We start from the raw sequence: 226,777 nt of genomic DNA, 5'->3' as shown, positions 1-226,777 counted from the left end.
ATGCTGCGAAAAGCCCATTCCGACGCCGCCGCCGTGGTGGAGCGAGACCCAGGTCGCGCCGCTCGCGGTGTTGAGGAGGGCGTTGAGGAGCGGCCAGTCGGAAACGGCGTCGCTGCCGTCGCGCATCGCTTCGGTCTCGCGATTGGGCGAGGCGACCGAGCCTGAATCGAGATGATCGCGGCCGATGACGACCGGCGCCTTGAGTTCGCCGCTCGTCACCATCGCGTTGAAGGCGAGGCCGAGCCGGTGGCGGTCGCCGAGACCGACCCAGCAGATGCGCGCGGGCAGGCCCTGGAACTGGATCTTCTCGCGCGCCATGTCGAGCCAGCGGTGGAGGTGTGCGTCGTCGGGGAGCAGCTCCTTCACCTTGGCGTCGGTGCGATAGATGTCTTCGGGATCGCCCGACAGCGCCGCCCAGCGGAAGGGACCGATGCCGCGGCAGAAAAGCGGGCGAATATAGGCGGGAACGAAGCCGGGGAAATCGAAGGCATTTTCGACGCCTTCGTCCTTTGCGACCTGGCGGATATTATTGCCATAATCGACCGTCGGCACGCCGGCGGCCTGAAAGTCGAGCATCGCGCGGACATGCACCGCCATCGATGCCTTCGCGGCCTTTGCCACCGCCTGCGGGTCGCTTTCGCGCTTCTCGGTCCATTCGGCGACGCTCCAGCCGATCGGGAGATAGCCGTTCACCGGATCGTGCGCGCTCGTCTGGTCGGTGAGGAGGTCGGGCCGGACGCCGCGCGCGTAAAGCTGCGGCAGGATTTCGGCGGCATTGCCGAGGAGGCCGACCGACACGGGCTTTTTCTCCGCACAGCTCTGTTCGATGATCGCCAGCGCTTCGTCGAGCGACTGCGCTGCCTTGTCGAGATAGCCGGTGCGCAGCCGCATTTCGATGCGGCTCGGCTGGCATTCGATCGCGAGGCACGATGCGCCCGCCATCACCGCCGCGAGCGGCTGCGCGCCGCCCATGCCGCCAAGCCCTGCGGTGAGCAGCCATTTGCCCGCGAGGTCGCCGCCATAATGCTGGCGGCCCATCTCGACGAACGTCTCATAGGTGCCCTGAACGATGCCCTGCGTGCCGATGTAGATCCACGACCCCGCGGTCATCTGTCCGTACATCGCGAGCCCGCGCTTATCGAGCTCGTTGAAATGGTCCCAATTCGCCCAATGCGGGACGAGGTTGCTGTTCGCGATGAGCACGCGCGGGGCGTCGGCGTGCGTCCGGAACACGCCGACGGGCTTGCCCGACTGGACGAGCAAAGTTTCGTCGTCCTCGAGCCGCTTCAGCGTTTCGACGATCTTGTCGTAGCTTTGCCAGTCGCGCGCGGCGCGGCCGATGCCGCCGTAAACGACCAGTTCCTCGGGCCGCTCGGCGACGTCGGGGTGGAGGTTGTTCATCAGCATCCGCAGCGGCGCTTCGGTGAGCCAGCTTTTTGCATTGAGTGCGGGGCCGGTCGGCGCCTTGACGATGCGGCTGTTATCGAGACGCGGATTGGCCGGGCGCGGTTCGTCGGGGCGGGTCATTGTCATCCTTTCGCAAAGTCGAGGCACGCGGCGAGGACGCGCCGCAGCACCGGCGCGGCGGCCGGGTCGGTATCGATCGGCGCGGGCCAGTTGCCCTCATCGGGTGTCGCGGGTTCGGTCAGATAGCCGCGCATCGCGAGTTCCATCTGGATCGCATGGACGCCGTTCGCGGGGCGACCGTAATGGCGCGTCGTCCAGCCGCCGCGAAAGCGTCCGTCGACGACCATCGGCGCACCGCTCGCGGCGCAAATCGAAGCGACTGCCTGGGTCAGCGCCGGGTCACAGGTTGCGCCTCCGTTGGTTCCAATGTTGAACAGCGGCAGCTCGCCCTCGAAAAGGCGCGGCACATGGCTGCGGATCGAATGGGCGTCGTAGAGGACGATGCGCGGATGGCGCGCGCCGAGTCGCTCGATCTCGTCTTCCAGCGCGGCGTGATAGGGGGCGAACCAGCGCATCCGGCGGCGCGCGATCTCGTCGGCGTCGGGTCCCGCGCCCGGATAGAGGGGGTCGCCGTCGAAGGTCGTCGTGGGGCACAATTCGGTCGTCGCCTGCCCCGGATAGAGCGAAGCGCCGCTCGGGTTGCGGTTCACGTCGATGACGCTGCGCGAAATCGTGGTGCGCACCGTCGTCGCGCCGAGCTCGCGCGCAAAACCATAGAGGCGGTCGACCCACCAGTCGGCGTCGCGCCGCGCAAGCCAAGGCGAGACGAACGCCGCCTCGACATCGGCAAGGTCGCTCCCCGTATGCGGAAAGGCGACGATCAGCGGCGCGTCGCCGCGATGGATTTGGAGCCAGTCGGTCACAGCACCCCCGGCAGATCGTCGGCGACTGCCGCGAGTGCGCCGCTCGCGACCATCGCGGCCGCCGCTTCGATGTCGGGGTGGAAGTGCCGGTCGTCGGTGAGCGTCGGCACGGTGCCGCGCAGCAAGGCGCGTGCTGCCTCGATCCGCGCCGACGAGGTGAGCGGCGCGTGGAAGTCGCAGCCCTGCGCTGCGGCGAGCCATTCGATGCCGATCACCGCGCGCACGTTCGCCGCCATGTCGAGCAACCGCCGCGCGCCATGCGCCGCCATCGACACATGATCCTCCTGATTGGCCGAGGTGGGGATCGAATCGACGCTCGCGGGATAGGCGCGCTGCTTGTTTTCGCTGACGAGCGCGGCGGCGGTGACCTGCGGGATCATGAAGCCCGAATTGAGCCCCGGCCGCGGCGTCAGGAAGGCGGGAAGCCCCGACAGCGCGGGGTCGACGAGCATCGCGATGCGCCGCTCGGCGATCGATCCGATCTCGCAGATCGCCATCGCGATCATGTCGGCGGCGAAGGCGACCGGCTCGGCGTGGAAATTTCCCCCCGACAGCGCTTCGTCGGCATCGGGGAAGACAAGGGGGTTGTCGGACACGCCATTCGCCTCGGTCTCGAGCGTCGTGGCTGCCTGCCGCAGCAGGTCGAGCGCGGCGCCCATCACCTGCGGCTGGCAGCGCAGGCAATAGGGGTCCTGCACGCGCGGGTCGTCATCGCGGTGCGACGCGCGGATCGCCGATCCATCCATCAGCCCGCGCAGCGCAGCGCCGACCGCGATCTGCCCGGCATGGCGCCGCAGCGCGTGGATGCGCGGATCGAAAGGCGCGTCGGAGCCCTTGGCGGCCTCTGTCGACAAGGCGCCGGTGACGAGCGCCGAGCGGAAGACAAGGTCGACCTCGAACAGCCCCGCAAGCGCATTGGCGGTCGAGAATTGCGTGCCGTTGAGGAGCGCGAGCCCTTCCTTCGGCCCGAGTTCGAGCGGCGAAAGCCCGGCGCTTGCGAGCGCATCGGCGGCGGGCATCGCACGCCCGTCGACCATGATCGCTCCGACGCCGATCATTGCCGCCGCCATATGACTGAGCGGGGCGAGGTCGCCGCTCGCGCCGACCGACCCTTGCGACGGCACCACCGGGGTCAGCCCCTTGGCGAGCATCGCCTCGAGCAGCGCGACGGTCGCGGGCTGCACACCCGACGCGCCGACGCCGAAGCTCGCGAGCTTGAGCGCCATCATCAGCCGGACGATCGGAACCGGCGAGGGCGCGCCGGTGCCCGCCGCATGGCTGAGCACGATGTTGCGCTGAAGCGCCGCGAGGTCGGCGTCGTCGATGCGCACGCTCGCGAGCTTTCCGAAGCCGGTGTTGATGCCATAGACGGGCGCGCCTTTGGCGAGGATGCGCGCGATCGACGCAGCGCCCCCGGCGATCGCCGCGCCGCATTCGGACGCAAGCCGCGCCGACGCGCCGCGATAGATGGCGCGCCATTCGTCGAGCGCGACCGCGCCGGGCGACAGGATAACCTCGTTCATCGACCACTCCAGATGCGTGCATGGAGCGGGTTCAGCCCCATGCGATAGACGAGTTCGGCGGGCTCCTCGACGTTCCAGATCGCGAGGTCGCAGCGCTTCCCCGCCTCAATCGTTCCGATGACCCCAGCCTGTCCCAGTGCCCGCGCGGCGTTGCGCGTCACGCCGGTCAGGCATTCCTCGACGGTCAGCCCGAACAGCGTCGCGCCCATGTTCATGACGAGCAGGACCGAGGTCAGCGGCGAGGTGCCGGGGTTGCAGTCGGTCGCGAGCGCGATCGGCACGCCTGCCGCGCGCAGGGCCTCCACCGGCGGCAGCTTCGTCTCGCGCATGAAATAATAGGCGCCGGGCAACAAGGTCGCGACCGTCCCCGCCTTCGCCATTGCGGCGATGCCCTCGCCGTCGAGATGTTCGAGATGATCGGCCGACAGCGCATCGTGGCGCGCAGCGAGCGCAGCGCCCTGCTGGTTGGAGAGCTGCTCGGCGTGGAGCTTGACGGGGAGGCCGGCGCGCGCCGCCGCCGCGAAGATACGCCCAGTCTGCGCGGGGGTGAAGCCGATGCCTTCGCAAAAGGCGTCGACCGCATCGGCGAGCCCTTCGCGCGCGATCGCCGGGAGCATCTCGTCGGCGACCATCGCGACATAACCGTCGGCATCGCCCGCAAATTCCGGCGGCAGCGCGTGCGCGCCGAGGAAGGTCGTCGTTACCGCGACCGCCCGCTCGCTTTCGAGCCGCCGCGCGGCGCGGAGCATCCGTGCCTCGCTCTCAGTATCGAGGCCGTAGCCCGACTTGATTTCGACCGTGGTGACGCCTTCGGCGATCAGCGCGTCGAGGCGGGGAAGCGCCGCAGCGACAAGCGCGTCCTCGCTCGCCGCGCGCGTCGCCTTCATCGTCGAGACGATGCCGCCGCCCGCTTGCGCAATCTCTTCGTAACTCGCGCCCGCGAGCCGCATCGCCCATTCGTTCGCGCGGTTGCCGCCGTGGACGAGGTGCGTGTGGCAGTCGATCAGGCCGGGGGTGATCCAGCGGCCGCCGCACGCGACACGCTCGTCCGGCTCGAACGTAGGCGCGTCGGCGTGCGGCCCGGCATAGAGGATGACGCCCTGGTCGGAAGCGATCAGCGCATCCTCGACGATGCCGAGCCCGTCGCCCGCCATCGTCGCCATGCGTGCGTCGTGCCACATTGTATCGCAGCGCATTGCCGACTCTCCTTCGGGACCAAACTATTGCAGTGATTGCCATTAATGTATAGACATAATTGCAGGCAATCGGGAAGGGCCGCTCAATGGGCGAAGGCAAGATGCCGCAACGGCTGCATTTCGGACAGGCGCTGATCGACGGCTGTTGGGCCGCGAATGTCCGCATTGCCGTCGCCGACGGCCGGATCGCCACCGTCGAGCCGGGGGTTGCGCCCGAGAGGGGCGACGAACGCCATGCGATCGCGCTTCCCGGCATGCCGAACCTGCACAGCCATGCCTTCCAGCGCGGAATGGCCGGGCTCGCCGAGATTCGCGGCGCGGGCGACGACAGTTTCTGGACGTGGCGCGAGGTGATGTACCGCTTCGTCGATCGGCTCGACCCCGAGATGCTCGCCGCCATCGCTGCGCTCGCCTATGTCGAAATGCTCGAAAGCGGGTTCACGCGCGTCGGCGAATTCCACTATCTCCACCACGACCGCGACGGGCGCGCCTTCGCCGACCCCGCGCAAATGTCGCGCGCTATATTTGCTGCGGCTGCCGAAAGCGGCATCGGCCTGACGCACCTGCCCGTCTTCTATGCCCATGCGGGGTTCGGGAGTGCCGCGCCGAACGAGGGGCAGCGGCGCTTCGTTCACGACTTCGACGGTTATGCGCGGCTGCTCGACACGCTGCGCGCGGCAGCGACATGCGACCTGCCCGACGCCATCGTCGGCGTCGCGCCGCACAGCCTGCGCGCGGTGACGCAGGGCGAACTGGCGGCGCTCGCGGAGCTTGCCGGCGACGCGCCGATCCACATCCACATCGCCGAGCAGGTGAAGGAGGTCGAGGATTGCGTCGCGTGGAGCGGGCAGCAGCCGGTCGAATGGCTGCTCGGTCATGCCGATGTCGACGCGCGCTGGTGCGCGGTGCACGCGACGCACATGACAAATGACGAAGCGCGGCGCCTTGCTGAAAGCGGTGCTGTGGCTGGGCTGTGCCCCGTCACCGAGGCCAATCTGGGCGACGGGATTTTCGACGCCGTGCCCTTTCTTGCCGCGGGGGGACGCTTTGGCGTCGGCTCCGATTCCAACGTGCTGATCGACATGAGCGAGGAATTGCGCTGGCTCGAATATGGCCAGCGGCTCGCCGCGAAGGGCCGCAACCGCGTCGCGCGCGCGCCGGGGATGTCGAGCGGGCAGGCGTTGTTCGACGGCGCGCTTGCGGGCGGCGCGCAGGCGCTTGGGGTCGTCGGCGGGATCGCGCTCGGAAGCTCCGCCGACGTCGTCAGCCTCGACGCGCACCACCCCTCGCTCGCCGGCAAGCCTGCCGAGCAGATCCTCGACGCCTTTCTGTTCGCGAGCGGCCGCGCCGCGATCGACTGCGTGTGGCGACGCGGCGAATGCGTCGTGCGCGGCGGGCGCCATCGCGCGCGCGACGCGGTGGCCGAGCGCTATCGCCGCGCGATTGCGGGATTCGACCGATGAGCGCGCCGCTCCACGAGCGTATCCGCCGCGAGATCGAGGCGGCGATCCTGTCGGGCGAACTCCAGCCGGGCGCGCGGCTGCCCGTCGAGCATGAGCTGATGGAGCGTTATGGCTGCGCGCGGATGACGGTGAGCAAGGCGCTGCAATCGCTCGCCGCTGCGGGGCTGGTCGAGCGGCGCAAGCGTGCGGGCTCGTTCGTCGCGCGTCCGCGCGTGCATTCGATGGTGCTCGACATTCCCGACCTTGAGCAGGAGGTGACGGGACGCGGTCAGGTGTATCGTTTCGAGCTCGCGCGCCGCATCGTCCGCGCGCCCGACCCCGCGCGCGCCGACGAAGTGGCGCTTGCGGGCCGCGGGGACCTGCTCGCGATCGAGGGGGTGCATTTCGCCGACGGGGTGCCGCTGGCGTCGGAGCAGCGGCTCGTCAGCCTCGCCGCGGTTCCCGAGCTTGCCGCACAGGACTTCGGCCGCGTGTCGCCGGGGGCGTGGCTGCTCAAGCATGTCCCCTGGACCGAGGCCGAAACGCGCATCGCAGCGGTCGGCGCTGACCGCCTGGTCGCGGGGCATCTTGGGGTTGCCGACGGCACGGCGTGCCTGTTCGTCGAGCGCCGGACGTGGCGCGGTGACGAGGGCATCACGCTGGTGCGCCAGCATTTCGTCGGCGCGGCCTATGACCTTGTCGCGCGCTTCGGCGCGGCGCGTTAGGCGGCGCCGGGCGTTTCCTCGCCCTCGAGCCCCTGATATTTGAGCTGGAGATAGCGTTCGCGCGTTGCGAGCTTGTCCAGATCGCCCGCCGCAAGGCTGCGCGCAGCCTCGCCAATCTCGCGCTCGAGCATCTTCAATCCGCCGACGAGCGTGTCGTCGGGGGTGCGCCCGGCATGCGCTTCCTTGCGGAGCCCAGCCGGGATGCGCTGGTAGCCCGCGACGAGTTCGGGCAGGTCCTCTCCGACGAGCTTGCGGATGTTGGCCGCGGCGGGGCTCGACGCGTCGATCGTCTGGAGCTGCGGCGCGAGCAAATCGAGCTGGACGCCGATGCCGTCGACAAGCGTCTTGGCGGGTGCGGGCAGCGCGGGACGCTGCGCTTCGAGCCAGATTTCGGTGCGTCCCGCGAGCTGTTTGAGATCGGTCTTCGGCAGGTCGGCCTGCCGCGGCTCGGGAAAGGGCGAACGCCCGAACAGCACCGCGACCCCGACGAGCAGCACGAACAGCGCGAGCAGCCCGGTAAAGCCGAGCGGCTGGACCAGCGCACCGAACAGCGCCGCGCCGAGCAGCACCACTCCGCCCGCGATCAGGATACGGCCGAGCTTCCTGAACAGATGCTGGCGGCGCAGCGCGACGCTTTTGGTGCCGATGGGGCGGCGGCGCTCCTGCGAGCGTTCGATCGCCGCCTCTGCCGATACGCGGATCTTGTCGACCTCGCTCATCGTCATGATTATCCCTCGATCGCCGCGAGCGGGCTGTCGGCGCCGCCGACGCTCGCCTGTGCCTGGGCAGCGCCCTCGGCGCGCGCGATATAGCCCTTGGACTTCTGGACCTCGCCCTCCAGCGCCGTGACCGTCGTCTTCATCGAATCGAGCGCCTTCAGCTTGAACGTGTCGATCGCGTCCATCGTGTCGTAGATATTCTGGAAGGCGCGCTGCAGCGTTTCCATCGGGATCGTGCTCGACGCCGCCTGTTCGTGGATGCGCGCGGTATTCTCCTTCAGCATCTTCGATGTGCCGTCGATGATACCGGCAGTGGTCGTGTTGAGCGCGGTAATCTGTTCGAGCACCAGCTTCTGGTTCGTCATCGCCTGCGCGACGGTGATCGCGGTCTTCAGCGCGCCGACTGTGGTGGTCGAGGCGCGGTCGACGCCCTTCACCAGCTCGACATTATTCTTTTTGACGAGGTCGAGCGCGAGATAGCCCTGCACCGTCACGGCCATTTGCGTGAGCAGGTCCTGCGTCCGCTGGCGCGCGTAGAAAAGCGCATTTTCGCGGATCACCTTCGCCTTGGCGGGATCGCTGCTGTCGAGTTCCTCGGCCTTCGCCTCGAGCCGCTGGTCGAGCGTGTTGGCGATGTGAATCATCTGCTCGAGCTTGCCCATCGCCTCCCACAGTTTGCGCCGTTCGACGTCGATCGCGGCATTGTCCATCAACAGCTCGTCCTTGCCATTGGCGAGCGCGGTCAGAATGCCGCCGATATGCGTCTGGGCGCTGCGATACTGCGCGAAATAGTTGGTGATCCGACTGCCGAAAATCTTGTCGAGAAAGCCGCGCTTCGACAGCAGTTTGCCGTTCGCCGAGGGGTCGAGGCGCTCGACGGTGTTGCGCAGCTCGATCAGGTTCATCCCGATGTCGGTGTCGCGATCCATCGCCTTGATCGGGCGGTCGAGGAAGCGGTTCGACTGGTTCGCCGCCTCCAGCATTTCCTTGCGACCCATATTGGTGATCTGGTCGATCCGCTTGCCGAATTCGGGCGAGTTTTCATCCTGCGCGACAAGGTCCTCGATAAACCCGTCGACGCGCTCCTCGAGCTTCGATTTCTGCTCGCTCGACAGCGCAACAAGCCCGGCGGCCTTTTCGGGCGCGACGGCGGGCACGGGATCGGGCGGCGTCAGCTTCAGCTCGTCGGTTGCGGTCGCAGTTGCAGTCTGTTCGCTCATTCCTGTTCCTTCCACCCCGATGCCGCCCCCTATATGGCACGCGGCACTGTGTTATTCAAGCATCACACCCCTGCCCGCCGCACCAGGAGGGGCGCGAGCCATGCCGACAGGATCAGCTGCGCCATATGATAGACGAGGATCGGGACCAGCACCATGCCGGCCGTCGCGGCGGGAAATAGCGTCGCGGCGAGCGGGGCGCCGACCGCGATGCTTTTCTGCGCGCCCGAAAAGAGCAGGGTGATGCGGTCGGCGCGCGCGAGCCGCAGCACGCCGCCAAGCAGCCACGCGCCGCCGAACGACAACGCTAGGAGCGCGGCGACCGCGGCGCCGCCGATCGCGATCTCGCGCATGTCGAGCAGGTCCCAGATGCCGCCGACGACCGCCGCCGAAAAGGCGACGTAGACGGCGATCGCGATCGCGCTGCGGTCCATCAACGTTGCGAGCCCGCGATGCGCGAGCACCCAGGGGCGCAGCCAGCGCTGTGCGACCTGCCCTGCGAAAAAGGGCAGCAGGAGGATGGCGACGATACGCAGCGCCGCCGCGCCGCTGATCGCACCCGCGCTCCCCGCCAATGCGGCGAAAAGAAGCGGTGCGACGATGACGCCTGACAGGTTGAGCAGCGCCGCCGCGACGACGCTTGCGGCGACATTGCCGCCCGCCATGCTGCTCGCCGCCGTTGCCGACTGGACGGTCGAGGGCAGGATGCCGAGGAAGAGAAAGCCGAGCGCGAGCATCGCCGGGAGCAGCGCCGCGAGCGCAGCCTGCGCGCCAAGCCCCAGTAGCGCCATCGCGCCGAAACAATAGGCAAAGGCCGCGCCCTGCAGCTTCCAGTTGCGCACGCCGTGCAACACCTCGTCGCGGGGGAGGCGAACCCCGTTGAGGAAGAAGAGCAGCACGATAGCCGCCGTCGATAGCGCCTGTGCGATTGGCACGGCGGCGCCATGAACGGGGAGCAGGCTTGCAAACAATGTGGTCGCGAGCAGGACAGGAACGAAGCGGTCGGGAAAGATGCGCGCAAGCATGGGGAAGCGATGGCGGCGTGGCGCGCCGTTGGCAAGCCAATCAGATCCCCCGACCACTTCGCGTGGGGAGGATTTTCATTCCCGTTCGTCCCGAGCGACGTCGAGGGACGCCTGGCGTCGCACCAACGCGTCTCGACTTCGCTCGACACAAACGGCCAGGGGATTAGACAGAAGCCATGACCGCGATTCTCATCCTTGCCGCACTCCCCGAAGAAGCCGATGCGATGTTCTTGGGGGCAGGCGAATACGGAGAGGGGCGGTTCCGCGCCCGCCACTTGGCTGCCTACGGCCACGATCTCGTCATCGTGACCTGCGGGCTCGGCAAGGTCAATGCGGCGCTGGCCGCCGGGGTATTTGGCGCCGATGCCGACCTGTTGCTGATGAGCGGGACCTGCGGGTCGCTCGGCGCGGCGCCGGGCGCTTATTGGATCGCCGAGGCGCTGCAGCATGATTATGGCGCGACGCATCCCGGCCTGTTCTGCCGCTACCGCGCGGGCGACTGGCCGATGGGCGAGGCGGGCGAGGCGCATTTCGCCGCGATGGCGGACCCCGGCCTTGGCCTGCCGCACGCCCGCATCGCGAGCGGTGACAGCTTCGTCGCCTGCCCAGACGCCGCGGCGGACCTCGCCACGCTCGGCGCGACGCTGGTCGATATGGAGGTGGGCGCGGTTGCGCAGGCGGCCGCGCGGCTCGGCAAGCCGTGGGCGGCAATCAAGGCAGTCACCGACGAGGCGAACGGCGACAGCGGCGGCGATTTCCAGGCAAACCTGATCCGCGCGGCGCGGGTGGCGGGCGACGAAACGGAGCAATTGGTGGGGATGTTGTGAAAAGGGCGATGGTTGCCGCCCTGTTAGCGGCGTCGGCCGGACTGGTTCTGTGGCGCGTCTTCCCGACGCTCGATCAGCCTGCGGCGAGACCCGGCGCCGCGGGCGACGTCGATCTGTTCGAAGAATGGCGCCGCGGGAAAGCGGCGCCTGAAGTCGCCGCGATCGAAGCCTATTTCGACCGAGAGGGGGTCGGCGACGTGCTGCCGCTGGCCGACCTATTGCGCAGCGATGCCCGCTGGCGTCGCTGCAAGACCGCTGAACCGTTCGCTGTTCCCGCACGCGCGCAATGGGCCGCGATGGTCCCGACATTGCGATATGTTCGCGATCAGGTGGTGCCCGTTGTTGGTCCGGTGCGCGTCCTGTCGGGTTATCGCGACCCTGCTGCCAACGCCTGTTTCCAGGGAGCGAAGGCAAGCCGGCACTTGCGTTTTGCGGCGCTCGACCTCGAACCCACCAAGCGGTCAAGCCGCGCGGACCTTATCGCCATCCTTTGCCCGCTTCATGCCAGGACTGGCCCGCGCTTTGGGGTTGGTCTCGGTATCTACAAGGTCACGCGCTTTCACATCGACACGGCCGGTTACCGCCGATGGGGCGACGATTATCGCGGCGCATCTTCGCCGTGCAATGGCGACCCCGCTCAATCGTAGCTGAGGTGCGTCGCCTTGCCGCGGAAGATCCAGTGCGCGAGGAAGGAGTAGCCGAGGATGACGGGCAGCACGAACAGCGCGCCGATCAGGATGATCGTCAGCGATTCGGGGCTCGCCGCCGCCTGCCAGATGTCGAGCCGGTCGGCGATCAGATAGGGATAGAAGCTGTAGGCGATGCCCACGAAACCCAGCGCGAAGAGGACGCCCGCGGTCGCGAGCGGCACCCATGACAGCTCGTCGTTCGCGCGCAGCGGCCGCCGCAGGAAGATCGCGAGCCCGATGAACAAGGTCGCGGCGGCAATCGGGATCGGCAGCAGCGCGATGATCTCGGGCAGGCGGAACCAGCGGTCGAAGATGCGTGTCGACAGGAGCGGGGTCGCGATGGAAATGATCGCCATTGCGAGCGCGGTCAGCCACAGCGTGACTTCGGCCCAGCGGACCGCGCGCTTCTGCAATTCGCCCTCGACCTTGTAGATCAGCCAGCACGCGCCGACGAAGAGATAGCCGGCGACAAGTCCGAGCGCGGCGAGCAGGCAGAACAGCACCGCGGCAAGGCTCTGGTCGAACCCCAGCACATAGGCGCCGAGCATATATCCCTGGCACAGCGCGGTGACGAGTGAGCCCACGAAAAATGCGTCGTCCCAGCGCTGCTTGTGCTCGGGTGCCGCCTTGGCGCGAAATTCGAACGATACGCCGCGCAGGATCAGCGCGACGAGCATCAGCGCGACGGGCAGATAAAGCTGCGTCAGGATGAGTCCGTGCGCGACGGGAAAGGCAACCAGAAGCAGGCCGATCCCGAGTACGAGCCACGTCTCATTGGCATCCCAGAACGGCCCGATCGAGGCGACCATCAGGTCGCGCGCCTCGCCCTTTTCGAGCCGCGTGAGCATGCCGACCCCCAGGTCGTAGCCGTCGAGGATGACATAGAGCAGGATCGACAGGCCCATCAGCCCCGCGAAAATGACCGGAAGCCACCAGGCATCGAAAAAGGGGGTCATGATGTCGCCTCCGATTGGTGCGCGGCGGGGCCTTCGGCGGCGCGGGGGATCGGGAACATCGGCTTGCCCTGCGGCGCGGCGCTGCCGAGCCTTGCAAGCCGGTAGAGCACGAAAACATAGGCAGCGAGCAGCACCGCATAGACCGCGAGATAGAGGGTCAGCGAGCTTGCGACCATCGCGCTTCCCACCGGTCCGACGGCTTCGGACGTGCGCAATACGCCGGTGACGAGCCACGGCTGGCGGCCGATTTCGGTCACATACCAGCCCGCGAGCGTCGCGACCCAGCCGGAGAATGTCATCGCGACGAGCGCGTGCGCGAGCCAGCGCGGCATCGCCTCGACCCCGCGCCGCCGGATCGTCCAGGCGGCAAACCACGCGGTCGCGAGCATCAGCACGCCGATCCCGACCATGATGCGGAAACCCCAGAAGACCGGCCCGACCGGCGGGTGATTGCCCCGATAATCGTTGAGGCCCGGCACCACGCCGCCGGCATGGTGCGTCAGGATCAGGCTGGCGCCCGATGGGATGGCGACCTCCAGATGGTTGGTGCGCGCTTCGCCGTCGGGGATGGCGAACAGGATGAGCGGGACACCGGCCGCGGTTTCCCAATTCGCCTCCATCGCCGCGACCTTTTGCGGTTGATGCTCGAGCGTGTTGAGGCCGTGCTGGTCGCCGATGAATATCTGCACCGGGATCAGCAGTGCGGCGGCATAGACGGCGGCCTTCAGCGACCTCCGCACGCCCTCGCCGCCGCCGTCCTTCAGCCAGCGCCAGGCGCTCATCCCCGCGATGAGGAAGGCGACGGTCAGCGCCGAGGCGAGCAGCATATGCGTTAGCCGATAGGGCATCGAGGGATTGAAGACGATCGCCCACCAATCGGTCGCATGGACGACGCCGTCGCGGATCTCAAAGCCCACGGGCGTCTGCATCCAGCTGTTGAGCGCGATGATCCAGAAGGCCGACAGCGTTGTTCCCGCGGCGACGAGAAAGGTCGCAAGCGTGTGGAGCCAGCCGGGGACGCGGCTGAATCCGAAGAGCATGATGCCGAGGAACACCGCCTCGAGGAAAAAGGCGGTGAGCACCTCATAGGCGAGCAGTGGCCCGGCGACATTGCCGACCTTTTCCATATAGCCCGGCCAATTGGTGCCGAACTGAAAGCTCATCGTGATGCCCGACACGACCCCCATCGCGAAGCTCAGCGCAAACACCTTCACCCACAGGCGATAGGCATCCATCCAGGCGCTATCGCGCGTGCGGTTATAGGCGAGCTTGAAACCGAGCAGCGCCCAGCCGAGCGCGATGGTGATTGTCGGAAAAAGAATATGGAAGCTGATGTTCGCGGCAAATTGGATGCGCGCGAGGGTCAGCGGGTCAAGTCCGTCCATCGTCAGCCTCCTTGGCATCGCGCGCCATCGGCGTTGGCGCGGTCCCGCGCCCGAGCATCCGGTCCTTGAACTCGAGCGCCTTTACCACGCGCGAGCCCAATCTGAGCAGCTGGAGCAGGCGCTCGGTCTCGAGCCGCTGCATGTCGGCATACCAGTCGGTGAGCAGCTCGATCTGTTCGTGCATGTCGGCCATGCGCGCTTGCGCGAAACGGTCGGCAGGGTCGGTCGCGCGTTCCATCATCAGCGAGCGCAGCGTCGTCAGCGTCGGGTCGATCTCGCGCTTCTTGCGCTCTTCGACCAGCGTGCGGAAGATCGCCCAGACGTCGCGCGGGGTCTCGTAATAATCGCGCCGGTCGCCGGGCAGGTGGCGAAGCTGGACGAGGTTCCAGCTCGCAAGCTCCTTGAGCCCCATCGACACGCTGCCGCGCGACAGCGACAGCGCCTCGCTGATCTCCTCGGCATTGCGCGGCGCGTCGGCGAGAAAGAGCATCGCATAGATCTGGCCGACAGTGCGGTTGATCCCCCAGCGACTCCCCATCTCGCCGAAATGCAGGACGAAGGCCTGCGCGAGCGGGGAGAGCCGGCACGGCGATGACGGGGAGTCGGGGGCGGGGGACAGGTCCATGACGCACCCCTAATCACAAATTTCGTATGTTTCAATAAATTTTGAAACATACGAAATTTGTGACAATGGCCCGCGACAAGCGTCTGCCAAGCAATTCCATAATAAATGATGGCAAATTTCATGCAGATGTGATAGGAAAATCCGATCTCAATCGTTGTCTTTGCTTGAAAAATTGCGATGTCCTTCGCCGGCGGCGAATAATGATCGACGGTTATCAAAAATAGAAGAGGGGAGAGTTCATCATGGATGATTTTCATGTCGGTAATTTTATTATCGATGGCGGACAGGCGATGGCCTATGGCCGTATGGCAATTATTGCCCTGCTTGTCCTGTTGGCGACATGGATATTGGCAAAGGCGGCGAAATGGGCCTTTGCGAAACTTGTCGAAACGGTCCCCCTGCTTCGCCGCGAAACCGCGACCGGTGAAAGTTTCGGCCTGTCGCTGGGGCGCATCGTCGCGCTGTTGATCTGGCTGATCGGCCTTGTCGCGATCCTCAACATCCTCAATCTCGGCTCGGTTACCGGGCCGATGGAAGCGATGCTGACGAATGCCATGGGCTTCATTCCCAATATCGTCGGCGCGGGGCTGATCCTGTTCATCGGCCATATGCTCGCGCGGATCGCCAAGGAGCTGGTCGAAACCTTGCTGACGACCGTCGATTTCGACCGTTGGGCCAACCGCGGCGGCGTCGAGCAGGTGACGGGGAATGCGACGATCAGCCGCACCATCGGCACGATCGTCTATGTGCTCATCATCATCCCGGTCGTGATCGGCGCACTGCAGGCGCTGCATATCGAAGCGATCAGCGCCCCGCTCGTCGCGATGCTGACGCGTATCCTGGCGGCGGTGCCCGCGATCATCGGCGCGTCTGCGGTGCTCGGCATCGGCTATGTCATCGCGCGTTGGGCGGCGGCGATGGTCGAGGAACTGGTCGCGGGACTCGGTGCCGACCAGTCGGTGGGCGCCATCGGACTGCTCCCCGCGACGGTCAAACTGTCGTCGATCGTCGGCAAGGTCGTGCTTGTGTCGATCCTGCTCGTCGCGGCGATTGCGGCAACCCGGCTGCTCGCCTTCCCCGAGCTGACCGCCGTGGTCGACGAGGTGCTGCGGCTCGGCGGCGCGGTCGTCTTTGGCGCGGTGATCATTGCCGTCGGCTTTCTCGTTGCCAATTTCCTGGCCTCGCTGATCGGCGGCGCGGGTGGCGACAGCCTGGGGACACGGCTCGTCCGTTATGCGACGATCCTGCTCTTCTCGGCGATGGGGCTCAAATATATGGGCATCGCCGACAGCATCATCGAGATGGCGTTCGGCGCGCTGGTGATCGGAACCGCGGCAGCGACGGCGATCGCCTTCGGCCTCGGCGGGCGCGACGCCGCGGCACGGGTGCTTGACGACATGCGTGCTTCGACACCGCCCGCGAAGCCGCGCGGACCCAAGCCGCCGCCGACGTCGTAAGCCGACGGGCAAGGCAAAGGCGGGGCGCGGCCGTTCGATGCGGTCGCGCCCTTCGCTTGCGGGTCGCGCGCCGACCGGCAATCTTGTTGCGCTGCAGCAGCGCTTCTGTTAGGGGCGCGGCGTTTCGTGGCGCTCCGGGCGCCGCCTCCTCCCATAAGGCTCAAATCCGCATGTCTCTGCGCAATATCGCCATTATTGCCCACGTCGATCATGGCAAAACCACCCTCGTCGACCAGCTGTTCCGCCAGTCCGGCACCTTCCGCGACAACCAGCGCGTCGAGGAACGGGCGATGGATTCGAACGACCTTGAGAAAGAGCGCGGGATCACCATCCTTGCGAAATGCACTTCGGTCGAATGGGGCGAGGGCGCCGACGCCACGCGCATCAACATCGTCGACACGCCGGGCCACGCCGATTTCGGCGGCGAGGTCGAGCGGATCCTGAGCATGGTGGACGGCGTCATCCTGCTCGTCGACGCCGCCGAAGGGCCGATGCCGCAGACCAAGTTCGTCACCGGCAAGGCGCTCGCGCTGGGCCTCAAGCCCATCGTCGTCGTCAACAAGATCGACCGCAGCGACGCGCGCGCCGCCGAAGTGCTCGACGAGGTGTTCGAACTGTTCCTGACGCTCGAAGCCAATGACGAACAGCTCGACTTCCCGATCCTCTATGCCTCGGGCCGCGGCGGCTATGCCTCGCCCGACCCGGAGGCGCGCGAAGGCACGCTCGAGCCGCTGTTCCAGACGATCGTCAGCCATGTCCCCACGCCGGGGCTCGACGAAGACGCGCCCTTCACCTTCCTCGCGACGCTGCTCGACCGCGACAATTTCATCGGCCGTATTCTGACCGGCCGCGTCCAGTCGGGATCGGTCAAGGTCAACCAGCCGATCCACGCGCTCGACATGGACGGCAAGGTGATCGAAACCGGCCGCGCATCAAAGCTGCTCGCTTTCCGCGGGCTCGACCGCGTGCCGGTCGACGAGGCGAAGGCGGGCGACATCGTCGCGATCGCGGGCCTCACCAACGCGACCGTCGCGAACACGATCGCCGACACGAGCGTCAGCGAACCGATTGCCGCGCAGCCGATCGACCCGCCGACGCTGTCGATGCGCTTTGCGGTCAACGATTCGCCGATGGCGGGCCGCGAGGGCAGCAAGGTCACGAGCCGCATGATCCGCGACCGCCTGTACCGCGAAGCCGAAACCAATGTCGCAATCCGCATCACCGAAAGCGCCGACAAGGACAGCTTCGAGGTTGCGGGCCGCGGCGAGCTCCAGCTCGGCGTGCTCATCGAAACGATGCGCCGCGAAGGCTTCGAACTCGGGATCAGCCGCCCGCGCGTCCTTTATCAGACCGACGAGAGCGGCCAGCGCACCGAACCCTATGAAACCGTCGTCATCGACGTCGACGACGAGCATAGCGGCACGGTTGTCGAGAAGATGCAGATCCGCAAGGCCGACCTCACCGACATGCGCCCGTCGGGCGGCGGCAAGACGCGCATCACCTTCAGCGGCCCGTCGCGCGGCCTGATCGGCTATCACGGCGAATTCCTGTCCGACACGCGCGGCACCGGCATCATGAACCGCCTGTTCGAGAAATATGGCCCGTACAAGGGCGTGATCGAGGGCCGCAAGAACGGCGTCCTCATCTCGAACGGCGCGGGCGAGGCGGTCGCCTATGCGCTCGGCCCCCTCGAAGAGCGCGGCATCCTCTTCGTCTCGCCGGGCGAGGCGCTTTATGAAGGCATGATCATCGGCGAAAATGCGAAGCCCGAGGATCTGGAAGTCAACCCGATGAAGTCGAAGCAGCTCACGAACTTCCGTTCGACGGGCAAGGACGACGCGATCCGCCTGACCCCGCCCAAGCGCATGACGCTCGAACAGGCGATCGCCTATATCGACGACGACGAGATGGTCGAGGTGACGCCGAAGAATATTCGCATCCGCAAGGCGATCCTCGACCCGCACGAGCGGAAGAAGGCGAGCCGCAAGAAGGAAGCGGCGTAAGATACCGACCGGCGGCCCCATCGGCCGCCGGTTTTGTTTTGGCCCATCCCATTTCCCGTTCGTGTCGAGCAAAGTCGAGACACGCGAAGGCATGCGCGCGCGCTGCGTGTCTCGACTTCGCTCGACACGAACGGTTACAGGTCCGTTTCCCGGTAGCCGAGGACACCCCGTTGCCCCGCCTGATCCTGTTCAACAAGCCCTATGGCGTGCTGTCGCAATTCACCGACCGCGGCAGCGCCGAAGGGACCGGCGTCGCGCGCGCGACACTGTCCAACTATATCGACGTGCCCGGCGTCTATCCCGCCGGGCGGCTCGACCGCGACAGCGAGGGGCTGTTGATCCTGACCGACGACGGCGCGCTGCAGGCGCGGATATCGTCGCCCAGGCACAAGATGCCCAAAACCTATCTGGTGCAGGTCGAGGGCGAGCCCGACGCCGCCGCGCTGACGGCGCTCGCCCGCGGCGTCACGCTGAACGACGGCCCGACCCGCCCCGCGACCGTGCGCCGCATCGACCCGCCCCAACTGTGGGAGCGCGACCCGCCGGTGCGATACCGCAAGAGCGTGCCCGACGCATGGATCGAACTCACCATCACCGAAGGCCGCAACCGCCAGGTGCGGCGGATGACCGCCGCGGTGGGCTATCCGACGCTGCGGCTGGTAAGGTGGCGGATCGGGGGGTGGGAGATTGGGGATTTGGCGTTGGGCGAGTGGCGCGAAGCGGTCTCGCAAGGAAGCGGGTCGACAAATGCGACAAAGCGACGCGCCTAAAATTGCCGATCGATGCCGACCGAAAATTCAGACGCCCAAATCGTTACGGCAGATAGGCCCGGCGCGAATGCGTTAGCGTCTGTTCCGATCCTTCAACGAACCATGAGATGACCGGATAGTCATAGGTTATCGTGATTTCCGCAAATTTCCTGCCGTCATCGACGCCCATTGTTACATCGACGTCGCGAACTGCATCCTTGTTACTGTCGAAAAGCGCAGCGCGTGCCTTGGCTTCGATGTCCGCGGCGCTCGGTGTCGGGTAAATGGTCGAATAACGCGCAGCCTCGCCCGTGGCATGATCGACGCTAGCCTGGGCCAATAGCAAGTTCCCGAGCATGAAGATGACCCCGATGAATGCGAATAGCACGGGAAGCGCAAGCGCGGCTTCGACAGCTGCCGAACCCTCGGTGCGAAGAAAAAGATTTCGCTGAAATTTGATCATTGGATTCGTACCGCGCTCATGACCGTGAAGGGGATCGATCCATCTTCCTGCGCCCCAACTGCTTGTCCGAGCGGACCATAGGGAAACATCGGGGCATAGGAGGACGCGATTGCGATCGAAATGTGCCGCGATATCTCCTGGTTTGCGGGGCAGGTACCGTCAAAGTTCTGCTGGCGCACCCGGTCGCACGCCAGCCATTTATCCATCGTCACGGCGCTTTGCGGAACATTGGCTGCCTCGGCAGCCTCCTGCGGAAGGCCTGAATAGTCCGAACCGGCATTGCCATAGGACGTTGCCTTCTCGACAACGCGTTGCGCGACCTGTTCGGTTTCCAGCTTTTTCTGAAAGCCGAACGAAGTGTCGACCAGCCCCATCAAAAGCATCGCGGCGATCGGCGACAACAAGGCGAGTTCGATCATACTCGTCGCTGATGTGTCATTCGCCAGTCGGCGCAGACGGGCAGCCGGATTTTCCGCCAAAAATGTCATGAAACCAGCCTTACGACCGAGCCTCGGAATGTCGACGGCCCGTTCGATGGACACTCGTTGTTGATCGCGCTGTTGCCCGTGAAGTTCACCTTGAGACCGATCAACTGAACGCAATCGGTTTTGAAACCCGAATTGCCGTTGAACTGGATCAGATGCTTGGGGAAATAGATTCCTCCCTCAATCGACGATTTGTTGTTGCCGTTGATCTTGGTCGTTCCCGATGGTGCGCGTCGATCCTGATAAAAAAGAACCGATTTATAATCACCCGACGTCGGCGAGCTGAAATTGAGCTCGGACGTCCCGTTGATATCGAGCGTTGCAATCGAATTCGGATTGGTCGCCGCCGACGTGCTCGTCAAGATGAAGGTTACGCCGACCCCCGTCGCGTTGGCCTGGGCTCCGAAGCTCAACACCCCACCATCGATATAATAGACACCCGGATTGAAATGGACCGTCCCCTTGATGTCCATGCCGCTGTAGCAGCCGGGATCGAGTGTGAGCGATTGTTTGGGATTGACGTTGACCTTGTTCTTGCATCCCGAAGGTTCCGGGGTGGGAAGATCGGCAAACGGGTCGGGCTGCGGGGCGGAATAGGGAAGAAAGGCGGTTCCAGGCGCGTAACGATTGCTCGGCGTCAATCCGCCAACAGCCCCGACAACATCGGACACAACGAGCGTCGATCCACCGGCAGACACAGCGTTGCCCGAGCGCGAGTTCGCGAAAATCCCGCAATTGAGATCGACATAGGAACTGCCCGTCGCCTCAACGCCGACATCAAGCGACGTATCAAGCGAAATGACGCAATAATTGCCGTTGGCAATCATCGCTGCCGTCGATCGCGCTTTGATGAGCGGCGCCGCGTTCATGAATATGCCGGAAAACGGCAGCGGCTTTCGAGTCGCCAATTCGACATAGACCGCATTCATGTCGCCAGCGTAGCTTCCGCTCGTCGGCGCATTTTCGATGATCGGAGCGGCGGCCAGCACCAGCCGGTTATTCGCCTCGATGTTCTTTTGCGCGGAGTCGTTCGCGTCCTTGTTCTGCGCGATAGAATATGCGCCCGCCAACGCGGCTGAGTCGGCCGTGCGTTGCAGCTGACGCTTGTCGAGGGTCCATTGGATGGTGTCGGTTGCCATGCCGGCAAATCCGATCAGCAACGGCATCGACAATCCTGCCAACACCAATACATTCCCGCTGGTTGATCGCAGCAATTGCCGCAATGGATTTCTCATCGATCATCTCCAAATTGGCTGAATCTTGTCTACGCGCGCGTTGTTAAGATATTCTTAGCGCAATTGGACGTCGGCGTTCCGTCGCCGCATCGCGTGGCCGATGATCCATTTAAGTATATGATAATATTGCATAAAATTAGAGAATTCCGACCGAGCGCGCTGCGTTGATTTTCGGGGTCGCGACCTTGCAGGTCGTTCCTGATACCTCCGAATTGCTGTTCCGGCGGCCAAATCGTGCCCACTTTGAATTAGAATGACCCACGATCGCGCCATGACGCTGGTGTGGCATAAGCAGTTGTCACCCCGGGGCGGTTCGGCCGGTAGCCGACGACCGAAAGGGCAGTCTGTCGCAGCGCGTATTCATTGACGGCAACGTATAGCCGCCGCTAGGGCCGCGGCATCATTTCATTGAAAGCAGACACATGACCGATACGCCCCCCGACCGCCTGTCGACCAACCCGCGCTCGCCCCATTTCGACATGGAGGTGCTGCAGCGCGGCATCGGCATCCGCTTCAAGGGCAACGAACGCACCGACGTCGAGGAATATTCGATCAGCGAAGGCTGGATCCGCGTCGCCGCGGGCAAGTCGAAAGACCGTTTCGGCCAGCCGATGACGATCAAGCTGTCGGGCGAGGTCGAGGCGTGGTTCGAGGATGTTGCCGCCGCTTCCGGCGACGGCGCGGACGGCGAAGGCTGAGCCATTTTCGATGGCCTCGAAAGGGGGAAGCCATCCGGAGGGTCGACCGCTCCGGATGGCTTCGATGCTCGCCAATGGCCCTAGAGGAATTGGGGGGTAGGGCTCAGTTGCCGAGCGAAGCAACGACGCGATCAAGGCCGTTGCCGGGTTTCCAGTCCTGCTGCGCCCAAACCGGCGCTTCGAAGGCCGGCGTGTCGGGGGTGCTATCGGCATAGATGAAGCCGTGCACCGGGTTCGCGCGCAGCCCGAGGTCGCCGATCGGCGCGTACCAGACGCGCACCATGCTCCAGTCGCCCGCCTCGCTGACGTCGACGACGCGTGCGCCCCGCTCGATCTGGCCGCGACGGCCATTGATCGGCGACCAATTGGCATGGTCGATCAGGATTTCGCGATCGCTCACAATCTTTTTGACCACCGCGACATGCCCCATCGGCATCCCGCGCGCGGCGGCAAATGCCATCACCGCGCCCTCGCGCGGTTCGTCGCCGCGGGCATATTGCCCCTCGGCCTGCGCCCACCAGGTCTTGGCATTGCCGCGAATCTCGACGCCCGATTCGGCGCGGGCAAAGGGGACGCATTGCAGATAGTCGCGCGCCGCGGCGGGGGCGCCGACGAGCAGCGAGGCGACCATCAGCAGGGCGGCAGCGGCGGCGCCGGAAAAGCGGTTGCTCGACATGGAATGCGACCCCCAGAAGCTTGGTTTCAAGCGTTGAAAGCTGTTTGCCACGCCCGACGAAACGCACCAGCCACCGCGCGACGAGTTGCGCCGCGGTTGCGGTGAGCGGGGGAACCTTTGGAATCGGCGATCGCTTCGTCGTCCGATGCGTTCGCTCTGGCGCCGTCAGGCCGCGGCGGTCGCGGCGTTTTCGGGCGGGCGGAACAGCGCGAGCACGTCGCCAGCCGGCATCGGGCGGCCGTAATAATAGCCCTGGATGTTGCTGCAGCCGAGCGCGCGCAGCGTGTCGACCTCGACCTCGGTCTCCGCGCCTTCGGCGGTCGTCGACATGCCGAGGCTGTCGGCGAGCGCGACGACGGCGCGGATGATCGCGATCGATTCGATGCTCCCCTTCGCCGCGCCAACGACAAAGCTGCGGTCGACCTTGATCGTCGAGAAATGCGTCTTGCGCAGATATCCGAGCGAGGAATAGCCGGTGCCGAAATCGTCGAGGCTGAGCCGGATGCCGAGCGCGAGCAACTGGTCGAGCAGTTGCGCCGCACCGCCGCCGTCGCGCAGGAAAACGCTTTCGGTCACCTCGATCTCGAGCCGCTGCGGCGGCAGCCCGCTTTGCGCGAGGGCGGACACGACGACCGACGCAAAGGCCGGATCGGTGAGCTGTTCGGCCGAGACGTTGATCGCGACCTTCAGGTTCGACGGCCATTTCATCGCTTCGGCGCAGGCGTTGCGCAGCACCCACTCGCCGATCGGCGAGATGAGGCGGCTGTCTTCGGCCAGCGGGATGAAGCGGCCCGGCGAGACGTTGCCGAGCTTCGGGTTGGTCCAGCGGATCAGCGCCTCGAACCCGTTCAGCGTGCCGTCGGCGGCCGTGACGACCGGCTGATAATAAAGTTCGAACTCCTTGCGGTCGAGCGCACCGCGCAATTCCTGTTCCATCACGCGCCGTTCCTCGGCCTGCGCGTGGAGCGAGGCGACATAGGCGGCGACGACATTGCCGCCCTTGTCCTTCGATTTATAGAGCGCGAGGTCGGCGTTGCGCGTCAGCGTTTCCACCGTCGCGCCGTCCTGCGGACCGATGGCATAGCCGATGCTGGCGCCGACGAAGAGCTGGTGGTTGTCGACGACATAGGGGCGGCTGATCGTCGCGATGATGCGCTGCGCGAGCTCTTCGGCAGCATCGGCCGACGCGACATTGTGGATGACGACGGCGAACTCGTCACCGCCGAGACGGCCACAGGTCATGCCCTGTTCCATCATCCCCTTGAGCCGCGCCGAGACCTGCGCGAGCAGTTGGTCGCCCGTGGGATGGCCGAGCGTATCATTGACCGCCTTGAACCGGTCGAGGTCGATCATCAGCATCGCGCAGCGCGATTTCGCCCGCTGCGCATGTTCGAGCGCGCGCGACAGATCCTCGGTCAGGCTGAGCCGGTTCGGAAGGCCGGTCAGATTGTCGAACCGTGCCATGCGCGAGATCTGCTGCGCGGTCGAATGCTGTTCGGTGACGTCCGACCCGACGCCGCGAAATCCGAGGAACTTTCCGCTTTCGTCAAGCCGCGGCGATGCCGACAATTCCCACCAGCGCGCCTTGCCGTTGATGGTGACGGGCACGGTAAGGTTGGAAAAGCTTTCGCGCCGCTTCATCCGTTCGGCGAGATCGTGCAGGCTTTTCGGGAACTGGCCCGTCTCCCAGGCATCGCCGGCGAGCGCCTGGAGAAGCGGCATGCCCTCGAGCGTCTCGGCCGGCGCGCCGAGCGCGTGTGCGAACCGTGGCGAGATATGGACGAGACGCCTTGAATTGTCGGTTTGCCACAACCAGTCGGCCGAGGTTTCCTCGAATTCGCGCAGCAGCAGGCTGACCGTTTCGGTCTTTTCGTGCAATGTGACCTCGGCGCGGCGAAAGCGGACATAGGTCTGCCCGAAACGAACGCAGAATGCACACATCAGGAAGCCCGCCACGAGCGCGACCGCCCCGAGCTGCGGCGCGCCCGCAAGCGCGAGCGCCGCGCCTGCCGACAGGCTGACCGGCACGATGAACAGCGCGCAGGCGAGCGGGATACTGTGTGCGACGATCGCCAGCGTCAGCATCATCAACAGCGAAATCGCCCAGATCGACAGGACATGATCCACCGGCGGCGGGATGCCGCGCAACCAGAAGGGCGTGGTCCAGAGCATCGCCGAGTAGAAGGCGTGACGATGGCATATCCGGAATTCGGATATGCCCGACAATTTGGGGTCGCCCAGAATCAGATTGCTGAAGGCGCGGTACGACCAGAGGCTGAAAGCCAGCGCGACGACAAGCCAGCCGCCGGCGATCGCCGGTGAAATCTGGGGGACCATCGTCAGCGTGGCGACGAACGCCATTCCGACGCTCATCCACAGACGCAGCGCGCCCTTGCCCCGGAGCGGCGCGAGCTGGAGCTGGCGGATATTGCCGATCTCCATATCGTTCGTCCCCAGTCCCATCAGGGTTCGAACGGGAATATCGTCGGCAAGCGTGGGGTCGGTCAAAATGCTCTTCACCGGCCCGGTTTAGCGCAGGACGGGTTACCCGAAGGTAACCATGCGGCCCTTTGGCGCGCTATTTTTTGTCCGGCGACGGGACAGAAAATCGTCAGGCAGCGATGGCAAAAGGCTGGATTTCGCCCGCCAGATATTGTGCACGCGCCTTCGACCGGCTGAGCTTGCCCGAACTGGTGCGTGGCAGGGTACGCGGCGGGATCAGCTCGACAAGGCAATTCATGCCGGTGATCGCGCGCACGCGGTCGCGGATCGCTTCGCGCAGCGCCGCGCGTTCGGCGTCGTCGCTGGTGCGGCACTGGACGAGCACCGCGGGCGTTTCCTCGCCGCCCGGCGTGGTGATCGCGAAAGCGGCGATGTCGCCCGACTTGAAGCCGGGAAGCTGTTCGACCGCCCATTCGATGTCCTGCGGCCAGTGGTTCTTGCCGTTGATGATGATCATATCCTTGGCGCGGCCAACGATATAGATGTAACCATCTGACAAATAACCCATGTCACCCGTATCGAGCCAACCGTCGACCATGCAGGCGGCGGTCGATTCGGGGTCGCGGTAATAGCCCGTCATCAGCGACGGACCCGTACACCAAACCTTGCCGACGGTCTGGTCGGGAAGGGTATTTCCGGCTTCGTCGCGGACCTCGATCTTCATGTCGCGCACCGCGCGGCCGCAATTGACGATGGCGCGATAGCGCGTCGGACGGCCCGAATCATTGGCGGCACCCGAAAGTTCGGTTTCCTCGACAAGTTCGACGACGATTCCCTCGCCCGGCGGCATGATGCTGACCGCGAGCGTCGCTTCGGCAAGCCCATAGCTCGGCAGAAAAGCACTCGCCTTGAAACCCGCGTCGGCGAAGGCGTCGACGAAGCTCTGCATCACGTCGGGGCGGATCATGTCGGCGCCATTGCCCGCAACGCGCCAGCGCGAAAGGTCGAAGCGCTCGGCGACATTGGTCTGGCTGGAAATGCGGCGCGCGCAAATATCATAGCCGAAGGTCGGCGAGTAACTGAGCGTCGTGCCCTGATTGCGGCTGATAAGGTCAAGCCACGCAAGCGGACGGCGCGCAAAATCCTCTGTTTTCAGATAGTCGACCGATACCTGGTTGGCGACCGGCGAAAGCAGGCAGCCGACGAGGCCCATGTCGTGATACCAGGGCAGCCACGACACGCAGCGGTCGCTGCCCTGCAACTTCATGCCATGGCCGTGCGCCGCAAGATTGTTGAGAAGCGCGGCGTGGGTGACGGCGACGCCGTGCGGAAAGCGCGTCGAGCCGCTGCTGTACTGAAGGTAGCAGGTTTCATCCGATTTCTGTTCGGGCAGCGCCGCGACGGGCGCTGCACGCTTTTCGAACGCGCCCCAGTCCATCGGTTCGACGCCGCGCGATTGTGCGGCCTCGGTCGCCATTGCAGCGATTTCCGGCGGAAAAAACAGCATCTTGGGGTCGCAGCTGGTGAGCTGGACGACAAGCTGGCTGACATAGGAATCGCGCCCGCCAAAGCTTGTCGGCAGCGGCAGCGGCACCGGCCAGGCGCCGGCATAGATGGTCCCGAAGAACAGCGCGGCGAATTCGGCGCCGGTTTCGGCGATCAGCGCGATGCGGTCGCCGGGCTTCACGCCCGCGGCGACGAGCCGGTACGCGGTGACGAGCGCGTCGGCCTTGAGCTCGCTATAAGGATAGGGGCGTACGAGACGCCCGCGCGGATCGTGGAAATTGAGCCCGCGCGTGCCGCTGGCGGCATAGTCGAGCGCTTCGCCCACGGTCGCAAAATCCGAGAAACGGCGCGGCTGGGCGCAATCGGTCGGGGTGGGGACGAGGTCCGCCACCGCAAGAGCAGGATTTTCGGTCATAGAGGGTGCTAGGTCCCCGGAATCGGGCCGCGCGGCAACAAGCATGTCATTTTTCTGAGCCATGAATGGTGCGCGAACCCTGTATTGTTGGAACAAAATGGCCCGACTTTCGGGCTTTGATGCCCGATATGGCGGCGCTGGTCGTTCTCAATCGGGCTTGACTGTGGCATAAACATGGCATGGGCACCCGCCGCGCTCCGTCCGTCCGATCCAAAAAGCCGCTCACCGCAGCCCGTCTCGACGAACTGGCGCTGGCCTATGTCGCGCGATTTGCGACGTCGAAGGCAAAGCTTGCGCGTTATCTCAGCCGGAAAGTCCGCGAATCCGAATGGGTTGAGGATGTCGACGCCATGACGTCATGCGAAGCCGTGGTGGCGAGGATGGAACGGCTCGGCTTCGTCGATGACCGCCAATATGCCGCGATGCGCGGCGGCGCGATGACGCGGCGCGGGCTGGGCGCGCGGCGCGTGCGCGCGCAGCTGCGCGTCGACGGCATCGCCGAGGACGATGCGGACGAAGCGATCGAGGCGGCGGAGGATGCGGGCGTCCGCGCCGCGCTGGGGTTTGCGCGGCGGCGGCGCTTCGGGCCGTTTGCGGTCCGCGCGAGCGACGATCCGAAACTGCGCGAGCGGCAGATCGCAGCCTTTGCGCGCGCCGGTCATTCGCTTGCAATCGCGCGTGAAATACTCGCCATCGCGCCCGGCGACGAGGCGGCGCTCGCAGCGCTGGACGGGCAGGCGGCGCTCGATTAGGCATCGCATATTCGGAAATGTTGCGCAGGGAGCAGTCGATGCGTGCGATCTTGGCGGCCTTTGCCCTGTTTGTGGCCTTGCCTTTGGCGGGCTGCGCGAGCGGTGATGCGCAGTCCGAAGCCGCCGCAACGATCCCCGTCACGATCGCGATGGCGGACAAAAGCTATCGCTTCGACGTCGAGGTCGCGCGCACGATCGAGGAGCAGCGACAGGGGCTGATGTTCCGCACCGGCCTGCCCGCCGACGGCGGGATGCTGTTTGTCTATGACAAGCCGCAGATCGCGAGTTTCTGGATGAAGAATACGCCGATCCCGCTCGACATGATTTTCATCCGCGCCGACGGCAGCATCGACCGGATCGCCGAAAACACGATCCCCGAATCGCTCGAACCCGTGGCGAGCGGCGGCGACGTGGCGGCGGTGCTCGAAGTGGCGGGCGGCACCGCGGCGCGGCTCGGCATCGACGAGAGCGCGACGGTGACGTGGGCAGATCGCTGAACCGGGCGGAGAATGGCGTCAAAGGCGTGAAACTCCGCTTGCGAAGCGGCGCGGCTTGCCTGTAAACGCCAGCGCCATGAGCATCCTCGGCAAGATTTTCACCTGGTGGGACGGCGCAACCGTCGGCACGCTGCTGAACAGCTGGAAAAACGGCGAGCAGGTCGGCGAGGACAGCCTCGGCAACCGCTATTTCCGCGCGCGCAAGGGAAACCGGCGCTGGGTAATCTACAAGGGGTCGAACGACGCGAGCCGCGTGCCGCCCGAATGGCACGGCTGGCTGCACGGCACCTTCGATGAACTGCCCGCCGACATTCTGCCCGCGCCGCGCGGCTGGGAAAAGGAGCCGACGGCGAATCTTACGGGCAGTCTTGGCGCCTATCGCCCCGCCGGGGCGCTCGAACGCGGCGGCCGCCGCGCGGCGGCGACCGGCGACTACGAGGCCTGGCGGCCCGGCGCCGAGTGAGGTCGGGCATGCCGCAGACCGGCCGGACCGCGCTTGTTGCGCTGCTCGCCGCCGCCGCGCTTGCGGGTTGCGAGAAGTCCGGCAACGGCGAACGCGCGGGCGAACAGACGGCCCAGATCAGCAAGGCCGGGACTGTGCCGGAGCAAGTCGGCGGCATCGAGGGTGCGACGCCGATGGAGCAGCGCGTCGCGGTGCTCGGCCTGCTCAACAAACGCAACGGACTGGTCGAAGAGCTGGAGATGAAACCCGGCGAGATCGCGCGCGTCGGTCGCGCGATCGTGCGGCTGCGCGCGTGCGAGACGACGGCGCCGTGGGAAGACCCGCCCGAAACCGGCGCTTTCGTTCAGCTGAGCGTGCAGGAACAGCGCGACGACAAATGGTATCGCGTCTTTTCGGGCTGGCTGTTCCGCGAACGGCCCGACCGCAATGTGATCGAGCATCCCATCTATGACGTCTTCGTCAAAAGCTGCGCGATGACATATCCGGGCGGCGAGCCGGTCGCGCGTCCGGCGACCAAATCGGCCCCGGAAGCGCCCAAGGCGTCGAGCGCGCCCCAGTCGCCGGCCGAAAATGGCGGCGAAGGCACAACTCCCGCTGCTCCGCCGCCCGCGCCCAAGGCCGCGCCCGTCCCCTCCGACAGCGCCGAATAGAGCCGCGCGAGATAATCGTCCTGCGTGATTTCGATCGCGCCGAGGCTTGCGAGATGCGGGGTGATGAACTGGCAGTCGAGCAGGCGCCAGCCGCCCGCGCGCAGCCGTGCGACGAGGTGCGCGAGCGCGACTTTCGAGGCGTCGCGCGCGCGGCTGACCATCGATTCGCCGAAAAAGGCGCGGCCGAGCGTCACGCCGTAGAGGCCCCCGACCAGCTCGTCCCCCTGCCAGCATTCGACGCTGTGCGCGTGGCCGATGCGGAACAGGCGTTCGTAACTCGCCTCGATCAGCGGGTTTATCCACGTCGTCGGCCGGTCGGGCGCAGGCTCGGCGCAGAGCGTGACCATGCGCGAGAATTCGGTGTCGGTCGTAACGCGGAAGCGTTCGCCGACGATGGCCCTCTTCAGGCTGCGCGACAGGCGGAAGCCGTCGAGCGGAAGGATCGCGCGCAGCCGCGGCTCGACCCAATGGACCGACGGGTCGTCCGCCCCGTCGGCCATCGGGAAAAGTCCCTGCGCATAGGCGCTGAGCAACAGCGCAGGGTCGAGCGTGTCGATCGGCCTCGTCAGCTTGCCGGCTTCACGAATTTCAGCGTCATGCGATCCGATTCGCCGATTGCCAGATATTTGTCGCGATCAGTTTCGCCTTCGCGAAGGTTCGGCGGCAGGGTCCACACGCCCTTTTCATAATCGTGCGTGTCCTTGGGATTGGCGTTGATGTCGCTTTCGCCGGCGAGCTTGAAGCCCGCTGCCTCGGCGAAGGCGACGACCGACGAGCGCTTCATATAGCCGCTCTTTTCCTCGAGCGCCGAGTCCATGTCTTCGGGCAGGCGGTGGTCGACGACACCGAGGACGCCGCCGGGCTTGAGCATCGCAAAGATCTGCTTGAAGGCGTTGGCGGTATTGTCGGTGCCGCCAAAGCGCCAGTTGTGGACGTTGCGGAACGTCAGCACGACGTCAGCGCTGCCGTCGGGAACCTTGGGATTGGCGCCCGCGTGGGGAAACTCGGCGAGTTGCAATGCGCCATAGGTGTCCGCATCGGCCGCCTGCTTCTCCTTGATGCGATTGAGCCCGCGCTCCCACGGCGCCGCGACATAAAGGGTGCCGCCACCCGCTTTGGTCAGCGGGGCAAGGATTTCGGTGTACCAACCGCCGCCGGGCCACAGCTCGACGACCGTGTCGCCGGGCTTCACGCCAAAGAAGGCGAGCGTTTCGGCGGGGTGGCGATATGTGTCGCGCGCGACGTTGTCGGCGCTGCGCGTCGGGGCGGCGACGGCGGCGGCGATGGCGTCGCCGGGCTTGGCACTATGTTCGTTGGCGGTCGCGTCGTGCGTCGGCGCGCCGCAGGCGGCGACCGCGGCGGTCAGCAGGGCGGCTATTGCAACGGGGCGGAAACTACGCATATCGGCACCTCTTTCGTTGGGGGGACGGCCCCCTGTTTGGGAAGGGACGCGCGTCAATGCAAGTGTCGATGCTGACGATAGGCATGGGCGCCGCGGTGCTGTTCGGCGTCGCCGAACTCGCCGACTGGCGGCGACGCAACCGGCGCGACGTCGACAGCGTCGGTTTCATGCCGTGGCGCGGCATTGCGCTCGGCTCGGCTGGAGTTGCCATTTTCGCGATAGCCCTCTGGTTTCATGGCGGAATGCAATGACGCCGCTCGACCGGCCGGAAGCGCTCGCGGGGCGCGTTGCTGTCATCACCGGTGCGGGGCGCGGGCTGGGCGCGACGCTGGCGATCGAACTTTCGGCGCGCGGAATGACGCCGGTTCTGTGCGGCCGAAGCGCGGAAACGCTCGCCGCGATGCGCGCGACGATCCGCGAACGGACGGGTATCGAGGCGCCGATCGTCGAACTCGATCTGGCGGAGGGAGCGAGCGTCGACCGCGCGGCAGAGACCGTTGCGGCCATGGGGCGGCCGGTCGATCTTCTCGTCAACAATGGCGCGATGTGGCTCGAATCTGCGGCCACACCGCTGACAGCCGACGCGGTGTTCGCGACGGTCAATTCGGCGATCGCGGGGACATTGCTGTTCACCCAGCGGCTGATGCCATTGCTGCTCCGGTCGGAGGGCGCCGATGTCGTGACCATCGGATCGGTCAGCGGCCTTCCCAACGCGCCGCTGCACAACGCCGCGCTCCCCTTCTACGCGGCGAAACGCGGGCAGGCGGCGGTCGCCGAAGGGTTGCGGCAGCAATTGCGCGGAACGTCTGTCCGCTCGATCATCGTCCACCCACCCTGGCTTGACGACGCGACGCCGGGCGCGACCGAATGGGACGCGGCGCCACATCGTACGAAAGGTGCGCGCGCGACGACGCGCGATGTCGTCGAGGCTGTGCTGTTCGCGATCACGCGGCCGCGCCACGTAACGCTCGACATCACCATCGACGCCGACGCTGGCGGGCTGTTCGGGTGAAAGGCCGAAAGGCTTAGAGGCAGGCCTCGAGATAGGGCTGGTCGAAGCCGAACTGGCGCGCCTTTTCCAGCGTGTAGGGACGCAGCCCCATCGAGCGATATTCGCCCATGATCTTGCCGTCCTTGTCCTCGTCCTGATATTCGAACTTGAAGAGTTCCTGGGTGACGATGACGTCGCCTTCCATCCCGATCACCTCTGTCACATTGGTGACGCGGCGCGAGCCATCGCGCAGGCGCTTGATCTGGACGATCAGGTCGACCGAGTCGGCGATCTGTTTCGAAATGGCTTCCTTCGGGATCTTGATGTCGCCCATCAGCACCATATTTTCCATACGGCCGAGGCATTCGCGCGGGCTGTTCGAGTGGAGCGTACACATCGAGCCGTCGTGACCCGTATTCATCGCGGCGAGCAGGTCGAAACATTCGGCGCCGCGAACCTCGCCCATGATGATGCGGTCGGGACGCATACGCAGCGCGTTCTTCACAAGGTCGCCCATGTGGATCGCGCCATTGCCCTCGAGGTTCGCGGGACGCGTTTCGAGCGGCAGCCAGTGCGGCTGTTGCAGGCGAAGCTCGGCGGCGTCCTCGATTGTCAGCACGCGCTCGCCGGGGTCGATCATCTTCGACAGCGCATTGAGCATCGTCGTCTTACCCGAACCGGTGCCGCCCGAAATGACGATGTTGAAACGGCTGGCTCCCGCGATCTTGAGTGCGGTGCACATCTTCTGGCTCATCGCGCCCCATTGGCAGAGCATGTCGAGCGTGATCGGTTTCGCCGAAAATTTACGAATCGAGATGGCGGTGCCGCGCAAGGACAGCGGCGGGACGATGACGTTGACGCGGCTGCCGTCCTTGAGACGGGCGTCGGCGAGCGGCGTCGTCTGGTCGACGCGGCGGCCGACCTGGTTGCAGATGCGTTGCGCGATCTGGAACAGATGCTGTTCGTCGCGGAACTGGATCGGCGCGATGACGAGCTGGCCCTTGCGCTCGACATAGGTCTGGTACGGGCCGTTGACCATGATGTCGGAGATTTCGGGGTCGGCGAGAAGCTCCTCGAGCGGACCGAAGCCGAGCAGTTCGTCGACGAGTACCTTTTCGAGCGCGAATTGCTCGCGGCGGTTCAAGGTGATGCGCAGTTCGGCAAGCACTTCGAGGATGATCGGGCGGAATTCCTCGGTCAGCTCGTCCTTGCTCAGCGTCGCCGCGGCTTCGGGATCGACGCGTTCGAGCAAGCGCGGGAGCACCTGTTCCTTGATCTTGTGGACGCTCGCTTCGAATCCCTGCAGCTTTTCGGGTTCCATCGCCTCGGCAGTCGAGCGCTGGTTGAGCCGGTCCATCGCCTCCAGCTCGGGCGCCAGCCCCGACGGGTCGGGCAGCGGGGCGGATTCGGTCGCTGCGGCGGTGTCGATGGCAGGAAATTGCGAGCCGCCCGACGATCCCGGGCCACCCTGCATCGGCTTGGCCACGCCAAAGGCGGGGCGGCCAGCGGTTCCGGGACGGCGTCCGAATGCACTCATGATTTCATCCTGCTTCGACTCTATCCAAACGGGAATGCGTGGCTTTCGCCCACGAACCCCCAATCAAAAGGGTGAATAAGCCGGAAACTTTGATATTGTCCTAATGCCGGGCGGGCATTGCAGTGGGAGGTGCGAAATGTTGCAATATTTGGCGATCGGTGCCGCCATGCTGCTGAGCGCGGCGGTCGCAGCCGAACCTGCGACGCCAGCGATGCCGGCTTGGATGAGCGGATGCTGGGTGCAGGAGCGCGACACGCGCTGGGCCGAGGAATGCTGGATGGCCCCGCGCGCGGGCGTGATGCTCGGCGCCGGCCGGACCGGCGATGGCGATAAGTTGCGCGACTGGGAAGCGATGCAGATCATGGCGACCGAAGCGGCCGACGGCAGCGCGCGTCTGGAGTTTTGGGCCTCTCCTCGCGGCGCGGCGCGCGTGCGCTTTACGCATAGCATCGCGGAGATGGAGGGCATCGCCTTCGTCAATGCGGCGCACGATTATCCGCAGCGCATCCATTACTGGCGCGAGGGCGCGCGGCTGAAGGTCCGCATCTCGCTCCTCGACGGCAGCCGCGCGGCCGAATGGGACTATGCGCCAATGGGTGGCGGTGGCTGAGGCTTTCGGTCGGAGCGACACGTTTTCGACCGAAGCCCGTCATCCCGGCGAAGGCCGGGATCTCGTCGGTGCGGCATCCGGAAAGGGCGAGACCCCGGCCTCCGCCGGGGTGACGATCCTGTAGGGGAAGGCCTGAAGGCCATCCCAGAGTCAGGGCTCAGAATGGTTGCCCGTCCGCCTTTGCAAAAAAAGGGGGCCGCAGCCCCCTTTTGAAATCCGATTAGCGTGACCGTTAGTTCGCGATATGCTCGGCGAGTACGGTGAGGCCTGTCTCGTTGACTTCGGCGAAGCCGCCTTCGACCTCGATCGTTTCCGGATCGGCGCCGGGCGCCGCGTAGATGGTCAGCGAGCCGTTGCGAAGCGTCGCCATGAAGGGGGCATGGCCTTCGAGCACCGAAAAATCGCCCTCGGCACCGGGGACGGTGACCATATGGACGTCGGCGGTCCGCTCGAGGCGGGCGGGGGTGACGAGTTCGAACTTCAGGGCCATAGTCTTCATCCTAAAGCCCCTCCCCCCTTCAGGGGAGGGGTTGGGGTGGGGCCATCGGCCCAGCACGGACATCACGGCCCACCCCGCTGCGACTAGCGGGCAAGCCCGCTAGTCTCGCTGCCCTCCCCTGAAGGGGAGGGGGTATTCAGATTACGCGTCTTCGGCGAGCTTCGCCGCCTTGGCGACCGCTTCGTCGATGCCGCCGACCATGTAGAAGGCTGCTTCGGGCAGATGGTCATATTCGCCGTCGACGACCGCCTTGAACGATTTGATCGTGTCTTCGATCTGCACGAACTTGCCGGGGATGTTGGTGAACACCTCTGCAACGTGGAACGGCTGCGACAGGAAGCGCTGGATCTTGCGCGCGCGGGCGACGGTGAGCTTATCCTCTTCCGAAAGCTCGTCCATGCCGAGGATCGCGATGATGTCCTGCAGCGACTTGTACTTCTGCAGCGTTTCCTGAACGCGGCGGGCGGTTTCATAATGTTCCTGCCCGACGACGCGCGGTTCGAGGACGCGGCTCGTCGAATCGAGCGGGTCGACCGCGGGATAGATGCCGAGTTCCGAAATCGCGCGGTTGAGAACGGTCGTCGCGTCCAAGTGGGCGAAGGAGGTCGCCGGCGCAGGGTCGGTCAAGTCGTCCGCGGGGACGTAAATGGCCTGCACCGAGGTGATCGAGCCCTTGTTGGTCGAGGTGATGCGTTCCTGCAGCGCGCCCATGTCGGTCGACAGCGTCGGCTGATAGCCCACGGCCGAAGGAATACGGCCGAGCAGCGCCGACACTTCCGAACCCGCCTGGGTGAAGCGGAAGATGTTGTCGACGAAGAAGAGCACGTCCTGCCCTTCCTGGTCGCGGAAATATTCAGCGATGGTCAGGCCCGACAGCGCGACGCGGGCGCGGGCGCCCGGGGGTTCGTTCATCTGGCCGAACACCAGCGCAACCTTCGACCCTTCGGAGATCGCATTGCCGTCGGCGTCCTTGGCGATAACGCCGGCGTCGAGGAATTCGTGATAGAGGTCGTTGCCTTCGCGGGTGCGTTCACCGACGCCCGCGAACACCGAGGTGCCGCCGTGGCCCTTGGCGATATTGTTGATCAGTTCCTGAATAAGAACGGTCTTGCCGACGCCGGCGCCGCCGAACAGGCCGATCTTGCCGCCCTTTGCATAGGGGGCGAGAAGGTCGATGACCTTGATGCCGGTGACGAGGATGCTCGTTTCGGTCGACTGGTCGACGAATTCGGGAGCCTTGGCGTGGATCGGCGCAACCTGCTTGGCGCCGACGGGGCCGCGCTCGTCGATCGGCTCACCGACGACGTTGAGGATGCGGCCGAGCGTTTCGGGGCCGACGGGGACCGAAATCTGTGCGCCGGTGTCGGTGACGGGCTGGCCGCGCGTCAGGCCGTCGGTCGCGTCCATCGCGATCGTGCGGACCGTGTTCTCGCCAAGGTGCTGCGCGACTTCGAGGACAAGGCGGTTGCCGTTGTTGTCGGTTTCGAGCGCGCTCAGAATGGCGGGCAGGGTGCCGGTGAACTGGACGTCGACGACGGCGCCGATGACCTGCGCGATGCGGCCCGTCGCCGTGCCGGCGGGAGCAGCCTTCTTCGGAGCGGCCGCCTTCTTGGGCGCGGCTTTCTTGGCGGGGGCCTTTTTCTCGGCGGTGGGGGCGGTGGCCATGAGTTTCTTCCTTGCTTGGATAGCTTAGAGCGCTTCGGCGCCAGCGATGATTTCGACGAGTTCGGTGGTAATCGCGGCCTGACGCGTGCGGTTGTACACGATCGTCAGCCGGTTGATGAGGTCGCCCGCGTTGCGCGTCGCATTGTCCATCGCGGTCATCGACGCGCCCTGTTCCGACGCGGCGTTTTCGAGCAGGCCCTTGAACACCTGAATCGTCACGTTGCGCGGGAGCAGGTCGGCGAGGATCGCTTCCTCGTCGGGCTCGTACTCGACCGCAGCGCCGGACGAAACGGGCGCTTCTTCGGGCGCGGGAACGGGGATCAACTGCTGACCCGTCGCTTCCTGCACCAGCGCCGATCGGAACTTCGAATAGAAAAGATGCGCGACGTCGAACGCGCCCGCGTCGAACATCTCGCGGACCTTTTCCGAAATCTCGAGCGCTTGCTCGAAGCCGATGTCGCGGATGCCCGTCGTCTCATAATGTTCGACGATCTGGCCGGGGAAGAGGCGCGCGATCACCGGGCGCCCCTTGCGGCCGACGAGGAAGAAGATGACCTTCTTGCCTGCCGCCTGCAGTTCGATCGCCTTGTCGCGCGCGGCCTTGACGATGTTCGAGTTGAACGCGCCGGCGAGCCCGCGGTCGCTATTGAGGACGAGCAGCAGGTGCGTGTCGCTCTTGCCCGTTCCCGACAGCAGTTTCGGCGCGCTGTCGGCGGCGCCGACCTTCGACGCGAGGCTCGCGACGACGCCCTCGAGCCGCTCGGCATAGGGGCGCGCGGCTTCGGCCGCGGCCTGCGCCTTGCGCAGCTTGGCGGCGGCGACCATTTTCTTGGCCTTGGTGATCTTCTGGGTCGATTTGACCGAGTTGATCCGCCCTTTGAGTTCCTTCAGACTGGCCATAGGTCCCGTCTTTACCCTTTGTCCGTCATCCCGGCGAAGGCCGGGTTCTCACCGTCGAGACCCCGGCTTTCGCCGGGGTGACGATATTGATTACGCAAAAATCTTCGCGAAGGCGTCGAGCGCGGCAACGAGACCCTTCTTGGCGTCGTCGCCAAGATCCTTGGTCTCGCGGATCGTCTTGAGCACATCGGCGTGATCGCTGCGCAGATAGGCGAGCATCGCCGATTCGTAGCGCGACACGTCGGTCACCGCGACCGTGTCGAGATAGCCGTTGGTGCCGGCGAAGATCGACGCGGTCTGTTCCTCGAACGGCATCGGCTGGAACTGCGGCTGCTTCAAAAGCTGCGTCAGGCGCGCACCGCGGTTGAGCAGCTTTTGCGTCGAGGCGTCGAGGTCCGAGCCGAACTGCGCGAAGGCTTCCATCTCGCGATACTGCGCGAGCTCGAGCTTGATCGAGCCCGACACCTTCTTCATCGCCTTGGTCTGCGCGGCCGAGCCGACGCGGCTGACCGACAGGCCGACGTTGATCGCGGGGCGGATGCCCTGGAAGAAGAGGTTGGTTTCGAGGAAGATCTGGCCGTCGGTGATCGAAATCACGTTGGTCGGAATATAGGCCGACACGTCGCCCGCCTGCGTTTCGATGATCGGCAGCGCGGTCAGCGAGCCGGCGCCATTGTCCTTGTTCATCTTGGCCGCGCGCTCGAGCAGGCGGCTGTGCAGATAGAAAACGTCGCCCGGATAGGCTTCGCGGCCCGGCGGGCGGCGCAGCAGCAGCGACATCTGGCGATAGGCGACCGCCTGTTTCGACAGATCGTCATAAACGATCACGGCGTGCATGCCGTTGTCGCGGAAAAATTCGCCCATCGTGCAGCCGGTGTAGGGCGCGAGGAACTGTAGCGGAGCGGGCTCCGACGCGGTCGCGGCGACGACGATCGAATATTCCATCGCGCCATTTTCTTCGAGCTGACGGACGATCTGCGCGACGGTCGAGCGCTTCTGGCCGACGGCGACGTAGATGCAATAAAGCTTCTTCGATTCGTCGTCGCCCTTGTTGACTTCGCGCTGGTTGATGAAGGTGTCGATCGCGACCGCGGTCTTGCCGGTCTGACGGTCGCCGATGATCAGCTCGCGCTGGCCGCGGCCGACGGGGACGAGCGCGTCGAGCGCCTTGAGGCCGGTCTGGACGGGTTCGTGGACCGAGGTGCGCGGGATGATCCCCGGCGCCTTCACCTCGACGCGCATGCGCTTGTCGGCCTTGATCGGGCCCTTGCCGTCGATGGGGTTGCCGAGGCCGTCGACCACGCGGCCGAGCAGGCCCTTGCCGACGGGGACGTCGACGATGGTGCCGGTGCGCTTGACCTGGTCGCCTTCCTTGATCTCGGCGTCCGAGCCGAAGATCACGATGCCGACATTGTCGGCTTCGAGGTTGAGCGCCATGCCCTTCACGCCGTTGGCGAATTCGACCATCTCGCCGGCCTGGACATTGTCGAGCCCGTGGACGCGGGCGATGCCGTCGCCGACCGACAGCACCGAGCCGATCTCGCTGACCGTGGCGTCGGTGCCGAAATTGGCGATCTGGTCCTTGATGACCTTGCTGATTTCAGCGGCGCGGATTTCCATTGTTTAGCCTTTCATCGCCTGTGCGAAGCTATTGAGACGGGTACGGATGCTGCCGTCGATCAGCTGGCTGCCCAGCTGGACGACGAGGCCGCCGAGGATGGCGGGATCGACGGTGGTCGCGACCTGAACGTCGCGGCCGACACGGGTCTTGAGGTTGGCGGCGAGCGCGTCGAGCTGCTCGGCCGTCAACGGGTGCGCGCTCGTCACCTTTGCGGTCACTTCGCCGCGATGCGCGGCGACGATCGCGTCGAACGCGTCGATCATCCCGCCGAGATCGGCGAGGCGGCGGTTCTCGGCGAGTACGCCCAGGAATTTGCCGGTGAGCGAATCGAGCTTCATCGCCTCTGCGACCGCGGCGACCGCCTTGGCGGCGTCGGTGCGGCTGACGACAGGGCTTTCGACAAGCGCCTTGAGGTCGGCCGATTCGGTCAGGCCCGAACGCAGCGCCGCAAGGCTCTGCTGGACGCTGTCGATGGCGTTCGATTCGCGCGCCAGATCGAACAGCGCGCTGGCATAGCGGCCCGCGAGGCCCGCCGTGATGTTGCCCTGAATGCCGCCGGAATTCTCCACGCGTGAAAGTCCTTTGCTACGATCCCGTGGGGGATGGGTCGCGCGGGTTTTGGCGGATATTCGGAAATATCCCCCGCTGCGAAGTCGCGGCGCGCCTAGCAACGATTGTGCGGCAATGCAAGGTGGTGGTTGGGGGAGTCCCGTGCCCTGCTCGACCCCCTTTGCCGCCGAGCCCGACCCGGGGTTGTCGAAGCACCGCCCTTTCGCCAGAACACCCGCTAGAGCGGACGGCCCTTCGACAAGCTGAGGGCGAACGGATGAGGGGGAAGCCGGTGGGCGAAATGATTCGGATGACGATGGACGACGGCGCCGAGATCGCCGTCTATCATGCAGAGGCGACAGGCGAACGCCGCGGCGGGTTGGTGCTGGTCCAGGAAATCTTCGGCGTCACCGATCATATTCGCGAGCTTTGCGACGAATATGCCGCCGACGGCTATGAGGTGCTCGCCCACGCGCTCTTCGACCGCGAGCATCCGGGGTTCGAGAGCGATTATTCGGGGCCGCAGTTCGAGCGCGCGGTCGAACTCGCGCGCAAACTCCACCCGTTCGAGCAGAGTTTGAAGGATGCGCAGTCGTGCATCGACGCGCTGAAGGGGAAGGGCCCCGTCTTCATCGCCGGCTATTGCTATGGCGGGTCGGTCGCGTGGCGGATGGCGCAGATCAGTCCCGACCTTGCCGCCGCCTCATCCTATTATGGCAGCCTGGTGCCGACCCAGTTCAGCGACGAGCCGCCGCGCTGCGCCGCGATCGCGCATTTCGGTCGCTTCGACGGCGGCATCCCGATGGACGGCGTCGAGGCGCTGATCGCCAAGGCGCACCCGACCGCGCAAATCTTTGTCTATGAGGCGGGGCACGGCTTCAACAGCGACCGGCGCAAGGATTATCACAAACCGAGCGCGGATCTGGCGAGGGAGCGGACATTGATGCTGTTCAACGCGTGCGGGGGGTGAGGCTGGTCTTCATCCATGGCCCTGCAGCTTCGGGCAAACTGTCGTCGGCCGCTATTCTGCACGCGTTGGAAGCGAAGGAGGCGTTTGACTATCCGCCAATTCCCTCGGCGGTCACTATCGACACGGGCGGCGCTGCGCCCGCGGACGCCGCGCTCCGCATTCAAGGCGCGCTTGGTCTCGGTGGCGCATGAAGGCCGCGATCAACCTGCTCGTTTTTGTCGTCGTGCTTGCGCTGGCGGTGGGCGCGCTCTTCTATACGCAGCAGCGCCGCCTGTTCTTTCCGGCGCCGTCCGATTATCCGCAAACGGTCCCGGGCTTTCGCCTTGTCCACAGCCTGACCGATGACGGGCTGCGCCTGACGGCCTTTTATCGCCCCGCCGCACCGGGCAAGAAGACGATCCTCTTCTTTCATGGCAATGGCGACAATATGCTGGGCGCAATCGAGGCGACGCGCGGGCCGGCGGCGGCGGGGCATGGGCTGATGCTCGTCGAATATCGGGGCTATGGCGGCAATCCGGGAAAGCCGAGCGAGGCCGGGCTTTACAGCGACGGCGAAGCGGCGATGCGCTGGCTGGGGCAAGCGGGCGTACCCTCAAGAGAGATAGTCGTCGTCGGCAATTCGATCGGGTCGGGACCGGCGACCGAAATGGCGCGGCGCCACAAGGTCGCGGCGCTGGTCCTGTTGTCGGGCTTGTCCGACCTGCCGTCGGTGGTGCGGAGCCAGGCGGCGTTCATACCGCGCTGGCTTGTACGCGACCGTTTTGACAATGCCGCGAAGTTGGCGCAGGTCGAGGCGCCGGTTTTCCTTATGCACGGGGCGAGTGATACGCTGGTCAAGCCCGACAATCTCGACCGGCTGGTGCGGGCGCGTCGCGATGCGACCGTGGCACGCGTCGCGGGCGTCGGGCATGAGCTTGCCTATACCGCGGGCGCGCAAGCGATTCTCGCGAAATGGATCGACGCCTTGCCCTGAGCCGGTCAGTTCCCGGTCGCGGGCGATGCCGCGCCGTCCGCCAGCTTCTGGCAACGATAGACCAGCCGCTCGTTCGGACTCGTCGGCAGCGCGCTGCGGATCGCGTCCTGTTGCGTTGCAAGCGCTTCGACGCGCGCGGGGTCGGCGGTGCAGCTCTTGACCTCGATGCCTGAACGGATTTCTCTTGCGCGTTCCATCGTTTCGGCGTCGAGCAGATAGCGTTCGACGCGATATTCCTTCCCCGCGGGATCGATCGAGGCGACCGTCACCGTCGCCTCCTCGTTGGGGACAAGGATGCGCTGCCAGCGGCCGTCGGCCCCCATCGCATATTGGGTGCGCTCGTTGACGCAGCCGTTTTTGCCGATTGTCACCGGGACATCGTCGGCCGACGACACGGTGATGCGGCTGCGGTTCGACTGGACCGTGCAGATGAAGCGGCCCTCGGCGAGCGTGCGGGTGGCGGGCTGCGTCGGCTCGTCGGGTGCGGGAGCGTCGGCAATATCGGCGTGCGCGTCGGGGCGCGTCATGAACACCATGATCGCCAGCAGCATCAGCGCGCCACCCGCGCCGCCCGCGATCTTCGCGTTGCGCAGTTTCTGCTGGTTGTAGAAAAGCAGCCCCGCGCCCGCGGCGAGTGCGCCGATCACGAACAGCACGCCCGCGAGTGCGATGCGATTTTCGCGTGCGGCAAGCGCTTCCTCTTCGGCGCGCTGGAGACGGCGTTCGCGTTCGAGCTTTGCGGCCGCTTCCCTGGCCGAATTGGCTTCAGCGGCAACGCGTTCCTCGGCGGCAAGCGCGGCGCGTTCGCGCGCCTCGGCCTCGGCCATCGTCAGGCAGCCGGTGCCGACACTCGTATAGCCTTGATTCGCGTCGGCAAGGAAGCGCGCCAGTTCGCGCGCCGATATGGCGAAGGCGAAAGGCGAATCGCCGTCGTCGGCGCGGGTGATCGCGGTGTTGATGCCGGTAATGCGCCCGCAGTCGTCGACGAGCGGACCGCCCGAGTTGCCGCGCGAGATTTTTGCGGTGTGGACGAGCATCGCGACGCCGTCGACCGACTGCATGTTCGAATAATTGCCCTCGCTGCGCACCGGCGAACGCGGGGTGATATAGTCCGACGCGCTGCGCGCGGTCGCGAGGTCGACATTGCCCGGATAGCCGAGCGCGACGATGTCGGTGCCGGCATCGAGCGGCCCGGTATAGACGGCGGCGGGCGGGACGCGCCCCTGCGTGATTTCGATGAGCGCGAGGTCGCGCGCGCGGTCGATCGCGACGAGCTTTGCGGCATAGCTTTTCTGTCCCTCCGACGGGACGACGCCGAGCGCGACATTGTTCGGATAGCGCACCGCCGAATCGACGACATGCGCGTTGGTGACGATGCGCGTCGGCGAAATGGCGATGCCGCTGCCGTGGCCGAAACCGACGACCTCGCCCTCCATCATCGCGACGGTTACGACGCGCACGACGCTGCGCGACGCGGCGCTGATGTCATCGGCGGCGCGCGCCGGAAGGGCGAGGGAGACGAGGGCGAAGAGCAGCGCGAGCAAGCGGGTCATGGCGGCGCAGACTAAGGCCGTGCGCTTTGAACGCAAGCATCGGGACGCGATGTGCGGCGGGGCGTGGCAATCGGGCTCCAACAGACGGAAAGGACGATGCCATGACCTATACGATCACCGGCCTGGGCGCCGAGCAATTCGCGCCGCTGTTCGCAATGGACGATGCCGCGCTCGCCACTCGCGGCGCGCGGCGCGTCACGGCAAGTGCCGACCGCGGCTTTCCATGCCGGATCAGCCTGGAAGATGCGCGCGCGGGCGAGCAGCTGATCCTGCTCCATCATGTCAGCCACGATGTCGAGACGCCCTATCGCAGCGCCTATGCCATCTATGTGCGGCCGGATGTGCGTGCCGCCACCTATTGCGACGAGGTGCCGCCGGTGTTCGAGGGACGCCCGCTCGCGCTCCGCGCGTTCGACAGCGCGGGGATGCTGCAGACGGCGGCCCTCGCCGCACCGGGGGACGCCGACAAAGCGATCCGTGACCTGTTCGACGACGAAGGCATTGCCTATATCGATGCACACAATGCCGCGCACGGCTGCTTTGCCGCGCGGATCGAGAGGAATTGATCATGGACGGCCGCACCATGACCGACGACGAACGCTGGCAGGCGGTCCGCGCGCGCGACAAGGCCTATGACGGGCGCTTCGTCACCGGCGTGCTCACGACGGGCATCTATTGCCGCCCGAGCTGCGCAGCGCGCCACCCTTTGCGCGAGAATGTCCGCTTCTTTGCCGATGGCGCGGCAGCGCGTGCAACAGGGCTGCGACCGTGCAAGCGCTGCATGCCCGACGATGTCGCGCGCGACGAAAGCGCGGTGATCAAGGCGATTGCCGCGATCAAGGCGAGCGAGGAGCCGCTCGCGCTCGCCGATCTCGCCGCGCGTACCGGCTATTCGCCGACGCATTTCCAGCGCGTCTTTACCCGCCACACCGGCCTGTCGCCCGCAGCATACGCCCGCGCGCTCCGCGAAGAGCGTGCGCGGAAGGCGCTGAGCGACGGAGCAAGGGTGACCGACGCGATTTACGACGCGGGCTTTTCGGGGCCGTCGCGTTTCTATGAGAATATGGAGGGACGTATGGGCATGACGGCTTCGGCCTGGGTGAATGGCGGCAGGGGTACGACGATCCACTGGGCGGTCGTGCCCACCAGCCTCGGCGACATGCTGGTCGCGGCGACCGACAAGGGCGTGTGCCGCCTCAGCTTTGCCGAGGGCCGCGAGGCGCTCGAAGAGCGGTTTCCCGCCGCGACGCTGATCGAGGGCGGTGACGAATTTGCGGCCCTTCTCTCACAGGTAGTTGCGGCGGTCGAGGCGCCGACGCAGGGTTTCGACCATATCCCGATCGACGTGAAAGGGACGGCGTTTCAGGAGGCAGTGTGGCGCGAACTGCGCAGGATTCCGGCGGGCGAAACGCGCAGCTATGCCGAGATCGCCGCGGCGGTCGGAAAGCCCAAGGCGGTGCGCGCAGCGGGGAGCGCGAACGGCGCGAACAATGTCGCCGTGCTGATCCCCTGCCACCGCGTCGTGCGCAGCGACGGGTCATTGGGCGGCTATGCCTATGGCCTGCCGATCAAGGATGAATTGCTGCGCCGCGAAAAAGCGTCAGGCCAGCGGGCATTTGACGAATTCTGAAGCAAACGAAGCAGGAGCATGAGCATGAGCGACAAGATCCGGGATTTCGCGGCACTGCACATACCGGGCAGCCCGCTGATCCTCGTCAATATCTGGGATGCGGGGAGCGCAAAGGCGGTCGCCGCAGCGGGCGCCAAGGCAATCGCGACGGGCAGCTTCGGCGTCGCGGGCGCGCAGGGGCGCGCCGATGGCGAGGATTTCCCGATCGAGGATGTGTTCGAGAATCTGGCGCGGATTCTGGCGGTCACCGACTTGCCGGTCACAATCGACCTGGAGTCGGGCTATGGCGCCGATCCCGCGGCGGTCGGTGTGTCGGTCGCGCGTGCGAAGGAGGCCGGGGCGGCGGGCATCAATATGGAGGATCGCCTGCCCGGTGAAACCGAGTTGCTACCGATAGGTGAAGCGCAGGCGCGCTATCGCGCGGCGGCAGACACTGGCATCTTCGTCAACGCGCGCTGCGATGTGTTTCGCGGACGCGATGCGGCGAACGACGGCGACGCGCTCGTCGCCGCGACGCTCGAACGCGCGCGCGCCTATGCCGACGCGGGCGCGGGGTCGCTGTTCGTGCCCTTCCTGCTCGACGAGGCGTGCATCGGCGCGATCTGCGAAGCCTCGCCGCTTCCGGTCAACATCCTGCGCGGCAAGGGCGGCCCGACGCATCAACGGCTCGCCGAACTCGGCGTCGCGCGGATCAGCCACGGCCACCAGCCCTGGGCGGCGGCAATGAAATGGCTGGCGGGGCAGGCGCGACAGGTGTTCGAGGGCGCCGAGCCGGACTATTGATCCGCGCCTTCCGCGTCCGACGCCTCCTCTATTGTCTCTTCTTCGAGATCGGCGCCATTCCCGCCGTCGCGCATCAATTCGAGGCTACGTAGCAAGGATCGGCCGTTCGCGCCCATATGCGGGTCGAAGGCGATCGATTGTGCAAGCTTGATCGCGACATCATGCTTGCCCTGATTGGCGAGCGCAAAGGCATAGGCGACGCGGACCTCGATATTCTCGGGCGCCAGTAAGAAGGCGGTGCCCAGGCCCTGGATCGCGATGTCGGGCGGGCGTACGCCCTGATCGACGAAGCTGCGGAAATAGGCATAGAGCGGCACCGGATCGTCGGGGTCGGTGCGGTTCGCCAGTTGAATCGGGCGCCGCGCCGCGCGCCAGGACGCGTCGTCATAGTCACCCTTTTCGTCGAGTTCTTCGGTCAATATCCTGCCTAGTAGGACGTTGGCGCGAACGTGGTCGGGCTTGATGGCGAGGGCGCGGTCGAGTGCGTCGCGAAGCGCGCCGGCGTCGCGCTGGTCCTTGTCGATCCCGCGCTCGGCCGCGGCGAGTTCATACCAGACCGCGGCGTCACCTGGGTGCGCCGCAGCGGCGACCTTGAGTGCGTCGCGGATCGCAGACCGCTTTTCGGGGTCGTTGCCCGCGCTCATCCGCTGCAACCGCAGTTCGATTATCGCGTCTTCGCCTGCCGAAAGCGGTGTGATGCGAATATTGGCGGGAATGGGGATGGCTGCGTTCGTCAGCCGGTAGCTGAGCGACCGGCCAACATAGCGCTTCAGGTCTTTGTCGATCGCGTCAAGATCGCCGAAGGCGTTGAGCGCCGCGTCTTTCGCATCCTCGCCCGCGTTGATCGCGCGGACGTAGGCGTCAAGCTGACCCGCGCGCGACGGGTCCTGATAGAGCATGTGCGTCAACAACCATGCGCGTCCGTAAAACACATCGACCTGCTCGGTCGACTTGAGCGAAAGCGGGTCGCTCTCGATCAAGGTCTTGACCGGAATCTGCGGCAGCGCGAGCAGGCTGTAACCGCGGCGATAGGCGGGCTTTCCAACCTCTGCCTTGCCGTTCTTGTTGAAATCGACGGTCGAGTAATATTCGGCAAAGCCCTCGATCAGCCAAGCCGGAAAAACCGCCGTGCGATAGCGTTTCATGAAATGGTGCGAATATTCGTGGAACAGCGTCTGCTGCGACGCCGAAGTGCCGCGCCCCGCGCCGTCATTCTCGCGATGCGAAACAGCAAAACTGCCGTCGGGACCGGTGCGGTAAAATCCCGCGAACCCCGAATTGCGGGAGCCGGTGAACAGCTTGGCAACCTCGCCCGTCGTGCCGAGCAGATAGATCGGCAGGCGATGCGGCTCGCCCTGTTCCTTGACGTCGAGCAGGATGCGAAGCGTGATGTCGAAGCGCTGCAAGGTTTCGGCGAAGCTACGCAGCGAGGATTCGCTGCCTTCGCTATAGATGATGAAGCTGTCGGTTTCGGCCTTTTGCCATTTCGCCCAGGCCGGCGTTGCAGATACCGCGGTCCATGCGCCCAACGCGAGCATAATGATGCGCATATTTCGTCTTCCCCCCGGACACGATCACTTGCCGATTACTTGCTGCCATTGGCGAACACGACTGTAAAGTGTCAGACGAAACTATAGGGATCGACGTCGATTGCGAGGCGCGCCTTGGCGGGCCAGTCGATGCTCCCCACCCAATCGCGGATCGTCCCCTGCAGGTCGAAGCTGCGCGGGGCGTGGAGGAGGAGGCGGAAGCGGTGGCGGCCGCGCAGCATCGCGAGCGGTGCGGGGGCGGGGCCATAGACCGCGAGGCCGTCGGCGACCGGCGCCTTTTGCCCCAGCCGCTGCGCTACGCCGCGCGCGACCTCGACATCCTCCGACGAGATGATCAGCGCGGCGAAGCGACCATAGGGCGGCGCTCCCGCGCGGCGACGCGATGCGGCCTCGGCGGCGTAGAAGCCGTCGCGGTCGTTCTCGACGAGCGCCGCCATCACCGGCGCGTCGGGAACGCGCGTCTGGATGAGCACCTCGCCCGGCTTCGCCCCGCGCCCTGCGCGCCCCGCGACCTGCGCGATTTGCTGGAAGGTCCGTTCGGACGCGCGCAAGTCGCCGCCGTCGAGGCCAAGGTCGGCGTCGACCACGCCGACGAGGGTGAGGTTGGGGAAGTGATAGCCCTTGGTGACGAGCTGTGTGCCGATGATGATGTCGACCAGTCCCTCCTCGACATTGGCGACGAATTCGGCAGCCTTGGCGGGCGACCAGAGCGTATCGCTGGTGACGATCGCGGTGCGTGCCTCGGGAAAGCGCAATGCCACTTCATCGGCGACGCGCTCGACGCCGGGACCGCAGGCGACGAGGCTGTCTTCGTCGTCGCATTCGGGGCAGAGGCGCGGCGGCGGCATGACATGGCCGCAATGGTGGCAGGCAAGGCGGTGGACGAGCCGGTGCTCGACCATCCACGCGGTGCAATTGGGACACTGGATGCGATGCCCGCACGTCCGGCAGAGGGTGAGCGGCGCGAAACCGCGGCGGTTCAGAAAGAGCAGGCTCTGCTCGCCCTTCCCCAGCCGGTTGGCGAGCGCGTCGACGAGCGGGGGTGCCAGCCATTTTCCGCGTTCGGGCGGGTCGCGGCGCATGTCGATCGCGGCAAGGTCGGGGAGGGTGGCGCCGCCGAAACGTGCGGGCAGGCTGATGTGACGATAGCGCCCCGCCTCGACCATCGCGAGGCTTTCCAGCGCGGGGGTCGCGCTTGCGAGCACGACGGGCACGCCTTCGAAATGCCCGCGCATCACCGCGACGTCGCGTGCGTGATAATGGACGCCATCCTCCTGCTTGAAGCTCGTCTCATGCGCCTCGTCGACGGTGATGATGCCGAGATTGGCATAGGGGAGGAAGAGCGCCGAGCGCGCGCCGACGATGATCTTCGCCTCGCCGCTGGCGATCGCGTGCCAGGCGCGGCGGCGCTCGGTCGAGCGCAAGCCCGAATGCCACGGCACCGGCTCGCAGCCGAAGCGCGCGGCGAAGCGCGTCAGCATCGGCTCGGTCAGCGCGATTTCGGGGAGCAGGACGAGCGCCTGCTGGCCCGCGGCGACCGCGGCGGCGATCGCCTCCATATAGACTTCGGTCTTGCCCGAGCCGGTGACGCCGTCGAGCAGCAATGTCTCGAACCGCGCGGCCGCGACCGCGGCGCGCAGTTGTTCGGCCGCCGCCGCCTGTTCGTCGGACAGGTCGGGCGGCGCAAAGCCGGGGTCGGGTTCGGGCCAGGGGGCGTCGGCGGACACCTCGACCGCCTCGAGCGCGCCTGTGTTGACGAGGCCGCGCACAACCGCCTCGCTGACACTCGCGAGCGCGGCGAGTTCGCGCACCGTGCCCTGCCGCGTGCCGATGGCGTCCATCGCGACGCTGCGTTGCGGCGTCATGCGCGCGGGCAGTTCGCCGGTCGCGCGATATTCGACGATCGGGCGGCGCGCATCGGCAAAGGCGGCGCCGGGGAGCACCATGCGCAGCACCGACCCCGGCGGGCCCAGATAATAATCGCTCGTCCATTCGACGAGGCGGCGGAGCGCAGCGGGGATCGGCGGGACGTCGACGATCTCGAACAGGTTGCGCAGGCGGTTGTCGCCGACGGGTTCCGGCGCGCCGAAGCTTTCCTCCTCCCACACCACGCCGCCCATCCGCCGCGGCCCCAAGGGGGCGACGACGACGCTGCCGAGCGGCGCATCGCTGCCTTGCGGCACGCGATAGTCGAGCGGGCCGAGGGCTGCGGTGAGGAGGAGAACGCGGGCGCGGGTCATGGAGGACGCAGGATATAGGCGGCGGCGCGAAATAGGAAAGCGGGGAGGTTATCCGACGGCCGTTTACGACCGATTGCGGACGTTCGATCCTCCCTGTGCCGCAGGCATGGGGAGGGGGACCGCCGCCGCAGGCGGTGGTGGAGGGGCGGCGGCGTTGCGCCATTTGCCCCTCCGTCAGCGCTGCGCGCTGCCACCTCCCCATCGCTGCGCGACAGGGAGGATTCAGGGCGGCTGGCGAGCGTTCGCGATCCTTTATTTCATCGTCACCCCGGACTTGATCCGGGGTCCCGCTTCTATGGCGCCGCTGAGCGGGACCCCGGGTCAAGCCCGGGGTGACGAGGGTATTATTGAACGCCCGCTCCCCACCCCAAAGCCGACGCTCGCCACCTATGCCGAAACCAACGCCGCCTTCGTCTCCCGCCGCGCGGGCTTCGGCCGCCGGAACCAGAAGGTCCAGACCGCAAAGCTGCCGAGCAGGGTCAGCGCAATTCCCGACAGCGTCATCAGCAGGCGATAGGGCAGTCCGCCGACCTTGCCCGCGTGGAGCGGATAGGCCTTGTTGAACGCCTGTGCGGCGGACGGCATGGCGAGCGCGTCGCGCGCGCCCAGCAGTTCGCCGGTCGCCGCGTCGAACCACAGGGTCGTGCGTCCGTTGGGGAGCCATTCGGCGGGCTGGCGCATGCGCAGGCTGATCGGATCGCCGGCCCCGCGCGGCAGGCTGAGGATACGGAATTCGGCGTCGGGAAAGCGGCGGCGCGCCTCGGCGAGCATCGCGGCATAATCGGGGTTTGCCGCGAGCGGACCGCTGTCATAGTCGGGCGTTGCCATTGCGTCGGCCGCTTCGCCCGTCGAGCCGAAAGGCGCGACGACCGCCATTGCGAAGGGACGAAAGATCATCATCGTGCCGGTGACGACCGACAGCAAAAGCAGCGGCGCGGCGACGATGCCGAGATCGCGATGGTGCATCAGGATCGCCGGGCGGCTCATCCGCTTGGGCCAGAACCGGAATTGAAAGGTCTTCCGCGTTCGCCACCACAGGATGACGCCGCTGATGACGAAGAACAGCCCCGCGAGCCCTGCGATGCCGATCACCCATTCGCCGCTGTCGCCCGCGAACAAATGGTGGTGGAAATCGAAGATCCAGAGTTCGGGCCGCTCCCACTGATTCGCCCAGCGCGCGACCACATGGCCCGATTGGTCGGCATAGAGCCCGGCGCCTTCGCCGAAACGCGCCTGGTGCAGCCCGAAGCTTTCGCGCGCAAAGATAATGCCCTGCGGCGCCTCGGGCAGCGCCATGATCGCCTCGGTCGCGCGCGTTACGCTGTCGAGGTCGGTGCGCTGTGCGTCGGCTGCGCGCGGCAGGCCGATCCATGCGTCCTTGTGAAGCAGGATCGTCCCGGTCAGCCCGAGCAACGCGAGCAGGAGGCCGATAAGCCCCCCCGTCCAGCGGTGCAGCGTGTCGAGCAGCTTCATCATTTAAAAGCGGTAATCCCAGCCGAGCGTAAAGGTCCGGCCGCGTCCGGCGAAGTTGAAGAAATTGTCGGTCGGGCGCTGGGTATCGCTCGCGTAGCTGATATATTGTTTGTCGAAGAGGTTCTGCACCGCGAGGCTGAGACCCCCGATCGCGGTCTGGTAGCGGACAAACGCATCGGTGAGCGCATAGCCCTCGAAATCGTTGCGCGCGTCGCGATTGGGTCCGCCGAAGGTGCGCGCGAGGTAGAATTGCGTCTGCACGCGCGCCGAAAACGGACCCTTGGCATAGGCAGCAGCAAGGTTGAGCCGGTCGGGCGAGATGTTCGCGCCGTCGAGGTCGGTGTCGACGACATTGTCGTCGTCGCTGTCGTAGCGGCCGACGATATGGGCGTAACCCGCCGAGAGCGTCAGCCCGTCGATCGGCGTCCTGACCGCGAGGTTGATTTCGAGCCCCTCGATTTCGACGCGCTCGCGTTCGACGGTGAAGATGCCGTCGGGCCCGGCCTGAAGCCGCTGGCCGTTCTTGCTCGACGACCAGAAATAGGCGGCGCTCGCGTCGAGCGGGCCGCGCTTGACCTCGAACCCGATTTCTCGGTTGTTCGAAACGATGGGGGCGATGTCGAGGAAGTCGTCGATATCGGTGCCGGGGGTGCTCACCGATCGCGTGATGCGCCCGACGTCGGGAACGGTATAGCCCTCGGCATAGCTGGCGTAGGCGCGGATGCCCGCGACCGGCTCGACGATCACGCCGCCGTTGAGCAGCACATCGTCGAAGGTCGGGCTGCCGCCCGAAACGAAGGTGCTGCCCGAGGAGGCGAGCGTCGTATAATCGTCGATGCTGATCTTCACATTTTCATAGCGCGCGCCGCCTGCCAGGCGAATGCGCCCGCCCGCCAGCTTGAGGTTCGCCTGACCAAAGGGCGCGAGGCTGCGGAAATCGGTCGGCGGCACCCAGCTGCGTCCCGTCGCGATCAGCCTTTGCTCGGTCGTGTCCCACAGTGCGTCGAAGCCCGCGATGAGGGTGAGTGCCTCGAACCCCGGCAGCGCGCGTTCATAGGACAGCTTGCCGCCATATTTGCGGCTGCGATTCTGCGACTGGTCGAACAGCGTTCCGACGGGCGCGATCGCCGCGTCCTGAAAGGTCGCAATCGGATTGGGCTCGCCGCCGAAGGTGTCGCGGCTGCGGTTCCAGAATATCTGGCTGACGAAATTGCCGCCGCCGAGGTCGCTGTCGGTGAGCGAGAGCGCGAGGCTTTCGGTGCGGTTGGTCGCAGGCACGCCCGGCGGGGTGCCGCGCTGCTGGCTCGTCGGCAGGCCGGTCGCGCGGTTGCCCGCGACGACCATATAATCGCCGTCGCCCTCGAGATCGAAGCGGCTCGCGATCAGGTCGAGCCGCATCGTGTCGGTCACTTCATAACCGAAGCGGCCGAAGAGCGAGAGCGCCTTTGAATCCTGCGTCTCACCCTGCGTCAGGTTGATGCCGATCGGGCGTCCCTCGCCGTCGCGAAAAATGCCGCGCAGCTCATAGGCTGCCCCGACCGACGCGTCGAAGCGATCGGCCTTGTACTGGACGAGCCCCGCCGCCTTTCCGCCCATTCCGGCGTCGGAAAATTCATTGTCGGCGGTGCCCTGCAAGAGCACTCGGCCCGACACACCCTCTTGCACCGGCGCGCCGACGGTGACCTGATTGACGATGCCGCCGGTGCCGCCGATGCCCTGCAGCGCGTTCGAGCCATAGATGAGCTCGACGCGGTCGACAAAGAAGCCGTCGATGGTGAAGCCGTCGCGGCTGCCGTCGCGCAGCGGGGTCGATTGCGGGATGCCGTTGATCGCATAAAGCGGCGAGCGACCGCGCAGCGTCTCGCCCGCGCCCGACAGCTTCTGGCGGGTGGGAGAGAAGCTGGGGGTAAGCGTCGCGACCGCGTCGGTGACCGATCCGGAGATCGCAAGCTGTTCGTCGAGCGCCGCCTTGTCGATCAGGTCGACCGTCAGCGGCAGCGCATTGGCAGGCAAGATGGTCCGCGCGGCGGTGACGATAATCGCATTGCCGTGTTCGGCACCCCCGGCCGGGGCTTCTTCGGCGAAAGCGGGGGTGGCAAGCGCGCTTGTGGCGAGCATGGCGACGGCAATCTTGCGAATCATTCTCAACTCCTGTTTGCGGGTTCGCTAGTGAGAACCAATTGCAATTGCAAGCCGTGTTTGGAATCCTGAGCCTTTTTTTCGGCGCCCGTCGCCACGCGCGGCAAAGCGCGCTATCACGGTCGCCATGCGGGAGAAGGAACTGCGTTTCGCGCTGATTTGCTATGGGGGCATCAGCCTTGCCGTCTATATGCACGGCATTACCAAGGAGGTGTGGCGGCTCGCCGCGGCGTCGCGCGCCTTTCACGAGGGTGCGGTTCCCGATGGTTCGGGCGCCGCCTATCACGCGCTTCTCGCCGCGATCGACGCCAAGGCCGGGGTGCGCCTGCGCGTCTTTGCCGACATTATTGCGGGTGCGAGCGCCGGGGGTATCAACGGCATCTTCCTCGCGTGCGCGCTGGCGACCGGCCAGTCGCTCGATCCGCTCACCGACCTGTGGCTCGACGCCGCCGATGTCGACAGCCTGCTCGATCCCGATGCGCGTCCGCTATCCGCTGCGACCAAATTCTGGGCGGTGCCGATCGCAGGCTGGGCGATGAAGCGGCGCGGAAATGCCATCGACCGCACCGTCGGCGAAGGCGCACAGGACGAAGTGCGCGCAAAATTGTCGCGGTTCGTACGCGCGCGTTGGTTCGAGCCGCCGTTCGGCGGCGAGACATTTACCAACCTGCTGCTCGATGCATTCGAGGCGATGGATGCGGGACCAAGGGGGCCGCTCCTCGTCCCCGATGGTCAGCCGATCGACCTGTTCGTCTCGGTCACCGATTTCGCCGGCCATGCGATGCCGCTGTCGCTCAATAGCCCGCCGCGCGTGACCGAGCAGGAGCACCGGCTCGTCATGCACTTCCGTCACGACGGCCGCGGCGGCAGACGCATCGACGATGTGCCGGGGCTGACCGCGGCGGCGCGCGCGACGGCGAGCTTTCCTGGCGCCTTTCCGCCCTTTACCTTGCGCGAAATCGACAATGTGCTCGAACGGCGCAACCTGGCGTGGCCTTCGCGCGCCGGTTTCATCCGCGCGCAGCTTCCCAAGGGGGGCGAGGCCGATCCCGCCGACCGCGTGCTCATCGACGGTTCGGTGCTCGCCAATGCGCCCTTCCGTCCCGCGATTGCCGCGCTCAAGCAGCGTCCGGCGCGGCGCGAGATCGACCGGCGCTTCGTCTATATCGATCCCAAACCCGATTTCCGCTCGATCAGCTTCGGCAAGCCCGGCGAGGTCAAGGAGGGCGCGTCGCCGCGACTTCCCGGCTTCCTGCCCACGATCCTCGGCGCCTTGTCCGAAATTCCGCGCGAACAGCCGATACGCGACAATGTCGAGGCGATCGAAGGCATGTCGCGCCGTATCCGCCGGATGCAGCGCGTCGTCGATGCGATGAAGGTCGAGGTCGAGGAGCAGGTCGCGGCATTGTTCGGCACGACCTTCTTTCTCGACACGCCGACAACCGCGCGCCTCGCGCGCTGGCGCGCAAAGGCGCAGGAACAGGCCGCAGCCCGCGCGGGTTTCGCCTATGCGCCCTATGGTCATCTGAAATTGTCGGCGGTGGTCGAGGAGCTGGTGCGCGTGACGGAGCGGCTCGCGCCTTCGGCGAACGAGATGCAGCGTGCGTCACGACGCGAGGCGCTGTGGACGGAGGTTCGCGCGCGCGGGCTCGACCGGATTTCGGGCAAGCGCGGTGCGGGCGCGAGCGGCGATGCGATCGACTTTTTCCGCACCCACGACCTCGGCTTTCGGGTGCGGCGGCTGCGTTTCCTGGCGCGCGAGCTCGACGGCGCGGTTGAGGCGACGCGCGACGCGCGCGATCCCGAGTGCGAGGCGATGCGCGAGGCGATTTTTACCGCGCTCGGCCTCTATCTCGAGCGTCAGGGCGACGACTGGCTCGAGGCGATCGAGCTTTCGGACGAGGCGCCCCCCGCCGAATGGATCGATGCGATTGCTGCGCGGCGCGACCTGCCGGGCGTCGATGGCGATGCCGACGCGCTGATCGCCGAGGGGCTCGCCGCGTTGCCGAAGGACGATCGGCGGACTTTGCTGCTCGCCTATCTCGGCTATCCCTTTTACGATATCGCGACGCTGCCGCTGCTCCAGGGCGAGGGGTTCGACGAGTTCGACCCGATCAAGATCGACCGCATCTCGCCCTCCGACGCGACCGCGATCCGCGGCGGCGGCGCGGCGGCGATGCTCAAGGGAATCGAGTTCAACAGCTTCGGCGCCTTTTTCAGCCGCGCCTATCGCGAGAATGACTATCTGTGGGGACGGCTTCACGGCGCCGACCGGCTGATCGACATCGTCGCGAGCAGCGTCACCGGCGATGGCGCGCTGGCCGACGACGCCCTGATGGCGATCAAGCGCCGCGCCTTTCACGCGATCCTCGACGAAGAAACGCCGCGGCTGCCCAGGGTGCAGGCGCTGATCGCGGAGCTGCGGCACGAGATCGACGCCGCAGGCTGAGGAGCGGTTCGGGCGCTAGCGGTGCTGGTCGATCAGGATCGGATTGCCGTCGGGATCGACCAGCGTGATGCTCGCAGGGCCGCTGCCGTCGGGATCGGCTTCCGATGTCAGCTCGACGCCCGCTGCCTTCAACTGCGCCTGTAGCGCGCGCACGTCGGTGAAGGGATCGATCTCCTGCGCATTCTCGTCCCAGCCGGGATTGAAGGTCAGGATATTCTTGTCGAACATCCCCTCGAACAGCCCGATGACCGTCGTCCCGTTCTTGAGGATCAGATAGCCATGCTCGGCGTTGCCGCCGAAATCGCGGAATCCCAGCTTTTCATAAAATGCGCGTGACACCGCCAGATCCTTGACCGTCAGGCTGACCGAAAACACTCCGAGTTGCATGCCGCCTCTCCCTTTTCCGCCGAACTCAATGGCTGTGGTCGCCGCCGCCGTGGCTGTGGGCGCCCATGACGTCCTTTGACCGGTCGGGCTTGTGGCCGCGCGGATGCCCTTTTTCGCTGTTGTAGATGGCTTCGACGAAGGCGTCGCCCATGATGAAACCGCCCTTGACCTCATATTTGGCGGCGGGCTTCATCGCCTTTACCTCGTCGAGCGACATGCCCCCGGCCTTCGCGCTCTCGACCGCGCCAACCACTTCGGCGAGCATCGCGCGATAGGCGGCGAGGTCGGCCTTGGTGGCGAGCGGGCCGTGGCCCGGAATGATCACGCTTTTCTCGTCGGCCTTCGCGAGCACCATGTCGGCGGCGGCGAGCACGCCATAGACCGATCCACCGCTGCCGAGGTCGATGTAAGGCAGCGTCACCTTGTGGAAAAAGGTGTCGCCCATGTGAAAGACATTGGCCGTTTCCCAATGGAGGATCGAATCGCCGTCGGTATGCGCGTGCGGCGCGTGCATGACGCGTACCGTGTCGCCGTTGAGGTGCAGCGTGATGCCGTCGTGATAGGTGAGCACCGGCAGTGCATCCTTCGGTGCCGGCGCGGCGCGGCCGCCGCGGTGAAGGCTGCCCTCGGCGAGCCGCTCGCGGACATGGTCGTGCGCCATGATCATCGCGCCCGCCTTGCCGAAATTTTCGTTCCCGCCGCTATGGTCGCCGTGCCAGTGCGTGTTGATCAGCCATTTGACCGGGGTCGCGCCGAGCGCGGCTACCGCGGCCTGGAGTTTTGGGGTCAGCGGCGCGAACTGGTCGTCGACAAGGACCGTGCCGTCGGCGCCGTGGCTCACCGCGATATTGCCGCCAGCGCCGAACAGCACCGCGATCGACGGTGAAACGGTTTCGGTGCGGATTTCGACCTTCGACAAATCCTGCTGCGCGAGCGCGGCGGGAGCGGCGAGGACCAGAGTCGAGGCGAAGATCACGGCGCGGAACATGACAGGGCCTTTCGTAAGCGGACGATGCGAAAGGCTAGCAGGGTGCGGAGGGAAAGAAAGGGGGAGGCGGAGGTTCGGCAAAACCCGCGCTCAATCGGTCAGATCGTCCCACATTTCCTTGATGCGCCCGAAAAAGCCCTGGCTCGCGGGGCATTCGTCGCCGGTTTCGGTCTCGCGGAAGGCCTCGAGCAGTTCCTTCTGCTTCGCCGACAGGCGCGTCGGCGTTTCGACGTCGACCTGGACGACGAGGTCGCCGTGGCCGCGGCCGTTGAGCACCGGCATGCCAGCGCCGCGCTGGCGGAGCTGCTTGCCCGACTGGATGCCTGCGGGAATGTTGATCTCGTGTCTCTGGCCGTCGAGGCCGGGGATGGTGATGCACCCGCCGAGCGCGGCGGTGGTAAAGCTGATCGGCGCGCGGGTGAACAGCGTCGTGCCCTCGCGCTCGAACAATTTGTGCCGCGCCATGTGGAGGAAGATATAGAGGTCGCCCGGCGCCGCACCGCGCGCGCCGCTTTCGCCCTCGCCCGACAGGCGGATGCGCGTGCCCTCGTCGACACCCGGGGGGATGTCGACGGTCAGCGTCTTGCGCCGGTCGACGCGGCCTTCGCCAAGGCAGGTGCCGCAGGGGTCGGCGATAACCTCGCCAGCGCCCTGACACGTCGGGCAGACCCGCTCGACCATGAAAAAGCCCTGCTGCGCGCGGACCTTGCCATGACCGCCGCAGGTCGAGCAGCGATGCGTATGGGTGCCGGGCTTGGCACCCGATCCGTCGCAAGTGTCGCAGCGCGCCGCGACGTCGACCTGGATTTCGCGGCGGCAGCCGGTGAAGGCATCCTCGAGCCGGATTTCCATGTCGTAGCGCAGGTCGGCGCCGCGCGCGGGGCCGCGCTGTTGCCGTCCGCCGCCGAATGCCGACCCGAAGATCGATTCGAAAATGTCGCCAATGTCGCCGAAGTCGGCACCGCCCCCGTTCGCGCCGAAGCCGCCGTTCCGGAAAGCATCCTTGCCGAACCGGTCATAGGCGGCGCGCTTTTGCGGATCTTTCAGGCAGTCATAGGCTTCGCTGATCGCCTTGAACCGCGCCTCGCTGTCGCTGCACCCCGGATTGCGGTCGGGGTGATATTGCATCGCGAGCTTGCGATAGGCTGACTTCAGCGCCTTGTCGTCGGCGCTGCGGTCAACCTGCAGCAGTTCGTAATAATCGATGTCGAGCGACATGGTTTGCTTATGCCCCCAAGGGTGCAGCCCTTCGAGACAGCCCTTCGCTTTCGCTCAGTCCCTCCCCCGGACGAACGGATAACCACGCACCGTTCGCCCTTGGGAGCCCTTGAGCTTGTCGAAATGGCGTCTCGAAGGGCATGCCCTTCGCCTTACTTCTTGTCGTCTTCGACTTCCGAAAATTCGGCGTCGACGACGTCTTCGTCGGCCTTGCTTTCGGTCGCATCAGCGGCGGGCGACGCCGCGGCCTGCTGTTCCTTTTCATAGATCGCCTGGCCGAGCTTCATCGCGACCTGCGCCAGCGCCTGCGACTTTTCGGTCATCGCGGCGCTGTCGCCGCCTTCGACCGCGGTCTTGGCTTCGGCAACCGCCGCCTCGATTTCGGACTTCAGCGCCGCATCGATCTTGTCGCCATGCTCTTCGAGCTGGCGTTCGGTCGTGTGGATCAGGCTTTCGGCGTTGTTCTTCGCCTCGGCCGCCTCACGGCGCTTCTTGTCCTCTTCGGCGAACTGTTCGGCGTCCTTGACCATCTGGTCGATGTCGCTGTCCGACAGGCCGCCCGACGCCTGGATCTTGATCTGCTGTTCCTTGCCGGTGCCCTTGTCCTTGGCATGGACCGACACGATGCCGTTGGCGTCGATGTCGAAGGTCACTTCGATCTGCGGAACGCCGCGCGGAGCGGGGGGGATGCCGACGAGGTCGAACTGGCCGAGCATCTTGTTGTCGGCGGCCATTTCGCGCTCGCCCTGGAACACGCGGATCGTCACCGCCGATTGATTGTCGTCGGCGGTCGAATAGACCTGCGACTTCTTGGTCGGGATGGTGGTGTTGCGGTCGATCATGCGCGTAAACACGCCGCCCAGCGTCTCGATGCCGAGCGACAGCGGAGTCACGTCGAGCAACAGCACGTCCTTGACATCGCCCTGCAGCACGCCCGCCTGGATCGCCGCTCCGATCGCGACGACTTCGTCGGGATTCACGCCGGTGTGCGGTTCCTTGCCAAAGAAATCCTTCACGACTTCGCGCACGCGCGGCATGCGCGTCATGCCGCCGACCAGCACGACCTCGTCGATCTCGCTGGCGTTGACGCCCGCATCCTTGATCGCCTTCTTGCACGGTTCGAGCGTGCGCTTGACGAGTTCTTCGACCAGCTTTTCGAGGTCGGAGCGCGTGATCGTCTTCACAAGATGCTTCGGCCCGTTGGCGTCGGCGGTGATGAAGGGCAGGTTGACCTCGGTCGTCGCGGCCGACGACAGCTCGATCTTTGCCTTTTCGGCGGCTTCCTTGAGCCGCTGGAGCGCAAGCTTGTCACCGCGCAGGTCGATGCCTTCGTCCTTCTTGAAGGTGTCGGCGAGGAATTCGACGATCTTGCTGTCGAAATCTTCACCGCCGAGGAAGGTATCGCCGTTGGTCGACTTCACCTCGAACACGCCGTCGCCGACTTCGAGAATCGAAATGTCGAAGGTGCCGCCGCCAAGGTCATAGACGGCGATCGTCTTGTTCTCGCTCTTGTCGAGGCCATAGGCGAGCGCGGCCGCGGTCGGCTCGTTGATGATGCGCAGCACTTCGAGGCCGGCGATCTTGCCCGCGTCCTTGGTCGCCTGGCGCTGTGCGTCGTTGAAGTAAGCGGGGACGGTGATGACCGCCTGCTCGACCTTTTCGCCCAGATAGGCTTCGGCGGTTTCCTTCATCTTCTGAAGGATGAAGGCCGAGATCTGCGACGGCGAATAATCCTCGCCGCCCGCCTTGACCCATGCGTCGCCATTGCCGCCCTTGGCGATGGTATAGGGGACGAGCTCCATGTCCTTCTTGGTCATGGGATCGTCGAAGCGGCGGCCGATCAGGCGCTTCACCGCAAAAATCGTGTTCTCGGGGTTGGTCACCGCCTGGCGCTTCGCCGGCTGGCCGATCAACCGCTCGCCATCCTTGGCGAACGCGACGATCGAGGGCGTGGTGCGCGTGCCTTCGACGTTTTCGATAACCTTGGGCTTGCCGCCCTCCATGACCGCAACACAGCTGTTGGTGGTGCCGAGGTCGATCCCGATGACTTTGGCCATTGATATATCCGTCCTTGTTGCAACTTTGGCGCCCTGAACAGGCACGCCGTTTCATTGGTCCCTTGCGGGTTTCTGGGGGCGATATAGGTGCGCCGCTCCTTGGCACAAGGGCTTTAGGGGCTTATCTGGGAGGCGAAAATTTCGGCTTTTACGGAGTCCTCCCAAAATGAAACCTTTTGCCATCGCTGCATTTGCCCTCGCTGCGCTGTCGCTTTCCGCGTGCGGCGAGAAGCTGGGGGGCGAAAAGCCGCTCAACGTCGTCAGTGGCCATATCGTGATGGGGGCGACCCCCGACCGGCCGGCGGTCGGCTATTTCCGCGTCCAGGGCGGCCCGCGCGACGTCGAACTCGTCGCCGTGACCGCCGACCTCGCGCAGCGCGTCGAGATGCATGAAACGGTGCGCGAAAATGGCGTCACCGCGATGAAGCCGCTTTCCGGCGCGCCGGTCCCCGCAAAGGGCGAGCTGGTGTTCAAGCAGGGCGGCAAGCATCTGATGATCTGGAACATCAATCCCGCCGCGGTGCGCGCCGGCAAGCTGCCGATGGCGTTCGTGTTCACCAACAACAATAATGAACGCATCCTCTTCGACCTGCCGATCAAGGAGGCGCCGGGCGCCGAAGCGATGGATCATGGTTCGATGGATCATGGCAGCGGCGGCGCGCCGGGCGCGGAATCCGCTGCGAAATAAGCGCAGGTGCCACGCCACGCCCGTGCCCTGACCGACGGCGAGGTCAAACTGGCGCGCAGCGTCTTTGGCGATGCCATCGACTATCCGCGCGTCCGCGTGTGCCGCAGCAAATGGGCCTTCTTCCAGCCGCGCCGCGTCGTGATGGCGCCGATGGGCGCGCTGCACTTTCACCCGCACGGCGATTTATATTGCGATGATTTCGGCGCGGCGTCGCAATCGCTGAAGGGGCTGTTCATTCACGAGATGGTCCATGTGTGGCAGGCGCAGACGCGCGGGCGCTGGTATCTGGTGCTGATGCGCCATCCCTTCGCGCGCTATTCCTATACATTGAAGCCGGGGTGGAAACTCGAACGCTATGGCCTGGAACAGCAGGCGGAGATCGTGCGTCACTATTGGCTGTTGACGCAGGGCGTGCGCGTTGCCGGTGCGCCGGGGGCGGAGGCGTATCGCGCGGTGTTGCCCTTTGCCGAGCCGCGCTGACATCCAGGTTGCGCTGGCGAAATCGACTTGCCCCGCGCGGCGGCGCATGACACATGGTAAGCGGTTCAAAATGGGGGTGAAGTCATGAAATTGATGGGGATTGCGGCGCTGGCCGCGCTGACCGTTCCGGTGGCTGTTTCGGCGCAGGATCTGTCGCTTCCCGCCGATCCGGTGAAAGCGATCGAGGGCAAGTGGACCGGACCGTGGAACGAGTGGGAAATCAACGTCCGCAACGGCCGCGTCGAACTGACGAAGGGCGATCCGAAGACATATAGCTATCTTCCGGTCGGCACCGTGCTGGGCGTGCTCAACGGCAACGGCAAGGCGGACGGCCGCGCGTATCGTTTCAGCGGGTCGACGTGCCTCCACCACAGTCAGGGACGCGGGCCTTCGGCCTATGAAGTGATCCCGTGCGGCGATTATGGCGCGGTGCTCAGCGTTTTCGCCAACTCTTATGAACTGCGCGTGTCGGGCCTGTCTTTTCGCCGGCCGAAAAAATAAACGTGAATGAACGGGCGGGAAGGCGCCGAAGCGCCTCCCCGCTCAACTTCAGTGCTGCATGTCCTGATGCTCGCCGTGGTCCGGCGCGTCCTCGCCCTTCTTCCCGGCGCAGCAATCTTTCTTCATTTCCTTGCAGCAGCACGCCTTGGGCGCCTTGTCCTCAGCCGCGTGCGCGGCCGTCGGGGCAGCGAACAACATGGCGAAACCGAACATCAGATTTTTCATGTGCATCTCCTTCGAACGCAAGGACGAAGATTCGACCCTGACCGAACGACAGTCTGTATGCGCGTCGTTCGGCAATGTCGCCGCTTCATCGTGGCGGCAAATTAGCCCGGCCGCGCGGAAATGAAAGCATCGCAGAGCCGCGATGAATCTGCGCTGGCCAAATGGCCTGCGTTCGTCCTATGTTCCGCGCATGGACCCGACCGCGCTGCTCATCGCTCTCTTCTCCCTTGTCCTTGGCGCCCTGATCGGCTGGCTCGTTGCGGGGCGGCAGGCGGGGGCGCTCAAGGCCGAGCGCGACGGATTTGCCGAGCGCTTCAAGGCGGCGGTGAGCGACCTTGCTGGCGAGGCCGAGGCGCGCAAGACGGCGGACCTGCAATTGTCGGCGCTGCTCGCCGAGCAAAAGGCGCGCGACGCGGCGCATGACGCGCAGATTGCGCAGCTCAAGGACGCGCAGGCGGCGCTCACCGCGCAGTTTCGCGAGGTCGGGCAGGCGATGCTCGACAAGGCGCAGCAGGATTTTCTCGCGCGCGCGACCGACCGCTTCAAGCAGAGCGAGGAAAGCGCGGGGCAGAATCTGAAGGCGCTGCTCCAGCCGGTGCACGAGCGGCTGCAGAAATATGAGGAAGCGGTCGGCAAGGTCGAGGCCGAACGGCGCGACGCCTTTGGTATGTTGCAGGGCCAGATCGCGGCGATGCGCGAAGGCACCGAGCGTGTGTCGAGCGAGGCGGCGAAGCTCGTGAACGCGCTCCGCAACGCCCCCAAGGCGCGCGGGCGCTGGGGCGAGCAACAGCTGCGCAATGTGCTCGAAAGCTGCGGGCTTGCCGAACATGCCGATTTCCAGACCGAGGTGAGCGTCGCCGATGGCGAAGGCGGGCGGCTGCGTCCCGACGTGGTGGTCAAGGTGCCGGGCGGGCAGAGCCTCGTCATCGACGCCAAGGTCTCGCTCAACGCCTATCAGGACGCCTTTGGTGCCGTCGACGATGGCGAGAAAGCGACGCATCTCGCGGCGCATGCCGCCGCGATGAAGGCGCATGTCAACGCGCTGGGGGCCAAGGCCTATTGGAACCAGTTTGCCGACACGCCCGACTATGTGGTGATGTTCGTCCCCGGCGAGCATTTCCTCGCCGCCGCGCTCGACCATGATCACGAGCTTTGGGACTATGCGTTCGAGCGCAAGGTGCTGCTCGCGACTCCGACCAACCTGATCGCGATAGCGCGAACGGTCGCGGCGGTGTGGCGGCAGGAAAAGCTTGCCGGACAGGCGCGCGAGATCGCGGCGCTGGGCAAGGAGCTTTACGCGCGGATGGCGACGATGGGCGGCCATATCGCGCGCGTCGGCAAGAATCTCGATCAGGCGACCGGGGCGTACAATGCCTTTGTCGGCAGCTTCGAAAGCCAGGTGCTGACGCAGGCGAAGCGGTTCGAGACGCTCGACGTCGAGACGGGGGGCAAGGAGATACCGGTTCTGCCTGTCGCCGAACAGTCGGCGCGACCGCTTGCGAAGCTTGCGGCCGCGCCGAGCGCGGTGAACGACGAGGGCGAATAGCCCATGAGCGACGGCGACTGAAGGCTCCTTAAAGGCTCCTTGAATGCCGTAACAAGAAGTAACGCAGTCTTCCTTTCGTTGCCGCGGGGGAGATTCAAATCGACCGTCTGAGCACCGCCGTCCGTCCATCTGGGCCGGTCAGCACCAACGTCCCGTCCGACGGAAACTCGATTCGCACCGGCGCGCGCATCAGCGCGAAGAAGGCATTTTCCTGCTCCGTTCCCGCCCCGGGACACGCCATCTTGGTCGCCATCAGCGGCCCGGCGGCGAGCATCGCGCCCTCGCGCGACCAGCTTCCCGAAAAGCGGTTGCATCCGGCGCTGCCGCTCAGGCGGTCGGCCTCGAACGCCAGCGATGTCGGACGGTCGGCAGCGACCGCGACGCCATTGATCGAGACGAAGGTCCAGCTCGTCCCGGCGAGGTCGGTCGGCGCCAGGATCGCACCGCCGCAGCCTTTCACCGTCTTGCCGTCGGCGATCACCATCACCGTGTCGGCATACAGGCGATCGCTCATCCCGTCGTTGCACTCGCCATGGGTGATATCGACCGTCAGCCGGTCGGTGACGTAGCGTCTGCCGTTGAAGCTCGGCCGTGCGCCGGGGTTGGCGGCAGTGATACGGGTCTCGCCATAATCGCCATGATAATCGAGCTGTGCGGCCGTGATTTCCAGCGTCCAGCCCGGTTCGGTGCCGAGCGCCATATAGGCGGCGGGTTCGGTCGCGGGGGGCTGCGGCGCCTCGACCGGCGCGCAGGCGGCGAGGGCGGGCAGGGCGAACAGCGGCAGGATGCGTTTCATGTGCGGCATCTCCTTCCTTCGACATGCTGAAAATACTTCAGCCTGACGAGATAATCGAGCGTCGCCAGCGTTGCCAACCGAAAGTCGGAATGCGCGCCAGCGTTCGGGGCGGTCAGCGCCGCCGCTGGTTCAGCACCTCATAGGCCATCACCGCCGCCGCGACCGCCGCATTGAGGCTGTCGGCCTTGCCCATCATCGGCATCTTGACGCGGACGTCGGCGGCGGCGGCATAGCTCTCGGGCATGCCTTGCGATTCATTGCCGATCAGGATGAAGGTCGGTGCTTCGTATCGCACCGCCTGATAATCCAACGTGTCGTCCGCCAGCCATGTCGCGACGAGTTGGCCGGGCCCGCTGCGCAGCCAGGGCAGGAAATCGTCCCAGCGCGCCTGCACGAGCGCCTGCGTGAAAATCGCGCCCATGCTCGCGCGCACCGCCTCGACGCCATAGGGATCGGTGCTCTCGTCGAGCAGGATCAGCCCGCCCGCACCGACCGCATCGCCGGTGCGCAGCATCGTGCCAAGGTTGCCCGGGTCGCGCAGCCGCTCGGCGACGAGCCAGATCGGCGCGGCATTGCGGTCGAGGTCGGCGAGCGTCGCCGACGGTTCGGCATAGATGCCGACGACCGTCTGCGGATTGTCCTTGCCCGACAGTTTCGACAGGATCGCGGGTGTCGTGTCGATCACCTCGCCCCCCGCCGCGAGCGTGGCGTCGATGAGCGCGCGCGCCAGCGGATGTGCCGCGCCTTCTTCGCCAAGAAACAGCCACGCCGGCAACACTCCTGCCTCGCGCGCCTCGGTCACGATGCGCAGGCCCTCGGCGAGGAACAGGCCTTCGGCGCGGCGATGCCGTTTTTCGCGCAACAGCCGCATCCGCTTGACGAGCGGGTTCGAAAGGCTTTCGATTCGGGACCGGCGACCGTGCGCCATCATCAATCCTCGCCGAAGCTGTCCTTGACCAGCCCGACCAGCTTGAGCAGCGCGGCGTCGGCACCTTCGCCGCTGGTGTGGATCGTGATGCTGTCGCCCTTGGCCGCGCCGAGCATCATCAGCCCCATGATCGACGTGCCGTTGACGCGCGAGCCGTTGCGTTCGACCTCGACGCTCACGCCGTCGGGAAGGCGGCTGACAAAGGTAACGAATTTGGCGCTCGCGCGCGCGTGAAGCCCGCGCTGGTTGGTAATCTCGACCGTCTCGCTGGCGTCACTCACGGCCCCACCCCCAGCATTTCCGATGCGACCGAAATATATTTCTGCCCCGCCTCTTTCGCGGCGATCACGGCGGCGCGCAGCTCCATCGATTTGCGCGCGCTTTCCAGCCGGATCAGCATCGGCAGGTTGATGCCCGCGATAACCTCGGTGCGGCCGCTTTCGAGCAGGCTGATCGCCAGATTCGACGGCGTGCCGCCGAACAGGTCAGTCAGCATGATGACGCCGCGGCCTTCGTCGACCTTCAGAATCGCGTCGGCGATTTCCTGGCGGCGCATTTCCATATTGTCATTGGGGCCGATGCACACGGTCGCAATTGCGCGCTGCGGGCCGACGACGTGCTCCATCGCGGTCACCATTTCCTCGGCGAGCCGTCCATGGGTGACGAGGACCATTCCAAGCAGCGGTAAAGCTTTATCGGTGGGCATGAAGTCGGGGACCCTTATTCCTGTCGTCCGTTCGCCGCGCGCGACGTCGGCGGGGGGCTGCCCTCAAGCCCATCTTGCGGGCTGGAGTCAAGATTGCGGTGGGACACGGTGGGTGCATGACCTGCCGAACGCAGCGTTTTTGCGACCCGTTCGGCGACATGGACCGAACGGTGGCGGCCGCCGGTGCAGCCGAAGGCAATGGTCACATAGCTTTTCCCTTCAGCGCGATAGCGGGGCAGCAGCGCCAGGAGCAGCGCCTCGATCTGCCCGACCGTCGCCTCATAGGCGGGGTCGGCGGCGACATAGGCGGCGACGGCATCGTCGAGTCCGGTGCGGGGGCGCAGCGCCTTGTCCCAATGGGGATTGCGCAGATAGCGCATGTCGAACACCAGATCGGCGTTACGCGGCAAGCCGCGAGCGAAGCCGAAGCTGAGGACCGTGAGCACCGGCGCGGTGTCGCCGCCTTCGGCGAAGCGTTGGCGCATTTCCTGTTGCAGGTCGTTGCTGCTGTAGTTGGTCGTGTCGATGACGTGCTCGGCCCAGCGGCGCAGCGGTTCCATCATCTCGCGCTCGCGCGCAATGCCGTCGGCGGCAGGCCGGTCTTCGGCGAGTGGATGGCGACGCCGCGTTTCGGAAAAACGCCGCTCGAGTTCGGTGCCCGCGCAATCGAGGAACAATGTTTGGATGTCGCGACCGCCCGCTTCGCGCAATTCCTTGATCCGGCGGACGAGCAGCGCCGGCTTGAAGCCGCGACTCCGGCTGTCGATGCCGACCGCGACAGGACGGCCCGCGTCGCCGGGCTTGACGGGGGCTCCGATCAGGGCGTCGAGCAGCGCCAGCGGGAGATTGTCGACGACCTCCCAGCCCAGATCCTCGAGCACGTTGAGCGCGGTCGACTTGCCCGCGCCCGACAGGCCCGTCACGAGCATCAACCGCTGTTCGGGGTGCGGGTTCATGCCGCGGGCGCCAGCCGTTCGAGCGCGAGCATGATCTTGATCGGCGCCGACGCCTCGAACGCCGACAGCAGGAGCGCGGGGAGCGGGTGCCCCGCGACCATCTCGACCTGGTTGACCGCGGGCATGCGATCATAGCGGTCGGTCAGCCGCACCGCGAGCGCGAGCGGCGCGGGGGCCGTCCACGGACGCTCGACGATGCCGATACCGCGGACCTCGATCAGCCCCGCGAGCGTATCGGGCGGGCGGCACCACAGCCGGTCGCGTTCGAACCAGACGTCGCAGCGGTCGTCGGCGACGAGCCGCGCGCCGCGGTCGATGAGCCGCAATGCCAGGTCGGACTTTCCCTGTCCGGCATTGCCCAGGATCAGCACGCCGCCATTGCCCGCCGCCACGCAGCTCGCATGGATGTTGACGATTTCGGGGCGGGTCCGGTTCGCGAACATCGACATGGCTTACCGGCGACGAAGCGGGGCCGCAAGGCGATAGGCGGTTTGCCGTCAGCCGGCGCGTTCGGTGCGGTCCGCCGACGGCAGCGTAACCAGCAGGCTCGCGCCGCGCTTGCCGTCGTCGCGGTCGCGTGCCGAGATCGTCCCGGCATGCCCCTCGACGATGGCGCGGGCGATGGCGAGGCCCAGCCCGCTATGCTTGCCGAACGCTTCGTCGCGCGGGCGCTCGCTGTGAAAGCGGCGGAAAATCGCCTCGCGCTGTTCGGGCTCGATACCGGGGCCGTCGTCGTCGACGCGGACGTGAACCTCGTCGCCCAGCCGCGTCGCCGAAATGCAGACCAGCCCGTCGGCGGGCGAAAAGCTGATCGCATTGTCGATGATATTGTCGATCGCCCGTTCCAACCGGTGCCCGTCGCCCATGACGATGGTCGTTCCCTTGCGCGGGCGGGCAAAGGCAAGGCGTGGTTGTGCGGCGTCGGGTTCGGCGCGCGCCGCCCGTCCGGCGAGCATCGATTCGATCATCAGCCCGACGTCGATCGGCTCGAACAAGGTGCGCGACAATTGCGCGTCGATGCGGCTCGCATCGCTGATGTCGCTGACCAGCCGGTCGAGCCGTCGCACGTCCTCGTCGGCGATGGCGAGGAGTTGCTGGCGTTGTTCGTCGGTCTGGACGCGCCCCAGTCCCTCGATCGCCGAGCGCACGGAGGCGATGGGGTTTTTGAGTTCGTGCGCGACATCGGCGGCGAAATGCTCGCCTGCGTCGATGCGTTCGCGCAGCGCTTGCGTCATGTCGGACAGCGCCCGCGCGAGCGTGCCGATCTCGTCGCGGCGGCTTGGCAGGCGCGGGACGACGACCTCGCGCGCGCGGCCCAGCCGCACGCGCACCGCGGCGCGCGCCAGCCGTCGCAGCGGGCGGACGATCGTCCGCGCGAGGAAAAGCGACAGCAGCACCGATGCGAGCACGACCATCAGCACGACGACTGCCAGCCGGAAGCGCTCGGCGCGAACGGTGCGCGTGATGTCGCGCGCGTTGAGCGTCATCAGCACGACCTGCGGCGTGTCGAGGTCGACGATCCGCGTTGCGCTGAGCAGCGGCGTCCGCTCGGGCGCGTAGCGGAAGCGGTTCGTCGCGAGGCCCGATTGCATCGTCTGCACAACCTCGGGCCATGCTGCGGCATTGTCCACGACCGGCTCTTCGAATTCGGGATAGGTCGGCGCCCCGACGATCCAGTCGATGCCGCGGTCCATCGCGCGCGCGGCATCGCGTTTCCATGGCTGAAGGTCGGGGTCGCGCAACGTATAGGTTGGCGGCGCGCTTTCGAAACTGTCCGCAATGCGGCGGCCGTCGGCTGCGTAAAAGCGCAGCCGCGACTCGGTCGCGCGCGTGAATTCTGCAACAAGCGCCGAGCGCCGGTCGGGCCGCGCCGCCTCGAGCGCTTCGTCGAGCAGCGCGAGCTGCGCCTGCATCACGTCGACGCGCATGTCGACGAGCCGCGTGCGATAGGTGTCGAGATAGAAAAAGCCCCCGCCGAGCAGGACGATGGCGAGGATGTTCACGGCAAGGATGCGCGTTGTGAGCGACCAGCGCGCCGACCAGACCAGCGGCGCTTCTTCCTGCTCGGCGACCGAGCCTTCGGGGCTCGCCGTATCAGCCATCGTCGGAGAAACGGTATCCGGCGCCGTAAAGCGTCGCGATTGCGTCGAAATCGGGGTCGACCTCGCGGAACTTGCGTCGCAGCCGCTTGATATGGCTGTCGATGGTCCGGTCGTCGATATAGACGTCGTCCTGATAGGCCGCGTCCATCAACTGGTTGCGGCTTCGCACGATACCCGGGCGCGCGGCCAGCGTTTCGAGGATCAGAAATTCGGTGACGGTCAGCGTGACGTCCTTGCCGTCCCAACTGACCTTGTGCCGCGCCGGGTCCATTTGCAGGCGTCCGCGCGTGATCGGTTCGGCAACGGGCTCGTCATCGGCGTCGGCGATGCTCTTGTTAAGTTCGACGCGGCGCAGGATGGCGCGGATGCGCGCGATGACGAGTCGCTGCGAAAAGGGTTTGGCGATATAATCGTCGGCGCCCATCGCAAGGCCCAGCGCCTCGTCGATTTCGTCGTCCTTGCTGGTCAGGAATATGACGGGCAGCTGGCTTTTCTCGCGCAAGCGGCGGAGCAGTTCGAGCCCGTCCATGCGCGGCATCTTGATGTCGAAGACGGCAAGGTCGGGCGGGTTGTCGATCAGCGGCCTCAATGCCGCCTCACCGTCCGAATAGAGCCGCGTGACGAAGCCTTCGGCCTGTAGCGCGATCGAAAGCGAATGGAGGATATTGCGGTCGTCGTCGACCAGCGCGATGGTTGCCGTCATGTTCTTTCCATAGGGCGGACCCGTTCGCCGATTAGCCGATTAGCTGCACAGCGACAACCGGATCGCACGGCTACCGCTTCCCTTTGGTACAGGTCGCGACGGCGGGGCGTTAATCTTTTGACCTCTCCTGCCAACCTCGCTAACGCGACCTTGTTTTCGGAATCGGCGTCGACGTCGGCACCCATGCAAATGCGGGCCCTCCCTTTCGCTTGGCAGGCATTGCATAGGTATGCAACGGCGGACGCCATGGGAAAGGCGCAGAAAATGACTGAGTTGGTGATCGGCGGAGCGGTTGTCGCGGCAAAAGCGGACGTCGCCGAAAACTGGGACACGCCGCGGCTGGTCGAGGATGCGGTGCGTCATGGCGAGGGCGTGCTGGCCAAGGAAGGTTCGCTCGTCGTCGCGACCGGCAAGCACACAGGGCGCAGCGCCAAGGACAAGTTCATCGTCAAGGACGCCGAGACCGCCGACACCATCTGGTGGGGCAAGACCAATGTCGCGATGACTCCTGATCATTTTGCCGCGCTCAAGGCCGACTTCTTTGCCCATCTTGCCGCGCGCGACCGTCTTTATCGTCAGCAGCTGTTCGGCGGATCGCAGCCCGAACATCGCGTCGCGGTGCAGGTGATCACCGAATTTGCGTGGCACAGCCAGTTCATCCGTACCCTGCTCTGCCGCCCGACAGCGGACGAACTCGCCGGGTTCGACGCCGAATATACGGTGATCGACCTGCCGAGCTTCCACGCCGACCCGGAAAAGCACGGGACGCGCAGCGAGACGGTGATCGCGGTCAATTTCGCCGAAAAGCTCGTGCTGATCGGCGGCACCGCCTATGCCGGCGAGATGAAGAAGTCGGTGTTCGGCATCCTCAACTATCTGCTTCCGGCAAAGGGCGTGATGCCGATGCACTGTTCGGCGAACATCGGCCCCGAAGGCGACACGGCGGTCTTCTTTGGCCTGTCAGGCACGGGAAAGACGACGCTGTCGGCCGACGCGTCGCGCACGCTGATCGGCGACGACGAGCATGGCTGGTCGGACACCGCGGTCTTCAATTTCGAGGGCGGCTGCTACGCCAAGATGATCCGTCTCTCGCCCGAAGCGGAGCCCGAAATTTACGCGACGACGAAGCGCTTCGGCACGGTGCTCGAAAATGTCGTGATCGATCCGGTGGCGCGCACGCTCGACTTCGACGACAACAGTCTCGCCGAGAACAGCCGCGGCTCCTATCCGCTCGACTTCATCCCGAACACGTCGGACCATAATATGGGGCCGGTGCCGCGCAACATCATCATGCTGACCGCCGATGCCTATGGCGTGCTGCCGCCGATTGCGAAGCTGACGCCAGACCAGGCGATGTACCACTTCCTTTCGGGCTATACGGCGCGCGTCGCGGGGACCGAGATCGGCGTGACCGAGCCCGAGGCGACCTTCTCGACCTGCTTCGGCGCGCCCTTCATGCCGCGCCACCCGTCGGTTTACGGCAATCTGCTGAAAGAGCGGATCGCGAAGGGCAATGTCCAGTGCTGGCTCGTCAACACCGGCTGGACCGGCGGCATGGCGACGATGGACGGCATCAAGCGCATGCCGATCAAGGCGACGCGCGCGCTGCTCAACGCCGCGCTCGACGGCAGCCTGAACGACGCCGAGTTCCGCAAGGACCCCAATTTCGGTTTCATGGTGCCCGTCGCCGTTCCCGGCGTCGACAGCGCCTTGCTCGACCCGCGCGAGGCCTGGGCCGACAAGGCGGCCTATGACCGCACCGCGCAAACGCTCGTCCAGCAATTCATCGACAATTTCGCGCAATTTGCGGATCAGGTCGATGAAGGCGTCCGCCAAGCGGCCCCGAAGGCGACCGTAGCAGCTTAATCCACCCGGACATCTTCCGGGTGGCCATTCACCCGGAAGGACCGGACAATGACGACCGAATATTCACCGCGCCTGTTCGAGCGCGATTCCGACATCCGCGCGCTGGGCGAGGGGCTTCTCGCCTGCGCGCTGCCGCGCGAAGCGTGGACGCACGAGGCGCATCTCGCCGCCAGCCTGTGGCTGCTGACCGAACGGCCCGACATCGACGTCGATGCCGAAATTGCCGGGCTGATCTGCCGCTTCAACGAAAGCGTCGGCGGCGTGAATAACGACCATGAAGGCTATCACGACAGCATCACCCGTGCCTATGTCGCCGGGGTGCGGCTGTTCGTCGCGCGCACGGAGGAAACGGAGTTGGCCGCGCGCGTCAACGCGCTGCTCCGCTCGGAGGTCGGGCGGCGCGACTGGCCGCTACGCTTCTACAGCCGCGAACTGCTCTTCTCGGTCGCGGCGCGGCGGGGCTTCGTCGAACCCGACCTCGCGCCCTTCCCCTAGGGTCAGGAGCGGTGCGCGCTACGCCTTCGCCGCCGCGACATAGGCGTCGACATTCTTCGCCAGCACGTCGAGCGGCACATTGCCGCCCTCGACCAGCACCATGTTGAAGTCGCGAAGGTCGTATTTCGGCCCCAGCGCCGCCTGTGCGAGCCCGCGCTGGCGGACAATCTCGCTGTGCCCGACCTTGTACCCGCACGCCTGCCCGGCCCAGCTGCAATAGCGGTCGACCTCGCTCGCGACCTCGAGCGGGTTCGACCCGTTCTCGCGCACGAAAAACTCGACGCCCTGTTCGCGCGTCCAGCGCTTGGCGTGGAGCCCGGTGTCGACGACGAGGCGGCACGCGCGGAAGGCAAGCGACTGGAGATAGCCGAGCCGCCCGACCTCGAAATCGTCATAGAGGCCCAACTCGTCGGCAAGCTGTTCGGCATAGAGCGCCCAGCCTTCGCTATAGGCGTTGAACGCCAGCATCGTGCGGATCAGCGGCATCTGGTTCGAATATTCGCCCTGCCAGACATGGCCCGGAATCGCCTCGTGCATCGTCAGGTCGGGAAGCGAATATTTGCTGTGCAGGTCGGTGGTGCGCAGGTTGATCCAGAATTTGCCGGGGATCGTCCCGTCGATCGACCCCGCGCCGCCATAGGCCGAGGGTGCGCCGGGCTCCTCTTCGGGCGGCAGGCGCTTCACCTCGACATTGCCGCGCATCAGCGTACGGAAGGCGCGTGGCAGTTCGGCGCGGATCTTGCCGAGCCATGTCTGGATATAGGCCATGATCTCGGCGCGCCCCGCGTCATTGTCGGGAAATTTGAAACGTGGGTCCTTGGCGAGCGCGTTCATGCGGTCGCCGACCGACCCCTGCGTATAGCCGAGCTTCTTCAGGATCGGGTCCATCCGGCCGTGGAGCGCGGCGAGTTCGTCGCGGCCCATCTGGTGGATTTCGTCGGGGGTCATGCGCGTCGTCGTGCTCGCGCGCAGCGCCCAGGCGTAGAATTCGTCGCCGCCGGGGCGCGCCCACATGCCGGCGTCCATCGTCGCGCGCGGGCGCTGCGCCTTGAGTTCGGCAAGCTGCCGCTCGAGCGCGGGAACGACCGCGCCGCGCACGATCGCCTCGGCGCGCGGTCCCCAATTGCCCGCGATCCCCGCGGCGGCAGTCCGGCGCACGAGGCTATCGATCAGCCCGCCGCCTTCGCGCGCGCCAGCGAGCGTCGCCTCCATCTGCGTCACCGCCTTGTCGATCAGGAAGGCAGGCGCGATCAGCCCATAGGCTGCCGCCGATTTCAGCCGCTCGGTCTCGCCGTCGAGCATCGCGGGAAAGGCGTTGAGGCGCGATAGATAGGCTTCGGCGTCGGCCGATGTCTTGACCGGATGGTCGCTGTCGAGGAAGCGCGGGATGTCGAGATAGGCGCCGACATTCTGGATCACGACATAGGGGGTGTTGCGCCACCCCCCGACCGCAACGTCGCCATAGGGCTGCGCGAACCCGTCGAGCGCGACGTCATAGGCGCTTTCGACGACGGCAAGGCTGGTGCGCGTGCCGTGATCGAGTCCGGTGGTGTCGAAGGCGCGGATACGCGCGACGTCTGCCTTCAGCGTATCGGCAATCGCCTGTTGTCCTGCCGCCGAGCGGTCGCCGAGCTCGCCGCGCATCGCCGCGCGCGCCCCGGTGTCGATGCCAAGCCCGGTCGCGCCTTCGGGCGAATGGGCGAGCAGATTGTCGCCGATCGAGGCGAGCAAGGTTTCAGCTGCGGGCTGTGCTCCCGTTGCCGGAACGGGTGCGGGCGCGGCAATGGCGGCACCGCGCGAACATGCGGCGAGGGCGATGCCGGCTGCACCGGTTCCGAGTGCGCCGAGCGTCTGGCGACGGTTAAGGGAGAGAAAAATCTGATCGGGCACGTGCGGCATCCTCGCGACTGGTTTCGAACGAAACCTGTCTAGGGGGAGCGGCCGTGCGGTCAATGGGGCAGTGGCGTCCGTGGCGAAGCCACGGCGTCCACCCGCCCGGTTCGCGACATCGGCGTCACGCCGCCATCAGGCGGAATTCCTCGCGAAAGTCGGCGTCCACATCGATGCGTCCGCGCATGGGGGTGACGGCATTGCTGCCGTCACCATCGCCCTCTTCGAACAGCGCGCAGGCGGCTTCGCCGCCGCGCGCAAGGCTGTAGCGCTGCGCGATCCGGCCGGTCGGCCTGAAACCCAGCTTGCGCAGCACCGCGCCCGACGCCGGATTGTCGAGAAAATGGCCCGCGGTCAGCTTGGGCATGCCCATTGCGCGTGCGATGCGGACGAGCTGGCGCCCGGCCTCGGTCGCAAAGCCGAGCCCCCAATAGGGGCGCGCGATCCAATAGCCCATTTCGGGAGTGCCGTCGGGATCGGGCGAAATGCCGCACCCGCCGACGAGCCGCGGCGCGCCGACGGTGCGCGCGAAGATCAGGAAGCGCGGATGGACGGGGTCGAGCGGCTGGCCGAGAAAGGCCTGCGCTTCGGTCTCGCCATAGGGCCAGGGGGCGGTCGCGAGGTTGCGCACGACGGCTTCGTCGCCGATCGCGCGGGCGAGGGCGGGGGCATCCTCCACCCAGCCGGGCCGCAACAACAGTCTTTCGGTACGCGCAAACATTCTTTTCACTCCCAATCGGTGGTCGCATTGGCGCCAGATGGTGACGCTTTGACGACATTCGCATGCAGAGGGAGACTGGTTGCCCGATTTTCGCGTCCGTTTGCCAATCATGACGCCAAGCGCCCGATTTCGGACAAGAAAAAAGGGAGTCCGGGGTGACCCGTCTCCCTCTTTTCGAACCTTGTTTCCGCCGTGGCGGAAAGGACAGCTCCGGGTCATCCCTGGTGGACGACCCTGGAAAGATCGTCCCTTATTCGGCGGCTTCCGCCATCGCGTCGACCGACACATATTTGCGGCCAAGCTTGCCATCGTGGAATCGGACGCGGCCTTCGGCGGTGGCAAAGAGCGTGTGGTCCTTGCCCATGCCGACATTGACGCCCGGGTACACTTTGGTCCCGCGCTGGCGCACGATAATGTTGCCGCCGATCACTTCCTGACCGCCGAACTTCTTTACGCCAAGGCGACGACCGGCTGAGTCGCGACCGTTGCGCGATGAACCGCCTGCTTTTTTATGTGCCATGACTGATGCTCCTTAATTCGATCGGGGCCGAGCTGCGTTGCCGCGCTCAGGCGTCCTTCTTGGGGGCCGCCTTCTTGGCAGCGGGCTTCTTGGCGGGTGCGGCCTTTTCGGCGGCGTCCTTCTTGGGGGCGGCGGCCTTCTTCGGCGCAGCTTCCTTGGCAGGTGCGGCCTTGGCTTCGGCAGCCGGGGCTTCTTCCTTCTTGGGAGCGGCTTCCTTCTTCGGCGCGGCCTTCTTGGCTTCGCCGACTGCCAGGATGCGCAGCAGCGTCAACGATTGGCGATGGCCGTTGCGGCGGCGATAATTGTGCCGGCGGCGCTTCTTGAAGACGATGACCTTTTCGCCGCGCGTCTGCGCGATGATTTCGGCCGATACGGTCAGACCCTTCGCGTCCTTCACTTCGCCGCCGTCGCCGGCCAGCAGGACGTCGCCCAGCGACACGGTGTCACCGGCTTCACCCTCGATCTTTTCGACGGCGATCTTGTCTCCAGCGGCGACGCGATATTGTTTGCCGCCCGTGCGCACGATTGCGAACATGGTCTTCCATCCAATCAAAAACTATGGTGCCCGCGCTGCCAGTCACCCGCCGAAGCAGGCGATTTTTCCGGCATGCGGGAAAGACCGCGCCACTAACCGCACAGGCGGCTGCTGTCAACCGCATATTTCCGTGCTTTTGCTACATTGCGGCCCGAAAACCGCACCCGTTCGGGCGCGGTCCGATTCGCGCTTGCTGCGGCGCGGCGGCGCTCATATCAGGGGCGGCAATGATGCGCATCCGCCTTTTGGCGCCTCCGGCGCTTGCCCTGTCGCTTTCCTTGTCCGGCTGCGCCGCAGCGCAGGGCGGCGCTGCGCCATCGCTTGCCAAGCGGCCGGTCGAGGGGCAGTTCGATGTGGCGCCGCCGACGGTGGTCGTTGCGCCGCCGGGGCCGCTTCCCGCCGATCTTGCAGGGCGTCTCGCGCGCTGGGAGGCCGACGCCACCGCCGCGCAGCAGGCTTTTGCCGCCGAGCGCACGCCGACCGTCGAGGCAGTTGCAGCGGCGCAGGGGGCGGCGATCGCCAGCGAACGCTGGGTCGTCGCGCAGCAAGCGGTTTCGCGCCTTGTCGCCGCGCGCGCACCGCTGACGGCGGCGCTCGCCGACATCGACCGGCTCTATCTTGAACGGCGTATCGAAGAGGCGGTCGACGGGTTGCCCGAAATTTTTGCGCTGCGCGAGCGGTTGACGGATCTGGCCTCGGCGCAGGACGCGGTCGTTGCGGCGCTGTCCAGCGAACTGCCGGAGGAATAGGCGGCGCGGGCCAGGCCCTTAATTCAGCCCATGCTTCTTCAGGGCATGGCGAATCTGATCGTAACTCAGCCCTAGTGCCTCCGCCGCGACCTTCTGGTTGAAGCGGCAGCGTGCCATCGTATCCGACAATATCTGCCGCTCATAGGAATCGACCGCGGCGCGCAGATCGCTCACGGGGCCCGACGCCGGCGGGGCGGACGCCTCGCCATTTGCGGCCTGCTCCGTCGGCGTGTCGGTTGTGCGCGGCGCCGGGGTGCGTCGCGCCGGTTGCCACGGGCTGGCGAACGGGTCGAAGCTCAGCGCGTCGACGGGCCGCGACGGATCGCCCCAGCGATAGATGGCGCGTTCTATCACGTTACGCAGCTCGCGGACGTTGCCGGGCCAATCGTGCCCCTCCATGGCAGCGAGCGCACGCGGTCCGAATCCCGGCCACGCCTCCCAGTCGAGCACGGCCGCCATCCGCTGGCCGAAATAGTCGGCGAGCACTTCAATATCGCCCTCGCGCGCGCGCAAAGGGGGAAGGGTGATGACCTCGAACGACAGGCGGTCGAGCAGGTCGGCGCGAAATTTATTCTCCTCGACCAGCGCGGGGAGATGCTCGTTGGTCGCCGCGACGATGCGGACATCGACGCGGATCGGGCGCGACGAGCCGACACGCGTCACTTCGCCATATTCGACCGCGCGCAGCAGCCGTTCCTGCGCGCCCATCGACATGGTCGCAAGCTCGTCGAGGAACAATGTGCCGCCGTCGGCCTCCTCGAACCGGCCCGCGCGGCTGCGCGTCGCGCCCGTAAAGGCGCCCGCCTCGTGCCCGAACAATTCGGATTCGATCAGCGTTTCGGGCATCGCGGCGCAGTTCATTATCAGATAGGGCTTGTCCCACCGCGTCGACAGCCGGTGAAGACGTTCGGCGATCAGTTCCTTGCCGGTACCGCGCTCGCCGATGACGAGGACGGGACGATCGAGCACCGCGGCCTGGCTTGCGCGTTCGACGGCGTCCTGAAAGGTCGCCGACTGACCGATGAACTGCGTTTCGCGCTCCATTCCCAATCATTGGCAAATTTCACCGATGATTGGCAAGGCAAATCGTGCAGAGATGCGATTTCGGTGTGAAGTTGCACGCATTTCGGCCCTTTTCGGCAATTGGCACACCCCCTGCATAGTGTTGGTCGAACCGGCGCAAAATGTGCCGGGCAGTCAGAACAGGATGGAAAATCATGAAGTCGATGTTTGCCCAAGCCGCCACCTTCGCATTCAGCGCAGCCGGGGCGTTGGCGATCCTCGTCGGATCGATCAACCAGCCCCTGCTCGCGGCCAATGTCGCTGGCGCCCCCGCCATCGGCCTGGTCTCGGCTGCTTCGACCCCGGCGGTCAGCCCTACGGCTTGACCGACACTGGTGCCGGGGCACTCTCCCCCCTTGCCCCGCCCCGGCACCAGCATTTTTTCTGATTTTGACCGAGTTTTCGACAGGAGTTTCAAAATGGGTATTTTCTCACGAACCCGCGACATCATCGCCGCCAACGTCACCGACCTGCTCGACCGGGCCGAAGACCCCGAAAAGATGATCCGCCAGATCATCTTCGAGATGAACGAAACGCTCGTCGAAGTCCGCGCTTCCGCCGCCCGCACGATCGCGGACCAAAAGGAAATGCGCCGCCACATCGCCAAGCTCGAAAGCCTGCAGGACAGCTGGAAGGAAAAGGCCGAACTCGCGTTGTCGAAGGACCGCGAAGACCTCGCCACCGCCGCGCTTGTCGAAAAGCAGAAAGCCGGCGACATGGCCGAGCGGCTCAAGAACGAGATTGCCGTCCTCGACGACGCGCTCAAGGGCTATGAGGCCGACATCGCCAAGCTGCAGAAAAAGCTCAGCGAAGCGCGCGCCCGCCAGTCGAGCGTCGTCAACCGCCTCGAAAGCGCCGAGAACCGCTTCCGCCTACGCGAGATGACCAATGGCGACCGCGTCGAGGATGCCTTCTCGCGCTTCGAGATCCTCGAGCGCCGCGTCGACGAGGCCGAAGGCCGTGCGGATGCGCTCAGTCTCGGCTACAAGAAGTCGCTCGACGAGGAAATCGCTGAACTGCAGGCCGCCGACAAGGTCGCCGACGAGCTTGCCGCGCTGAAGGCGGCGCAGGCCAAGAAATAAGGAGCCCGGCCGATGGAAGAGATCATCATCGTCCCGATTGTCATCGGAACCCTCTTCCTCGGTCTGCCCTGGCTGATCCTCCACTACATCACCAAGTGGAAACAGGCCAAGACGCTGACCGGAGAAGACGAGCAGCTGCTCGACGAACTTTACGATACCGCACGCCGGCTCGAGGGCCGTCTGCACACCGTCGAACGCATCATCAGCGCCGACCATCCCGAATTCCGCCCCGCGGTTCGCAGCGATGAAGAGCTGGCGCAACTTGAAAATACAAGCAGGAGGAATTGAGATGTCTGCCAGCCGCACCAAATTCTATCTCGACAAGCAGAACGCCAAATGGAGCGGCGTGTGCGCGGGTATCGCGGACTATAGCGGTGTCGATGTCCTCTGGGTCCGCGTCGGCGCGGTCCTGCTGACCCTGATGGGCGGCTTCCCCTGGACGCTGATCGCCTATTGGATGGTCGCCTGGATGGGAACGCCGAAACCCTTCGCGCTCTATGGCTCGAACGAGGAAGCGAAGTTCTGGCAGGGCGTGCGCAGCAACCCCGGTGCCTCGACCCGCGACATCAAGTCACGCTTCCGTGACATCGACCGCCGGCTTGCCGACATCGAGCAATATTACACCAGCCACAATCGCCGCCTCGCCGACGAAATCGACGCGCTGCGCTGAGCGGACAGGCAACAGGGAGAATTGACATGAGTTGGGGTGGTCCCACTTTCGTCCTCGCCATCATCGCACTGTCGATCGGCGGCTGGATGTTCACGACATGGATTCGCGCCAAGCACGGCTATCCGGTTGAAAATGAATGGGGCGGCACGGTTCATCGAACCGACCCCGACGCTGATCGAAAAATCGCATTGCTCAGCGACGACAATGCCAAGCTCGCCAACCAAATCGGCCGGCTCGAAGAACGGATTGCAGTGCTCGAACGCATCGCGACCGAAGAAAGCGGCCGCGCAGCGCAACTCGCCGACCAGATCGACCGTCTGCGCTAGGGGGAATTGACCAATGAACGCTGACCTTTTGAACGCTCTTGCTCCCGCCGCAGCCCTGATCGGCATCATCGCCGTCGGTGGCTGGATCTTCACCACCTGGCTGCGCGTCAAGCATGGCTACCCGCTCGAAAACAGCTGGGGCAAGGCGGTTTATCCCAAGACCAGCGACGAGGCGATGGAACGCGTCAAGCTGATCAGCCAGGAAAATGCGCAGCTTCGCGCCGAGCTGGGGTCGGTCAAGGACCGCCTTGCGGTAATCGAGCGCATCGTCACCGACGAAGGCAACCGGCTGAGCCACGAAATCGAGGCGCTGCGGCGCCCCGCGAACTGAGGAGTGAGCGATCATGGGCGATGAAATCTGGATCCTGATCCCGCTGGCCCCCTTCATCCTCGGCGGCTTCGTCATCTGGTCGAAGCACCAGCAACGGATGATCGAGAAACAGTCGGAGATGACCGCGGAAAAGGCTGCGCAATATGCAGCGCATACCGAACGGCTCGAAGAACGCGTCCGCGTCCTCGAACGCATCATTACCGACAAGGGAGTTGATGTGGCCGACGAGATCGAAAAACTGCGCGACGCGCCGCTCAACTGACGCGACGACAATAGGAAAGGATCTTCCCGATGGGACCGTTTGAAATGGTAATTGGCATCGTCCTCATCGTGACCATTGGCAGCATCATCCGCGCCAAGCACGGCATCCGTCGCGATCGCCACGGCAATGACTATGTCGCCGCAAACGATGCCGAGACCAAGGCGCTGCAAGCCGAGATTCGCGCACTGAAGGAGCGCATCCACGTGCTCGAGCGCATCGCCACCGACAACAACCGGGCCGTCAGCCTCGACCAAGAGATCGAGAAGCTGCGCGACCGTTCCCTCCCCTGATGTGACGAAGAAGGAGCCGGCCGATGGCCACCATCACTTCCGATCTGGCAACCAATCTGGTCACCGCGGCGGTCGCGCTGAGCGCGCTGACCATCATCAGCCTCGCTGCGCTGCGCGGATGGCGCGACTGGATCCAGTATAAGCGCGAGGAACTCGCCGCGTGCCATGCTGTCGGCCACGATCCCGCGCTGCCGCACACCGGCTCGCGCATCGAGATCGCCGACCTCAAGGAGCGGCTGCGCAAACTCGAAGCCATTGCTGCGGGCGTCGATCTGTAGCACCCGTCGCTCCCGCGAAGGCGGGGGCCGCAGGCGGCCTTGCTCAGCCGCGCTGCTTGAATCGTGGGGGCATCGTCTTCTCTGGCGCGGCGGAAAAGGACGAGGCGGACCCTTTCCTCCACGCCCCAAATCTGCCACTGCCGCGACCATGCGCAGCCTCTCCGACATTTACGACGAATATGACTTCCTCGACGGCGACGACCGCTATCGCCTGCTGATCGAACTCGGCCGCGAGCTGGAACCGATGCCCGACGCGCTCAAGACCGACGCGACGCTGGTGCGCGGCTGCAGCGCAAGCGTCTGGGTCTATCCGGTCCCGCAGGATGACGGCCGGCTTCATTTCCTCGCCGACAGCAACGCCGCGATCACCAAGGGGATCGTCGCGCTCGTCCTGTCGGCGGTGCAGGACAGGCCCGCCGCCGAGGTTGCCGATATGGACATCGCCGCCGCGCTCGCGCCGTTCGAGCTGACGCGCCAGCTCTCGTCGAACCGGACGCAGGGCGTTCCGAACATGATCGCGCTCGTCAAGGACACCGCGCGGCGCATCGCCGCGGGCTGACCGCGACCCGGCCGCTGCCACGCGCCACACCTTCTCCGTCATCCACGAAAAAGGGCGCGAGAGTTTCCTCCCGCGCCCGATTTCTTGACGCAATCGCGCCGCTTAGAAGGCGACGGTCAGCGTGCCGCTGACGGTGCGCGGCGCACCGATCTGCGCGAACGGCGGCGACGATCCCTGCGAGATCGACGTCGTGTAGCGACCGACATAAAGCGTATCGAACAGGTTATAGACGTTGAGCTGGAAGAAGGTCTGATCGTTCAGGCCCAGGAATTCCAGGTTCAGGCGTGCGTCGAGGTTGACGAGCCAATAGGCATTCGTCTTGGCCGGAAAGACTTCGCTGCCGCCAATGACGATCGGCAGGTTCGTGTCGTAAATGTACCGGCCGCCCGTGCGCTTGGCAGTCACGCCCAGTTCGACCGGGCCCAGCGTGCCACGCGCCGATCCGCCGAGGGTATAGGCAGGGGCGCCCGATTCGCGCTTGCCGGCGGTCGGGATGAAGCTGGTGCCGCCCGACTGGACATCGTCCTTGATTTCCGATTCGAGATACGAACCGAAAGCATACAGCGCGAGTTGGGGCAGCGGCTGCCAGGCGACGCTGCCGTCGATGCCATATTTGTCGACGCGGCCGAGGTTCCGATACAGGTTGCGATCGGTGACCGGATCATAGGCCGAAGCAAGACGATTGTCATACTTCGTGAACCAGCCCGAAACCTGCGCCTGGACCTGCCCGGTGCGATAACGGAGGCCGAGGTCGAAGTTGTCGGTCGTTTCGGGTTCGGGGCGTGCCGACGGCGTGTCGGGGGCGAAGAAGAAGGCATTGTACAGGGCATCGGTGCCCGGGACCTGCAGACCCTTCGAATAGTTGGCGAAGACCGAAACCTGGTTGCTCGGTTTGAACAGCAGGCCGACGTTCGGAAGGATTTCGTCATATTTCAGCACGCGCTGCTGCGGCCCCTGAACCGTCGGATTGGCGGCAGCATATGCGGCGTTGCGCGGATCGCCCTGTCCGAAACAGTCGACAAAGCCGGTGTCGCTCGTGGTGAAACAGAAATTGTTGAGGTCGCGCTTGAAGAAGGGGGCGCGGATGCCGAGCGTGGCAACGAGCGACCCGTCCATGAATTCGCCGCGATATTCGCCCGAAACCTGCGACAGGATCGCATAGGACAGGCGGTCGCGCTTCTGGAGCACGGCGCCGGTCACATCGGTGAGCGGGTCGTTGACCGGGAACACATCGACCGGCTCGCCGTTCAGCTGGAGCAGGCCGACCTGGCCGGTCTGGCGGTGGCGCGCGCGGTCATAGGTGAAGCCGACGCGGACACTGTGGTCGTCGTTGATGTCCCAGCGCAGGTTGGCAATCACGCCATAGCGGTGCGTTTGCGTCTGGCTGGGAGCCGTCATCGTGACTTCGTCGAGCAGGTCGCCGTCGCCGTTGAGGTCCATCCCGAAATAGGGACGCCCACCGATATAGCCAGCGAGGTTGGTCACACCGGCGCCAGGCTGAACGTCCTGAAGGCGCTCGCGTGCATTGACCGTGCCGCCGCCATTGGCCTTCACATACTGATAGCTCGGATCGACCGTCAGCACGACGCCTTCGGTCAGCGTGAAGCGCGACGCACCGCGGATGTTGCCGGTGTTCGACGGGTTGTAGCGGCGATCGAATTCGGTGCCGCAGCCATTGGTCAGGTCGGCGAGGCCGGGCCGCGCGATGGTACTGACGGTGCAGGGATAATTGATGTCATATTCGCGCTCGTCCTTCGACTGCGGGAAGCCCGACGGGACCGCACGGTCGAACCGCAGCGGCAGCGAACCGAAGAAGTTGTTGCGGTTCTCGTTATAATGGCCGGAGATCGCCACGAAGTCGCCATTGTCGCCGATCGGCTGCCAGATGCGCGCGTTATACTGCTGCTTGTCGACGACGCCGTAATTGTTGAACGGGTTGTCGTTCGACGCGGTCGAGGCCGAAATGAAGGCGCGCGTGCCCCAGGGGGTGAAGACGCCGGTGTCGACCATGCCGAAAATGCGGAAGAATTTAAACTCGCCCGCCGAGCCCGACAGGCGGACGCCGAATTCTTCGCCCGGCGTGCGCGTGCGATAGTTGACGGTCGAACCCGTCGCGGCGGCGGTCGGGCTGTCGACGTCGGTGGTGCCGAGGTTGACGTTGACCTGTTCGATCAGCTCGGGATCGAGCTGCTGGTTCGAATAAATGGCATAGTTGCCCGAATCGTTCAGCGGAACGCCGTCGAAGGTCAGGCTGATGCGATCTTCCGAAAAACCGCGGATCGAGAGCTGGCCGCCCGACGAGCCGTAGGCGTCATTGTTGGTGAAGACGACGCCGGGCACCAGGTTGATCGTGTCGAGGATCGTCTGACCGGGGTTCTGGCGGGCAATGATTTCCTGGTTCAGCACCGACTTGGCCTTCGACGTGTCAGGCGACTGGATGCCCGCGACATCGGTGGCGCGCGCGCCGGTCACGACGATCTCGTCGTCGAAGTCGACCGAGCCGGTCGACTGGGCAAAAGCCGGAGTGGAAAGCAGCGCGGCCGGAATCAGCGCGGCGCTTGCGGCAAGCGAATGACGGAGTTTCATTTGAGGTTGTCCCCTTTGTGGTGCGAATCTGGCAGGCGCACTCGACAGGGCGCGCAGTACCCGCGAGCGCCCCTGAAGCCCGCGTGTGGCACGATTGTGACAGCAATTGTGACAGCGCAAGCCGCGAAGGAGTTGACGATCAGGAAAGCGTCAAGAAAGCGCGCATTTGCGTGAAATCGCGGCGGCGCATGGCCTGCGCGGCTGCGCTTTTTTCAGCAACTGTTGCTGCAATGCAACATAGTTGGCGAGGCAACCAAACCCGATGCGGTGCGACTCAGGCCGCGTCGCCGGCCTCTTTCGCCTTGTCGGCATAGACGCGCACGGGATCCTTGCGGCCTTCGACGACATCCTTGTCGACGACGATTTCGACGACGTCGGTAAGGTCGGGCAGGTCAAACATCGTGTCGAGCAGGATCGCCTCGACGATCGAGCGCAGCCCGCGCGCGCCGGTCTTGCGTTCGATCGCCTTCTTGGCGACCGCGACGAGCGCATCGTCGGTGAAGGTCAGCGCGACATCCTCGAGGTCGAACAGCTTCTTATACTGTTTGACCAGCGCATTCTTGGGCTCACCCAGAATCTTGACGAGCGCGTCGATGTCGAGATCTTCCAGCGTCGCAATGACGGGCAGGCGGCCGACGAATTCGGGGATCAGGCCGAACTTCAGCAGATCTTCGGGCTCGATCTGTTTGAGTACTTCGCCCGTGCGGCGTTCGTCGGGGCCGGCGACATGCGCGCCAAAGCCGATCGACTTGCCCTGCAGGCGGTCGCCGATGATCTTTTCGAGGCCGGCAAAGGCGCCGCCCGCGATGAAGAGGATGTTCGTCGTGTCGACCTGCAGGAATTCCTGCTGCGGATGCTTGCGCCCGCCCTGCGGCGGAACGCTCGCAGTCGTGCCTTCCATCAGCTTGAGCAGCGCCTGCTGGACGCCTTCGCCCGACACGTCGCGCGTGATCGACGGATTTTCGGCCTTGCGGCTGATCTTGTCGATCTCGTCGATATAGACGATGCCGCGCTGCGCCTTTTCGACGTTGTAATCCGACGACTGGAGCAGCTTGAGAATGATGTTCTCGACATCCTCGCCGACATAGCCCGCCTCGGTCAGCGTCGTCGCGTCGGCCATGGTGAAGGGCACGTCGAGGAAGCGCGCGAGCGTCTGCGCAAGCAAGGTCTTGCCGCTGCCGGTCGGGCCGACGAGCAGGATGTTCGACTTGGCTAGCTCGACATCGTCGCCGCGCCCCGAATTGGCGAGGCGCTTGTAATGATTGTGCACCGCGACCGACAGCACGCGCTTGGCGGTGTTCTGGCCGATGACATAGGCGTCGAGATGCTGGCAGATTTCGAGCGGCGTCGGGACGGCGCCGTCCTTGCGCGCGGCGATCCCGCCCTTGATTTCTTCACGGATGATGTCGTTGCACAGCTCGACACATTCGTCGCAGATGAACACCGTCGGTCCGGCAATCAGCTTGCGGACTTCGTGCTGCGACTTGCCGCAGAAGGAGCAATACAGAGTGCTCTTGCTGTCCGAGCCGCTCAACTTGGTCATAAATCTTCCTCTGGCCCGCGCAAAATGCGCGCTGCCCTGTTTATCCTAGCCCGCGTCCCCTCAATTACAATATGGCAATTGGGTGACATGGCTTCAATGTCCCGCATAGCGCCAGGCGCCGTGCGAGACGTCAAGAAATGCGGTTAGCGGGAGGTTGCGCCGGCGTCCGGTCAGGGCGTCGGGCCTTCGCTCACCTCGGTCGGCGCGTCGTCGCCGGGCGCGCCCGGGCGGCGGTCGAAGACCTGGTCGACGATACCGAATTCCTTGGCTTCGTCAGCCTCGAGGAAGGTGTCGCGATCCATCGCCTTCTCGATGTCTTTCAGGGGCTTGCCGGTATATTTTGCATAAAGGTCGTTCATCCGTCTGCGGATACGCAGGATTTCCTTGGCCTGGATCTCGATGTCCGACGCCATCCCGCGCGCGCCGCCCGACGGCTGGTGGACCATCACGCGCGCATTCGACAGCGCGACGCGCATCCCCGGTTCGCCGCTCGCGAGAAGGAAGCTGCCCATCGACGCGGCCTGGCCGATGCAGACGGTGCCGACGCGCGGGCGGATGTACTGCATCGTGTCGTGAATCGCCATGCCCGCCGTCACCACGCCGCCCGGCGAGTTGATGTACATATAGATGTCCTTCTTCGGATTCTCCGATTCGAGGAAGAGCAACTGGGCGACGATCAGCGAGGCCATATTGTCCTCGACCTCGCCGGTGACGAAAACGATGCGCTCGCGCAGCAGGCGCGAGAAAATGTCGAAGCTGCGTTCGCCGCGGCTCGTTTGTTCGACGACGACTGGAACAAGGGCGGCAAGCGGGTCGATCATCGGGAATTCGTCCTTATGGTTTTCAAGGCGCCGCGCCGAGGACCGGCGGGCTGGCTTTCCGTCGCCCTACATCGTCGCCCCGCGCGACGGATTCAAGAGGGGAAAACATGGCGAGGCCGATCAGGGTGGGAGTCGATATCGGCTTTTGGATAACGGTATTGATTGGAAACGATGTCCACTACCGGTCGTCAGGCGATACCACTCTCCGTATGAAAAAGGGGCGGGAATGACCCGCCCCTTCTGTCCGTTTGACGTCGCGGCGATCAGTCGCCTTCGCCGGGTTCGGGCGAGAAAAGCTTCTCGAACTTGCCTTCGACGCCCTTATATTCGTCGGCGTCGGCGGGGCTTTCTTTCTTCACCGTGATGTTCGGCCATTCGGCGCTGAACTTGGTGTTGACCTCGAGCCATTTCTCGAGCCCGCTTTCGGTATCGGGCAGGATCGCCTCGGCGGGGCATTCGGGTTCGCACACGCCGCAGTCGATGCACTCGTTCGGGTTGATGACGAGCATATTCTCGCCCTCATAGAAACAATCGACGGGGCAGACCTCGACGCAGTCCATATATTTGCAGCGAATGCAGGCGTCGGTGACGACATAGGTCATGGGTTCGGGCTCCCTTTGCCGACGGCACCCTTGCCGTCCGGCCTTCATCTGCGACCCGCCTCTATGCCGCGCGGACGCGGCGCGTCAACGCAAAGCGACAGTTGCGAATCACTTTCATTCCCCTAGTCCGCCCACGGCAAAGCCGCGCCAGAGAATTTCCTTGGGCACTGAAAGTTCAGTGCGCCGCGGCAGTCGCGCCGGGGTCGAGCCGGATGTAACAGGCGTGCGCTTCGGGCGCCGGACCGCGGCGTCGGGGGAGGGCGACCAGCCGGATGACCTCGACGCGCTCGCCGACGGGGAGGACAAGCGTTTCGCCCGCGCGTACCGGCGCCGACGCGCGCGTGATACGGCGCCCCTCGAGGCGGATGTGCCCCGCGGCGATCATTGCCTGCGCGATACTGCGCGACCGGGCGAAGCGCAGGTACCAGAGCAGCTTGTCGAGCCGGATGCTCCCTGCCGCGCCGGGACTCGCCATCGACTGCGTCAATCCTTTCCGGCGTCGGCGAGCAGCGCCGCGAGGCCTGCAAAGGGGCTGGTCGGCGACGGGCCGCGCCGCGGTGGCCGGTCAACGCGCGCCGGGCGCTGGACGGGCGTGCCGGGCGGAGCGGATTTGCCGCGTTTGCCGCGCGGGCCTTTGGCCGCCGCGCGCCGGTCCTTGCCGCTGGCATCCGCTGCGGGAGCGTCGGCCGTCTTCCTGGCCTGTTTGCGACGGCGGCGCTTGTCGGCGCGCTGCAGACCCGACCAGCGCCAGCGCTGCAGTTCGGGGTCGCCGACGGTACGAAAGCCAAAGCTTTGCAACAGCGCGCGCCGCGATTCCTCGTCGAGACCGAGCGAGGTGGCCAGCGCCGGGTCGATTGCAAAGCCAGAGGCGACCGCCGCCGCGCCATCGGCAGCGCTGCTGTCCTCATGCTGGTCGACATGATGCTCGGCGGTGCCCGAAATCGGTGCCGCGGGCGGCGCGGCGGCCTGCATACGCGCCGCATGGGCCTGTCGCGCAAGCTTCTCGGCCATGTCGATCCGCAGCCAGCCGGTCGCGCAGCGCCGGAAACCTGCGATCCGCAGCCCCGCCTGGTTGCCGCTCTTTTGCAGCACCGCGCCCTGCGGCGGCAACGCGGGGACGGGCGCGCCCTGCTGTGCCGCGGCGAGCGCGGCGCGCCAGCGCACTGCCTCGGGCTTGAGCAGTTGCGGGTGGAAAATGTCGAGCGAGCCGATTGTCAGGCCGAGTTTGCGCAACTGGGGTCGGTCTTCGGCGCTGATCGCGCTCAGCTGGTCCTCGACCGCAGAGCGACCGATGGTGCCGCCGCCGTCGACGAGCGCCGCCAGCAGCGCGCGGACGCGCGGCGGCGTGAAAAGGTCGCTCGCCGCCTCGCCCATCGCGGCGAGCGGCCCCGCATGGCGCGCGAGCTGTTCGGCGACAAAGGCGTGCAGCCGCTCGGTGATCGCCTGCACCTGTTGCGGCTCGAGGCGGCGCAGCGAGGGGTCGATTTGGAGCGCGGGCTGGACGAGCGTCGGCCCGCGCCCGAGCGTCGCGACGATGTCACCGTGCCACGCGAGGCGCGGCGGCGCGCCCGCTTCGCTCACCAGCGACAGCGCGCTTCCGTCCCCCTCGGCGAGCGATGTCGCGCGCCGCGCGAGTTCGCCCCGCAGATGCTTTTCGGCCGCGGCGAGCAACATGCGATGGTCGCTTGCTCGCGCGACCGGGTCGACCTTGAAATGAAAGCCCCTGAGCGTGCCGAGCGCCTCGCCATCGACCGCGACGGTGCCGTCGGCGCTAACCGCGACCGGCAGCGCCGCGTTGCGCTGCCCCGCGTCGCGGAGGAGCAACGCGAGCCGCCGGTCGACGAAGCGCTGCGCGAGCGCTGCGTGGAGCGCGTCCGACAGGCGTGATTCGAGTTCCTGCGTCTGTTCGGCCCATCCTGCGCCGCCCGCGATCCAGTCGCCGCGCTGCGCGATGAAACAAAGCGTGCGGACTGCCGCGATGCGGCTCGCGAGCTGTTCGATGTCGCCGTCGGTGTCGTCGAAGCGTGCAAGGCGCCGCGCGAACCATTCGGGGTCGATCATCCCGTTGCCGCTCGTGCGCCATTGCCACAACTTGAGCACGGTGCGGCTGTGATGCTCGGGACCGAGCTGTTCGAAGTCGGGGAGGCCGCACACGTCCCACAGCCGCTCAACCGCTTCGGCGTCGGTCGCGCGCGCGCGCACCTCCATGTCGCCTGCCAGATATTTGAGCACCGCGATATCGACCGCCTCGGGCGCCGGGCGCAGGCCGGCCAGCGTCGGCGGCTCGGCAAGGTCGGTGAGCAGCAGGTCGAGCGTGTCGGCACGCGGTACCGGATTGCGCCAGAACAGGTTGGGAAGCGGCGGAAAATTATGCCCCTCGATCGCCGCGATTTCCTCAGGGGTGAATCCGCCCTGCGGCATGCCGACGGTGCCGAAACTGCCGTCCTGCTGGTGGCGCCCGGCGCGGCCCGCGATCTGCGCCATTTCAGCGACCGTCAGGCGGCGCAGGCGGCGCCCGTCGAACTTCTGCAGGCTTGCAAAGGCGACATGCGTAACGTCGAGGTTCAGCCCCATGCCGATCGCGTCGGTGGCGACGAGATAATCGACCTCGCCCGCCTCGAACATCGCGACCTGCGCGTTGCGCGTCTTGGGGCTGAGCGCGCCCATCACCACCGCCGCGCCGCCCGAAAAACGCCGCAGCATCTCGGCGATCGCATAGACCTCCTCGGCCGAGAAGGCGACAACCGCGGAGCGTTTGGGCAGGCGCGACAGCTTTGACGGGCCGGCATAGCTCAGCGTCGAAAAGCGCGGCCGGGTGACGATTTCGGCCTCGGGAACCAGCCTGCGGACCAGCCCGCCGATGCTCGCCGAACCGAGGATCATCGTTTCCTCGCGACCGCGCGCGCGCAGCAGGCGATCGGTGAACACATGGCCGCGTTCGGGATCGGCGCCGAGCTGCGCCTCGTCGATACCGACAAAGGCGACGTCGCGCGTGACGGGCAACGCCTCCATCGTGCCGAGCAGATAGCGCGCATCGGGCGGCGTAATCCGCTCCTCGCCCGTGACGAGCGCAACCTGTGCCGCGCCCTTGATCCGGACGACGCGGTCGTAAACCTCGCGCGCGAGCAGGCGCAGCGGGAATCCGATCATGCCGCTCGCATGGGCGGTCAGGCGCTCGACCGCCAAATGGGTTTTGCCGGTGTTGGTGGGGCCAAGGACGGCCTTGACCGGGGTGGAAGAGGGTGGCGCCATTGTCTTTCGTGCACGCTGGCATGGACGCGCCGCGTGCGCAACAGGCGATCGACGGCCATCGGTGCGCCGTGTGCGGTTTTCGCCCCGAATCACGCCGCGTCGCGGCGACGCCACGCCCCGCCGCAACAAAATTCCCGCAGCGGGCCATTAAATTGACTTTAACGGCCTTTGTTTACAGACAAAGCGGCGGTAATATGAATTGAGCGGCCGGGCCGGGGGGCTCGTCGAGCGGGGGTAATATCTTGTTCCAGCGTCACGAACCCATCGCGGGGATGTCCGGCAATGCTGCCGCCCTCACGATGTCGCAGGCGATTCCCTTGCGATCGGGTGACGCAAAAGCGCCCCCTCTGCTGTCGTGGCGTGAACGGCTGGCGCAGCTCGACCTTGTTCCCGACCTTGGTAACGATATCGGCTCGCGCGAATGGTGGCGCGGCCTCGCGACGTTGACGCTGCTCTGCGGCAGCGCGATCGCGACCTTCCCCGGCATCCGGCCACTTGCGGCGCCGACCGCGCCCGCGCTCGACGCCGCCGATTTCAACGAGGCGCGCGCGCAGATGATCGTGCCGCTCGCGTTCGGCGGCGACACGGGGCGGCATATGGCGGCGACCGATGCGGTGCGCCCGCTGACGCAGACACCCGAACGCCCGCAGATCGAACTGACGGCTACGCTCGGCCGCGGCGACAGCTTTGCGCGCGTCCTCGAACGTGCAGGCGTCGGCAGCGCCGAGGCGCAGGCGCTTGCAAGCCAGGTTTCGGGCGCGGTGCCGCTTGCCGATATTGCGGCGGGAACGCGCATCGACCTGATCCTGGGGCGCCGCGCCGCGCGCACGATGCCGCGCCCGGTCGACGCGCTGGCGATGCGTGCGCGCTTCGACCTCCGAATCGAGATGGAGCGGATCGACGGGCGTCTCGTCATGCGGAGCATCCCGATTGCGGTGGACAACACGCCGCTGCGTATCCGCGGCCGCGTCGGCGACAGCCTGTATCGCTCGGCGCGCGCGGCGGGAGCGCCGCCCGAGGCGATCCAGGCCTATCTGCGCGTCATAGGAAAGCAGATATCGGTCGGCAGCGACATCCGCGCCAACGATGAATATGACATCGTCGTCGATTATCGCCGTGCCGAAACGGGCGAGAGCGAGACGGGCAAGCTCCTCTACGCCGGGTTGATCCGCAACGGTCGGCCGAAGCTGTCGATGCTCGAATGGAAGAAGGACGGACGCAGCCAGTGGTTCGAGGCGTCGGGCGTCGGCGAACAGCGCGGCGGCATGGCGCGCCCGACGAACGGCCGTGTTACCTCGACGTTCGGGATGCGGCGTCACCCGATTCTCGGCTATCGCCGGATGCACAGCGGCATCGACTTCGGCGGCGGCTATGGTGCGCCCATCTATGCCGTAACCGACGGCGTCGTTGCGATGGCGGGGCGCAACGGCGGTTATGGCAATTATGTCCGGCTCAACCACGGTGGCGGTCTCGGCACCGGCTATGGACATATGAGCCGCGTCGCGGTGCGTGCGGGGCAGCGGGTCAGCCGCGGGCAGGTCATCGGCTACATCGGCTCGACCGGCCTCTCGACGGGGCCGCACCTCCATTACGAGCTTTACCGCAACGGGCGCGCGGTCAACCCGTCGTCGGTGACCTTCGTGACGCGCGCGGCGCTCGAGGGCAAGGAACTCGCCGATTTCCGCGCGCGCATCCGTCAGCTCACCGCGATCGAACCGGGCGCCGCGCTCACCCCGATCGCGCCGAAACAGGTGGAGGGGCCCAAGCTCGGCTCGCTCGCCGACGTGACGGCAAAGCGGATCGGCGACGGCATCTGAGCGCCGCGGGTTCGCGCCAATATCCGTTTGCGGCGCGGCAAAGCGCGGCTATGGACGCGCGATGACCAACGCCGCTTTCCCCGACCTGCGCCTGCGCCGGACGCGCCGCACCGGCTGGAGCCGGGCGATGGTGCGCGAGACGCATCTGGCGCCGTCGAACCTGATCTGGCCGCTCTTCGTCTGCCCCGGCACCGCGACCGAGGAACCGATCGCGAGCTTGCCGGGCGTGTCGCGCTGGTCGGTCGACCGCATCGTCGAACGTGCAAAGGACGCCGTCGCGGCCGGAATCCCTTGCATCGCGCTTTTCCCCTATACCGAAGCCGGTCGGCGCAGCGACGACGGGGCAGAGGCGCTCAATCCCGACAATCTGATGTGCCGCGCGACAGCGGCGGTCAAGGATGCGCTTGGCGACGCCATCGGCGTTCTCACCGACGTCGCGCTCGACCCCTATACCAGCCACGGGCAGGACGGGCTGGTCGACGAGGGCGGCTATGTGCTCAATGACGAGACGGTCGACGTGCTGGTGGGGCAAGCGCTCAACCAGGCGCGTGCGGGTGCCGACATCATCGCGCCCAGCGACATGATGGACGGCCGCGTCGGCGCGATCCGCGAGGCGCTCGAGATGGAAGGGTTCACCCACGTCCAGATCATGAGCTACGCCGCCAAATATGCCTCGGCCTTTTACGGCCCCTTCCGCGATGCGGTCGGCTCGCGCGGGCTGCTGAAAGGCGACAAGAAGACCTATCAGATGGACCCCGCCAATGTCGAAGAGGCGCTGCGCGAGGTCGAGGCCGACCTGGCTGAAGGCGCCGACAGCGTGATGGTCAAGCCGGGCCTGCCCTATCTCGACGTCGTGCGCGCGGTGAAGGACCATTTCGCGGTGCCCGTCTATGCCTATCAGGTTTCGGGCGAATATGCGATGATCGAGGCCGCGGCCGCAGCCGGAGCGGGCGACCGCGACGCGCTCGTCCTCGAAACCCTGCTCGCGTTTCGCCGCGCCGGCGCGGCGGGCGTGCTCAGCTACCACGCGCTGCATGCGGCGCGGATTCTCGGCGCATGATCGAAACCCAGCGGCTCCTGATGCGTCCGTGGCGCGATGACGACGTCGTGCCCTTTCAGGCGATCTGCAGCGATCCTGCGGTCATGGCGACGCTCGGGCCGCCGCTCGACAGTGAACAGACCGCCGCGCTCATCGAGCGGATGCGCGGGATCGATGCGGCGCACGGCCATTGCTTCTGGGCGCTCGAACGGCGCGACGACGCGCGGCTGATCGGATGGTGTGGGGCAATCCGCGGGAGCGTGGGGCCGGTCGCCGACAAACCCGAAATCGGTTGGCGGCTGGCAAGCGATTGCTGGGGTCGCGGCTATGCGACCGAGGCGGCAAAGGCCGCCGTCGCGTGGGTTTTCGACAATTTGGCTGACGAAGCCGTGTGGGCAATCACATGGCGGGGCAATGTCCGCAGCCGGGCGGTGATGGAGCGATTGGGAATGCAGCACGCCGAGACTTGCGATTTCGACCATCCCAGGCTGACCGAGGGCGATCCGTTGCGTCCGCATGTGGCCTATTCGCTCGACCGGGCAAGCTGGGGGCACGCATGAGCGCGGTTGCGACACGGCGCTGGCTTTTCGTGCTGACCATCTTGGTCGGCAGCTTCCTGCTTTTCCAGATCCAGCCGATGGTCGCGCGGATGGTGCTCCCCAAATTGGGCGGCGCGCCGGCGGTGTGGAACAGCGCGATGCTCGTTTATCAGGCGTTGCTGCTCGGCGGCTATGCCTATGCGCACTGGCTTGGACGTTTCGCGCTGCGGCGGCAGGCGATGATCCACGTTGCGCTCTTCCTTGTGGCCGCGCTCTGGCTTCCGATCGGAATTGCGCAGATCGCGCCGCCGGCGGCGGGACAGGAGGTGCTGTGGGTTCCGCTGCTGCTTCTCGCGTCGATCGGACCGGTATTCTTCGTCGTTTCGGCGCAGGCACCGCTGATGCAGCGCTGGTTTGCCGCAGATGCGCGCGCGGGCGACCCTTATTACCTCTACGCCGCGTCGAACCTCGGCAGCTTTGCCGGGTTGATCAGCTATCCGGCACTGGTCGAGCCCAATCTTCCGCTGGCGACGCAAAGCTGGGGATGGACCGCGGGTTATGCGGCGCTGCTGCTGCTGGTCGCCGCAAGTGGCTGGGCGCGTTGGAGCGCGCACCCGGAGGCAGTGGACTCGGATGTCAAACAACCAGCCGAGCCGGCACCGACGTCGCGACGGATGCTCCACTGGCTGTTCATCGCGGCGGTTCCGTCGGGCCTGATGCTGTCGACGACGACGCATCTGACGACCGACATCGTCGCGATGCCGCTGCTGTGGGTGCTGCCGCTCGGCCTGTACCTGCTCAGCTTCGTCATTGCCTTTTCCACGATGGACCGCGCGACGCAGGTCGTCACGACGATCGCGCCGACGATGCTGCTGATGGTTGGCGCGCTCGCGCTGCTCAGCTCGGCCGGCGGAACGATGATGGTGGCGCTCGCCAGTCTTGCGATGCTTTTTGTCGTCGCGACCGCGCTCCACGGCTATCTCTATCATCTTCGCCCCGCGCCGCGGCACCTGACGCTTTTCTACCTGGTCATGTCGGCGGGCGGGGTGCTTGGCGGCCTGTTTGCCGCGCTGGTTGCGCCGCTGCTATTCGACTGGGTTTACGAACATCCGTTGCTGATCGTCGCGGCGGCGCTGTTGCTGCCGTTGCCCGCGCTTTTCCCGTGGAACGAGTGGATCAAGGCCTCGCCGCAGCAAACGCGGCGGCTCGTCTTGCTGCTCGTCGTCCTAGCAGCCTTCGCCTGCTGGAACATGGTCCAGCGCTGGTCGGGGGCGTTCGAAACGGACACGGCGCTGTGGGGCCTGACAATCGTCGCGGTGGGCTTGCTCGTATCCGCATGGCGCTGGGCCTATGTCTCTACGCTGCTGCTGTTGATGATCGGCGTCGGCGGCTGGGATACGGTGAAGGTCAGCCTCGACGGGACGCGGGTGCGCAGCTATTTCGGCGTCTATTCGGTCACCGACGACGCTTATCGCATGCAGCGGCGGCTCGCGCACGGCACGACACTCCACGGCCTGCAAAGTACCGAGCCCGGGAAGGAGCGCGAGCCGACAACCTATTACGGGCACCAATCGGGCGTCGGCCTGGCGCTCGACAAGGCCGAGGCGCTGGCGGGGCCGGATGCGTCGGTGGGGATCGTCGGGCTCGGCGCCGGGACGCTGTCCTGCTATCGCCGTCCGGGCCAGAGCTGGACGTTTTACGAGATCGACCCCGTGATGGCCGACATCGCCCGCGACCCGCAGAAATTCACCTTCCTTTCGAACTGCGCGGGCGACACACCGATTGTCATCGGCGATGCGCGGCTGCAGATAGCAAAGGGACCAGCGGCGCAGTTCGACATTTTGGTAATCGACGCCTTTTCGTCCGACGCCATCCCGCTGCACCTGCTGACCGAAGAAGCGATCGGCGTCTATGCGCGCGCGCTCAAACCCGACGGCTATCTGTTGATTCATATTTCGAACCGCTTTTTCGGGCTGGAGCCGGTATTGGCCGCCGAGGCCAAGGCACGCGGCTGGTCGGCCGCGATCCGGATTGACCCGACCCCCGATCCCGAGGGCGAGTTCGGCGACCTGACCGGGTCGAGCTGGGTTGCGCTGACGGCGACACCGCAGCGGCTCGAGCAATTGACCGGCGGGACGAAGGCGCGCAATCTGAGCGCCGAAGACGGCACTTGGGTTCCGCTTGCGGCGCGCAAGGGGTTCACGCGCTGGACCGACGATTATGCCTCGACCCTGCCAGTGCTGATCTGGAAAAACGTGATCGGAAGCTACGAATGACCCGGAGTGACATCAGCATCATCAGCGTCAATGGCAAGACGCCGCAGATCGATCCCAGCGCCTTCATCGCGCCGGGATGCCGGATCATCGGCGATGTGGTGATCGGTCCCGACGTCAGTATCTGGTATAATTGCGTGCTGCGCGCCGATGTCAGCCATATCCGCATCGGCGCGCGCTCGAACATCCAGGACGGCAGCATCCTGCACTGCGACGGCCCGACTCCTTTCCATCCCGACGGCTTTCCGACGATCATCGGCGAAGATGTGCTGATCGGACATTTGGCGATGGTGCATGGCTGCACGCTCGCCGACCGTGCTTTTGTCGGCCTGAAGGCCACGGTAATGAACGGCTGCCGCATCGGCAGCGACGCGATGCTCGCCGCGGGCGCGTTGCTCACCGAGAATAAGGAAATCCCTGACCGCGAACTGTGGGCCGGGACCCCGGCGCGACGGGTGCGCGAGATCGACGACGCGCAGGCCGCGGGCATGCAGATGGGCGTCGCCCATTATGTGATGAACGGCCGCATGCACAAGGCAGCGGTGGAGGGATGAATAAATCCTCCCTGTGGCGAAGCCATGGGGAGGGGGACCGTCGCCGTAGGCGATGGTGGAGGGGCGGCGAGGTTGCGCCAAAGCCCCTCCGTCAGCCCTTCGGGCTGCCACCTCCCCATCGTTTCGCGACAGGGAGGATCGTCACATCACCCGTGGTTGGCGTTCACCATCGCATAGAGCATGGGAATCGACAGCAAGGTGTTCGTTCGAGAAAAGATCATCGCGGTTTGTGCCGCCTTGGCCTTCGTCGCGTCATCGGTCTCAACGATGCCCAGCGCCTTTTTCTGGTTCGGCCAGATCACGAACCAGACGTTGAAAGCCATGATCAGCCCCAGCCACATGCCGACGCCGATCAGCTTATAGGGGTCCTGCAACGTCAGCGCGGGAACCGCATATTGGGCGTGAAAGGCGATGGCGAGACCGAAGATCACCGTCGCGGCGGCTGCCCAGCGGAACCAGAAGAGCGCGGCGGGCGCGATATGCTTGCCGACCGCAGGTTTTAGTTCGGCCGGAATTTTCGGCATCGTCGGCATCTGGACGAAGTTGAAATAATAAAGCAACCCGATCCATAGTACGCCGAAAAAGGTGTGCAGCCAGCGCATGATGGCATTGCCCGCGGCGACGCCATCGTCGAAATTCTGGCCATTGAGGCCCAGCATCAGCACGATCGCGAACACCAGCCCGGTACCCAGAACGGCGTGAAGATTTCCGAAAAACTTCCCCATTTGCATTCCCCTCCTTATCGTTCGGCGCGCGGTGCGACCCGGTGCCGTGGCGATGCTATGCCAGCGCGAAAGGAAAGGCTCAAGCGGGCTTGTCGGAGGTGTCCTCGGCGACCGAAAGGCCGTTCTTCAACATCACCGGGACCTGCGTCAGCGTGAAGATGAAGGAGAGGGCGGTGACGCCCCAGACCTTGATCGTGAGCCACAGGTCGAAACTCATGCGATCGGTCTGGATCAGTTCGTACATCACGTGGTTTGCGATGCCGAGCGCGCCGAAGAAAATTCCCCAGTTCCGCGACAGCAACAGCCAGCCCTTTTCGGTCAGCCCTTCGAGCGCCGACTGGAGCAGATATTTGAGCATCGGGCGCTTCAGCCACCAGCCGCCGAGCAGCAGCAGGGCAAAGGCGCCATAGATGATCGTCGGCTTCATCACGATGAAGCGCTCGTCATGGAACCAGATGGTCAGCGCACCGAAACCGAGTACGAGCACGCTCGACATCCACAGCATCGGCGAAATTTTGCCCAGCTTCCACTTCGACACCGCCATAGCGACGATAATCGCGACCATGAACGCGAGTGTGCCCTTGATCGCGGCGGTCGTCGCGGCAAAGGCGCCGTCGCCTTCCGATGCGAACTTATAGGCGACGAAAAAGACGAGCAGCGGTCCGAAGTCGATCGCAAAGTTCAGCCAGCCGTGCTGCGCGCGCGGCGGCGCGGGGACGGGCTCGGGGCCGGTGGGCGGCATGTCGGGGGCGGTCATCGGATATTTCCTGCAATGATGGCGGCGATCTCGTCGGCGTCGAAGGGGCGCAGATCCTCCATCGTCTCACCAATGCCGATTGCGTGGATGGGCAGCCCGTGGCGCTCGGCCGCGGCGACGAGGACCCCGCCGCGCGCGGTGCCGTCGAGCTTGGTCATGACGAGCCCGGTAACGCCCGCGACCTCGCGAAAAACGTCGATCTGCGACAGCGCATTCTGCCCCGTCGTCGCGTCGAGCACGAGCACCACGTCGTGGGGCGCGGCGGCGTTGAGGCGGCCGAGGACGCGCTTGATCTTGGCAAGCTCGTCCATCAGCTCGCGCTTGTTCTGCAGGCGTCCAGCGGTGTCGACGATCAGCACGTCGATGCCCGTCGCCGTCGCCTGCTTCACCGCGTCAAAGACGATGCCCGCGCTGTCGCCGCCTTCGGGGCCCGCCATAATCGGCACGCCGAGGCGTTCGGCCCAGACCTTCAATTGCCCGATCGCGGCGGCGCGAAAGGTGTCGCCCGCGACGAGCATTACGCCATAATCCTGTTCCTGGAACAGGTGCGCGAGCTTGGCGATGGTCGTCGTCTTGCCCGACCCGTTGACGCCGATCACCAATATGACCTGCGGGCGCGGAAAGGCGTCGATTTCCAGCGGTTCGGCGACCGGGCGCAGCACCGCCGCAATCTCGTCGGCGACGACGCGGCGGAGCTCCTCGGTGCCGTTCGCCGCTACGTCGCGGCGCTCGGACAGGCGATCGCGGATGCGCGCCGCCATCGCGGGGCCAAGGTCGGCGGTGATCAGCGCCTCCTCGATCCGGTCGAGGTCGTCGTCGTCGAGCCGCGACTTGCCGGTCAGTCCCGACAGATTTTCGCCGAGCCGCTCCGACGTGCGGCGAAGCCCGCCGAGCAGCCGCTCGCTCCAGCTCGCCCCGCTCATGCTGCGATGCTTTCGGCGATCATGCGCTCGCCGTCGCGCGCGCGAAGGCGCACTGGCACTATACTGTTCGGCGCGGCGGGTGCGGCCAGCGTCAGCGCGGCAAAATTCTCGGCATGGCCGCACATCCCGTCGCGCTCGACGAGCATCTGCGTCATCGTACCAGCTTGCGCGTCGAGCCAGCGATGGCGCCGCCGCGCATTGGCCGCGCGCAAGGTCGCGGCGCGGTCGCGCGCGACGCGGCGCCCGACCTGCGGCATGCGCGCGGCGGGCGTTCCGGCGCGCGGGCTGTACGGAAAGATATGGCCGAAGACGATGTCGCAATCGTCGATCAGCGCCAGACTGTTGGCAAACATGCTGTCATCCTCGGTGGGAAAGCCCGCGATCAGGTCGGCGCCGATCGCGATTTCACTACGCGCCGCCTTGAGCCGCTCGACGAGCCGCACGGCATCGGCGCGGCGATGGCGGCGCTTCATGCGCGTCAGCACCATATCGTCGCCCGCTTGCAGCGACAGATGGACGTGCGGCATGATTCGCGGCTCTTGGGTGAGCAGCGCGAACAGCGCATCGTCGACGCGGTCGGGGTCGAGCGAGGAGAGGCGCAGCCGCTCGACGGGCAGCGCGAGCAGCGCCTCGACGAGCGATGCAAGACTCGTCCCGCTGTCGTCGCCATAGCTCGCAAGATCGACGCCGGTGAGCACGATCTCGCGCTGTCCGCGCGCGAGCGCGGTGCGCGCGGCCTCGACGACGGCATCAACCGTCGCCGACCGCGCGGTCCCGCGCGCAAGCACGGTCGCGCAAAAGGTGCAGCTGTGCGAACAGCCGGTCTGCACGCCCAGGAAGGCGCGCGCATGATCGGCGCCGGAGAGGGCGGGGGTATAGGATTTGGGTGTGGGTGTGTAAGAATCCATGTTCCCCCGCGAAGGCGGAGGTCGATCTCTGGCCGGTGCTATTTGGAGCGCGCCGGTGCTGGGTCCCCGCCTGCGCGGGGACACACCGATATTTGCGTAGCTTTGCGTCAGCCCCTTCGCATCGTTCGCCACGACCAGTGCGCCCATCGCTTCGAAACGCCCGGCCTCGAGTTCCGCCGCGCATCCTGTCACCACCACCTCGGCATCGGGATGTTCGCGTAGCGCGCGGCGCACCGCCTGCCGCGCCTGACGCACCGCCTCATCGGTCACTGCACAACTGTTGAAGACGATGGTGTCGGACGCGCCCGCGTCGCGCAGCGCGGTGCGAACCGCTTCACCCTCGGCGATGTTGAGCCGGCACCCGAAATTGACGACCCGATGCCGGTCGGCGACCGAATTGCTCATCCGAAGCGCGCCCAGTCGGTCTCGCCCTCGAACACGCGCGTCGCCGCGCCGGTCATCACGATCGGCTCGCCGGGCGCCCAGCGGATGAGGAGGTCGCCGCCGGGGAGCGAGACGGTGACCGGCGACTGGACCAGCCCCGCGCGGATCGCCGCGACCGCCGTCGCGCAGGCGCCGGTGCCGCACGCCTGGGTGAGGCCCACGCCGCGCTCCCAGACGCGAAGTTGCAGCTGATTCTCGCCGTCGAGGCTCGCGACATTGACGTTGACGCGCTCAGGAAACAGCGGGTCGGTTTCGATTCGCGGCCCCAGGTCGGCGAGCGGCACAGCGTCGGCTTCGGGCACAAAAAAGACGATATGCGGATTGCCGACGTTAACGCCTGCGCCATGTTCCAGCTCGTCCCATGCGACCGGCATGTCGCGCGTGTCCATCGGCATCGCGAGCGGGATATGCTCCCAGTCAAACACGGGTTCGCCCAGCGTCACTTCGGCGCCGCCATCGGCGGGGCTGACGCGCAGCATCCCGCCCAGCGTCTCGATCACCGCGGGCTGCGCGAGCAAGGTCGCGACGCAGCGCGTCGCGTTGCCGCACGCCTCGACCTCGCCGCCGTCGGCGTTGAAGATGCGCATCTTCACGTCGGCGCTGGTCGACGGTTCGAGCAGGATCAGCTGGTCGCAACCGATGCCGTGACGGCGATCGGCAATCGCGTGCGCGCGCGCCGCGGTCATTTCGACCGCTGCCTCGCGCGCGTCGATCACGACGAAGTCGTTGCCGAGTCCGTGCATCTTGGTGAAGCGGTCTGCCATAGCCGCGCATGTAAGGGCGCGGCGCCGCGAAGTCTAGCGATGGGTCGGGTCAGGCGCTCTTGCGCAGCGGTTCGGCGTCGGGCTTCGCAACGCCGCCTTCAGGCATCGCGGGCGCACGCAGCAACCCGCGCTCGGCGAGCAGCGCCGCGGTGTCGCCCGCCGACGCGGCCCGGCCATAGAACCAGCCCTGTCCCTTGGTGCAGCCGAGGCGGGTGAGTTCGATCGCCGTCGCCTCGTCCTCGACGCCCTCGGCGGTGATCGGCATCGCAAGGCTTTCGCCGAGCCGGACGATGGCGACGACGATGGCTTGCGCATCGGCGCTGTCGCGCATCGCGGCGACGAAGCTGCGGTCGATCTTGATCCGGTCGAACGGCAGCGCGCGCAGGTGCGACAGCGAGCTATAGCCGGTTCCGAAATCGTCGAGGCTCAGCGACACGCCCTGATTTTTCAGGCTGGTGACGATCGAGCGGACCAGCGGCAGGTTCTCGAACAGGCTGCTTTCGGTAATCTCGACCTCGAGCTGGCTTGCGGGAAAGCCCGCCTCGACGAGCAGCTTGGTCAGCTTCTGGCTGAACCAGGGGTCCTTCAACTGCTGCGGCGAGATATTCACCGCGAGCATGATCGACGGGTCCCAGCCCTTGGCGATGTCCATCGCGCTACGGATGACCTGCAGCGACAATTCGCCGATCAGCCCGCTCTCTTCGGCAATCGGGATAAAGCGTTCGGGCGGGATCATGCCATATTCGGGCGAATCCCAGCGCATCAGCATTTCAAACCCGACCAGACGGCCGCTGGCGATATCGACCTGCGGCTCGAAATAGGGGACGAACTCGCCGCGCGGCATGCCGCTGCGGATGCCCGTTTCGATCTGGTTGCGGACCTGCACCGCCATTTCCATGCCCATCTCGAACCAGCAATAGCGGTTCCGACCCTGGTCCTTGCAATGGTACATGGCGATGTCGGCCTGCCGCACCATCGTGTCCATCGTTATGCTCGCATCGTTGGCGAGCGCGATGCCCAGCGATGCGCCGATGCGGATCTGCTGCGCGTCGTGCGTCACCGAATCCTCGAGTGCCGCGACGAGCTGTGCGGCGAGCGCGTCGATCGTCGCACGCGCGCCGGGCTCGAAGGGCAACAGCGCGACGAATTCGTCGCCGCCGAGGCGCGCCTTGGTGGCGCTCGGCGGCAGGACGGTGCTGATGCGCTCGGCGGCGACCTGCAGCACGCGGTCGCCCGCGACATGGCCGTGGATGTCGTTGACGGTCTTGAAATGGTCGAGGTCGAGCAGGAACAGCGCAACCTGCCGACCTTCAACCGCCGATTTCGCGATCAGCTGCTGCCCGGCGACGAGCAAGGCGCGCCGGTTCAGGAACCCGGTCAGCGGGTCGGTATCGGCCAGATAGCGCGCGCGCTTTTCGGCCTCGGTCCGCTCGCGAATTTCGCGGTTCAGATCCTCGTATCGCCGCCACCCGAACAGGATCAGCGCGACGTTCAGGATCAGCGCCGCCGCCAGCACTTTGTCGGGTCCGCCGCCCAGCCCGATCAGGCTCTGCACGAGCGCGTGCATCAGATTGCTGCCGGTGCCGACGAAGAGCAGGATGGCCGCGACCACGATACCGCCGGTCAGGACGTCACGCCGGGCGGCTTCGCTGCGATCTCGCGGCCGGATGTCTGAAGTCATAGATTCTTTTCCCACTGTTGTGCCTTTTATGGCGGGCAGCGATGAAATTTGCGTTAAGTGCGTTACCGCGGCGGCGGTGCGCGCGAGCGTCGTGCGGCCTTGCCTTTCTTTGCGCTTTTGCGTAAAGGCGCCGCGTCCGGCCGCATCTTGCGGGCGGACAGATACGACATCCGCGACGGAAACGTCTGTCCACGGATAGCCGCTGGTTGGCGAGGTTTCGCTCACCGGCGTCTTTTGCGTTGCGGCATGTCAGAAGGGTGCAAACGGCGCATGTTCGACAGTCTGAGCAATCGGCTTGGCGATGTTTTCGGGAAGCTCCGCGGTCGCGGCGCGCTGACCGAGGCGGACGTGCGCGCGGCGATGCGCGAAGTGCGAATCGCCTTGCTCGAGGCCGATGTCGCGCTGCCCGTCGTGCGCAGTTTCGTCGATCAGGTCACCGAACTCGCGATCGGCCAGAATGTCCTGCGATCGGTCACGCCGGGGCAACAGGTCGTCAAGATCGTCAGCGACGCGCTGACCGAGATGCTCGGCTCGGAAACCGCCGAGCTCGACCTCAATGTCGCGCCGCCCGCGGTGATCATGATGGTCGGTCTGCAAGGCTCGGGCAAGACGACGACGACCGCAAAGATTGCGAAGCGGCTCAAGGACAAGGAGCGCAAGAAGGTGCTGATGGCGTCGCTCGACGTCAATCGCCCCGCCGCGCAGGAACAGCTCGCCGTCCTCGGCACGCAGATCGACGTCGCGACGCTGCCGATCGTCGCGGGCCAGCAGCCGACCGAAATCGCGAACCGTGCGCTGCAGGCGGCGAAGCTTCAGGGCTACGACGTGCTGATGCTCGACACCGCGGGCCGCCTCCACGTCGACCAACAGCTGATGGACGAAATGCAGGCGGTATCGCGCGCGGCGAACCCCGCCGAAACGCTGCTCGTCGTCGATAGCCTGACAGGTCAGGACGCGGTGCAGGTCGCGCAGCGCTTTACCGAACAGGTGCCGCTCACCGGCGTCGTCCTGACCCGCATGGACGGCGACGCGCGCGGCGGCGCCGCGCTGTCGATGCGCGCGGTCACCGGCAAGCCAATCAAGTTCGCGGGCACCGGCGAAAAGCTCGACGGGCTCGAACTCTTTCAGCCGTCGCGCATCGCGGGCCGCATTCTCGGCATGGGCGACGTCGTTAGCCTCGTCGAACGCGCCGCCGAGACGATCCAGGCCGACGAGGCCGAGGCGATGGCCAAGAAGATGGCGAAGGGTCAGTTCGACCTCGACGATCTTCGCAGCCAATTGAACCAGATGCGCCGCATGGGCGGGCTCGGCGCGCTCGCGGGGATGATCCCCGGCCTCAAAAAGGCGCAGGCGGCGATGGCGCAAAGCGGCGCCGACGACAAGGTGCTCGTCCATATGGATGCGATCATGGGGTCGATGACGCGCAAGGAGCGCGCAAAGCCCGAAATCATCAACGCCAAACGCAAGATCCGCATCGCCAACGGGTCGGGCACGACGGTGCAACAGGTGAACAAGGTGCTCAAGATGCACCAGGAAATGTCCACCGCGATGAAGAAAATCCGCAAAATGGGCGGGCTCAAGGGGCTCGGCGCGCTGTTCGGGCGCGGCGGCGGCATCCCCGGAATGCCCGGTCTTGGCGGCGGCATGGGAGGCATGGGCGGCGGTCTGCCCGGGCTCGGCGGCGGAGCGATTCCGCCCGATCTCGCCAACCTGATGAACAAGAAGAAATAATCCAGACAATCCAGTTAGACTTAGAAGGAAAATATCATGGCTACCTCCATTCGCCTCTCGCGCGGCGGTTCGAAAAAGCGCCCCTATTACAAGATCGTCGTCGCCGATTCGCGCAGCCCGCGCGACGGCCGCTTCATTGAACGCATCGGCAGCTACAACCCGCTGCTCGCCAAGGACAATCCGGAGCGCGTCAAGCTTGACGCCGAGCGCGCGACGCACTGGCTGAGCGTCGGCGCGCAGCCGAGCGACCGCGTTGCCCGCTTCCTCGACGCCGCGGGCATCAAGGAACGCGCCGCGCGCAACAACCCCAACAAGGCGGTTCCGGGCGAAAAGGCCAAGGAACGCGCCGAAGAAAAGGCGTCGAAGCTGGCTGAGGCCGAAGAGGCCGCAAAGGCTGCCGCCGCCGCTCCGGCTGAAGAAGCCCCGGTTGAAGAGGCTCCCGCTGAAGAAGCTCCCGCCGAAGAGGTTACGGCCGAATCGGATGCCACGGGTTCGGTGAAGACCGAAGAAACCGCCGAAGCCGTTGCCGATGCGGTCGCCGACGAAGTTCCCGTCGACGCGACTGCCGAAGACGCAACCGCGATCGCCGAAGAAGTCGCCGAAGGCGGCCCCGTCGCTGCCGAGGGCGAAGAAGCCCCGGCCGAAGACGCCGGCGAAGAAAAGGCCGAAGGCTAACCGCCTTGGTGAACGCCGACCGCCCCGTCACCCTTGCCGCCATTGCCGGTGCGCACGGGGTACGGGGCGAGGTGCGCCTCAAATTGTTCGGCGAAGGCGCGGATGCTCTCCGCGCCTTTTCCACATTCGATGCGGGGCCGCGCAAGCTGACCCTGACGTCGGTGCGCCCCGCCAATCAGGGCGCGGTCGCAAGCTTTGCCGAGCTGACCGACCGCAGCGCTGCCGAGGCATTGCGCGGCACGCTTCTGACCGTTCCGCGCTCGGCGCTGCCGCCGCTCGGTCCCGGCGAATATTATCATCACGACCTGATCGGGCTTGCCTGCACCTCCACCGACGGAGCGCCCGTCGGCCACGTCGTCGCGGTCGAAAATTTCGGCGCGGGCGACATCCTCGAAATCGAGAAGCCCGATGGCAAACGCTTCATGGTCCCGATGACCGCGCAGGCGGTCACGGCATGGGATGACGCGGGCGTGACGATCGATCCGGCATTTGCCGACTGACACAGCGCGTTCAGCGCGCGCGCGCCCGCTTTCGCGTGGCCGCCCGGCCGATTGATTTGCAGCATTCGGCGACCCGCACGAAATAGGTGTCGGCGCCTTCGCGGTGGCTCGGCGTCACCAGTTCGGCGAAGCGGTCGAACGCCGCCACGGACTTGCGTACCAGCCGGTCAATATCGGCGCTGAGCTGGCCGTGGCCTGCGACCCAGACGCGCATAAAATTTTCGTCCATCATCGGTCTTCTCCTGCTTGTCCGATGACGATCCATTTGCGCCTTTCGCGCGCCGCTTGCCAACAAAAGCTGTGGCGCTTCTCATAAGGACAGCTTATGATGATCGGCATGACGAAAATTCCGCCGCTTGCCGCCGTCCGCGCGTTCGAGGCCGCAGCCAGGCTGGAAAATTTTTCGCGCGCGGCAGAGGAACTGGGGATGACGCAGGCGGCGGTCAGCTATCAGGTGCGTCAATTGGAGGATCGCCTCGGCCGCCCGCTGTTCGTCCGCGAAAAGGGTCGCGTGCGGCTGTCGGAAACGGGGCAGCGCCTGCTCCCCGCGATCAGCTCGGCCTTTGCGGCAATGGGTGATGCCTTTGCGTCGCTGGGCAGCGACGAGACCGATGTGCTGACGATCAATGCCGTGACAAGCTTCGGCGGCGGGTGGCTCGCCTCGCGCATCGGCGCGTTCCAGCTCGCCTTTCCCGACCTCGCGGTCCGCCTGTCGATGTCGAACGCGCTCGTCGATTTCAACGCGTCGAGCGTCGATGTTGCGATCCGCATGGGGCCGGGCGGGTGGCCGGGGCTGCGCGCCGATTTCCTGTTTCGCGGCCATGTTTCGCCGATCTGCGCGCCATCGTTTCGCGACGCCAACCATATCGAGCAGCCCGCCGACCTGCTGCGCGTCGAGCGGCTCGCGCCGAATGATCCGTGGTGGGCGGGCTGGCTCGCGGCAGCAGGGGTCGACACGTCGCCGCCGCCGCAGCGGCGCGGCATCGAACTCGACAGCCAGCTTCAGGAGGCGTCGGCGGTGCAGAGCGGCTTCGGCATCGCGATGATGACTCCGCTGATCTGGCGGGCCGAAATCGATGCGGGGCGGCTCGTCCAGCCGTTCGACACGTTCTATCATACCGGCAGCGCGACGTGGCTTGTCCACCGCGAGGGCCGGGCCGGCGTCCGCAAGATCGAGCGCTTCCGCGAATGGCTCCACGCCGAAATGGACCGCGACCGCGACCGTTCGCCCGCCGCGATATGGGAGCCGCTGGGCTAGCGACGCATAGCCCTCTTGCCAGCGCGTGGCGCTGTGCCATGAAGGCGCGATGACCCAGCTTCACGCCACCATCGTCCAGGCCGCCCCGATTCCGCTCGCGATCGGCGACGGCATCGCTGCCGCTGCCGACCATGCGCGGCGCGCGGCGGACGCCGGCGCGCAGATTGTCGCATTTGGCGAAACCTTCCTCGGCGGCTATCCGCTCTGGCTCGACGAGGCGCCGGGCGCCGCGCTGTGGGACCATCCGGGCACGCGGGCGCTCCACCGCATCCTGCTCGATCAGGCCGTGCGCCAAGACGATCCGCGCTTCGCGCCGTTGCAGGATGTCGCCGACCGCGGGGTGCTCGTGTCGATTGGCGCGCACGAGCGCGTGCGGTCGAGCCTTTGCAACACGCAGATTCTTTTCCGTCCCGGCGCGCCACCGCTCCTCCACCGCAAGCTCGTTCCGACGCATGGCGAACGGCTGATCTGGGCGCGCGGCGACGGGTCGACGCTCGACGTCCATCAGGCACCCTTCGGCGCGGTCGGCAGCCTCATCTGTTGGGAGCATTGGATGCCGCTCGCGCGCGCGGCGATGCACAATCGCGGCGAAGCGGTGCATGTCGCCGCTTGGCCGACAGTGCGTGAAACCTATGCCATTGCGTCGCGCCACTATGCGTTCGAGGGGCGGTGCTTCGTTCTTGCTGCCGGGCTGGTACAGGCGCGCGCCGACCTCCTCGACGGCCTCGCGCGCGTCGGCGGCGATGCCGAGGCCGAGGCGCTGATCCGCGCGATGCCTGACGGACCACTCAACCGCGGCGGCAGCCTGATCGTCGCGCCCGACGCGACGGTGCTGGCCACGGCGGGTGAGGGCGAGGAGCATCTGTCGGCGACGCTGGACCTGTCTATGATCGGCGAGGCGCTCGCGGCGCTCGATGTCGACGGCCATTATAGCCGCCCCGACGTCTTCACGCTCGATGTCGACACAGCGCCGCAAGCGGGGGTGCGCTGGGACTGACAGGGCGACGCGCGGGGGGAATCGCTTCTTGCGCGCGCAGCCGCTATGGCGGCTCGCATCATGACATTCGCCGCCGTTCCGCTGACGCTTTATCCCGACATGTTCCCCGGCCCGCTGGGGCACAGTATGGCGGGCCGCGCGCTTGAGGCGGGGGTGTGGTCGTGCGCGCCCGTGCAGATCCGCGATTTTGCGACCGATAAGCACCGCACCGTCGACGATACGCCCGCGGGCGGCGGCGCGGGGATGGTGCTCAAGGCCGATGTGCTCGGCGCCGCGATCGACCATGCGACGGCGGTGCATCCGGGGCTTCCTATCGTCGCGATGACGCCGCGCGGCGCACCGGTGACGCAGGCGCGCATCCGCGAACTTTCCGTCGGCCCTGGTGCGATCATCCTTTGCGGGCGGTTCGAGGGGTTCGACGAGCGCATCTTCGACGCAAGGCCCATTGAGCAGCTTTCGATTGGCGACATCATCTTGTCGGGGGGCGAGATGGCGGCGCTGATGCTGCTCGACGCTTGCATTCGGCTGCTTCCCGGCGTAATGGGCGCGGCTTCAAGCGGCGACGACGAATCGTTCGAACACGGTCTGCTCGAATATCCGCACTATACCCGGCCCGTCACTTGGGAAGGGCGCACGATCCCCGAAGTGCTGCGATCGGGGGATCATGCGAAGATCGCCGCCTGGCGGAAACACCAGGCGGAGGACGACACACGGTTACGCAGGCCGGACCTTTGGGAGCGTCATATCGATGCTCGGGACCGACCTGCCTCTGGCGCGCGGCAAAAGAAGAAGGACTAGGGGCATGAACCTCATCCAGACGATCGAAGCCGAAGAAATCGCCAAGGCTGGCAAAGACATTCCGACCTTCCGCCCCGGCGACACGCTGCGCGTCGGCGTGCGCGTGGTCGAAGGCGAACGCACCCGCGTCCAGAATTTCGAAGGCGTGTGCATCGCGCGTTCGAACAAGGGCATGGGCTCCAACTTCACCGTACGCAAACTGTCGTTCGGCGAAGGTGTCGAGCGCGTTTTCCCGCTCTATTCGCCGAACATCGATTCGATTACCGTCGTCCGCAAGGGCGCCGTCCGCCGCGCGAAACTTTACTATCTGCGCGGCCGCACCGGTAAATCGGCGCGTATTGCGGAACGCCGCGATTACCGGTCGGAAGCCGAGGGCTAAGGAGAGCTTCTCCTCCACAAAGCCGAAACAGCTTTCCAAAACGGCCGGTTCCGCCAACAGGCAGAGCCGGCCGTTTTTCGTTTCACGCCAAGACAAAGGACATTTTCATGGGTTACCGGATCGTCGTCGCAGGTGCGACGGGCAATGTCGGACGCGAAGTCCTCGCCATCCTCGCCGAACGCGAATTCCCGATTGCCGAACTGGCAGCGGTCGCTTCGTCGCGCAGCCAGGGCGACGAGGTCGAGATCGGCGAGACCGGCAAGACCGTGAAATGCCAGAATATCGAGAATTTCGACTGGTCGGGCTGGGACATGGCGATTTTCGCCATCGGCAGCGACGCGACTGCTATCCATGCGCCCAAGGCCGCGGCGGCGGGCTGCGTCGTGATCGACAACAGCTCGCTCTATCGCATGGATCCCGACGTGCCGCTGATCGTGCCCGAAGTGAATCCCGACGCGATCGACGGCTACACCAAAAAGAATATCATCGCGAACCCCAACTGCTCGACCGCACAGATGGTGGTGGCGCTGAAGCCGATCCATGATGCCGCAACCATCACGCGCGTTGTCGTATCGACCTATCAGTCGGTGTCGGGCGCGGGCAAGGCGGGGATGGACGAGCTGTGGAACCAGACGCGCCAGATATTCGTCGGCGACGAAAAGGATGTGCAGAAGTTCACGAAGCAGATCGCCTTCAACGTCATCCCGCACATCGACAAGTTCCTCGATGACGGCTCGACCAAGGAAGAGTGGAAGATGGTTGTCGAGACCAAGAAGATCCTCGATCCCAAGGTCAAGGTGACCGCGACCTGCGTGCGCGTGCCCGTCTTCGTCGGCCATTCGGAAGCGATCAACATCGAAACCGAAAAGGAGCTGTCGGCAGAGGATGCGCAGCGCATCCTGCGTGAAGCCCCCGGCGTCGTGCTCCACGACAAGCGCGAGGACGGCGGCTACATCACCCCCGTCGAATGCGTCGGCGATTTTGCGACCTTCGTCAGCCGCGTGCGCGAAGACCCGACGGTCGATAACGGCCTCAACCTGTGGTGCGTCAGCGACAATCTTCGCAAGGGCGCCGCGCTCAATGCGGTGCAGATCGCCGAACTGCTCGGACGGCGCCACCTGAAGAAGGGCTGATCGCCGTGTCGCCGAACGAGAAAGCCGTGCGCGCCTATATCGACGCCTTCAACCGCGGCGACTGGGATGCGATGCATGACATTTTCACCGAGGACGCCAGGATCCAGGGCGTCCTCGGCCATGCGACGCTCGACTGGGCGCTCGACATCTGGAAAGGGTTGCACGAGGCGATGGGCTGCCGGCTCGAGCCGGTGGCGATCGCGGTCGACGGCGACCAGGTCGCCGTGCGCTACAAGGAAACTGGCCGCTTCGCCGCCCCCTTCATCGCCTATCCCGACGCTGAGCCAACCGGCAAAAGCTATGAGGTCCTCGCGATGGAATGGTTCGACTGTCGCGACGGCCGCATCAACCAGCGTTGGGGCGCGCGCGATTCGGCGACGATCCGTAAACAGATACTGGGTGAGTGACGGCGGCGACGAGCCCCGCGCAGCGTCGCCTGCTCGGCCTGCTGCTTGCGCTGCTGCTCGTCGCGCAGATCGATCAGCCCTATCCTGAAGTCGCGCTGCTCCAGCATCTGCCGACGATGCTGCTGCTGATCGCGTCGCCGGCGCTGCTTCGCCGCTGGCCGCTGTCGACGCCGGCGGTCGCGTGCGTTGTCGCTTTCCTCGCGCTGCACACGCTCGGCGGACGCTACGCCTACAGCGACGTCCCCTATGACGATTGGGCGCGCGTGCTGACCGGCACGACTCTCTCCGAAAGCCTTGGCTGGACGCGCAACCACTACGACCGCCTTGTCCATTTCGCTTTCGGCGCGCTGTCGATCGTCCCCGTCGCCGAAGTCGCGCGCCGTTGGGGCAGGCTGGGCCGACGCGGCGCGCTGGTTGTCGCCATTGGCTGCGTGCTTGCGTTGTCGAGCCTCTACGAAATCCTCGAATGGCTGCTCACCGTCGTTGCTGCGGGCGAAACCGCCGACCGCTACAACGGCCAGCAAGGTGACATGTGGGACGCGCAGAAGGACATGGCGCTCGCGCTGCTCGGCGCGCTCGCCGTCGCGGCGGCCATGGCGAAGCGGTAATCGATCGGCTTCCTTCGATGCAAAGCAAGGCAGAACAGGCGGCGTCCAGCCTAGTGCCTCCCACGGCCGAGGGCCGAACCTAGCGCCGGTCGTTTGACGAGGAATGGCCGGGAATTGCTTCCCGGCCATCGGTGCGTCTCAATCGGTTGCTTACCACCCGGTCGGCTTGCCCTTGTTCTGCTCGTCGAGCCATTTTTTCAGCGGCGCGAAATAGGCGGCCATCGCCTTGCCCGACATTTCGCGGCTGCCGGTAAAGGCTTCGAGCGCGTCGGGCCACGGCTTTGACGCGCCCATTTCGAGCATCGCGTTCAACTTCTCGCCGACCGCCTTGTTGCCATAAAAGGAACAGCGGTGGAGCGGCCCTTTCCACCCCGCCTGCTTGCACGCCGCCTGATAGAATTGGAACTGCAGCACGCGCGCCAGGAAATAGCGCGTGTAGGGCGTGTTGCCCGGAATATGATATTTTGCGCCCGGATCGAAGGCGTCAGCCGGACGCTCGGCGGGCGGGACGATCCCCTGATATTGGGTGCGAAGATCGGTCCACGCCTTGTTGTAATCGGCGGGCTGGATCGACCCATCGAACACACCCCAGCGCCAGCGGTCGATCAGCAGGCCAAAGGGCAGGAACGCCACCTTGTCCATCGCCTGCCGCAGCAGCAGGCCGATGTCCTTGTCGGCGCTCGGTACCTTCGCCTTGTCGAGCAGGTCGATGTCGACGAGATATTGCGGCGTGATTGACAACGCGACGAAATCGCCGATCGCCTCGTGGAAGCCATCGTTCGCGCCGTTCAGATATAGGAACGGCTGTTCGTTATAGGCGCGCTGATAATAATTATGGCCGAGTTCATGGTGGATGGTGACGAAATCGTCGGCATTCACCTTGATGCACATCTTGATGCGGATATCGTCCTTATTGTCGATATCCCACGCCGACGCATGGCAGACGACTTCGCGGTCGGCGGGCTTGGTGAACATGCTCCGCGTCCAAAAGGTTTCGGGTAGCGGCTCCATCCCCAGCGACGAATAGAAATTCTCGCCGATCTTGACCATGTCGATCGGGCCCTTGCCCTTCGCCTCCAGCAATTCGCCGATGTCATAGCCAAGGTCGCCCGTTCCCGGCGGCGCGACGAGTGGATAGATGTTGCCCCATTCCTGCGCCCACATATTGCCGAGCAGGTCGGCGCGAATCGGACCCGTCTTCGGCTGGATCGCGTCACCATATTTCTCGTTGAGTTTCGAGCGCACATAGGTGTGGAGCGCCATGTAGAGCGGCTTGACTTCCTGCCACAGCCGCTCGGTCGTCTTGGCGAATTCTTCGGGCGGCATGTCATAGCCAGAGCGCCACATCGCGCCGACGTCGGTAAAGCCCAGTTCCTTCGCGCCCTCGTTCGCGATGCCGACCATCTTGGCATAGTCGTCCTTCATCGGCGCGCCGACCTGATTGTGCCAGCTCGTCCACATTTCAGCGAGTTCGGCGGGGGTGCGTTCGACATTCCCCATTTCGGCCTCGATGTCCGAACCCGAAATTTCCTTGCCGTTGAGCGTCCCGCGGCCCTTGCCATATTGCGACTGCAGGTTCGTCGCGATCTGGTTGAGTTCGGTCGCGGCGCCCGGCGTCGTCGGCGCGGGAAGCACGAGGCCGGTGCGCAATATGTCGAGCTTGCGCCGCGTATCGGCGCTGAGCCCTCCGACGTTCATGTATTTGGCAGCTTCGAGCGCATATTTGACCATCTTTTCGGTGCCGACGGCATTGATGCGCGCCGCCATCGCGTCGGTATCCTCGGTGATATAGGTCGAATTGACCCAGTTCACCTGGCTCGCCTCGACCGTATAGTCGAACAGATCCTTTTCGGCCGCGGCGATAAAGGCTTCGGCGTCCGCGACAGTGGGCGCGGCCGTTTGCGCCGCCGCCGGCGTCGCCACGGCGAGCGAAAGGGCAAGCGACAGGGTCGAGATCATCGATTTCATGGGGTTGCGTCCTCAATCAAGTTTCATGCGCTCTGCGGCGCGATAGCCACAGCTTGGCGCGCGCCGCCTGCCCGGTCAAGCGGCCAGGAAGCTTGCGATCGCCTCGCCGAGAGCAGGCTCGGTCACGCTCGACATATGCGTTCCGGGGATCGTCGTGAGCCGCGCGTCGGCGAGCGTTGCCGCAAGTTCGGGCGCTGAACCATTGTCCTGATCGTCCTCGCCGCAGACGACGAGCGTGGGCATGGTGATCGCCGCCAGTGCTTCAGGTGGCGTGTCGGTGAAGCTGTTCAGCAGATGCCCGGCAGCGACGCGGTCGACCTTCATCGTTTTCATGAACTGGATCGCCATCCATGTATCGTCCCCGCGTTTCGCGCTGTCATATTCGGCGATCGCGCGGCGAAAGAAATCGCCCCGGCGCTGCCAGCCTGAAAGGCCAGCGAGCCCCATGCCGCCAAGGATCAGCCGCTCCGGCGCGACGCCCCCGACGACCGCGCGTACACTGGTCCGGGCGCCGAGCGAGAAGCCGCCGAGATCGAAGCGGTCGAGGCCCAGATGCGCTATCAGGTCGCGCAGATCGTCGACGAGGACATCGGGCGGATAATGCGCCGCGTCGTGCGGCGCGTCGCTCGCCCCATGAACGCGCAGGTCGGGCATGATGACGCGGTAACCCTCGGCTGCAATCCGGTCGGCGGTGCCGAACTTGATCCAATTGACCTCTGCGTTGGAGAAAAGGCCGTGGAGCAGGAGCAGCGGCCGCCCCTCGCCCCTTTCGCGCCAAGCAAGGCGAATCCCGTCGCGCGCTTCGAAAAAATTCGTGTCGTTCATCGCGCGCGCAGTCCCTTTTGCTCCATCCGCCATTTCGCCATCTCTATCCGGTCCTGCCCGAAAAAGGGCTCGCCGTCGAATACGAGCGTCGGGACGCCCCAATGGCCCGCGATCTCGAGCGCGACCTGATTGCCGGCAATCTCAGTGTCGAGCGCATCGGCATCCGCGACGACCTCTGCATCAAGCTCGCCGAGGTCGAGTCCGGCGCGACCCGCGGCGCCGGCGAGATGGTCGCCAAGGTGCCAGTCCTCGACGCCGCCCCAGATCAGCTGCCCCGCCTCATGCGCGAAGGCGAGCCCCTTGTCGCGTCGCGCTGCCGCCTGCCCCAGCCGTGTGAGGCGATAGATATAGGGCTGATCGGCTGCGATCGCGCGCGTCGTCACATTCTGGACGATCGGATCGGGGCGCGGCGGCCCGAAGGGGATGCCGTGGAACTGCGCGACGCGGATCATGTCGCGCATCGTATAGCTCAGCCAATTGGGGTGGTTGCGCTCGAAGAAGTCGGGCTGGCGGATCGCGAGCGGATAGACGGGGCGCAGCTTGATCATAACATCGTGGCTCGCCGCGAGCGCACGATAGCGGCCGACGGCGAGATAGCTGTACGGCGAGCGGAAGGACCAGAAAAGGTCGGCGGTCAGCGTCATGGAGCGCACCCTGCCCGAAATGGAGCGAAGTGCAACCGTTGGCGCCGCTGTTGCTGCCGAAACGGATGTTTTCGAAGGTGTCGCGCAGCGTGCGTTGTGTTTAGTAGCAATTGCTATTATATGTGGTGCCATGAGTGAATCGATCGGCTTTCTGCTCAACGACACCGCGCGGCTGTTCCGGCGCGCGTTCAACGCGCGCACGCGCGACAGCGGCATCACCGCGTTGCAGTGGCGCGTGCTGTCCTATCTGTCGCGGCACCCCGGCATCCGCCAGGGCCCGCTCGCGGATATTATCGAGGTCGAGCCGATCACCCTGTCGCGGATGATCGACCGGCTGGAAGAGGCGGGGCTTGCCGAGCGCCGCGCCGATCCGACCGACCGCCGCGCGTGGCTGCTGCACCTCACCCCGCTCGCCGAGCCGCTGCTCGACGATCTGCGCCGCACCGGGCGGGCCGTCGTCGCCGAGGCGACCGAGGGGCTGAGCGACGCCGAACGCGACGAGCTCGCCGCGCTCGTCGAGCGCGTCCGCGCCAACCTGTCGCGCCGCGAATGCCTGAAAGAGAAAGAGACGCTCTGATGGACCAGCTGACCCGCCGCCCGCGGCCCGAGGATGCGAACTCCCCCGCCGCAGCGCCGAAAGCCGATCCCGTCCCGCCCACCGCCCCCGACGCGGCATCGCGCGGCGATGCAGCGCCCGCCTGGCGCACCCGCCTGCTGATGTTCGGCCTGCCGCTGCTGATGGCGGCCGGGGCGGGCGGATACTGGCTGATGAGCGGCGGAACGGTGTCGACCGACAATGCCTATGTCCAGATGGACAAGGTTTCGGTGGCTGCGGAGATCGGCGGACGCATCACCGAAGTTGCCGTGCGCGACGGACAGCATGTCGCGGCGGGCCAATTATTGTTCCGCATCGACGGCGAACCCTATGCGCTGAGCGTCGCACAGGCGGACGCGGCGATCGATGCCGCGCGCGTCGACGTCGGCAATCTGTCGGCGAGCCTCGCCGCCACCGGCGTCGCCATCCGCGCCGCCGAAGAGGATATCGCCTTTGCCGAGGCCAATTTCCGCCGCCAGGCCGCGCTGATGGAGCAGGGCTTTACGACGCGCGCCGCCTATGATGCCGCGAAACATGCGGTCGACCAGGCGCGCGCCGGCCTGGCGCAGGCGAGGGCCGACGCGGTCGAGGCGCGCGCGAAGCTGGCGACCGGAGGCAGCGGCATCAATCCGCAGGTCGAAGCCGCGCGGGTGCAGCGCGCGCAGGCGGCGGTCAATCTGGGCCGCACCGAGGTTCGCGCGCCAAGCGCGGGCCGTATCGCGCAATCGGACCGGCTGCAGGTCGGCCAGACGATGGTCGCGGGCCTGCCCGCGGTGACGATCGTCGACACGGCCAGTCCGTGGGTCGAGGCCAATTTCAAGGAAACCGACCTTGCCGACATGCGCGTCGGCCAGCGCGCCGAAATCCGTTTCGACGCCTATCCGGGGCTGAAGGTGCGCGGCCATGTGCTGACGATCGGGGCAGGGACGGGCAGCGAATTTTCGGTCCTGCCCGCGCAAAATGCGACGGGCAACTGGGTCAAGGTGACGCAGCGCGTCCCCGTCCGCATCGCCCTTGACGAAAAGCCGTCGCGCGACATGATCGCCGGGCTGTCGGCGGATGTGCGGGTGTTTACCGGCGGCGGGACGGCGGCGGGGAAGTAGGGGTGGTCGCGCCGCTTTACACAACCCCAACCCCTCCCCTGGAGGGGAGGGGCTTTAGCTAGCCATGGCCAGCCGCTCGCTCCCCCGCCGGCCCGCCGCCGCTGCGCTGCCCGCCGGCGACGAGGTGCCGCTGCACGAGCGCGTGCGTTTTCGCGGGCTGCTGACGGTCGCGGTGATGGGCGCGTCGATCATGCAGATCCTCGACACGACAATCGCCAATGTCGCGATCCCGCACATGCAGTCGGCGCTCGGCGCGACGGGCGAGACGGTGACGTGGGTGCTCACCAGCTATATCCTCGCGTCGGCGGTCGCGATGCCGATCACCGGCTGGCTTGCCGACCGCATCGGGCGGCGCGAGCTGTTCCTTGCCGCGATCGCGGGCTTCATCGTCACGTCGATGGCGTGCGGCGCCGCGCAATCGCTCGAACAGATGGTCGTCTTTCGCTTTCTGCAGGGCGTGAGCGCCGCCTTTATCGCGCCATTGTCGCAATCGGTGATGCTCGACATCAATCCCCCCGAACGCCATGCGCGCGCGATGTCGATCTGGGGCATGGGGATCATGATCGGGCCGATTCTGGGTCCCATACTCGGCGGCTGGCTGACCGAAAGCGCCAATTGGCGCTGGGTCTTTTACGTCAACCTGCCGGTCGGCCTGATCACGCTCGCGATGATGTGGGCGCTGCTCCCCGCGACGCACCGCCGCGAGCGCAAGTTCGACCTGTTCGGATTTTCGATGCTCGCGCTGGGCCTCGCGGCCTTGCAACTGATGCTCGACCGCGGCGCGCACGAGGACTGGTTCGACAGCGCCGAAATCTGGATCGAATGCGGGGTCGCCATCGGCTGCCTGTGGATCTTTGGCGTCCACCTGTTCACGTCGCGCCGCGACACGCTGTTCAACCGCGCGATGCTTGCCGACCGCAACCTCGTCACCGCGATGGGATTCATGATCGTGATCGGCGTCGTGATGTTCGCGTCGATGGCGCTGCTGCCGCCGATGCTCCAGAATCTGTTCGGATGGCCGGTGATCGACACCGGGCTGGCGCTCGCGGTGCGCGGGATCGGAATCCTGATCAGCATGGGGATCGCGGGGCAGTTGATGGGCAAGGTCGATGCGCGCTGGCTGGTCGGCGCCGGACTTGCCATCGCCGCGCTGTCGCTGTGGCAGATGAGCCACTGGTCGCTCGCCATGGGGATGCGGCCCGTCATCGTCAGCGGGCTGGTGCAGGGGCTGGGCATGGGGCTGATCTTCATCCCGCTCAACACCATGGCGTTCGCAACGATCGCGCCGCATTTCCGCACCGACGGGTCGAGCCTGCTCAACCTGTTCCGCAGCCTGGGCGCGTCGGTCGGCATATCGGTCGTGACGACGCTGTTGGGCGCGAACATCCAGACGAGCCACGCCGACCTCGCCGCGCATGTCACCAGCGGTTCGACGAGCGTGATCGACCCGTCGACCGCCGACCGCTTCGGATCGCTCGGCGATGCCGCGATGATGATGGTCAATGCCGAGATCAACCGGCAGGCGGCGATGATCGCCTATATCGACGATTTCTGGCTGATGATGTGGGTGACGCTGGCGGCGGTGCCGCTGGTGCTGCTGCTACGGCCGGCCAGGCAGGAGGCACCGCAGGCGGCGACGGAGGATATGGGGGATTAGAAAGCGGCGGTTTTGGGGTGGGGAGTGGACGTTCAACGCGATTAAGGCCCCTCCCCTTCAGGGGAGGGGTTTGGGGTGGGGGTCCGACGCCTTGCGCAAGGCCGCTGGCCCCCACCCCACTCCGACTAGGCAGCAAGCTGCCAAGTCTTCGTTGCCCCTCCCCTGAAGGGGAGGGGCTGTCTTTTCCTTACGGCAACTATCGGTCGCTACCAGACCTTCGTCATCGCGGACTTGATCCGAGATCCATGACTTCGGCGCTGCTATGGATCCCGGATCAAGTCCGCGATGACGAACTGATTATTGGCAGATATGGGTGCAATCTGTTCCAAACTCCCCGTCGCGCCGCGATGGGGTGGCAGTCGCGCTGCGCTAGCCCGCCTCCACGCGCCGCTTGAGCCGCGCGAGTCCGTCGGCTGCGGCGGCGGCGTGGGGGCCGATCCAGCGGTCGTGGATGTCCTGGATCGGCATCGCGTCGAGGTGGTTCCAGCGTTCGCGCCCGCGGCGTTCGGCGATCACCAGCCCGGCATCTTCCAGCACCCTCAGATGCTGCATCACCGTGCAGCGGTCGATTTCGGGGAAATGGTCGCAGAGCGTTCCCGTCGTGAGCGGCTGGTCTTTCAGATCGTCCAGAATCTGTCGCCGCACCGCATGGGCCAGCGCCTTGAACACGCGGTCATAATCGTCGTGGATTGACATGTTATAAAAATATAACATAATTGGCGCCGACTCAAGCGGAGATTGGCGATGGAACTCAAATTCAGGGTCGCGGCGCGGATCGCGAAGCCGGTGCACGAAGTGTTCGAGGCGGTGGCCGATCCCGCGCAGCTTTCGGAATATTTCACGACCGGCGGCGCGCAGGGGCGGTTGGAGCCGGGCGCGACCGTGTCGTGGGCTTTTCACGATTACCCCGGCGCCTTCCCGGTTTGGGTGATCGAAGTGGTGAAGGACGAAAGGATCGTGCTCGAATGGCAGGCGGGCGAAGGCGAAGCCCCCAATCTCGAGGGCGGCGAACTGACGGATGCCGATTACCGGACGCGCGTGACGATGAGTTTCAAGAGCCTCGACGACGGCCGCACGCTGGTCGAGATCGCCGAGGAAGGCTGGCGCGAGAACCAGGCCGCGCTCGGCGCCAGCTATGGCAATTGCCAGGGCTGGGCGCAGATGCTGTGCGCGCTGAAGGCGTGGCTCGAATATGGCATCAACCTGCGCGCGGGCATGTATGATTGAGGCGCGCGCGGCGCGGGCCAGCCCGCGCGGCGGCCCGATTTAACGGAACGGCGGCTCGTTGAACGCGCGCAATTTGCGGCTGTGCAGCTTCGCGCCCTCGTCGTGCAATATCTCGCAGGTCCGAATGCCGATTTGCAGGTGCGCGGCGATCGCCTCTTCGTAGAAGCGGTTCGCCTGTCCGGGCAGCTTGAGCTCGCCGTGCAGCGGCTTGTCGCTGACGCAGAGCAGCGTCCCATAAGGCACGCGGAAGCGATAGCCCTGCGCGGCGATCGTCGCCGATTCCATGTCGATCCCGATCGCGCGCGACTGCGAAAAGCGCAGCGCCGAGTCGGTGAAGCGCAGCTCCCAATTGCGGTCGTCGGTGGTGACGACGGTGCCGGTGCGCATCCGTTTCTTGAGGTCGGCGCCGCTCGTCCCCGACACCGCCTCGGCCGCGCCGGCGAGCGCCTGTTGCACTTCGGCGATCGGCGGGATCGGGATTTCGGGCGGCAGCACGCTGTCGAGGATATGGTCGTCGCGCAAATAGGCGTGCGCGAGCACATAGTCGCCGATCCGCTGGCTGGGGCGCAGGCCGCCGCAATGGCCGATCATCAGCCATGCCTCGGGCCGCAGGACGGCAAGGTGGTCGCAGATCGTCTTCGCATTCGACGGGCCGACCCCGATGTTGACGAGCGTGATGCCGCTGCCGTCGGGCGCGATCAGGTGATAGGCGGGCATCTGGTGCCGCCGCCACGCGCTGTCGGCGACGAGCGCGCTCGCATTGACGCCGGGCCGGTCGACATAGAGACCGCCGGCGCCCGCAAGCGCCGTGTAGCGACCCTCGCCGACCTGCTTGCCCGCCCAGACGACGAATTCGTCGACATAGCGGTGATAGTTGGTGAAGAGGATATAGCGCTGGAAATGCTCGGGCGCGGTGCCGGTATAGTGGCGCAGGCGCGCGAGGCTGAAATCGGTGCGCAGCGCGTCGAACAGCGCGAGCGGCTGCGCCGCGGTCGGATCGAGGCCGAACAGCCCGTCGGCAAGCTCGTCGCCGATGTCGGCGAGTTCGGTCGTCGGAAAATGGCGCGCAAGCTCGAGCGGCGTGACGCTCCCCATGTCCGAACCGTCGCTCGCGTCGAGCACATAGGGGAAGGGGATCTGTTGTCCCGTCCGCGTGACCTCCAGCGTCACCTCATAGTGGCGGACGAGCAGCAGCAATTGCTCGCGCAGATAATCCTCGAACAAATCGGGGCGGGTGACGGTGGTGACGAATTCGCCCGCGCGCTCGAAATGACCGAAGGCGAAATTGTGGCCGCCCTGGCCCTTGCGAAACTCGCCGGTGGTGACGATACGGAGCGCGGGATAGTCGAACAGCCCCGCCGATGCCGCGTCGGCGGGCGGCAGCGTGCGGTCGCGAACATAGTCGGCAATCGCCGATTTCAGCGCGGATACGGAAGACTGGAAGCGGCTTTTGAGTTCGTCGATGACCGCGTCGACAAGCGCGGCGGGATCAGCGATTTCGGAAGTTGGCGATGAGGTCGTCATCGCGACGCTGTTGCACGAAATTATGACAAAAGGGAAGAGGGCGGCACCATCGGGCGCCGCCCCCCCGATCTCAGAGCTGTTCGAGCATATGGTCGGCGCTCGAAACCTTGAATTCGCCCGGTGCCTCGACGTTGAGCTGTTCGACGACGCCGTCGTTGACGATCATCGAGAAGCGCTGGCCGCGCTTGCCCATGCCGAACGCCTTGCCGTCCATCGTCAGCCCGACCGCTTCGGCGAAGTCGCCATTGCCGTCGGCGAGCATCGTGACGCTGTCGCCGGCGCCGGCGCTCTTGCCCCACGCGCCCATGACGAAGGCGTCGTTCACCGCGGTGCAGACGATTTCATCGACGCCCTTGGCCTTGAGTTCGGCGGCCTTGTCGACAAAGCCGGGAAGATGCTTGGCCGAGCAGGTCGGCGTGAACGCGCCGGGCACCGAGAAAAGCGCCACCTTGCGGCCCTTGAAATAATCGCTGCTGCTCACCTGTTCGGGACCATTTTCGGTCACCTTGACCAGCTTGGCGTCGGGCAAAGTGTCTCCGGTCTGGATCGTCATGTCGGCATCCTTTCGTTGAGGGGGTTGGATCGCGGCAGACATTGGGGCGGGGCGGTGTCAAGTCAAGCGGTCGGGAACCCCCCTGGCGGGAATTTCCGCAATCGGCGGCGCGGCTGGGCCGGCGAGACGGGCGCCGACGTCAAAGAGGCTGGACCTGCCGCGCACGCGGGTTCATGATGGCGCGATGGAGACGGACCCGACCTGGTTCACCGGCCAGCTGCTGCTCGCGCTGCCCGGTATTGGCGATCCCCGCTTCGAGCATTCGGTGATTGCGATGATCAGCCATGACGAGGAAGGGGCGATGGGGATCGGCATCGCCGACCCGATCGGCGGCATGACCGTCGGCGCGGTGCTCGACCAACTCGAAATCGACCATGACGACCCGCTCGATCAGCCGGTTTTCCTCGGCGGGCCGGTCGAGCCCTCGCGCGGTTTCGTCCTGCACAGCCGCGATTGGGGCGGCGAGGGTGCGGTGCAGGTTTCGGACCGCTGGATGGTGTCGAGCTCGCACGACATATTGCGCGCGATCGGCGACGGGCACGGACCGTCGCAGTGGCTCGTCGCGCTCGGCTATGCGGGCTGGTCGCCGGGGCAGCTGGAGGGCGAGATGGTGCGCCACGGCTGGCATGTCACACCGGGCAGCGACACCCTGCTATTCGAAACGCCGCCCGCCAGGCGCTGGCAGGCGGCGTTCGCCGAAGCGGGAGTGGACGCCCGCCTGCTTGCCACCGAAGGCGGCGAAGCATAGCTTCGTTTTTCGCCGGGACGACGATATCGGATCAGCGCGCGAGCGCGAGCAGCGGCTGACCCCGATCGAGGTTGGCGCGCGCGGTGCGCGCCGCCCAGCGTGAGTCGACATAGCGGCCGTCGGCCAGCTCGACATCGTAGCGGATCGGGCTGGCGGCGGCCGCTTCATAGGATGCGGCCGCATCGGCGGTGCGACCCAGCCGGGCATAGGCGGTGCCAAGGTTGATGAGGCGCGACGGGTCGCGCGCGTCGAGCGTGGTGTCGCTCGTCAGCTTGGCGACCGCGGCCTGATTGTCGCCCGCTTTCAGCTCCGCATAGGCCACCGGCAACACATGCGAATCAGCCTGCGGGGCCGTTACGACAACGATCGATTGCGCGGCGGCAGGGGTCGCGAAGGCCAGGACGACAAGCGGAAGCAGAATTTTTTTCATCTTAGGTATCTCCCCGAAAACTTTATGCGATTTTCTCGCGTGACCGTGAAAAAGTCAATATTTCCGGGCATATGTAACATGTCTGTCACATTAGGAAATTATGCTCATCGCATGGCGCATTATAAGTCAAGATAATCAGAATCTTGGCTTTTGCGACTCCGTGTCACAATTCCGGGGTCGCGCTTGTCACAATTGCGCCGCTCCAAAATTTATTTGCCGCGCCGGTTCGGCTCGCGGTCAACGAATCGCGTTCAGGGAGCCGCTGGAGCCACGGCAAAGGCGCGCGGTTTGCCGGGGCATTTTGCCCGCATCGCGAACGGCGGGGCGCGCCGCATTTGCGATATAAAGAAAAGTTTATATTTGATTGGCCGCGCCGTTTCGGTTAGGGCGCCGGGCATAATTGCTTCGAGCATTCGGGACCGCTCGCCTGCGGTCGAACTTGCCAGACTGGAGAAACATCGTGGCCACTCTTGCCGCCGATACCCGTGATTATGTGATTGCCGACATCGGGCTTGCCGATTTCGGGCGCAAGGAAATCAACATTGCCGAAACCGAGATGCCGGGGCTGATGGCGCTGCGCGAAGAATATGGCGCGTCGAAGCCGCTGAAGGGCGCGCGCATCACCGGGTCGCTGCACATGACGATCCAGACCGCGGTGCTGATCGAGACGCTGACCGCGCTCGGCGCCGAAGTTCGCTGGGCGACGTGCAACATCTTTTCGACGCAGGACCATGCCGCTGCCGCAATCGCCGCGTCGGGCGTTCCCGTGTTCGCGGTGAAGGGCGAAAGCCTCGCCGATTATTGGGACTATGTCGGCCGCATCTTCGACTGGGAAAGCGACAATGACGGCCAGACCTGCAACCTGATCCTCGACGACGGCGGCGACGCGACGATGTTTGCGCTGTGGGGCGCCAAGCTCGAGGCCGGCGAAACCATGCCCGCGCCCGAGAATGAGGAAGAGGTCGAGATGCAGCGCGCGCTGAAGGCGTTCATCGCGGCGAAGCCCGGCTATCTCACCAAGACGGTCAAGGCGATCAAGGGCGTGTCGGAAGAAACGACGACCGGCGTCCACCGCCTCTATCACATCGCCAAGAAGGGCGAGCTGCCTTTCCCCGCGATCAACGTCAACGACAGCGTGACCAAGTCGAAGTTCGACAATCTTTATGGCTGCAAGGAATCGCTCGTCGACGCGATCCGCCGCGGCACCGACGTGATGCTCGCGGGCAAGGTCGCGACCGTCGCGGGCTTCGGCGACGTCGGCAAGGGCTCGGCCCAGTCGCTCCGCAACGGCGGCGCGCGCGTGCTCGTCACCGAAATCGACCCGATCTGCGCGCTGCAGGCGGCGATGGAAGGGTTCGAGGTCGTCTCGATGGACGAAGCCGTCAAGCGCTCGGACATCTTCGTCACCGCGACGGGCAACGCCGACGTCATCACCGCCGAACATATGGCGGCGATGAAGAATATGGCGATCGTGTGCAACATCGGCCACTTCGACAGCGAGATCCAGATCGCGGCGCTCGCCAACTACAAATGGACCGAGGTCAAGCCGCAGGTCGACCTGGTCGAATTTCCCGACGGCAAGCAGATCATCATCCTCTCGAAGGGCCGCCTCGTGAACCTCGGCAACGCGACCGGCCACCCGAGCTTCGTGATGTCGGCAAGCTTCACCAACCAGACGCTCGCGCAGATCGAACTCTGGACGCGCAGCGAGCAGTACAAGAACGACGTCTATGTCCTGCCCAAGCACCTCGACGAAAAAGTCGCCGCGCTGCATCTGGAAAAGCTGGGCGTCCACCTGTCAAAGCTGACGCAGAAGCAGGCCGACTATATCGGCGTGCCGGTCGAAGGGCCGTTCAAGCCCGACCATTATCGCTATTGATCGGCAAAGCCGATCGGAAGGAAGCGGCGCCGGGATTCCGGCGCCGTTTTCATTTGGAGGGGCCGCGAGCGTCAGCGAGCGCTTGCGCGCTCGGCCCCTCCGTCAGCCGCGGCGCGACTGCAACCTCCCCATCGCTGCGCGGCCGGGAGGATTGGGGCAGCTTGCACCAATTGCTGCCTATAATCGGTTCGTCATCCCGGACTTGATCCGGGATCCATGGCAGCGCCGAAGTCATGGATCCCGGATCAAGTCCGGGATGACGAAGGTCTGGTAGCGGCCAATAGGAGACGCTGGCATTATCTTTAATGCTTCGAAAGCGAGCGCCGACCGCATATCCCTGCCCGCAACGCTGCGGGGGCGGGCTGCGATTTTGGGTGAGGACTACGCTATGAAGATTCGTTCAATTCCAAACCCTTTTAAGATTGTAATGCTGATGATATTTTCGCTTCTGGCCTACTATACGGTCGGAACCATTTGGATTGGCCTGGCTTTTTTCGCGATGGGCATAGTCGCGATTTTGATCAACAGATGATGGTCAGTGCGGAAGCGTTGGCTTCTTTGAAAGCCCCCTAACAGGATGTGGCAGCTTTAGTGGCCGCCCGCTTCTTACGTCCGCTCCCCCACCCCGAAGCAGCCCTAGTCCGCGAGCGGACCCAGTACGTCGCGCAGGGGGCCAAGCCATTCGGCATAGGGGCGCCACACCTCCATCCCGTCGCGGTTGAGCGGGCGGCGTACCTGTTCGCTCGATGGCGTGCGGACGACGCGATCGAGCTTGTGGAATTCGAGGATCGCGGCATCCCAGTCGAGCCCGAGGTGGGCAAGCGTGGCGCGCAGTTGCGGCTCGGGATCGTCGACGAGCGCGGCATAGTCGATGTGATGCACCATGCCCGGCGCAACGCGGTCGAGGTGCGCCATCAGCCGCACATAATCGACATAGCATTGCCCGATGTCCTCGAGCCGGAACGAAGCAGCATGGGCGCGCGAGAAGCTCTGCGTGAAGTTGGAAAAGCAGCAATCCATCGCCGGGCGGCGGATGTCGAGGAACTTTGCCTGCGGCAGGATGCGGCGGAGGAAGAGGATGTTGCTCCAATTGTGCGGAAGCTTGTCGATGAAGAAGGGCGCGTCGGTGCGGCGGTGGAGCGCGGCGCGCGCCAGATAGTCGGCGCCCATCGCGGCGGCCTGTTCGGGCTGCAACCCGGCGATCAGTTGCGGAACGGTGACGCGGCCGCGGCGCGTTGCCAATTCCATCACACTGCGCAGGATGGCGGGCGCGTAGGGAAGCTCGCCGACCGGCTCGATCGCCGGATGGCTGCCGAGCATCTGTTCGAGCAACGTCGATCCCGATCGCGGCAGGCTGACGATGAAGATCGGCGTGGCGTCGCCGACCGGCGGCTGGTCGAGCGAAGCGAGGAACGGTGCGTCGGCGAGCTTTTCGATCTCGGCAATCTCGCCGGTCAGCTCGCTTGCGTCATAGCCAATGTCTTCGGCGCGCTGGCGGTTGCCTTCGGCATAATGCTCGAACGCCGCCGCATGGTCGCCGCGGTCGTGAAGCGCGCGTGCGAGTGCGAAATGCAGCGGCGCGCTGTTGCGCACGTCGATGGCGATGGCGATGGCGCGGCGCATGGCGTCGAGATCGGCGTCGGCAAAGACGCGCCGTTTGATGCTTGCAAGCCCCCACCAGGCCTCGCCGCACTCTTCGTCGAGTTCGATCGCCTTGCGGTAGGCGGCGACGGCATCGTCGACGCGGCCCGCGGCGCGCAAATTATGGCCGTAGGAAATCCAGTAGTGCGGCCGGTCACTCGTCTCTTTGGCGAGCGGCTCGATGAGCGCGCGCGCTTCCTCTGACCTCCCGAGCCGTTCGAGGACGTTGGCGTGCATGCCCGCGAGTATGGACTCATCGTGCTCGCGCCGCAGATCGGCATAGAGGCGGGCCGCTTCGTCGAGCCGTTCCTGCTGGCTGAGCACCGACGCCAACTGTCCCCGCATTGCGCGCTCGGCCGGATCGGCGGCGAGGGCGCGGCGGATGAAATGTTCGGCCTGCATCAGCGCGCCGAGGTGCATAGCAATTTCGCCGAGCAGCGCCATGCCCGCCGGATCGTCGCGATAGCGCCGAAGATGCGCCATGGCCGCCTGCGCTGCCTCCTCGAACCGCCCCGCGTCTGCAAGTTCGCGTGCTTTGCCGAGCATGGGATAAAGGGTGACGGTGCCGTTGCCAGTCATCGGCGCTTCAATCAGTCATAACCGAGCAACGCACGCAGTCCGGGCGCGTGATAATCGACCAGCGCCTTGTGCCGACGGGGCAATTGGCTCGGGAAGTCGTGCTCGACGCCGGTCAGATTCTCACGCGCGGTCGCACTTTGTCGCCGGTCCGAGCCGATACGCACGCGATCGCGCCAGTCGTCGGGGCGGGCGATGCCGCAGGCGTCGAGCAGCGCGCCGAAAAAGTCTTCGGCCCCGCCGTTGTCGAGATCCGCGACATGGGTGGCCAGATCTTCAAAGCGTACGATATGGACGCGAGCGCCGAGCCAAGCAGCGGCGTTCATTTCGTAAATGTCGTTGAGCGACGGGGCTTTGCCCGGCAAGCCAAAGATCATCATCGTCAGCAACTCGTCGATGGAGAGTGCTTTCGATTTCAGGAAATCCATATTGCCCGAAAACTGCTCCGAGGCGAAAAATCGTGCTCGCGCGATCACCCAATCATAGGGATCGCGATAAAGGAGGATGCGGCGCGCGGGCGCGGTCTCGATTGCCGAAGCGTCGGCGAAGAACAAATGTCCCCAACTCAACCTGGGGGCGGCGGGATCGAACGCCGCTCGATGCTGTTGCAGATTGGCCCATTGGATGAAGTCGGCGCGATATTGCTGCTGAACAGGCACGAACATGCGCAGGATGTTGCGCAACAGATGGCTGCCGCTCTTGGGCACACTGTTCAGAAATACCGGCTGCGCCAATGGCGCGAGATCGAACCGTTCGGCTTCGGTGTCGAGCGTGTCGGCTTTTACCAGGATGCGCGGCATTGGCGATATCTGCTCCATTGTGCGGGTTTCGAAAACGGGCAAGGGGCGGCATGTTGTCATGCCGCCCCCGCCTTGTCCCGTGCAATCGGGTCAGTAACGTGCGCGGACGTTCAGAAATGCGCGCCGCCCCACGAAGGGATATTGCGAGGCCGAGACGACGGGGCCGAGCATCGTGATCTGACCACCATTGAGCACCGAAACACGCGGCGGACGCGTGTTGAAGATGTTGCTCACGCCAGCCGTGATTTCGAAACGGCCATCGCCGATTTCCTGCGTGATCGAGGCATTGTGATAGAAGGTCGCCTTGGTCGTCAGCAGTGGGCAATAGCGACCGCGCGTCGCCGAATCGATGCAGGGATCGTCGCCATTGCGGGCAAGGAAATCTGCGACATCCGACGTGCCGCCAATGACGTTCATGCCGTAGAAGAGCGACGTTCCGCCTTTGGTCCAGTTGAGCCTGAAGTCACCGACCCATTGGGGCGACCCTGCTTCGCCGTTGTCGGACTGGAGCGGCGAGTTGGGAAGCAACCTGAAGTCGTCCTTAACTTGCCACGTCATGTCGGCGGTGAAGTTCAGCCGACCCGCACGCCCGAGATCATGGCGCACATTGACTTGAACGTCGACACCGCTGTTCTTCTGGCTCGCGATATTGACGAACTGGTCGTAAACTTCATTGACCGCAAGCGGGTCGGCAGTCTGTCCACGTGTGAACAGGTTGCAGAGCGGCTCATTCGCGAAATCGTCGGAGTCATAGCAGCCGAACAAGATATTGTTTGCCCCGAGCTGCGTGATTTCGCCTTTCACGCGGATATTGAAGTAATCGACTGCGACGTTGAACGTTGTGTCCGGAAGGAAGGCGAATTTGGGCGACAAAACCCCGCCCAAGACCAAAGCTTTCGAGGTTTCGGCTTCGAGTTGCCCGAGACCGCCCTGCGAAAAGGCCGTGGCTGTAATGTTGCCGCCGACATAGGTGCCCGGGATCCCGTCAGCGGCGCAATTGTCGGCGACGCGCTGCGTCGTCGAGCCGTCGGTGAGCCCCTGTTGCCAGTTGACGCACGGATCGATGTTCCGCGCATTCGGGAAGCTTGTTTCGTTCGCCAAAAACTGTTCGAACAATGCAGGCGCCCGGAATGATGTGCCGTAGCTTGCCCGGAACCGGATGATGTCGTTTAGCGCCCAGTTGGCGCCCAACTTGTAGGTCCAGTTGCCGTTGTCGCTGTCCGACACGCCATCCGATGCGCGCGTTGCCTTTACACTGGTGATGCGCGCCGCGCCCGACAGGGACAGATCCTTGAAGAAAGGCTTGTCGGCAAAAACGGGAACGTTGATTTCGCCGAAAGCTTCCTTGGTGATGCTTTTGCCGGCGGTAATGCCCGAAGCCGAGGCACCCCAGGCATTGGCGGCGAGCGTAATTTCACCGGGTACGTCGTTGATACGGTCGCGCCTTACGGTGACGCCAAGCCCCACCTGCAATGGTCCGGCGGGCAATTCGATCAAGTCGCCGTTGACCGTCGCCTCGCCGGTTAGCTGGGTATAGACGGTCTTGCCCTCTTCCCAAGAAAAGAGGAAATCAGTCTGCTCGGGCGTCAGCTCTCCGCGCAGGAAATAGGGATCCATCCACGGGAGGTCGATGCACTGCTTGCCCGAAACCGGGAGCACTGTGCCGACGCACGAACCGCCAAAATAAAGTCCCTGATCGATCCCGACGTCGTATACGTCCTGCAGGATTTGCTCGGTGCGATAGCGGCCGACACTCTTGCTATATTGGCCATAGGCCTCCCAGCGCCATTTGCTATCGCTGCCGAAATCTCCCCGCAGGCCACCGACACCGCGATAATAATCGACCTTCTGGCTACTGTCGGCGTGATTTGTAATGCCGGTGGGACTGACGAGGTTCACGCCCTCCCAGCCCGGCGCCCAGACATTGTAAATCGTTCCGGTGCCATAAAGGTCGCCGGTGTAACCGAAGTTCCAGAACTGGCGCCAGCCGTTCTGATATGTCTTGCGGCGATTGAAGAGGAACTCGCCGAACAATTCGACCGACTCGCTCACTTCGAATGCACCTTCGGCATAGGCGGTTATCAGGCTGGTTTCCGGAATGATGGTCTGTTCTTCGACAAATGGATGGTAAGCATTCTGCACGGCAAGCGACGCGGTGTCATATCCCGTCGGGAACCAACCTGCAGGAACGCCGATGTCGCCTGGAAATGCCGGAGCACCGTATGTGGGAATGCCCAGTGTTTCGCCAGGGTACTGGAACTGAATAAGATTGACGCCGCCAAACCTGGCCGTGTCGATGCCCGTGTTCGGGCCGCCGGGTCCATCAAGCGCCATGTTGCCGATGAGGTCATAGGTCCACACATGGCCCCAGCGAAGATCCTCGCACTTGAACTGGCCGGTGCGCGGATCGATCAGATCAGCGCGGCTGCCATCTTCGCGGAACGTATAGGCTTCGGGGCAGGCGAGATAGCTGCGGTCGCCGCGCGCCAGTTCGCGTTTCTTTGTGTAGTCGGCGGCCACCAGGAAATGGCCGCGGCTGAAGGTCTTGCCCCAGATGGCGCTCAACCGATATTCTTCGCCGCCCCCGTCAAACGGAATCGACACATTGCCACTGAGTTCGACGCCATCGGTATCGGTTTTGGTGATGATGTTGACCACACCCGCAACCGCGTCGGAACCATAGACCGACGACGCGCCAGTCTTCAATATTTGCACACTCTGTGCAATCGATTGGGGCAGGACGTTGAGGTCGAACGACGACACCGCGCCCCTTGTCCCGGCAGGGCCGGCACGGCGTCCATTGAGCAATACGAGCGTGCGGTTCGCGCCGAGGCCGCGAAGATCGATGGTCTGCGCGCCGGGGCCGCCGTTGGTGACGAAGTTCGACGAAATCGCCGAGGTGATCTGCGTCGAGCCCGCCGCAACCGGCGAGCTTTGCAGCGTCGAGGCGAGATCGAACTTGCCTTCCTTCGACGCGATTTCGGGATCGATCACCGAAATCGGGTCGGGGCTGTTGAATGGCGTGACGCGGCTGAGGCGCGATCCGGTGACGACGATGGCGGGTTCGCTCGCGGCGGCTTCCTCTTCGCTCGTCTCCGTTGCCGCCGTGTCCTGGGCATAGGTCGGCGTCGCCAGGATGACGGCCATTGCCGACAGGCTGGCCAAGCCAAGATTGCGGCGCTGAAGTGGCGCCAAGCCATTGTTATATTTCATATTTTTTCCCCGGTTTATAGCCCAACGGCATTTTCCCCTGAAAATGCCTTGTCAGATGGCCCTTTGCAGACCTTATGACTTGTCAGGATTAAGAAGGTTTCAAAGCCAACCAACCAAGTCAACCAAAAGCGCGCCCTTTTCCGGCCTTTCGCGCCGCATGTGGCAAATTTGCCGCACTTGTGTGACGATTATTTGGTGGTCGTGTCCGGCCATCGGGACGGCGCCAGGTGATTGAAACGCCGCGGCACAGTCGATAGGGCGAAGCCATGGCCCTTCGCCCGTCCCTCACCCTTTTTCCGCCTGTGGTCCGCCGCCGATGACGCTGTCGACGGGCGCAGTATTTGCGCTGGGCATTTTTGCGGCTTTCTGGTTGCTCGCCGGCCTGTGGGCGGTCGGCCGCGGGGTGGCGATGCAGCGCCGCTCGGCCTTTGTCGCCGGGCAGACCGGACGGCTTGCGGGATTGCTGGAAGCGTCGCCCTATCTGCCCGTCGTCGTCCGGTCCGACTGGCGGATCGAGGCAAGCGACCGCCTGGGGCGCTGGCTGGGTCTTGGTCCGGGGCCACGCAGCTTCGACGAGCTGCGCGGACAGGATGCCGGGCTCGACGCCGAAGGGCATGAAGCGCTGCGGCAGGCGATCATCGGCGCGCAGCGCGGCGCGCGGCCCTTTACGCTGAGCCTCAGGCCGCTGGGCGGAACGCGCACGATCGTCGTGCATGGCGCCGCCGCGCCGCAGAGCGTTGCGGGGCCGGGCAGCGTGCTGTTGTGGCTGAGCGACGCGACCGACGGGGAGCAGGCGCTCGCGCGGGCGCGCGGCGAGCGCGACGAAGCGCTCGCGGCGTTCGAGGCGCTCTCGGGGCTGATCGAGGCGGCGCCTTTCCCCATGTGGTTCCGCGATACCGAGCTGCGCCTCGCGCTCGTCAACCGCGCCTATGTTCGCGCGGTCGAGGCGACGAGCGCCAATGCAGTGATCGACGAGGGGGTCGAGCTGTGCGAATCCGTCGCCGGCGTCAGCGCGACCGATACCGCCGAGGAAGCGCGCGAATCGGGCGTCACGCAGACGCGAACGATTCCGGTGACGATCGAAGGCGAACGTCGCATCATGCGCGTCGTCGACGTTCCGCTGTCGCCCAACGATGGCCATGTCATCGGCATTGCCGGTTACGCGATCGACATTCAGGAACTCGAAAGCGAGCGCGGCGCGCATCGCCGTTTCGCCGACGCGCAGCGCGAACTGCTCGACCGGCTTTCGGCTGCGGTGGCGCAGTTCGGCCCCGACCAGGGGCTGATATTCGCCAATCAGCCGTTTCGGCGCCTGTTTTCGCTCGAAGCCGACAAGATTGCCGAAGCTCCGCCTTTTGCGCGACTGCTCGACGTGTGGCGCGATATCGGGCGAACGCCCGAAGTGCGCGATTTTCCCGAGTGGCGTCAGGCGCATGTCGACTGGTTCGCGCGCGCCGAGGCGAGCGAGGAGGACTGGCTGCTGCGCGACGGCACCCACCTGCGCGTCGTTGCCCAGCCGACGCCCGACGGCGGCCTGCTTCTGATCGCCGAGGACCGGACCGAGCAGGTGCAACTGGCGTCGACGCGCGACACGCTGCTCCGCGTGCGCACCGCGACCTTCGACAATCTGTTCGAGGCGATTGCGGTCTTTGCGCCCGATGGTCGGCTGCATCTGTGGAACCAGCGTTTCCGGCGCCTGTGGGGCATCGACGAGGGCACGCTCGCCGCGCACCCGCGCGTCGACACGCTGATGGGCGAGCTTGCCGACCGGCTCGCCAAGCCGAACCAGGTCAGCGTGGTGCAGGAAGTCATCCGTGCCGCGACGCTCGAACGCACGCAACGCCGCGGCGACATCCGTTTCGCCGACGGGCATCATTTCGATTTTGCCTCGATCCCGCTTCCCGACGGCAATGCGCTGCTCATCATGCTCGACGTCACCGACAGCCGCCGCATGGAAAGCGCGCTGCGCGAGCGGAACGAGGCGCTCGTCGTCGCCGACGAGGTCAAGACGGCCTTTCTGTCGCGCATGAGCTATGAATTGCGCACGCCGCTGACCTCGATCGGCGGGTTCGGCGAGATGTTGCAGGCGGGCTATGCGGGCAAGCTGTCCGAGCAGCAGCAGGAATATATCGCGGCGATCATGGACTCGGTCGAGGTGCTGAGCCGGCATATCGACAATGTGCTCGACCTCGCGCAGGGCGAGGCAGGGACGTTGGTGGTCGAGCGCGCGACGGTCGACCTGCCCGCGCTGCTCGACAAAGCCCTCGCGAGTGCGCGGCCCCTGGCCGACGCCGAGCAGATCGAACTGGTCGGCAATCTGTCCGACGCGCTCGGGACGATCGAGGGCGATGCGCCGCGGCTGTCGCGGCTGGTGGCCGGGCTGCTCGACAATGCGATCCGCTACACCGCGCCCGAGCGGCGCGAGGGCGGGCGCGTATTGCTCCATGCGGACGGCGACGAGCGCGGCGTCGACATCATCGTTTCCGACAATGGACCCGGCCTTCCCGACGCGGTCGGCGCGATCACCAGGGGGACGCAGGCGGGCACCGCGACCGGCGGCATCGGCCTCGCGCTCGCGCGCCAGCTTGTCGACGCGCACGGCGGCGCGATGGAGGTCATCACCGAAAAGGGGCAGGGAACGATGGTCCGCATCAGCCTGCCGCGCCGCGGATGACGAGCTTTCGCCGGGATTATGAACTGGACGAGGCCGAGCGCGTCGGCGCGGCGATCGGCGCGGCGCTGCGCGCGGGCGATGTCGTCGCGCTTTCGGGCGACCTCGGCGCGGGCAAGACGACGCTGGCGCGCGCGATGCTGAAGGCGCGCGGCCTCGCGGGAGAGGCGCCGAGCCCGACCTTCGCCATCGTGCAGCCCTATGCGCCGCCCGAGGTCGACCTGCCGATCGCGCATATCGACCTTTACCGCATCGAGGACGCGAGCGAACTGGTCGAACTGGGCCTCGACGATTACCGTCATGACGGCGCGCTGCTGATCGAATGGCCCGAGCGACTGGGCGATGGCGGCTGGCCCGGCACGCTGTGGCTGGAGATTTCGGGGAGCGGCGAGCGGCGCGTCTTGACAGCGAAGGTGCCGCCCGCTTGGGAAGCGCGATGGCCGCTCCGATGATTCCGCCCGCCCATGCTCCGGCCTTCCTTGCCGCGCATGGCTGGCCCGATGCCCAGATTTTGCCGCTCGCGGGCGATGCCTCTTTCCGCCGTTACTTCCGCATCGTCGCGCCCGAGCGGTGCGCGGTCCTGATGGACGCCCCGCCGCCGCACGAGGACCCGCGGCCCTTCGTTGCGGTCGCCGAATGGCTGGGCGCGTGCGGCCTGACCGCGCCGACGATCCTTGCGCGCGACCTCGACAAGGGATTGCTGCTCATCGACGATTTCGGCGACGTCCGCCTGCGCGAGACGCTCGACGCGCAGCCGCAGGCCGAGGCCGAGCATTATGCCGGCGTCACCGACCTGCTCGTCCACCTCCATGCGCAGCCGCCGATGGCGGGGTTGCCCGTCCACGGGCTCGACGAGTGGCTCGACGAGGTGATGCTGTTCACCGACTGGTATTGCCCGGCGCTCGAGATCGAGGTCGATCGCGACGCCTTTCGCGCCGCATGGGCCGAAGTGCTGGGGCCGGTCGAACGCGACGCGCTGCCGTGCGTCACCGTGCTGCGCGATTTCCATGCCGAGAATATCATGCTCGTCGCGGGCAAGGACGGGCTGGCGCATTATGGCCTGCTCGACTTTCAGGACGCGCGTGTCGGTCATCCCGCCTATGACCTTGCCTCGGTGCTCGAGGATGCGCGGCGCGACGTGTCCCCGGCGGTGGAGGCGGCGATGATCGACCGCTATATCGCCGCGACGGGGCAGGGCGAGGCGTTTCGCGCTGCCTATTGGGCATTGGCAGCGCAGCGCAACACGCGCATCCTTGGCGTCTTCGTGCGGCTGTGGAAGCGCGACGGCAAGCCGGGATACCGCCAGTTCCAGCCGCGCATGTGGGGCCTGCTCGAACGCGACCTCGCGCACCCGGCGCTCGTCGCGGTGCGGCAATGGTTCGACGCCAATATTCCCGCCGCGAAGCGCGCGGGCGCGTGGATGTGAACGGAGCGATGGCGGTGACGATCGAAAGCGCGATGGTGATGGCGGCAGGGCTCGGCAAGCGGATGCGGCCGCTGACCGCGACGCGCCCCAAGCCGCTGGTTCGCGTCGCGGGCAAGCCGCTGATCGACCATAGCCTCGACCGGATCGAGGCCGCGGGCATCGGCCATGTCGTCGTGAACGTCCATTATCTCGCCGACGCACTCGAGGCGCATCTTGCGAAACAGAAGCGTCGTTTCAGCATCGCGGTGTCCGACGAGCGCGGGCAACTGCTCGAAACCGGCGGCGGGATGGTCAAAGCGCTGCCGCTGCTGCGGGGCGACCCGATCCTGATCGTCAACAGCGACAATATCTGGACCGACGGTCCGCAGGACAGCATCCACCACCTCGCGCGCCACTGGGACGGGACGCGGATGGACGCGCTGCTGCTCCTTATCCGGCAGGCGAGCGCGACGGGGCACGCCGGACGCGGCGATTTTCACATGGACCCCGACGGGCGGCTGTCGCGGCGCAAGGCGGGACGGGTCGCGCCCTTTGTCTATACCGGCATCCAGCTCATTTCTCCGCGCCTGCTGGACGGCGCGCCCGAAGGGCCGTTTTCAACCAACATCTTGTGGGACCGCGCAATCGAGGCGGGGCGTCTGTTCGGCGTTTCGCACATGGGGCAATGGTTCGACGTCGGCACGCCCGCGAGCATCGCGCCGACCGAGGCGGCGCTGAGTGACGTCTGACCGCAAGCCGACCATCTTCACCATCCCGGTCCACCGGGCCTTTGCCGACGCGCTTGCCGCAGGGCTGATCGCCCGCTTTGCCGACGGCGCGCTCGGGCTGGCAGAAGGGATCGTCCTGCTCCCCAGCAATCGCGCGCGCAGCGCGGTGCAGGCGGCGTTCGTCCGCGCGGGCGGCGACGGGTTGCTGATGCCCCGGCTTGCGGTAATCGGCGACGCCGACCTCGACGAAAGCGTCGCGCTCGCGCTCGATACGATCGACGATGCCGCGCCGATCCCGCCGGCGATCGATACGCTGCGGCGGCGGCTGATGCTCGCCGAACTGATCGAGCGGCATACGCCCGCGGGCGAGGATCGCATCGCGGGCGCCGCGGCTTTCCAGCTTGCCGACGGGCTCGCGCGCGTCGTCGACCAGCTCCATTACGAAGAAGTGCCGGTCGCCGCGCTCGTCGACCTGGACCTCGGCCCCTATGCCGAACATTGGCAGGCGTCGCTCGCGCGGCTGCGGCTGCTCGTCGATCATTGGCCCGCCATGCTCGCGCAGACCGGCGCCATCGATCGCGCCGAGCGGCGCAACCGGTTGCTCGACCGCGTCGCGCTGTCATGGCGCGCGGCGCCGCCTGCGCGTTTCGTCGTCGCGGCGGGGATAACCACCGCTGCGCCCGCGATTGCGCGGCTGCTGCGTGCCGTTGCCGATCTGGAGCGGGGGATGGTCGTGCTGCCCGGACTCGACATGGCGATGGATGCCGCCGAATGGGACAGCCTCGGTCCGACGCGCCCCGATCCCGACAATCCGGCGCGGCCCGTCGAAACGCACCCGCAATATCATCTGAAGCTGCTGCTCGACCGCATCGGCGTTGCGCGCGCCGAGGTGACGGCGTGGGACGCAGCGTCGGACTTCGACGGACCGGCCGAGCGTGCCGAACTCGCCTCCTTGCTTTTCGCGCCCGCCGCCCATGCGGACCGCTGGCAGCGCGCGGGTGATCTGAACGTGGCGACCGCGGGGATCGAAAGCGCGGTTTTCGCCGATGACGGGCAGGAGGCGCAGGGAATCGCGCTGCTGATGCGCGCGGCGCTCGAAACGCCGGGGCGCACCGCGGCGCTGGTGACGCCCGACCGCGCGCTTGCCGAACGCGTCGCGGCGGCGCTGACCCGCTGGGACGTCGCGGTCGACGACAGCGCGGGGCAGGCGCTCGCGCGGACGCCGCCCGGTGCCTTGCTGCTCTTGCTCGCAGAGCTTGCGGCGGACTTCGACCCGGTGCGGTTGCTGGCGCTGCTGGGGCACCCGCTGGTTCGCAAGGGTGACGGCCGAACCTTGTGGCTCGACCAGTTGCGGCGGCTCGACCTGCTGCTGCGCGATCCGGGGCTGACGCCGGGCTGGGAAGGGGTAACGGCGCGCGCCGCCGAGCGTGCGTCCGACGCGAAGTCGCGCGGGCACGGGCTGGCCGTTCAGCTTTTGCCCTGGTGGCAGGATGTGGCGCCGGCGATGGGCGACGCCCTCGCGCCTTTTGCCGCGCGCGCGCCTGCGCCTCCGGAGGCGTTGCTCGCGGCGCTCCAGCGCGCGCTCGAATGGCTTGCGGGCGATGCGGCGTGGAGCGGTCCTGCCGGTCGCGAGCTTGCGAAACTGTTCGACGACTGGGGGCTTGCGCGCGGCGCCGGTCCGGCGCTGGTCGATCCCGCCGATTTCCCCGCGATGCTCGGACAGCTGCTCGCGCAGGCGAGCGTGCGCCCGCCCTATGGCGGCCATCCGCGTCTTTTCATCTGGGGGTTGCTCGAGGCGCGGCTCCAGCGGGCCGACCTGATGATCCTTGGCGGGCTCGACGAAGGACGCTGGCCTGCCGCGACGCAGCCCGACCCGTGGCTTGCGCCCGGAATTCGCCGCCTGCTCGGCCTTCCTGCGCCCGAACGGCAGCAGGGGATGGCGGCGCATGATTTTGCCAGCGCGCTTGCCGCGCGCCGGGTGGTGATAACGCGCGCCGAGCGTAGCGGCGGCGACCCGGCGGTCGCGTCGCGTTTCTGGCTGCGGCTCGTCGCGCTCGCGGGCGACCTGCCCGAACCTGCGCCCGGCGGGGTTCCGCTCACGCGCCTCGCCGCCGAACTCGACCTGCCGTGCGGTCCCTCGACCCCCGCTGCACGGCCGCAGCCTGCCCCCCCCGTCGCCGAGCGGCCGCGCCGGATCAGCGTTACGGCGGTCGACCGCCTCGCGCGCGATCCCTTTGCCTTTTACGCGCAGGCGATGCTCGGCCTGTCGGCGCTCGACCCGCTCAGCGCGTCGCCCGATCCGCGCTGGCGCGGCACGCGCGTGCACAAGCTGTTCGAGGATTGGGTCCGCGGCGGCGCGACGGCAGAGGGGTTCGAGGCCGAACTCGAAGCCTTGCGCCGCGACCCGGCGTTCGACGCGCTCGCGCGCGCTTTCTGGCTGCCGCGCATCGAGCCTGCGCTGCGCTGGGCGGCGGCGCAGGTCCTGGGCGCTGCCGAACGCCGCCCCGTCGCGGTCGAGTGCAAGGGTGAGATCGCCATCGACGGCATCACGCTTCACGGCAAGGCCGACCGCATCGACCGCGACGGCGAAGGAAGGCTCGCCATCGTCGATTACAAGAGCGGGGGTGCGCCCAGCGCGAAGGCGGCGTCCGACAAGCTCGACAACCAGCTCGGCCTGCTCGGCCTGATCGCGCAGCGCGGCGGGTTCAAGGATATGCAAGCGGCCGATGTCGCCGCGCTCGAATATTGGAGCCTGCGCCCCGACCGGAAGGCGGGCGGGGCGGGGCGCATCGCGACGACCTATGGCCCGCGTAACGACTTGCCGAGCGCCGCGGCCGCGATCGACCATGCCGCCGAGGCGCTGGCCGAATTCGCTGCGCAATATCTGGCCGGCGACGCGCCCTTTGCGCCGGGCGAGGCGGCGGGATTCGGCGATTTCGACCAGCTCGCGCGCCGCGACGAATGGTTCGGGCGCGGGAGGGACGCGTGATGGCAAAGCCGGGCGGTCTCGCCATCTTGCACGCGCGGCAGGCGATGGCCGCCGACCCCGCGCATCATGTGTGGCTCGGCGCGTCGGCGGGGACGGGCAAGACGCAGGTGCTGTCGGCACGTGTGCTGCGGCTGCTGCTTAACGGCGTCGCGCCCGACGCGGTGCTGTGCATCACCTTCACCAAGGCGGGGGCGGCCGAAATGGCGCACCGCATCCACGAACGGCTCGCCACCTGGGTACGGATGGACGATGCCGAGCTGCGGCTCGACCTGCACGCGCTCGGGCTCGACTGGCAACGCCCCGGCCTGATCGATCGCGCCCGCGCGCTCTTTGCGACGGTGATCGACAGCCCCGGCGGTGCGATCCGCGTGCAGACGATCCACAGTTTTTGCCAGACCTTGCTCGCGAGCTTCCCGCTCGAGGCAAAGCTGCTCCCCGGTTTCCGCCCGATCGAGGAGGATGAGGCGGCGCGGCTCCAGCGACAGGTGCTCGGCGCGCTGATCGAGGCGGCGGGCGACGAGGCCGGGCGGCTGCGCGCCGCCGCGGCGATGCTTGCGCGGCGGCTGGGGCAAGAGGCGGCGCTGTCCTTCCTGTCGCGCTGTGCGGCCGCATTCGGCGGGCCGCGGGCGCAGCTCGTGCCGACGGCGCGCGACCTGCGCGCGGCGTTCGATCTGCCGGGGGGCGACCCCGATGCCTGGCTGGTCGGTGAACTCGGGCGCGGGGCGATTGCCGACGCCGATATCAAGGCGGTCGCCGCGAGCGGCGCGGCCTGGGGGACCAAGACCGGACTCGCCTGCTCCGACGTGATGGTCGGGTGGCTCGTCGCCGACGCAGTGGGTCGCGCGGCGATGCTCGGCGAGCTTGTCGGCTGCTTCCTGACCGGCAAGGGCGAGCTGCGCGCCGATTTCGGCGGCGACAAGGGGCGGATGACCGACTGCGTCGACAGCGCGGTGCGGATTGTCGAGGCGGCGCAGCAACTGAGCGCAACCGCGACCGCGATGCGCGTCGCCGACGATCTTGCGGCGGCGTGGCTGCTCGGAAGCCGCTTTGCCGAAAGCTATGCGCTGGCGAAACGCGAGCGCGGGCTCGCCGATTTCGACGATCTGATAACCCTTGCCGGAACGCTGCTCCGCGTCAGCAATTTCGGCGAATGGGTGCGCTTCAAGCTCGACCAGCGCACCGACCACATCCTTGTCGACGAGGCGCAGGATACGAATATGCGCCAGTGGGGCATCGTGCTGTCGCTCGCCGAGGAGTTTTTCGCGGTGCACGGCGACGATGCCGAGCGGCTGCGCACGCTGTTCACCGTCGGCGACCGCAAACAGGCGATCTTTGGTTTCCAGGGCACCGACCCCGCCGCCTTCTCCACCGCGCGCGACCTGTTTCGCGCGCTCGGCGAGCGCGCGGGGCAGGCGTTCCAGAATGTCGACCTCGAATCCAATTATCGCTCGACCCCGGCGGTGCTCGACGTCGTCGACCGCTGGCTCGCCGACGGCGGAACGACGGCAATGGGCCTCGATGGCGCCGAGCCGCCGCACCTCCCTTTTCGCGAAGCGCAGGCGGGGCAGGTCGAGCTGTGGGCGCCGCTGCCCGTCGGTCGCGCGCTCGATGGCGCGGCAGACGAAGCCGACGATGGCAGCGGCGACGGCAGCGCCCCGGCGCGCGATCCCGCATCGATGCGCCTTGCCCATGCGATCGCCGACGAGGTGCAGGGCTGGATAGCGCATGGCAAGGACGGCCGGCCGGTCGCGCCGGGCGATATCATGATCCTCGTGCGGCGGCGGCGCGATCTTGCCGCGCGGATCGTCGCGCGGCTGCAGGCGCTGCACGTGCCGGTCGCGGGCGTCGACCGCTTTGCGCTCGTCCAGCCGCTCGCGGTGCAGGATCTGCTGGCGGCGATGCGTTTCGCCGTGCAGCCGCTCGACGACCTCAACCTTGCGTCGCTCCTCGTCTCGCCGCTCATCGGCTGGACGCATGACGAGCTTTACGCGCGCACCCACAAGCGCGGACGCGCGGCGATCTGGGAGCATCTGCGCGCGACCGAAGACGCGCTGCCCCGGGCGACGATGGCGGCGCTCCGCCAGCTTCTCGGCATGGCCGACTTCACGACGCCTTTCCGCTTCCTTGAAACCTTGCTGTCGGGGCCGATCGACGGGCGGCGTAAGCTTTATGCACGGCTGGGACGCGAGGCGCGCGACCCGATCGACGAGCTGCTGAACCAGGCGCTTGCCTTCGAGGCGCGCGAGACCATGTCGCTGCTCGGCTTTCTGTCGGCGGTCGAGGCGAGCAAGGCCGACATCAAGCGCCAGACCGAGGCGCGAAGCGACGTGGTGCGCGTGATGACGGTGCACGGGTCGAAGGGGCTGCAGGCACCCATCGTCATCCTCGCCGATGCGACCGACGATGCCGCCATCGGCCATCGTCCGTTCACGGTCGATGTCGCGGGGTGGGAGAAGCTTCCGGTCTTTGCGCTGCCGACCGACGAGCGGCACGGCAGGCTTGCCGCCGCCTATAACGACGCCGCGCTCGCCGCGTCGCAGGAGCATTGGCGGCTCTTCTATGTCGCGATGACGCGTGCCGAGGAAATATTGGTCGTCGCCGGGGTCACGAAAAAGCCCGACGGTTCGGTTCCCGAGGCGAGCTGGCACAGCGCCGCCGACCGCACGCTGGAGGCGATGGGCTGCGCGTGGGAGGATGCGGGGGGCGCATGGGGGCAGCGCCGCGTCCACCGCGTTCACGCCGGGAAATGGGCGCGCAAGACCAAGGCCGCCAAAGCCACGCCGCCGCCGCTCGCCATCCCCGGCTGGGCGCACCAGCCGGCGCCCGAGGAAGCGCGCCCGCCGCGCCCGCTCGCGCCGTCGGCGCTGGGCGACGACGATGTCGCCGCACCGCCGCAGGGCGCGGGACGTTCGGCGGCGGCCGAGCGCGGGATCTTGCTGCACGCGCTGTTCGAGCGTCTGCCCCCGGTAGCTCCCGGGCGTCGCCGCGCCGCCGCGCTGCGCTGGCTGGAGGCGCAGGCGCCCGACATGGGAGCCAGTGAACGCGCGGCGATGGCCGACGAGGTGCTGCACATTCTCGACGACCCGGCGCATGCGGCGATCTTCGGCCCCGGAAGCCTCGCCGAAGTGCCGCTGTCGGCCGTTGTCGATGGCGGCGCCGTCGTCGCGGGGATTGTCGATCGCCTGCTCGTTACCGATGCGGCAGTCACGGTGATCGACTTCAAGACCGGACAGCATGTGCCCGCCGCCGCCGACGACGTGGCGCCCGCCTATCTGCGGCAGATGGCGGCATATCGCGATGCGCTGCGCGTCATTTTTCCGGGGCGAGGGGTGAAGGCGGTGCTGCTCTACACCGCCGCGCCGCGGCTTCTGGGCCTCGACGATGCGCTGCTCGACGCGCACAAGCCGGGCTTGGCGACGACCAAGGCGAATTTGCCGGGTTCGGCCCTTGAGCGCGCCGCATCGACGCCCTAGCTAGGGTGCAACAGCGATTCAGGAGTTTCGATATGGGTACCAAGGCAATTACCGACGCCAGCTTTCAGGCCGACGTCCTCGACAGCGACACCCCCGTGCTCGTCGATTTCTGGGCCGAATGGTGCGGCCCGTGCAAGATGATCGGTCCCGCGCTCGAAGAAATTTCGGACGAACTCGACGGCAAGGTGGTGATCGCCAAGCTCAACATCGACGACCATCCCGACGCCCCCGCCAAATATGGCGTGCGCGGCATTCCGACGATGATCCTGTTCAAGAATGGCGAGATCGCCGACACCAAGGTCGGCGCGGCGCCGAAGAGCGCGCTCAAAGGCTGGCTCGAAGGGGCGCTGTAAGTCTCCGTCATTGCGAGGAGCGAAGCGACGCGGCAATCTCCTGCTATCGGCTTTGCGCAAGGCTGTGAACTGGAGATTGCTTCGCTTCGCTCGCAATGACGAAGAGAATCTTCAGCTCCGGTAATCGGCGTTGATGCTGATATAACCGTGTGTCAGATCGCACGTCCATACCGTAGCGCGGCCCTCGCCAAGGCCGAGGTCGGCGCCGACGCGGATGTCCTGGCCTTTGAGATGCGCGGCGACCGGCGCCTCGTCATAGCCGTCGACGGGCAGCCCGTCCTTTGCGACCCAATGATCGCCGAAGCGGATCGCGAGCCGGTCGCGGTCGGCGGGTTCGCCCGCCTTGCCCACCGCCATCACGACGCGGCCCCAATTGGCGTCCTCGCCCGCAATCGCCGTCTTGACGAGCGGCGAGTTGGCGATGGCGAGCGCGACGCGCCGGGCGCTGTCGTCGCTCACCGCGCCCGTCACCTGCACCTCGATGAATTTCGATGCGCCTTCGCCGTCGCGCACGACGAGATGGGCAAGCTCGCGCGCGACCGCATGGATGGCGGCGTACAGCGCATCGGCGCCGGCATCGTCCCACGATTGCAGTTCCGGATTGTCCGCTTTCCCGGTCGCGAAGAGGAGCACCGTGTCGCTCGTCGACGTGTCGCTGTCGACGGTGATGCTGTTGAAGGTCGCCCCCGTCGCACGCGCGAGCATGTCCTGCAGCAGTGCCGGTGCGACTGCGGCGTCGGTGAAGATATAGCCGAGCATCGTCGCCATGTCGGGCGCGATCATGCCCGAACCCTTGACGACGCCCGCAACCTGCACCGTGCGGTCGCCGACGACCGCACTCGACGCCGCGCCCTTGGCAAAGGTGTCGGTGGTGCCGATCGTTTCGGCGAGCGCCTCCCACGAGCAGGGTTCGGCGGTCAGCGCGGCCTCGACGCCCGCGCGCGCCTTGTCCCTGGGCAGCGGCACGCCGATGACGCCGGTCGAGCTCACGAAAACCTCGCGCGCGCTGCATCCCAGATGCTCGGCGACCTGCGCCATGATCGCCTCGACCGCCTCGCGCCCGCGATAGCCGGTGAAGGCGTTGCTGTTTCCCGCGTTGACGACCAGCGCGCGCGCGCTGCCGCCCTGCACCTGTTCGCGCCCGAGTTCGACCTCGGACGAGCAGCAGACATTGCGCGTGAACACCCCCGCGACGGTCGTGCCCGGTGCGAGTTCGACATAGCTGAGGTCGCAGCGGTCCCATTCCTTGTAGCGCGCCCGCGCGACGCGGCGCGTTACGCCCGCGATTTCGGGCAGGGCGGGGAAGGCGGCGGGGGCGAGCGGAGAGCGGCTGTGCATGGGTGGGCGCATAGCTGCGCCTTGGAAAAACATAAAGCCCCTCCCCTTCAGGGGAGGGGTTGGGGTGGGGGTTCGCGGCGTGGCGCCGGGCTGCTGACCCCCACCTGCTGCGACTAGGCAGCAAGCTGCCAAGTCTCGCTGCCCTCCCCTGAAGGGGAGGGCGTGGAGCTATCAGGCCGGAACGCCGCTGATGGCCTTGACCTCCATGAAGTCCTTGAGGCCGAAAATGCCGCCCTCGCGGCCGTTGCCCGACGCCTTGTAGCCGCCGAACGGCGCGCCCGGCCCCGGCCCCCAGCTGTTCACCGCGACCATGCCCGCGCGCAACCTGGGCGCGATTTCGGCGGCCTTGGCGGGGTCGCCCGAAACGACGGCCGACAGTCCATATTCGGTGTCGTTGGCAATCTCGACCGCCTGGTCAAGGTCGTCATAGGCCATCAACGTCGCGACAGGGCCGAACACTTCTTCCTTTGCGATACGCATGTTCGGGGTCACGCCCGAAAAGACGGTGGGCTTGATATAATAGCCGCGGTTGACGTTCGACGGCAGGCCGGTGCCGCCTGTCTCGAGCTTTGCGCCTTCGTCGATCGCCGACTGGATAAGGCCCTGAATCTTGTCGAACTGCGCCTTGTTGACGACGGGGCCGATGTGGCCGCCTTCGCTCATCGGGTCGCCGACCTGCGTTCCGTCGAACATCGCCTTGATCACGCCGACCGCTTCGGCCTCGCGCTCCTTGTGGACGAGGATGCGCGTCGGCGCGATGCAGCTTTGTCCCGTGTTGACGAGCACGCCCTGGACCGTGGGCGGCAGCACGGTTTCCAGATCCGCGTCGGGCAGGACGATGTTCGGCGATTTTCCGCCGAGTTCCTGATGGACGCGCTTGACCGTGTCGGCCGCCGCCTTGGCGACAAGGATGCCCGCGCGCGTCGATCCGGTGAAGCTCACCATTTCGATGCCCGGGTGCGCCGAAATCGCGTTGCCGACGGTCGGCCCGTCGCCCTGGACGAGGTTGAACACGCCCGGCGGCACGCCCGCGGCATCAAGGATTTCGGCAAAGATTGTGGCATTGCCGGGGCATTCCTCCGACGGTTTCAGGACCATCGTGTTGCCGCCCGCGAGCGCGGGGGCGACCTTGAGCGCGATCTGGTTGAGCGGCCAGTTCCACGGGGTGATCATCCCGACGACGCCAATCGGTTCGTACACGACCTTGTTCGCGCCATGTTGTTCGGTGAACTCAAAATTCTTGAGAGCCTCGATCGTCCCGAGGAAGCCGCCGATGCCTGCGCCGACCTGTGCGGTGCTCGCAAAGCTCACCGGTGCGCCCATTTCGGCTGCCATCGATTTGGCGAGGTCGGGAACGCGCTTCTTATATTCCTCGACGATGCGGCCGAGTAGCGCGAGGCGGTCCTCGCGCGTTGATTGCGACCAGCTTTTGAACGCTTCGCGCGCGGCGGCCACCGCGTCATCGACGTCGGCGGCGGTGCCGAGGATGATGGTCGACGCGGGCTCTTCGGTCGCGGGGTTGATGACGTCGTGCGGCTTGCCGCCCTTCGAATCGACCCAGCGTCCGCCGATGTAATTCTGCTTGAGGTGCGTTTCGGTGCTCATGTCCTGTCTCCCATCGGCGGTGAATCCGTCTCGGATTGCTACCTAATCACTGTAGCGGATGAATCAAGTTCGTCGCGCCTTTATCGTCACCCCGGGTCAAGTCCGGGGTGGCGAAGCGGGAAACAGGGCGCGCTACCGCTTTTCGGCAGCGAGCCGCGACATCAATATGGCGGCGCGGACCGCCTGCCGTTCGATGCTCGGCAGGTCGACCGTTTCCTCGGGCCCGTGATCGCCGGTCGAATAGGCGCCGAGTCCGGCGAGGCTGTCGACCATCGGCGCGACGAAGCTGATGTCGGCGGCGCCGCGCTTCAACGGATCGAGCGGCGCCATTTCGGGAAGGCCGAGGTCGCGGTTGACCGCATTGAGCCGCGCCAGCAGCGCGCGATTGCCGTCGGTCGGCGCCATCGCCGGATAGCCGCCGGGGTCGAACGCGAGCGTGGCCGAGGTGCCCAGCGCATGGTCGGCGACGATCGCCGCCATCCTGGCCTTCACCCGTTCGGCCTGTTCGGCCGACAGCGTGCGCAGGTCGCCGCGCGCGATGGCGGTCGCCGCGATGATGTTCGTCTTGCCGTTCGCGCTCGCGCGGATCTTGCCTTCGTCGAGCGTCACCTGCTCGCCGCCCGCGACCAGCCCGACGTTGAAGGTCAGGTTCGGCTCGGGCAGCTCGGTGCGGAAACGGTGGATGATGCGCGCGAGTTCGTAGATCGCTCCGTCGCCGGCATCGGCGCTGAAGATGCCCGAACTATGGCCGGTCTTTCCGGTCGCCGTGACCTGCCAGCTTTCCGAACTGCGCCGCGCGATCGAACTCATGTCCGCACCCCCCGAATCGCCCGGACCGTCTCGGATGAGCCCCTCGAACCCCAGCGCGACATCGGCGCGCTTTCCCGCTGCAAGCAGGTCGGCGCGCGCGATCGATTGCGGGTCGCCCGTATCCTCCTCGTCGCCGGTCATGTGAAATTCGATATTGGCGTCTTTCAGCGTCCCCGCCTTGTGCATCGCGCGCAGCGCGGCGACGACGACGACCATCCCGCCCTTGTCGTCGCCGACCCCGGGCCCCTTCGCCTTGTCACCCATGCGCTCGAAGCGCTGGAAGGGCGAATCGGGCTCGAACACCGTGTCGAGGTGCGCGATGAGGAGCAGCCGCTTGGTATCGGGGCGCCCCTTGTGCGTCGCGATCAGATGCCCCGCGCGGCCGGTTTCGCGCATCGGCTTCCATTCGACGGTGAAGCCCAGCGGCTCCAGCTCGGCGCGCATCATCGCGCCGACCTTTTCGACGCCTTCGAGGTTCAGCGAGCCGCTGTTCTGGTTGACGAGCTTTTCGAGCAGCGCGATCGAACGCTCCTGTTCCGCGGCAACGGTGCGCGCCATAGCGGCTTCGGCACCATTCAGTTCCGCCTGTGCGGGCGCGGAGGCAATCAGCTGCAATGCGGCAAGCGCGACAAACGACACAAATCTCATATCGGGCGACTCCTTGAAGTCGGCCCTTGTGCCGCCTGCCGCGCCGAGCGGCAACCCGTCAGCCGGTCGAGGTGTGGGCGTCCTGCTCCGGCCATCATCGCATGACGCCCTGTCAAGCCTCCGGGGCCCGGAAAAAGGCGGTGATCCGAGCGCGTCAGGAAAGCGTAATCGCCCGTCCCGTCACGGTTTGATGCCATATCCGGCATAGATGCTGTCGATCCGCGCCGATTGCATTCGCGCCAGTGCGAGGTCGCCCTGCGCCCCTTCGCGGTCGTTTTCGCGCAGGCGCACGATCCCGCGCATGAATAAAGTCGCCGGGACGTCGGGGTGGAGCTTGAGCGCAGCGTCGAGGTCGGCGCGCGCCTCCTCGAGCCGGCCGAGGCGATAGAAAACGAGCGCGCGGCTATCGAGCACCGCCGCCGGGCTGTCGGTCAGCTCGATCGCCCGCGTGCAATCCTTGAGCGCCGATTCGAGCGCGACCGAGCGCGTGCCCTTCAGCCAGCAGAGATTGTTGAGCAGCCCGGGGTCGCCCGGACGTTCGACCAGCGCCTCGTCGAGCAACGCCGTGCCTTCGTCGGCGCGGCCCGCCTTGCCGAGCGCTTCGGCCTTGAGCGTGACCCAGCCGCGCCTGTCCTTCGCGGTCGCAATCTGTTCGTCGGCGAGCGCCAGGGCTTCGTCGATGCGGCCCGCGTCGGTGAGTGTTTCGATCTTGAAAGCGAGCGCGCTTTCCGAGCCGGGGTCGAGTTGCAACGCCTCGTCGACGTCGGCGAGGGCGCGTTTGTGGTCGCCGATCGCATTGTAGAGTCCGGCGCGGCGGAGGAAGGTGTCGGCGTCGGCTTCGCGCTTCAACGCCTCGTCGACATCGGCAATGGCGGCGCGCGGTTCGAAGATTCCGGCGTAAAACGCTGCGCGGTTGAGATAGCCATTGGCTTCGTCGGGATCGTCGTCGATCGCCTTTTGGTAAGCGGCGAGGAGCGGGGCAAGGCGCCCCGCCTTCTTGGCTTCCGCAATCTCGGCGACGCGGGTCGGCGCGCCTTCGGGCGCGCGCAGGCGGAACAGGCGCTGCTTGGCGGCCGCGACCTGCGCGCGCGCCGCCGGGAGGTCGGCGGCTGCAACCTCGACACCGCTGCTCCAGATGGTTTCGCGCTGTTCGAGACGCGCTCCGTCGAGCCGGGCGTCGCGGCGCAGCGCTATGCCCGCAATCGACAGATTGGCTTGCGCGTCGCCCTCGGTCGAATAGCCGGCACGGTCGGGCAGTTTCAGGCTGATCTTGCGAACGATCAGACTCGAGGGGCCGCCTGCGACGGGGATGTCGCGCCAGGCGGCGCGCGCGCGGTCGGCGCGAACGTCAAAGTCCTGCACGAGGCCGTCGAGCGTTACATAGGGACGCGGTTCGTCGCGGCGCCAGATAAGATTGCCGATCCCCGAGGCCCGGACGGTCGTCGTTCCGTTCGCTTCGTCGACCTCGATCGTCCGGCTGTGAATCTGGCCATTGTTGATCAGATTCCCGAGCGCCGCCTGCGCGGCATCGCGCAACTGATCGGGCGTCGCTTGCGCCTTCATGGTCGCAATCCGCGCCGCCAGTTCGCCGCGCACCGTAAAATCGATGTCGAACAGCGGCGGAAAGGCGCTTCCCGCCGATTGGTCGTAGTCGATCGCTATCTGGATATGGGGTCGCGCCGGCTCGCGCACGGGCAGCGCTGCGAGAGTGTGCCCGTCCGTCGTCAGCGGCAGCGCGTGGCCGAACGGGGGAACGTCGGCCAGGTCTTCGATATGTGTTCCCGCCGTCGTGCCGTCGAGCCAATAGTCTGTCCCGTCGATGCGCGCCTGCACGACGACATGGTCGAACGCGGCGAGCGTCGGCAGCCTGTCGGGAAGCGCGTCGCCGAAGCTCGAATGGACCAGCGTCGGCACCGCCTCGATCCCGAGCCGGTCGAGTACAGCGAGCAGCAACAACGTCTTGGCCTTGCAGTCGCCATAGCGCAGCGTCCACGTCTGTTCGGGCGTTTGCGGGACATAATTGCCGTTGGCGAGGCCGTTGTAGAGATAGCGTATCTCGTTCTGGACCAGAGCAAGCGCCTGCGCGGCGCGCAGCTTCGGGTCGGTGCTGGCGCTTGCAATGCGGTCGACCGCTGCGGCGAGCGTGCCGCCATCGGCGATCGTCCCGCTCGTTGCATAGAGCGGTGCCATCGTGCGCGACAAATCGGCCCAGCCGGGAAAGGTCGAAAACTCGAGTCCGGGCGGGCGGCGGAAACGGAGCGGCGTGTCGGTGGGGAGTTCGTCCTGCTTCACGACAGGCTGGGTCAGCGACAGGATGCGAAAGCCGCCCTTGTCCTTGATCTCGGGCGTTACGCCTTTCCCGAAGGCTTTCCATTTGACCGGAAGCGCCGTCGGCCACAGCACGCGAACGGTCCCCTGCGCGATGGTGGCGGGCCTTGCCTGAACGTCGACGATCGCCTCGCCATTGCCCGCAAGCACATCGCTGCGCTCGACGGTCGTCACCGAAAAGCGCACCGTGTCGCCGACGCGGAGATCCTCGATCGACGCGGTTGCCGTCAGCAGACCGTCGATCGTCTTTTGCTCATAATCCTTCTCGCGCCGCAGCACGGCAAGCTTCATCCCCTGGCCGAGCAGGTCGATCGTCGCGCCGTCGCGGATGATCTCGATTCTGTGGACGATGAGGTCGTCGCGGTCGGGGTGCCAGACGAACTGCAGATCGTTCCAGTTGCGCAGCGAGTCGGCCGAGGCGATGTAAAAGGCATTGTCGGTGAAGGTCGATCTTTTGTCGGCTTCGATCAGCAGCTGCTGGTCGCCCAGCACCCATGGCGTCGACGCATCGCCGATCGCCAGCGGTGCGGTCGTCGGGACCACCCAGTCGGCGGGGCTGCCATAGGTCGGGGTGTCGGCGGCAAAAGCGGGCGCGCACGGCGCCAGAGCCGAAGCGGCCAGCAGGACGGCAATTGAACGCAATGTCGGAACTCCCCTCTTTCGGGTCGTCTAACTTGGTTCGCGTCCGTTACAAAACTCTTTTGGTTCAAAAAATGGAGCGTCCGGTTCCCCCGAACCGGACGCTCTCTTACGCGGCTGATCGCAGGGCGATCAGGCGCTGTAATACATGTCGAACTCGACCGGGCTCGGCGTCTGTTCGAAGGTGTAAACTTCGTCCCACTTGAGTTCGATATAGGCGTCGATCTGGTCCTTGGTGAACACGTCGCCCTTCAGCAGGAAGTCATAGTCGGCGGCGAGGCTGTCGAGCGCTTCGCGCAGCGATCCGCAGACGGTCGGGACTTCCGACAGTTCCTCGGGCGGCAGGTCATAGAGGTTCTTGTCCATCGCGTCGCCGGGGTGGATCTTGTTCTGGATGCCGTCGAGGCCCGCCATCAGAAGCGCGGCGTAGGCGAGATAGGGGTTCGCCATCGCGTCGGGGAAGCGGAACTCGACGCGCTTCGCCTTGGCGCCCGCGCCATAGGGGATGCGGCACGAGGCCGAACGGTTGCGGCTCGAATAAGCGAGCAGCACCGGCGCTTCGAAACCGGGGACGAGGCGCTTGTAGCTGTTCGTCGTCGGGTTGGTGAAGGCGTTGAGCGCCTTGGCGTGCTTGATCACGCCGCCGATGAAATAGAGGCACATGTCCGAAAGCCCGGCATAGCCGTTGCCGGCAAACAGCGGCTTGCCCTTTTCCCAGATCGAAATGTGCGTGTGCATGCCGCTGCCATTGTCGTCCTTGATCGGCTTGGGCATGAAGGTTGCCGACTTGCCATAGGCATGCGCGACCTGGTGCACGACATATTTGTAGATCTGCATGCGGTCGGCGGTTTCGGTGAGCGTGCCGAAGGTCAGGCCCAGCTCGTGCTGCGCCGCCGCGACTTCATGGTGATGCTTGTCGCACGGCAGGCCGAGTTCGAGCATCGTCGAGACCATCTCGGCGCGGATGTCGACGGCGCTGTCGACCGGCGCGACGGGGAAATAGCCGCCCTTGGCGCGCGGGCGGTGGCCGAGGTTGCCGCCCTCATAGCTGCGGCCGGTGTTCGTCGGCAGCTCGATGTCGTCGATCTCGAAGCCCGACTTGTTGTAGCCGCTTTCGAACTTCACATCGTCGAACATGAAGAATTCGGCTTCGGGGCCGACATAGACGGTGTCGCCGATGCCGGTCGAGCCGAGATAGGCTTCGGCGCGCTTCGCCGTCGTGCGCGGGTCGCGGGCATAGCCTTCGCCGGTCGACGGCTCGACGATGTCGCAGAAGATGACAAGCATCGGGGTCGCCGAGAAGGGATCGTCATAGACCGCGTCGAGGTCGGGCTTCAGGATCATGTCGCTTTCGTTGATCGCCTTCCAGCCCGCGATCGACGACCCGTCGAACATCAGCCCGTCCTCGAGCGCATCCTCGTCGATTACGCCGGCGCACATCGTCAGATGCTGCCACTTGCCCTTGGGGTCGGTGAATCGCAGGTCGACCCACTCGATGTCGTTTTCCTTGATCCGCGCAATGATGTCCTTGGGCTTCGTAGCCATGATTAAGCTTCCTTCTTGCGATGATGACCGGCGCTGCCGGGGTTCTGGTTGAAATTCGTTATGACCGCGTGTCCCCGCGAAGGCGGAGGTCCGTCACGACCATATCTCAGAGCGCGTCCTCGTTGCGTTCGCCGGTACGGATACGCAGCGCGGTTTCGACGGGGATGACGAAAATCTTGCCGTCGCCGATGCGGCCGGTCTGCGCGGCGGCGGCGATCGCCTCGACGACGCGTTCGGCCATGCCGTCCTCGACGATGACCTCCAGCTTCACCTTGGGCAGGAAATCGACGACATATTCGGCGCCGCGATACAGTTCGGTATGCCCCTTCTGGCGCCCGAAGCCCTTTGCCTCGGTGACGGTGATGCCGCTGACGCCAACTTCGTGCAGCGCCTCCTTCACCTCGTCGAGTTTGAACGGCTTGATGATCGCCTCAATCTTCTTCACGCTCTTCTTCCCCCTTTGGGCTGGCCATCGCACTTCGCGGTCATGGCCGAACCAGGCGCGCCTGATCCGGTGTCTCCGTCGAGTCGGTGCGGTGTGCCGCCATCTTGCACCAATCAAGAGCCGTGCCAATTGGCGAATCGCAAGCTTTCGGTAAGAATTTCGACATGAAATTGCGCCGTTGCCCAAGGGGTGAGCAATCGGGTTGATCCCGTGCCTAAAAAAGAAGCACCGCACTCCTCCCCATCGCTGCGCGACAGGGAGGATTTGCGCATCACCGCCCGACGGGTGCCGAAGCTTCGGGCAAGGTCCGCTTCGTCCAGATCGACCGGTCGATGACATAGGCGCGAATTGCATCGGCCTCGTCGGGCTTGAGCACATTGGCAAAGCTCACCATGCCGCGATCCTTGAGCGCGCCGTCGATCACGACCGACTTCCACGCGTCGGCATCGACGAGCGTTCCCGAGACGCGCAGATCGGGGGTGAAGCCGTTGCCGATCGCGCTGTCGCCGTGACAGACGAGGCAATAGCGGCCATAAAGCGCCTTGCCCGTCGCCACCTGCTGCGCGGTGCCGAACTGCGGCGGCGGGTTCCATGCGAGCGTCGCCGTTTCGGGCAGCGGCGGCAATTCGACCTCGCCACCGAGCTTGAGCACGACGAGCCGCGGGATGTTGGGAACCTTGCGCGTCACGCCGCCCGCGACGCCTGCGACGAGCGGAAAGGCGCCGCCCTTGCTCGTCATGAAGGCAACATATTGCGTGCCGCCGACGCGAAAGGTCGACGGCGCGGCGACGATCCCCGACTGCATGTCGAGGTCGAGCAATTGCTTGCCCGTATCGGCGGCATAGGCGCGGAACCGCCCGGTGCTCGTCCCCTGAAAGACCAGATTGCCGGCGGTCGTCATCGTGCCGCCGTTCCACGCGGCGGGATAGTCGACGCCCCACGCGACCTTGCCGGTGCGCGGGTCGAAGGCGACGAGGCGGCCCGTCGTCGCGGCGATAGCGGCGCGGAACGCCGCCTCGTCGTCGGGCATCATCGTGCCGGTGAGCGAGCTTCCGACATTGAAGCCGAGCACTTTCCGCCGGTCGAGTTCGTTCATGTCGGCGAGATAGCCTTGCGGAATCTGCTGCGCGGGAATGTAAACGAGGCCCGTCGCCGGATTATAGCTCATCGGGTGCCAATTATGCGCGCCGAGCGCACCGGGGATCGCGATGAAGGGCTCGCCCGTCTTGTAAAAGCGCGCGGCGGGATTCTCGTTGGGTCGCCCGGTCGTCAGGTCATAACCTGTGGCCCAGTTGATCCCGTCGACGAAAGGCTTGGCGTCGACCACCTTGCCCGTGGTGCGGTCGATGGTGAAGAAAAAGCCGTTCTTGGGTGCGTGGTACAGCACCTTGGTCGGCGTGCCGTCGACCTCCTGCTCGGCAAGGATGATCGGCTGCGTCGCGGTATAGTCCCACGTTTCGGCCGGGGTTTCCTGATAGTGCCATTTATAGACGCCGGTCTTGGCATCGAGCGCGACGATCGACGAGAGGAACCAATTGTCGCCCTCGCCATTCGAGCGCGTGCCATGGTTCCATGGATTGCCATTGCCGACGCCGATATAGACCTGGTCGAGATCCTTGTCATAGACGATGGCGTCCCACACGGTGCCGCCGCCGCCCGATTCCTTCCATTCGCCCTTGTCGGACCAGGTCGCATTGGCCCTGGCCGCGAATATCTCGTCGCTCGCGACATTGTCGGCGCGGCGATCGGGATTGGGGGTCGTGTAGAAGCGCCAGCGTTGCTTGCCGGTATCGGCGTCATAGGCGGTGACATAGCCGCGCACCCCGAACTCGGCGCCGCCATTGCCGATCAGCACCATGTCGTTCGCGACGCGCGGTGCGCCGGTGATCGTATAGGGCCGCCGCTTGTCGGTGGTCTGCGTCGACCAGATCGGCGTTCCCGTCTTGCGGTCGAGCGCGATCAGCCGTCCGTCGAGCGCGGCGACGAACAGCTTGTCGCCCCACAGCGCGACGCCGCGGTTGACGACGTCGCAGCAGGCGTTGACCGCGGTCTCGCCCGCCACTTCGGGATCGTAGGACCAGAGCTTCCTGCCCGTCGCGGCGTCCCATGCGCTGACCTTTGACCAGGCGTGGCTGACATAAAGCGTGCCGTCGACGACGACCGGCGTCGCCTCCTGCCCGCGTGCATCCTCGAGGTCGGCGTACCAGGCAATGCCGAGAGTGCCGACATTGCTGTCGTCGATGTCGGTGAGCGGGCTGAAGCGGCGTTCGTCATAGCCATAGCCGATGGCGGCCCAGTCGTCGCCATTGCCGCCGGTCTTGAGCAGCGCTTCGGTCGCGGCTTCGGCGGGATCGAGCGCGGGCGGCGCAGGCTTGTCCTCTTCCTTGTTGCACGCCGCGAGCAGCAGGGCCGCGCCTGCAATGAATGAGGCTGTAATGCGCCGTATCGCCATCGCGTCTCTCCCGCTCGCCGTCTTGTGCTTGACGTTCACGTCAAGTCTGCGCGCTAAGCGCGAGGGGTTCAAGGGCGAATTTTTCGGGGGCGAGAATGGTGCATCGTCGCCCCGGACCTGATCCGGGGTCCACGAGGGCCAGCGCGGCGCTTGAAGCAATGGATCCCGGATCAGGTCCGGGATGACGAACGGGAAACCGTCGTCTCGCTTACTGCCAAGGCGGCGCGTTCAGCCCTTTCGGGCTGGCGGTGAAAATCTCGCAGCCGTCCTCGGTGATGCCGATGCTGTGCTCGAACTGCGCCGACAGCGAGCGGTCGCGGGTCACTGCGGTCCAGCCGTCGGCGAGCATCTTCACCGCATATTTGCCGGTGTTGATCATCGGTTCGATGGTGAAGAACATGCCGGGACGCAGCTCGGGTCCGGTGCCGGGGCGCCCGGCGTGGACGACCTCGGGCGCATCGTGGAACATCTGGCCGAGCCCGTGGCCGCAGAAATCGCGCACCACCGAATAGCGGTGCTTTTCGGCGTGGCTCTGGATCGCATGGGCGACGTCGCCCATGCGGTTGCCGGGCTTCGCCTGCTCGATGCCGAGCATCAGGCATTCATGGGTGACCTCGACCAGCCGCCGCGCCTTGATCGGCACGTCGCCGACCAGATACATGCGGCTCGTGTCGCCGTGCCAGCCATCGACGATGCTCGTCACATCGACGTTGACGATGTCGCCCTCGCGCAGCGGCTTGTCGTCGGGGATGCCGTGGCACACGACATGGTTGATGCTGGTGCAGCAGCTGTGCGTGAAACCGCGATAGCCGAGCGTCGCGGGGATGCCGCCGCCCGCGAGCATCATCGCGCGCACCTTGTCGTCGATCGCCGCGGTCGTCACGCCCGGCTGGATGAAGGGGACAAGCGCGTCGAGGATCTCGGCCGACAGCCGCCCCGCCTTGCGCATCCCGGCAAATCCCGCCGCATCGTGCAGCTTGATGGTGCCGTCGCGCACGGGGGTGGGGGCGCCGGCATCGGCGGTGGTCACGGAAACATAGTCGTACATGGGGGTGATATAGGCGAAGTGGCGCCGGAATGCGAGGGGCTGGCTAAGCCCCTCCCCTTCAGGGGAGGGGTTGGGGTGGGGGCTGTCGAGGTTGCGCAAGGCCGATGGCCCCCACCCGCTGCGACTAAAGCCAGCAAGCTGGCAAGTCTCGCTGCCCTCCCCTGAAGGAGAGGGCTTTAGTTAGTCTACTCCGCCGCCTTCTTTGCCTTGTCGGCCTTCGCCTTGCCCTTCGCGCCCTTGGGCGGGGTGGGGGTGATTTCGAAGGCCAACGGATTGCCGACCTTGGCGTCCTCGCCGGTCTTCATCTTCACCTTGACCTCGCCGCCGTGGACGAGCTTGCCGAACAATAGTTCCTCGGCGAGCGGCTGCTTGATCTTTTCCTGGATCAACCGGCCCATCGGGCGCGCGCCATAGAGCTTGTCATAGCCCTTGGCGGTCAGCCATTCGCGCGCGGCGTCGTCGAGCTGGATATGGACATTGCGGTCGGCGAGCTGGAGTTCGAGCTCGAGGATGAACTTGTCGACGACGCGCGCGACCACCTCGGGCGGCAGATAGCCGAAAGGCACGATCGCATCGAGGCGGTTGCGGAATTCGGGGGTGAACATTTTCTTCACCGCCTCTTCCTGCGCGTCCTCGCGCGTCGCATTGCCAAAGCCGATCGACTCGCGCGCCATGTCGCTCGCGCCCGCATTGGTCGTCATGATCAGGATGACGTTGCGGAAATCGACCGTCTTGCCGTGGTGGTCGGTCAGCCGGCCATTATCCATCACCTGCAGCAGGATGTTGAACAGGTCGGGATGGGCCTTTTCGATTTCGTCGAGCAGCAGCACGCAATGCGGATTCTGGTCGATCGCATCGGTCAGGAGCCCGCCCTGGTCATAGCCGACATAGCCCGGAGGCGCGCCGATCAGGCGGCTCACCGAATGGCGCTCCATATATTCGCTCATGTCGAAGCGCTGGAGCGGGATGCCCATGATCGACGCGAGCTGCTTTGCGACCTCGGTCTTGCCGACGCCGGTCGGGCCGCTGAACAGATAATTGCCGATCGGCTTTTCGGGATCGCGCAGCCCCGCGCGGCTGAGCTTGATCGCCGACGACAGCACCTCGATCGCGGTGTTCTGGCCGAACACGACGCGCTTGAGGTCGGTTTCGAGCGTTTCGAGGACCTTCTTGTCGTCGCTCGACACCGATTTCGGCGGGATGCGCGCCATCGTCGCGATCACCGCTTCGATCTCCTTTGCGGTAATCGTCTTGCGGCGCTTCGACGGGGGGACGAGCATCTGCATCGCGCCGACCTCGTCGATCACGTCGATCGCCTTGTCGGGGAGCTTGCGATCGTTGATGTAGCGCGACGACAGCTCGACCGCCGCGACGATCGCGTCGGCGGTGTATTTCACATTGTGATGGCTCTCGAACGCGTCGCGGAGGCCCGCGAGGATTTTCTTCGTATCCTCGATGCTCGGCTCGATCACGTCGATCTTCTGGAACCGGCGCAGCAATGCGCGGTCCTTTTCGAAATGGTTGCGGAACTCCTTGTACGTCGTCGACCCGATGCAGCGGATGACGCCGCCCGAAAGCGCGGGCTTGAGCAGGTTCGACGCGTCCATTGCGCCGCCGCTCGTCGCGCCCGCGCCGATGACGGTGTGGATCTCGTCGATGAACAGGATCGCGTGCGGCATGCCTTCGAGTTCGGAGACGACCTGCTTCAGCCGCTCCTCGAAATCGCCGCGATAGCGCGTACCGGCGAGCAGCGCGCCCATGTCGAGCGAGTAGATGACCGCTTCCAGCAGCACCTCGGGAACGTCGCCCTCGACGATCTTGCGCGCAAGTCCCTCGGCGATCGCCGTTTTCCCGACGCCGGGGTCGCCGACGTAAAGCGGGTTGTTCTTGCTGCGGCGGCAAAGGATCTGGATCGTCCGGTCGACCTCGGCGCTGCGGCCGATCAGCGGGTCGACCTTGCCGCCCTTCGCCTTTTCATTGAGGTTGACGGTGAACTGGTCGAGCGCGGTTTCCTTCTTGTTCTTGGCTGCGTCCTTGTCCTTCGTCTCTTCCTTCTCCTCGGGCTCGGCGGTGGGCGAGGGCTTGCCGCCCTTGCCGACGCCGTGGCTGAGGTAGGAAACGGCATCGAGCCGCGTCAGGTCCTGCTGCTGCAGGAAATAGACGGCGTAGCTTTCGCGCTCCGAAAACAGCGCGACGAGCACGTTTGCGCCCGTCACTTCGTCCTTGCCCGACGACTGGACGTGCAGGATCGCGCGCTGGACGACGCGCTGGAATCCGCTGGTGGGCGAAGGGTCGCTGTGCCCCTCGACCTTCAGACTGTCGAGTTCGGTGTCGAGATAATGGATCACCGCCGCCTGCAGATCGTCGAGCGCGACGCCGCATGCGCGCATCACCTCCGCGGCATGGTCGTCGTCGACCAGCGCCGAGAGCAGATGTTCGAGCGTCGCATATTCATGATGGCGCTCGGACGCGGCCTTCAGCGCATTGTGCAAAGTCTTTTCGAGGGATTCCGAAAAGGACGGCATGGGTCATTCTCCTTGCAGGGACCATGCCGGGGAGAGGCGGCCCCCTCTAGACCACAAGGTGGCGACACCGCCGCCCCACCGCAAGGGAAAAGCGGTCGGCTGTGTGAAATTACGATGACAGCATTGCGCTATGGTTAACGGCGCGTTGAGATTTTTGGGGTGGGTATCCGCTGCTAAATCCTCCCTGTGGCGCAGCCATGGGGAGGGGGACCGCTCGCGAAGCGAGGGGTGGAGGGGCCGCGACGTTGCGCCATCAGCCCCTCCGTCAGCCCTTCGGGCTGCCACCTCCCCATGGCTGCGGCACAGGGAGGATCGAATGTCCTCAACCGGTCGCTACCAGACCCTCGTCATCCCGGACCTGATCCGGGATCCACGGCCGCGCTGAAGTCATGGACCCCGGGTCAAGCCCCGGGGTGACGACGAACCGAGATTACGCCTTTAGGTCGTTTCCGGACCATCCCTCTTTTCCGTTCGCATCGCGCGAAGTCGAGACACCCATCGACCTTGCTCCACGCCGAGGGGCATTTCGACTTCGCGCTATGCGAACGGAAATGGGACGGCGTTCTAACCCTTCCGAAACAGCGCTTCGGCGATCGCCTTGTGGCTGGTCGCGGCGGCCTTGTGCGCCTTGACTCGGGCGATCTCGCTCTCGAGCACCGCGACGCGCTCATCCAGCTCCTCGACCGACAGCGGGTCGAGCGATTGCCTGGTCAGCGCGGCGAGCACGTCGTCGCGGCGGCGGGGAAGATCGTCGTCGTCCATCGCAAAAGCTCCCTGATTGCGCGCAACTGTTGACCCGCGCCGTGCGGCTGTCAATAAGGCGGCGCGAGTGGGATTTCGCGAACATATGGGGGACCTAGCTTGACCAGCCTGCCCGAACGCATGACCGCGGTCGCGATAAGCGCGCCCGGCGGACCCGAGGTGCTTGTGGCCGAAGAGCGGCCGGTGCCGCAGCCCGGTCCGGGCGAGCTTCTGATCCGTGTCGCGGCGGCGGGGGTGAATCGTCCCGACGTTCTGCAACGCATGGGCTTTTATCCGCCGCCGCCGGGGGCGTCGGACCTGCCGGGGCTGGAAGTCGCGGGCGTGGTTGCCGCGGTCGGGCCGGGCGGCGATCCCGAATGGCTCGGCCAGTCGGTGTGCGCGCTCGTCGCGGGCGGCGGCTATGCCGAATATTGCCTCGCGCCGGTCGGAAGCTGCTTGCCCGTTCCCAAAGGCTTTTCGATGGCCGAGGCGGCGGCATTGCCCGAGACGGTGTTCACCGTGTGGCACAATCTGTTCGAGCGCGGCTGGGTCAAGGATGGCGAGACTGCGCTCGTCCACGGCGGGACGAGCGGCATCGGCACGACCGCGATCGGGCTGTGCAGGCTGTTCGACGTGCGCGTGATCGTGACCTGCGGCAGCGCCGAAAAATGCGACGCCGCGCGCGCGCTCGGCGCCGACCTTGCGATCGATTATTCGTCCGAGGATTTCGTCGAGGCGGTCAAGGCGTTCACCGGCGGCGCGGGCGTCGACGTCGTGCTCGACATGGTCGGCGGCGATTATCTGCCGCGCAACCTCGAATGCCTTGCCGACGACGGGCGCCATGTGTCGATCGCCTTCCAGCGCGGCGCGAAGGCAGAGGTCGACATCACGCAGCTGATGCGCCGCCGCCTGACGCTCACCGGATCGACGCTCCGCGCGCGCAGCGCCGATTTCAAGGCCGCGCTCGCCGATGAGATTCACGGAACGCTGTGGCCGCGACTGTCGGCTGGCGAGTGGAAGCCCGCGATGGACCAAAGCTTCGCGCTCGCCGAAGCCAGCGCCGCCCACGCGCGGATGCAGGCGGGCGCGCATGTCGGAAAGATCGTGCTGACGGTGGGGTGAGGGGATTCGGACGGTCGTTCATCCAACGGTCCCCAAAAACCCGGCCCGCAATCCCCGCTCTTGCTCCATTTGCCAATCCGGCATATAGCCGCCCCCAATGTCCGGCCGCCCCGCGAGGGGCGGCCCTTATTATTTCCGCTTGGAGTTTGTGTCATGGCTGCCGCCAATCCTACCCCGCTGATGCCGCACGCGACCGCCGCCTGGCTGGTCGACAATACCGGCCTCACCTTTGCCCAGATCGCCGAATATTGCGGCATCCACATTCTGGAAGTGCAGGCGATCGCCGACGAGACCGCCGCGACCAAATATACCGGCCGCGATCCGGTGCGCGCGCACGAGCTGTCGATGGAAGAAATCGAAAAGGGTCAGAAGGACCCCGATTACAAGCTCAAGATGAGCGTCCAGTCGCAGGATACGATCCGCCGCACGCGCGGGCCGCGCTACACGCCGGTCAGCAAGCGGCAGGACAAGCCCGACGGCATCGCGTGGATTCTCAAGAACCATCCCGAAGTGTCCGACGGCGCGATCGGCAAGCTGATCGGCACGACGCGCAACACGATCAACGCGATCCGCGAGCGCAGCCACTGGAACAGCGCGAACATCGTTCCCAAGGATCCCGTAACGCTCGGCCTCTGCTCGCAGCGCGAGCTCGACGCGCTTGTTGCCAAGGCGGCGAAGAAGGCGGGAATCAAGGCGCCCGAGGACAGCCGTTTCGAGGGCGACCGCGAGGCGCTCCTCGAAGAACTGCGTGCCGAACGCGCGGCGGCAGCCGAAGCGCATGCCGCCGAGGAAGCCGAAACCAACGGCGAAGCCTGACGCGTGCCGGATCGCGGCAACGAGGACGACATCCCGGCGGCCAGCGGCTCGCCCGACGCCTCGCTGACGCAGGACGACAGCTTTACCGCGACGAGCCGTGCGGGCCTGACCTACCCGTGGGGCGAAGCCGCGCCCGGCGCGGGCGAGACGATCCGCATCGCCGACGGCGTCAGCTGGGCGCGCATCCCGATGCCGGGCTCGCTCGGCCATATCAACAGCTGGCTGCTCGACGACCATGACGGCGTCGCCGTCGTCGACACCGGCATCTGCATGACGCTCTGTTCGGACGCGTGGAAGGCGCTTTACGCGGGCGCGCTCAAAGGCAAACGGATCACGCGCGTCATCGGTACGCACCTCCACCCCGACCATATCGGCCTCGCGGGCTGGATCGCGAAGAAGCAGGACGTCAAGCTGTGGATGACGCGCGGCGAGATGCTCACCGCGCGGATGATCGTCGCCGACGCGAGCGAGACGGTGCCTGAGGAGGTGCTCGAAAAATCGCGCGCCGCGGGCTGGGACGAGGAGGCGATCGAGGCGCAGCGCGCGCGCGGCTGGAACATGTTCCAGCGGATGATCTTCGCGCTGCCGCGTTCCTATGTGCGGATCAAGGACGGCGACCAGCTCGACATGGGCGCGCACCGGTGGCGGGTCGTCACCGGGTCGGGGCACAGCCCCGAACATGCGTGCCTGTGGAACGAGCGCGAGGGCGTGCTGATCTCGGGCGACCAGGTGCTCCCGCGCATCAGTTCGAACGTGTCGGTCAATCACACCGAGCCGGATGCGGACCCGCTTGGCGAATGGCTCGCGTCGATCGACAAGCTGATCGCGACCATTCCGTCCGACGTGATCGTCTGCCCCGCGCATGGCGAGCCGTTCCGCGGGCTGCACGTCCGTTTGACCGCATTGCGCGACGAGCACCGGATGCGGCTCTACAATCTGGCCGAGGCGATCGCCCGGCAGCCGATGCGCGCGGTCGATACCTTTCCCCTGCTCTTCAACCGCCCGATAGGCAGCCATAATCAGGGGCTCGCGACGGGCGAGGCGCTCGCGCATCTGAAGCGGCTCGAGGTGGAGGGGCGGGTGCGCTGCGACGATCGCGACGGCGTCTGGTGGTATCACGGCGTCGCGTGATGCGGTTCATTCGCCGCGGTGCATGATCCAGCTGAAGGCGAGCGCGTTGAAGATCGTATAAAGCCCATAGAGCAGCAGGCCGGTGAACCAGTTGCGCGTCGCGATCGCCAGCGCCCCGACGAGCAGCAGGAACTCGAACACATAGGTGGCGTGTGGCCCGACGCGGTCGGCGAGCGGCTTCACCATCTGCTGGACCAGCGGGTCGTCGCTTTCCATGAACGCGCGGTGCATCGCGAAATTGCCGACACCGGCGCAGAATATGGCGATCATCGCGATTAGCATAGGTTTGCACATGGGATAGGCGGGGTGGAATTGCCAGCCCCGTTGTGCCTATATGCGCGCCGCCGCAATGGCTTGCCGATGAAACGAACGCTGAACCGACCTCCCCCACGAAAGGCAAAGCGATGAAAGTCTCTCCCCGTCTCGCCGCGCTTGGACTCGCCCTGTTTGCAAGCCCCGCGCAGGCGCAGCTTGCCGATCCGGTGCGCGCGATGATCGAGGCGGCGATTGCGACAGGCGATGCGGACAAGGTCGACACCGTTGCGGCGATTGCGCGGACGACCAATCCCGATCATGTCGCCGAGATCGACGCCCTGCTGGCCGGTTTCTCCGCGAACGAAATCGTGCCGGTCGAGCCCGCGCCTCCGCCGCCCAAGCCGACGCGCGTCCTTCTCGATGCGGCGATCGCCAGCGGCAAGGACCGCGACGTCGAAACGGTCGGCAAGCTGGCCAAGGCGGCGAGCCCGGAAGACGCGGCCGAGATCGACCAATTGCTCGCCGACTATCGCGCGCGCCGCGAGCGCGAAAAGGCGGCGGCGGCAGCGGCGGCACGCACGAAACTCGCCAACGCGAAATTCTGGCAGAACTGGAAGGGCGAGGGCCAGATTGGCGCAATGTTCAGCAGCGGCAACACCGACGCCGCCGGGATCAATCTGGGGGTCGCGCTCAAGCGGCAGGGTCTCAACTGGGACCAGCGCTTTCTCGCACGCACCGACTATCAACGCACCAACGGCCGCAAATCGACCGAACGCTATCTTGTCGAATATGAACCGCAGGTCCGGCTCGGCGAACGCGCTTTCGTCTTCGGGCTCGGGCGTTGGGAACGCGATTTCAAGCTCGGCTTCACCGCACGCTGGAACACGTCGGCAGGGCTCGGCTACAAATTGTTCGACGACAAGGATCTGTCGCTCAGCGTCAAGGCCGGCCCGGCATGGCGCGAGACCGTCTATCGGCCGGGACGCGGGCAGGACGAGAGCGAGCTCACCGGTCTTGGCGGGCTCGATTTCGGCTGGCAAATGTCCCCGACGGTCAAGCTGACGCAAGTTGCCTCGACGACTGTCAGCGAGCGCAACGTGACCGCCGCGTCGCAAACCGCGCTCAATGCCAAGATCAACGGCGCGCTGTCGGCCCGCATGACCTATGCGGCCGAGGTCGACAGCAACCCGCCGCCGGGGGTCGAAAAGCTCGACACCCAGACGCGCTTCACCCTCGTGTACGGCTTCTAGTCGAAAATTTCGGCGCCGCCGATTTCGCGCCCTTCGACGAGCAGCCCCGCGCCGGGGACATGATTGAACTCGATGCGGATGCCGTCGGGGTCCTCGAACAGGATCGAATAATAGCCCGGCGCCCATGGCTCCTCCTGCGGTGCATGGACAAGGGCGATGTCGGTGCGCGGCTTCAGGAAAGCGTGGAGCCGGTCGATGGCGTCGCGGTCGCGCATCCGGAAGCAGACATGGTGCAGCCCGGGCGCGCCCTGGTCGAAGCGCTTCCCGGCATTGTCGGGGCTGCCGGTGCGGATACCGATCGCCGTGCGCCCGCCGACGCCATAGAGCATCGCGTCGCTGTCGAGGACGATCTTGAGGTCGAGATAGACGATCAGTTCGCGCCAGAAGGCCGTCGACCGCGCAAAATCGCCCGCCGTAAGGATGACATGCGCGACGCCGTTGAGGTCGCCGGTCATTTCATCGCGGCGCCGCGAATCAGCTCGCGGCGGTTCAAGCGGTCGAACTGGCGGAAATCCATGCGGTGTCCCCTGCTGTGCTTATGTTGCAGGGAGTGTTCTTCACTTTTCGCGTCGAGGCAAGAACGCACCGGCGAGACCCCGGCCTTCGCCGGGGTGACGGCATAGATTTTAGGCGGAGCTTACTATTGCGCTGGCTTCGGCGCTTCAGCCATTCGGCTTCATTGCCTTCTTCGGGTGGATTGCTGAGCCAATTGTTTTCGTGATCCATTGGTGATTCCTCGATTGGGGAATCGTCCCATTAGCACCACGTCTGGACCCTGCTCCAAATAGTCGAGAAGTCGCCCAGCGACTTCTCATTATGCCCCCTCCAGCAACCCCTCCTCCTTGATCCGCTTCTGCCACAACGCCGGCGCGTTGACGTGGACATTCTGCCCTTCGCTGTCGACCGCGACGGTGACGGGGAAGTCCTTGACCTCGAACTCGTAGATCGCTTCCATCCCCAGATCGGCGAAACCGACGACCTTGCTGCCCTTGATCGCGCGCGCCACCAGATACGCCGCGCCGCCGACCGCCATCAAATAGGCGCTCTTGTGCTTCGCGATCGCCTGCGTCGCGGCGGGGCCGCGCTCGGCCTTGCCGACGCAGGCGAGCAGGCCCTGGCCCAGCATCATGTCCATGAACTTGTCCATGCGCGTTGCGGTCGTGGGACCTGCGGGGCCGACGATTTCCTCGCCGACCGGATCGACCGGGCCGACATAATAGATGACGCGGCCCTTGAATTCGACGGGCAGTTCCTCGCCCTTCGCCAGCATGTCGGCGATGCGCTTGTGCGCGGCGTCGCGGCCCGTAAGCATCTTGCCATTCAACAGGATGCGGTCGCCCTGTTTCCAGCTTGCGACCACTTCGGGTGTCAGCGTGTCGAGGTCGACGCGCTTCGCCGCGCTGTCGGGCGCCCAGTCGATCTGCGGATAATCGGCGAGCACGGGCGGCTCGAGATAGGCCGGACCCGACCCGTCGAGCGTCACATGCGCGTGGCGCGTCGCGGCGCAATTCGGGATCATCGCCACCGGCTTCGACGCCGCGTGCGTCGGCCAGTCGGCGATCTTGACGTCGAGCACGGTCGAAAGGCCGCCAAGCCCCTGCGCGCCGATTCCGAGCGCATTGACCTTTTCATACAGCTCGATGCGCAATTCCTCGGTCGGGTTCGACGGCCCGCGCGCGAGCAGTTCGGTCATGTCGATCGGGTCCATCAGCGATTGCTTGGCGAGCAGCATCGCCTTTTCGGCGGTGCCGCCGATGCCGATGCCGAGCATCCCCGGCGGGCACCATCCGGCGCCCATCTGCGGCACCATTTCGAGCACCCAGTCGACGATGGAGTCGCTGGGGTTCATCATCTTGAACTTCGACTTGTTCTCGCTGCCGCCGCCCTTCGCCGCGACGTCGATATGCACCTTGTCGCCCGGCACCATCTCGACGTTGAGCACCGACGGCGTGTTGTCCTTTGTGTTCACGCGGCTGAACGCCGGGTCGGCGAGGATCGAGGCGCGCAGCTTGTTTTCGGGGTGGAGATAGGCGCGGCGCACGCCCTCGTCGACGACCTGTTGCAGGCCGCGGGACGAGTCGAGGCGGCAGTCCATCCCCCATTTGATGAAGACGGTGACGATGCCCGTGTCCTGGCAGATCGGGCGATGCCCCTCCGCGCACATGCGGCTGTTCGACAATATCTGCGCCATCGCGTCCTTCGCTGCGGGCGATACCTCGCGTTCATAGGCGGCGCCGAGCGCGCGGATATAATCCATCGGGTGGAAATAGCTGATGTACTGGAGCGCGTCGGCGATCGTTTCGATCAGATCGTCTTCGCGGATGATGACGCTATTCATGGGATGCAGCCTTTCGCCCTGTGCCGGGATTCGGCGCCTCCCTAGACCCGCAGCGCGCAGCCGAAAAGGGGTTTAGCCCCAGTCGGCGAGCGGTCGCCGGGTTCGCAGCGCCTTCCAGCAGCCCGCGGTGGCGAGCGCGAGCAACAATATCCACCCCGCGCCGATCGACGGGACGAGCGCCCAGGCAAAGGCGGCGGGGGTGATGAGCGCCATGACCGTCGGTATCGCGGCGAGCACCGCGAGCGTCCCGGCGAGCGCCCACCAGCGGCCGAGCTGCATCGCCGCCCCGCCAATGACGACGTTGGTTGCCGCCAGAGCCAGGAATTTCGCGGTGACGGGAAGAGAGAGGCTCGCCATCGCGGGCGAATAGTCGCCGAGCGTGAAGGCCGCCTGGATGTCGAACAGCAGCCAGTTTTCATAGGCGTCGGACAGGGCGGCGAGCAGCGGAAGCGCTGCCGCAGCGAGCAGCACTCGCCGGCGCAACTCGCGCCACAGCGCGATGCAGCCGCTTGCCAGAAAGGCGCCATAGAGCAGCATGTAGAGATAATCCCGCTCGTTCCCGCTGCGCATCGCGGCGAGCCGCGTCACCTGTTGCGGGTCGCTGTCGGGGCCGAAGATTGCGATCAGATCGTCTTGGCCCCCTGCGAATTCGAACGCGAGGACCGGCGCGCCATAGCCCGGCGCCATCGCGAAGCCCGTTTGGGGGAAGATCGCGGTCAGCCATGTGCCGAACAATGCCGTGGCTATCCCGAAAACCAGCGTCGCCTGCCACCAGCGCGTCGGTGCGGGCGGGCGATGGTGCTGCGTTTCGAACCAGGTGGAAAGGCGCGATCCCGACCCGGCCGTCATGATCGGATTATTGGCAATCCGAACATTTGCCGCGCACCTCGATCACGGGGCGCTCGGCGGAAAAGCCCGTGGCTTCGGCAGCGGCGCGGACGCCGTCCGACAGCTTGTCGTCGTCGACATGGACCGCGGTTCCGCAAGTGTCGCAGATCAGGAAGATGCAATCGTGCAGGCAGCCGGGATGGCTGTTCGCGACGAAGGCATTGGCGCTTTCGACGCGGCGGACAAGGTTGTTCGCGACGAACAGGTCGAGGATGCGATAGACGCTGTTCGGCGCAACGCGCTTGCCCCGGTTTTTCGATACGATGTCGGCGATTTCATAGGCGCTCGCCGGCTTGCCGATGGCCGCCACGGCGTCGAAAATCTGCGCGCGCATGTCGGTCCACGCCTCGCCCGCGCTTTCGAGCGCGGCCTGCGCCGCCTTGGCGAGCGACGCGCCGCTCGCTTCGACATGCGGATGATCATGCTTGCCCATTGCTTTTCCTATGCGCGTCGCTGCACGCCAAAATATCCCTTGCGGGAACCATGTAAGCGCTTCGGGGTCATGCCGCAAGCTGCGGCCATAGGCGGGGTCAGTGACGCGCGCGGCGGTTGAGGTCGTGGCCGAGCGCTACCACCGCGACGCCGATCATCGTGGCCAGAATTTCGCTGCCGTCATGCGGCCGCGACAGCGCGCCGCCCATCACGCCAAGCCCGAAGCAACCGACTGCAAAGGGCATCATATAGCCGTGGCTCAACACCCCCGCGAGTAATGTGACCAGTGCGAAACCGATCGCGATGACGAGGCCGATCTCGTGGAACAGATGGTTTTCGAGGACGACGCTGACCGACGCAATCGATGCAAAAAGCACGGTGCTGGCCAGGCAATGGATCAGGCACAGTCCCGACAAACCCATCGCGAGCTGGTCGCCCGACAGCGACGTCAGCGGCCGCGAATCGCGCATAGCACGCCACAGCGCGCCGAAGCGCGTCTGGACAAGACCATGGCTGGCGACTTGGGTCACCCGAATCTCCGTTACTGCAATTGCAGCAACGGATATGGCATATCATGACAAAGGTTACAACGTCTCATCGGGCCGGGCGCTGAATTTTCGCCTCTCAACCGCCCGCTTCTGCGCGCAGCGCCTTGCGGTCGAGTTTGCCGATCATCGTTTTGGGGAGTTCGGCGCGGATTTCGACCGCACTCACCCGTTCGTGCTTTCCGAGTTTGGGGTTGAGCCATGCGGCAAGCGCTTCCCCCGAAACGTCGAACCCTTCCTCCAGCGTCACGAACGCCTTCGGACTCTCGCCGCGATAGGCGTCGGGGACGCCCAGTACGATCGCCTCCTTGACCGCCGGATGCTCATAAAGATGCGCCTCGATCACGCTCGGATAGACTTTGAATCCGCCGACCGCGATCATGTCCTTCAGCCGGTCGACGATGCGGATATAGCCTTCGTCGTCGATCGTCGCGACATCGCCGGTGCGCAGCCAGCCGTCGGCGGTGAAGCTGTCCTTGTCGGCATCGGGCCGGTTCCAATAGCCCTGCATGACCTGCGGCCCCTTGACCGCGAGTTCGCCCGGCTCGCCCGCCGGCGCATCGCGCGACGGATCTTCCTTGTCGAGCAGGCGGATACGCGTCGCGGGGATCGGCTGGCCGATCGTTCCCGGCTTGACGGGGCCGTCATAGGGGTTCGTCGATACCACCCCCGCGCTTTCGGTAAGGCCGTAGCCCTCGACGAGCGAGGCGCCCGTCGCCGCGACGAATTTCTCGCGCAGTTCGGCGGGCATCGGCGCGCCGCCCGAAATGCAGACGCGCAGCGACGAGAAATCGGTCTTGGCCAGGTCGGGATGATCGAGCAGCGCCTGATACATCGTCGGCACGCCGGGAAGCGCGGTCGTGCGCGTGCGCGTGATCGCGGCGAGCGCCGCCTTGGCGTCGAAGCGCGGAAGCATCGTGATCGACCCGCCGTTGAGCACCGTGCGGTTGAGCACGCAGGTGTTCGCAAAGACGTGGAAAAAGGGCAGCACGCCTAGGATGCGGTCGTCGGCGTCGTGATCGGGGTCGATGACATTCACCTGTCGCGCATTGGCGGTCAGATTCTGGTGCGTCAGCATCGCGCCCTTCGGCGTCCCCGTCGTGCCGCCGGTATATTGGATGAGGGCGATGTCCTTCTCGGCATCGATGGCGACCGGTTCGGGTCGTGCGTCATTGTCGGTGAGCGCCGAAAAGCGGATGACGCGCGGGTCGTCGGGGATCGCCGCGACCTCCTTGCGGCGGAACAGGCGATAGAGGACCGACTTTGCCGCGGGCAGCCCGCCAGCGACCGACCCGACGACGAGCTGGCGCAGGCTCGATCCGTCGAGCACTTCCAGCGCCGTCGGAAGCAGCGCCGACGCGCTGATCGTGAACAGCGTGTCGGTCCCCGAATCCTCGACCTGCGCCTCGAGCTCGGCGACGGTATAGAGCGGCGAGAAATTGACGACCGTCGCGCCTGCGGCGAGCGCGCCATAATAGGCGGCGACATAGTGCGGGACGTTGGGAAGAAACAGCCCGACGCGGTTTCCCTTGCCGATCCCGCGCTGCTGCAGCCCGCGCGCAACGCGCGCCACCCCTTCGGCAACCTCGTCATAGCTGAACTGGCGGCCAAGGAAGTCGAGCATCGGGGCAGGGCCACGCCGCGCGACGCTGTCGGCGAGCATGGCAGGCAGCGTCATCGGCGCAAAGACCTGGCTCCATTTCGCGGGGTGACGATATTGGGCGGACCAGTCGTGTTCGATCGTCGTGGCGGCCATTCGCCCTCTCCATAGCGTTACTGACATTTATATAAGCAGCATTGAAACGCCACCGCAATCTTGCGGCGCCATCGAGCGACGGCTACGCCCTTGTCTCGACGGCCAACCGGGGGTGAATATCATGCGAAGAGAGTCCCTTGCACGTGCGATCGGATTGTTCGCCGTTGTCGTGTGGGTTTCTCCGGCGTCGGCAAAGGACAGAAAAGCGCCCCCGCCGCCCACGCAGGTGCAGCAGATTTTCGATTGCCGGGCCATTTCGGACGATGCGGGTCGCCTGGCGTGCTTCGACGCGCAGGTCGAATCTTTCGAGGATGCGGTCGGGAAGCAGGACGTCCGGATTTTCGACCGCGCGGCTGCGGACAAGGCGCGGCGCAGCCTGTTCGGCTTCACGCTGCGCGATTTGCCCTTCTTTGGCGACGACGACGACGGGAAGGAAGGCGTTCAACGGATCGAATCGACGATCAAATGGGCGCGCCGTGAAGGCTATAATCAGGTTCGCTTCGAGATCGAAGAGGGGGCGGTGTGGGTGCAGGCCGACCAGACCGACTTGCCGCGCGACCCGCGGCCGGGAGACAGAATCGTGATCTATCCCGGCGCGATCAGCAGCTACTGGGCCGAAATCGGGTCGTTGAAACGCATCCGCGTTCGTCGCGAGCGTTGAGCCCGTCGGGGAAGCGCGCCATGGATTTCACCGCCTGATGTCGCAACCGAGGGTCGCGCCGGTGGGCGTGTCGACGCCGCCTTTTGTATTGCTCGACGACGTCCGCGCCGAGGGCGCGGTCGCGGCGCGGCTTTTCGCCGAGCCGGTCGATGTCGTCGCTGCCCATGATGCGCGGGAGATTCCGGCGCTGCTCGACACGCTCGAAGCAGCGCGGCGGCGCGGCCTCTATTGCGCCGGCTATCTTTCCTATGATGCGGGGCAGGGGCTGGCGCCCGCATGGCGCGGCGCCATCGAGGCGCGCGAAGACGCGGGGGCGCCGCTCGCCTGGTTCGGGCTGTTCGCGTCCGTCGAGCGGATCGACGCCGACGCGGTCGAAAATCTGCTTCCCGATCCGGCAGGCGCATGGGTCGGCCCGGTCGTGCCGCGCGTTTCGCGCGGGGATTTCGAAGCATCGATTGCGCGGGTGCTCGACTATATCGAAGCCGGCGACATCTATCAGGCCAATCTGACCTTTCGCGCCGACGTTCTTTTTCAGGGCAATCCGCTGGGCGTTTACGCCCGGCTTCGCCGCACGGCCCGCGCGGGCTATGGCGGCTTTATCTGGACCGGCGACCGGGCGATCGCCTCGCTGTCTCCCGAACTCTTCTTCTCGCTGCGCGGGAAGGACGTGATGGCGCGGCCGATGAAGGGCACGGCCGGACGCCGGGATGACCGCGAAGCCGACCGGCGCGCCGCCGCCGAACTGGCGCGCGACCCCAAACAGCGCGCCGAAAACATGATGATCGTCGACCTCATCCGTAATGACCTGTCGCGCGTCGCGGCCGCCGGATCGGTCAAGGTGCCCGATCTGTTTCGCGTCGAAAGCTTCCCGACGATCCACCAGCTTGTTTCGGACGTGACGGCCGAATTGCCCGAGGGCGCCGGCGCCGTCGACGTGCTGCGCGCCGCCTTTCCCTGCGGCTCGATCACCGGCGCGCCCAAGGTCCGCGCGATGGAAATCATCGACAGCCTCGAAAGCGATGCGCGCGGTATCTATACCGGCTCGATCGGGTTCATCGAGCCGAACGGCGACGCGGCGTTCAACGTCGCGATCCGCACGCTCGTCTTTTGCAGCCAGCATGGTGCGGACCGGGGGTTGCAGGACGGGCCAATGTGCGCCACGCTGGGATTGGGTTCGGGAATTGTCGCCGACAGCCGCGCTGCCGAAGAGTGGCGCGAATGTCTGGCCAAGGGGGAATTTGTGGGCGCAGCGGGGGAAAGCTTCGACCTCATAGAAACGATGCAATTTGATCCGGTCGACGGAATCCAGCGGCTCGACGGGCATATCGCCCGGATGAAGGCGAGCGCCGATGCTTTCGGCTTCCGGTTCGATCGTCATGGTGCGCGCAACAGCCTGCAGTCGGCGACGTTCCGGATGCGAAACGCCGCGCGCGTGCGGATGCGGCTTGCGCCGTCGGGCGCGCTTGCGGTCGAAGTTTCGCCGCTGCCGCGCCTTGCCGAACTGCCGGTGCCCGTTGCGGTGCGGCCGGCCCCGATGCCTGCAGGCGACTTCCGTCTCGGCCACAAGACCAGCCTGCGCGCGCCATATGAGGCGGCGCGACGCGAAAGCGGTGCTATCGAGGTGCTGTTCGTCGACGAACCCGGTTTCGTGACCGAAGGCAGCTGGAGCAATATCTTCGTCGAGCGCGACGGGCTGTTGCTGACGCCGCCTGCGTCGCTCGGCTTACTCCCCGGCGTGTTGCGCGCCGAGCTCATTGAAAAGGGGCGCGCGGTCGAATCGCACCTGCGGCTCGCCGACCTTGGCAACGGATTTTTCATCGGCAATTCGCTGCGCGGCCTGATCCCGGCGCGGCTCGCCGACACCGCCGCGGGCCAATCGCTGCCGCATAGGTAAATTTGGCCGTTCGCCTTGCGATTTGCGGGCAGAGGCTTTAGGCGCGGCCCCGCGCGATTCCCGTGTCGCGCTTTCCCGCCTCGCGACCAGCAAGGAAGACCCGTCGATGCCGCTCAAGCCGCATATCTCCGCTGCCCTCAACCGCATCCAGCCCTCGGCAACGCTCGCGATGACCGCGCGCGTCGCGAAGCTGAAAGGCGAAGGGGTCGACGTGATCGGCCTGTCGGCGGGCGAGCCCGATTTCGATACGCCCGATTTCGTCAAGGAAGCGGCGATCGAGGCGATCCGCGCGGGGCAGACCAAATATACGCTTGTCGATGGCACCGTCGCGCTCAAGGAGGCGATCCGCGGCAAGTTCCGCCGCGACAACGGGCTCGAGTTCGGCCTCGACCAGATCACGGTCAATGTCGGGGGCAAGCACACGCTGTTCAATGCGCTCGTCGCGACGGTGGACAAGGGCGACGAGGTCATCATCCCGGCGCCCTATTGGGTGAGCTATCCCGACATCGTCGCCTTTGCCGGCGGCACCCCGGTCATCGTCGCGGCCGGCGCGGCGCAGGGGTATAAGCTCACGCCCGAACAGCTTGATGCGGCGATCACGCCCAAGACGCGCTGGATCATCTTCAACTCGCCGTCGAACCCCTCGGGCGCGGCCTATTCACCCGAAGAGCTCGACGCGCTTGGCGAGGTCGTGCGCCGTCACGAGCATGTGATGGTGATGTGCGACGATATGTACGAGCATGTCTGGTACGCCGACTTCGCCTTTTCGACGCTCGCACAGCGTTGCCCCGACCTTGTCGACCGCATCCTGACGGTGAACGGCTGTTCGAAAGCCTATGCGATGACCGGCTGGCGCATCGGTTATGCGGGCGGCCCCGCCTGGCTGATCAAGGCGATGGGCAAGCTCCAGTCGCAGTCGACGTCGAACCCCTGCTCGGTCGCGCAGGCCGCCGCCGCCGCGGCGCTCGGCGGTCCGCAGCAGTTCCTCGACGACCGCAACGCCGCCTTCCGCAAGCGCCGCGACATGGTCGTCGCCATGCTCAACGACGCGCCGGGGCTCGATTGCCCGGTGCCCGACGGCGCCTTTTACGTCTATCCCGACGCGAGCGGCTGCATCGGCAAGAAGACCCCGGCGGGGCATGTGATCGACAGCGACGAGGCGTTGATCGACTATTTCCTCGACGCGGCGCGCGTCGCGGCGGTCCACGGCGGAGCCTTTGGCCTGTCGCCGGCCTTCCGCGTCTCCTATGCGACGTCGGAGGCGGCGCTCAAGGAGGCGTGCGTGCGCATCCAGCAGGCGTGCGCGGCACTCAGCTGAGTTCAGCTTTGCGACGGGCAAATAATTCTGTACCGGTCGGTCTTGAACTGTCGGGCGCACGCGCCTATCTGCGCCACCTGAACGGCGGTTAAGCGGCCGGTTCACCACATGGTAAGTCCTGTCGGTTAAGGGTGACGCCGATCACTGCACGGCGGCACGGGGCGCGCCACGATGTCGGTGTAACCAAAGCGGCAACGTCCGCGAACAAGATGACATGATACGAGGCACCGATGATTACTCTCCTTCGCTCCGACTGGTTCCAGACGATGCTCGCGGGATTCGCGATCGGCACGCTGTACATGGTGTTCCAGCAGCCGGCGTTCGCGCTGCCGTTCTGATGCCGCTGCGGCGGTCCTTGTCGGCGCTGATGGCGGGGCTGCTCCTCGCCCAATGCGCGCCCGCACAGGCCGAAAGCATCGTCAGGCTTCCCGCCGCCAAAATCGACCCCGCCGTCAATGCAAAGCGCGCCACCGCGATTCTCGCCGGAGGTTGCTTCTGGGGCGTCGAGGGCGTCTTCAGCCATGTCAAAGGCGTCATCTCGGTCGAATCGGGCTATCATGGCGGCAGCGCCGCGACCGCCAAATATGAACTGACGCACGACGGCACCTCGGGCCATGCAGAGGCGGTGCGGATCGTCTATGACCCCTCGCAGGTCAGCTATGGCACGCTCTTGCGGGTGCTCTTTTCGGTGATCGCCGATCCGACGCTCAAGAACCGCCAGGGCCCCGATGTCGGCCCGCAATATCGTGCGGCGATCGTGCCGGTCGACGCGACGCAGCGTCGGGTTGCGACCGCCTATCTCGCGCAGATCCGGTCGGGGCGCTTTTTCGACAAGCCGGTGGTCGTACCCATCGAAAGCTACAAGCGCTTCTATCGGGCGGAGGCCTATCACCAGGATTTCATGCGCCGCAATCCGCGCCACGGCTATATCGTCCGCTGGGATGCGCCCAAGCTCGCGGCACTCAGGAAACTATACCCCCAACTAACAAACCCAACCCCCGCACCCTGAGTTTGGGGGCGGCGCCGCCGCTTATCGCGCGACAGGAATCATTCATCGCAATTCGCTGGCGAGGCAGCCATGCTTGCGAGACGAGTGGCCTGGATGCAAGGGCCGGAGGTATGGTCGCAGTCGCGGGGATTGAATGAGATTTGAAGTATCGGGCAAGCCGCTGCTTGCCGCTACAATGAGTGCCGCAGTGCTCGCTGGCTGCGTGAGCAGCGCAGCGATCGTTCCGCCCCCGCGCCAGCAATCGACGACAACCACTGCGCCCGCCGGGTCGGCCACCGTCCCGATCGCCCCTCCGGTTCGAGCGGCTGCGCCGGTCGCCAAGGGTCCGATCGATCCGGGGTTTCGCCGCGCGCCGGCGGGATTGGAAGAGCGTCTGTTCAGCCTCTGGCGTGGCTTTCCGGGCAAGACCGGCATCGCGGTTCAGCGTATCGACGGCGAATGGGCGCTTGCCCAGCGCGGCGACGAGCTGTTCCCGCAGCAAAGCGTGTCGAAGCTTTGGGTGGCAATGACCGCGCTCGACGCCGTGGACCAGGGACGCGTCCGGCTCGATCAGTCGGTGCGGATCGGGCCCGAAGACCTGACGCTTTTCTATCAGCCGCTCGCCAGTACCGTACGCGCGCAGGGATCGGTGACGATGACCGTGCGCGAGCTGATCGAAACCGCCATCACGCGCAGCGACAATACCGCGAACGACAGCCTGCTGCGTACCGTCGGCGGCCCGGAGGCGGTGCGGCGCTTTATCGCGAAAAAGGATCTGGGGGCGATTCGCTTCGGTCCGGGCGAGCGCCTTCTGCAGTCGGGTACGGCAGGGCTGAACTGGCAGCAGGCCTATTCGGTCGGGCGTGCATTCGAACAGGCGCGCGCTACGCTGCCCGATGCTACGCGCAAGGCGGCGATGGACGCCTATCTGGCCGATCCGGTCGATGGCGCCAGCCCGGCGGCGATTGCGAGCGCGCTTACGCGCCTCGCGCGCGGCAATCTTCTGTCGCCCGAATCGACAGAATATCTGCTCGACGTCATGAGCCGCACGCGGAGCGGTCCGCAACGGCTCAAGGCCGGACTTCCGGCAGGCTGGAAGTTCGGCCACAAGACCGGAACGGGACAGAATTACAAGGGCATGACTGCCGGCTATAACGACATAGGGATCGCCACGGCGCCCGACGGGACACGCTATGCCATCGTCGTCATGCTCGGTACCACGACCTCGCCGATACCGGAGCGCATGGCGCTGATGCAGGCGGTGTCGGGCGCGGTGGCCGAATTCCACGGGCGATAACCACTATGAAGAGATTCATCTCGCCGCTGGCTGTGCTGGCACTGACACTTTCGGCCTGTGCAACACCCGAAACACGGCTCCGCACCGGCCTCAATAATGCCGGTCTTTCAAAGGCGATGTCGGCATGCATGGCCGAACGGATGGTCGACCGGCTCTCGTTGCTTCAGCTTCGGCGGCTGTCCGCGCTCGGCAGTCTCAAGGATCGCGAAATCACCGACCTGACGCTCGACCAGTTTCTCCGCAAGGTCCGCGCGCTCAAGGATCCGGAGATATTGGGGGTCACGACAAGCTCGGCAGCGGTGTGCGCTTTGCGCTGAGCAAGCTTTTCTGTCGGCATCCGGGGTAGCCTTGCCGCCAAACTTGTGCTTATGCGGCGGCGCAAATCTCCCGCTCCAGAGTCGAAAGGCCCGGCAGACCTCATGAACATTCACGAATATCAGGCGAAAGAACTTCTCGCGAAATTTGGCGTCGCGGTGCCCAAGGGCATTGCCGCGATGAGTGTCGAGGAAGCCGTTGCGGCGGCAAAGCAACTGCCCGGGCCGCTCTATGTCGTGAAATCGCAGATCCATGCCGGCGGCCGCGGCAAGGGCAAGTTCAAGGAACTCGGCCCCGATGCAAAGGGCGGCGTCCGTCTTGCCAAGAGCATTGAGGAAGTCGAGGCGCACGCCAAGGACATGCTCGGCAACACGCTCGTCACGATCCAGACGGGCGAGGCAGGCAAGCAGGTCAATCGCCTGTACGTCACCGACGGCGCCGACATCAAAAAGGAATATTATCTCGCGCTGCTCGTCGACCGCGCGACCAGCCGCATCGCGGTCGTCGCTTCGACCGAGGGCGGGATGGACATCGAAACTGTCGCGCACAACACGCCCGACAAGATCCACACGATCGTCATCGACCCCGCGACGGGGCTGATGCCGCACCACGGCCGCAGCGTCGCCGCAGCGCTCGAACTGACGGGCGACCTTGCAAAGCAGGCGGCCAAGACGCTCGCCGGTCTTTACAGCGCGTTCCTTGCAACCGATGCCGAACAGATCGAAATCAATCCGCTCGCGGTGTGCGAAGGCGCGAATGGCGACGAACTGCTCGTGCTCGACGCCAAGCTCGGCTTCGACGGCAACGCAATGTTCCGCCACCCCGACATCGCCGAACTGCGCGACCTGACCGAGGAAGACCCGGCCGAGGTCGAAGCGTCGGAATATGACCTCGCCTATATCAAGCTCGACGGCAACATCGGCTGCATGGTCAACGGCGCGGGCCTCGCGATGGCGACGATGGACATCATCAAGCTGAACGGCGCCTTCCCTGCGAACTTCCTCGACGTCGGCGGCGGCGCTTCGAAGGAAAAGGTGACCGCGGCGTTCAAGATCATCCTGAAAGACCCGGCGGTCGAAGGCATCCTCGTCAATATCTTCGGCGGCATCATGAAGTGCGACATCATCGCCGAGGGCATCGTCGCCGCGGCGAAGGAAGTGAACCTTTCGGTGCCGCTCGTCGTTCGCCTCGAAGGCACGAATGTTCAGCAGGGCAAGGACATCCTTGCGAACTCGGGCCTGCCGATCGTCGCGGCGAACGACCTGGGCGACGCCGCCAAGAAGATCGTCGCCGAGGTCGCCAAGGCGGCGTGATAACGGGTTGACCCCCTCTCTCCCCGCGAGAGAAGGGGGCAAGGACCCCGCAGGTTGACGTTTACGTAAGCGCCAATTATGACGCGGTGCAACATTGTTGAGAGGAGCTGACAAAGCCATGAAAATCCTCGTCCCCGTGAAGCGGGTGCTCGATTACAACGTCAAGCCGCGGGTCAAAGCCGACGGCACCGGCGTCGACCTTGCCAACGTCAAGATGTCGATGAACCCGTTCGACGAAATCGCGGTCGAAGAAGCGATCCGCCTCAAGGAAAAGGGTGCCGCGAGCGAAATCGTCGCTGTCAGCATCGGCCCGGCGAAGGCGCAGGAGACGCTGCGCACCGCGCTCGCGATGGGCGCCGACCGCGCCATCCTCGTCCAGACCGACGACGCCGTCGAACCGCTGGCCGTTGCCAAGATATTGAAGGCGATTGCTGACGCGGAGGCACCCGGCCTCGTCATCCTCGGCAAGCAGGCAATCGACGACGACAATAACCAGACCGGCCAGATGCTCGCCGCATTGACCGGCTGGGCGCAGGGCACTTTCGCGAGCAAGGTAGATGTCGAGGGCGACAGCGTGAGCGTCACCCGCGAGGTCGACGGCGGGCTCGAAACGGTCAAGCTCAAGACCCCCGCGGTCGTTACCACCGACCTGCGCCTCAACGAGCCGCGCTATGCGTCGCTTCCCAACATCATGAAGGCGAAGTCGAAGCCGCTCGAAACCAAGTCGCCCACCGACTATGGCGTCGACACGGCCCCGCGCGTCAAGGTGCTCAAGGTGGCCGAACCGCCGGTGCGCCAGGCGGGCATCAAGGTCGCCGACGTCGATGAGCTGGTCGCCAAGCTGAAGGCGATGGGCGTCCACAGCTGAATCTATCCCCCGCTCGTGTCGAGCGAAGTCGAGACACCCATCGGGACAGCGCAAGGTCGAGGGGCATCTCGACTTCGCTCGATGCGAACGGGACGGGAAGAAGGAACGTAAGAGATGAAAACTCTGGTTTGGGTCGAACATGACGGCAGCGCCGTCAAGGATGCCACGCTCGCTGCGGTGACCGCCGCCTCGAAACTCGGCGAAGTCCATCTGCTCGTCGCGGGCGAGGGCGTCGATGGCGTCGCGCAAGCCGCCGCGCAAATTTCTGGCGTGGGCAAGGTCCATGTCGCCGACAGCGCTGCCTTCGGCCACGCGCTCCCCGAAAATATCGCGCCGATGATCGCCGAACTGATGGCGAGCCACGACGCCTTCGTCGCGCCTGCGACGACGACGGGCAAGAATATCGCGCCGCGCGTCGCCGCGCTGCTCGACGTGATGCAGGTGTCGGACATTCTTTCGGTCGAAGGGCCGAAGACCTTCACGCGCCCCATCTATGCGGGCAATGCGATCGCCACCGTCGAAAGTTCGGATGCCAAGCTCGTTCTCACCGTCCGCGGCACCGCGTTCGAAAAGGCGGCGACCTCGGGCGGCTCGGGCGCGGTCGAGGCCGTGTCGGCGGGCGGCGATACGGGCATCTCGAGCTTTGTCGGCGCCGAAATCGCCAAGTCGGAACGCCCCGAACTCACCTCCGCGAAGGTCATCGTCTCGGGTGGCCGTGCGCTCGGGTCGAGCGAAAAATATGAAGAGGTCATCGTTCCGCTCGCCGACAAGCTCGGCGCCGCGCTCGGCGCCAGCCGCGCCGCAGTCGATGCGGGCTATGTCCCCAACGACTATCAGGTCGGCCAGACCGGCAAGATCGTCGCGCCCGAAGTCTATTTTGCGATTGGCATTTCGGGCGCCATCCAGCATCTAGCGGGAATGAAGGATTCGAAAACCATCGTCGCGATCAACAAGGACGAGGATGCGCCGATCTTTCAGGTCGCCGACCTCGGCCTTGTCGCCGATCTGTTCAACGCCGTTCCCGAATTGACGGGCAAGATCTAGGCCGGAGGCGCGATGGGGGGGCATCATCCTGGGGTACCCGGACTGGGCGATGCCCCATTCAGCGCCGGGGGACGCCATTCGGCGCGGCCGAAGTCTGCCGCTGAGGAAGATGCCAACCTCGGGAAGGAAGAAAGCCACGGGCGGTCGGTAATGCTCGCGCGCATCGCGCGCGACGCCCGGCTCAATCAGAAATTCCTGCTGCTGATCACGCTGTCGTCGGCAATCGCGACGCTGGGACTCCTGCAAAGCTCGGCGCCGGTCGTGATCGGCGCGATGCTCGTGTCGCCCCTGCTCGGCCCGATCATGGGCGTCGGCTTTGGCCTCGCGACACTCGAGCGCCATCTGATCCAGCGTTCGCTGATCACCATGGCAGCGGGGATGGGCGTTGCGGTGCTGATCGCGATGGTCATCATCTGGCTGTCGCCGATCAAGGACGTCACGCCCGAACTGCGCGCGCGGACCGAACCGACCTTGCTCGATCTTGGCGTCGCCGTCGTCGGCGGGGTCGCGGGCGTCTACGCCATCCTGCGCAAGCTGTCGGGGGTCATGGTCGGCGTCGCGATCGCCACCGCGCTTGTCCCGCCGCTGTCGACGATCGGTTTCGGGCTTGTCACCGGGCGCTTTGACTATGCGCTTGGCGCCGCGTTGCTGTTCCTCACCAACACGCTCGCGATCGCGCTCGTCGCGACGATTGTCGCCCGGCTGAACCGTTTCGGACCGTCTCTGACTGCCCAGAATACGGCGATGCAGGTGGTCGGAATCGTCGTCACACTAGGCATATTGTCCATCCCGCTAGCGCTGTCGCTCAACAATATCGTCCGCGAAGTCGGCGCGCGCAACGCCGTCCAATCCGAACTCAGCGATCTTCTCAAACGTGGCGACCGCGTTGACAGCCTCAATGTTCGGATGGAGGGCGACGAAGTGGCAGTCGATGGCGTCGTGCTCGTCGACCAATATGCGTCGCAGCTCAACGGCGACCTCGCGCGGGCCGTTCGCGATCGACTGAACCGGGATGTCCGTGTCAGCATTGTCCAAATTCGCCAGCAGACCAACGCCGCAGTCGAGTTCGAAGAACGGCTCAATCAGCGAATCGCGGCGCTTGAGCAGCGCGAGAGCGAAAGTCGCGGTGTTCTTGCCGGACTGACCGTGGGGAACCTCGTGCCGCGCGACCGGGTGCTGATCGATCTGCAGGCGCGCCGCGCAATCGTTCAGCGCGACCGCGAGGCCGAAGGCGAGCAGGTCGCGGCGGCGGTCGACCGCGTCATGGCATCGGTGCAGGATGATTTCCCGCAATGGCTGATCCAGAACGGGGCGCTGACCGAAGCCGAGGAGCCACCACCGATCGAAGAGACCGCTCCGACCGGCGAGTGATCGCGGACACGCGGAGGCTCCTGTCATCCAATTGTCACCGACCGGCGCTTGAGCGGCCTTGTACCTGCCCGCATTCGGGCGCCGACGAGGACTCCGCATGCCCCAGGCTGACAAGCGCGCGCTGATCGCCGAAGGGCTGACCGTCGGCGAGGACGACGATGCATTGCACCGGCGGCTCGTCGCGGCTGGGATTTCGGCCGCGTCGGCGCGCTATGAAATCGACCGGCTGGCAAAGGACCCGCTTGCCGCGGCGCTCCGCCGTCAGGCCGCGCGCATGGCGAAGCAGCGCTGGCTGTTCGCCAACCAGCAACGCCTCGCGTTCGAGGCTGAGGGCGGCTTCGCGCTCGATACGCTCGGCAACGCCGACCCCGACCATTTCTATCATCACTATTATGACGCCAACCGTCCTGCGAAATTGCTCGGGTTGGTCGATCATTGGCCCGCACTTTCGAACTGGTCGCTCGATCATTTCGCGGCGGTCGCAGGCGACGCGGTCGTCGAGGCGCAGGTCGGGCGCGAGCGCAGTCCCGATTACGAGATCGCCAAGGACGACCACCGCCGCCCGGTCCGCTTTGCCGAACTCATCGAATGGCTGCGCGCCGATACGCCGAGCAACGACGTCTATCTGACCGCCTATAACAGCGGTACCAATGCCGCCGCGCTCGCACCGCTTTGGGATGACATGAAACCCATCACCATTCTCGATCAGCGCTCCGAACGCGATGGTTTCTTCTGGCTGGGGCCGAAGGGGACGCTGACGCCCTGGCATCATGATCTCACCAATAATCTTCTGGTCCAGATTGTCGGGCGCAAGCGTGTTCGCATGGCGCCGCCCTGGGCGGCGGATCGGATGAAGAACCGCGTCCACTGTTTTTCGGACTGGAACAATACGCCCCTGCCAGCGGGGCAGGGCGACGCCGAAACGCCGCCGGTGATCGAAACGGTGATCGGCCCCGGCGAGGCAGTATTCCTCCCGGTTGGCTGGTGGCATCAGGTCGAGGCGCTCGACCTGTCGGCAAGCATGAGTTTCACGAGCTTCCGCCGCCCCAACGCGCATGTCGAGGATTATGCGTCCTATGGGGATATCGGATAAGCTGCCATTTCGGTATCTTGGCCGCTTGCCAATTCGCATGGGGAGCGATAGCTCTCATGGTCATGAAGATGGGGGATAAAGCGACCCTTCTGTCGCTATCGTTGATATTGCTGGCGCCGCAAGCGGCGGCAAATGAGGCACCTCTGGAGCTGGAACCTTCGTCATCGTGGAATGTCCACTATGCCGACGATTATTGCCGCCTCGCGCGGACATTCGGCACCGGCGACGATGCGTTGATATTGTTCATGGACCGTTTCGGCCCAGGCGATTATTTTCGGATGACGCTGGCTGGTGAAATCACCAAAGCGAAAAAAAATGGTGGGGAAGCGGCCGTTCGTTTCGGCCCCCCCTTTGCTGAGCATCGATTGGTCTTTTTCTCCGGCTGGATTGATGAGAAAATTCCCGCGTGGATTTTCATCGCGGACAATCGCATCCGCCCGCTATCGCTCAAAGAGCAGAAGCGTACCTATGCGGCTTTCAAAGCCGGTCTTGGCGCCGCGCATGTGGAGGTTTCTCCGATTACCGCAGAGGATGAGGCCGCGACGACCTACGTCGAATTCGGGAGACCATTGCGTCGTCCTGTCCGACTGATGACCGGATCGCTCAAGGCGCCATTTGATGCTTTGCGCTCTTGTCTCGACAACCTCATCACCCACTGGGGCCTTGATCCCGATCGGTTGAAAAATCAAAGCAAGGGCGTGTCACCGATCGGCAATCCCGGGAAGTGGCTTACGCACAGTGATTATCCGTCAGCGATGCTCAGCCAAGGTATGCCCGGCATCGTCAATTTCCGATTGATCGTCGATGAAAAGGGCGTGCCTGCATCCTGCCATGTTCAGCAATCGACCAATCCCGAAGGCTTTGACAAAGCCGTCTGCAATGCCTTGATGCGGCGCGCGCGCTTTGATGCTGCCGTCGATGCGAGCGGTAATCCGATGCGGTCCTATTATCTGAACAAGGTGCGCTTTCACACGCATTGATGCGGCTCATTCCCAACCCGCAAAGTCACGCCTGCCCGGGCTTCCTGAACCGCAGCGCGAACTGGTTGGTCTTGCCGCGAATTTCCCCGTCAAAGACATTGGCGGTGCGCGGGTCTTCGGGGCGGGCGTAGAGGTCGCTTTCGGCCTCGAAGACAAAACCCGCCTGCGAGAGCGCCGCGATCACCGCTGCCTTGTCGATACGGTGCAGGCTATCCGTCAGCGTCGTACCGCTGCCGTCGGCGGCGCTGTGATCGACGACCACCAGCGTCCCGCCGGGTTTCAGCGCCGCGAACAGCGCCGCACTCGCTCTGTCGCCTGTCCCTGCCGGGAAAGGCTTCAGATACAGGTCATGGAAATTCTGCACGGTAATGATCGTGTCGAGCGGTTCGGGAAAGGGCGGCGCCGCGAAAGCGCCGTTTACGGCGTCGACATTGGCATAAGCATCGACGACCCTTTTCTGGTCCTCGCCATATTGCGCGCGGAATGCGATGAATTCCTGCGGCTGAAAGGCATAGACGCGGCCCTCGGCTCCGACGACGCCCGACAGGATGCGCGTCAGATAGCCGCCCCCCATCACATAATCGCCGACGCGCTCGCCACGCGCGATCCGGGCAAAATCCATCAGCCGCGCGGGCATCCGCGCCGCGTCGCGCTCGCGGTCCGCGTCGGGGCGCGTGGGATCGGCCAGGATCGCCGCATAGTTGATCGCCATCGGCGGCGGCATGGCGGATGCGGCGCTGGCTGCGCCATCGGCGGGGGCGGTTGCGGTGCAGGCGGTGAGCAGCGACAGCGCGCTCGCGGCAGCAAGTATCGGACGGATCATCGTTTCGACTCCCTCTATCCCGGTGCCGTCATAGCATCGCACGGCCCCACCCTTTCCTGCAAAATTGCCTGGTGCCATGACGGCTGCCCGTCGACGGATAGGCCGGGTTCAAAGCGACAGGGAGACAGTTTCGATTGCCCTGCCCGTATCCCTTGTCGCTTTAGGGCGCCGCCAAGGGCCTTGGCATATCGCGAATCCATGATAGGTTTCGTCGTGAAACGAAAAATTGCGCGAAGATAATCGGGCGAAGATAATCGGGAGAGCGAAGATGCACGATCTGGTCATACGCGGCGGAACCATCGTCGACGGGACGGGCAGCGCGCCCTTTACAGGCGATGTCGCGATCGACGGCGACCGGATCGTCGCGGTGGGCGACAACCTCGGCCCCGCACGCGAGGAAATCGACGCAGCGGGCAAGATCGTCACCCCCGGTTTTGTCGACGTCCACACCCATTATGACGGGCAGGCGACGTGGGACGCCGAAATGGCGCCGTCGAGCTGGCACGGCGTCACCACCGTCATCATGGGCAATTGCGGCGTCGGCTTCGCTCCCGCCAAACCCGACCGCCACGACTGGCTGATCTCGCTGATGGAGGGGGTCGAGGATATTCCCGGCACCGCGCTCGCCGAAGGGATGAGCTGGGATTGGGAAACCTTCCCCGAGTATATGGACGCGCTCGAAAAACTGCCGCGCACCGTCGACGTCGCCTGCCATGTCCCGCACGGCGCGGTGCGCGCCTATGTGCTCGGCGACCGCGAAAAGCCCGGCGCGATTCCAACCGACGAGGACGTCGCCGAAATGTCGCGCATCGTCGAGGAAGGCGTGCGTGCGGGCGCGCTCGGCTTTTCGACGAGCCGCACCGTGCTGCACAAATCGGTCGACGGCGAACTGGTGCCCGGCACCACCGCGACCGCCGAAGAGCTGATCGCGATCGGCCGCGCAATGGGCCGCGTCGGCTATGGCGTGTTCGAAATGGCGAGCGACCTGAAGCGCGAGTGGAACGAGTTTCAGTGGATGGGCGATTTGAGCCGCGAAACCGGGCTGCCGGTGACCTTCGCCGCGTTGCAATCTATCGCCAAGGAATTGCCGCTCGAGGAACAGATCGACGAAATGCGGCGCCAAAATGCCGCCGGCGCGAACATCGTCGCGCAGATCGCGCTGCGCGGCAATGGGGTCATCATGGCGTGGCAGGGGACGGTACACCCGTTCCGCTTCAAGCCCGCGTGGAACGAGATCACCGACCTGCCGTGGGCCGAGCAGCTCGCCAAGCTCAAGGACCCGGCGTTCAAGGCGCGGATGATCGCCGAAGAAAATGTCTGGCCCGAGAGCGACATCATCGACTTTCTGAAGATGGTCGCGCTCGGCTGGCCGCTGCAGTTCGAGATGGATCCCGATTTCAACTATGAGCCCAAGATGGACGAGAGCATCATGGCGCGCGCCGCCGCCGCCGGGGTCGGCCCGTCCGAATATGCCTATGACCTGCTGATGAAAGACGAAGGACGCGGTTTCATCTATTTCCCGATCCTCAACTATCGCGACGGCAATCTCGATTTTCTCGAGGAGCTGCAGGCGGCGGACGATACGGTGAACAGCCTGTCCGACGGCGGCGCGCATTGCGGCACGATCTGCGACGCGGCGTCGCCGACCTTCATGCTCCAGCACTGGGTGCGCGACCGTGCGCGCGGGCGTATCGCGCTCGAACATGCGGTGAAGCGCCAGTGCCGCGACACCGCATTGCTCTATGGCCTCGACGACCGCGGGCTGATCGCGCCGGGCTATCTCGCCGACCTTAACGTCATCGATTTGGGAGCGCTGAAGCTCGGCAAGCCGTGGCTCGCCTTCGACCTTCCCGCGGGCGGCAAGCGCCTCCTCCAAAAGGCCGACGGCTATGTCGCGACAGTCAAGTCGGGGCAGGTCACCTTCCGCGACGGCGAAATGCAGGGCCCGACCCCCGGCGGTGTCATCCGCGGCCCGCAGCGCGTCGAACTGGCGATGGCGGCGGAGTGATCGCCGCCGCTTCGTGATTTTTCCATCGTCACCCCGGCGAAGGCCGGGGTCTCACCGGTTGTTGCCATTCGAGCGGCGAGATCCCGGCCTGCGCCGGGATGACGGTCAAGCCTGGCGCAGCGCTTCGACCAACCGTTCCACATCCCGCAAACCGTTATAGGCATGGAAGGACAACCGCACGACGGTTCCGCGAAAGTCGGCCCGGATGCTGTGTCCATCAAGCGCCGCAGCGACGCGCGGCTGGTCGGCGCCGGTGTCGATGCACAGCGTCCCGCCGATGTCGCCCGTCGGCCAGCGCCACTGCGGCGTTTTCGGCTCCACCGCGTCGCGGACCATCGCCTGCAAGGCCAGATTATGGCCGCGGATCGCATCGACCCCGATCGCCGCAATCTCGGCGATGCCCGCCGTCGACAATATGAACGGCGCAACGTCGGGCGTTCCGCCCCACCAGCGCCGTGCGTCGGGGGCATAGCGGAAATCGGTGATGTCCATCTCGAACGGGTCGGCGTGGCTCCACCAGCCGCGCTCGGTCGGATCGAGCGCCGTGCGGTCTTGCGGTGCGACCCACAGCCACGCTGCGCCCGGACCGCCGCACAGCCATTTGACGCTCGTCCCGAGCGCCGCATCGACGCCCCACGCAGCGGGGGTGACGGGCGCGACCCCGACCGACTGCGCGCAATCGGCGATGCAGCGCCCGCCCGCCGCGCGCACCGCCGCGGCGATACCGGCAATATCGGCGCGCGCGCTGCTGTTCGAGCTGACGTGCATCGGGATCGCGAGCGCGACATCCGCGTCCATTGCCGCAGTCCAGCTGGCGGGATCCCGCACATCGGCACCGGCGGGCAGCATGCGTGTCTGCCAGCCTTCGGCGGCGAGCCCGCCCGCGACATAGCCGATCGTCGGAAAGGCGCCCGGCGCGAACAGGATCGTCCGCCGCGTCGTTGCTTGCCCTAGCGCCGACAGATAGCGCGACAGCCCGGCGCTGACATTGGTCGCAGGGCAGAGGTCGCGCGGCTCGACGCCAACCAACGCTCCCAGCGCCGCCCGCCACGCATCGACAGCATCCAGCCAGTGCGGCCAGGCTTCGCCCGTCACGGCCCAGGGCGCCAGATAGCGCTCGCGCAGCAGCGCCTCCGCCCGGCGCGGCTGGCAGCCGACGCTGTGACTTTTAAGATAGGTGACGCCGTCCGGCAGGTGAAAGCGCTCCGCGACGCTTTCAGGGAGCAGCGCCGTGGTCACAGCCCGCTGCCGTGGCCCGGCGCGCCGCCGCTGATGCTGTCGCGCTTCACGCCATATTCGGCGCCCCAGCGGTCGGTCATGTCGGCGCGAATGTCCCACAGCTCGGGAAAGAAGCGATGCCGCGCCCCCGCATTGAGCAGTTCGACCGGGCGACCTTTGAGCGACTTCGACCCCATGCCGATCGACCGGTGGATCAGGTAGATGTGGAGCGCGCGGAAAATCTGGAACAGCTCGTCGAACTCGATCAGCGCCTCGGCGACCATATAGGCCTCGTCATGCTTGTAGCCCGTGTCATAGACATCGGCGACGCTGCGCCCTTCGGCTTCCAGATAGACGGCCTTGTAACGCGCCCACAGCGGCTGCGGCAGTGTGAGCAGCAGCTGGAAACCGGGGCTCTCTTGTCCCGATCCGTTGCCGAGCTGGAGCCGGATCGACTGATAATCGAACGGGCTCATCGTCTCCAGCAGCGAAAGCTGGTCGGTCATCAGCCGCATGAGGCGGTGGACGCGGTCGAACAGGGTGAGGACGCGCATTGTCTCGCGCGTTTCCATATGACCGTCGATCTCGCCGAGGGTGAAGGCGATGAGCTTCATCCACAGCTCTTCGACCTGGTGGACGATCTGGAACTGGAGCTCGTCGGGGGTGCAAAGTTCGGCGAGCGGTTTCTGACAGTCGAGCAGGCGGTCGACCGCCAGATAGACGCCATAATCCTTCATGTCGGGCGTCTCGATGCGGCGGTGGAGGTCGGATTTCTGAAGCATGGGCAACGTCCCTTGCTGGTGTGGCGCAAACAGGCGAAAGGGCGCGCCGGGGCGCACCGGTTCGTCTATCCGCGCGGTGCCACACCGGCCGGCGGGCGCCGCGGCGAGCCCGCCTGGCCGCGCCACGGCGTCATGTCGCGCCGGTCGGGGGAGCCGCGGCCGATCATCAGGCGGTCTCTTTGCCCTCTTCGCCGGATGCGCGCGCCTCGGTGTTCGTAAGGACGTCACCGTCGGCCGATATCTCTGCGTCGGCTTCGGCTTCGACCGCCGCATATTGCGGATGCGGCGGGGCAAGGCGCAGCACTGCAAAGCCCGCGAGCGCCGCGATGAGCGATCCCATCAAAATGCCGATCTTTGCTTCTTCGATCAGCAGCGCATTGCCGGGGAAGGCGAGGCCGCCGATGAACAGGCTCATCGTAAAGCCGATGCCGCAGAGCGTCGCGACGCCATAGATCTGCAACCAGGTCGCGCCGCGCAGCTTGCCCGCGATGCCGAGTTTGACGCTGAGCCACACGCTTCCGAAGATACCGATCTGTTTGCCGAAGAACAGCCCTGCCGCGATGCCGAGCGGCAGCGGTGCAAAAATCTGTTCGGTGGTCAGTCCGCCAAGATCGACCCCGGCGTTGGCAAAGCCGAACAGCGGGACGATCGCAAAGGCGACCCACGGATGCAGCGCGTGTTCGAGCCGGTGCAGCGGCGATGTCTCGCTGTCCGGGGCGCCGGGCGTCCGCTCGAACGGAATCGTCATGGCGGCGAGCACGCCCGCGATCGTCGCGTGGACGCCCGACAGCAGCGTCGCATACCAGAGGAGCGCGAACATCAGCATATAGACGATCAGGCTTTTGACCCCGCGCCGGTTCAGCACGAACATCACCGCAAGGATCGCAGCCGCGGCGCCGAGCGCGGCCAGATTGATCTCGGCGGTGTAAAAAAGCGCGATGATCGCGACCGCGCCCATGTCGTCGACGATTGCGACGGTGACGAGAAACAGTTTGAGCGAGGTCGGCGCCCGTTTGCCGAGCAACGCCAGTACCCCCATCGCAAAGGCGATGTCGGTCGCTGCCGGGATCGCCCAGCCTTGCGCGAGGCCCGGAGTGCCGCCGGCGAAGAGCATATAGAGCGCCGCAGGTACAGCCATCCCCGCGGCGGCTGCAATCATCGGCAGGCGTCGACGGTCCCAACTCGCGAGCCGCCCATCGACGAACTCGCGCTTGATTTCGAGACCGACGAGCAGGAAGAAAATCGCCATCAGGCCGTCGTTGATCCACAGATGGACGGTCATCGGACCGAGCTTGTCGGTCAGCACCGGCCCGGTCACGGCATGGATGGCATGCTCATATGTCTCGCCCAATGCCGAATTGGCGACGATCATCGCCAAAATGGCTGCGAAAATCAGCAGCATGCCACCGGCGCTTTCGCTTTCGAGAAAGTCGCGGAGAGCCGAACGAGGCGCAGAAATGCTGGTCATAAAGGGCCGATAACCTGATTTTTGACGATAGGGAGAAAAATCTCCTAGCCGCTGCTCCCGGATTCGTCACCCTTTACAAAAATTAAGTCCTGATTACGCAGGCTTGGTCGATGTTACATGCCATCAAGAAAAAGGGCGGGGCGCAAGGTGGACCTGTCGACCTCGGGGTTGGAACTTTGGGTTGGGATCGCCGGCGCCGAACTGATGTTCTTTGCGTCGGTCGGAATCCTGCTGTTCGGCCTCGACGATTTGCTCTTCGATCTGATCTGGCTGATGTCGCCTTCGAAGCGGAAGGCAGCCGATGCTTTGGCCGGGGTATTGCCGGGAGTAATCGCCGTTTTCGTGCCGGCGTGGGACGAGGCATGTGCTTTGCCCGCAATGTTGCGGAGAACCCTCGCGGCATGGGATGGCGAGGACTTCCGAATCTATGTCGGCTGCTATCCGAACGATCCTTCGACCATCCTGGCGATATCGGACCTCGTGGCGCGCGATCGGCGATTGCGGCTCGTAATCGGCTCCGACGATGGACCGACGACCAAGGGAGCCAATCTCAATCATCTGTGGAATGCGCTCGGAGAGGATGAGCGCGCCGAAGGTATGCGCTTTTCCGCAATCGTTCTTCACGACGCCGAAGATCATGTGCATCCTGAGGAACTTAGCCTTTACCGTGCACATCTTTCGCGCTGCTCCATGGTACAGATCCCGGTCGTGCCGTTCGTTTCGGCAGGGGCGCAATGGGTTGGCGGCCATTATGCCGACGAATTTGCCGAGGCTCATGCAAAAGAACTGACGGTACGCACGCGCCTCGGCGTGCCGATACCATCGGCCGGGGTGGGATGCGCGATGACGCGACGGGCGCTGTCACTGGTGGCGATCGACCGGGGCGGCGAGCCTTTTCGGACCGACAGCCTGACCGAGGATTACGAACTTGGCATGATCTTCGGCGCTTATGGTTTGCCGACCGCGTTCGTCGACAGCGTTGGAAGCGACGGAAGCCTGATTGCGTCACGCGGCAGTTTTCCGGGACGTATCGATTCGGCAGTGCGTCAGAAAGCGCGCTGGATTGCCGGAATCGCATTCGACGGCTGGGACCATATCGGGTGGCCGGGGTCCCGGATTCCGAATGGCTCCCGCGGGGGCGGGTGGATTGCAAGGTGGATGCTTTGGCGCGATCGCCGGCCACCGCTTGCCGCGCTGGTCCTGCTCGCTGCCTATCTGGGGTCGGTCGTTACGCTCGCTGGACTGGCGGGACAGGCAATTTTTGGTTGGCGCGCGCCTGCCATCGGAGAATCGCTGCGTCTCCTCGTCTTCATGGGAGCTATCCTGTTGTTATGGCGCCTCGGCATGCGCATCCATTTTTCGGCGCGCTGGTATGGCTGGCGGCAAGGTGTGCTGGCCGTGCCGCGCGCCTTCGTGTCGAATGTGGTCGCGATCCTCGCGGCGCGTCGGGCGCTCGTCATCTACTGGCACATGCTGCGCTCGGGGCGCGTCGTTTGGGACAAAACCGACCATCGCGAGACGGAGTCGATGGTCGAAGCAATGTATGTGCAGCGACGCCGGCCGGGATGAGCGGCGCGGTGCGACATATTCCGATTTCGCCGCGACGCCGCGAGGCTGGAGCGATGCGTTTCCTTTTCATCTTCATCGGCGGCTGGATATTGCTGCGGCTCCTGATCGCGGGGATGCCGGTTCCTCCCCCTGCCGTTGCGGAATCATCGACGAACCAATCGGGGCTGTTTGCGGGTGCGGTGCCGGTCGCGCCCCGACCGATCGTGCCCGAGCACCTCAGCGATGGCGCGAAAATCGCACTTCCGCCTGAAGGGAGGGTGCGTCGCGATCGCATTCAAACGCGGCCGAATTTCTCCCGTGCTGATCCGGGTTCGTACCCGCCATCAGCGTCCGACGTGAGCACCCCTGTCATCGCTCCCGCCCAACAGCTGCCGCCCCTGACCGAACTCGATCGCGGCGGTGGCGGCCTGGCGCCGCCGGTGGCCGAAGAACGGCGCAGGCGGTGGGCGGTCGACGGATGGGCGTTCCTGCGGCCCGATTCGGTCAACGCGAGCGATAATCTGGTAGCGGGCGGCCAACTGGGGGGCAGTCAGGTGGGTGTCCGGGCGAGCTATGCCTTGGAAAAGGAAGGACGCTTGCGCGCCTACACGCGCGCAACGATCGCAGTCGCGCGGCCGCGGCAGCGCGAACTGGCGGTCGGCGTTTCGCACGCGCCCGTCGCCGGCATCCCGGTCGCGGTGGCAGTCGAGCGCCGGATCGCGTTAGCGAGCGAAGGGCGCGATGCTTTTGCGGTCGTGGTGGCGGGCGGCGTGAACGACATGCGGCTTCCGGCGCGCCTTCGGCTGGAGAGTTATGGACAAGGCGGCATTGTCGGCGCGCGGCGGCGCGACGGTTTCGCCGACGGTGCCGTTGTTGTCGATCGCCCGGTCGCGTCGGTCCGCAAATCGAGCGTCCGCGCCGGAGCGATCGTTGCCGGTGCCGTCCAGCCGGGGGTGAGCCGCTTCGATGTGGGGCCCCGCTTGACGATCGACCTGCCGACGGTCGGCCGCGGCAGCCGCGTCGCGCTCGATTGGCGCTTTCGCGTCGCGGGCGATGCGCGGCCAGGCAGCGGCGCCGCGTTGACGATCGCGTCGCACTTTTGATGCTGCCGGAAAAATTGACGTATCAGCCGATTCCACGGTGCGGGAAAATGCTCTAGGGTTTCAGGAATCGGCGACGCAGCGACGCCGTGGAATGATGTTCGGGGCCCATGGATCTCTACCTTCCTGTCGCCAATCTCTCGGTCAATGCGCTTGTCATCGTCCTTCTCGGCGGCGGGGTCGGGTTTCTGTCGGGGATGTTCGGCGTCGGCGGAGGATTTCTGACCACCCCCTTGCTGATCTTTTACGGCATCCCGCCGACCGTCGCGGCGGCGTCGGCGGCAACGCAGGTGACCGGCGCCAGCGTGTCGGGCGCTCTCGCGCATCTCGAGCGCGACGGGGTCGACCTGCGGATGGGCACGGTGCTCGTGGCCGGCGGTTTGATCGGATCGCTCGTCGGCGCGGTGCTGTTCGAACTGCTCACCGCGTGGGGCCAGATCGATACCGCAATCAACATCCTCTATGTCGCCTTGCTCGGATCGGTCGGTTCGATGATGGCGCGTGAGGCGTGGGGGGCGCTGCAACAAATGCGCGCGGGACTGCCCGCACCGGCGCGCAAACGGCGGCATCACCCGATGGTGGCCAACCTGCCGATGCGCTGGCGCTTCTATCGATCGGGCCTCTATATTTCGCCGCTCGCGCCGTTGCTGCTCGGGATATTGGTCGGCATATTGACGATGCTGCTCGGCGTCGGCGGCGGCTTCATCATGGTCCCGGCGATGCTTTATCTGCTCGGCATGGGGACGCAGGTCGTCGTCGGCACTTCGCTGTTCCAGATCTTGTTCGTGACGATTGCGACGACGATGGTCCATGCGATGACGACCGGCGCGGTCGACATCGTGCTCGCCGGCCTGTTGCTTATCGGCAGCGTCATCGGCGCGCAGGTCGGCGCGCGCTTCGCGCAGCGGCTCAAGCCCGAATATCTCCGCATGGCGCTCGCGGCGATCGTGCTCGTCGTGGCACTTCGGATGGCGGTCGACCTGTTCATCCGTCCCGACGAAATCTACACGGTCCAATGACCGTCCTGCGCGCCCTGATCGTGGGATTGGCGCTGCTTTTGGCGACAGGAACTTCGCGCGCCGCCGACCCGCGGCTCGTCCCCGATGTGTCGAGCCGTGCGATCGACATCCAGTACAGCTTCACGGGCGAGGAATTGCTGCTGTTCGGCGCCATTCTCTATCCGGGGCAAAGGCTTCCCGACGACCGGGCCGATATCGTCGTCGTCCTGAAAGGGCCGGTGCGTCCGATCATCCTCCGCGAGAAACGTCGCGTTGCCGGCATCTGGGTCAACGCGAGCAGTATCCGGCTGCGCACGACGCCCGGCTTTTATGCCATTGGGTCGTCGCGCCCGATCGACAAGCTGGTCGATGAGCGGACTGCGGCGATATTCGAACTCGGACTCGACAATCTGTCGATGTCGCCCACCGGCTTTTCGGAGGCGCAAAAGCTGGAGCGGTTCGAGGCAGGGCTGATCGACCTGTATCAGCGCCAGGGACTGTTCGTCCAAAACCCCGGAGCGGTCGAGATTACCGAGGGCGTGCTTTATCGCGCTCGCATCCCCGTGCCGGCGCGCGTTCCAGTCGGCACCTATCGCGCCGAGACCTATCTGATCAGTCGCGGCCGCGTGCTCGCGGTTGCAGCGCGCGATGTCCAGATCCGCAAGGCGGGGTTCGAACGCTTCGTCGCCTTGGCGGCCGAGCATCACGGCTTTCTCTATGGCTTGGCGGCGGTGACGCTGTCGCTGTTGCTCGGCTATGTTGCCTCGGCCATTTTCCGGCGGCGTTGAGCCAAAGTTCACGGCCTATTTACCCTCGTCTGCGATACCTGCCTCGGGATCAAATTCAGGCGGGGCACGATATGGATATGCATGGCAGCGGTTTCGCGGCGGGGGATTCAACGGCGGCGCAGCATGTGCGGCTCGCCGGCGGCGGCACGGTAACGCCCGTTGCGCCAATCGCCAATCATCACCGCGACGAGCTGCTTATCGGCGAAGTCATTGATATTTCAGGGTCGGATTCGCGAATCCTGCTCGATTCAAAGACCATCGGCCAATTGACCAGTTCGACCGACCCCGCCGTCGCAATGGCCGGTCAGGTCGGCGCGCAGGTCAAGATCCGTGTTGGCAACATCTGGCTTATCGCCAGCATCCGCGATCAGCAATTGCATCAGCAGGGCGAAGGCCTGATCGTCGCGACCATCGATTTCCTCGGTGAAGGCGAAGAAGAAAAGATCACCGGCCGCATCCACAACTTCCGCCGCGGTGTGACGCGCTATCCGATCCCCGGCAGCCAAGTCTATGCCGCGACCAGCCACGACCTCAAACAAATCTACGCCGCGGACGAACGCGCGCACGTCGAAATCGGGACGGTGTATCCGACCAAGGATATTCGCGGATCGCTCTATGTCGACGCCATGCTCGGCAAGCATTTCGCTCTCCTTGGTTCGACCGGCACCGGCAAATCGACCAGCGCCGCATTGATCCTGCACAAGATCTGCGAACTCGCCCCGCAGGGCCATATTGTCATGATCGACCCGCACGGCGAATATTCGGCGGCGTTCAAGGGGACCGGCGCGCTGTTCGACGTCGACAACCTTGCCATGCCCTATTGGCTGATGAATTTCGAAGAACATTGCGAGGTGTTCGTCACCGCGCAGGGACGCGATCGCCAGACCGACTGCGACGTGCTTGCGCGCTGCCTGCTGCAGGCGCGGCAAAAGAACCGGCTCGCCGAAGGGATGACGAAGATCACGGTCGACTCGCCGATCCCCTATCTGCTCTCCGACCTGCTCAATATTCTTCAGAACGAAATGGGCAAGCTCGACAAGGCGACCTCCTCGGCCCCCTTCATGCGCATCAAGGGCAAGATCGAGGAAATGCGTGCCGACCCGCGCTATAATTTCATGTTCTCCGGCATGCTCGTCGCCGACACGATGGCCAATTTCATCGGCAAGATTTTCCGCCTGCCTTCGGACGGCCGGCCGATCTCGATCATCGACGTGTCGGGCGTCCCCTCCGACATCACGTCGGTGGTGGTCGCCGTCCTGTCACGCCTGACCTTCGACTATGCGATCTGGTCGCGCGGCGAGCCGCAACGCCCGATCCTGCTCGTTTGCGAAGAGGCGCACCGTTACATCCCCTCAAAGGACATCGGCCAGGGTCAGTCGGTTCGCAAGATCCTCGAGCGGATTGCCAAGGAAGGCCGTAAGTATGGCGTGTCGCTGGGCCTCATCACCCAGCGTCCGTCGGACCTTGCCGAAGGCGTGCTGTCGCAGTGCGGCACGATCATTTCCATGCGCCTCAACAATGATCGCGACCAGCAATATGTGAAGGCGGCGATGCCCGAAGGCGCGCGCGGCTTCATCGACTCGATCCCGGCGCTGCGCAACCGCGAGTGCATCGTCTGCGGCGAAGGTGTCGCGATCCCGATCCGCGTCTATCTCGACACGCTCGAAGAGGACAAACGCCCGGCATCGAGCGACCCGCTCTTCTCGAAACTGTGGCGCGAAACGGGCGGCGAGGCGGAAATCCTCGAGCGCGTCGTCAAACGCTGGCGCAGCCAGGGGCGGTAAAGCCCCGCGTCAATTCCCGTCATTGCGAGCGCAGCGAAGCAATGACGATGGGCTACCCTTTCGGCGGCTCCCAAAGCTCGATCGGATTGCCCTCGGGGTCGTGGACGCGTGCGAAGCGCCCGATGGCGGGGTCGTTCCATTCGTCCTTGGTGATGATTTCCTCGCCCGCTGCCCGAAATGGCGCGAGCACGGCATCGAGATCGTCGACCCGCAAATTGATCATATATTGCCGGTCGGGCGCGAAATAGTCGGTGTCGGCCTTGAACGGCGCGAAGACGAGCGGGCCGGCAGCGACGCTCCAGCTCCATTCGTCGACCGGGCCGTCGGCCTCTGCGCTGCAACCCGCCCCGACCCCCAGCCGCTCGCGATACCAGCGGTTGAGCGCGTCGGGGTCCTGCGCCCGAAAGAACAGCCCGCCTATGCCTTTAACATGTCCCATGCCAGTCTCCTGCTACCGCGAAGAGGGAGACTAGGCGCGAAGGTTCAGCGAATCCACTCTCCGCTCTTGCGATATTCCTCGCGCACGTCGCCCGACTGATTGAGCCGTGCGTCGGTATAGGTTGGCGGTGGGGCCACGGCGGGCTGCGGCGATGCAACCGAAGCGGGCGGCGACATGGCGCCCGGCAAAGGCGCGGCTGCCGTGTCGGGAAGCGGGGCCGCGGTCGCGGCGGCAACCGGTCCCGCGCCGGGAGCAAGTCCCTGACCCTTCAGGATCGCGACCTGCTGCGCGACCGGCAGATAGGGTCCGGGCACCGGCTCGCGCCCCGAATAGGGTACGCGGAACGCATCGGGCATCCCCCAACGGCCGCGCCAGCGGTGAAAGATATGGGCGCCGACGATATTGGTCATGACGAGGCTCTTGCCCCAACGCGGCCAGATTGCGGTGGTATGATAGTGCGTCGCGAGCCCCACTTTCGGAAACACGGTGCCGCCGAGCGCCGCCGAGGCGACGCGGCTCGCGCGCAGCCAGTTGCGGCGCTCGGGCGTCCGCGCCATCGCGCCGTCGCAGCTGAATGTGAACTGGCACACGCCCGCGCGCTGCGACCCCTGGAACACGACGCCGCACACGGTCGAAGGAAAGCTCGGATGACGCACGCGATTGAGCACCGTTTGCGCGACGCCGCGCATCCCGTCGTCGCTTTCCGACGCGGCTTCGTAATAGATGGCGGCAGTCAGGCAATAATGCGCGCGTTCGCGGTCGAGCGCAGTAACGCCACGGAACGCATAGCTTTTCGCCGGGGGGCCGGCGAGCGCCTCGTCGCGGAGGAGCAGCGGGTCGGCAGGTGGTTCAGGGGCGGCGTCGCTCCAGTCGATGCTGCGCGGGTCGGGCAATGTCGGGTCGATTTTGAGCGCCGCTTCATAGTCTCCCGCATTCATGATCGCCCAGCGCGCCGGGTCATAGGGCGCGAAATCGACCGGTACGGAAACGCTGTAGGGGCCAAGGCCGCGCGGCCGGAACTGCCCGGTCGAAAGCACGAGCACGAGGCTCGCGACTGTTACGACCGCAGCGAACGCAGCCCAAAAGCTCCGCCCCGGCGTTGCGGGCGCCGCCGCGGGGTCGAGCCACGCCGAGGGAGCGGAAAGGGCGAGTTCGGGCTTCATGCGTGCGTCGAATATCCAGTTCGGGCCGCCGCGAGCGATTCGCGCAGCCATTGCCGCAACAGCCTAGCCGATGAGTCGCGAACAAAGCGTTGCGACGTCCCGATTGCGCGCATCGCAGATGTGCCGCCGATTCCCGCTTGCCGACCCGCCGCGTTGCGCCTATATGCACGCTCACTCCTAGACATGGTGAACCAGTTAGGACGTCGGGGCCGCGGGCCGCGGCGGCCAAAAGCGCATGGTTCCCGGTCTGCCGATTGGGACATGGATTTGGTCGATTTTGAAGCCCTTGATGCGATTATCGCGCCCGAAGCCGAGGCGATGGGCCTCGCGCTCGTGCGCGTTGCCTTCTTTGGCGGAGAGAGCGATCCGACGTTGCAGGTGATGGCCGAGCGGCCCGAGACGCGCCAGCTGACGATCGACGATTGCGCCGGCCTGTCGCGCCGTATCTCCGAAAGGCTCGATGCGCTCGAGGAAGCGGGGAAGGACCCGATCGAAGGCGCCTATCGGCTCGAGGTTTCGTCGCCCGGCATCGACCGGCCGCTGACGCGCCCCGCCGACTTCGCCGACTGGGCGGGGCATGAGGCAAAGATTTCGCTCAAGGAAAAGCTGGACGGGCGCCAGCGGTTCAACGGTACGCTCGTCGGTATCGATGGCGACCTCGTCACGGTGATCGACAAGGAAGAGGTCGAACACAAGCTGTCGTTCGACGCGATCGACACGGCAAAGCTCGTCCTCACCGACAAATTAATAGCTGCAACCGTCCCGCTTTCGACCGAAGGCGCCGACGAAATGGAAGAAGAAGGACAGGACTGATGGCCACTGCCATTTCCGCCAACAAGGCCGAGCTGCTTGCGATCGCGAACAGCGTCGCCAGCGAGAAGATGATCGACAAGGGCATCGTCATCGAGGCGATCGAGGAAGCGATCCAGCGCGCCGCGCGCGCCCGCTATGGCGCCGAGAACGACATTCGCGCCAAGCTTGACCCGCAAACCGGCGACCTGCGTCTGTGGCGCGTCGTCGAGGTCGTCGAGCAGGTCGAGGATTATTTCAAGCAGGTCGATCTCGCGCAGGGCCAGAAGCTGCAGAAGGATGCGAAGATCGGCGATTTCATCGTCGACCCGCTCCCCGCGGTCGACCTTGGCCGCATCGACGCGCAGTCGGCGAAGCAGGTGATTTTCCAGAAGGTCCGCGAAGCCGACCGCGAACGCCAGTTCGAAGAGTTCAAGGACCGCGGCGGCGAAATCATCACCGGCGTCGTCAAGTCGGTCGAATTCGGCCACATCGTCGTCAACCTCGGCCGCGCCGAGGGCGTGATCCGCCGCGACCAGCAGATCCCGCGCGAACTGATGCGCGTCGGCGACCGCGTCCGCGCGATCATCCTGTCGGTGCGCCGCGAAAACCGCGGCCCGCAGATTTTCCTGTCGCGCGCGCACCCCGACTTCATGAAAAAGCTGTTCGCGCAGGAAGTCCCCGAAATCTACGACGGCATCATCGAGATCAAGGCCGCGGCGCGCGATCCGGGCAGCCGCGCGAAGATCGGCGTCATCAGCTATGACGGCTCGATCGACCCCGTCGGCGCGTGCGTCGGCATGAAGGGCAGCCGCGTGCAGGCGGTCGTCCAGGAAATGCAGGGCGAAAAGATCGACATCATCCCCTGGTCCGAAGACACCGCGACCTTCGTCGTCAACGCGCTTCAGCCCGCGACGGTGCAGCGCGTCGTCATCGACGAGGACGACGGGCGCATCGAAGTCGTCGTTCCCGACGACCAGCTCAGCCTCGCCATCGGTCGCCGCGGCCAGAACGTCCGCCTCGCGAGCCAGCTGACCGGCAAGCAGATCGACATCATGACCGAGGCCGACGCGAGCGAGAAGCGCCAGCGCGAATTCGTCGAACGCTCGACGATGTTCCAGGAAGAACTCGACGTCGACGAAACGCTCGCGCAGCTCCTCGTCGCAGAGGGCTTCGGCGAACTCGAGGAAGTTGCCTATGTCCCGCTCGAGGAGCTGGCGGGCATCGAAGGCTTTGACGAGGAACTCGCCGAAGAGCTGCAGAGCCGCGCCGGCGAAGCGCTCGAGCGCCGCGAAGAGGCTGCGCGCACCGAACGCCGCGAACTCGGCGTCGAGGATGCACTCGCCGAAATCCCGCACCTCACCGAAGCGATGCTGGTCGTGCTCGGCAAGGCGGGGATCAAGACGCTCGACGATCTTGCCGACCTCGCGACCGACGAACTCATCGCCAAGAAGCGCAGCGACAACCGCCGCGGCCCGCCGCGCAGCGAGCGCGCCGAGGACAAGGGCGGCGTGCTGGGCGAATATGGCCTGAGCGAAGAGCAGGGTAACGAGATCATCATGGCGGCGCGCGCGCACTGGTTCGACGACGAACCCGAAGCCGCGCCGGCAGAAGCCGAAGCTTCGGCAGAACCGCAAACCGGGGAGGCCGCCGATGCGGACCCCGCGCAATGATCAGCTGAGCGAAACCGGCCGCGCGGGGAAGCGCGGGAAGCACGTGCCCGAAAGGCGCTGTGTGGTGACCGGCGAGGTTGCGCCGGCGCACCGGCTCGTGCGCCTCGCGCTCGGCCCCGACGGCACCATCGCGCCCGACGTCCATGCCAAGGCGCCGGGGCGCGGCGCGTGGATCGGCGTCGATCGTGCCGCGCTCGAGGCGGCGCAGGCAAAGGGCAAGCTCAAGGGCGGGCTCGCGCGCGCCTTGCACACCGGCGATTTTTCGATTCCCGACGACCTCGGTGCGCGCATCGAGGCACAGCTCGCACGCGCGACGCTCGACCGGCTCGGGCTCGAATCGCGTTCGGGCACCCTGATTTCGGGTAACGAGAAAATCGAGCAGGCGGCGCGGCGCGGCCAGGTCCGCTTGCTCCTCCACGCGGCCGACGCGGGCGAGGATGGACGCAAGAAACTGGCGCAGGCATGGCGGGTTGGCGAGGACGACGAAGGGTCGGGCCGCGAGGGGCTGACCTTGCCGGTGGACCGCGGTACCCTATCTATGGCATTGGGGCGCGAGAACGCGGTGCATTTGGGTGTGACCGACGCCCGCGCCGCCGACCGGGTGCTGGCGCATTTGAGCCGCTGGCAGTTTTTCACCGGATGGAGTAGGGACGCGGCGAGCCGCGCTTCCGACATGATATCCCGTGCAGCGGGAAATGGGGCGGCGTCCGCGGATTCTGCCGAACTACGGCCGATTTCGGGCGATATTTGAAGGAATGATGAGTTTCGATGAGTGACGAACAGGACAAGCCGACCCTCAGCCGCAAGCCCCTCGGGCTGAAGCGGACGGTCGAGGCCGGACAGGTGCAGCAGCAATTCAGCCACGGGCGCCGCAATACGGTGGTCGTCGAGGTGAAGCGCCGCCGTGTGCTTGGCCGCCCGGGCGAAACGCCGCCGGCCACAGAGGCCGAAGAGGCACAGGCTACGCCCGCCCCTGCTCCTGCACCCGCCCCGGCGCCTGCGCCGAAGCCTGCCGCGCCCAAGGCCGACAGCCTGATGACGCGTCAGGAACGCCAGGCGCAGTTGCTGCGCGAGGCCGAAGAGGCGCGCCTCGCCGCGCTCGAGGAAGCGCGTCGCCGCGAAGAGGCCGAGCGTGCGAAAGCGATCGAAGTGGAAAAGGCTCGCGCCGCCGAAGCGCGCGAGGAAAAGGCGAAGGAAGCCAAGGTCGAACCCGCGCCGGCTCCCGAGGCGCCCGCGACGCCAGCCGACGAAGCGCCTGCCGCGGACAAGAGCGAAGAAGTCGCCGCCGCGCGCCCGGCAAGCACCGCGCCTGCGCCGCGCCGCTTCACGCCGGTCGAGGCGCCGAAACGTCCCGAACCGAAGCGTCCCGAGCAAAAGAAAGAACATCGCGGTGACCACCGCCGCCAGTCGGGCAAGCTCACCGTCACCCGCGCGCTCAACGAGGATGAAGGCGCGCGTGCGCGCAGCCTCGCCGCGCTCAAGCGTGCGCGCGAAAAGGAAAAGCGTTCGCACCAGGTGTCGAGCGGGCCGCGCGAGAAGCAGGTGCGTGAGGTTGTGGTGCCCGACACGATCACCGTGCAGGAACTCGCGAACCGCATGGCCGAAAAGGGCGCCGACCTGGTGAAGGCGCTGTTCAAGATGGGCATGCCGGTGACCGTCAACCAGACGATCGACCAGGACACCGCCGAACTGCTCGTCACTGAATTCGGGCATGAAATCAAACGCGTGAGCGAAGCCGACATCGACATCCGTCACGATATGGACGTCGACGATCCGGCAAAGCTGCAACCGCGTGCGCCGGTGGTCACGATCATGGGCCACGTCGACCACGGCAAGACCAGCCTGCTCGACGCGCTGCGCGGCGCGAATGTGCAGGCCGGTGAGGCGGGCGGCATTACGCAGCATATCGGCGCCTATCAGGTGAAGACTCCTGACGGCTCGATCGTCACCTTTCTCGATACACCGGGCCACGAAGCGTTCACCGAGATGCGCGCGCGCGGTGCGAATGTCACCGACGTCGCGATTCTCGTGGTCGCGGCCGACGACGGGCTGAAACCGCAGTCGATCGAGTCGATCAATCATGCCAAGGCGGCGGGCGTGCCGATCATCGTTGCGATCAACAAGATCGACAAGGAAGGCGCGAACCCGCAGCGCGTGCGCGAACGCCTGCTCGAGCACGAGATCATCGTCGAGGCGATGGGCGGCGAAGTGCAGGATGTCGAGGTGTCGGCGCTCAAGAAGACCAATCTCGACAAGCTGCTCGACGCGATCGCGCTGCAGGCCGAGATCATGGAACTGAAGGCGAACCCCGACCGCAACGCCGAAGGCACGGTGGTCGAGGCAAAGCTCGACAAGGGCCGCGGCCCGGTCGCGACGATCCTCGTTCGCCGCGGCACGCTGCGCGTCGGCGACATCTTTGTCTGCGGCGCAGAAAGCGGCCGCGTCCGTGCGCTCGTCAACGATCAGGGTCAGCAGGTCAAGGAAGCCGGCCCGTCGATGCCGGTCGAGGTGCTCGGCCTCGGCGGCGTGCCGATGGCGGGCGACACGCTCGTCGTCGTCGACAACGAGGCGCGCGCGCGCGAAGTTGCGGCCTATCGCCAGGAACAGGCGCTCAAGAAGCGGACGGCGCAGGCGCCGGTCAGCCTCGAGGGCATGTTCTCGGCGCTCGCCGACAAGGCCAATGTCATCGAATATCCGGTGGTCATCAAGGGCGATGTGCAGGGCAGCGTCGAGGCGATCGTCAACGCGCTCAACAAGCTGTCGACCGACGAAATCCGCGTCCGTGTGCTGCATTCGGGCGCCGGCGCGATCACCGAAAGCGATGTCACGCTCGCGGCCGCGACCAACGCGCCGATCATCGGCTTCAACGTTCGTCCGAACGCGAAGGCGCGCGAGATCGCGAACCGCGAAAAAGTGCGCTTCATGTACTATGACGTCATCTATCACCTGACCGAGGAGGTCGCGAAGGAGATGGCGGGCGAGCTCGGCCCCGAACGCGTCGAAACCGTCGTCGGCCGCGCCGAGGTCAAGGAAGTCTTCCCGGCGGGCAAGCGCGACAAGGCCGCAGGCCTGCTCGTGCTCGAAGGCTCGATCCGCAAGGGGCTCCACGCGCGTCTCACGCGCGACGACGTCATCGTTTCGGCAACGACGATCGCCTCGCTCCGCCGCTTCAAGGACGACGTTGCCGAAGTGCGCGCGGGTCTCGAGTGCGGTGTCGTGCTGTCGGATACCAACGACATCAAGGCGGGCGACAATCTGGAAGTGTTCGAGGTCGAATTGCGCGAACGGACGCTGTAACCTCTTTGTGCCCCCGCGAAGGCGGGGGCCCAGAGCGGCATGGAGCCACGATAGATGGGGTCGAGGCCGGGCTATGTTTATATCATGGCCAGCGCCCGAAACGGCACCATCTATATCGGCGTCACAAGCAACCTTGCGAAGCGAGCGTGGGAGCATCGTGAAGGCGTCGTCGCAGGTTTTGCCCGCGATTATGGCTGCAAATCGCTTGTCTGGTTTGCGGCCTTTGATGATATTCAGGATGCGCGCGTTTACGAACTGCGTATGAAGAAATGGAAACGCGCCTGGAAACTGCGCGCGATTGAAGAGATGAATCCGCTGTGGAACGATTTATACCCGACGCTGACGCCGTGACGCTTTGGATCCCCGCCTTCGCGGGGGCACTTGGAGGGTGGAATGCGTCATAACGAAAAATCGGACGGCCCCTCGGTCCGGGTTTTGCGCGTCGGCGAACAGGTGCGGCATATCCTGTCCGAAATCCTCGCGCGCGGCGACGTCCACGACGATCTGCTCACCAGGCATCCGGTCAGCGTGACCGAAGTGCGCATGTCGCCCGACCTCCGCCATGCGACGGTGTTCGTGAAGCCGCTGCTCGGCAAGGACGAGGAAGCGGTGATCAAGGCGCTACGCACCAACACCGCCTACCTCCAGCGCGAGGTCGCGCACCGCATCCGCATGAAATATGCCGCGAAGTTGAAATTCCTGCCCGACGAAAGCTTCGACGAGGCGACGCACATCGACGCCCTGCTGCGCGACCCGAAGGTCGCGCGGGACTTGGAGCGCGGCGAGGGCGAATGAGGCAGGTGGCGCCGCTCGTCGTTGCCACACTGGTGGCGATCGGTGCGGCATTATCGCCTGCTTTTCTGTCGCCGGAGTTCGTGCGACCGTCGCACAAAGATGCGCTCGACATCATAGAAGCTGCCGCCGACTATAATCTGTTGATAAGCAATGCCGAGGCTGGTGGCCAATCGGTGCCGCTGCTGCCCGAATCCGCAAAGCCCGACCATATCAAGTTCATCGAGACCAAGGCGTGCGGCGCGGTCGAGGCGACCGAAGATTGCGTGATACTTGACGTGAACTTGGGTGAGAATGCCGGACGTTTACTGGTGGCGTCGTGGCACGACGCGGGCGTAAACTTGGAAAGCCATCAGGGGATCAATGCAGATAATCCGCTTCCCAAAATCATCGACATTCGACGTCTGCAATCTCCAAGCGCTAAAAAGTTGGCGCGACTACAAATTGCCGCATCGCGACAGAAAGTCGATTTTATCGCGCCCTCCGGGCTCGACGCCAACGAGGCTCGCAGTCGGATCATGTTGCGCGGGGATACTCCAGAACGCCATCTTCGCATTTATTCGGCGCCATGGGTCACCGACGATATCGCCTTCATGGAGGTTGGGCTGATCTGCGGCGACTTATGCGGACGCGGGGAAAATTACGCGCTGCGAAAAGTCAGTGGAAAATGGCGCGTCATAGCCGTCCAGCCGAGCTGGGTCTCCTGACGATTGACTACTTCCCCTTCTTGATCCCCGCCGCCGCTTCCAGCTCGACCAGCGCTTCCTCCAGATAATCGATCATCCGCTGTGCGTGCGGGACGCTGCGGCGGCACGCGGTGATGCCGAAATCGATATTCTTGAAGTTCGACACCTGCGTGATGTTCATCGCCATGCCGTCGACGGGGATGCTCGCGGGATACATGCCGTCGAGCCGCGCGCCGTTCCAGTACATTTGCTCGCGCGGGCCGGGGACGTTGGAGATGGTCACCGAATAGGCCGGAAATTTGTCGGCGGTGCGCGTCAATGCGGTGAGCATCATCGGGAAGCTGGTGATCGCGGTGTAAAGCTGGATCTGCTGCGCGGTCATCGCGCGGAGCTGCGCCTTTGCCGAGTTCATCGATTCCTGGATCATCGCCATTCGTGTCGCCGGATCGTCGATATGCGTCGCCAGATTGGCGGTCACCGATGCGACCGAATTGCCCGAATCGACGTCGTCGGCGGGGCGGATCGACACCGGCGCCATCGCTTTGAGCGGCTTGTCGGGAAGCTCGTTCAGCGATTGCAGATATTTCCGCATCGCGCCCGCGCACATGCCGAGAACGGCGTCGTTGATCGTGCCGTCATAGGCCTTGCCCATCGCGCGCACGCGATCGAGCGACCAGCTTTGCGCGACGAAGCGCCGCGCGCCGGTGATGTTGCGGTTGAAGCTGGTGCGCGGCACGCCCGCGAAAGGCGTCACAAGCCCGTCGCCGCCGATCCCGAACATCGCCGCAAGATATTGGTTCAGCGCCTTGGTCACCCCGACGCTGTTTCCCCATTGCTCCTTCAGGAAATCGCCGATCGCCTTGATGTCCATCAGGTTCGGGCGCGGCGGCTTCTTGGGCGGCGGGAACAGGCGCTTATAGGCTTCATAGGCCTCGACCGAGAGCGGCGAGGCGCTCCGCCGTTCGTCGGGGTCTGCCGACAGCATCGAATTATAGAAATGGATGCTCGCCGCCCCGTCCATCAGCGCGTGGTGCACCTTTTTGAACGTCGCGATCTGGCGGTTGGGAAGCCCCGAGATCAGCGTGATTTCCCACAGGGGCCGTGTGCGGTCGAGCAGGCTCGAATGGAGCCGCGACGCCAGCTCGAACATTTCGCGATAGCGCCCCGGTTTGGGCAGCGCTGCGGCGCGGACATGATAGTGCATGTCGATGTCGCGGTCGGGCTCGAGCCGGATCGGACCGTATTGGCCGAGCGCGGTGAGCTTCAGCACCTCGCTGAACGGACGCCGCAATCCTTCCGACTGGCGCAGCAGGGCCAGTTGATCGCGGAGCCATTCGGTTTCGTCGGCGCCTTCGGGCAAGGTATAGAGGTTGATGCCGCCGATGTGCATCGGCGTCTCGCGGCTCTCGCCCCACAGGAACATCGCGTCGGTGACCGGCATCAGACGCATCGGCAGCTCTCCCCCGTCCAAATGCTGCGTTGCTGTCGCGCACAGCATGACAGGGGCCGGTGGCGAGTCAAGCAAAGCCGCGGAGGAGCGACCGCGCACAAGAAGGATTGGCGAAACCGGGGCGGCGCAGTATCGGCACCGCAATGGCCAAGCTCTATTTCTATTATGCCAGCATGAATGCCGGCAAGTCGACGACGCTGTTGCAGGCGGATTTCAACTATCGCGAGCGCGGGATGGAAACGATGCTGTGGACCGCGGCGCTCGACGACCGGTACGGCGCGGGACAGATCACCAGCCGGATCGGCCTGCTGGCGGAGGCGCATAAATTCGATCCCGAAAGCGACCTTTGGGAAGGCGTGACCGCCGAGCATCGCAACCGTCCGCTCGCCTGTGTGCTCGTCGACGAGGCGCAATTCCTGTCGCGCGCGCAAGTTCTGCAACTCGCGCGGCTTGCCGACGAGGCCAACATCCCCGTGCTCTGTTATGGTCTGCGCACCGATTTTGCTGCAAACCTCTTTCCCGGATCGGCGGCGCTCCTCGGTCTCGCCGACGCGCTCGTAGAGCTCAAGGCGGTGTGCGAATGCGGGCGCAAGGCGACGATGAACCTGCGCGTCGACGAACAGGGCCGCGCGGTGGTCGAGGGCGCGCAGACCGAGATCGGCGGCAACGACCGCTATGTCGCGATGTGCCGCCGCCATTTCATGCAAAAGCGGCGCGAAGCGGCGCAGGGGCGCCTCGATGCGTGACCGGCTTTATATTGACCTGGCCGATGGAACGTTGCGCCTCGTCCGGCTGGTCGAGGCGCACCGCGACGAGTTGCGCGCGGCGTGCGCGCTCGATGCCGACATCTGGCCCATCTACGCAACGAGTTTCGATCCCGATCATTTCGACGCCAGCTTTAGCGCGCTGATCGGCAATGACGTGCGTATGCCCTATGCCATTTTCGACGGCGACCGGCTGATTGGCATGACCGCGTGGCTGCGCCCCGACTGGTCGGCGCAGACGGCCGAGGTCGGCAACAGCTATATCGTTCCCGATGTGCGGGGCAGCGGGATCAACCGCCGCATCAAGCGCTTGATGCTCGACCACGGCTTTTCCGTCGGCCTTCGCCGCGTCGAATTCCGCATCGATGAACGCAACAAGCGCAGTCAGGCGGCGGTCGCCAAGCTCGGCGGTACCAAGGAAGGGACGCTGCGCGCCGAACGTATCATCTGGACGGGGCACCGCCGCGACACCGCGCTCTGGTCGATCCTCGCCGACGAATGGACGGGCGGTCTGCGCGACCGGTCGTAATATCCGTCAGTGGCGGTTCAGCTTTCGCATGATAGAGGTGCTGCCATGAACAAGATACTCGCACTCTCCCTGGCCGCTTCGCTGCTACCCCTTTCGGCAGCGGCGGCCAACGAGCCCGCCGAGGCGCCGCGCGCGCTCGGCGAAGAAGCCAGCATCGTCTTTCCGAGCGACTCGACGATCCGCAACTGGCGCGCCGATCGCGACCGCGGCATCTGGGTGCAGGATCGCCGGGGCGACTGGTTCTATGGAACCTTCGCCGGAATTTGCCGCGACATCGACTTTGCACCGCAGATTGCGGTCGACTCGCGCGGCGTCAATCGACTTGACCGCTTCGCCACCATCCTCGTGCGCGGCGAGCGCTGCCCGCTTGTCTCCTTCGTGACCTCGGCACCGCCACCATCGAAGGAGGGTGCGTCGAAGGAAGACAAGAAGGCCGCCGATGCGGCCGAGGACGCAGTCGCAAATTGACAAGCGGCCCGCGCGCACCGTAGCGGCGCGCAGGTGAACGGCTGGATCATCCTCGACAAACCCGTGGGCCTCGGCTCGACGCAGGCGGTCGGCGCGGTCAAGCGCGTGTGCCGCGAGGCGGGGCTCGGCAAGGTCAAGGTCGGCCATGGCGGCACGCTCGACCCGCTGGCGTCGGGGGTTCTCCCGATCGCGCTTGGCGAGGCGACCAAACTTTGCGGCCGGATGCTCGACGCGAGCAAGATTTATGACTTTACCGTGCAGTTCGGGACCGAGACCGCGGGCCTGGATGCCGAGGGCGACGTTGTGGCGACAAGCGACGTACGGCCGACGTTGGCGGCGATTGAGGCGGTGTTGCCGCGCTTCACCGGGCCAATCGAACAGGTGCCGCCGGCCTATTCGGCGATCAAGATCGATGGCGAGCGCGCCTATGATCTTGCGCGCAAGGGCGAAGCCGTCGAGATGAAGGCGCGGGGGGTGACGGTTTATTCCCTTCGTCATGCCGGACTTGATCCGGCATCCATTGCCGCGGGCGCCGAATGGACCCCGGATCAAGTCCGGGGAGACGAGGGTGGGGGAGGGGGCATCGAATCCCTGACCCTCACCGCACACGTCTCGAAAGGCACCTATATCCGCTCCCTCGCACGCGACATTGCGCGCGCGGTCGGCAGCGTCGGGCATGTGACGATGCTCCGCCGCACCAAAGCGGGACCATTCACGCTCGATCAGGCGATTTCGCTGGACAAATTGAACGCATTCGGCCAAGGGGCCGCGCAATCAGAGATATTTCTGCCGCTGGAGGCAGGGCTGGTCGACATCCCGGCTCTGGACCTCTCCCCGGAAGCGGCAGGGGCGATCCGTCAGGGTCGCGTCTGGACCGGGGAAAGCACGCAGGACGGGCTCTATTGGGGACGGGACAGCCAAAAGCGGCCCGTCGCACTGGTGGAGGCTTTGGCGGGAACGCTGAAGGTCGTGCGGGGCTTCAATCTCTAAGCATCGATGTCGAAGGAAGAATGACATGTCGATTACTGCCGAACGCAAGGCCGAACTCATCAAGGAACACGCCCGCGAAAAGGGTGACACGGGTTCGCCCGAAGTTCAGGTCGCGATCCTCACCGATCGCATCAACACGCTGACCGAACATTTCAAGGCGCATCACAAGGACAATCACAGCCGCCGCGGGCTGCTGATGATGGTCAACAAGCGTCGCAGCCTCCTCGACTATCTGAAAAAGAAGGACGAAGGCCGCTACGCCGACCTGATCGCGAAGCTGGGTCTTCGCAAATAATGACGGTGGACGGCCCCGCTCCGGGGCCGTTTGCTTACCAAGTCTCCGTTCGCCCCGAGGAGGGACTGAGCGAAGGCGAAGGCCCGTCTCGAAGGGCCTTGCGATCCTTCGAGACGCCATTCGACAGGCTCAATGGCTTCTCGGGAAGAGCGGCGTTGGGTTGTTCAAGGGGCTGCCCGCATCCGGCGGGTTCGCCATTTGGGGCAGACAGACGCCCCGCACCGCCCGGGCCGGACTGCCCGGAACAGAGGCCCCGCCCGGCATAGGGCCAGGCGGGCGAAGGAAACCACATGTTTGACGTGAAAAAAGTATCGATCGAGTGGGGCGGTGAAACGCTGACGCTCGAAACGGGCAAGGTTGCCCGCCAGGCCGACGGCGCCGTGATGGCGACGCTGGGCGAAACGGTCGTCCTGTGCGCCGTGACCGCCGCGAAGTCGGTGAAGGACGGGCAGGATTTCTTCCCGCTCACCGTCCATTATCAGGAAAAATATTCGGCCGCCGGGCGCATCCCGGGCGGCTTCTTCAAGCGCGAACGCGGCGCGACCGAAAAGGAAACGCTGGTCAGCCGCCTGATCGACCGTCCGATCCGCCCGCTGTTCCCCGAAGGTTTCTATAACGAAATCAACGCCATCGCCCAGGTTCTGAGCTATGACGGCCACAATGAGCCCGACATCCTCGCGATGGTCGCGGCGTCGGCCGCGCTCACCATTTCGGGCGTGCCCTTCATGGGCCCGATCGGCGCCGCGCGCGTCGGTTATGTCGACGGCGAATATATCCTCAACCCGACCGACGAGCAGGTTGCCGAAGGCGACCTCGACCTCGTCGTTGCCGCGACGCACGATGCGGTGATGATGGTCGAATCCGAAGCCAATGAGCTGTCGGAAGAGATCATGCTCGGCGCCGTGATGTTCGCGCACGACGCGTGCCGCGAAGTCGTGAAGGCGATCATCAGCCTTGCCGAACAGGCCGCCAAGGATCCGTGGGAAATCGCATCGTCGGACGACAATGCCGCGCTCAAGGACAAGCTCAAGAAGCTGATCGGCAAGGACATTGCCGCCGCCTACAAGCTGACCGACAAGTCGGCGCGCTCGAACGCGCTCAACGAAGCGCGCGCGAAGGCGAAGGAACAGTTCACCGCCGACGGCCTCGAGCCGCAGCAGGTGATGGCGGGCATCAAGCTCACCAAGAAGCTCGAAGCCGAAATCGTCCGCACCGCCATCCTCAAGGAAGGCAAGCGCATCGACGGCCGCACGACGACGCAGATTCGTCCGATCGTCGCCGAAACGCACTTCCTGCCCCGCGCCCACGGCTCGGCGCTGTTCACCCGCGGCGAGACGCAGACGATCGCGACCTGCACGCTCGGCACCAAGGATGCGGAGCAGATGATCGACGGCCTCAACGGCCTGTCGTACCAGCACTTCATGCTGCACTATAACTTCCCGCCCTATTCGGTCGGTGAAGTCGGCCGCTTCGGCGCGCCGGGCCGCCGCGAAGTCGGTCACGGCAAGCTCGCGTGGCGCGCGCTGCACCCCGTGCTGCCGACGAAGGACGAATTCCCCTATACGATCCGCCTGACCAGCGACATCACCGAATCGAACGGTTCGTCGTCGATGGCGTCGGTGTGCGGCGGTTCGCTGTCGATGATGGACGCCGGCGTGCCGATCAAGCGCCCCGTGTCGGGCATCGCGATGGGCCTGATCCTCGAAGGCAAGGATTATGCGATCCTGTCGGACATCCTGGGCGATGAAGACCATCTCGGCGACATGGACTTCAAGGTCGCGGGCACGTCCGAAGGCATCACCACGATGCAGATGGACATCAAGATTGCGGGCATCACGCGCGAAATCTTTGAAGCGGCGCTCAATCAGGCGAAGGAAGGCCGCGCGCACATCCTTGGCGAGATGGCAAAGGCGCTGGGCGAAGCCCGCACCGAGCTGTCGGCGCATGCGCCGCGCATCGAAACGATGCAGATCGACAAGGCGAAGATCCGCGACGTCATCGGCACGGGCGGCAAGGTGATCCGCGAGATCGTCGCGACCACCGGCGCCAAGGTCGACATCGACGACGAAGGCCTGATCAAGATTTCGTCGAGCGACCTCGACCAGATCGAGGCCGCGCGCAAGTGGATCGCGGGCATCGTCGAGGAAGCCGAAGTCGGCAAGATCTATGACGGCAAGGTCGTCAACCTCGTCGATTTCGGCGCGTTCGTGAATTTCATGGGCGGCAAGGACGGCCTCGTCCACGTCAGCGAAATCCGCAACGAGCGCGTCGAAAAGGTCGCCGACGTCCTGAGCGAAGGCCAGGAAGTCAAGGTCAAGGTGCTCGAGATCGACCCGCGCGGCAAGGTCCGCCTGTCGATGCGCGTCGTCGACCAGGAAACCGGCGAGGAACTCGAAGACACCCGCCCGGCGCGCGAACCGCGCGGTGATCGTGGCCCCCGCCGTGATGGCGGCGACCGCGGCGATCGTGGCGATCGTGGCCGTGGCGGCCGCGACCGTGGCCCGCGCCGTGATGGCGGTGATCGCGGTCCGCGCCGCGAACGCAGCGACAATGTCCCCGAGGATCAGGGCCATGTGCCCGACTTCCTGAAGGACTGATCTTTCCGGTTACGGATTGACGAAAGGGGCCGCTGTTCAGCGGCCCCTTTTTTATTTCGGCTTCGGGGTGGGGAGCTGCTGCTAAATCCTCCCTGTGGCGAAGCCATGGGGAGGGGGACCGCTCGCGTAGCGAGGGGTGGAGGGGCCGCGACGCTGCGCCATCAGCCCCTCCGTCAGCCCTGCGGGCTGCCACCTCCCCATGCCTGCGGCACAGGGAGGATCTGATGGCCGCTTTCGGCCGCTTTCCAACATTCCTGTGTCCGTTCGTGTCGAGCGAGGTCGAGACACCCATCGATACACCGCCTATCCCGACGGACATCTCGACTTCGACCAAAGGCAAGATCAATCGAACAGCCGCTCGGCATATACCGCGCGAAGCTGCGACCAATTGTCCCAGTGCGGCGCGGCCATGGTCCCGCGCAGCCGCGCTTCGAGCACGTCGACATGCGCGTGCCAGCCGGCGCTGACGTTGAGCAGGACCGCCGGGTCCTCGATGCGGCGATGGACGATGATCAGCAGCACCTCGCCGCCTTTCTCTTCCAGCGTGAAGGTCACGCCGCCGGTGCTGCCCCATGTGATCGACAGGCTGCGCGGCGCATCGATCGCGGTGACCTCGCACGTCATGCGGTGCTCGGCATCGAAGCTGTCGGGGCGGCTGCCCGGCGGGTCGGTGAGTTCGTCGTTGCGCCACACGAAATCGACCGCCGCGCCGACCTTTTCTTCCATCGCGCCCGCGGCGAGCCATTGGCGGCGAAGCTCGCCATCGGTGAGGTAGGACCAGACGCGGTCGATGGGGCCGGGAAGCAGGCGTTGCAGCGTCAGCGTCGCGGGTTCGGTCACGACGCCATAGGCGTCGTCGGCAAGCATTGCGGTCATCGTCATTCTCCTTTTTTCGGGGGGAGGGGATTTTTCGCGGGATCGGCGCGCAGCAGCGCTTCGAGCGCGTCGAGGCGTCCGGTCCAATAGCGGCGGTACATGCCGATCCACCGGTCGGCGCTCATCAGCGGCGCGGGCTCGAGGCTGCAGATATGCGTGCGGCCACGCACCTCGCGGCGGACCATGCCGGCGCGTTCGAGCACCTTGATATGCTTCGACGCCGCGGCGAGCGACATGGCATGCGGCTCGGCGAGCGCGCTCACCGTGCTCTCGCCCTCGGCGAGCTGCGCGAGCATCGCGCGCCGCGTCGCATCGCCGAGCGCCTGAAAGACTGTGTCGAGTGTCTGCGAATCATGTTCAACCATGTGGTTAAATATGCTGCTTCGCCCGAGTATTGTCAACCACCAGGTTGAATATTGTCGGGAGGGGCGATTGGGGCTTTCGCCGCTGCCGCGATCGCCGCATAATGGCGGGCATGTTGCAGACTCTCCTCGCGGCGCTCGCGCTTGCCGCCCAGCCCGCCGATACGCCTCCCGCGCCCGAACCCGCTGCCCCGGCGGTGGAACCCGACACACGCCCGCATGTGGCGCTCGTCACCGATCTCGGCACGATGATCGTCCGGATCGAGGATCGGCGTGCGCCGGTGACGGCCAGGAATTTCCTCCGCTACGTCGACGCAAAGCGGCTCGACGGCTTCAAATTCTATCGCTCGACGCGCAGCTGGGGGCCGGCGAACATGCTCGTCCAGGCGGGCAATCGCGGCGACGCGCGGCTCAACTTCCCGCCCATCGCGCACGAGCCGACGACGCAGACGGGTCTGACCAACTGCAAGGGCGCGTTGTCGATGGCGCGGCTCAACCCCGGCGATGCAACGAGCGATTTCTTTGTGCTGCTGTCCGACATCAAGGGCTTCGACGCCGACGCGCAGGGCGGCGACGGCGCGGGCTTTGCGGTGTTCGGCGAACTGGTCGCGGGCGCCGACGTCGCCGAGAAAATCTACGCCGCGCCGATTTCGGAGACGCTGGGCGAAGGCGTAATGCTCGGCCAGATGCTCGACCCGCAGGTTGCGATCAGGAGCGCGCGCCGCGTTCCCGCACCCGCCGACGCGCCGAAGGGTTGCGTCGTCAAGGCGCCATAAAGGCGCGGCGGACCCCCATCATTTATTTTGCGTTCATCGGCGCTGTGGCTATACCGCGCGCATGACTCAGCGTTCCTCCCTGCGCGCCTCGACGCGCCTGCTCGCCGCCGCTCTTGTTATCACGCCCTTGCTGGCGGCCTGCGCCGGTGGCGGCGGGGTCAAAAAGGACACGCGCTATGTCGCGCGCGATGTCAGCACGCTCTATCGTGCGGCGCAGGAGCGGCTCGATCGCCAGCAATATGGCCTCGCCGCCGCGCTGTTCGACGAGGTAGAACGCCAGCATCCCTATTCGCCATGGGCGCGCCGCGCGCAGCTGATGAGCGCTTTTTCCTATTATATGGACCGCGAATATACCCCGGCGATCGAGGCGGCGCAGCGCTTCCTGTCGATCCACCCCGGCAACAAGGACGCGCCCTACGCCTATTATCTGATCGGGCTCAGCTATTATGAGCAGATCAGCGACGTCACCCGCGACCAGAAGATCACCGAGCAGGCGAAAAATGCGCTCGGGGAAGTCATCCGTCGCTATCCCGACAGCCGTTATGCCGCTGACGCGCGCCTGAAGGTCGACCTGGTGCAAGATCACCTCGCGGGCAAGGAGATGGAGATCGGCCGCTTTTATCAGCGCAGCTCGAACTGGCTCGCCGCGTCGATCCGCTTTCGCGAGGTGACCGACAAATATCAGACGACGAGCCACGCGCCCGAGGCGCTTTATCGCCTCACCGAATGCTATCTCGCGCTCGGCATCCCGTCCGAAGCCAAGAAGTCGGCCGCGGTGCTCGGGGCGAACTACCCGGGCAGCGAATGGTACGACCGGGCCTACGACCTGATGCAGAAGCACGCACCGGCCGCCTGATGCCCGAACGTCGCCCCCGCGCAGGCGGGGGCCGCTGTCGTTCTTGCGCAACCTTTCCTGCGGCCCCCGCCTACGCGGGGGCGACATGTTACTACCGAATAGATTCTGCCTTTGTTCTGCGGTAAGGACGTGCCGTGCTGACCGCTTTGTCCATCGCCAACATTGTGCTGATCGAGCGGCTCGACCTCGAATTCGAGGCGGGGCTGGGCGTGCTCACGGGTGAGACAGGGGCGGGCAAGTCGATCCTGCTCGACGCGCTCGGGCTGGCGCTCGGGATGCGCGCCGACACCGCACTCGTTCGTCAGGGCGCCGACCGCGCGCAGGTGACCGCGAGCTTCGCGCCGCCTGCGTCCGGTACCGCGCTCGCCGCGCTGCTCGCCGACAACGACATTGCGCTCGACCCCGGAGAACCGCTGCTGATCCGCCGCACGCTCAAGGCCGATGGCGGCAGCCGCGCGTTCGTCAACGACCAGCCCTGCTCGGCGGCGCTGCTGCGCGAGGTCGGCGGCCACCTCGTCGAAATCCACGGCCAGCACGACGACCGCGGCCTGCTCGCACCGGCGGGGCATCGCTCGCTGCTCGATGCCTATGCGCGCGCCGATACGGGCGCGGTCGCCGCCGCGCATGCCGCGTGGCGCGCCGCCGAGGAAAGGCTCGCCGCGGCACGCGCCGCGATTGCCGAGGCGACGCGCGACCGCGAATGGCTCGAGCATTGCGTCGCCGAGCTTCGCGCGCTCGCGCCGCAGCCGGGTGAAGAGGCCGAACTCGCCGAGGCGCGCGCCGCAATGCAGAAGGGCGAGCGGATCGCGGGCGACCTTGGCGCGATCATGGAGGCGTTCGACGGCAGCGCGGGCGGCCCGGCGCTGCTGCGCGGCGCGGCGCGGCGGCTCGACCGGCTCGCGGGCGATCACCCGCTGCTTGCCGAAGCGCTCGCGAGCCTCGACCGCGCGATCATCGACGCCGACGAGGCCGAGACGAAATTGCACGAGGCGGCGCGTGCGATGGAATATGACCCCGACCGCCTCGAAGCCGCCGAGACGCGGTTGTTCGAACTGCGCGCGATGGCGCGCAAACATGGCGTCCAGCCCGACGAACTTGCGGCGCTCACCGACGACCTCGCGGCGCGGCTCGACGCGATCGAGGGCGGCAGCGCCGGCCTCGCAAAGCTCGAAGCCGCGGTCGCCGAAAGCGCCGCCGCCTACACCCACGCCGCGACCGCGCTGTCGGACCAGCGCGCCAAGGCAGCGGCACGGCTCGACGCCGCGGTCGCGGGCGAGCTTGCGCCATTGAAACTCGACGCCGCGCGCTTCCGGACGCTCGTCGAGCGGCTGCCCGCCGAACGCTGGGGCGCCGACGGCATCGACCGCGTCGAATTCCTCATCGCGACGAACCCCGGCGCGCCCTTCGCCCCGTTCGCCAAGATCGCGAGCGGCGGCGAATTGTCGCGCTTCATCCTCGCGCTCAAGGTCGCGCTCGCCGAAGAGGGCGGCGCCGACACGATCATCTTCGACGAAATCGACCGCGGCGTCGGCGGCGCGGTTGCGAGCGCGATCGGCGAGCGGCTCGCGCGGCTCGCGGGCGCGGGCAAGCAATTGCTCGCGGTGACGCACAGTCCGCAGGTTGCGGCCAAGGGCGCGGCGCATTTCGTCATCGCCAAATCGAGCGAAGGAACGGTCACGCGCACGAGCGTCCACGCGCTCGACGAAGCCGGCCGCCGCGAGGAAATCGCGCGCATGCTGTCGGGCGCCGAAGTGACGGAAGAGGCACGGGCGCAGGCGGAGCGGTTGCTGGAGGTGGCGGCGTGATCGCGCACCCGCTCGACCGCCCGATCTGGTCGATGCTCACCGGGCGGCAGGCGCATCTGGCCGAGGGCGATGCGCGCGCGGTGCGGATTGATCGCGGGTACGGGCCGTTCGGCGCGGCGGCGGACGAGGGGGCGGAGGCGCAGGCGGCGCTCGCGGCGCTCGTTCCTGCCGATGGCGAGCTGTGGATCGTCGAAGGCGCGCCGCCGCCGCTCCCGCCCGCTACGCGCGAGGTCAAGCGCGCGGTGCTCGCGCAGATGGTCGCCGAAGGCCCCCCGCCCCCGCCGCGCGCCGACGAGCCCGTCATCGTCGCGCTCGGCGAGGCCGACGCTGCCGAGATGCGGGCGCTCGCCGAACATGCGCAGCCGGGGCCGTGGGGTCCGAAGACGCATCTTTACGGCCCCTTTTTCGGTGTCCGCGAGAATGGCCGCCTGCTTGCGATGGCGGGGCAGCGGATGCTGATGCCCGGCATGGCCGAAGTCAGCGGCGTCGCGACCTGGGCCGATTGCCGCGGTCGCGGCCTTGCGCGCGCGCTGATCGGCCATGTCATGCGCGCAATGGTCGCACGCGGCGAGACGCCCTTCCTCCACAGCTATGCCGACAATGCGGGCGCTATTGCGCTCTACGAATCGCTGGGCTTTCGGCACCGGCGGCAAATTCATCCGCTGGTGGTGGCGCGGAGCACCGATTGAGAATTGCCCCTCGCAAGCGCTGTGCGCCGGTGGCAAAGACGGGCCGATGAAGGACATCGAATCGCTGACCGAGGCTGACGCCGCGAACGAGCTGATGCGGCTCGCCAAGGCAATCGTGCACCACAACCGGCTCTATCACGCCGAGGACAGCCCGGAGATTTCGGACGCCGATTATGACGCGCTCGTCCGCCGCAACAATGCGATCGAGGCGGCCTTCCCGCACCTGATCCGCGCCGACAGTCCGAACAAGCTCGTCGGTGCCGCGGTCGAGGCGTCGCCGCTCGCCAAGGTCACGCATGCGCAGCGGATGATGAGCCTCGACAACGCCTTTGCGGCCGAGGATGTCGCCGAATTCGCGGCACGCGTCCGCCGCTTCCTCAACCTCGGCGAGGACGAGCCGGTCGCGCTTACGGCCGAGGACAAGATCGACGGCCTGTCCTGTTCGCTGCGCTACGAAAGGGGCGTGCTCGTCCAGGCGGCGACGCGCGGCGACGGTAGCGTCGGCGAGGATGTCACCGCGAATGTCGCGACGATTGCCGACATTCCCCAATCACTCGTCGCCCCCGCGACGGACATTCCCGACGTTTTCGAAATCCGCGGCGAAGTCTATATGGCCAAGGCCGATTTCGCCGCGCTCAACGCGCGCCTGCTCGCCGAGGCCGAAGATCCCGACAAGGCGCGCCAGTTCGCCAACCCGCGCAACGCCGCGGCGGGCTCGCTGCGCCAGAAGGATGCGAGCGTCACCGCGGCACGGCCCTTGCGCTTTCTCGCGCACGGTTGGGGCGAGGTCAGCGACCTGCCCGAAGACACGCAATTTGCGATGATGAAGCGCATCGAAGGCTGGGGCGTCCCGGTGTCGCCGTTGCTCGCGCGCTTCGACAGTGTCGAGGCGGTGCTCGCCCATTATGCCGACATCGAGCGCCGCCGCGCCGAGCTGCCCTATGACATCGACGGCGTCGTCTACAAGGTCGACCGGCTCGACTGGCAGGCGCGGCTCGGCTTCGTGGCAAAGGCGCCGCGCTGGGCGATCGCGCACAAATTCCCCGCCGAACGCGCGCAGACGACGCTCGAGGCGATCGACATCCAGGTCGGGCGCACCGGCAAGCTGACCCCCGTGGGGCGCCTCACTCCCGTCACCGTTGGCGGCGTCGTCGTCTCGAACGTCACCCTGCACAACCGCGACGAGATCGAACGGCTCGGCGTGCGGCCGGGCGACCGCATCGTCGTCCAGCGCGCGGGCGACGTCATCCCGCAGGTCGTCGAAAACCTGACCCGCGACGAGGAGCGCGTGCCCTTCGTCTTTCCCGACCACTGCCCGGTGTGCGGCAGCGAGGCGGTGGCCGAAGAGGGCGAGGTCGATGTCCGCTGCACCGGCGGGCTGATTTGCGGCGCGCAGAAATTCGAACGCCTGCGCCATTTCGTCAGCCGCGGCGCGCTCGATATCGAGGGGCTGGGCGAAAAGAGCATCGAGGAGTTTCTGGCGCTCGGCTGGCTCGACAAGGGACCCGCCGACATCTTTCGCCTCAAAAATCATCGCGACGAACTGCTGGCGCGCGAAGGATGGAAGGAAAAGTCGGTCGAAAACCTCCTCGCCGCGATCGAGGCAAAGCGCCAGCCCGACGCGGCGCGCCTGCTCTTCGGGCTCGGTATCCGCCATGTCGGCGCGGTGACCGCGCGCGACCTGATGAAGGGTCTGGGCGACATTGCGCGGCTCCCCGCCAAGGCGCAGGAAATTCACGCCTATCTGGCCGAGCATCCACAGGACGAAGGCGAATCCGACGGCAAATATATGGCGCGCAAGGTGGAGGCGATCAAAGCGATCCTCGAGGTTCGCGCCGACGGCATCGGCGCCGCGGTCGGCGAGGCGCTCGCCGACTTCTTCCACGAACCGCACAATCGCGACCTGTGGGACGACCTTCTCTCGCAAGTCTCGCCGCCGCCCTATGTCGTCGAGACGCGCGAGAGCGAGGTGTCGGGCAAGACCGTCGTCTTCACCGGCAAGCTCGAAACGATGAGCCGCGACGAAGCCAAGGCGCAGGCGGAGAAGCTGGGGGCCAAGGCTGCGGGCTCGGTAAGCGCCAAGACCGACCTTGTCGTCGCGGGGCCGGGCGCGGGGTCGAAACTCAAGCAAGCCGCGGCGCTCGGCATTCCGGTGATCGACGAGGCCGCATGGGCGGCGATTGTGGAGGCGGCGGGTTAGGCAGGCGAGCGATGCCGGTGCCTATCGTTCGCCCGCTGTCATGCCGACCGCACAGGTTAGCGCCGGCGCGATCATCGGCACATGGTTACGCCCGACGACGACAAACGGCCTCTCGCCCGCCCGCACCGCTTCGGCCAACAGTCGCACAAAGTGGCGGTCGCGAATGCTGCTGTCGGCGCGATTGATCGCTCCCATTACAACGCCGCCGGTTTCCTCGTCATCGGCGGTTGGCGAGAACCATCGTGCCTCGGCGTCCTGCCACCGGCGTCCCGGCCATAGCCGCTCGGATTGCTGCTGGAGGTCGGCGACGCTGCCGATGGACTGATCTAGACCTATGGCTGCGGCCAGTGACCTCATACTTTCCAGAAGCGCACCGATTCGCGCGTCGAGCTTGGCTCCGGACAGGCCTTCGCGGTCCCGCAGGCGAACCGCTTCGCGCAGAGTGAAAAACAACAGAATCTCGTGGACGGGGAACCGGCTTTGAAGTTCCTTCATCTGATCCGCGGGGGAAGGCTCCAGCGAACGGGCAGGGACGCCGCGTTCGCGCGCCAGATATCGCAAAAAGCCCGACTCGCCGAAATCGGCGATCGTTTCGCTCACGGTCGCGGCCATGCCGCGATCCGGTCCCTCGTAAAAAACCACAGTTGGACGAAAATCTTCGATCGCGGCATCAATCTCCGCAAACTGGCCGTCGGCCGGATCGCGCGAATGGCGTGCTCCGACGATGGAAAGCGCGGAGGATTGAAAATTCCATTGCTGCGCGCGCGATTCCTGCCATTCAGCATAGTCGAGCACGTCGGGGCAGTCCGATTGGGCGGCGTGAAGCGGAACGGGCGATATCAGGATCGCGAGGGCGACCGCGACACGGGGTCTGAACATGGCGGATAAATTCCTCTTTTCATCGAGTGAAGTCAATTAGCGTCAGCGGTTCAACCGGTGGGAGCCAACATCGCTCGACCAAAGCCCTTGGGGTTTCGACGGAAGGAAGGCCACGACTTGCCAGCGGTGCGTGTCCGCCATAAAGCGCGCGCCGTGAGCCTGCTCGCCGCCTTGCGCCGTCCCGGCATCCTGCTTCTGCTGCCGGTGCTGTTCGCACTCGCGGCGCGGATGCTCGCTGCGCCGGGCTGGATGCTCGAAAGCGATGCGAGCGGGTCGATAACCGTCCGCATCTGTTCGGACCCTGCCAATCCCGGCGGCACCATCGACATCCCGATCGAGCGCGCCGGCGGCCATGACGCGGGTGAGGCGCAGCAGCATTGCCCGTGGGGCGCGCTCGCGGCGGCCCCGCCGCTTCCCGAAGGGGCTGTTCTTCCCGCCGCGCCGGTGGGCTTCGCGGCGGTTCCTGCCACCCCGGCATCGCTCGGCTTCGCGCCGGGCATCGCTTCGCCGCTCCCGCCGAGTACCGGCCCACCCAGCTTCGCGTAGAGCGTCATTCCGGCGAAGGCCGGGATCTCGCCGGTGCATGTCAAGGCCAGGTCGAGATTCCGGCCTTCGCCGGGATGACGAGACGACGGCCGCTCGATGCGGCCTGCACTCGCTCTCCCGCGAAGGATCATTCAATGAAAGACTATATGACCCGCCGGGCGCCGCTGTTGGCGCTCGCCCCCGCGCTGCACGTCGCGCCCAACCTCGAATGGGTGCCCGATGGCCCTTACGCCGACTATCGCAATCGCGTCGCGACGCCGGGCTATGCCCTCATCGGCGTGACCGGCGGCGCGACAATTGCCGAGGGCGTCGATGCCTTCGTCGATGTTCGCAACGTCACGGCCAAAAAGGCAATCGGCGACATCGGCGCCGCGATCACGGTGACCGACGCATCGGCCATCTATTACCCCGTCGAGCGCCGCGCCGTCTCGGCCGGCGTGCGCGCGCGCTTCTAGGGGGAGCGAAGGCGATGACCGACGTCCGCCCGATACCGCTCTACCGCACGATCTGGCGCTGGCATTTCTATGCCGGGCTGTTCGTCATCCCCTTCATCCTGCTGCTGTCGCTCACCGGCGCGGCCTATCTCTTCAAGCCGCAGCTCGATCGCTGGCAGGAACGCGAATGGCGAGGGCTGCCCACCGGGCGGTCGGTCGATGCCGACGCGCAGGTCGCGGCGGCGCTCGCGGCCTTTCCCGGCGCAAGCTTTCACTATTACCGCATCGCCGAAGCGCCCGGCGACGCCGCGGTAGTCCATCTCGGCCTGCCGTCGGGCGGCATGCGCGACGTCGCCGTGTCGCCGCGGGGGGAGGTGATCGGGGCGGCCGATCCCGATGCGCGGATTTCGGCCTGGCTGTCGCGCGTCCACGGCAGCCTGCTGATCGGCCGCGCGGGCGGTCTGCTCGTCGAGCTTGCGGCGAACTGGGCGATCGTGATGATCCTCACCGGCCTTTACCTCTGGTGGCCGCGCGGGCGGGGGCTCGCCGGCGTCGCCTGGCCGCGCCTCGCGCTCGGCACGCGCACGGCGCTTCGCGACCTGCACTCCGTGACCGGATTCTGGGTGTCGGGGCTTGCGCTCGTCCTGCTGCTCACCGCCTTGCCGTGGACCGACGTCTGGGCGAGCGGCTTTCGCGCGCTGCGCGCTGAAATGGGCTGGGTTGCGGGGACGCAGGACTGGAAAAGCGGCGGGGGCGATCCGCACGCCGCGCACGACCATGCCGCGATGGCACAAGCCGCCCCCGCCGGTCCCGTGCCGCGTGCGCCGCTCGCCTATATCGTCATGCGCGCGCGGAGCGAGGCGATGCCCGCCCCGGCGATCATCCAGCCGCCCGGCGCGCCCAACCTGTTCGGGCCGCCCAACGGCAATGTCTGGACGCTGACCACCCTGACGCAGAACCGGCCGCGGGTCCGCAAGGTCAGCTATGACCCCGTTACCAGCATCGAAGTGTCGCGCAGCGGCTTCGCCGACAAGCATGTCGTCGACCGCATCGTCGGCGTCGGCATCGCCTGGCACGAGGGGCAGCTCTTCGGCCTCGCGAACCAGCTTGTCGGCGTCGCGACCGCGCTCGCACTCGTACTGCTCAGCGTCACCGGCTTCCTGATGTGGTGGCGGCGCAGGCCCGGCGATGCGCTCGGCGCGCCGCCCGCGCCGCGCGATCCGGCGCGGCCAAGGGGCGTCGCGGCGATCGTCCTGCTCCTCGCCGCGCTGCTCCCGCTGCTCGCCGCATCGCTGATCCTGCTGTGGATCGTCGACAATTTGCTCCTCCCGCGCCTGCCGCGCGCGGCAAGGTGGCTCGGGGTCCGACTGGCGGGTTGAGCCGCACCGCGTTATGGCGGGACAAATGCGCTGCTTCGCCCGCCTTGCCTTGATGCTTGCCGCACTGTTCGCAGGCGCGATGGCGCACGCCGCCGACCGCGGCCCGGTCGTGCTCGCGGCGTCGAGCCTGCAAGGGGCGCTGGGCGAGGCGGCCGACGCCTGGGCGGCGCGGGGGCACGCGCGGCCCTTATTGTCCTTCGCGGCATCGTCGGCGCTCGCGCGGCAGGCGATGGCGGGGGCGCCCGCCGACCTGTTCGTCTCGGCCGACGAAGCGTGGATGGACGCGCTCGCGCGCGCCGGGCGGCTGCGCGGCGGAACGCGTGCGACGCTCGCCGCCAACCGCCTCGTCCTCATCGCGCCTGCGGGGAGCAAGGTCGAAATTGCGATCCAGCGGCGCTTCGCCCTCGCTGCCGCGCTCGGCAGCGGACGGCTCGCGATCGCCGACCCTGCCGCAGTCCCCGCGGGGCGCTACGCCAAGACGGCGCTCGCCCATTATGGTGTGTGGGACAGCGTCGCGCCCAAGCTCGCCCCGGCCGAAAATGTCCGCGCCGCGCTCGCGCTCGTCGAGCGCCGCGCCGCGCCGCTCGGCATCGTCTATGCGACCGACGCGCGCGCCTCGCGCCGCGTGCGGCAGGTCGCGCTCTTCCCCGCGTCGAGCCACCCGCCGATCCGCTATCCCGTCGCGATATTGAAGGCCTCGCGCCACCGCGACGCCGCTGCCTTTCGCGCCTTCCTCCTCTCGCTCCACGGCCGCGCGATCCTCGCGCGCCATGGTTTTGCAGCGCCCTAGGCCGCGCATGATGTCCGCCGAACTGTGGGGGATTGTCGCGCTGTCGCTGCGCGTCGGTGCGCTCGCGGTCGCCTTGACCCTGCCGCTTGCCTTCGCGCTCGCGTGGATACTCGCGCGCTGGCGCTTTCCGGGGCGCGTGTTGCTCGATGCGCTCGTCCACCTGCCGCTCGTGTTGCCGCCCGTCGTCACCGGCTGGCTGCTGCTCGTCGCTTTCGGCCCTGCCGGCCCCGTGGGGCGCTGGCTGGAGGAGTGGTTCGGCGTCGTCCTCATCTTCCGCTGGACGGGCGCCGCGCTCGCCGCCGCGATCATGGCGCTGCCGTTGATGGTGCGCGCGATGCGGCTGTCGATCGAGGCGATCGATCTCCGGCTCGAGGGCGCCGCGCGAACGCTGGGCGCAGGGCGGTGGCACGCCTTCCGCACCGTCAGCCTGCCGCTCGCGCTCCCCGGCATTTTCGCCGCGCTCGTCCTCGGCTTTGCGCGCTCGATCGGCGAGTTCGGCGCGACGATCACCTTTGTCTCGAACATTCCCGGCGAAACGCAGACGCTTCCGCTCGCCATCTATTCGGCGCTGCAGGTGCCGGGGGGCGAGGCGATGGTGACGCGGCTCGCGCTGCTGTCGGTCGTGCTCTCGCTCGCCGCGCTCGTCCTCTCCGAATGGCTCGTGCGCCGCTCGCACGGCGAAAGGGCGCGGCGTGGCGATTGATATTGACGTCGAAAGGCGGCTCGGCGAGCGCAATATCGCTGCGCGCTTTACCGCCGGACCGGGGCTCACCGCACTGTTCGGCCCCTCGGGCGCGGGCAAGACGAGCATCCTCAACATGGTCGCGGGGCTGCTCCGCCCCGACCGCGGCCACATCCGCATCGGCGAACGCACCCTGTTCGGCCCCGGCATCGATCTGGCGCCGGAGGCGCGGCGTGTCGGCTATGTCTTCCAGGACGGGCGTCTCTTTCCGCACAGGCGCGTGCGCGCGAACCTCCTCTATGGCCACGACCTCGCGCCGCCCGCGAACCGCTGGATGGGGTTCGACGAGGCGCTGGCCTTCCTCGGCATCGGCCATTTGCTCGATCGCTGGCCGCAAAGCCTGTCGGGCGGCGAGGCGCAGCGCGTCGCGATCGGGCGCGCGCTGCTCGCGGCCCCCGAACTGCTGCTGCTCGACGAACCGCTCGCCTCGCTCGACGCCGCGCGGCGCGGCGAGATCATGGCGGTGATCGAGCGTATCCGCGACGAGCTGCGCGTGCCGATCCTCTATGTCAGCCACGACCGTGCCGAGGTCGAGCGGCTGGCGACAGAGATCGTCCCGATCGGCGGCTAAGGTTTCACTTGAAACCAATAATGTGATAGGATTTCGGGTATGAAGAATCCCGCCACCCATGTCCACGACACTCCGCCGCCGGGCGCCGCGCCCGACTGGACGATTCCGCAGGATTGGGACGCATTCACCGCCGACGAACATGCGATGTGGGACCGGCTCTTCGCGCGCCAGTCGGAGATGCTTCCCGGCCGCGCATCGCAGGCCTTCTTGCGCGGGATCGACGTGCTGCGCCTCGAAAAGCCCGGCATCCCCGATTATCGCGAACTCAACGCGCGGCTGACGGACGCGACGGGGTGGCAGGTCGTCGCGGTGCCGGGACTCGTCCCCGACGATGTGTTTTTCGACCATCTTGCCAACCGGCGCTTTCCGGCGGGCAATTTCATCCGGACCCCCGAACAGCTCGATTATCTGCAGGAACCCGACGTCTTCCACGACGTGTTCGGCCATGTCCCGATGCTCGCCGACCCGGTCTTCGCCGACTATATGGTCGCCTATGGCGAGGGCGGACTGCGCAGCCTGCAATTCGACGCATTGAAACAGCTCGCGCGGCTTTATTGGTACACGGTCGAATTCGGGCTGATCCGCGAGGACGGCTCGTTGCGCATCTATGGCGCCGGGATCGTGTCGAGCTATGCCGAAAGCGTGTTTGCGCTCGATTCGGACAGCCCGAACCGCATCGGTTTCGACCTCGCGCGCGTGATGCGCACCGATTACCGGATCGACGATTTCCAGCAGAATTATTTCGTGATCGACAGCCTCGACCAATTGCTCGACGTCACGGTGAACACCGATTTCGCGCCGATCTATGCCGCCAACGCCGCGCTGCCGCCGATCCCGATTGCCGACATCCTGCCCGGCGATCAGGTGATCACGCGCGGCACGCAGGAGTATGCCCTCGCGAAAAGCTAGGGTCCTGAGCCTAGCCCCTCCCGCCTGCGGGAGGGGAGGAGTCACCAGCTCCCGAAACTCGCATCGGCCGGATTGGCGCGGTGGAGCGCGCGTTCCTTGCGCCGGTATCCGAATCGCCGCCGCTTGACGAGCAGCAGGCACGGCCATTCGCGGCTTCCGCCGCGCGCCGCCAGGCGAAAGCCGTGCGCGCGATAGGCGGCGAGCACATCGTCCATCTGCCGCGTGATCAGCCCCGCCAGAATCGCGTGCCCGCCCGGCGCGGTCGCCGCCGCTATGTCGGGCGACAGGGTGATCAGCGGCCCCGCGAGGATATTGGCGATGACAAGGTCATAGGGAGCGCGGTGACGGATCGCGGGATGGTCGGTCCCCGGCGCGACCGCGAGCGTCAGCCGCCCCCCACCACGCCCCAGCGCGATGTCATTGACCGCCGCATTGTCGCGCGTCACCGCGATGCTCGCGGGGTCGATGTCGGACGCGATCGTCCGTGCGCGCGGCCACAGCGCCATCGCCGCAAAGGCGAGCAGCCCCGTGCCGGTGCCGATGTCGGCAATGTTGCGCGGCGCCGCGCCCGCGTGCGCAAGCCGGTCAAGCATCGCAAGGCACCCCGCCGTCGTATCGTGCCCGCCCGTCCCGAACGCCTGGCTCGCGTCGATCAGGAAGCTGGTGCTGCCCCGCGGAACCCGGTCGGCATAGCTGCTCGTATGGACGAAAAAGCGCCCGGCGTGCACGGGTTCGAGTCCCTGCTGCGACAGCGTGACCCAATCTTCCTCGGGCAATTTCTCGACGGCCGGCGTCTTGCCCGCCGCGCTCGGAACCAATGCCGGGAGCAGCTTGAGCAGCGCGGGGCTCGGCCGGTCGTCGACATAGGCGTCGAGCTGCCACAACCCGGCATCCTCGTCGATCTCGCGCGTGACGACCACAGGCGCTTCGGAAAGCGCGTCGAGTGCAGGGATTTCGCCCGACAATGCCTCGGCCTCGTCGCGCGTGCAGGGGAGCGAAACGACCCAGCTCATGCGTCAGCGCACATAGGAAGCGCCATTCACGTCGAGCACCGCGCCGGTCATCGACGGCGGCGCGTCGAGCGCGCACCAGCGCGCCATTTCGGCGACCTCCTGCGGCATCGCGACGCGGCCGAGCGGGATGTCCGCAAGCAATTTTTCGCCGCCGCGGCTTTCCAGATAATCGTCGGCCATCCCGGTCATCGTGAAGCCGGGGCAGATGGCAAAGGCGAGAATCCCTTCCTTCGCGTGCGCGCGTGCGATCGTCTTGGTCATCGCGACCATTCCGGCCTTCGACGCCGCATAATGCCAGTGCGCGGGGCTGTCGCCGCGATGGGCGGCGCGGCTCGCAATATTGACGATCCGCCCGCCAAGGCCCGTCTGCTGCCAGTGAAGCACCGCCAGACGGCACAGCGACGCCGCCGCGGTCAGGTTGACCTGCAGCGTGCGGTTCCATTTCTCGAGCCACTCGTCGCCGGCGGCAGTGATCGGGTTCGCGTCGAAAATGCCGGCATTGTTGATCAGCACGTCGATACGCCCGTCGAGCGTGTCGAGGCTGTCCGCCCACAGGCGCGGCGGAACATCGGGGTCGGCGAGGTCGCCGTCGGCGCTCGACAGCGCGACGATCCGGTGGTTCTGGTGCGCGAGCGCGTCGGCGATTGCCGCGCCGATGCCGCGGCTCGCGCCGGTGATCAGGATATGCGTGGTCATGATCCCGCCATAGAGGAGGGGAGGTGACGTTGCCAACTCGTGCGTCCGCCTCATTTCGTCCCCCCGGCCTGCGCCGGGATGACAATAGGGACCGGAGGAGTCAGGGCGTCGTCGGCGTTACGCCACCCGGCGGCTGAACTCGCTCGCGGCCTTTTCCAGCGACTGCAGCCGCGCGCCCATCCGTGCGAACTCCTCGCTCAGCGTGCTGATCTCGCCCGCGACCATTCCCGAATCGTTGCGGATGCTCGCGATCGTCGACGACATCGAATCGGCGGCGAGCGCGGTTTCGTCTACCGCGGCGGTGATCGACGTCACCGTCTGCGCCTGCGCGTCCATCGCTTCGCGGATGCGCTGCGCCGACTCCTGCACTTCGACGATCGTCTGCTGGATCGACTGGTTCGCCGACACCGACCCGCGTGTCGCCTGCTGAATCGCGGTAATCTTGGCGGCAATATCGTCGGTCGCGCGCGCCGTTTCGTTGGCCAGGCTCTTGACCTCCTGCGCCACCACGGCGAAGCCGCGGCCAGATTCGCCCGCGCGCGCCGCCTCGATCGTCGCATTGAGCGCGAGCAGGTTGGTCTGTCCGGCGATCTCGCGGATCAGCCCGAGGATCGATTCGATCGACTGGGCATGGTGCGACAGCGCTTCCGACATGACGACCGCTTCGCCCGCCTGTTCGGACGCGCGCGTCGCGACGCTGGCCGATGCCTCGACCTCGCTGCGCGCATCCTCGATCGCGCGGATCAGGCCGGCGGCGGTCGACGCGGCTTCGCGCATCGCCATCGCCGACTGTTCGGACGCGGCGGCGACTTCGCTTGTCTTCGCGATCATCCCCTTGGCGGCATGGTCCGCCGATTCGGCCTGCCGGGCGAGCTGTTGGCGCGCCGCGTCGGTTTCCTGGACCAGCGACGCAATCGAGCGGTCGAAATCGCCCGCAATCGTCTGACGCTCGCTCGATACCGCCGCGCTGTTCAGCTTTTGGGCATAGGCCTGCATGATGTCGGCTTCCAGCATCGCCAGCCGGTTTACCGCACTCGTCAGCCGCGTCGTCCGTGCGGCATCGTCGGCACAGGCTTCGACAATATATTTGATCGTCACCTCCTGGCTATGCGCGATGCAGGCGAGAATCGAGGCGATGGGGATGCCGGTGCGCAGCGCGACATGCGTGTTCTGGCACGCGATCGTTGCCGTTTCCTGCCCTGCGACATCCTCATATTTGATGCGCGCCTGGTGAACGCTGCCCTTCATCAGCTTGTCGAACAATGTCCCTTCGATCTTCGGGACGTTGGGAAGCTTGTTGAACACGTCCCAATAGGCCAGCGCGATTTCCGTCTCGCGGCCTGCAACAATTTCGTGAATTTCGGCGGCGTCGGCGGCGAGCCGTCCGTCGAGGTCGTAAAAGGGAAAGCGGTCCGCCATCAATATGGGGTCGATCTGCTGCTTATGAATGGGACTTTCCTTCGCCATAAACCTCTTCCCTCGCCAAACCTCGGACGCGCGAACTTTGGTGTCCGCATTCGTCCCCGAATTTTGTCACCGGGGTATGCGGAGGAATTGGTAAAATCGTCGTTAACCAGCCAGGCGGGTTCGCAACAATTCAGCGGCGCTCGGCAGGTCTGACCGGATAGCCCTCAAAGGCCTTGATCGTCCGCAAGGCGAAGGCGCTATGCATTGCGGCGACGCCGGGCA

The 226,777-nt window shown here is 65.8% G+C and carries 212 protein-coding genes and 2 pseudogenes (2 of these 214 running past the window's edge); 113 read left to right on the top strand and 101 right to left on the bottom strand.

The features are described 5' to 3' along the window. The 4 genes in view from hutU to hutI are tightly spaced (at most 2 nt apart) and all read right to left on the bottom strand, a layout consistent with a single transcriptional unit that may run on beyond the window. Nucleotides 1–1,527: the 5' portion of a urocanate hydratase gene (gene hutU, locus JI743_RS10215; RefSeq protein ID WP_201928201.1), read on the bottom strand. The gene continues 168 nt to the left of window position 1, outside the view; 1,527 of the gene's 1,695 nt are visible here — the first part of the coding sequence; its start codon is at nt 1,525–1,527; its stop codon lies off the left edge, out of view. Between the two features lie 2 nt (nt 1,528–1,529). Beyond that, on the bottom strand, nt 1,530–2,330 hold the full coding sequence (gene hutG, locus JI743_RS10210) for an N-formylglutamate deformylase (RefSeq protein ID WP_201928200.1): 801 nt from the start codon (nt 2,328–2,330) through the stop codon (nt 1,530–1,532). Continuing rightward, nucleotides 2,327–3,853, bottom strand: a complete 1,527-nt coding sequence (hutH, locus tag JI743_RS10205) for a histidine ammonia-lyase (protein ID WP_201928199.1) — start codon at nt 3,851–3,853, stop codon at nt 2,327–2,329. The genes hutG and hutH overlap by 4 nt, the downstream gene beginning before the upstream one ends. Continuing rightward, complete coding sequence (hutI, locus tag JI743_RS10200) at nt 3,850–5,049, bottom strand: imidazolonepropionase (RefSeq protein ID WP_201928198.1); 1,200 nt, start codon at nt 5,047–5,049, stop codon at nt 3,850–3,852. Before hutI ends, hutH begins: the two co-directional genes overlap by 4 nt. An 86-nt stretch (nt 5,050–5,135) precedes the next feature. Here hutI and JI743_RS10195 point away from each other — a divergent pair, with 86 nt between their 5' ends. Both JI743_RS10195 and hutC read left to right on the top strand, forming a co-directional pair. Continuing rightward, entirely contained in the window at nt 5,136–6,512 is a 1,377-nt protein-coding gene (locus JI743_RS10195; protein WP_438870685.1) for a formimidoylglutamate deiminase, read from the top strand. Further along, nucleotides 6,509–7,216, top strand: coding sequence for a histidine utilization transcriptional repressor HutC (gene hutC, locus JI743_RS10190; RefSeq protein ID WP_201928197.1), 708 nt, complete (start codon nt 6,509–6,511; stop codon nt 7,214–7,216). Before JI743_RS10195 ends, hutC begins: the two co-directional genes overlap by 4 nt. On the opposite strand, the gene JI743_RS10185 is transcribed toward hutC, so the two are convergent. The 3 genes from JI743_RS10185 to JI743_RS10175 form a co-directional block, all read right to left on the bottom strand. Then, on the bottom strand, nt 7,213–7,941 hold the full coding sequence (locus tag JI743_RS10185) for a hypothetical protein (protein ID WP_201928196.1): 729 nt from the start codon (nt 7,939–7,941) through the stop codon (nt 7,213–7,215). The two genes, hutC and JI743_RS10185, sit on opposite strands and share 4 nt — an antisense overlap. A 2-nt stretch (nt 7,942–7,943) precedes the next feature. Continuing rightward, nucleotides 7,944–9,155 (bottom strand): toxic anion resistance protein, encoded by a 1,212-nt coding sequence (locus JI743_RS10180; RefSeq protein WP_201928195.1) that lies wholly within the window; start codon nt 9,153–9,155, stop codon nt 7,944–7,946. A gap of 62 nt (nt 9,156–9,217) precedes the next feature. Next, nucleotides 9,218–10,177, bottom strand: a complete 960-nt coding sequence (locus tag JI743_RS10175) for a bile acid:sodium symporter (protein ID WP_201928194.1) — start codon at nt 10,175–10,177, stop codon at nt 9,218–9,220. 176 nt (nt 10,178–10,353) lie between these two features. On the opposite strand from JI743_RS10175, the gene JI743_RS10170 reads away from it, so the two are divergent. Continuing rightward, complete coding sequence (locus tag JI743_RS10170) at nt 10,354–11,004, top strand: 5'-methylthioadenosine/S-adenosylhomocysteine nucleosidase family protein (protein WP_201928193.1); 651 nt, start codon at nt 10,354–10,356, stop codon at nt 11,002–11,004. 8 nt (nt 11,005–11,012) lie between these two features. Beyond that, complete coding sequence (locus JI743_RS10165) at nt 11,013–11,651, top strand: D-Ala-D-Ala carboxypeptidase family metallohydrolase (RefSeq protein ID WP_201928192.1); 639 nt, start codon at nt 11,013–11,015, stop codon at nt 11,649–11,651. On the opposite strand, the gene JI743_RS10160 is transcribed toward JI743_RS10165, so the two are convergent. The 3 genes from JI743_RS10160 to JI743_RS10150 are packed head-to-tail and all read right to left on the bottom strand — an operon-like array spanning nt 11,642 to nt 14,659. Continuing rightward, nucleotides 11,642–12,649, bottom strand: a complete 1,008-nt coding sequence (locus JI743_RS10160) for a cytochrome d ubiquinol oxidase subunit II (protein WP_201928191.1) — start codon at nt 12,647–12,649, stop codon at nt 11,642–11,644. The two genes, JI743_RS10165 and JI743_RS10160, sit on opposite strands and share 10 nt — an antisense overlap. Further along, on the bottom strand, nt 12,646–14,034 hold the full coding sequence (locus JI743_RS10155; protein ID WP_201928190.1) for a cytochrome ubiquinol oxidase subunit I: 1,389 nt from the start codon (nt 14,032–14,034) through the stop codon (nt 12,646–12,648). Before JI743_RS10155 ends, JI743_RS10160 begins: the two co-directional genes overlap by 4 nt. Continuing rightward, a complete protein-coding gene (locus tag JI743_RS10150) occupies nt 14,021–14,659 on the bottom strand; it encodes a GbsR/MarR family transcriptional regulator (RefSeq protein WP_201928189.1) in 639 nt (212 codons plus the stop codon). The genes JI743_RS10155 and JI743_RS10150 overlap by 14 nt, the downstream gene beginning before the upstream one ends. Before the next feature lie 242 nt (nt 14,660–14,901). On the opposite strand from JI743_RS10150, the gene JI743_RS10145 reads away from it, so the two are divergent. From JI743_RS10145 to JI743_RS10135, 3 genes are all read left to right on the top strand, one after another. Then, nucleotides 14,902–16,116: a mechanosensitive ion channel gene (locus JI743_RS10145; protein ID WP_201928188.1), complete on the top strand. Its 1,215-nt coding sequence runs from the start codon at nt 14,902–14,904 to the stop codon at nt 16,114–16,116. Nucleotides 16,117–16,286: 170 nt separating this feature from the next. Next, nucleotides 16,287–18,119, top strand: coding sequence for a translational GTPase TypA (gene typA / locus JI743_RS10140; protein WP_201928187.1), 1,833 nt, complete (start codon nt 16,287–16,289; stop codon nt 18,117–18,119). A 170-nt stretch (nt 18,120–18,289) separates the two neighbouring features. Next, nucleotides 18,290–18,889: an rRNA large subunit pseudouridine synthase E gene (locus tag JI743_RS10135; RefSeq protein WP_201928186.1), complete on the top strand. Its 600-nt coding sequence runs from the start codon at nt 18,290–18,292 to the stop codon at nt 18,887–18,889. A gap of 43 nt (nt 18,890–18,932) precedes the next feature. Here the strand turns inward: JI743_RS10135 and JI743_RS10130 are convergent, their stop codons facing one another. Genes JI743_RS10130 through JI743_RS10120 form a run of 3 tightly spaced genes read right to left on the bottom strand, consistent with a single transcriptional unit; the run spans nt 18,933 to nt 21,051 of the window. Continuing rightward, on the bottom strand, nt 18,933–19,331 hold the full coding sequence (locus JI743_RS10130; protein ID WP_201928185.1) for a TadE/TadG family type IV pilus assembly protein: 399 nt from the start codon (nt 19,329–19,331) through the stop codon (nt 18,933–18,935). Next, the gene (locus JI743_RS10125) at nt 19,328–19,819 is read right to left on the bottom strand and encodes a TadE/TadG family type IV pilus assembly protein (RefSeq protein WP_201928184.1); all 492 of its coding nucleotides are present in this window, start codon (nt 19,817–19,819) and stop codon (nt 19,328–19,330) included. Before JI743_RS10125 ends, JI743_RS10130 begins: the two co-directional genes overlap by 4 nt. Continuing rightward, entirely contained in the window at nt 19,816–21,051 is a 1,236-nt protein-coding gene (locus JI743_RS10120) for a pilus assembly protein TadG-related protein (RefSeq protein ID WP_201928183.1), read from the bottom strand. The genes JI743_RS10125 and JI743_RS10120 overlap by 4 nt, the downstream gene beginning before the upstream one ends. A 422-nt stretch (nt 21,052–21,473) precedes the next feature. Between JI743_RS10120 and JI743_RS10115 the strand changes: the two genes are divergently transcribed. After that, the gene (locus tag JI743_RS10115; RefSeq protein WP_201928182.1) at nt 21,474–21,749 is read left to right on the top strand and encodes a DUF3297 family protein; all 276 of its coding nucleotides are present in this window, start codon (nt 21,474–21,476) and stop codon (nt 21,747–21,749) included. Nucleotides 21,750–21,852: 103 nt separating this feature from the next. Here JI743_RS10115 and JI743_RS10110 read toward each other — a convergent pair whose 3' ends face one another. The 3 genes from JI743_RS10110 to JI743_RS10100 form a co-directional block, all read right to left on the bottom strand. Further along, nucleotides 21,853–22,425 (bottom strand): CHAP domain-containing protein, encoded by a 573-nt coding sequence (locus JI743_RS10110; RefSeq protein WP_201928181.1) that lies wholly within the window; start codon nt 22,423–22,425, stop codon nt 21,853–21,855. A gap of 165 nt (nt 22,426–22,590) precedes the next feature. Next, the gene (locus JI743_RS10105; protein ID WP_201928180.1) at nt 22,591–24,945 is read right to left on the bottom strand and encodes a putative bifunctional diguanylate cyclase/phosphodiesterase; all 2,355 of its coding nucleotides are present in this window, start codon (nt 24,943–24,945) and stop codon (nt 22,591–22,593) included. Between the two features lie 91 nt (nt 24,946–25,036). After that, nucleotides 25,037–26,788 carry a fatty acyl-AMP ligase gene (locus JI743_RS10100; protein ID WP_201928179.1) on the bottom strand — a complete coding sequence of 584 codons (1,752 nt, stop codon included), beginning with the start codon at nt 26,786–26,788 and terminating at the stop codon, nt 25,037–25,039. A 179-nt stretch (nt 26,789–26,967) separates the two neighbouring features. Here JI743_RS10100 and JI743_RS10095 point away from each other — a divergent pair, with 179 nt between their 5' ends. The 4 genes and pseudogenes from JI743_RS10095 to JI743_RS15335 form a co-directional block, all read left to right on the top strand. Then, nucleotides 26,968–27,540, top strand: a complete 573-nt coding sequence (locus JI743_RS10095; RefSeq protein ID WP_201928178.1) for a regulatory protein RecX — start codon at nt 26,968–26,970, stop codon at nt 27,538–27,540. A 38-nt stretch (nt 27,541–27,578) separates the two neighbouring features. Then, entirely contained in the window at nt 27,579–28,037 is a 459-nt protein-coding gene (locus JI743_RS10090; RefSeq protein ID WP_201928177.1) for a DUF192 domain-containing protein, read from the top strand. A gap of 76 nt (nt 28,038–28,113) precedes the next feature. After that, the gene (locus tag JI743_RS10085; RefSeq protein ID WP_201928176.1) at nt 28,114–28,500 is read left to right on the top strand and encodes an NADH:ubiquinone oxidoreductase subunit NDUFA12; all 387 of its coding nucleotides are present in this window, start codon (nt 28,114–28,116) and stop codon (nt 28,498–28,500) included. A gap of 8 nt (nt 28,501–28,508) precedes the next feature. Then, a pseudogene (locus tag JI743_RS15335) lies at nt 28,509–28,910 on the top strand (DUF2155 domain-containing protein); the annotation flags it as partial. Nucleotides 28,911–28,945: 35 nt separating this feature from the next. Here the strand turns inward: JI743_RS15335 and aat are convergent. Together aat and JI743_RS10070 are read right to left on the bottom strand one after the other, a co-directional pair. Continuing rightward, nucleotides 28,946–29,707: a leucyl/phenylalanyl-tRNA--protein transferase gene (gene aat / locus JI743_RS10075; protein ID WP_201928744.1), complete on the bottom strand. Its 762-nt coding sequence runs from the start codon at nt 29,705–29,707 to the stop codon at nt 28,946–28,948. A gap of 8 nt (nt 29,708–29,715) precedes the next feature. Beyond that, nucleotides 29,716–30,552 carry a class I SAM-dependent methyltransferase gene (locus tag JI743_RS10070; protein ID WP_201928175.1) on the bottom strand — a complete coding sequence of 279 codons (837 nt, stop codon included), beginning with the start codon at nt 30,550–30,552 and terminating at the stop codon, nt 29,716–29,718. 56 nt (nt 30,553–30,608) lie between these two features. Between JI743_RS10070 and JI743_RS10065 the strand changes: the two genes are divergently transcribed. Together JI743_RS10065 and JI743_RS10060 are read left to right on the top strand one after the other, a co-directional pair. Beyond that, on the top strand, nt 30,609–30,803 hold the full coding sequence (locus JI743_RS10065; RefSeq protein WP_201928174.1) for a hypothetical protein: 195 nt from the start codon (nt 30,609–30,611) through the stop codon (nt 30,801–30,803). Beyond that, nucleotides 30,800–31,564 (top strand): SDR family oxidoreductase, encoded by a 765-nt coding sequence (locus JI743_RS10060; RefSeq protein WP_201928173.1) that lies wholly within the window; start codon nt 30,800–30,802, stop codon nt 31,562–31,564. The genes JI743_RS10065 and JI743_RS10060 overlap by 4 nt, the downstream gene beginning before the upstream one ends. A 13-nt stretch (nt 31,565–31,577) precedes the next feature. On the opposite strand, the gene JI743_RS10055 is transcribed toward JI743_RS10060, so the two are convergent. Further along, nucleotides 31,578–33,080: a TadA family conjugal transfer-associated ATPase gene (locus tag JI743_RS10055; protein WP_201928172.1), complete on the bottom strand. Its 1,503-nt coding sequence runs from the start codon at nt 33,078–33,080 to the stop codon at nt 31,578–31,580. A gap of 136 nt (nt 33,081–33,216) precedes the next feature. Here JI743_RS10055 and JI743_RS10050 point away from each other — a divergent pair, with 136 nt between their 5' ends. Continuing rightward, nucleotides 33,217–33,690 carry a DUF6265 family protein gene (locus tag JI743_RS10050; protein ID WP_236659855.1) on the top strand — a complete coding sequence of 158 codons (474 nt, stop codon included), beginning with the start codon at nt 33,217–33,219 and terminating at the stop codon, nt 33,688–33,690. Nucleotides 33,691–33,922: 232 nt separating this feature from the next. Here the strand turns inward: JI743_RS10050 and JI743_RS10045 are convergent, their stop codons facing one another. The 5 genes from JI743_RS10045 to JI743_RS10025 all read right to left on the bottom strand — a co-directional run bounded on the left by JI743_RS10045 (nt 33,923) and on the right by JI743_RS10025 (nt 38,944). Then, nucleotides 33,923–34,180, bottom strand: a complete 258-nt coding sequence (locus tag JI743_RS10045) for an ATP synthase F1 subunit epsilon (protein ID WP_201928742.1) — start codon at nt 34,178–34,180, stop codon at nt 33,923–33,925. Nucleotides 34,181–34,330: 150 nt separating this feature from the next. Beyond that, the gene (gene atpD / locus JI743_RS10040; protein WP_227340198.1) at nt 34,331–35,854 is read right to left on the bottom strand and encodes a F0F1 ATP synthase subunit beta; all 1,524 of its coding nucleotides are present in this window, start codon (nt 35,852–35,854) and stop codon (nt 34,331–34,333) included. A gap of 24 nt (nt 35,855–35,878) precedes the next feature. Further along, a complete protein-coding gene (locus JI743_RS10035; protein WP_201928171.1) occupies nt 35,879–36,754 on the bottom strand; it encodes a F0F1 ATP synthase subunit gamma in 876 nt (291 codons plus the stop codon). 90 nt (nt 36,755–36,844) lie between these two features. After that, on the bottom strand, nt 36,845–38,374 hold the full coding sequence (atpA, locus tag JI743_RS10030; protein WP_201928170.1) for a F0F1 ATP synthase subunit alpha: 1,530 nt from the start codon (nt 38,372–38,374) through the stop codon (nt 36,845–36,847). A 3-nt stretch (nt 38,375–38,377) separates the two neighbouring features. Beyond that, entirely contained in the window at nt 38,378–38,944 is a 567-nt protein-coding gene (locus JI743_RS10025; protein WP_201928169.1) for a F0F1 ATP synthase subunit delta, read from the bottom strand. Nucleotides 38,945–39,225: 281 nt separating this feature from the next. Here JI743_RS10025 and JI743_RS10020 point away from each other — a divergent pair, with 281 nt between their 5' ends. Both JI743_RS10020 and JI743_RS10015 read left to right on the top strand, forming a co-directional pair. Continuing rightward, nucleotides 39,226–39,894, top strand: a complete 669-nt coding sequence (locus JI743_RS10020; protein ID WP_236659946.1) for a dienelactone hydrolase family protein — start codon at nt 39,226–39,228, stop codon at nt 39,892–39,894. A 187-nt stretch (nt 39,895–40,081) separates the two neighbouring features. Then, nucleotides 40,082–40,867: an alpha/beta hydrolase gene (locus JI743_RS10015; RefSeq protein WP_201928167.1), complete on the top strand. Its 786-nt coding sequence runs from the start codon at nt 40,082–40,084 to the stop codon at nt 40,865–40,867. 5 nt (nt 40,868–40,872) lie between these two features. On the opposite strand, the gene JI743_RS10010 is transcribed toward JI743_RS10015, so the two are convergent. Continuing rightward, nucleotides 40,873–42,420 carry a S1C family serine protease gene (locus JI743_RS10010; protein ID WP_201928166.1) on the bottom strand — a complete coding sequence of 516 codons (1,548 nt, stop codon included), beginning with the start codon at nt 42,418–42,420 and terminating at the stop codon, nt 40,873–40,875. A gap of 101 nt (nt 42,421–42,521) precedes the next feature. Between JI743_RS10010 and JI743_RS10005 the strand changes: the two genes are divergently transcribed. The 3 genes from JI743_RS10005 to JI743_RS09995 are packed head-to-tail and all read left to right on the top strand — an operon-like array spanning nt 42,522 to nt 44,833. Then, complete coding sequence (locus tag JI743_RS10005; RefSeq protein WP_201928165.1) at nt 42,522–42,986, top strand: DUF1203 domain-containing protein; 465 nt, start codon at nt 42,522–42,524, stop codon at nt 42,984–42,986. Nucleotides 42,987–42,988: 2 nt separating this feature from the next. Further along, complete coding sequence (gene ada / locus JI743_RS10000) at nt 42,989–44,050, top strand: bifunctional DNA-binding transcriptional regulator/O6-methylguanine-DNA methyltransferase Ada (protein WP_201928164.1); 1,062 nt, start codon at nt 42,989–42,991, stop codon at nt 44,048–44,050. Between the two features lie 24 nt (nt 44,051–44,074). Then, complete coding sequence (locus tag JI743_RS09995) at nt 44,075–44,833, top strand: isocitrate lyase/PEP mutase family protein (protein WP_236659854.1); 759 nt, start codon at nt 44,075–44,077, stop codon at nt 44,831–44,833. Here JI743_RS09995 and JI743_RS09990 read toward each other — a convergent pair. The 4 genes from JI743_RS09990 to JI743_RS09975 form a co-directional block, all read right to left on the bottom strand. Beyond that, nucleotides 44,827–46,383, bottom strand: a complete 1,557-nt coding sequence (locus JI743_RS09990; RefSeq protein WP_201928162.1) for a hypothetical protein — start codon at nt 46,381–46,383, stop codon at nt 44,827–44,829. The two genes, JI743_RS09995 and JI743_RS09990, sit on opposite strands and share 7 nt — an antisense overlap. Nucleotides 46,384–46,454: 71 nt before the next feature. Then, entirely contained in the window at nt 46,455–48,623 is a 2,169-nt protein-coding gene (locus JI743_RS09985) for a primosomal protein N' (protein ID WP_201928161.1), read from the bottom strand. 387 nt (nt 48,624–49,010) lie between these two features. Next, entirely contained in the window at nt 49,011–50,096 is a 1,086-nt protein-coding gene (locus JI743_RS09980; RefSeq protein WP_201928740.1) for a PepSY-associated TM helix domain-containing protein, read from the bottom strand. Nucleotides 50,097–50,099: 3 nt separating this feature from the next. Continuing rightward, nucleotides 50,100–52,238, bottom strand: coding sequence for a TonB-dependent receptor (locus JI743_RS09975; RefSeq protein ID WP_201928160.1), 2,139 nt, complete (start codon nt 52,236–52,238; stop codon nt 50,100–50,102). A 124-nt stretch (nt 52,239–52,362) separates the two neighbouring features. On the opposite strand from JI743_RS09975, the gene JI743_RS09970 reads away from it, so the two are divergent. After that, entirely contained in the window at nt 52,363–54,684 is a 2,322-nt protein-coding gene (locus JI743_RS09970; RefSeq protein WP_201928159.1) for a patatin-like protein, read from the top strand. Nucleotides 54,685–54,699: 15 nt separating this feature from the next. On the opposite strand, the gene JI743_RS09965 is transcribed toward JI743_RS09970, so the two are convergent. The 4 genes from JI743_RS09965 to dnaK form a co-directional block, all read right to left on the bottom strand. Continuing rightward, complete coding sequence (locus JI743_RS09965) at nt 54,700–55,071, bottom strand: VOC family protein (RefSeq protein WP_201928158.1); 372 nt, start codon at nt 55,069–55,071, stop codon at nt 54,700–54,702. Nucleotides 55,072–55,096: 25 nt separating this feature from the next. Beyond that, the gene (locus tag JI743_RS09960) at nt 55,097–56,059 is read right to left on the bottom strand and encodes an MBL fold metallo-hydrolase (RefSeq protein ID WP_201928157.1); all 963 of its coding nucleotides are present in this window, start codon (nt 56,057–56,059) and stop codon (nt 55,097–55,099) included. A gap of 90 nt (nt 56,060–56,149) precedes the next feature. Further along, nucleotides 56,150–57,277, bottom strand: a complete 1,128-nt coding sequence (gene dnaJ, locus JI743_RS09955; RefSeq protein WP_201928156.1) for a molecular chaperone DnaJ — start codon at nt 57,275–57,277, stop codon at nt 56,150–56,152. A gap of 152 nt (nt 57,278–57,429) precedes the next feature. Further along, entirely contained in the window at nt 57,430–59,334 is a 1,905-nt protein-coding gene (gene dnaK, locus JI743_RS09950) for a molecular chaperone DnaK (protein WP_201928155.1), read from the bottom strand. A gap of 166 nt (nt 59,335–59,500) precedes the next feature. On the opposite strand from dnaK, the gene JI743_RS09945 reads away from it, so the two are divergent. From JI743_RS09945 to JI743_RS09935, 3 genes are all read left to right on the top strand, one after another. Beyond that, nucleotides 59,501–60,022, top strand: a complete 522-nt coding sequence (locus JI743_RS09945) for a copper chaperone PCu(A)C (protein WP_201928154.1) — start codon at nt 59,501–59,503, stop codon at nt 60,020–60,022. A 6-nt stretch (nt 60,023–60,028) separates the two neighbouring features. Continuing rightward, nucleotides 60,029–60,502, top strand: a complete 474-nt coding sequence (locus JI743_RS09940) for a vgr related protein (protein WP_201928153.1) — start codon at nt 60,029–60,031, stop codon at nt 60,500–60,502. Nucleotides 60,503–60,586: 84 nt separating this feature from the next. Next, nucleotides 60,587–61,003: a hypothetical protein gene (locus JI743_RS09935; RefSeq protein WP_201928152.1), complete on the top strand. Its 417-nt coding sequence runs from the start codon at nt 60,587–60,589 to the stop codon at nt 61,001–61,003. Between the two features lie 48 nt (nt 61,004–61,051). On the opposite strand, the gene JI743_RS09930 is transcribed toward JI743_RS09935, so the two are convergent. Then, nucleotides 61,052–61,228, bottom strand: a complete 177-nt coding sequence (locus tag JI743_RS09930; RefSeq protein WP_201928151.1) for a hypothetical protein — start codon at nt 61,226–61,228, stop codon at nt 61,052–61,054. A 190-nt stretch (nt 61,229–61,418) separates the two neighbouring features. On the opposite strand from JI743_RS09930, the gene rmuC reads away from it, so the two are divergent. Further along, the gene (gene rmuC, locus JI743_RS09925) at nt 61,419–62,774 is read left to right on the top strand and encodes a DNA recombination protein RmuC (protein WP_201928150.1); all 1,356 of its coding nucleotides are present in this window, start codon (nt 61,419–61,421) and stop codon (nt 62,772–62,774) included. Between the two features lie 94 nt (nt 62,775–62,868). Here rmuC and JI743_RS09920 read toward each other — a convergent pair whose 3' ends face one another. The 8 genes from JI743_RS09920 to JI743_RS09885 all read right to left on the bottom strand — a co-directional run bounded on the left by JI743_RS09920 (nt 62,869) and on the right by JI743_RS09885 (nt 68,965). After that, nucleotides 62,869–63,570 (bottom strand): META domain-containing protein, encoded by a 702-nt coding sequence (locus JI743_RS09920; RefSeq protein ID WP_201928149.1) that lies wholly within the window; start codon nt 63,568–63,570, stop codon nt 62,869–62,871. A gap of 112 nt (nt 63,571–63,682) precedes the next feature. Continuing rightward, nucleotides 63,683–64,498, bottom strand: coding sequence for a TrmH family RNA methyltransferase (locus tag JI743_RS09915; protein WP_201928148.1), 816 nt, complete (start codon nt 64,496–64,498; stop codon nt 63,683–63,685). A gap of 2 nt (nt 64,499–64,500) precedes the next feature. Next, a complete protein-coding gene (locus JI743_RS09910; RefSeq protein WP_201928147.1) occupies nt 64,501–64,779 on the bottom strand; it encodes an HPr family phosphocarrier protein in 279 nt (92 codons plus the stop codon). Beyond that, the gene (locus JI743_RS09905) at nt 64,776–65,180 is read right to left on the bottom strand and encodes a PTS sugar transporter subunit IIA (RefSeq protein WP_201928739.1); all 405 of its coding nucleotides are present in this window, start codon (nt 65,178–65,180) and stop codon (nt 64,776–64,778) included. The genes JI743_RS09910 and JI743_RS09905 overlap by 4 nt, the downstream gene beginning before the upstream one ends. 38 nt (nt 65,181–65,218) lie before the next feature. Continuing rightward, entirely contained in the window at nt 65,219–66,160 is a 942-nt protein-coding gene (rapZ, locus tag JI743_RS09900; protein WP_201928146.1) for an RNase adapter RapZ, read from the bottom strand. Next, a complete protein-coding gene (locus JI743_RS09895; RefSeq protein WP_201928145.1) occupies nt 66,157–66,603 on the bottom strand; it encodes an HPr kinase/phosphorylase in 447 nt (148 codons plus the stop codon). The genes rapZ and JI743_RS09895 overlap by 4 nt, the downstream gene beginning before the upstream one ends. A gap of 54 nt (nt 66,604–66,657) precedes the next feature. Then, nucleotides 66,658–68,262 (bottom strand): sensor histidine kinase, encoded by a 1,605-nt coding sequence (locus JI743_RS09890; protein WP_201928144.1) that lies wholly within the window; start codon nt 68,260–68,262, stop codon nt 66,658–66,660. Next, nucleotides 68,255–68,965: a response regulator transcription factor gene (locus JI743_RS09885; protein WP_201928143.1), complete on the bottom strand. Its 711-nt coding sequence runs from the start codon at nt 68,963–68,965 to the stop codon at nt 68,255–68,257. The genes JI743_RS09890 and JI743_RS09885 overlap by 8 nt, the downstream gene beginning before the upstream one ends. A gap of 264 nt (nt 68,966–69,229) precedes the next feature. On the opposite strand from JI743_RS09885, the gene JI743_RS09880 reads away from it, so the two are divergent. Next, nucleotides 69,230–70,831, top strand: a complete 1,602-nt coding sequence (locus JI743_RS09880; protein WP_201928142.1) for a phosphoenolpyruvate carboxykinase — start codon at nt 69,230–69,232, stop codon at nt 70,829–70,831. Nucleotides 70,832–70,879: 48 nt separating this feature from the next. Continuing rightward, complete coding sequence (locus JI743_RS09875) at nt 70,880–71,326, top strand: hypothetical protein (RefSeq protein WP_201928141.1); 447 nt, start codon at nt 70,880–70,882, stop codon at nt 71,324–71,326. A gap of 18 nt (nt 71,327–71,344) precedes the next feature. Here JI743_RS09875 and JI743_RS09870 read toward each other — a convergent pair whose 3' ends face one another. From JI743_RS09870 to rplU, 4 genes are all read right to left on the bottom strand, one after another. Continuing rightward, nucleotides 71,345–73,216, bottom strand: a complete 1,872-nt coding sequence (locus tag JI743_RS09870) for a DUF885 domain-containing protein (protein ID WP_227340205.1) — start codon at nt 73,214–73,216, stop codon at nt 71,345–71,347. 124 nt (nt 73,217–73,340) lie between these two features. Next, the gene (locus tag JI743_RS09865; protein WP_201928139.1) at nt 73,341–73,937 is read right to left on the bottom strand and encodes a GNAT family N-acetyltransferase; all 597 of its coding nucleotides are present in this window, start codon (nt 73,935–73,937) and stop codon (nt 73,341–73,343) included. A gap of 250 nt (nt 73,938–74,187) precedes the next feature. Then, the gene (gene rpmA, locus JI743_RS09860) at nt 74,188–74,457 is read right to left on the bottom strand and encodes a 50S ribosomal protein L27 (RefSeq protein WP_033074585.1); all 270 of its coding nucleotides are present in this window, start codon (nt 74,455–74,457) and stop codon (nt 74,188–74,190) included. 46 nt (nt 74,458–74,503) lie between these two features. After that, on the bottom strand, nt 74,504–74,992 hold the full coding sequence (gene rplU / locus JI743_RS09855; protein WP_201928138.1) for a 50S ribosomal protein L21: 489 nt from the start codon (nt 74,990–74,992) through the stop codon (nt 74,504–74,506). 227 nt (nt 74,993–75,219) lie between these two features. Between rplU and JI743_RS09850 the strand changes: the two genes are divergently transcribed. Continuing rightward, a complete protein-coding gene (locus tag JI743_RS09850) occupies nt 75,220–75,741 on the top strand; it encodes a hypothetical protein (RefSeq protein WP_236659853.1) in 522 nt (173 codons plus the stop codon). Nucleotides 75,742–75,759: 18 nt separating this feature from the next. Here JI743_RS09850 and pspF read toward each other — a convergent pair whose 3' ends face one another. Beyond that, nucleotides 75,760–76,785 carry a phage shock protein operon transcriptional activator gene (gene pspF / locus JI743_RS09845; RefSeq protein WP_201928137.1) on the bottom strand — a complete coding sequence of 342 codons (1,026 nt, stop codon included), beginning with the start codon at nt 76,783–76,785 and terminating at the stop codon, nt 75,760–75,762. A 173-nt stretch (nt 76,786–76,958) separates the two neighbouring features. Here pspF and JI743_RS09840 point away from each other — a divergent pair, with 173 nt between their 5' ends. The 10 genes from JI743_RS09840 to JI743_RS09795 all read left to right on the top strand — a co-directional run bounded on the left by JI743_RS09840 (nt 76,959) and on the right by JI743_RS09795 (nt 80,601). Then, nucleotides 76,959–77,129: a hypothetical protein gene (locus tag JI743_RS09840; RefSeq protein ID WP_201928136.1), complete on the top strand. Its 171-nt coding sequence runs from the start codon at nt 76,959–76,961 to the stop codon at nt 77,127–77,129. Between the two features lie 93 nt (nt 77,130–77,222). Then, on the top strand, nt 77,223–77,885 hold the full coding sequence (pspA, locus tag JI743_RS09835; RefSeq protein WP_201928135.1) for a phage shock protein PspA: 663 nt from the start codon (nt 77,223–77,225) through the stop codon (nt 77,883–77,885). Between the two features lie 12 nt (nt 77,886–77,897). Beyond that, the gene (pspB, locus tag JI743_RS09830; RefSeq protein WP_201928134.1) at nt 77,898–78,173 is read left to right on the top strand and encodes an envelope stress response membrane protein PspB; all 276 of its coding nucleotides are present in this window, start codon (nt 77,898–77,900) and stop codon (nt 78,171–78,173) included. A gap of 1 nt (nt 78,174) precedes the next feature. Beyond that, complete coding sequence (gene pspC / locus JI743_RS09825) at nt 78,175–78,555, top strand: envelope stress response membrane protein PspC (RefSeq protein WP_201928133.1); 381 nt, start codon at nt 78,175–78,177, stop codon at nt 78,553–78,555. Between the two features lie 26 nt (nt 78,556–78,581). Continuing rightward, nucleotides 78,582–78,881: a hypothetical protein gene (locus JI743_RS09820; RefSeq protein ID WP_201928132.1), complete on the top strand. Its 300-nt coding sequence runs from the start codon at nt 78,582–78,584 to the stop codon at nt 78,879–78,881. A gap of 13 nt (nt 78,882–78,894) precedes the next feature. Continuing rightward, a complete protein-coding gene (locus tag JI743_RS09815) occupies nt 78,895–79,212 on the top strand; it encodes a hypothetical protein (protein ID WP_201928131.1) in 318 nt (105 codons plus the stop codon). Nucleotides 79,213–79,225: 13 nt separating this feature from the next. Next, the gene (locus tag JI743_RS09810) at nt 79,226–79,474 is read left to right on the top strand and encodes a hypothetical protein (protein WP_201928130.1); all 249 of its coding nucleotides are present in this window, start codon (nt 79,226–79,228) and stop codon (nt 79,472–79,474) included. 29 nt (nt 79,475–79,503) lie between these two features. Beyond that, on the top strand, nt 79,504–79,764 hold the full coding sequence (locus JI743_RS09805) for a hypothetical protein (protein WP_201928129.1): 261 nt from the start codon (nt 79,504–79,506) through the stop codon (nt 79,762–79,764). Nucleotides 79,765–79,787: 23 nt separating this feature from the next. Further along, nucleotides 79,788–80,042, top strand: a complete 255-nt coding sequence (locus JI743_RS09800; RefSeq protein WP_201928128.1) for a hypothetical protein — start codon at nt 79,788–79,790, stop codon at nt 80,040–80,042. Nucleotides 80,043–80,190: 148 nt separating this feature from the next. Then, complete coding sequence (locus JI743_RS09795) at nt 80,191–80,601, top strand: SufE family protein (protein ID WP_201928127.1); 411 nt, start codon at nt 80,191–80,193, stop codon at nt 80,599–80,601. 102 nt (nt 80,602–80,703) lie between these two features. Here the strand turns inward: JI743_RS09795 and JI743_RS09790 are convergent, their stop codons facing one another. The 6 genes from JI743_RS09790 to JI743_RS09765 all read right to left on the bottom strand — a co-directional run bounded on the left by JI743_RS09790 (nt 80,704) and on the right by JI743_RS09765 (nt 89,405). Then, entirely contained in the window at nt 80,704–83,187 is a 2,484-nt protein-coding gene (locus JI743_RS09790; RefSeq protein WP_201928126.1) for a TonB-dependent receptor, read from the bottom strand. A 274-nt stretch (nt 83,188–83,461) separates the two neighbouring features. Continuing rightward, the gene (gene clpX / locus JI743_RS09785; protein ID WP_201928125.1) at nt 83,462–84,730 is read right to left on the bottom strand and encodes an ATP-dependent Clp protease ATP-binding subunit ClpX; all 1,269 of its coding nucleotides are present in this window, start codon (nt 84,728–84,730) and stop codon (nt 83,462–83,464) included. Between the two features lie 170 nt (nt 84,731–84,900). Beyond that, nucleotides 84,901–85,551, bottom strand: a complete 651-nt coding sequence (locus JI743_RS09780; protein ID WP_201928124.1) for an ATP-dependent Clp protease proteolytic subunit — start codon at nt 85,549–85,551, stop codon at nt 84,901–84,903. A gap of 263 nt (nt 85,552–85,814) precedes the next feature. Continuing rightward, nucleotides 85,815–86,153: a ferredoxin FdxA gene (fdxA, locus tag JI743_RS09775; protein WP_201928123.1), complete on the bottom strand. Its 339-nt coding sequence runs from the start codon at nt 86,151–86,153 to the stop codon at nt 85,815–85,817. Between the two features lie 175 nt (nt 86,154–86,328). Further along, entirely contained in the window at nt 86,329–86,628 is a 300-nt protein-coding gene (locus JI743_RS09770) for an RNA-binding S4 domain-containing protein (RefSeq protein WP_201928122.1), read from the bottom strand. An 8-nt stretch (nt 86,629–86,636) separates the two neighbouring features. After that, entirely contained in the window at nt 86,637–89,405 is a 2,769-nt protein-coding gene (locus tag JI743_RS09765; RefSeq protein ID WP_201928121.1) for a helicase-related protein, read from the bottom strand. Nucleotides 89,406–89,704: 299 nt separating this feature from the next. Between JI743_RS09765 and JI743_RS09760 the strand changes: the two genes are divergently transcribed. The 5 genes from JI743_RS09760 to JI743_RS09740 all read left to right on the top strand — a co-directional run bounded on the left by JI743_RS09760 (nt 89,705) and on the right by JI743_RS09740 (nt 95,627). Further along, nucleotides 89,705–91,222 (top strand): M23 family metallopeptidase, encoded by a 1,518-nt coding sequence (locus tag JI743_RS09760; protein WP_236659852.1) that lies wholly within the window; start codon nt 89,705–89,707, stop codon nt 91,220–91,222. Between the two features lie 61 nt (nt 91,223–91,283). Continuing rightward, on the top strand, nt 91,284–92,282 hold the full coding sequence (gene hemB / locus JI743_RS09755) for a porphobilinogen synthase (protein ID WP_201928120.1): 999 nt from the start codon (nt 91,284–91,286) through the stop codon (nt 92,280–92,282). Then, complete coding sequence (locus tag JI743_RS09750; RefSeq protein WP_201928119.1) at nt 92,279–92,821, top strand: GNAT family N-acetyltransferase; 543 nt, start codon at nt 92,279–92,281, stop codon at nt 92,819–92,821. Before hemB ends, JI743_RS09750 begins: the two co-directional genes overlap by 4 nt. Continuing rightward, nucleotides 92,818–95,076, top strand: coding sequence for a spermidine synthase (locus JI743_RS09745; protein ID WP_201928118.1), 2,259 nt, complete (start codon nt 92,818–92,820; stop codon nt 95,074–95,076). Before JI743_RS09750 ends, JI743_RS09745 begins: the two co-directional genes overlap by 4 nt. Beyond that, on the top strand, nt 95,073–95,627 hold the full coding sequence (locus tag JI743_RS09740) for a gamma carbonic anhydrase family protein (protein WP_201928117.1): 555 nt from the start codon (nt 95,073–95,075) through the stop codon (nt 95,625–95,627). Before JI743_RS09745 ends, JI743_RS09740 begins: the two co-directional genes overlap by 4 nt. 146 nt (nt 95,628–95,773) lie before the next feature. Here the strand turns inward: JI743_RS09740 and JI743_RS09735 are convergent, their stop codons facing one another. The 6 genes from JI743_RS09735 to JI743_RS09710 all read right to left on the bottom strand — a co-directional run bounded on the left by JI743_RS09735 (nt 95,774) and on the right by JI743_RS09710 (nt 101,829). After that, nucleotides 95,774–96,352: a urate hydroxylase PuuD gene (locus JI743_RS09735; protein WP_201928116.1), complete on the bottom strand. Its 579-nt coding sequence runs from the start codon at nt 96,350–96,352 to the stop codon at nt 95,774–95,776. A 79-nt stretch (nt 96,353–96,431) separates the two neighbouring features. After that, nucleotides 96,432–97,109 carry an inner membrane-spanning protein YciB gene (locus JI743_RS09730; protein ID WP_201928115.1) on the bottom strand — a complete coding sequence of 226 codons (678 nt, stop codon included), beginning with the start codon at nt 97,107–97,109 and terminating at the stop codon, nt 96,432–96,434. After that, nucleotides 97,106–98,032, bottom strand: a complete 927-nt coding sequence (gene ftsY, locus JI743_RS09725; protein ID WP_201928114.1) for a signal recognition particle-docking protein FtsY — start codon at nt 98,030–98,032, stop codon at nt 97,106–97,108. The genes JI743_RS09730 and ftsY overlap by 4 nt, the downstream gene beginning before the upstream one ends. Further along, nucleotides 98,029–99,345: a MiaB/RimO family radical SAM methylthiotransferase gene (locus tag JI743_RS09720; protein WP_201928113.1), complete on the bottom strand. Its 1,317-nt coding sequence runs from the start codon at nt 99,343–99,345 to the stop codon at nt 98,029–98,031. Before JI743_RS09720 ends, ftsY begins: the two co-directional genes overlap by 4 nt. Continuing rightward, entirely contained in the window at nt 99,342–100,148 is an 807-nt protein-coding gene (gene dapF / locus JI743_RS09715) for a diaminopimelate epimerase (protein WP_201928112.1), read from the bottom strand. Before dapF ends, JI743_RS09720 begins: the two co-directional genes overlap by 4 nt. A 49-nt stretch (nt 100,149–100,197) precedes the next feature. Then, on the bottom strand, nt 100,198–101,829 hold the full coding sequence (locus JI743_RS09710; RefSeq protein ID WP_201928111.1) for a putative bifunctional diguanylate cyclase/phosphodiesterase: 1,632 nt from the start codon (nt 101,827–101,829) through the stop codon (nt 100,198–100,200). Nucleotides 101,830–102,099: 270 nt separating this feature from the next. Between JI743_RS09710 and ffh the strand changes: the two genes are divergently transcribed. From ffh to rimM, 3 genes and pseudogenes are all read left to right on the top strand, one after another. Continuing rightward, entirely contained in the window at nt 102,100–103,560 is a 1,461-nt protein-coding gene (gene ffh / locus JI743_RS09705; RefSeq protein WP_201928110.1) for a signal recognition particle protein, read from the top strand. A 36-nt stretch (nt 103,561–103,596) separates the two neighbouring features. Then, nucleotides 103,597–104,037: pseudogene (gene rpsP, locus JI743_RS09700) on the top strand (30S ribosomal protein S16); the annotation flags it as partial. A 206-nt stretch (nt 104,038–104,243) separates the two neighbouring features. Beyond that, nucleotides 104,244–104,735, top strand: a complete 492-nt coding sequence (gene rimM, locus JI743_RS09695; protein ID WP_201928108.1) for a ribosome maturation factor RimM — start codon at nt 104,244–104,246, stop codon at nt 104,733–104,735. 10 nt (nt 104,736–104,745) lie between these two features. Here rimM and JI743_RS09690 read toward each other — a convergent pair whose 3' ends face one another. After that, entirely contained in the window at nt 104,746–104,964 is a 219-nt protein-coding gene (locus tag JI743_RS09690; RefSeq protein ID WP_201928107.1) for a hypothetical protein, read from the bottom strand. 108 nt (nt 104,965–105,072) lie between these two features. On the opposite strand from JI743_RS09690, the gene JI743_RS09685 reads away from it, so the two are divergent. The 7 genes from JI743_RS09685 (at nt 105,073) to JI743_RS09655 (ending at nt 110,315) form a co-directional block, all read left to right on the top strand. Then, nucleotides 105,073–105,993 carry a LysR substrate-binding domain-containing protein gene (locus tag JI743_RS09685; RefSeq protein WP_201928736.1) on the top strand — a complete coding sequence of 307 codons (921 nt, stop codon included), beginning with the start codon at nt 105,073–105,075 and terminating at the stop codon, nt 105,991–105,993. 49 nt (nt 105,994–106,042) lie between these two features. Beyond that, the gene (locus JI743_RS09680) at nt 106,043–106,990 is read left to right on the top strand and encodes a carbon-nitrogen hydrolase family protein (protein ID WP_201928106.1); all 948 of its coding nucleotides are present in this window, start codon (nt 106,043–106,045) and stop codon (nt 106,988–106,990) included. A gap of 60 nt (nt 106,991–107,050) precedes the next feature. Further along, the gene (gene trmD, locus JI743_RS09675; protein WP_201928105.1) at nt 107,051–107,788 is read left to right on the top strand and encodes a tRNA (guanosine(37)-N1)-methyltransferase TrmD; all 738 of its coding nucleotides are present in this window, start codon (nt 107,051–107,053) and stop codon (nt 107,786–107,788) included. 4 nt (nt 107,789–107,792) lie between these two features. Continuing rightward, the gene (rplS, locus tag JI743_RS09670; RefSeq protein WP_201928104.1) at nt 107,793–108,167 is read left to right on the top strand and encodes a 50S ribosomal protein L19; all 375 of its coding nucleotides are present in this window, start codon (nt 107,793–107,795) and stop codon (nt 108,165–108,167) included. A gap of 107 nt (nt 108,168–108,274) precedes the next feature. Then, nucleotides 108,275–109,300 carry an aspartate-semialdehyde dehydrogenase gene (locus JI743_RS09665; RefSeq protein ID WP_201928103.1) on the top strand — a complete coding sequence of 342 codons (1,026 nt, stop codon included), beginning with the start codon at nt 108,275–108,277 and terminating at the stop codon, nt 109,298–109,300. A gap of 5 nt (nt 109,301–109,305) precedes the next feature. Next, on the top strand, nt 109,306–109,707 hold the full coding sequence (locus JI743_RS09660) for an ester cyclase (protein ID WP_201928102.1): 402 nt from the start codon (nt 109,306–109,308) through the stop codon (nt 109,705–109,707). Then, nucleotides 109,704–110,315, top strand: coding sequence for a DUF2238 domain-containing protein (locus tag JI743_RS09655; protein WP_201928101.1), 612 nt, complete (start codon nt 109,704–109,706; stop codon nt 110,313–110,315). The genes JI743_RS09660 and JI743_RS09655 overlap by 4 nt, the downstream gene beginning before the upstream one ends. A gap of 150 nt (nt 110,316–110,465) precedes the next feature. Here the strand turns inward: JI743_RS09655 and JI743_RS09650 are convergent, their stop codons facing one another. From JI743_RS09650 to JI743_RS09640, 3 genes are all read right to left on the bottom strand, one after another. Further along, nucleotides 110,466–112,283, bottom strand: a complete 1,818-nt coding sequence (locus tag JI743_RS09650) for a M2 family metallopeptidase (protein WP_201928100.1) — start codon at nt 112,281–112,283, stop codon at nt 110,466–110,468. A gap of 75 nt (nt 112,284–112,358) precedes the next feature. Continuing rightward, entirely contained in the window at nt 112,359–113,108 is a 750-nt protein-coding gene (locus JI743_RS09645; RefSeq protein WP_201928099.1) for an alpha/beta fold hydrolase, read from the bottom strand. Next, nucleotides 113,105–113,752, bottom strand: coding sequence for a 2-hydroxychromene-2-carboxylate isomerase (locus tag JI743_RS09640; protein WP_201928098.1), 648 nt, complete (start codon nt 113,750–113,752; stop codon nt 113,105–113,107). Before JI743_RS09640 ends, JI743_RS09645 begins: the two co-directional genes overlap by 4 nt. A 130-nt stretch (nt 113,753–113,882) precedes the next feature. On the opposite strand from JI743_RS09640, the gene JI743_RS09635 reads away from it, so the two are divergent. The 3 genes from JI743_RS09635 to JI743_RS09625 all read left to right on the top strand — a co-directional run bounded on the left by JI743_RS09635 (nt 113,883) and on the right by JI743_RS09625 (nt 117,107). After that, entirely contained in the window at nt 113,883–114,329 is a 447-nt protein-coding gene (locus JI743_RS09635; protein ID WP_201928097.1) for a MarR family winged helix-turn-helix transcriptional regulator, read from the top strand. Next, nucleotides 114,329–115,450, top strand: a complete 1,122-nt coding sequence (locus JI743_RS09630) for an HlyD family secretion protein (RefSeq protein ID WP_201928096.1) — start codon at nt 114,329–114,331, stop codon at nt 115,448–115,450. The genes JI743_RS09635 and JI743_RS09630 overlap by 1 nt, the downstream gene beginning before the upstream one ends. 64 nt (nt 115,451–115,514) lie before the next feature. Beyond that, nucleotides 115,515–117,107, top strand: a complete 1,593-nt coding sequence (locus tag JI743_RS09625; protein ID WP_201928095.1) for an MDR family MFS transporter — start codon at nt 115,515–115,517, stop codon at nt 117,105–117,107. 369 nt (nt 117,108–117,476) lie between these two features. Here the strand turns inward: JI743_RS09625 and JI743_RS09620 are convergent, their stop codons facing one another. Further along, nucleotides 117,477–117,803 carry an ArsR/SmtB family transcription factor gene (locus tag JI743_RS09620; RefSeq protein ID WP_201928094.1) on the bottom strand — a complete coding sequence of 109 codons (327 nt, stop codon included), beginning with the start codon at nt 117,801–117,803 and terminating at the stop codon, nt 117,477–117,479. Nucleotides 117,804–117,851: 48 nt separating this feature from the next. Here JI743_RS09620 and JI743_RS09615 point away from each other — a divergent pair, with 48 nt between their 5' ends. Beyond that, nucleotides 117,852–118,334, top strand: a complete 483-nt coding sequence (locus JI743_RS09615; RefSeq protein WP_201928093.1) for an SRPBCC family protein — start codon at nt 117,852–117,854, stop codon at nt 118,332–118,334. A 39-nt stretch (nt 118,335–118,373) separates the two neighbouring features. Here JI743_RS09615 and JI743_RS09610 read toward each other — a convergent pair whose 3' ends face one another. Next, the gene (locus tag JI743_RS09610; protein WP_201928092.1) at nt 118,374–119,858 is read right to left on the bottom strand and encodes an AMP nucleosidase; all 1,485 of its coding nucleotides are present in this window, start codon (nt 119,856–119,858) and stop codon (nt 118,374–118,376) included. 70 nt (nt 119,859–119,928) lie between these two features. Further along, on the bottom strand, nt 119,929–120,411 hold the full coding sequence (locus JI743_RS09605; RefSeq protein ID WP_201928091.1) for a peroxiredoxin: 483 nt from the start codon (nt 120,409–120,411) through the stop codon (nt 119,929–119,931). Nucleotides 120,412–120,595: 184 nt separating this feature from the next. On the opposite strand from JI743_RS09605, the gene JI743_RS09600 reads away from it, so the two are divergent. Continuing rightward, the gene (locus JI743_RS09600; RefSeq protein ID WP_201928090.1) at nt 120,596–121,159 is read left to right on the top strand and encodes a YqgE/AlgH family protein; all 564 of its coding nucleotides are present in this window, start codon (nt 120,596–120,598) and stop codon (nt 121,157–121,159) included. A gap of 31 nt (nt 121,160–121,190) precedes the next feature. Here JI743_RS09600 and JI743_RS09595 read toward each other — a convergent pair whose 3' ends face one another. Further along, complete coding sequence (locus JI743_RS09595; RefSeq protein WP_201928089.1) at nt 121,191–121,589, bottom strand: hypothetical protein; 399 nt, start codon at nt 121,587–121,589, stop codon at nt 121,191–121,193. A gap of 460 nt (nt 121,590–122,049) precedes the next feature. On the opposite strand from JI743_RS09595, the gene ahcY reads away from it, so the two are divergent. Then, nucleotides 122,050–123,468, top strand: a complete 1,419-nt coding sequence (gene ahcY, locus JI743_RS09590; protein WP_201928088.1) for an adenosylhomocysteinase — start codon at nt 122,050–122,052, stop codon at nt 123,466–123,468. A gap of 636 nt (nt 123,469–124,104) precedes the next feature. Here the strand turns inward: ahcY and JI743_RS09585 are convergent. From JI743_RS09585 to JI743_RS09575, 3 genes are all read right to left on the bottom strand, one after another. After that, entirely contained in the window at nt 124,105–125,688 is a 1,584-nt protein-coding gene (locus JI743_RS09585) for a tetratricopeptide repeat-containing sulfotransferase family protein (protein WP_201928087.1), read from the bottom strand. Between the two features lie 11 nt (nt 125,689–125,699). Then, on the bottom strand, nt 125,700–126,485 hold the full coding sequence (locus JI743_RS09580) for a sulfotransferase family protein (RefSeq protein ID WP_201928086.1): 786 nt from the start codon (nt 126,483–126,485) through the stop codon (nt 125,700–125,702). A gap of 90 nt (nt 126,486–126,575) precedes the next feature. Further along, the gene (locus JI743_RS09575) at nt 126,576–129,698 is read right to left on the bottom strand and encodes a TonB-dependent receptor domain-containing protein (RefSeq protein ID WP_201928085.1); all 3,123 of its coding nucleotides are present in this window, start codon (nt 129,696–129,698) and stop codon (nt 126,576–126,578) included. 316 nt (nt 129,699–130,014) lie between these two features. Between JI743_RS09575 and JI743_RS09570 the strand changes: the two genes are divergently transcribed. The 7 genes from JI743_RS09570 to trxA are packed head-to-tail and all read left to right on the top strand — an operon-like array spanning nt 130,015 to nt 141,317. Further along, nucleotides 130,015–132,372, top strand: a complete 2,358-nt coding sequence (locus JI743_RS09570; RefSeq protein ID WP_201928084.1) for a sensor histidine kinase — start codon at nt 130,015–130,017, stop codon at nt 132,370–132,372. After that, a complete protein-coding gene (gene tsaE / locus JI743_RS09565; protein WP_201928083.1) occupies nt 132,369–132,821 on the top strand; it encodes a tRNA (adenosine(37)-N6)-threonylcarbamoyltransferase complex ATPase subunit type 1 TsaE in 453 nt (150 codons plus the stop codon). Before JI743_RS09570 ends, tsaE begins: the two co-directional genes overlap by 4 nt. Beyond that, on the top strand, nt 132,818–133,795 hold the full coding sequence (locus tag JI743_RS09560; RefSeq protein ID WP_201928735.1) for an aminoglycoside phosphotransferase family protein: 978 nt from the start codon (nt 132,818–132,820) through the stop codon (nt 133,793–133,795). The genes tsaE and JI743_RS09560 overlap by 4 nt, the downstream gene beginning before the upstream one ends. Before the next feature lie 8 nt (nt 133,796–133,803). Continuing rightward, the gene (locus JI743_RS09555; protein WP_201928734.1) at nt 133,804–134,523 is read left to right on the top strand and encodes a nucleotidyltransferase family protein; all 720 of its coding nucleotides are present in this window, start codon (nt 133,804–133,806) and stop codon (nt 134,521–134,523) included. Then, a complete protein-coding gene (gene addB / locus JI743_RS09550) occupies nt 134,513–137,491 on the top strand; it encodes a double-strand break repair protein AddB (protein WP_201928082.1) in 2,979 nt (992 codons plus the stop codon). The genes JI743_RS09555 and addB overlap by 11 nt, the downstream gene beginning before the upstream one ends. After that, on the top strand, nt 137,491–140,964 hold the full coding sequence (gene addA / locus JI743_RS09545) for a double-strand break repair helicase AddA (RefSeq protein ID WP_201928081.1): 3,474 nt from the start codon (nt 137,491–137,493) through the stop codon (nt 140,962–140,964). The genes addB and addA overlap by 1 nt, the downstream gene beginning before the upstream one ends. Before the next feature lie 32 nt (nt 140,965–140,996). Next, the gene (gene trxA, locus JI743_RS09540) at nt 140,997–141,317 is read left to right on the top strand and encodes a thioredoxin TrxA (RefSeq protein WP_201928080.1); all 321 of its coding nucleotides are present in this window, start codon (nt 140,997–140,999) and stop codon (nt 141,315–141,317) included. A gap of 111 nt (nt 141,318–141,428) precedes the next feature. Here the strand turns inward: trxA and argJ are convergent, their stop codons facing one another. The 10 genes from argJ to JI743_RS09490 all read right to left on the bottom strand — a co-directional run bounded on the left by argJ (nt 141,429) and on the right by JI743_RS09490 (nt 157,462). Beyond that, nucleotides 141,429–142,655, bottom strand: a complete 1,227-nt coding sequence (gene argJ / locus JI743_RS09535) for a bifunctional glutamate N-acetyltransferase/amino-acid acetyltransferase ArgJ (protein ID WP_438870684.1) — start codon at nt 142,653–142,655, stop codon at nt 141,429–141,431. Nucleotides 142,656–142,826: 171 nt separating this feature from the next. Next, nucleotides 142,827–144,260, bottom strand: coding sequence for an aldehyde dehydrogenase family protein (locus tag JI743_RS09530; protein WP_201928078.1), 1,434 nt, complete (start codon nt 144,258–144,260; stop codon nt 142,827–142,829). 132 nt (nt 144,261–144,392) lie between these two features. After that, the gene (locus JI743_RS09525) at nt 144,393–145,718 is read right to left on the bottom strand and encodes a M20/M25/M40 family metallo-hydrolase (protein ID WP_201928077.1); all 1,326 of its coding nucleotides are present in this window, start codon (nt 145,716–145,718) and stop codon (nt 144,393–144,395) included. A 180-nt stretch (nt 145,719–145,898) separates the two neighbouring features. After that, nucleotides 145,899–148,688 (bottom strand): DUF3857 domain-containing protein, encoded by a 2,790-nt coding sequence (locus tag JI743_RS09520; RefSeq protein ID WP_201928076.1) that lies wholly within the window; start codon nt 148,686–148,688, stop codon nt 145,899–145,901. Between the two features lie 129 nt (nt 148,689–148,817). Continuing rightward, nucleotides 148,818–150,230 carry a type I glutamate--ammonia ligase gene (glnA, locus tag JI743_RS09515; RefSeq protein WP_201928075.1) on the bottom strand — a complete coding sequence of 471 codons (1,413 nt, stop codon included), beginning with the start codon at nt 150,228–150,230 and terminating at the stop codon, nt 148,818–148,820. Nucleotides 150,231–150,336: 106 nt separating this feature from the next. Continuing rightward, the gene (locus JI743_RS09510) at nt 150,337–150,675 is read right to left on the bottom strand and encodes a P-II family nitrogen regulator (protein WP_011540464.1); all 339 of its coding nucleotides are present in this window, start codon (nt 150,673–150,675) and stop codon (nt 150,337–150,339) included. Between the two features lie 271 nt (nt 150,676–150,946). Further along, nucleotides 150,947–153,127 (bottom strand): PQQ-dependent dehydrogenase, methanol/ethanol family, encoded by a 2,181-nt coding sequence (locus tag JI743_RS09505; RefSeq protein WP_201928074.1) that lies wholly within the window; start codon nt 153,125–153,127, stop codon nt 150,947–150,949. A 208-nt stretch (nt 153,128–153,335) separates the two neighbouring features. Then, nucleotides 153,336–154,175 (bottom strand): type I methionyl aminopeptidase, encoded by an 840-nt coding sequence (gene map / locus JI743_RS09500; protein ID WP_201928073.1) that lies wholly within the window; start codon nt 154,173–154,175, stop codon nt 153,336–153,338. A gap of 185 nt (nt 154,176–154,360) precedes the next feature. After that, on the bottom strand, nt 154,361–156,700 hold the full coding sequence (clpA, locus tag JI743_RS09495; RefSeq protein WP_201928072.1) for an ATP-dependent Clp protease ATP-binding subunit ClpA: 2,340 nt from the start codon (nt 156,698–156,700) through the stop codon (nt 154,361–154,363). Between the two features lie 564 nt (nt 156,701–157,264). After that, on the bottom strand, nt 157,265–157,462 hold the full coding sequence (locus tag JI743_RS09490) for a DUF1192 domain-containing protein (RefSeq protein WP_201928071.1): 198 nt from the start codon (nt 157,460–157,462) through the stop codon (nt 157,265–157,267). 99 nt (nt 157,463–157,561) lie between these two features. On the opposite strand from JI743_RS09490, the gene JI743_RS09485 reads away from it, so the two are divergent. The 3 genes from JI743_RS09485 to JI743_RS09475 all read left to right on the top strand — a co-directional run bounded on the left by JI743_RS09485 (nt 157,562) and on the right by JI743_RS09475 (nt 160,510). After that, the gene (locus JI743_RS09485; protein WP_201928070.1) at nt 157,562–158,563 is read left to right on the top strand and encodes an NAD(P)H-quinone oxidoreductase; all 1,002 of its coding nucleotides are present in this window, start codon (nt 157,562–157,564) and stop codon (nt 158,561–158,563) included. A 153-nt stretch (nt 158,564–158,716) separates the two neighbouring features. Further along, nucleotides 158,717–159,379: a cell cycle transcriptional regulator TrcR gene (locus tag JI743_RS09480; RefSeq protein ID WP_227340221.1), complete on the top strand. Its 663-nt coding sequence runs from the start codon at nt 158,717–158,719 to the stop codon at nt 159,377–159,379. A 3-nt stretch (nt 159,380–159,382) separates the two neighbouring features. Continuing rightward, on the top strand, nt 159,383–160,510 hold the full coding sequence (locus JI743_RS09475) for an MBL fold metallo-hydrolase (protein ID WP_201928069.1): 1,128 nt from the start codon (nt 159,383–159,385) through the stop codon (nt 160,508–160,510). A gap of 6 nt (nt 160,511–160,516) precedes the next feature. On the opposite strand, the gene JI743_RS09470 is transcribed toward JI743_RS09475, so the two are convergent. Continuing rightward, the gene (locus JI743_RS09470; protein WP_201928068.1) at nt 160,517–160,792 is read right to left on the bottom strand and encodes a hypothetical protein; all 276 of its coding nucleotides are present in this window, start codon (nt 160,790–160,792) and stop codon (nt 160,517–160,519) included. Between the two features lie 122 nt (nt 160,793–160,914). On the opposite strand from JI743_RS09470, the gene JI743_RS09465 reads away from it, so the two are divergent. Then, the gene (locus JI743_RS09465; RefSeq protein ID WP_236659849.1) at nt 160,915–162,015 is read left to right on the top strand and encodes a DUF481 domain-containing protein; all 1,101 of its coding nucleotides are present in this window, start codon (nt 160,915–160,917) and stop codon (nt 162,013–162,015) included. On the opposite strand, the gene JI743_RS09460 is transcribed toward JI743_RS09465, so the two are convergent. The 6 genes from JI743_RS09460 to JI743_RS09435 all read right to left on the bottom strand — a co-directional run bounded on the left by JI743_RS09460 (nt 162,012) and on the right by JI743_RS09435 (nt 167,974). Continuing rightward, entirely contained in the window at nt 162,012–162,470 is a 459-nt protein-coding gene (locus JI743_RS09460) for a VOC family protein (protein ID WP_201928067.1), read from the bottom strand. The genes JI743_RS09465 and JI743_RS09460 overlap by 4 nt on opposite strands. A gap of 359 nt (nt 162,471–162,829) precedes the next feature. Then, the gene (locus JI743_RS09455; RefSeq protein WP_201928066.1) at nt 162,830–164,353 is read right to left on the bottom strand and encodes a fumarate hydratase; all 1,524 of its coding nucleotides are present in this window, start codon (nt 164,351–164,353) and stop codon (nt 162,830–162,832) included. Between the two features lie 72 nt (nt 164,354–164,425). Then, complete coding sequence (locus tag JI743_RS09450; RefSeq protein WP_201928065.1) at nt 164,426–165,202, bottom strand: hypothetical protein; 777 nt, start codon at nt 165,200–165,202, stop codon at nt 164,426–164,428. Nucleotides 165,203–165,209: 7 nt separating this feature from the next. Beyond that, nucleotides 165,210–165,674 carry a Fur family transcriptional regulator gene (locus JI743_RS09445; protein WP_201928064.1) on the bottom strand — a complete coding sequence of 155 codons (465 nt, stop codon included), beginning with the start codon at nt 165,672–165,674 and terminating at the stop codon, nt 165,210–165,212. Nucleotides 165,675–165,771: 97 nt separating this feature from the next. Continuing rightward, nucleotides 165,772–166,203 (bottom strand): MerC domain-containing protein, encoded by a 432-nt coding sequence (locus JI743_RS09440; protein ID WP_227340225.1) that lies wholly within the window; start codon nt 166,201–166,203, stop codon nt 165,772–165,774. Nucleotides 166,204–166,297: 94 nt separating this feature from the next. Further along, the gene (locus JI743_RS09435; protein WP_201928063.1) at nt 166,298–167,974 is read right to left on the bottom strand and encodes a long-chain-fatty-acid--CoA ligase; all 1,677 of its coding nucleotides are present in this window, start codon (nt 167,972–167,974) and stop codon (nt 166,298–166,300) included. 121 nt (nt 167,975–168,095) lie between these two features. On the opposite strand from JI743_RS09435, the gene JI743_RS09430 reads away from it, so the two are divergent. The 12 genes from JI743_RS09430 to JI743_RS09375 all read left to right on the top strand — a co-directional run bounded on the left by JI743_RS09430 (nt 168,096) and on the right by JI743_RS09375 (nt 181,116). Next, nucleotides 168,096–168,635: a hypothetical protein gene (locus JI743_RS09430; RefSeq protein WP_201928062.1), complete on the top strand. Its 540-nt coding sequence runs from the start codon at nt 168,096–168,098 to the stop codon at nt 168,633–168,635. Nucleotides 168,636–168,672: 37 nt separating this feature from the next. Then, nucleotides 168,673–170,529, top strand: coding sequence for an aminodeoxychorismate synthase component I (pabB, locus tag JI743_RS09425; RefSeq protein WP_201928061.1), 1,857 nt, complete (start codon nt 168,673–168,675; stop codon nt 170,527–170,529). A gap of 106 nt (nt 170,530–170,635) precedes the next feature. Then, complete coding sequence (locus JI743_RS09420; protein ID WP_201928060.1) at nt 170,636–171,847, top strand: pyridoxal phosphate-dependent aminotransferase; 1,212 nt, start codon at nt 170,636–170,638, stop codon at nt 171,845–171,847. 337 nt (nt 171,848–172,184) lie between these two features. Next, nucleotides 172,185–172,856, top strand: a complete 672-nt coding sequence (gene msrA, locus JI743_RS09415; protein ID WP_201928059.1) for a peptide-methionine (S)-S-oxide reductase MsrA — start codon at nt 172,185–172,187, stop codon at nt 172,854–172,856. A gap of 175 nt (nt 172,857–173,031) precedes the next feature. Continuing rightward, a complete protein-coding gene (gene bla, locus JI743_RS09410) occupies nt 173,032–174,132 on the top strand; it encodes a class A beta-lactamase (protein ID WP_236659847.1) in 1,101 nt (366 codons plus the stop codon). A gap of 5 nt (nt 174,133–174,137) precedes the next feature. Beyond that, a complete protein-coding gene (locus JI743_RS09405; RefSeq protein WP_201928057.1) occupies nt 174,138–174,449 on the top strand; it encodes a hypothetical protein in 312 nt (103 codons plus the stop codon). 102 nt (nt 174,450–174,551) lie between these two features. After that, nucleotides 174,552–175,760: an ADP-forming succinate--CoA ligase subunit beta gene (gene sucC / locus JI743_RS09400; protein ID WP_201928056.1), complete on the top strand. Its 1,209-nt coding sequence runs from the start codon at nt 174,552–174,554 to the stop codon at nt 175,758–175,760. A 118-nt stretch (nt 175,761–175,878) separates the two neighbouring features. Next, nucleotides 175,879–176,628, top strand: a complete 750-nt coding sequence (locus JI743_RS09395; RefSeq protein ID WP_201928055.1) for an electron transfer flavoprotein subunit beta/FixA family protein — start codon at nt 175,879–175,881, stop codon at nt 176,626–176,628. 114 nt (nt 176,629–176,742) lie between these two features. Then, nucleotides 176,743–177,672 (top strand): electron transfer flavoprotein subunit alpha/FixB family protein, encoded by a 930-nt coding sequence (locus tag JI743_RS09390; RefSeq protein WP_201928054.1) that lies wholly within the window; start codon nt 176,743–176,745, stop codon nt 177,670–177,672. A gap of 150 nt (nt 177,673–177,822) precedes the next feature. Then, the gene (locus JI743_RS09385; RefSeq protein ID WP_227340231.1) at nt 177,823–179,043 is read left to right on the top strand and encodes a DUF389 domain-containing protein; all 1,221 of its coding nucleotides are present in this window, start codon (nt 177,823–177,825) and stop codon (nt 179,041–179,043) included. Between the two features lie 97 nt (nt 179,044–179,140). Continuing rightward, the gene (locus tag JI743_RS09380; RefSeq protein WP_201928052.1) at nt 179,141–180,136 is read left to right on the top strand and encodes a cupin-like domain-containing protein; all 996 of its coding nucleotides are present in this window, start codon (nt 179,141–179,143) and stop codon (nt 180,134–180,136) included. Between the two features lie 56 nt (nt 180,137–180,192). Further along, the gene (locus JI743_RS09375; RefSeq protein ID WP_201928051.1) at nt 180,193–181,116 is read left to right on the top strand and encodes an energy transducer TonB; all 924 of its coding nucleotides are present in this window, start codon (nt 180,193–180,195) and stop codon (nt 181,114–181,116) included. Between the two features lie 25 nt (nt 181,117–181,141). Here JI743_RS09375 and JI743_RS09370 read toward each other — a convergent pair whose 3' ends face one another. Beyond that, nucleotides 181,142–182,017, bottom strand: a complete 876-nt coding sequence (locus JI743_RS09370; protein WP_236659846.1) for a class I SAM-dependent methyltransferase — start codon at nt 182,015–182,017, stop codon at nt 181,142–181,144. 190 nt (nt 182,018–182,207) lie between these two features. Here JI743_RS09370 and JI743_RS09365 point away from each other — a divergent pair, with 190 nt between their 5' ends. Continuing rightward, on the top strand, nt 182,208–183,947 hold the full coding sequence (locus JI743_RS09365) for an N-acyl-D-amino-acid deacylase family protein (protein ID WP_201928050.1): 1,740 nt from the start codon (nt 182,208–182,210) through the stop codon (nt 183,945–183,947). 105 nt (nt 183,948–184,052) lie between these two features. Here the strand turns inward: JI743_RS09365 and JI743_RS15165 are convergent, their stop codons facing one another. From JI743_RS15165 to nhaA, 3 genes are all read right to left on the bottom strand, one after another. Further along, nucleotides 184,053–185,186, bottom strand: a complete 1,134-nt coding sequence (locus tag JI743_RS15165; protein WP_201928049.1) for an aminotransferase class V-fold PLP-dependent enzyme — start codon at nt 185,184–185,186, stop codon at nt 184,053–184,055. Then, nucleotides 185,183–185,947, bottom strand: coding sequence for a tryptophan 2,3-dioxygenase family protein (locus JI743_RS09355; RefSeq protein WP_201928048.1), 765 nt, complete (start codon nt 185,945–185,947; stop codon nt 185,183–185,185). The genes JI743_RS15165 and JI743_RS09355 overlap by 4 nt, the downstream gene beginning before the upstream one ends. Nucleotides 185,948–186,113: 166 nt before the next feature. Further along, nucleotides 186,114–187,415: a Na+/H+ antiporter NhaA gene (gene nhaA, locus JI743_RS09350; protein WP_201928047.1), complete on the bottom strand. Its 1,302-nt coding sequence runs from the start codon at nt 187,413–187,415 to the stop codon at nt 186,114–186,116. A 147-nt stretch (nt 187,416–187,562) separates the two neighbouring features. Between nhaA and JI743_RS09345 the strand changes: the two genes are divergently transcribed. From JI743_RS09345 to JI743_RS09325, 5 genes are all read left to right on the top strand, one after another. After that, the gene (locus JI743_RS09345; RefSeq protein WP_330902412.1) at nt 187,563–188,984 is read left to right on the top strand and encodes a glycosyl transferase family protein; all 1,422 of its coding nucleotides are present in this window, start codon (nt 187,563–187,565) and stop codon (nt 188,982–188,984) included. A gap of 335 nt (nt 188,985–189,319) precedes the next feature. Continuing rightward, on the top strand, nt 189,320–190,066 hold the full coding sequence (locus tag JI743_RS09340; protein WP_201928045.1) for a hypothetical protein: 747 nt from the start codon (nt 189,320–189,322) through the stop codon (nt 190,064–190,066). Between the two features lie 107 nt (nt 190,067–190,173). Then, entirely contained in the window at nt 190,174–191,082 is a 909-nt protein-coding gene (locus JI743_RS09335; RefSeq protein WP_201928044.1) for a sulfite exporter TauE/SafE family protein, read from the top strand. Next, nucleotides 191,079–191,849, top strand: a complete 771-nt coding sequence (locus JI743_RS09330; RefSeq protein ID WP_201928043.1) for a TIGR02186 family protein — start codon at nt 191,079–191,081, stop codon at nt 191,847–191,849. Before JI743_RS09335 ends, JI743_RS09330 begins: the two co-directional genes overlap by 4 nt. Nucleotides 191,850–191,920: 71 nt before the next feature. Next, on the top strand, nt 191,921–193,633 hold the full coding sequence (locus JI743_RS09325) for an ATP-binding protein (RefSeq protein ID WP_201928042.1): 1,713 nt from the start codon (nt 191,921–191,923) through the stop codon (nt 193,631–193,633). Nucleotides 193,634–193,685: 52 nt separating this feature from the next. Here JI743_RS09325 and JI743_RS09320 read toward each other — a convergent pair whose 3' ends face one another. Together JI743_RS09320 and JI743_RS09315 are read right to left on the bottom strand one after the other, a co-directional pair. Further along, nucleotides 193,686–194,072 carry a VOC family protein gene (locus tag JI743_RS09320; protein WP_201928041.1) on the bottom strand — a complete coding sequence of 129 codons (387 nt, stop codon included), beginning with the start codon at nt 194,070–194,072 and terminating at the stop codon, nt 193,686–193,688. Between the two features lie 44 nt (nt 194,073–194,116). Next, entirely contained in the window at nt 194,117–195,286 is a 1,170-nt protein-coding gene (locus JI743_RS09315) for a cell wall hydrolase (protein WP_236659844.1), read from the bottom strand. Nucleotides 195,287–195,502: 216 nt separating this feature from the next. On the opposite strand from JI743_RS09315, the gene rimP reads away from it, so the two are divergent. From rimP to JI743_RS09280, 7 genes are read left to right on the top strand one after another with little or no spacing between them, the layout of a single operon-like run. Further along, complete coding sequence (rimP, locus tag JI743_RS09310; RefSeq protein ID WP_236659842.1) at nt 195,503–196,048, top strand: ribosome maturation protein RimP; 546 nt, start codon at nt 195,503–195,505, stop codon at nt 196,046–196,048. Further along, nucleotides 196,048–197,697: a transcription termination factor NusA gene (nusA, locus tag JI743_RS09305; RefSeq protein ID WP_201928039.1), complete on the top strand. Its 1,650-nt coding sequence runs from the start codon at nt 196,048–196,050 to the stop codon at nt 197,695–197,697. Before rimP ends, nusA begins: the two co-directional genes overlap by 1 nt. Next, nucleotides 197,678–198,448 carry a DUF448 domain-containing protein gene (locus JI743_RS09300; RefSeq protein ID WP_201928038.1) on the top strand — a complete coding sequence of 257 codons (771 nt, stop codon included), beginning with the start codon at nt 197,678–197,680 and terminating at the stop codon, nt 198,446–198,448. Before nusA ends, JI743_RS09300 begins: the two co-directional genes overlap by 20 nt. Nucleotides 198,449–198,465: 17 nt before the next feature. Beyond that, entirely contained in the window at nt 198,466–200,994 is a 2,529-nt protein-coding gene (gene infB, locus JI743_RS09295; protein WP_201928037.1) for a translation initiation factor IF-2, read from the top strand. A 54-nt stretch (nt 200,995–201,048) separates the two neighbouring features. Beyond that, complete coding sequence (locus JI743_RS09290; RefSeq protein ID WP_201928036.1) at nt 201,049–201,345, top strand: GIY-YIG nuclease family protein; 297 nt, start codon at nt 201,049–201,051, stop codon at nt 201,343–201,345. A gap of 42 nt (nt 201,346–201,387) precedes the next feature. Continuing rightward, nucleotides 201,388–201,789, top strand: coding sequence for a 30S ribosome-binding factor RbfA (gene rbfA / locus JI743_RS09285; RefSeq protein ID WP_201928035.1), 402 nt, complete (start codon nt 201,388–201,390; stop codon nt 201,787–201,789). Next, nucleotides 201,786–202,493 carry a hypothetical protein gene (locus tag JI743_RS09280; RefSeq protein ID WP_201928034.1) on the top strand — a complete coding sequence of 236 codons (708 nt, stop codon included), beginning with the start codon at nt 201,786–201,788 and terminating at the stop codon, nt 202,491–202,493. The genes rbfA and JI743_RS09280 overlap by 4 nt, the downstream gene beginning before the upstream one ends. A gap of 7 nt (nt 202,494–202,500) precedes the next feature. Here JI743_RS09280 and JI743_RS09275 read toward each other — a convergent pair whose 3' ends face one another. Next, nucleotides 202,501–203,922 (bottom strand): WS/DGAT/MGAT family O-acyltransferase, encoded by a 1,422-nt coding sequence (locus JI743_RS09275; protein WP_201928033.1) that lies wholly within the window; start codon nt 203,920–203,922, stop codon nt 202,501–202,503. 143 nt (nt 203,923–204,065) lie between these two features. On the opposite strand from JI743_RS09275, the gene JI743_RS09270 reads away from it, so the two are divergent. The 6 genes from JI743_RS09270 to pnp all read left to right on the top strand — a co-directional run bounded on the left by JI743_RS09270 (nt 204,066) and on the right by pnp (nt 209,565). After that, nucleotides 204,066–204,668: a thymidine kinase gene (locus JI743_RS09270; protein ID WP_201928032.1), complete on the top strand. Its 603-nt coding sequence runs from the start codon at nt 204,066–204,068 to the stop codon at nt 204,666–204,668. Beyond that, entirely contained in the window at nt 204,661–205,215 is a 555-nt protein-coding gene (locus JI743_RS09265) for a GNAT family N-acetyltransferase (protein WP_201928031.1), read from the top strand. Before JI743_RS09270 ends, JI743_RS09265 begins: the two co-directional genes overlap by 8 nt. A 45-nt stretch (nt 205,216–205,260) precedes the next feature. Beyond that, nucleotides 205,261–205,683 (top strand): DUF6491 family protein, encoded by a 423-nt coding sequence (locus JI743_RS09260; protein WP_236659841.1) that lies wholly within the window; start codon nt 205,261–205,263, stop codon nt 205,681–205,683. 33 nt (nt 205,684–205,716) lie between these two features. Continuing rightward, nucleotides 205,717–206,673, top strand: coding sequence for a tRNA pseudouridine(55) synthase TruB (gene truB / locus JI743_RS09255; RefSeq protein WP_201928030.1), 957 nt, complete (start codon nt 205,717–205,719; stop codon nt 206,671–206,673). Between the two features lie 25 nt (nt 206,674–206,698). Next, nucleotides 206,699–206,968 carry a 30S ribosomal protein S15 gene (gene rpsO / locus JI743_RS09250; protein ID WP_201928029.1) on the top strand — a complete coding sequence of 90 codons (270 nt, stop codon included), beginning with the start codon at nt 206,699–206,701 and terminating at the stop codon, nt 206,966–206,968. 290 nt (nt 206,969–207,258) lie between these two features. Next, nucleotides 207,259–209,565 (top strand): polyribonucleotide nucleotidyltransferase, encoded by a 2,307-nt coding sequence (pnp, locus tag JI743_RS09245; protein ID WP_201928028.1) that lies wholly within the window; start codon nt 207,259–207,261, stop codon nt 209,563–209,565. 342 nt (nt 209,566–209,907) lie between these two features. On the opposite strand, the gene JI743_RS09240 is transcribed toward pnp, so the two are convergent. After that, nucleotides 209,908–210,441, bottom strand: a complete 534-nt coding sequence (locus JI743_RS09240) for an SRPBCC family protein (RefSeq protein WP_201928027.1) — start codon at nt 210,439–210,441, stop codon at nt 209,908–209,910. 2 nt (nt 210,442–210,443) lie between these two features. Next, nucleotides 210,444–210,806, bottom strand: a complete 363-nt coding sequence (locus JI743_RS09235; RefSeq protein ID WP_201928026.1) for an ArsR/SmtB family transcription factor — start codon at nt 210,804–210,806, stop codon at nt 210,444–210,446. Nucleotides 210,807–210,916: 110 nt separating this feature from the next. On the opposite strand from JI743_RS09235, the gene JI743_RS09230 reads away from it, so the two are divergent. The 5 genes from JI743_RS09230 to ligA all read left to right on the top strand — a co-directional run bounded on the left by JI743_RS09230 (nt 210,917) and on the right by ligA (nt 217,129). Further along, nucleotides 210,917–211,579 carry a peptidylprolyl isomerase gene (locus JI743_RS09230; RefSeq protein ID WP_201928025.1) on the top strand — a complete coding sequence of 221 codons (663 nt, stop codon included), beginning with the start codon at nt 210,917–210,919 and terminating at the stop codon, nt 211,577–211,579. 61 nt (nt 211,580–211,640) lie between these two features. After that, nucleotides 211,641–212,435, top strand: coding sequence for an outer membrane protein assembly factor BamD (locus JI743_RS09225; protein WP_201928024.1), 795 nt, complete (start codon nt 211,641–211,643; stop codon nt 212,433–212,435). 134 nt (nt 212,436–212,569) lie between these two features. Next, nucleotides 212,570–214,240 carry a DNA repair protein RecN gene (gene recN / locus JI743_RS09220; protein WP_201928023.1) on the top strand — a complete coding sequence of 557 codons (1,671 nt, stop codon included), beginning with the start codon at nt 212,570–212,572 and terminating at the stop codon, nt 214,238–214,240. Further along, nucleotides 214,237–214,929 (top strand): GNAT family N-acetyltransferase, encoded by a 693-nt coding sequence (locus JI743_RS09215; RefSeq protein WP_314817366.1) that lies wholly within the window; start codon nt 214,237–214,239, stop codon nt 214,927–214,929. Before recN ends, JI743_RS09215 begins: the two co-directional genes overlap by 4 nt. A 46-nt stretch (nt 214,930–214,975) precedes the next feature. Beyond that, nucleotides 214,976–217,129, top strand: a complete 2,154-nt coding sequence (gene ligA, locus JI743_RS09210) for an NAD-dependent DNA ligase LigA (protein ID WP_201928022.1) — start codon at nt 214,976–214,978, stop codon at nt 217,127–217,129. Nucleotides 217,130–217,150: 21 nt separating this feature from the next. On the opposite strand, the gene JI743_RS09205 is transcribed toward ligA, so the two are convergent. Continuing rightward, nucleotides 217,151–218,044: a hypothetical protein gene (locus tag JI743_RS09205; protein ID WP_201928021.1), complete on the bottom strand. Its 894-nt coding sequence runs from the start codon at nt 218,042–218,044 to the stop codon at nt 217,151–217,153. A gap of 117 nt (nt 218,045–218,161) precedes the next feature. Between JI743_RS09205 and JI743_RS09200 the strand changes: the two genes are divergently transcribed. The 7 genes from JI743_RS09200 (at nt 218,162) to phhA (ending at nt 223,379) form a co-directional block, all read left to right on the top strand. After that, nucleotides 218,162–218,554 carry a hypothetical protein gene (locus tag JI743_RS09200; protein ID WP_201928020.1) on the top strand — a complete coding sequence of 131 codons (393 nt, stop codon included), beginning with the start codon at nt 218,162–218,164 and terminating at the stop codon, nt 218,552–218,554. A 134-nt stretch (nt 218,555–218,688) separates the two neighbouring features. Further along, a complete protein-coding gene (locus JI743_RS09195) occupies nt 218,689–219,009 on the top strand; it encodes a hypothetical protein (protein WP_201928019.1) in 321 nt (106 codons plus the stop codon). 14 nt (nt 219,010–219,023) lie between these two features. Continuing rightward, nucleotides 219,024–220,367: a PepSY-associated TM helix domain-containing protein gene (locus tag JI743_RS09190; RefSeq protein ID WP_201928018.1), complete on the top strand. Its 1,344-nt coding sequence runs from the start codon at nt 219,024–219,026 to the stop codon at nt 220,365–220,367. 25 nt (nt 220,368–220,392) lie between these two features. Then, nucleotides 220,393–221,157 (top strand): molybdate ABC transporter substrate-binding protein, encoded by a 765-nt coding sequence (gene modA / locus JI743_RS09185; RefSeq protein ID WP_201928017.1) that lies wholly within the window; start codon nt 220,393–220,395, stop codon nt 221,155–221,157. Nucleotides 221,158–221,164: 7 nt separating this feature from the next. Further along, entirely contained in the window at nt 221,165–221,860 is a 696-nt protein-coding gene (gene modB, locus JI743_RS09180; RefSeq protein WP_201928016.1) for a molybdate ABC transporter permease subunit, read from the top strand. Then, nucleotides 221,850–222,470: an ATP-binding cassette domain-containing protein gene (locus JI743_RS09175; protein ID WP_201928015.1), complete on the top strand. Its 621-nt coding sequence runs from the start codon at nt 221,850–221,852 to the stop codon at nt 222,468–222,470. The genes modB and JI743_RS09175 overlap by 11 nt, the downstream gene beginning before the upstream one ends. 39 nt (nt 222,471–222,509) lie before the next feature. Further along, the gene (gene phhA / locus JI743_RS09170; RefSeq protein ID WP_201928014.1) at nt 222,510–223,379 is read left to right on the top strand and encodes a phenylalanine 4-monooxygenase; all 870 of its coding nucleotides are present in this window, start codon (nt 222,510–222,512) and stop codon (nt 223,377–223,379) included. 41 nt (nt 223,380–223,420) lie between these two features. On the opposite strand, the gene JI743_RS09165 is transcribed toward phhA, so the two are convergent. From JI743_RS09165 to JI743_RS09150, 4 genes are all read right to left on the bottom strand, one after another. Beyond that, the gene (locus JI743_RS09165) at nt 223,421–224,392 is read right to left on the bottom strand and encodes a 50S ribosomal protein L11 methyltransferase (RefSeq protein WP_201928013.1); all 972 of its coding nucleotides are present in this window, start codon (nt 224,390–224,392) and stop codon (nt 223,421–223,423) included. 3 nt (nt 224,393–224,395) lie between these two features. After that, the gene (locus JI743_RS09160) at nt 224,396–225,088 is read right to left on the bottom strand and encodes an SDR family NAD(P)-dependent oxidoreductase (RefSeq protein WP_201928012.1); all 693 of its coding nucleotides are present in this window, start codon (nt 225,086–225,088) and stop codon (nt 224,396–224,398) included. Nucleotides 225,089–225,205: 117 nt separating this feature from the next. Continuing rightward, a complete protein-coding gene (locus tag JI743_RS09155; RefSeq protein WP_201928011.1) occupies nt 225,206–226,555 on the bottom strand; it encodes a methyl-accepting chemotaxis protein in 1,350 nt (449 codons plus the stop codon). A 130-nt stretch (nt 226,556–226,685) separates the two neighbouring features. Then, on the bottom strand, nt 226,686–226,777 hold the 3' end of the coding sequence (locus tag JI743_RS09150) for an Lrp/AsnC family transcriptional regulator (RefSeq protein WP_201928010.1). 382 nt of this gene lie beyond the right edge of the window; the window shows 92 of its 474 coding nt (coding positions 383–474); its start codon lies beyond the right edge, outside the window; it ends in the stop codon at nt 226,686–226,688.

Source organism: Sphingopyxis jiangsuensis, assembly GCF_016734905.1.
GTDB lineage: Bacteria > Pseudomonadota > Alphaproteobacteria > Sphingomonadales > Sphingomonadaceae > Sphingopyxis > Sphingopyxis jiangsuensis.
Note: the sequence above shows the minus strand (reverse complement) of the source record. Positions and strands in the feature narration are given on the sequence as shown.

Excerpts from the sequence above, each read along its gene's own strand:
- JI743_RS09445 (WP_201928064.1), bottom strand. The coding sequence starts at position 165,674 with ATGGGCAAGCATGATCATCCGCATGTCGAAGCGAGCGGCGCGTCGCTC.
- dnaJ (WP_201928156.1), bottom strand. The coding sequence starts at position 57,277 with ATGTCGCTCGACATCGATTATTACGAACTGCTGCAGGTTGACCGCAGC.
- JI743_RS10085 (WP_201928176.1), top strand. The coding sequence starts at position 28,114 with ATGAGCATCCTCGGCAAGATTTTCACCTGGTGGGACGGCGCAACCGTC.
- JI743_RS09600 (WP_201928090.1), top strand. The coding sequence starts at position 120,596 with ATGGAGACGGACCCGACCTGGTTCACCGGCCAGCTGCTGCTCGCGCTG.
- modA (WP_201928017.1), top strand. The coding sequence starts at position 220,393 with ATGCGCTGCTTCGCCCGCCTTGCCTTGATGCTTGCCGCACTGTTCGCA.
- JI743_RS10100 (WP_201928179.1), bottom strand. The coding sequence starts at position 26,788 with ATGACCGAAAATCCTGCTCTTGCGGTGGCGGACCTCGTCCCCACCCCG.
- rplU (WP_201928138.1), bottom strand. The coding sequence starts at position 74,992 with ATGTTCGCAATCGTGCGCACGGGCGGCAAACAATATCGCGTCGCCGCT.
- ligA (WP_201928022.1), top strand. The coding sequence starts at position 214,976 with ATGAAGGACATCGAATCGCTGACCGAGGCTGACGCCGCGAACGAGCTG.
- JI743_RS09240 (WP_201928027.1), bottom strand. The coding sequence starts at position 210,441 with ATGACCGCAATGCTTGCCGACGACGCCTATGGCGTCGTGACCGAACCC.
- hutC (WP_201928197.1), top strand. The coding sequence starts at position 6,509 with ATGAGCGCGCCGCTCCACGAGCGTATCCGCCGCGAGATCGAGGCGGCG.
- JI743_RS09930 (WP_201928151.1), bottom strand. The coding sequence starts at position 61,228 with ATGAAAAATCTGATGTTCGGTTTCGCCATGTTGTTCGCTGCCCCGACG.
- rpsO (WP_201928029.1), top strand. The coding sequence starts at position 206,699 with ATGTCGATTACTGCCGAACGCAAGGCCGAACTCATCAAGGAACACGCC.
- JI743_RS09800 (WP_201928128.1), top strand. The coding sequence starts at position 79,788 with ATGGCCACCATCACTTCCGATCTGGCAACCAATCTGGTCACCGCGGCG.
- JI743_RS10065 (WP_201928174.1), top strand. The coding sequence starts at position 30,609 with ATGCAAGTGTCGATGCTGACGATAGGCATGGGCGCCGCGGTGCTGTTC.
- JI743_RS09975 (WP_201928160.1), bottom strand. The coding sequence starts at position 52,238 with ATGATTCGCAAGATTGCCGTCGCCATGCTCGCCACAAGCGCGCTTGCC.
- JI743_RS09320 (WP_201928041.1), bottom strand. The coding sequence starts at position 194,072 with ATGGGACATGTTAAAGGCATAGGCGGGCTGTTCTTTCGGGCGCAGGAC.
- JI743_RS09685 (WP_201928736.1), top strand. The coding sequence starts at position 105,073 with ATGACGAAAATTCCGCCGCTTGCCGCCGTCCGCGCGTTCGAGGCCGCA.
- JI743_RS10180 (WP_201928195.1), bottom strand. The coding sequence starts at position 9,155 with ATGAGCGAACAGACTGCAACTGCGACCGCAACCGACGAGCTGAAGCTG.
- JI743_RS10090 (WP_201928177.1), top strand. The coding sequence starts at position 27,579 with ATGCGTGCGATCTTGGCGGCCTTTGCCCTGTTTGTGGCCTTGCCTTTG.
- infB (WP_201928037.1), top strand. The coding sequence starts at position 198,466 with ATGAGTGACGAACAGGACAAGCCGACCCTCAGCCGCAAGCCCCTCGGG.
- JI743_RS09770 (WP_201928122.1), bottom strand. The coding sequence starts at position 86,628 with ATGGCGAGTCCCGGCGCGGCAGGGAGCATCCGGCTCGACAAGCTGCTC.
- JI743_RS09745 (WP_201928118.1), top strand. The coding sequence starts at position 92,818 with ATGAGCGCGGTTGCGACACGGCGCTGGCTTTTCGTGCTGACCATCTTG.
- JI743_RS09750 (WP_201928119.1), top strand. The coding sequence starts at position 92,279 with ATGATCGAAACCCAGCGGCTCCTGATGCGTCCGTGGCGCGATGACGAC.
- modB (WP_201928016.1), top strand. The coding sequence starts at position 221,165 with ATGATGTCCGCCGAACTGTGGGGGATTGTCGCGCTGTCGCTGCGCGTC.
- JI743_RS09945 (WP_201928154.1), top strand. The coding sequence starts at position 59,501 with ATGAAACCTTTTGCCATCGCTGCATTTGCCCTCGCTGCGCTGTCGCTT.
- atpD (WP_227340198.1), bottom strand. The coding sequence starts at position 35,854 with ATGGCCACCGCCCCCACCGCCGAGAAAAAGGCCCCCGCCAAGAAAGCC.
- JI743_RS09575 (WP_201928085.1), bottom strand. The coding sequence starts at position 129,698 with ATGAAATATAACAATGGCTTGGCGCCACTTCAGCGCCGCAATCTTGGC.
- JI743_RS09765 (WP_201928121.1), bottom strand. The coding sequence starts at position 89,405 with ATGGCGCCACCCTCTTCCACCCCGGTCAAGGCCGTCCTTGGCCCCACC.
- JI743_RS10170 (WP_201928193.1), top strand. The coding sequence starts at position 10,354 with ATGACCGCGATTCTCATCCTTGCCGCACTCCCCGAAGAAGCCGATGCG.
- JI743_RS09965 (WP_201928158.1), bottom strand. The coding sequence starts at position 55,071 with ATGCAACTCGGAGTGTTTTCGGTCAGCCTGACGGTCAAGGATCTGGCG.
- JI743_RS09985 (WP_201928161.1), bottom strand. The coding sequence starts at position 48,623 with ATGACCCGCGCCCGCGTTCTCCTCCTCACCGCAGCCCTCGGCCCGCTC.
- JI743_RS09450 (WP_201928065.1), bottom strand. The coding sequence starts at position 165,202 with ATGACGGCCGGGTCGGGATCGCGCCTTTCCACCTGGTTCGAAACGCAG.
- map (WP_201928073.1), bottom strand. The coding sequence starts at position 154,175 with ATGTACGACTATGTTTCCGTGACCACCGCCGATGCCGGCGCCCCCACC.
- JI743_RS09815 (WP_201928131.1), top strand. The coding sequence starts at position 78,895 with ATGAACGCTGACCTTTTGAACGCTCTTGCTCCCGCCGCAGCCCTGATC.
- JI743_RS10165 (WP_201928192.1), top strand. The coding sequence starts at position 11,013 with ATGGTTGCCGCCCTGTTAGCGGCGTCGGCCGGACTGGTTCTGTGGCGC.
- JI743_RS09665 (WP_201928103.1), top strand. The coding sequence starts at position 108,275 with ATGGGTTACCGGATCGTCGTCGCAGGTGCGACGGGCAATGTCGGACGC.
- trmD (WP_201928105.1), top strand. The coding sequence starts at position 107,051 with ATGACATTCGCCGCCGTTCCGCTGACGCTTTATCCCGACATGTTCCCC.
- phhA (WP_201928014.1), top strand. The coding sequence starts at position 222,510 with ATGAAGAATCCCGCCACCCATGTCCACGACACTCCGCCGCCGGGCGCC.
- JI743_RS09895 (WP_201928145.1), bottom strand. The coding sequence starts at position 66,603 with ATGTTCGCGAACCGGACCCGCCCCGAAATCGTCAACATCCATGCGAGC.
- JI743_RS09790 (WP_201928126.1), bottom strand. The coding sequence starts at position 83,187 with ATGAAACTCCGTCATTCGCTTGCCGCAAGCGCCGCGCTGATTCCGGCC.
- JI743_RS10145 (WP_201928188.1), top strand. The coding sequence starts at position 14,902 with ATGGATGATTTTCATGTCGGTAATTTTATTATCGATGGCGGACAGGCG.
- JI743_RS09995 (WP_236659854.1), top strand. The coding sequence starts at position 44,075 with ATGAGCGACAAGATCCGGGATTTCGCGGCACTGCACATACCGGGCAGC.
- JI743_RS09810 (WP_201928130.1), top strand. The coding sequence starts at position 79,226 with ATGGGCGATGAAATCTGGATCCTGATCCCGCTGGCCCCCTTCATCCTC.
- clpA (WP_201928072.1), bottom strand. The coding sequence starts at position 156,700 with ATGCCGTCCTTTTCGGAATCCCTCGAAAAGACTTTGCACAATGCGCTG.
- JI743_RS10055 (WP_201928172.1), bottom strand. The coding sequence starts at position 33,080 with ATGAGTGCATTCGGACGCCGTCCCGGAACCGCTGGCCGCCCCGCCTTT.
- JI743_RS09155 (WP_201928011.1), bottom strand. The coding sequence starts at position 226,555 with ATGGCGAAGGAAAGTCCCATTCATAAGCAGCAGATCGACCCCATATTG.
- JI743_RS10175 (WP_201928194.1), bottom strand. The coding sequence starts at position 10,177 with ATGCTTGCGCGCATCTTTCCCGACCGCTTCGTTCCTGTCCTGCTCGCG.
- JI743_RS09960 (WP_201928157.1), bottom strand. The coding sequence starts at position 56,059 with ATGTTCCGCGCCGTGATCTTCGCCTCGACTCTGGTCCTCGCCGCTCCC.
- JI743_RS09690 (WP_201928107.1), bottom strand. The coding sequence starts at position 104,964 with ATGGACGAAAATTTTATGCGCGTCTGGGTCGCAGGCCACGGCCAGCTC.
- JI743_RS09720 (WP_201928113.1), bottom strand. The coding sequence starts at position 99,345 with ATGAGCAATTCGGTCGCCGACCGGCATCGGGTCGTCAATTTCGGGTGC.
- rbfA (WP_201928035.1), top strand. The coding sequence starts at position 201,388 with ATGCGTCATAACGAAAAATCGGACGGCCCCTCGGTCCGGGTTTTGCGC.
- JI743_RS09390 (WP_201928054.1), top strand. The coding sequence starts at position 176,743 with ATGAAAACTCTGGTTTGGGTCGAACATGACGGCAGCGCCGTCAAGGAT.
- pspF (WP_201928137.1), bottom strand. The coding sequence starts at position 76,785 with ATGGAGCGCGAAACGCAGTTCATCGGTCAGTCGGCGACCTTTCAGGAC.
- JI743_RS09470 (WP_201928068.1), bottom strand. The coding sequence starts at position 160,792 with ATGCTAATCGCGATGATCGCCATATTCTGCGCCGGTGTCGGCAATTTC.
- JI743_RS09230 (WP_201928025.1), top strand. The coding sequence starts at position 210,917 with ATGTTGCAGACTCTCCTCGCGGCGCTCGCGCTTGCCGCCCAGCCCGCC.
- JI743_RS09380 (WP_201928052.1), top strand. The coding sequence starts at position 179,141 with ATGCCCCAGGCTGACAAGCGCGCGCTGATCGCCGAAGGGCTGACCGTC.
- JI743_RS09805 (WP_201928129.1), top strand. The coding sequence starts at position 79,504 with ATGGGACCGTTTGAAATGGTAATTGGCATCGTCCTCATCGTGACCATT.
- JI743_RS09585 (WP_201928087.1), bottom strand. The coding sequence starts at position 125,688 with ATGACTGGCAACGGCACCGTCACCCTTTATCCCATGCTCGGCAAAGCA.
- JI743_RS09850 (WP_236659853.1), top strand. The coding sequence starts at position 75,220 with ATGATGCGCATCCGCCTTTTGGCGCCTCCGGCGCTTGCCCTGTCGCTT.
- JI743_RS09615 (WP_201928093.1), top strand. The coding sequence starts at position 117,852 with ATGGAACTCAAATTCAGGGTCGCGGCGCGGATCGCGAAGCCGGTGCAC.
- rpmA (WP_033074585.1), bottom strand. The coding sequence starts at position 74,457 with ATGGCACATAAAAAAGCAGGCGGTTCATCGCGCAACGGTCGCGACTCA.
- JI743_RS09235 (WP_201928026.1), bottom strand. The coding sequence starts at position 210,806 with ATGGTTGAACATGATTCGCAGACACTCGACACAGTCTTTCAGGCGCTC.
- JI743_RS10150 (WP_201928189.1), bottom strand. The coding sequence starts at position 14,659 with ATGGACCTGTCCCCCGCCCCCGACTCCCCGTCATCGCCGTGCCGGCTC.
- JI743_RS09455 (WP_201928066.1), bottom strand. The coding sequence starts at position 164,353 with ATGAATAGCGTCATCATCCGCGAAGACGATCTGATCGAAACGATCGCC.
- JI743_RS10160 (WP_201928191.1), bottom strand. The coding sequence starts at position 12,649 with ATGACCCCCTTTTTCGATGCCTGGTGGCTTCCGGTCATTTTCGCGGGG.
- JI743_RS10015 (WP_201928167.1), top strand. The coding sequence starts at position 40,082 with ATGAAGGCCGCGATCAACCTGCTCGTTTTTGTCGTCGTGCTTGCGCTG.
- argJ (WP_438870684.1), bottom strand. The coding sequence starts at position 142,655 with ATGCACAGCCGCTCTCCGCTCGCCCCCGCCGCCTTCCCCGCCCTGCCC.
- JI743_RS10120 (WP_201928183.1), bottom strand. The coding sequence starts at position 21,051 with ATGAGAAATCCATTGCGGCAATTGCTGCGATCAACCAGCGGGAATGTA.
- JI743_RS09650 (WP_201928100.1), bottom strand. The coding sequence starts at position 112,283 with ATGAAATCGATGATCTCGACCCTGTCGCTTGCCCTTTCGCTCGCCGTG.
- JI743_RS09645 (WP_201928099.1), bottom strand. The coding sequence starts at position 113,108 with ATGAACGACACGAATTTTTTCGAAGCGCGCGACGGGATTCGCCTTGCT.
- JI743_RS09420 (WP_201928060.1), top strand. The coding sequence starts at position 170,636 with ATGCCGCTCAAGCCGCATATCTCCGCTGCCCTCAACCGCATCCAGCCC.
- JI743_RS10110 (WP_201928181.1), bottom strand. The coding sequence starts at position 22,425 with ATGTCGAGCAACCGCTTTTCCGGCGCCGCCGCTGCCGCCCTGCTGATG.
- JI743_RS09735 (WP_201928116.1), bottom strand. The coding sequence starts at position 96,352 with ATGGGGAAGTTTTTCGGAAATCTTCACGCCGTTCTGGGTACCGGGCTG.
- JI743_RS09570 (WP_201928084.1), top strand. The coding sequence starts at position 130,015 with ATGACGCTGTCGACGGGCGCAGTATTTGCGCTGGGCATTTTTGCGGCT.
- ada (WP_201928164.1), top strand. The coding sequence starts at position 42,989 with ATGGACGGCCGCACCATGACCGACGACGAACGCTGGCAGGCGGTCCGC.
- JI743_RS09315 (WP_236659844.1), bottom strand. The coding sequence starts at position 195,286 with ATGGCTGCGCGAATCGCTCGCGGCGGCCCGAACTGGATATTCGACGCA.
- JI743_RS09330 (WP_201928043.1), top strand. The coding sequence starts at position 191,079 with ATGACCGTCCTGCGCGCCCTGATCGTGGGATTGGCGCTGCTTTTGGCG.
- JI743_RS09365 (WP_201928050.1), top strand. The coding sequence starts at position 182,208 with ATGCACGATCTGGTCATACGCGGCGGAACCATCGTCGACGGGACGGGC.
- hemB (WP_201928120.1), top strand. The coding sequence starts at position 91,284 with ATGACCAACGCCGCTTTCCCCGACCTGCGCCTGCGCCGGACGCGCCGC.
- JI743_RS09820 (WP_201928132.1), top strand. The coding sequence starts at position 78,582 with ATGAGTTGGGGTGGTCCCACTTTCGTCCTCGCCATCATCGCACTGTCG.
- JI743_RS09555 (WP_201928734.1), top strand. The coding sequence starts at position 133,804 with ATGGCGGTGACGATCGAAAGCGCGATGGTGATGGCGGCAGGGCTCGGC.
- rapZ (WP_201928146.1), bottom strand. The coding sequence starts at position 66,160 with ATGAACCCGCACCCCGAACAGCGGTTGATGCTCGTGACGGGCCTGTCG.
- JI743_RS09300 (WP_201928038.1), top strand. The coding sequence starts at position 197,678 with ATGCGGACCCCGCGCAATGATCAGCTGAGCGAAACCGGCCGCGCGGGG.
- JI743_RS09395 (WP_201928055.1), top strand. The coding sequence starts at position 175,879 with ATGAAAATCCTCGTCCCCGTGAAGCGGGTGCTCGATTACAACGTCAAG.
- JI743_RS09990 (WP_201928162.1), bottom strand. The coding sequence starts at position 46,383 with ATGCGCATCATTATGCTCGCGTTGGGCGCATGGACCGCGGTATCTGCA.
- pspA (WP_201928135.1), top strand. The coding sequence starts at position 77,223 with ATGGGTATTTTCTCACGAACCCGCGACATCATCGCCGCCAACGTCACC.
- JI743_RS09605 (WP_201928091.1), bottom strand. The coding sequence starts at position 120,411 with ATGACGATCCAGACCGGAGACACTTTGCCCGACGCCAAGCTGGTCAAG.
- typA (WP_201928187.1), top strand. The coding sequence starts at position 16,287 with ATGTCTCTGCGCAATATCGCCATTATTGCCCACGTCGATCATGGCAAA.
- msrA (WP_201928059.1), top strand. The coding sequence starts at position 172,185 with ATGCCGCTGCGGCGGTCCTTGTCGGCGCTGATGGCGGGGCTGCTCCTC.
- bla (WP_236659847.1), top strand. The coding sequence starts at position 173,032 with ATGAGTGCCGCAGTGCTCGCTGGCTGCGTGAGCAGCGCAGCGATCGTT.
- JI743_RS09760 (WP_236659852.1), top strand. The coding sequence starts at position 89,705 with ATGTCGCAGGCGATTCCCTTGCGATCGGGTGACGCAAAAGCGCCCCCT.
- JI743_RS09580 (WP_201928086.1), bottom strand. The coding sequence starts at position 126,485 with ATGCCGCGCATCCTGGTAAAAGCCGACACGCTCGACACCGAAGCCGAA.
- atpA (WP_201928170.1), bottom strand. The coding sequence starts at position 38,374 with ATGGAAATCCGCGCCGCTGAAATCAGCAAGGTCATCAAGGACCAGATC.
- JI743_RS09730 (WP_201928115.1), bottom strand. The coding sequence starts at position 97,109 with ATGACCGCCCCCGACATGCCGCCCACCGGCCCCGAGCCCGTCCCCGCG.
- JI743_RS09920 (WP_201928149.1), bottom strand. The coding sequence starts at position 63,570 with ATGAAACGCATCCTGCCGCTGTTCGCCCTGCCCGCCCTCGCCGCCTGC.
- JI743_RS09355 (WP_201928048.1), bottom strand. The coding sequence starts at position 185,947 with ATGCTTCAGAAATCCGACCTCCACCGCCGCATCGAGACGCCCGACATG.
- JI743_RS09595 (WP_201928089.1), bottom strand. The coding sequence starts at position 121,589 with ATGAAAAAAATTCTGCTTCCGCTTGTCGTCCTGGCCTTCGCGACCCCT.
- JI743_RS09635 (WP_201928097.1), top strand. The coding sequence starts at position 113,883 with ATGAGTGAATCGATCGGCTTTCTGCTCAACGACACCGCGCGGCTGTTC.
- JI743_RS09480 (WP_227340221.1), top strand. The coding sequence starts at position 158,717 with ATGGCTGCCGCCAATCCTACCCCGCTGATGCCGCACGCGACCGCCGCC.
- JI743_RS10035 (WP_201928171.1), bottom strand. The coding sequence starts at position 36,754 with ATGGCCAGTCTGAAGGAACTCAAAGGGCGGATCAACTCGGTCAAATCG.
- JI743_RS09270 (WP_201928032.1), top strand. The coding sequence starts at position 204,066 with ATGGCCAAGCTCTATTTCTATTATGCCAGCATGAATGCCGGCAAGTCG.
- nhaA (WP_201928047.1), bottom strand. The coding sequence starts at position 187,415 with ATGACCAGCATTTCTGCGCCTCGTTCGGCTCTCCGCGACTTTCTCGAA.
- JI743_RS09530 (WP_201928078.1), bottom strand. The coding sequence starts at position 144,260 with ATGAGCACCGAAACGCACCTCAAGCAGAATTACATCGGCGGACGCTGG.
- JI743_RS09680 (WP_201928106.1), top strand. The coding sequence starts at position 106,043 with ATGACCCAGCTTCACGCCACCATCGTCCAGGCCGCCCCGATTCCGCTC.
- JI743_RS09325 (WP_201928042.1), top strand. The coding sequence starts at position 191,921 with ATGGATATGCATGGCAGCGGTTTCGCGGCGGGGGATTCAACGGCGGCG.
- JI743_RS09525 (WP_201928077.1), bottom strand. The coding sequence starts at position 145,718 with ATGAGATTTGTGTCGTTTGTCGCGCTTGCCGCATTGCAGCTGATTGCC.
- JI743_RS09970 (WP_201928159.1), top strand. The coding sequence starts at position 52,363 with ATGCGGGAGAAGGAACTGCGTTTCGCGCTGATTTGCTATGGGGGCATC.
- JI743_RS09490 (WP_201928071.1), bottom strand. The coding sequence starts at position 157,462 with ATGGACGACGACGATCTTCCCCGCCGCCGCGACGACGTGCTCGCCGCG.
- JI743_RS10050 (WP_236659855.1), top strand. The coding sequence starts at position 33,217 with ATGTTGCAATATTTGGCGATCGGTGCCGCCATGCTGCTGAGCGCGGCG.
- JI743_RS09375 (WP_201928051.1), top strand. The coding sequence starts at position 180,193 with ATGGTCATGAAGATGGGGGATAAAGCGACCCTTCTGTCGCTATCGTTG.
- JI743_RS09840 (WP_201928136.1), top strand. The coding sequence starts at position 76,959 with ATGAAGTCGATGTTTGCCCAAGCCGCCACCTTCGCATTCAGCGCAGCC.
- JI743_RS09335 (WP_201928044.1), top strand. The coding sequence starts at position 190,174 with ATGGATCTCTACCTTCCTGTCGCCAATCTCTCGGTCAATGCGCTTGTC.
- JI743_RS09980 (WP_201928740.1), bottom strand. The coding sequence starts at position 50,096 with ATGAAGCTGCTCGACACGCTGCACCGCTGGACGGGGGGGCTTATCGGC.
- JI743_RS09620 (WP_201928094.1), bottom strand. The coding sequence starts at position 117,803 with ATGTCAATCCACGACGATTATGACCGCGTGTTCAAGGCGCTGGCCCAT.
- JI743_RS09280 (WP_201928034.1), top strand. The coding sequence starts at position 201,786 with ATGAGGCAGGTGGCGCCGCTCGTCGTTGCCACACTGGTGGCGATCGGT.
- glnA (WP_201928075.1), bottom strand. The coding sequence starts at position 150,230 with ATGGCTACGAAGCCCAAGGACATCATTGCGCGGATCAAGGAAAACGAC.
- JI743_RS09610 (WP_201928092.1), bottom strand. The coding sequence starts at position 119,858 with ATGACGACCTCATCGCCAACTTCCGAAATCGCTGATCCCGCCGCGCTT.
- JI743_RS09160 (WP_201928012.1), bottom strand. The coding sequence starts at position 225,088 with ATGACCACGCATATCCTGATCACCGGCGCGAGCCGCGGCATCGGCGCG.
- JI743_RS09265 (WP_201928031.1), top strand. The coding sequence starts at position 204,661 with ATGCGTGACCGGCTTTATATTGACCTGGCCGATGGAACGTTGCGCCTC.
- JI743_RS09460 (WP_201928067.1), bottom strand. The coding sequence starts at position 162,470 with ATGACCGGCGACCTCAACGGCGTCGCGCATGTCATCCTTACGGCGGGC.
- JI743_RS09865 (WP_201928139.1), bottom strand. The coding sequence starts at position 73,937 with ATGTTTGCGCGTACCGAAAGACTGTTGTTGCGGCCCGGCTGGGTGGAG.
- JI743_RS09405 (WP_201928057.1), top strand. The coding sequence starts at position 174,138 with ATGAAGAGATTCATCTCGCCGCTGGCTGTGCTGGCACTGACACTTTCG.
- rmuC (WP_201928150.1), top strand. The coding sequence starts at position 61,419 with ATGGACCCGACCGCGCTGCTCATCGCTCTCTTCTCCCTTGTCCTTGGC.
- JI743_RS10195 (WP_438870685.1), top strand. The coding sequence starts at position 5,136 with ATGGGCGAAGGCAAGATGCCGCAACGGCTGCATTTCGGACAGGCGCTG.
- JI743_RS09435 (WP_201928063.1), bottom strand. The coding sequence starts at position 167,974 with ATGGCCGCCACGACGATCGAACACGACTGGTCCGCCCAATATCGTCAC.
- JI743_RS10020 (WP_236659946.1), top strand. The coding sequence starts at position 39,226 with ATGATTCGGATGACGATGGACGACGGCGCCGAGATCGCCGTCTATCAT.
- addA (WP_201928081.1), top strand. The coding sequence starts at position 137,491 with ATGGCAAAGCCGGGCGGTCTCGCCATCTTGCACGCGCGGCAGGCGATG.
- JI743_RS09935 (WP_201928152.1), top strand. The coding sequence starts at position 60,587 with ATGAAATTGATGGGGATTGCGGCGCTGGCCGCGCTGACCGTTCCGGTG.
- JI743_RS09630 (WP_201928096.1), top strand. The coding sequence starts at position 114,329 with ATGGACCAGCTGACCCGCCGCCCGCGGCCCGAGGATGCGAACTCCCCC.
- JI743_RS10155 (WP_201928190.1), bottom strand. The coding sequence starts at position 14,034 with ATGGACGGACTTGACCCGCTGACCCTCGCGCGCATCCAATTTGCCGCG.
- JI743_RS09880 (WP_201928142.1), top strand. The coding sequence starts at position 69,230 with ATGACTGAGTTGGTGATCGGCGGAGCGGTTGTCGCGGCAAAAGCGGAC.
- JI743_RS09740 (WP_201928117.1), top strand. The coding sequence starts at position 95,073 with ATGACCCGGAGTGACATCAGCATCATCAGCGTCAATGGCAAGACGCCG.
- JI743_RS10115 (WP_201928182.1), top strand. The coding sequence starts at position 21,474 with ATGACCGATACGCCCCCCGACCGCCTGTCGACCAACCCGCGCTCGCCC.
- dnaK (WP_201928155.1), bottom strand. The coding sequence starts at position 59,334 with ATGGCCAAAGTCATCGGGATCGACCTCGGCACCACCAACAGCTGTGTT.
- JI743_RS09260 (WP_236659841.1), top strand. The coding sequence starts at position 205,261 with ATGAACAAGATACTCGCACTCTCCCTGGCCGCTTCGCTGCTACCCCTT.
- pspC (WP_201928133.1), top strand. The coding sequence starts at position 78,175 with ATGTCTGCCAGCCGCACCAAATTCTATCTCGACAAGCAGAACGCCAAA.
- JI743_RS10185 (WP_201928196.1), bottom strand. The coding sequence starts at position 7,941 with ATGACGATGAGCGAGGTCGACAAGATCCGCGTATCGGCAGAGGCGGCG.
- JI743_RS09370 (WP_236659846.1), bottom strand. The coding sequence starts at position 182,017 with ATGGCACCAGGCAATTTTGCAGGAAAGGGTGGGGCCGTGCGATGCTAT.
- JI743_RS09190 (WP_201928018.1), top strand. The coding sequence starts at position 219,024 with ATGACCGACGTCCGCCCGATACCGCTCTACCGCACGATCTGGCGCTGG.
- nusA (WP_201928039.1), top strand. The coding sequence starts at position 196,048 with ATGGCCACTGCCATTTCCGCCAACAAGGCCGAGCTGCTTGCGATCGCG.
- JI743_RS10010 (WP_201928166.1), bottom strand. The coding sequence starts at position 42,420 with ATGACCCGCTTGCTCGCGCTGCTCTTCGCCCTCGTCTCCCTCGCCCTT.
- JI743_RS09430 (WP_201928062.1), top strand. The coding sequence starts at position 168,096 with ATGCGAAGAGAGTCCCTTGCACGTGCGATCGGATTGTTCGCCGTTGTC.
- JI743_RS09385 (WP_227340231.1), top strand. The coding sequence starts at position 177,823 with ATGCTCGCGCGCATCGCGCGCGACGCCCGGCTCAATCAGAAATTCCTG.
- ffh (WP_201928110.1), top strand. The coding sequence starts at position 102,100 with ATGTTCGACAGTCTGAGCAATCGGCTTGGCGATGTTTTCGGGAAGCTC.
- JI743_RS09640 (WP_201928098.1), bottom strand. The coding sequence starts at position 113,752 with ATGACGCTGACCGCCGACCTTTTCTGGTCCTTCCGCTCGCCGTACAGC.
- trxA (WP_201928080.1), top strand. The coding sequence starts at position 140,997 with ATGGGTACCAAGGCAATTACCGACGCCAGCTTTCAGGCCGACGTCCTC.
- JI743_RS09780 (WP_201928124.1), bottom strand. The coding sequence starts at position 85,551 with ATGATCGACCCGCTTGCCGCCCTTGTTCCAGTCGTCGTCGAACAAACG.
- JI743_RS09275 (WP_201928033.1), bottom strand. The coding sequence starts at position 203,922 with ATGCGTCTGATGCCGGTCACCGACGCGATGTTCCTGTGGGGCGAGAGC.
- ftsY (WP_201928114.1), bottom strand. The coding sequence starts at position 98,032 with ATGAGCGGGGCGAGCTGGAGCGAGCGGCTGCTCGGCGGGCTTCGCCGC.
- JI743_RS09885 (WP_201928143.1), bottom strand. The coding sequence starts at position 68,965 with ATGACGGCAACCATCGCGCTGGTCGACGACGACCGCAATATCCTCCAT.
- clpX (WP_201928125.1), bottom strand. The coding sequence starts at position 84,730 with ATGACCAAGTTGAGCGGCTCGGACAGCAAGAGCACTCTGTATTGCTCC.
- dapF (WP_201928112.1), bottom strand. The coding sequence starts at position 100,148 with ATGGCAGACCGCTTCACCAAGATGCACGGACTCGGCAACGACTTCGTC.
- JI743_RS09465 (WP_236659849.1), top strand. The coding sequence starts at position 160,915 with ATGAAAGTCTCTCCCCGTCTCGCCGCGCTTGGACTCGCCCTGTTTGCA.
- JI743_RS10005 (WP_201928165.1), top strand. The coding sequence starts at position 42,522 with ATGACCTATACGATCACCGGCCTGGGCGCCGAGCAATTCGCGCCGCTG.
- JI743_RS09165 (WP_201928013.1), bottom strand. The coding sequence starts at position 224,392 with ATGAGCTGGGTCGTTTCGCTCCCCTGCACGCGCGACGAGGCCGAGGCA.
- JI743_RS10070 (WP_201928175.1), bottom strand. The coding sequence starts at position 30,552 with ATGCGTAGTTTCCGCCCCGTTGCAATAGCCGCCCTGCTGACCGCCGCG.
- JI743_RS09915 (WP_201928148.1), bottom strand. The coding sequence starts at position 64,498 with ATGGCGCACGGTCGCCGGTCCCGAATCGAAAGCCTTTCGAACCCGCTC.
- JI743_RS10125 (WP_201928184.1), bottom strand. The coding sequence starts at position 19,819 with ATGACATTTTTGGCGGAAAATCCGGCTGCCCGTCTGCGCCGACTGGCG.
- JI743_RS09225 (WP_201928024.1), top strand. The coding sequence starts at position 211,641 with ATGACTCAGCGTTCCTCCCTGCGCGCCTCGACGCGCCTGCTCGCCGCC.
- tsaE (WP_201928083.1), top strand. The coding sequence starts at position 132,369 with ATGACGAGCTTTCGCCGGGATTATGAACTGGACGAGGCCGAGCGCGTC.
- JI743_RS10060 (WP_201928173.1), top strand. The coding sequence starts at position 30,800 with ATGACGCCGCTCGACCGGCCGGAAGCGCTCGCGGGGCGCGTTGCTGTC.
- JI743_RS09290 (WP_201928036.1), top strand. The coding sequence starts at position 201,049 with ATGGGGTCGAGGCCGGGCTATGTTTATATCATGGCCAGCGCCCGAAAC.
- JI743_RS10130 (WP_201928185.1), bottom strand. The coding sequence starts at position 19,331 with ATGATCAAATTTCAGCGAAATCTTTTTCTTCGCACCGAGGGTTCGGCA.
- JI743_RS09890 (WP_201928144.1), bottom strand. The coding sequence starts at position 68,262 with ATGGCTGATACGGCGAGCCCCGAAGGCTCGGTCGCCGAGCAGGAAGAA.
- JI743_RS09795 (WP_201928127.1), top strand. The coding sequence starts at position 80,191 with ATGCGCAGCCTCTCCGACATTTACGACGAATATGACTTCCTCGACGGC.
- pspB (WP_201928134.1), top strand. The coding sequence starts at position 77,898 with ATGGAAGAGATCATCATCGTCCCGATTGTCATCGGAACCCTCTTCCTC.
- JI743_RS09625 (WP_201928095.1), top strand. The coding sequence starts at position 115,515 with ATGGCCAGCCGCTCGCTCCCCCGCCGGCCCGCCGCCGCTGCGCTGCCC.
- hutH (WP_201928199.1), bottom strand. The coding sequence starts at position 3,853 with ATGAACGAGGTTATCCTGTCGCCCGGCGCGGTCGCGCTCGACGAATGG.
- sucC (WP_201928056.1), top strand. The coding sequence starts at position 174,552 with ATGAACATTCACGAATATCAGGCGAAAGAACTTCTCGCGAAATTTGGC.
- JI743_RS09195 (WP_201928019.1), top strand. The coding sequence starts at position 218,689 with ATGAAAGACTATATGACCCGCCGGGCGCCGCTGTTGGCGCTCGCCCCC.
- JI743_RS09560 (WP_201928735.1), top strand. The coding sequence starts at position 132,818 with ATGATTCCGCCCGCCCATGCTCCGGCCTTCCTTGCCGCGCATGGCTGG.
- fdxA (WP_201928123.1), bottom strand. The coding sequence starts at position 86,153 with ATGACCTATGTCGTCACCGACGCCTGCATTCGCTGCAAATATATGGAC.
- rplS (WP_201928104.1), top strand. The coding sequence starts at position 107,793 with ATGAACCTCATCCAGACGATCGAAGCCGAAGAAATCGCCAAGGCTGGC.
- JI743_RS10095 (WP_201928178.1), top strand. The coding sequence starts at position 26,968 with ATGGGCACCCGCCGCGCTCCGTCCGTCCGATCCAAAAAGCCGCTCACC.
- JI743_RS09875 (WP_201928141.1), top strand. The coding sequence starts at position 70,880 with ATGACGACCGAATATTCACCGCGCCTGTTCGAGCGCGATTCCGACATC.
- JI743_RS10045 (WP_201928742.1), bottom strand. The coding sequence starts at position 34,180 with ATGGCCCTGAAGTTCGAACTCGTCACCCCCGCCCGCCTCGAGCGGACC.
- pnp (WP_201928028.1), top strand. The coding sequence starts at position 207,259 with ATGTTTGACGTGAAAAAAGTATCGATCGAGTGGGGCGGTGAAACGCTG.
- JI743_RS09710 (WP_201928111.1), bottom strand. The coding sequence starts at position 101,829 with ATGACTTCAGACATCCGGCCGCGAGATCGCAGCGAAGCCGCCCGGCGT.
- JI743_RS09505 (WP_201928074.1), bottom strand. The coding sequence starts at position 153,127 with ATGGCGATACGGCGCATTACAGCCTCATTCATTGCAGGCGCGGCCCTG.
- hutI (WP_201928198.1), bottom strand. The coding sequence starts at position 5,049 with ATGCGCTGCGATACAATGTGGCACGACGCACGCATGGCGACGATGGCG.
- pabB (WP_201928061.1), top strand. The coding sequence starts at position 168,673 with ATGTCGCAACCGAGGGTCGCGCCGGTGGGCGTGTCGACGCCGCCTTTT.